Annotated in this window: 198 protein-coding genes, 1 tRNA gene and 1 riboswitch (1 of these 200 cut by a window edge); of the genes, 95 read left to right on the top strand and 104 right to left on the bottom strand. The window is 60.3% G+C overall.

The genetic code is table 11. The annotated features are described in order from the left end of the window. The 12 genes from BW33_RS00990 to madM form a co-directional block, all read left to right on the top strand. A protein-coding gene (locus BW33_RS00990) for an Hpt domain-containing protein (protein ID WP_047596571.1) crosses the window boundary here: on the top strand, positions 1 to 3,762 show its 3' portion. The gene continues 2,139 nt to the left of window position 1, outside the view; only the last 3,762 of its 5,901 coding nucleotides appear in the window; its start codon lies beyond the left edge, outside the window; it ends in the stop codon at positions 3,760 to 3,762. Next, positions 3,755 to 4,225, top strand: coding sequence for a chemotaxis protein CheW (locus BW33_RS00985; RefSeq protein WP_047596570.1), 471 nt, complete (start codon positions 3,755 to 3,757; stop codon positions 4,223 to 4,225). The genes BW33_RS00990 and BW33_RS00985 overlap by 8 nt, the downstream gene beginning before the upstream one ends. Positions 4,226 to 4,730: 505 nt before the next feature. Next, positions 4,731 to 5,096, top strand: a complete 366-nt coding sequence (locus tag BW33_RS00980; RefSeq protein ID WP_047596569.1) for a DUF6124 family protein — start codon at positions 4,731 to 4,733, stop codon at positions 5,094 to 5,096. Between the two features lie 282 nt (positions 5,097 to 5,378). Beyond that, the gene (gene mdcA, locus BW33_RS00975; RefSeq protein ID WP_047596568.1) at positions 5,379 to 7,049 is read left to right on the top strand and encodes a malonate decarboxylase subunit alpha; all 1,671 of its coding nucleotides are present in this window, start codon (positions 5,379 to 5,381) and stop codon (positions 7,047 to 7,049) included. Further along, positions 7,049 to 7,921: a triphosphoribosyl-dephospho-CoA synthase gene (locus tag BW33_RS00970; protein WP_047596567.1), complete on the top strand. Its 873-nt coding sequence runs from the start codon at positions 7,049 to 7,051 to the stop codon at positions 7,919 to 7,921. The genes mdcA and BW33_RS00970 overlap by 1 nt, the downstream gene beginning before the upstream one ends. After that, the gene (locus BW33_RS00965; RefSeq protein WP_003229075.1) at positions 7,921 to 8,220 is read left to right on the top strand and encodes a malonate decarboxylase subunit delta; all 300 of its coding nucleotides are present in this window, start codon (positions 7,921 to 7,923) and stop codon (positions 8,218 to 8,220) included. Before BW33_RS00970 ends, BW33_RS00965 begins: the two co-directional genes overlap by 1 nt. Then, positions 8,213 to 9,064: a biotin-independent malonate decarboxylase subunit beta gene (locus BW33_RS00960; protein ID WP_047596566.1), complete on the top strand. Its 852-nt coding sequence runs from the start codon at positions 8,213 to 8,215 to the stop codon at positions 9,062 to 9,064. Before BW33_RS00965 ends, BW33_RS00960 begins: the two co-directional genes overlap by 8 nt. Further along, a complete protein-coding gene (mdcE, locus tag BW33_RS00955; RefSeq protein ID WP_047596565.1) occupies positions 9,061 to 9,846 on the top strand; it encodes a biotin-independent malonate decarboxylase subunit gamma in 786 nt (261 codons plus the stop codon). The genes BW33_RS00960 and mdcE overlap by 4 nt, the downstream gene beginning before the upstream one ends. Further along, a complete protein-coding gene (locus BW33_RS00950) occupies positions 9,840 to 10,460 on the top strand; it encodes a malonate decarboxylase holo-ACP synthase (RefSeq protein WP_047596564.1) in 621 nt (206 codons plus the stop codon). The genes mdcE and BW33_RS00950 overlap by 7 nt, the downstream gene beginning before the upstream one ends. Further along, positions 10,457 to 11,377: a malonate decarboxylase subunit epsilon gene (mdcH, locus tag BW33_RS00945; RefSeq protein ID WP_047596563.1), complete on the top strand. Its 921-nt coding sequence runs from the start codon at positions 10,457 to 10,459 to the stop codon at positions 11,375 to 11,377. The genes BW33_RS00950 and mdcH overlap by 4 nt, the downstream gene beginning before the upstream one ends. Positions 11,378 to 11,443: 66 nt before the next feature. Continuing rightward, positions 11,444 to 11,860, top strand: a complete 417-nt coding sequence (madL, locus tag BW33_RS00940) for a malonate transporter subunit MadL (RefSeq protein WP_027610595.1) — start codon at positions 11,444 to 11,446, stop codon at positions 11,858 to 11,860. A 1-nt stretch (position 11,861) separates the two neighbouring features. Further along, positions 11,862 to 12,626 carry a malonate transporter subunit MadM gene (madM, locus tag BW33_RS00935; protein ID WP_047596562.1) on the top strand — a complete coding sequence of 255 codons (765 nt, stop codon included), beginning with the start codon at positions 11,862 to 11,864 and terminating at the stop codon, positions 12,624 to 12,626. 111 nt (positions 12,627 to 12,737) lie between these two features. Here the strand turns inward: madM and BW33_RS00930 are convergent, their stop codons facing one another. After that, positions 12,738 to 13,652 (bottom strand): LysR family transcriptional regulator, encoded by a 915-nt coding sequence (locus BW33_RS00930; protein WP_047596561.1) that lies wholly within the window; start codon positions 13,650 to 13,652, stop codon positions 12,738 to 12,740. Positions 13,653 to 13,864: 212 nt separating this feature from the next. Here BW33_RS00930 and trhA point away from each other — a divergent pair, with 212 nt between their 5' ends. Next, the gene (trhA, locus tag BW33_RS00925) at positions 13,865 to 14,482 is read left to right on the top strand and encodes a PAQR family membrane homeostasis protein TrhA (RefSeq protein ID WP_047596560.1); all 618 of its coding nucleotides are present in this window, start codon (positions 13,865 to 13,867) and stop codon (positions 14,480 to 14,482) included. A 93-nt stretch (positions 14,483 to 14,575) separates the two neighbouring features. Here trhA and BW33_RS00920 read toward each other — a convergent pair whose 3' ends face one another. Together BW33_RS00920 and BW33_RS00915 are read right to left on the bottom strand one after the other, a co-directional pair. Further along, on the bottom strand, positions 14,576 to 15,295 hold the full coding sequence (locus tag BW33_RS00920) for a 16S rRNA (uracil(1498)-N(3))-methyltransferase (protein WP_047596559.1): 720 nt from the start codon (positions 15,293 to 15,295) through the stop codon (positions 14,576 to 14,578). Positions 15,296 to 15,436: 141 nt separating this feature from the next. Then, on the bottom strand, positions 15,437 to 16,843 hold the full coding sequence (locus tag BW33_RS00915) for an adenosylmethionine--8-amino-7-oxononanoate transaminase (protein ID WP_047596557.1): 1,407 nt from the start codon (positions 16,841 to 16,843) through the stop codon (positions 15,437 to 15,439). A gap of 224 nt (positions 16,844 to 17,067) precedes the next feature. On the opposite strand from BW33_RS00915, the gene BW33_RS00910 reads away from it, so the two are divergent. Then, positions 17,068 to 18,837: a flavin monoamine oxidase family protein gene (locus BW33_RS00910; RefSeq protein WP_047596556.1), complete on the top strand. Its 1,770-nt coding sequence runs from the start codon at positions 17,068 to 17,070 to the stop codon at positions 18,835 to 18,837. 377 nt (positions 18,838 to 19,214) lie between these two features. Here the strand turns inward: BW33_RS00910 and BW33_RS28150 are convergent, their stop codons facing one another. Further along, positions 19,215 to 19,712: a hypothetical protein gene (locus BW33_RS28150; protein ID WP_081794153.1), complete on the bottom strand. Its 498-nt coding sequence runs from the start codon at positions 19,710 to 19,712 to the stop codon at positions 19,215 to 19,217. A gap of 335 nt (positions 19,713 to 20,047) precedes the next feature. Between BW33_RS28150 and BW33_RS00905 the strand changes: the two genes are divergently transcribed. Then, positions 20,048 to 20,599 carry a cytochrome b gene (locus tag BW33_RS00905; RefSeq protein WP_047596555.1) on the top strand — a complete coding sequence of 184 codons (552 nt, stop codon included), beginning with the start codon at positions 20,048 to 20,050 and terminating at the stop codon, positions 20,597 to 20,599. A 31-nt stretch (positions 20,600 to 20,630) separates the two neighbouring features. Then, positions 20,631 to 21,224: a YceI family protein gene (locus tag BW33_RS00900; RefSeq protein ID WP_047596554.1), complete on the top strand. Its 594-nt coding sequence runs from the start codon at positions 20,631 to 20,633 to the stop codon at positions 21,222 to 21,224. Between the two features lie 232 nt (positions 21,225 to 21,456). On the opposite strand, the gene BW33_RS00895 is transcribed toward BW33_RS00900, so the two are convergent. From BW33_RS00895 to ahcY, 4 genes are all read right to left on the bottom strand, one after another. Beyond that, positions 21,457 to 23,322: a DEAD/DEAH box helicase gene (locus tag BW33_RS00895; RefSeq protein WP_047596553.1), complete on the bottom strand. Its 1,866-nt coding sequence runs from the start codon at positions 23,320 to 23,322 to the stop codon at positions 21,457 to 21,459. 221 nt (positions 23,323 to 23,543) lie between these two features. Next, complete coding sequence (locus tag BW33_RS00890) at positions 23,544 to 24,356, bottom strand: substrate-binding periplasmic protein (protein ID WP_047596552.1); 813 nt, start codon at positions 24,354 to 24,356, stop codon at positions 23,544 to 23,546. Positions 24,357 to 24,525: 169 nt separating this feature from the next. Further along, positions 24,526 to 25,371: a methylenetetrahydrofolate reductase [NAD(P)H] gene (gene metF / locus BW33_RS00885; protein ID WP_003229047.1), complete on the bottom strand. Its 846-nt coding sequence runs from the start codon at positions 25,369 to 25,371 to the stop codon at positions 24,526 to 24,528. 174 nt (positions 25,372 to 25,545) lie between these two features. Continuing rightward, the gene (gene ahcY / locus BW33_RS00880) at positions 25,546 to 26,955 is read right to left on the bottom strand and encodes an adenosylhomocysteinase (RefSeq protein ID WP_007959684.1); all 1,410 of its coding nucleotides are present in this window, start codon (positions 26,953 to 26,955) and stop codon (positions 25,546 to 25,548) included. 23 nt (positions 26,956 to 26,978) lie between these two features. Beyond that, a riboswitch (S-adenosyl-L-homocysteine riboswitch) is annotated at positions 26,979 to 27,077 on the bottom strand. A gap of 196 nt (positions 27,078 to 27,273) precedes the next feature. Between ahcY and BW33_RS00875 the strand changes: the two genes are divergently transcribed. Continuing rightward, complete coding sequence (locus BW33_RS00875; protein WP_047297108.1) at positions 27,274 to 27,681, top strand: acyl-CoA thioesterase; 408 nt, start codon at positions 27,274 to 27,276, stop codon at positions 27,679 to 27,681. A gap of 205 nt (positions 27,682 to 27,886) precedes the next feature. Beyond that, positions 27,887 to 28,792 (top strand): formate/nitrite transporter family protein, encoded by a 906-nt coding sequence (locus BW33_RS00870; RefSeq protein ID WP_047596550.1) that lies wholly within the window; start codon positions 27,887 to 27,889, stop codon positions 28,790 to 28,792. Here BW33_RS00870 and BW33_RS00865 read toward each other — a convergent pair whose 3' ends face one another. After that, positions 28,793 to 30,058: a cation:proton antiporter gene (locus BW33_RS00865; protein WP_047596548.1), complete on the bottom strand. Its 1,266-nt coding sequence runs from the start codon at positions 30,056 to 30,058 to the stop codon at positions 28,793 to 28,795. It lies immediately after the preceding gene. Positions 30,059 to 30,213: 155 nt separating this feature from the next. Between BW33_RS00865 and BW33_RS00860 the strand changes: the two genes are divergently transcribed. Continuing rightward, positions 30,214 to 31,047 (top strand): EamA family transporter, encoded by an 834-nt coding sequence (locus BW33_RS00860; RefSeq protein WP_047596547.1) that lies wholly within the window; start codon positions 30,214 to 30,216, stop codon positions 31,045 to 31,047. Positions 31,048 to 31,086: 39 nt separating this feature from the next. Further along, positions 31,087 to 31,470, top strand: a complete 384-nt coding sequence (locus BW33_RS00855) for an MAPEG family protein (RefSeq protein ID WP_047596546.1) — start codon at positions 31,087 to 31,089, stop codon at positions 31,468 to 31,470. Between the two features lie 123 nt (positions 31,471 to 31,593). Here BW33_RS00855 and mltA read toward each other — a convergent pair whose 3' ends face one another. Then, complete coding sequence (gene mltA / locus BW33_RS00850) at positions 31,594 to 32,766, bottom strand: murein transglycosylase A (RefSeq protein ID WP_047596545.1); 1,173 nt, start codon at positions 32,764 to 32,766, stop codon at positions 31,594 to 31,596. A gap of 128 nt (positions 32,767 to 32,894) precedes the next feature. Here mltA and BW33_RS00845 point away from each other — a divergent pair, with 128 nt between their 5' ends. After that, entirely contained in the window at positions 32,895 to 33,344 is a 450-nt protein-coding gene (locus BW33_RS00845) for a c-type cytochrome (protein ID WP_047596544.1), read from the top strand. A gap of 178 nt (positions 33,345 to 33,522) precedes the next feature. On the opposite strand, the gene BW33_RS00840 is transcribed toward BW33_RS00845, so the two are convergent. The 4 genes from BW33_RS00840 to BW33_RS00825 form a co-directional block, all read right to left on the bottom strand. Beyond that, on the bottom strand, positions 33,523 to 33,918 hold the full coding sequence (locus BW33_RS00840) for a DUF1090 domain-containing protein (RefSeq protein WP_041063442.1): 396 nt from the start codon (positions 33,916 to 33,918) through the stop codon (positions 33,523 to 33,525). A gap of 94 nt (positions 33,919 to 34,012) precedes the next feature. Beyond that, positions 34,013 to 35,689, bottom strand: coding sequence for an NAD-dependent DNA ligase LigB (ligB, locus tag BW33_RS00835; protein ID WP_047596543.1), 1,677 nt, complete (start codon positions 35,687 to 35,689; stop codon positions 34,013 to 34,015). Between the two features lie 242 nt (positions 35,690 to 35,931). Then, positions 35,932 to 37,122 (bottom strand): methionine adenosyltransferase, encoded by a 1,191-nt coding sequence (gene metK / locus BW33_RS00830; RefSeq protein WP_003229025.1) that lies wholly within the window; start codon positions 37,120 to 37,122, stop codon positions 35,932 to 35,934. 18 nt (positions 37,123 to 37,140) lie between these two features. Next, on the bottom strand, positions 37,141 to 38,136 hold the full coding sequence (locus BW33_RS00825) for an ArsR/SmtB family transcription factor (protein WP_047596542.1): 996 nt from the start codon (positions 38,134 to 38,136) through the stop codon (positions 37,141 to 37,143). Between the two features lie 258 nt (positions 38,137 to 38,394). Here BW33_RS00825 and tkt point away from each other — a divergent pair, with 258 nt between their 5' ends. From tkt to BW33_RS00785, 8 genes are all read left to right on the top strand, one after another. Beyond that, positions 38,395 to 40,392, top strand: a complete 1,998-nt coding sequence (gene tkt / locus BW33_RS00820; RefSeq protein ID WP_047596541.1) for a transketolase — start codon at positions 38,395 to 38,397, stop codon at positions 40,390 to 40,392. Positions 40,393 to 40,572: 180 nt separating this feature from the next. Next, entirely contained in the window at positions 40,573 to 41,631 is a 1,059-nt protein-coding gene (gene epd, locus BW33_RS00815; protein ID WP_047596540.1) for an erythrose-4-phosphate dehydrogenase, read from the top strand. 26 nt (positions 41,632 to 41,657) lie between these two features. After that, positions 41,658 to 42,821, top strand: coding sequence for a phosphoglycerate kinase (locus BW33_RS00810; RefSeq protein WP_047596539.1), 1,164 nt, complete (start codon positions 41,658 to 41,660; stop codon positions 42,819 to 42,821). A gap of 34 nt (positions 42,822 to 42,855) precedes the next feature. Beyond that, the gene (locus BW33_RS00805; RefSeq protein ID WP_047596538.1) at positions 42,856 to 43,077 is read left to right on the top strand and encodes a hypothetical protein; all 222 of its coding nucleotides are present in this window, start codon (positions 42,856 to 42,858) and stop codon (positions 43,075 to 43,077) included. A 57-nt stretch (positions 43,078 to 43,134) separates the two neighbouring features. Further along, positions 43,135 to 43,467 (top strand): MliC family protein, encoded by a 333-nt coding sequence (locus tag BW33_RS00800; protein ID WP_047297097.1) that lies wholly within the window; start codon positions 43,135 to 43,137, stop codon positions 43,465 to 43,467. Positions 43,468 to 43,719: 252 nt separating this feature from the next. Further along, positions 43,720 to 44,784: a class II fructose-bisphosphate aldolase gene (gene fba, locus BW33_RS00795; RefSeq protein ID WP_003177554.1), complete on the top strand. Its 1,065-nt coding sequence runs from the start codon at positions 43,720 to 43,722 to the stop codon at positions 44,782 to 44,784. Between the two features lie 870 nt (positions 44,785 to 45,654). After that, positions 45,655 to 46,428 carry a DUF4238 domain-containing protein gene (locus BW33_RS00790; RefSeq protein WP_047596537.1) on the top strand — a complete coding sequence of 258 codons (774 nt, stop codon included), beginning with the start codon at positions 45,655 to 45,657 and terminating at the stop codon, positions 46,426 to 46,428. Between the two features lie 197 nt (positions 46,429 to 46,625). Then, positions 46,626 to 46,910, top strand: coding sequence for a hypothetical protein (locus BW33_RS00785; protein WP_052032671.1), 285 nt, complete (start codon positions 46,626 to 46,628; stop codon positions 46,908 to 46,910). Between the two features lie 328 nt (positions 46,911 to 47,238). On the opposite strand, the gene BW33_RS00780 is transcribed toward BW33_RS00785, so the two are convergent. The 8 genes from BW33_RS00780 to BW33_RS00745 all read right to left on the bottom strand — a co-directional run bounded on the left by BW33_RS00780 (position 47,239) and on the right by BW33_RS00745 (position 57,258). Next, positions 47,239 to 48,030, bottom strand: a complete 792-nt coding sequence (locus BW33_RS00780) for a hypothetical protein (RefSeq protein ID WP_047596536.1) — start codon at positions 48,028 to 48,030, stop codon at positions 47,239 to 47,241. Positions 48,031 to 48,368: 338 nt separating this feature from the next. Continuing rightward, entirely contained in the window at positions 48,369 to 49,418 is a 1,050-nt protein-coding gene (locus BW33_RS28015) for a ComEC/Rec2 family competence protein (RefSeq protein WP_052032670.1), read from the bottom strand. A gap of 15 nt (positions 49,419 to 49,433) precedes the next feature. Next, entirely contained in the window at positions 49,434 to 50,717 is a 1,284-nt protein-coding gene (locus BW33_RS00770) for a hypothetical protein (RefSeq protein ID WP_152546073.1), read from the bottom strand. After that, on the bottom strand, positions 50,714 to 51,844 hold the full coding sequence (locus BW33_RS00765) for a caspase family protein (protein ID WP_152546072.1): 1,131 nt from the start codon (positions 51,842 to 51,844) through the stop codon (positions 50,714 to 50,716). The genes BW33_RS00770 and BW33_RS00765 overlap by 4 nt, the downstream gene beginning before the upstream one ends. Further along, positions 51,841 to 54,258: a S8 family peptidase gene (locus tag BW33_RS00760; protein ID WP_047596532.1), complete on the bottom strand. Its 2,418-nt coding sequence runs from the start codon at positions 54,256 to 54,258 to the stop codon at positions 51,841 to 51,843. The genes BW33_RS00765 and BW33_RS00760 overlap by 4 nt, the downstream gene beginning before the upstream one ends. 16 nt (positions 54,259 to 54,274) lie before the next feature. Beyond that, the gene (locus tag BW33_RS00755; RefSeq protein ID WP_047596531.1) at positions 54,275 to 55,465 is read right to left on the bottom strand and encodes an AAA family ATPase; all 1,191 of its coding nucleotides are present in this window, start codon (positions 55,463 to 55,465) and stop codon (positions 54,275 to 54,277) included. A 271-nt stretch (positions 55,466 to 55,736) separates the two neighbouring features. Further along, on the bottom strand, positions 55,737 to 56,096 hold the full coding sequence (locus BW33_RS00750; protein ID WP_047596530.1) for a DUF6124 family protein: 360 nt from the start codon (positions 56,094 to 56,096) through the stop codon (positions 55,737 to 55,739). Between the two features lie 493 nt (positions 56,097 to 56,589). Continuing rightward, complete coding sequence (locus tag BW33_RS00745; protein ID WP_047596529.1) at positions 56,590 to 57,258, bottom strand: polysaccharide lyase family 7 protein; 669 nt, start codon at positions 57,256 to 57,258, stop codon at positions 56,590 to 56,592. 335 nt (positions 57,259 to 57,593) lie between these two features. On the opposite strand from BW33_RS00745, the gene BW33_RS00740 reads away from it, so the two are divergent. The 3 genes from BW33_RS00740 (at position 57,594) to BW33_RS00730 (ending at position 60,649) form a co-directional block, all read left to right on the top strand. Continuing rightward, entirely contained in the window at positions 57,594 to 59,717 is a 2,124-nt protein-coding gene (locus tag BW33_RS00740; RefSeq protein WP_047596528.1) for a putative bifunctional diguanylate cyclase/phosphodiesterase, read from the top strand. Between the two features lie 43 nt (positions 59,718 to 59,760). Beyond that, positions 59,761 to 60,252, top strand: coding sequence for a M48 metallopeptidase family protein (locus BW33_RS00735; RefSeq protein WP_047596527.1), 492 nt, complete (start codon positions 59,761 to 59,763; stop codon positions 60,250 to 60,252). 100 nt (positions 60,253 to 60,352) lie between these two features. Next, the gene (locus BW33_RS00730) at positions 60,353 to 60,649 is read left to right on the top strand and encodes a winged helix-turn-helix domain-containing protein (protein ID WP_003229005.1); all 297 of its coding nucleotides are present in this window, start codon (positions 60,353 to 60,355) and stop codon (positions 60,647 to 60,649) included. A 91-nt stretch (positions 60,650 to 60,740) separates the two neighbouring features. On the opposite strand, the gene BW33_RS00725 is transcribed toward BW33_RS00730, so the two are convergent. Next, positions 60,741 to 61,193, bottom strand: a complete 453-nt coding sequence (locus BW33_RS00725; protein WP_047596525.1) for a GNAT family N-acetyltransferase — start codon at positions 61,191 to 61,193, stop codon at positions 60,741 to 60,743. 256 nt (positions 61,194 to 61,449) lie between these two features. On the opposite strand from BW33_RS00725, the gene BW33_RS00720 reads away from it, so the two are divergent. Further along, the gene (locus BW33_RS00720; protein WP_047596524.1) at positions 61,450 to 62,187 is read left to right on the top strand and encodes a substrate-binding periplasmic protein; all 738 of its coding nucleotides are present in this window, start codon (positions 61,450 to 61,452) and stop codon (positions 62,185 to 62,187) included. 112 nt (positions 62,188 to 62,299) lie between these two features. Here BW33_RS00720 and yccS read toward each other — a convergent pair whose 3' ends face one another. The 9 genes from yccS to betI form a co-directional block, all read right to left on the bottom strand. Beyond that, on the bottom strand, positions 62,300 to 64,492 hold the full coding sequence (yccS, locus tag BW33_RS00715; RefSeq protein ID WP_047596522.1) for a YccS family putative transporter: 2,193 nt from the start codon (positions 64,490 to 64,492) through the stop codon (positions 62,300 to 62,302). A 229-nt stretch (positions 64,493 to 64,721) separates the two neighbouring features. Beyond that, a complete protein-coding gene (locus BW33_RS00710) occupies positions 64,722 to 65,900 on the bottom strand; it encodes an NAD(P)/FAD-dependent oxidoreductase (RefSeq protein ID WP_047596521.1) in 1,179 nt (392 codons plus the stop codon). 145 nt (positions 65,901 to 66,045) lie between these two features. Further along, on the bottom strand, positions 66,046 to 67,383 hold the full coding sequence (gene dbpA / locus BW33_RS00705; RefSeq protein WP_236645185.1) for an ATP-dependent RNA helicase DbpA: 1,338 nt from the start codon (positions 67,381 to 67,383) through the stop codon (positions 66,046 to 66,048). Between the two features lie 275 nt (positions 67,384 to 67,658). Next, positions 67,659 to 69,098: a multidrug transporter subunit MdtD gene (gene mdtD / locus BW33_RS00700; RefSeq protein ID WP_047596520.1), complete on the bottom strand. Its 1,440-nt coding sequence runs from the start codon at positions 69,096 to 69,098 to the stop codon at positions 67,659 to 67,661. 151 nt (positions 69,099 to 69,249) lie between these two features. Then, the gene (locus tag BW33_RS00695) at positions 69,250 to 70,587 is read right to left on the bottom strand and encodes a TldD/PmbA family protein (RefSeq protein ID WP_047596519.1); all 1,338 of its coding nucleotides are present in this window, start codon (positions 70,585 to 70,587) and stop codon (positions 69,250 to 69,252) included. Then, positions 70,587 to 72,029 carry a TldD/PmbA family protein gene (locus BW33_RS00690; RefSeq protein ID WP_047596518.1) on the bottom strand — a complete coding sequence of 481 codons (1,443 nt, stop codon included), beginning with the start codon at positions 72,027 to 72,029 and terminating at the stop codon, positions 70,587 to 70,589. Before BW33_RS00690 ends, BW33_RS00695 begins: the two co-directional genes overlap by 1 nt. 267 nt (positions 72,030 to 72,296) lie before the next feature. After that, positions 72,297 to 74,000, bottom strand: coding sequence for a choline dehydrogenase (gene betA / locus BW33_RS00685; RefSeq protein WP_047596517.1), 1,704 nt, complete (start codon positions 73,998 to 74,000; stop codon positions 72,297 to 72,299). 236 nt (positions 74,001 to 74,236) lie between these two features. After that, positions 74,237 to 75,709, bottom strand: a complete 1,473-nt coding sequence (betB, locus tag BW33_RS00680) for a betaine-aldehyde dehydrogenase (RefSeq protein WP_047596516.1) — start codon at positions 75,707 to 75,709, stop codon at positions 74,237 to 74,239. A gap of 89 nt (positions 75,710 to 75,798) precedes the next feature. Then, positions 75,799 to 76,392 (bottom strand): transcriptional regulator BetI, encoded by a 594-nt coding sequence (gene betI / locus BW33_RS00675; protein WP_047596515.1) that lies wholly within the window; start codon positions 76,390 to 76,392, stop codon positions 75,799 to 75,801. A gap of 428 nt (positions 76,393 to 76,820) precedes the next feature. Between betI and betT the strand changes: the two genes are divergently transcribed. Beyond that, on the top strand, positions 76,821 to 78,818 hold the full coding sequence (gene betT, locus BW33_RS00670) for a choline BCCT transporter BetT (protein WP_047596514.1): 1,998 nt from the start codon (positions 76,821 to 76,823) through the stop codon (positions 78,816 to 78,818). Positions 78,819 to 79,009: 191 nt separating this feature from the next. On the opposite strand, the gene choV is transcribed toward betT, so the two are convergent. From choV to BW33_RS00655, 3 genes are all read right to left on the bottom strand, one after another. Next, a complete protein-coding gene (gene choV, locus BW33_RS00665; protein WP_007962646.1) occupies positions 79,010 to 80,188 on the bottom strand; it encodes a choline ABC transporter ATP-binding protein in 1,179 nt (392 codons plus the stop codon). Further along, positions 80,185 to 81,030, bottom strand: a complete 846-nt coding sequence (gene choW / locus BW33_RS00660; RefSeq protein ID WP_047596513.1) for a choline ABC transporter permease subunit — start codon at positions 81,028 to 81,030, stop codon at positions 80,185 to 80,187. Before choW ends, choV begins: the two co-directional genes overlap by 4 nt. Before the next feature lie 66 nt (positions 81,031 to 81,096). After that, positions 81,097 to 82,044, bottom strand: a complete 948-nt coding sequence (locus BW33_RS00655) for a choline ABC transporter substrate-binding protein (protein WP_027610641.1) — start codon at positions 82,042 to 82,044, stop codon at positions 81,097 to 81,099. Between the two features lie 436 nt (positions 82,045 to 82,480). On the opposite strand from BW33_RS00655, the gene BW33_RS00650 reads away from it, so the two are divergent. After that, positions 82,481 to 83,857 (top strand): L-serine ammonia-lyase, encoded by a 1,377-nt coding sequence (locus BW33_RS00650; protein ID WP_047596511.1) that lies wholly within the window; start codon positions 82,481 to 82,483, stop codon positions 83,855 to 83,857. 604 nt (positions 83,858 to 84,461) lie between these two features. Then, positions 84,462 to 85,565, top strand: a complete 1,104-nt coding sequence (locus BW33_RS00645) for a GlxA family transcriptional regulator (RefSeq protein ID WP_007949927.1) — start codon at positions 84,462 to 84,464, stop codon at positions 85,563 to 85,565. Positions 85,566 to 85,654: 89 nt separating this feature from the next. Here BW33_RS00645 and BW33_RS00640 read toward each other — a convergent pair whose 3' ends face one another. The 6 genes from BW33_RS00640 to BW33_RS00615 all read right to left on the bottom strand — a co-directional run bounded on the left by BW33_RS00640 (position 85,655) and on the right by BW33_RS00615 (position 91,187). After that, on the bottom strand, positions 85,655 to 85,918 hold the full coding sequence (locus BW33_RS00640; RefSeq protein WP_047596510.1) for a hypothetical protein: 264 nt from the start codon (positions 85,916 to 85,918) through the stop codon (positions 85,655 to 85,657). Positions 85,919 to 86,271: 353 nt separating this feature from the next. Beyond that, positions 86,272 to 87,435, bottom strand: a complete 1,164-nt coding sequence (locus BW33_RS00635; RefSeq protein ID WP_047596509.1) for a gamma-butyrobetaine dioxygenase — start codon at positions 87,433 to 87,435, stop codon at positions 86,272 to 86,274. Between the two features lie 23 nt (positions 87,436 to 87,458). After that, positions 87,459 to 87,935: a thioesterase family protein gene (locus BW33_RS00630; RefSeq protein WP_047596508.1), complete on the bottom strand. Its 477-nt coding sequence runs from the start codon at positions 87,933 to 87,935 to the stop codon at positions 87,459 to 87,461. A gap of 180 nt (positions 87,936 to 88,115) precedes the next feature. Next, a complete protein-coding gene (locus BW33_RS00625) occupies positions 88,116 to 89,081 on the bottom strand; it encodes an L-carnitine dehydrogenase (protein WP_047596507.1) in 966 nt (321 codons plus the stop codon). A 155-nt stretch (positions 89,082 to 89,236) separates the two neighbouring features. Further along, on the bottom strand, positions 89,237 to 90,124 hold the full coding sequence (locus tag BW33_RS00620) for a 3-keto-5-aminohexanoate cleavage protein (protein WP_047596505.1): 888 nt from the start codon (positions 90,122 to 90,124) through the stop codon (positions 89,237 to 89,239). A 118-nt stretch (positions 90,125 to 90,242) separates the two neighbouring features. Then, a complete protein-coding gene (locus tag BW33_RS00615) occupies positions 90,243 to 91,187 on the bottom strand; it encodes a choline ABC transporter substrate-binding protein (protein WP_041063355.1) in 945 nt (314 codons plus the stop codon). Between the two features lie 207 nt (positions 91,188 to 91,394). Here BW33_RS00615 and BW33_RS00610 point away from each other — a divergent pair, with 207 nt between their 5' ends. Further along, a complete protein-coding gene (locus tag BW33_RS00610) occupies positions 91,395 to 92,339 on the top strand; it encodes a GlxA family transcriptional regulator (RefSeq protein WP_047596502.1) in 945 nt (314 codons plus the stop codon). 84 nt (positions 92,340 to 92,423) lie between these two features. Here the strand turns inward: BW33_RS00610 and BW33_RS00605 are convergent, their stop codons facing one another. The 3 genes from BW33_RS00605 to BW33_RS00595 form a co-directional block, all read right to left on the bottom strand. Further along, positions 92,424 to 92,840: a DUF3010 family protein gene (locus BW33_RS00605; RefSeq protein WP_003228983.1), complete on the bottom strand. Its 417-nt coding sequence runs from the start codon at positions 92,838 to 92,840 to the stop codon at positions 92,424 to 92,426. Positions 92,841 to 92,868: 28 nt separating this feature from the next. Further along, positions 92,869 to 93,192 (bottom strand): helix-turn-helix domain-containing protein, encoded by a 324-nt coding sequence (locus BW33_RS00600; RefSeq protein WP_047596501.1) that lies wholly within the window; start codon positions 93,190 to 93,192, stop codon positions 92,869 to 92,871. A 103-nt stretch (positions 93,193 to 93,295) separates the two neighbouring features. Continuing rightward, positions 93,296 to 93,697, bottom strand: coding sequence for a lysozyme inhibitor LprI family protein (locus tag BW33_RS00595; RefSeq protein ID WP_047596500.1), 402 nt, complete (start codon positions 93,695 to 93,697; stop codon positions 93,296 to 93,298). A 234-nt stretch (positions 93,698 to 93,931) separates the two neighbouring features. Between BW33_RS00595 and BW33_RS00590 the strand changes: the two genes are divergently transcribed. The 6 genes from BW33_RS00590 (at position 93,932) to etfB (ending at position 101,756) form a co-directional block, all read left to right on the top strand. Beyond that, entirely contained in the window at positions 93,932 to 94,909 is a 978-nt protein-coding gene (locus tag BW33_RS00590) for a dipeptidase (protein ID WP_027610650.1), read from the top strand. A gap of 78 nt (positions 94,910 to 94,987) precedes the next feature. Beyond that, a complete protein-coding gene (locus BW33_RS00585; protein ID WP_008083165.1) occupies positions 94,988 to 95,518 on the top strand; it encodes a DUF5943 domain-containing protein in 531 nt (176 codons plus the stop codon). 15 nt (positions 95,519 to 95,533) lie between these two features. After that, the gene (gene dgcA / locus BW33_RS00580) at positions 95,534 to 97,594 is read left to right on the top strand and encodes a dimethylglycine demethylation protein DgcA (protein WP_047596497.1); all 2,061 of its coding nucleotides are present in this window, start codon (positions 95,534 to 95,536) and stop codon (positions 97,592 to 97,594) included. Between the two features lie 211 nt (positions 97,595 to 97,805). Continuing rightward, a complete protein-coding gene (gene dgcB / locus BW33_RS00575; protein ID WP_047596496.1) occupies positions 97,806 to 99,755 on the top strand; it encodes a dimethylglycine demethylation protein DgcB in 1,950 nt (649 codons plus the stop codon). After that, positions 99,755 to 100,975 (top strand): electron transfer flavoprotein subunit alpha, encoded by a 1,221-nt coding sequence (gene etfA, locus BW33_RS00570; protein WP_047596495.1) that lies wholly within the window; start codon positions 99,755 to 99,757, stop codon positions 100,973 to 100,975. Before dgcB ends, etfA begins: the two co-directional genes overlap by 1 nt. Before the next feature lie 10 nt (positions 100,976 to 100,985). Further along, a complete protein-coding gene (gene etfB / locus BW33_RS00565) occupies positions 100,986 to 101,756 on the top strand; it encodes an electron transfer flavoprotein subunit beta (RefSeq protein ID WP_047596494.1) in 771 nt (256 codons plus the stop codon). A gap of 1,035 nt (positions 101,757 to 102,791) precedes the next feature. Here etfB and gbcA read toward each other — a convergent pair. Beyond that, positions 102,792 to 104,087, bottom strand: coding sequence for a glycine-betaine demethylase subunit GbcA (gene gbcA / locus BW33_RS00560; RefSeq protein ID WP_047596493.1), 1,296 nt, complete (start codon positions 104,085 to 104,087; stop codon positions 102,792 to 102,794). A gap of 281 nt (positions 104,088 to 104,368) precedes the next feature. Here gbcA and gbcB point away from each other — a divergent pair, with 281 nt between their 5' ends. Next, positions 104,369 to 105,469, top strand: a complete 1,101-nt coding sequence (gbcB, locus tag BW33_RS00555; protein WP_047596492.1) for a glycine-betaine demethylase subunit GbcB — start codon at positions 104,369 to 104,371, stop codon at positions 105,467 to 105,469. A gap of 105 nt (positions 105,470 to 105,574) precedes the next feature. On the opposite strand, the gene BW33_RS00550 is transcribed toward gbcB, so the two are convergent. Both BW33_RS00550 and BW33_RS00545 read right to left on the bottom strand, forming a co-directional pair. Continuing rightward, a complete protein-coding gene (locus tag BW33_RS00550) occupies positions 105,575 to 106,399 on the bottom strand; it encodes an SDR family oxidoreductase (protein WP_047596490.1) in 825 nt (274 codons plus the stop codon). Between the two features lie 172 nt (positions 106,400 to 106,571). Further along, positions 106,572 to 107,612: a threonine aldolase family protein gene (locus tag BW33_RS00545; protein WP_016772826.1), complete on the bottom strand. Its 1,041-nt coding sequence runs from the start codon at positions 107,610 to 107,612 to the stop codon at positions 106,572 to 106,574. Between the two features lie 126 nt (positions 107,613 to 107,738). On the opposite strand from BW33_RS00545, the gene BW33_RS00540 reads away from it, so the two are divergent. The 8 genes from BW33_RS00540 to fdhA all read left to right on the top strand — a co-directional run bounded on the left by BW33_RS00540 (position 107,739) and on the right by fdhA (position 117,791). Continuing rightward, on the top strand, positions 107,739 to 108,449 hold the full coding sequence (locus BW33_RS00540; protein WP_047596489.1) for a TraX family protein: 711 nt from the start codon (positions 107,739 to 107,741) through the stop codon (positions 108,447 to 108,449). A 257-nt stretch (positions 108,450 to 108,706) separates the two neighbouring features. Further along, positions 108,707 to 109,960: a serine hydroxymethyltransferase gene (locus BW33_RS00535; protein ID WP_047596488.1), complete on the top strand. Its 1,254-nt coding sequence runs from the start codon at positions 108,707 to 108,709 to the stop codon at positions 109,958 to 109,960. Positions 109,961 to 109,980: 20 nt separating this feature from the next. Beyond that, positions 109,981 to 111,231, top strand: coding sequence for a sarcosine oxidase subunit beta (locus tag BW33_RS00530; RefSeq protein ID WP_003206307.1), 1,251 nt, complete (start codon positions 109,981 to 109,983; stop codon positions 111,229 to 111,231). A gap of 14 nt (positions 111,232 to 111,245) precedes the next feature. Beyond that, positions 111,246 to 111,575 (top strand): sarcosine oxidase subunit delta, encoded by a 330-nt coding sequence (locus BW33_RS00525; RefSeq protein ID WP_047596487.1) that lies wholly within the window; start codon positions 111,246 to 111,248, stop codon positions 111,573 to 111,575. Then, positions 111,572 to 114,589, top strand: coding sequence for a sarcosine oxidase subunit alpha (locus BW33_RS00520; RefSeq protein ID WP_047596486.1), 3,018 nt, complete (start codon positions 111,572 to 111,574; stop codon positions 114,587 to 114,589). Before BW33_RS00525 ends, BW33_RS00520 begins: the two co-directional genes overlap by 4 nt. Positions 114,590 to 114,748: 159 nt before the next feature. Beyond that, positions 114,749 to 115,381, top strand: a complete 633-nt coding sequence (locus BW33_RS00515) for a sarcosine oxidase subunit gamma (protein ID WP_008086919.1) — start codon at positions 114,749 to 114,751, stop codon at positions 115,379 to 115,381. A gap of 200 nt (positions 115,382 to 115,581) precedes the next feature. Continuing rightward, complete coding sequence (gene purU / locus BW33_RS00510; RefSeq protein ID WP_027610664.1) at positions 115,582 to 116,439, top strand: formyltetrahydrofolate deformylase; 858 nt, start codon at positions 115,582 to 115,584, stop codon at positions 116,437 to 116,439. 152 nt (positions 116,440 to 116,591) lie between these two features. Then, a complete protein-coding gene (gene fdhA / locus BW33_RS00505; RefSeq protein WP_047596484.1) occupies positions 116,592 to 117,791 on the top strand; it encodes a formaldehyde dehydrogenase, glutathione-independent in 1,200 nt (399 codons plus the stop codon). Between the two features lie 118 nt (positions 117,792 to 117,909). On the opposite strand, the gene BW33_RS00500 is transcribed toward fdhA, so the two are convergent. Next, positions 117,910 to 118,584: an anti-sigma factor gene (locus BW33_RS00500; RefSeq protein ID WP_047596483.1), complete on the bottom strand. Its 675-nt coding sequence runs from the start codon at positions 118,582 to 118,584 to the stop codon at positions 117,910 to 117,912. Further along, complete coding sequence (locus BW33_RS00495) at positions 118,581 to 119,216, bottom strand: RNA polymerase sigma factor (protein WP_047596481.1); 636 nt, start codon at positions 119,214 to 119,216, stop codon at positions 118,581 to 118,583. Before BW33_RS00495 ends, BW33_RS00500 begins: the two co-directional genes overlap by 4 nt. Before the next feature lie 147 nt (positions 119,217 to 119,363). Here BW33_RS00495 and BW33_RS00490 point away from each other — a divergent pair, with 147 nt between their 5' ends. Continuing rightward, positions 119,364 to 119,921, top strand: a complete 558-nt coding sequence (locus tag BW33_RS00490; protein WP_047596480.1) for a DUF2780 domain-containing protein — start codon at positions 119,364 to 119,366, stop codon at positions 119,919 to 119,921. Position 119,922: 1 nt separating this feature from the next. Here the strand turns inward: BW33_RS00490 and BW33_RS00485 are convergent, their stop codons facing one another. Further along, positions 119,923 to 120,810 carry an acyltransferase gene (locus BW33_RS00485; protein WP_047596479.1) on the bottom strand — a complete coding sequence of 296 codons (888 nt, stop codon included), beginning with the start codon at positions 120,808 to 120,810 and terminating at the stop codon, positions 119,923 to 119,925. A gap of 338 nt (positions 120,811 to 121,148) precedes the next feature. Here BW33_RS00485 and rloA2 point away from each other — a divergent pair, with 338 nt between their 5' ends. From rloA2 to creD, 4 genes are all read left to right on the top strand, one after another. Then, a complete protein-coding gene (gene rloA2 / locus BW33_RS00480) occupies positions 121,149 to 121,652 on the top strand; it encodes a retropepsin-like aspartic peptidase RloA2 (RefSeq protein ID WP_047596478.1) in 504 nt (167 codons plus the stop codon). 68 nt (positions 121,653 to 121,720) lie between these two features. Next, on the top strand, positions 121,721 to 122,401 hold the full coding sequence (creB, locus tag BW33_RS00475; protein WP_047597097.1) for a two-component system response regulator CreB: 681 nt from the start codon (positions 121,721 to 121,723) through the stop codon (positions 122,399 to 122,401). Further along, on the top strand, positions 122,401 to 123,819 hold the full coding sequence (gene creC / locus BW33_RS00470; RefSeq protein ID WP_047596477.1) for a two-component system sensor histidine kinase CreC: 1,419 nt from the start codon (positions 122,401 to 122,403) through the stop codon (positions 123,817 to 123,819). The genes creB and creC overlap by 1 nt, the downstream gene beginning before the upstream one ends. A gap of 169 nt (positions 123,820 to 123,988) precedes the next feature. Next, entirely contained in the window at positions 123,989 to 125,359 is a 1,371-nt protein-coding gene (gene creD / locus BW33_RS00465; RefSeq protein WP_047596476.1) for a cell envelope integrity protein CreD, read from the top strand. 172 nt (positions 125,360 to 125,531) lie between these two features. Here the strand turns inward: creD and BW33_RS00455 are convergent, their stop codons facing one another. The 8 genes from BW33_RS00455 to BW33_RS00420 all read right to left on the bottom strand — a co-directional run bounded on the left by BW33_RS00455 (position 125,532) and on the right by BW33_RS00420 (position 134,680). Next, a complete protein-coding gene (locus tag BW33_RS00455) occupies positions 125,532 to 126,161 on the bottom strand; it encodes a glutathione S-transferase (RefSeq protein ID WP_047596474.1) in 630 nt (209 codons plus the stop codon). A 133-nt stretch (positions 126,162 to 126,294) separates the two neighbouring features. Next, a complete protein-coding gene (locus BW33_RS00450; RefSeq protein ID WP_047596473.1) occupies positions 126,295 to 126,474 on the bottom strand; it encodes a hypothetical protein in 180 nt (59 codons plus the stop codon). Beyond that, positions 126,471 to 127,595, bottom strand: coding sequence for a PepSY-associated TM helix domain-containing protein (locus BW33_RS00445; protein WP_047596472.1), 1,125 nt, complete (start codon positions 127,593 to 127,595; stop codon positions 126,471 to 126,473). Before BW33_RS00445 ends, BW33_RS00450 begins: the two co-directional genes overlap by 4 nt. A gap of 75 nt (positions 127,596 to 127,670) precedes the next feature. Next, entirely contained in the window at positions 127,671 to 130,109 is a 2,439-nt protein-coding gene (locus BW33_RS00440; RefSeq protein ID WP_047596471.1) for a TonB-dependent siderophore receptor, read from the bottom strand. A gap of 234 nt (positions 130,110 to 130,343) precedes the next feature. Further along, entirely contained in the window at positions 130,344 to 131,315 is a 972-nt protein-coding gene (locus BW33_RS00435) for a FecR domain-containing protein (protein ID WP_047596470.1), read from the bottom strand. Further along, positions 131,312 to 131,830, bottom strand: a complete 519-nt coding sequence (locus tag BW33_RS00430) for an RNA polymerase sigma factor (RefSeq protein WP_047597095.1) — start codon at positions 131,828 to 131,830, stop codon at positions 131,312 to 131,314. Before BW33_RS00430 ends, BW33_RS00435 begins: the two co-directional genes overlap by 4 nt. 211 nt (positions 131,831 to 132,041) lie before the next feature. Further along, entirely contained in the window at positions 132,042 to 132,749 is a 708-nt protein-coding gene (locus tag BW33_RS00425; protein WP_047596469.1) for a 3'-5' exonuclease, read from the bottom strand. Further along, the gene (locus BW33_RS00420; protein WP_330217154.1) at positions 132,746 to 134,680 is read right to left on the bottom strand and encodes a putative nucleotidyltransferase substrate binding domain-containing protein; all 1,935 of its coding nucleotides are present in this window, start codon (positions 134,678 to 134,680) and stop codon (positions 132,746 to 132,748) included. Before BW33_RS00420 ends, BW33_RS00425 begins: the two co-directional genes overlap by 4 nt. Positions 134,681 to 134,939: 259 nt before the next feature. On the opposite strand from BW33_RS00420, the gene BW33_RS00415 reads away from it, so the two are divergent. After that, positions 134,940 to 135,386 (top strand): response regulator, encoded by a 447-nt coding sequence (locus tag BW33_RS00415; protein ID WP_047596467.1) that lies wholly within the window; start codon positions 134,940 to 134,942, stop codon positions 135,384 to 135,386. Positions 135,387 to 135,570: 184 nt separating this feature from the next. On the opposite strand, the gene BW33_RS00410 is transcribed toward BW33_RS00415, so the two are convergent. Beyond that, the gene (locus BW33_RS00410; RefSeq protein ID WP_047596466.1) at positions 135,571 to 137,748 is read right to left on the bottom strand and encodes a malate synthase G; all 2,178 of its coding nucleotides are present in this window, start codon (positions 137,746 to 137,748) and stop codon (positions 135,571 to 135,573) included. A gap of 603 nt (positions 137,749 to 138,351) precedes the next feature. Between BW33_RS00410 and BW33_RS00405 the strand changes: the two genes are divergently transcribed. Continuing rightward, positions 138,352 to 138,870 (top strand): glycine cleavage system protein R, encoded by a 519-nt coding sequence (locus BW33_RS00405; protein WP_047596465.1) that lies wholly within the window; start codon positions 138,352 to 138,354, stop codon positions 138,868 to 138,870. Positions 138,871 to 139,093: 223 nt separating this feature from the next. Here the strand turns inward: BW33_RS00405 and rarD are convergent, their stop codons facing one another. From rarD to BW33_RS00380, 5 genes are all read right to left on the bottom strand, one after another. Beyond that, on the bottom strand, positions 139,094 to 139,981 hold the full coding sequence (gene rarD / locus BW33_RS00400; RefSeq protein ID WP_047596463.1) for an EamA family transporter RarD: 888 nt from the start codon (positions 139,979 to 139,981) through the stop codon (positions 139,094 to 139,096). A 205-nt stretch (positions 139,982 to 140,186) separates the two neighbouring features. Beyond that, on the bottom strand, positions 140,187 to 141,161 hold the full coding sequence (locus BW33_RS00395; RefSeq protein ID WP_027610685.1) for a serine/threonine protein kinase: 975 nt from the start codon (positions 141,159 to 141,161) through the stop codon (positions 140,187 to 140,189). Positions 141,162 to 141,327: 166 nt separating this feature from the next. Continuing rightward, positions 141,328 to 143,229, bottom strand: a complete 1,902-nt coding sequence (locus BW33_RS00390; RefSeq protein ID WP_047596461.1) for a PhoX family protein — start codon at positions 143,227 to 143,229, stop codon at positions 141,328 to 141,330. A gap of 70 nt (positions 143,230 to 143,299) precedes the next feature. Next, on the bottom strand, positions 143,300 to 144,064 hold the full coding sequence (locus BW33_RS00385; RefSeq protein WP_047596460.1) for a TOBE domain-containing protein: 765 nt from the start codon (positions 144,062 to 144,064) through the stop codon (positions 143,300 to 143,302). A 182-nt stretch (positions 144,065 to 144,246) separates the two neighbouring features. Beyond that, positions 144,247 to 144,981 carry a ComF family protein gene (locus BW33_RS00380; RefSeq protein WP_047596459.1) on the bottom strand — a complete coding sequence of 245 codons (735 nt, stop codon included), beginning with the start codon at positions 144,979 to 144,981 and terminating at the stop codon, positions 144,247 to 144,249. 91 nt (positions 144,982 to 145,072) lie between these two features. Between BW33_RS00380 and bioB the strand changes: the two genes are divergently transcribed. The 9 genes from bioB to BW33_RS00335 all read left to right on the top strand — a co-directional run bounded on the left by bioB (position 145,073) and on the right by BW33_RS00335 (position 155,580). Further along, complete coding sequence (gene bioB, locus BW33_RS00375; RefSeq protein ID WP_047596458.1) at positions 145,073 to 146,128, top strand: biotin synthase BioB; 1,056 nt, start codon at positions 145,073 to 145,075, stop codon at positions 146,126 to 146,128. 129 nt (positions 146,129 to 146,257) lie between these two features. Then, positions 146,258 to 147,436 (top strand): 8-amino-7-oxononanoate synthase, encoded by a 1,179-nt coding sequence (gene bioF / locus BW33_RS00370; RefSeq protein WP_047596457.1) that lies wholly within the window; start codon positions 146,258 to 146,260, stop codon positions 147,434 to 147,436. Next, positions 147,429 to 148,160, top strand: a complete 732-nt coding sequence (locus BW33_RS00365) for an alpha/beta fold hydrolase (RefSeq protein WP_047596456.1) — start codon at positions 147,429 to 147,431, stop codon at positions 148,158 to 148,160. Before bioF ends, BW33_RS00365 begins: the two co-directional genes overlap by 8 nt. Further along, positions 148,153 to 148,965 (top strand): malonyl-ACP O-methyltransferase BioC, encoded by an 813-nt coding sequence (bioC, locus tag BW33_RS00360; RefSeq protein ID WP_047596455.1) that lies wholly within the window; start codon positions 148,153 to 148,155, stop codon positions 148,963 to 148,965. The genes BW33_RS00365 and bioC overlap by 8 nt, the downstream gene beginning before the upstream one ends. Then, positions 148,962 to 149,642, top strand: a complete 681-nt coding sequence (bioD, locus tag BW33_RS00355; RefSeq protein WP_047596454.1) for a dethiobiotin synthase — start codon at positions 148,962 to 148,964, stop codon at positions 149,640 to 149,642. Before bioC ends, bioD begins: the two co-directional genes overlap by 4 nt. A 109-nt stretch (positions 149,643 to 149,751) precedes the next feature. After that, positions 149,752 to 150,048 carry a hypothetical protein gene (locus BW33_RS00350; RefSeq protein ID WP_003228898.1) on the top strand — a complete coding sequence of 99 codons (297 nt, stop codon included), beginning with the start codon at positions 149,752 to 149,754 and terminating at the stop codon, positions 150,046 to 150,048. A gap of 276 nt (positions 150,049 to 150,324) precedes the next feature. Then, positions 150,325 to 152,130 carry a phenylacyl-CoA dehydrogenase gene (locus tag BW33_RS00345; protein ID WP_047596453.1) on the top strand — a complete coding sequence of 602 codons (1,806 nt, stop codon included), beginning with the start codon at positions 150,325 to 150,327 and terminating at the stop codon, positions 152,128 to 152,130. A gap of 192 nt (positions 152,131 to 152,322) precedes the next feature. Next, a complete protein-coding gene (locus tag BW33_RS00340) occupies positions 152,323 to 153,612 on the top strand; it encodes a GGDEF domain-containing protein (protein WP_047596452.1) in 1,290 nt (429 codons plus the stop codon). 189 nt (positions 153,613 to 153,801) lie between these two features. Next, entirely contained in the window at positions 153,802 to 155,580 is a 1,779-nt protein-coding gene (locus BW33_RS00335) for an acyl-CoA dehydrogenase C-terminal domain-containing protein (RefSeq protein ID WP_027610696.1), read from the top strand. A gap of 227 nt (positions 155,581 to 155,807) precedes the next feature. On the opposite strand, the gene BW33_RS00330 is transcribed toward BW33_RS00335, so the two are convergent. After that, a complete protein-coding gene (locus tag BW33_RS00330; protein WP_047596451.1) occupies positions 155,808 to 156,737 on the bottom strand; it encodes a LysR family transcriptional regulator in 930 nt (309 codons plus the stop codon). Between the two features lie 169 nt (positions 156,738 to 156,906). On the opposite strand from BW33_RS00330, the gene BW33_RS00325 reads away from it, so the two are divergent. Both BW33_RS00325 and BW33_RS28130 read left to right on the top strand, forming a co-directional pair. Continuing rightward, positions 156,907 to 158,190 (top strand): aspartate aminotransferase family protein, encoded by a 1,284-nt coding sequence (locus BW33_RS00325; RefSeq protein WP_047596450.1) that lies wholly within the window; start codon positions 156,907 to 156,909, stop codon positions 158,188 to 158,190. Between the two features lie 196 nt (positions 158,191 to 158,386). Continuing rightward, complete coding sequence (locus BW33_RS28130) at positions 158,387 to 158,545, top strand: YqaE/Pmp3 family membrane protein (RefSeq protein ID WP_003228885.1); 159 nt, start codon at positions 158,387 to 158,389, stop codon at positions 158,543 to 158,545. A gap of 133 nt (positions 158,546 to 158,678) precedes the next feature. On the opposite strand, the gene BW33_RS00315 is transcribed toward BW33_RS28130, so the two are convergent. The 16 genes from BW33_RS00315 to rpsU all read right to left on the bottom strand — a co-directional run bounded on the left by BW33_RS00315 (position 158,679) and on the right by rpsU (position 178,699). Next, on the bottom strand, positions 158,679 to 160,490 hold the full coding sequence (locus tag BW33_RS00315; RefSeq protein WP_081794152.1) for a S9 family peptidase: 1,812 nt from the start codon (positions 160,488 to 160,490) through the stop codon (positions 158,679 to 158,681). Further along, positions 160,456 to 161,628: a pyrroloquinoline quinone biosynthesis protein PqqE gene (pqqE, locus tag BW33_RS00310; RefSeq protein ID WP_047596448.1), complete on the bottom strand. Its 1,173-nt coding sequence runs from the start codon at positions 161,626 to 161,628 to the stop codon at positions 160,456 to 160,458. Before pqqE ends, BW33_RS00315 begins: the two co-directional genes overlap by 35 nt. Beyond that, the gene (gene pqqD, locus BW33_RS00305; RefSeq protein WP_003228880.1) at positions 161,600 to 161,875 is read right to left on the bottom strand and encodes a pyrroloquinoline quinone biosynthesis peptide chaperone PqqD; all 276 of its coding nucleotides are present in this window, start codon (positions 161,873 to 161,875) and stop codon (positions 161,600 to 161,602) included. The genes pqqE and pqqD overlap by 29 nt, the downstream gene beginning before the upstream one ends. Further along, positions 161,872 to 162,624: a pyrroloquinoline-quinone synthase PqqC gene (gene pqqC / locus BW33_RS00300; protein WP_003228879.1), complete on the bottom strand. Its 753-nt coding sequence runs from the start codon at positions 162,622 to 162,624 to the stop codon at positions 161,872 to 161,874. Before pqqC ends, pqqD begins: the two co-directional genes overlap by 4 nt. A 142-nt stretch (positions 162,625 to 162,766) precedes the next feature. Continuing rightward, the gene (pqqB, locus tag BW33_RS00295) at positions 162,767 to 163,678 is read right to left on the bottom strand and encodes a pyrroloquinoline quinone biosynthesis protein PqqB (protein WP_047596447.1); all 912 of its coding nucleotides are present in this window, start codon (positions 163,676 to 163,678) and stop codon (positions 162,767 to 162,769) included. Between the two features lie 81 nt (positions 163,679 to 163,759). Beyond that, on the bottom strand, positions 163,760 to 163,834 hold the full coding sequence (gene pqqA, locus BW33_RS28125; protein ID WP_003422658.1) for a pyrroloquinoline quinone precursor peptide PqqA: 75 nt from the start codon (positions 163,832 to 163,834) through the stop codon (positions 163,760 to 163,762). 158 nt (positions 163,835 to 163,992) lie between these two features. Then, the gene (pqqF, locus tag BW33_RS00290; protein WP_047596446.1) at positions 163,993 to 166,407 is read right to left on the bottom strand and encodes a pyrroloquinoline quinone biosynthesis protein PqqF; all 2,415 of its coding nucleotides are present in this window, start codon (positions 166,405 to 166,407) and stop codon (positions 163,993 to 163,995) included. 48 nt (positions 166,408 to 166,455) lie between these two features. After that, positions 166,456 to 167,250 (bottom strand): carbon-nitrogen hydrolase family protein, encoded by a 795-nt coding sequence (locus tag BW33_RS00285; protein ID WP_047596445.1) that lies wholly within the window; start codon positions 167,248 to 167,250, stop codon positions 166,456 to 166,458. Between the two features lie 12 nt (positions 167,251 to 167,262). Next, positions 167,263 to 168,945, bottom strand: coding sequence for a flavin monoamine oxidase family protein (locus BW33_RS00280; protein ID WP_041070021.1), 1,683 nt, complete (start codon positions 168,943 to 168,945; stop codon positions 167,263 to 167,265). A gap of 207 nt (positions 168,946 to 169,152) precedes the next feature. Continuing rightward, on the bottom strand, positions 169,153 to 169,614 hold the full coding sequence (locus BW33_RS00275; RefSeq protein WP_007966501.1) for an Lrp/AsnC family transcriptional regulator: 462 nt from the start codon (positions 169,612 to 169,614) through the stop codon (positions 169,153 to 169,155). 90 nt (positions 169,615 to 169,704) lie between these two features. Then, entirely contained in the window at positions 169,705 to 170,004 is a 300-nt protein-coding gene (locus BW33_RS28120; protein WP_236645177.1) for a PBECR2 nuclease fold domain-containing protein, read from the bottom strand. A 153-nt stretch (positions 170,005 to 170,157) separates the two neighbouring features. After that, a tRNA-Ile gene (locus BW33_RS00265) sits at positions 170,158 to 170,234 on the bottom strand. Between the two features lie 15 nt (positions 170,235 to 170,249). Next, the gene (locus BW33_RS00260; RefSeq protein ID WP_047596443.1) at positions 170,250 to 173,996 is read right to left on the bottom strand and encodes a bifunctional diguanylate cyclase/phosphodiesterase; all 3,747 of its coding nucleotides are present in this window, start codon (positions 173,994 to 173,996) and stop codon (positions 170,250 to 170,252) included. 126 nt (positions 173,997 to 174,122) lie between these two features. After that, complete coding sequence (gene rpoD, locus BW33_RS00255) at positions 174,123 to 175,970, bottom strand: RNA polymerase sigma factor RpoD (protein ID WP_047596442.1); 1,848 nt, start codon at positions 175,968 to 175,970, stop codon at positions 174,123 to 174,125. Positions 175,971 to 176,037: 67 nt separating this feature from the next. Beyond that, the gene (gene dnaG / locus BW33_RS00250; protein ID WP_007966496.1) at positions 176,038 to 178,002 is read right to left on the bottom strand and encodes a DNA primase; all 1,965 of its coding nucleotides are present in this window, start codon (positions 178,000 to 178,002) and stop codon (positions 176,038 to 176,040) included. Positions 178,003 to 178,483: 481 nt separating this feature from the next. Next, positions 178,484 to 178,699 carry a 30S ribosomal protein S21 gene (gene rpsU / locus BW33_RS00245; protein WP_002551877.1) on the bottom strand — a complete coding sequence of 72 codons (216 nt, stop codon included), beginning with the start codon at positions 178,697 to 178,699 and terminating at the stop codon, positions 178,484 to 178,486. Between the two features lie 199 nt (positions 178,700 to 178,898). Here rpsU and tsaD point away from each other — a divergent pair, with 199 nt between their 5' ends. Next, positions 178,899 to 179,924, top strand: coding sequence for a tRNA (adenosine(37)-N6)-threonylcarbamoyltransferase complex transferase subunit TsaD (gene tsaD / locus BW33_RS00240; protein ID WP_047596441.1), 1,026 nt, complete (start codon positions 178,899 to 178,901; stop codon positions 179,922 to 179,924). 23 nt (positions 179,925 to 179,947) lie between these two features. Here the strand turns inward: tsaD and plsY are convergent, their stop codons facing one another. Then, a complete protein-coding gene (gene plsY, locus BW33_RS00235) occupies positions 179,948 to 180,517 on the bottom strand; it encodes a glycerol-3-phosphate 1-O-acyltransferase PlsY (RefSeq protein ID WP_047596440.1) in 570 nt (189 codons plus the stop codon). Positions 180,518 to 180,591: 74 nt separating this feature from the next. Here plsY and folB point away from each other — a divergent pair, with 74 nt between their 5' ends. Next, positions 180,592 to 180,948 carry a dihydroneopterin aldolase gene (folB, locus tag BW33_RS00230; protein ID WP_003228857.1) on the top strand — a complete coding sequence of 119 codons (357 nt, stop codon included), beginning with the start codon at positions 180,592 to 180,594 and terminating at the stop codon, positions 180,946 to 180,948. Next, entirely contained in the window at positions 180,939 to 181,454 is a 516-nt protein-coding gene (folK, locus tag BW33_RS00225) for a 2-amino-4-hydroxy-6-hydroxymethyldihydropteridine diphosphokinase (RefSeq protein WP_047596439.1), read from the top strand. The genes folB and folK overlap by 10 nt, the downstream gene beginning before the upstream one ends. Positions 181,455 to 181,572: 118 nt before the next feature. On the opposite strand, the gene BW33_RS00220 is transcribed toward folK, so the two are convergent. The 11 genes from BW33_RS00220 to BW33_RS00170 form a co-directional block, all read right to left on the bottom strand. Next, positions 181,573 to 182,796, bottom strand: a complete 1,224-nt coding sequence (locus tag BW33_RS00220) for a multifunctional CCA addition/repair protein (protein ID WP_047596438.1) — start codon at positions 182,794 to 182,796, stop codon at positions 181,573 to 181,575. Between the two features lie 64 nt (positions 182,797 to 182,860). Further along, positions 182,861 to 184,423 (bottom strand): SpoVR family protein, encoded by a 1,563-nt coding sequence (locus BW33_RS00215; protein WP_027610714.1) that lies wholly within the window; start codon positions 184,421 to 184,423, stop codon positions 182,861 to 182,863. Continuing rightward, positions 184,420 to 185,691 (bottom strand): YeaH/YhbH family protein, encoded by a 1,272-nt coding sequence (locus BW33_RS00210; protein WP_003228849.1) that lies wholly within the window; start codon positions 185,689 to 185,691, stop codon positions 184,420 to 184,422. The genes BW33_RS00215 and BW33_RS00210 overlap by 4 nt, the downstream gene beginning before the upstream one ends. Before the next feature lie 107 nt (positions 185,692 to 185,798). Beyond that, complete coding sequence (locus BW33_RS00205) at positions 185,799 to 187,721, bottom strand: PrkA family serine protein kinase (protein ID WP_003228848.1); 1,923 nt, start codon at positions 187,719 to 187,721, stop codon at positions 185,799 to 185,801. Positions 187,722 to 188,015: 294 nt separating this feature from the next. Further along, positions 188,016 to 188,345, bottom strand: a complete 330-nt coding sequence (glpE, locus tag BW33_RS00200) for a thiosulfate sulfurtransferase GlpE (RefSeq protein ID WP_047596437.1) — start codon at positions 188,343 to 188,345, stop codon at positions 188,016 to 188,018. Between the two features lie 33 nt (positions 188,346 to 188,378). Next, positions 188,379 to 189,260 carry a symmetrical bis(5'-nucleosyl)-tetraphosphatase gene (locus BW33_RS00195; protein ID WP_047596436.1) on the bottom strand — a complete coding sequence of 294 codons (882 nt, stop codon included), beginning with the start codon at positions 189,258 to 189,260 and terminating at the stop codon, positions 188,379 to 188,381. After that, positions 189,260 to 189,640: a Co2+/Mg2+ efflux protein ApaG gene (gene apaG / locus BW33_RS00190; RefSeq protein WP_047596435.1), complete on the bottom strand. Its 381-nt coding sequence runs from the start codon at positions 189,638 to 189,640 to the stop codon at positions 189,260 to 189,262. Before apaG ends, BW33_RS00195 begins: the two co-directional genes overlap by 1 nt. Before the next feature lie 113 nt (positions 189,641 to 189,753). Further along, positions 189,754 to 190,569 carry a 16S rRNA (adenine(1518)-N(6)/adenine(1519)-N(6))-dimethyltransferase RsmA gene (gene rsmA / locus BW33_RS00185; RefSeq protein ID WP_047596434.1) on the bottom strand — a complete coding sequence of 272 codons (816 nt, stop codon included), beginning with the start codon at positions 190,567 to 190,569 and terminating at the stop codon, positions 189,754 to 189,756. Continuing rightward, positions 190,566 to 191,555: a 4-hydroxythreonine-4-phosphate dehydrogenase PdxA gene (pdxA, locus tag BW33_RS00180; RefSeq protein ID WP_047596432.1), complete on the bottom strand. Its 990-nt coding sequence runs from the start codon at positions 191,553 to 191,555 to the stop codon at positions 190,566 to 190,568. Before pdxA ends, rsmA begins: the two co-directional genes overlap by 4 nt. After that, positions 191,552 to 192,868, bottom strand: coding sequence for a peptidylprolyl isomerase SurA (gene surA, locus BW33_RS00175; RefSeq protein WP_047596430.1), 1,317 nt, complete (start codon positions 192,866 to 192,868; stop codon positions 191,552 to 191,554). The genes pdxA and surA overlap by 4 nt, the downstream gene beginning before the upstream one ends. Next, positions 192,849 to 195,647: an LPS-assembly protein LptD gene (locus BW33_RS00170; RefSeq protein WP_047596429.1), complete on the bottom strand. Its 2,799-nt coding sequence runs from the start codon at positions 195,645 to 195,647 to the stop codon at positions 192,849 to 192,851. Before BW33_RS00170 ends, surA begins: the two co-directional genes overlap by 20 nt. A 130-nt stretch (positions 195,648 to 195,777) precedes the next feature. On the opposite strand from BW33_RS00170, the gene BW33_RS00165 reads away from it, so the two are divergent. The 3 genes from BW33_RS00165 to BW33_RS00155 are packed head-to-tail and all read left to right on the top strand — an operon-like array spanning position 195,778 to position 198,234. After that, positions 195,778 to 196,797, top strand: a complete 1,020-nt coding sequence (locus BW33_RS00165; protein WP_047596428.1) for an aminoglycoside phosphotransferase family protein — start codon at positions 195,778 to 195,780, stop codon at positions 196,795 to 196,797. Then, complete coding sequence (gene murU, locus BW33_RS00160; protein WP_047596427.1) at positions 196,794 to 197,465, top strand: N-acetylmuramate alpha-1-phosphate uridylyltransferase MurU; 672 nt, start codon at positions 196,794 to 196,796, stop codon at positions 197,463 to 197,465. Before BW33_RS00165 ends, murU begins: the two co-directional genes overlap by 4 nt. Before the next feature lies 1 nt (position 197,466). Beyond that, positions 197,467 to 198,234, top strand: a complete 768-nt coding sequence (locus tag BW33_RS00155) for a TerB family tellurite resistance protein (protein WP_047596426.1) — start codon at positions 197,467 to 197,469, stop codon at positions 198,232 to 198,234. A gap of 93 nt (positions 198,235 to 198,327) precedes the next feature. Here BW33_RS00155 and BW33_RS00150 read toward each other — a convergent pair whose 3' ends face one another. Beyond that, positions 198,328 to 199,317, bottom strand: a complete 990-nt coding sequence (locus BW33_RS00150) for an alpha/beta hydrolase family protein (protein WP_047596425.1) — start codon at positions 199,315 to 199,317, stop codon at positions 198,328 to 198,330. A gap of 74 nt (positions 199,318 to 199,391) precedes the next feature. On the opposite strand from BW33_RS00150, the gene BW33_RS00145 reads away from it, so the two are divergent. From BW33_RS00145 to trpE, 10 genes are all read left to right on the top strand, one after another. Continuing rightward, entirely contained in the window at positions 199,392 to 201,785 is a 2,394-nt protein-coding gene (locus tag BW33_RS00145) for a PAS domain-containing sensor histidine kinase (RefSeq protein ID WP_047596424.1), read from the top strand. Positions 201,786 to 201,876: 91 nt separating this feature from the next. Beyond that, complete coding sequence (locus BW33_RS00140) at positions 201,877 to 202,506, top strand: response regulator (RefSeq protein ID WP_047596423.1); 630 nt, start codon at positions 201,877 to 201,879, stop codon at positions 202,504 to 202,506. Between the two features lie 331 nt (positions 202,507 to 202,837). Next, entirely contained in the window at positions 202,838 to 203,962 is a 1,125-nt protein-coding gene (locus BW33_RS00135) for an ABC transporter ATP-binding protein (RefSeq protein WP_007966453.1), read from the top strand. Positions 203,963 to 204,010: 48 nt separating this feature from the next. Next, on the top strand, positions 204,011 to 205,054 hold the full coding sequence (locus BW33_RS00130; RefSeq protein ID WP_047596422.1) for an ABC transporter substrate-binding protein: 1,044 nt from the start codon (positions 204,011 to 204,013) through the stop codon (positions 205,052 to 205,054). Between the two features lie 180 nt (positions 205,055 to 205,234). After that, complete coding sequence (locus BW33_RS00125; protein WP_047596421.1) at positions 205,235 to 206,482, top strand: ABC transporter permease; 1,248 nt, start codon at positions 205,235 to 205,237, stop codon at positions 206,480 to 206,482. A 12-nt stretch (positions 206,483 to 206,494) separates the two neighbouring features. After that, the gene (locus tag BW33_RS00120) at positions 206,495 to 207,319 is read left to right on the top strand and encodes an ABC transporter permease (protein ID WP_047596419.1); all 825 of its coding nucleotides are present in this window, start codon (positions 206,495 to 206,497) and stop codon (positions 207,317 to 207,319) included. 194 nt (positions 207,320 to 207,513) lie between these two features. After that, positions 207,514 to 208,662, top strand: a complete 1,149-nt coding sequence (locus BW33_RS00115; protein ID WP_047596417.1) for an iron-containing alcohol dehydrogenase — start codon at positions 207,514 to 207,516, stop codon at positions 208,660 to 208,662. 80 nt (positions 208,663 to 208,742) lie between these two features. Further along, a complete protein-coding gene (rpe, locus tag BW33_RS00110; RefSeq protein WP_003228808.1) occupies positions 208,743 to 209,417 on the top strand; it encodes a ribulose-phosphate 3-epimerase in 675 nt (224 codons plus the stop codon). Next, positions 209,414 to 210,232: a phosphoglycolate phosphatase gene (locus BW33_RS00105; protein WP_047596416.1), complete on the top strand. Its 819-nt coding sequence runs from the start codon at positions 209,414 to 209,416 to the stop codon at positions 210,230 to 210,232. Before rpe ends, BW33_RS00105 begins: the two co-directional genes overlap by 4 nt. Before the next feature lie 70 nt (positions 210,233 to 210,302). After that, entirely contained in the window at positions 210,303 to 211,784 is a 1,482-nt protein-coding gene (gene trpE, locus BW33_RS00100) for an anthranilate synthase component I (RefSeq protein WP_047596415.1), read from the top strand. 219 nt (positions 211,785 to 212,003) lie between these two features. Here trpE and estP read toward each other — a convergent pair whose 3' ends face one another. Then, positions 212,004 to 213,914 (bottom strand): esterase EstP, encoded by a 1,911-nt coding sequence (gene estP, locus BW33_RS00095; RefSeq protein WP_047596413.1) that lies wholly within the window; start codon positions 213,912 to 213,914, stop codon positions 212,004 to 212,006. A 407-nt stretch (positions 213,915 to 214,321) separates the two neighbouring features. Between estP and BW33_RS00090 the strand changes: the two genes are divergently transcribed. The 4 genes from BW33_RS00090 to BW33_RS00075 all read left to right on the top strand — a co-directional run bounded on the left by BW33_RS00090 (position 214,322) and on the right by BW33_RS00075 (position 217,639). After that, the gene (locus BW33_RS00090) at positions 214,322 to 214,915 is read left to right on the top strand and encodes an aminodeoxychorismate/anthranilate synthase component II (RefSeq protein WP_047596412.1); all 594 of its coding nucleotides are present in this window, start codon (positions 214,322 to 214,324) and stop codon (positions 214,913 to 214,915) included. Positions 214,916 to 214,923: 8 nt separating this feature from the next. Next, the gene (gene trpD, locus BW33_RS00085) at positions 214,924 to 215,973 is read left to right on the top strand and encodes an anthranilate phosphoribosyltransferase (RefSeq protein WP_003228800.1); all 1,050 of its coding nucleotides are present in this window, start codon (positions 214,924 to 214,926) and stop codon (positions 215,971 to 215,973) included. Continuing rightward, a complete protein-coding gene (gene trpC / locus BW33_RS00080) occupies positions 215,970 to 216,806 on the top strand; it encodes an indole-3-glycerol phosphate synthase TrpC (RefSeq protein WP_047596411.1) in 837 nt (278 codons plus the stop codon). The genes trpD and trpC overlap by 4 nt, the downstream gene beginning before the upstream one ends. Before the next feature lie 134 nt (positions 216,807 to 216,940). Further along, on the top strand, positions 216,941 to 217,639 hold the full coding sequence (locus BW33_RS00075; RefSeq protein WP_047596409.1) for a lipoate--protein ligase family protein: 699 nt from the start codon (positions 216,941 to 216,943) through the stop codon (positions 217,637 to 217,639). A 10-nt stretch (positions 217,640 to 217,649) separates the two neighbouring features. On the opposite strand, the gene crp is transcribed toward BW33_RS00075, so the two are convergent. Continuing rightward, the gene (gene crp / locus BW33_RS00070; protein WP_047596407.1) at positions 217,650 to 218,294 is read right to left on the bottom strand and encodes a cAMP-activated global transcriptional regulator CRP; all 645 of its coding nucleotides are present in this window, start codon (positions 218,292 to 218,294) and stop codon (positions 217,650 to 217,652) included. A 239-nt stretch (positions 218,295 to 218,533) separates the two neighbouring features. On the opposite strand from crp, the gene BW33_RS00065 reads away from it, so the two are divergent. Together BW33_RS00065 and speD are read left to right on the top strand one after the other, a co-directional pair. After that, on the top strand, positions 218,534 to 218,956 hold the full coding sequence (locus BW33_RS00065; RefSeq protein WP_003228794.1) for an OsmC family protein: 423 nt from the start codon (positions 218,534 to 218,536) through the stop codon (positions 218,954 to 218,956). Between the two features lie 237 nt (positions 218,957 to 219,193). Continuing rightward, positions 219,194 to 219,988, top strand: coding sequence for an adenosylmethionine decarboxylase (speD, locus tag BW33_RS00060; RefSeq protein WP_027610737.1), 795 nt, complete (start codon positions 219,194 to 219,196; stop codon positions 219,986 to 219,988). Between the two features lie 109 nt (positions 219,989 to 220,097). On the opposite strand, the gene coq7 is transcribed toward speD, so the two are convergent. From coq7 to hemJ, 6 genes are all read right to left on the bottom strand, one after another. Further along, positions 220,098 to 220,745 carry a 2-polyprenyl-3-methyl-6-methoxy-1,4-benzoquinone monooxygenase gene (coq7, locus tag BW33_RS00055; protein WP_047596405.1) on the bottom strand — a complete coding sequence of 216 codons (648 nt, stop codon included), beginning with the start codon at positions 220,743 to 220,745 and terminating at the stop codon, positions 220,098 to 220,100. Positions 220,746 to 220,951: 206 nt separating this feature from the next. Then, positions 220,952 to 221,290 (bottom strand): histidine triad nucleotide-binding protein, encoded by a 339-nt coding sequence (locus BW33_RS00050; RefSeq protein WP_003228789.1) that lies wholly within the window; start codon positions 221,288 to 221,290, stop codon positions 220,952 to 220,954. An 80-nt stretch (positions 221,291 to 221,370) separates the two neighbouring features. Beyond that, a complete protein-coding gene (locus tag BW33_RS00045; protein WP_027610739.1) occupies positions 221,371 to 222,159 on the bottom strand; it encodes an SDR family NAD(P)-dependent oxidoreductase in 789 nt (262 codons plus the stop codon). A 61-nt stretch (positions 222,160 to 222,220) separates the two neighbouring features. Further along, positions 222,221 to 223,168: a DUF805 domain-containing protein gene (locus BW33_RS00040; RefSeq protein ID WP_047596403.1), complete on the bottom strand. Its 948-nt coding sequence runs from the start codon at positions 223,166 to 223,168 to the stop codon at positions 222,221 to 222,223. A gap of 79 nt (positions 223,169 to 223,247) precedes the next feature. Beyond that, the gene (locus BW33_RS00035) at positions 223,248 to 224,216 is read right to left on the bottom strand and encodes an NAD(P)H-dependent flavin oxidoreductase (protein ID WP_047596401.1); all 969 of its coding nucleotides are present in this window, start codon (positions 224,214 to 224,216) and stop codon (positions 223,248 to 223,250) included. Positions 224,217 to 224,251: 35 nt separating this feature from the next. Continuing rightward, entirely contained in the window at positions 224,252 to 224,680 is a 429-nt protein-coding gene (hemJ, locus tag BW33_RS00030) for a protoporphyrinogen oxidase HemJ (RefSeq protein ID WP_047596400.1), read from the bottom strand. Positions 224,681 to 224,815: 135 nt separating this feature from the next. On the opposite strand from hemJ, the gene argC reads away from it, so the two are divergent. Together argC and erpA are read left to right on the top strand one after the other, a co-directional pair. Next, positions 224,816 to 225,850 (top strand): N-acetyl-gamma-glutamyl-phosphate reductase, encoded by a 1,035-nt coding sequence (gene argC / locus BW33_RS00025; RefSeq protein WP_047596399.1) that lies wholly within the window; start codon positions 224,816 to 224,818, stop codon positions 225,848 to 225,850. Positions 225,851 to 226,018: 168 nt separating this feature from the next. Then, positions 226,019 to 226,369 (top strand): iron-sulfur cluster insertion protein ErpA, encoded by a 351-nt coding sequence (gene erpA, locus BW33_RS00020; RefSeq protein ID WP_003228776.1) that lies wholly within the window; start codon positions 226,019 to 226,021, stop codon positions 226,367 to 226,369. A gap of 75 nt (positions 226,370 to 226,444) precedes the next feature. Here erpA and BW33_RS00015 read toward each other — a convergent pair whose 3' ends face one another. Further along, positions 226,445 to 227,536 carry an anhydro-N-acetylmuramic acid kinase gene (locus BW33_RS00015; RefSeq protein WP_047596397.1) on the bottom strand — a complete coding sequence of 364 codons (1,092 nt, stop codon included), beginning with the start codon at positions 227,534 to 227,536 and terminating at the stop codon, positions 226,445 to 226,447. A 3-nt stretch (positions 227,537 to 227,539) separates the two neighbouring features. Further along, positions 227,540 to 228,964, bottom strand: coding sequence for a peptidoglycan DD-metalloendopeptidase family protein (locus BW33_RS00010; RefSeq protein WP_047596396.1), 1,425 nt, complete (start codon positions 228,962 to 228,964; stop codon positions 227,540 to 227,542). A gap of 212 nt (positions 228,965 to 229,176) precedes the next feature. Between BW33_RS00010 and tyrS the strand changes: the two genes are divergently transcribed. After that, complete coding sequence (gene tyrS / locus BW33_RS00005; RefSeq protein ID WP_047596395.1) at positions 229,177 to 230,376, top strand: tyrosine--tRNA ligase; 1,200 nt, start codon at positions 229,177 to 229,179, stop codon at positions 230,374 to 230,376. Positions 230,377 to 230,686: the final 310 nt, after the last annotated feature.

Below are 230,686 nucleotides of genomic sequence, written 5' to 3'. Positions count from 1 at the left end.
ACCGACACGGTATTGCTGCTGCCGGAGCTGATCAGCGAATTCGCCACGCAGCGCCAGCGGCAGCGCAGCGATGTCGATCAACTGGCGGCCCGCGCGCATGCGCTGGCCAAAGGCGTCGAGCCGCTGGCGGCCGAAGACGTGGACGATGTGGCGGCCCTCGATCCACTGTTGCTGGAGATCTTTCGCAACGAGGCCGAAACCCACCTCGCCAGCCTCAACCGCTTTCTCGATCAAGCCGCCGAGCATGTGCCGCTGCCGGCCAGCGACGAATTGCAGCGCGCCTTGCACACGCTCAAGGGCAGTGCGTCGATGGCCGGCGTGTTGCCGATTGCCGAACTGGCCGCGCCGCTGGATAAACTGGCGCGCGAGTTCAAGGCGCATCAGTTGCCGCTGGATCTCGATGAAGTGGAATTGCTCCTTGAAGCCGAAGGCTTGTTCCGCGTCGGCCTGCGCCAGCTCAAGCACGATCCGCTGGCGCCGATTGTCGGTGCGCAGTCGCTGATCAAACGCACCGAAACGCTGCTTGCCGAACGCCTGGAGGCGATCCTCAACGCGCCGAACACCGGCCTGCGGATCAAGCGCGATCCGCAACTGATCAACAACTTCCTCGCCCAGGGCATGGACATCCTGCTCGACGCCGAAAGCCTGTTGCAGCGCTGGCAGCAACACCCCGGCGAGCGTCAGGAACTCAGCGCGTTGCTGGACGAACTGACCACTCTCGGCGAAGGCGCACACCTCGCCGATCTGCTGCCGGTGGACGTGCTCTGCGAAGCCTTGCTCGACCTCTATGGCGCCGTCGAAGAAAGCAGCCTGGCGGTCAGCGACAGGTTTTTTCACGAAGCGCAGAGCGCTCACGAAGCGCTGATCAACATGCTCGACGAACTGGCCGCCGGCCAGGAAGTCACCCCGCAGCCGCAGCGCATCCGAGCCCTGCACGAACTGCTTGATGAAAGCCTCGACCCGACGGCGATGGGGCTGATCCGCAGCGACGGCAGCCGCACCTTGAGCATCAGCGAACTGGGCGCCGCGACCGCCGAACTCGCCCACGCCAATGCCGAGACCGCGCCCGACGACGAGATCGTCGAGATCTTCCTGGAAGAAGCGGTGGATATTCTCGACAGTGCCGGGCAAGCCTTGCAGCGCTGGTTGAACGACCCGGACAACGCTGCGCCGCTGTCGTCGTTGCAGCGCGATTTGCACACCCTCAAGGGCGGCGCGCGGATGGCCGAGGTCGACGCCATCGGCGATCTGGCCCATGAGCTGGAAAGTCTCTACGAAGGTCTGGTGGATCGTCGCTACAGTTACAGCGAGCTGCTCGGACGCTTGCTGCACAAGAGCCACGACCGCTTGGCGCAGTTGCTTGAGCAATTGCACAACCATCAACCGCTGACCCCGGCACAAGACCTGATCGAAGCGATCCGCCAGTTCCGTCAGGGCCAGCACGGCAGTGCCGAAACGGCGCAGCCGACGGCTGTACCCGACAGCGCAGCGCATGATCCGGAGCTGCTGGAAATCTTCCTCGAAGAAGGTTTCGACATCATCGAAAGCTCCGGCGCGGCGTTGCTGCGCTGGCAGGCCGAGCCGGGCAATCGGCAGGAAGTGGAAACCCTGCTGCGCGATCTGCACACCCTCAAGGGCGGTGCGCGGATGGTCGAGATCGGCCCGATCGGCGACCTCGCCCATGAGTTGGAATACCTTTACGAAAGCCTCGCCACCGGCGTGCTGCAACCGTCCGCCGAACTGTTCGCGCTGGTGCAGCGCGGGCATGACCGCCTGGCGCAAATGCTCGATGGCGTGCGCGCCGGGCAGCCATGCCCGCCGGCGGATCGGCTGATTAGCGCGATCCAGAATTTCAGCCATCCGGCGACCCCCGACACGCCGCCGCTGCTGCCGATTCCGGCCAAGACCGAGCCTGCGGTACCCGCCGCTGATGCCGGCGCGGACATGGTCAAGGTCTCCGCCGAACTGCTCGATGAGCTGGTCAATCTGGCCGGTGAAACTTCGATTTTCCGTGGGCGTATCGAGCAGCAAGTCAGCGATGCGCAAACCGCGCTGAACGAGATGGAAACCACCATCGAGCGCATGCGCGATCAGTTGCGCCGACTCGACACTGAAACCCAGGGACGGATTCTCAGCCGTCAGCAAGTCGATGCCGAACGCCTCGGTTACGAAGAATTCGATCCGCTGGAAATGGATCGCCATTCGCAGTTGCAGCAACTGTCGCGGGCGCTGTTCGAGTCCGCCTCCGACCTGCTCGACCTCAAGGAAACCCTTGAGCGCCGCAACCACGACGCCGAGAACCTGTTGCAGCAGCAGGGACGGATCAACACTGAATTGCAGGAAGGCCTGATGCGCACGCGCATGGTGCCGTTCGAGCGGATGCTGCCACGCCTGAAACGCATCGTGCGGCAGGTCGCCGAAGAGCTGAACAAAGACGTCGCGTTCATCATCGGCAACGCCGAAGGCGAGATGGATCGCAACGTGCTGGAGCGCATGGCCGCGCCGCTGGAGCACATGCTGCGCAACGCCGTCGACCATGGCCTGGAGTCGGCCGAAGTGCGGCTGGCGGCGGGCAAACCGGCGCAGGGCACGATCACCCTGGACCTGACCCGCGAGGGCGGCGACATCGTTTTCGATATTCGTGACGATGGCGCCGGGGTGCCGCTGGAAGCGGTACGGCGCAAGGCGATCAAGCGCGGCCTGCTCGCGCCGGACGCCGAACTCAGCGACCGCGACGTGCTGCAGTTCATCCTGCAGCCGGGGTTCTCCACGGCGGAAAAGATCACCCAGATTTCCGGGCGCGGCGTCGGCATGGACGTGGTTCACGAAGAGGTCCGCCAGCTCGGCGGCACCATGAGCATCGACTCGGTGCCTGGGCAGGGCGTGCATTTCCGCATTCGTCTGCCGTTCACCGTGTCGGTCAACCGCGCGCTCATGGTGCAGTGCGGCGAGGATCAATACGCGATTCCGCTGAACACCATCGAAGGCATCGTCCGGGTTTTGCCGAATGATCTGGAAGCGCACTACCGCAACGATCCGCCGAGCTACCACTACGCCGGCCAGCGTTACGAGTTGTGCTATCTGGGCGAGCTGCTGAAAACCGCGCCACGCCCAAAACTGCTCGGCCAGAGCCTGCCGTTGCCGGTGTTGCTGGTGCAGTGCAATGACCGGCACATCGCGGTGCAGGTCGATGCGATGGCCGGCACCCGCGAGATCGTGGTCAAGAGCCTCGGCCCGCAGTTCGCGGCGGTGCAGGGGGTGTCCGGGGCGACGATTCTTGGCGATGGCCGGGTGGTGCTGATTCTGGATTTGCTCGCACCGATTCGCGCGATGCAGGCGCGGGTTGCGCCGCGTCCGGCGCAGGCGGAAATCGACAGCGAACCGCAGAAGCCGTTGCTGGTGCTGGTGGTCGACGACTCGGTGACGGTGCGCAAGGTCACCAGCCGTTTGCTCGAACGCCACGGCATGAACGTGTTGACCGCCAAGGACGGTGTCGACGCGATGTTGCTGCTGGAAGAACACATGCCTGACCTGATGCTGCTCGACATCGAAATGCCGCGCATGGACGGCTTCGAAGTCGCCACCCAGGTGCGCCACGACGAACGCCTGCAACACCTGCCGATCATCATGATCACCTCGCGCACCGGGCAGAAACACCGCGACCGCGCGATGGCCATCGGCGTCAACGACTACCTCGGCAAGCCGTATCAGGAATCGGTGCTGCTCGAAAGCATTGCCCACTGGAGCAAGAAGCATGCATGAGCGCCGCCACAACGCGCGCACCAGCCAACTCACCGGTCTGTTGCTGCCGCTGGCCGACCGCAATCTGATCCTGCCCAACGTCGCCGTGGCCGAGCTGATCGACTACCAGGCCAGCGCCTTCGACCTCGACACACCGCCGTGGTACCTGGGGCGGGTGAGCTGGCGTGAACGGCAGATTCCGCTGCTGAGTTTCGAGTCGGCCTGCGGGCAGAAAGTCGTCATCGGCGAACGCGCACGGATCGTCATTCTCAACGCCCTCGGCGGCTTGCCGCAGCTGAAATTCATTGCGCTGCTGGTGCAGGGGATCCCGCGTTCGTACAAGCTCGACAGTCAGCTGAGTTATGTCGATGTGCCGTTGTGTGCGCTTGAGCAGGCAGCGGTGCAGGTCGGGGAGCAGGTGGCCAAGGTGCCGGACTTGTTGGGGTTGGAGCAGTTGTTGGTGGATGCCGGACTTATCCACTGATCCGGAATCCTCAGCGGCCTGACTGACGTCTTCGCGAGCAGGCTCACTCCTGCAATTGGAATGCGCTTCCCCTGTAGGAGTGAGCCTGCTCGCGATAGCGCCTGCGGAATCACCCAAAATCCGACAGACAAATCCCCAATCCCTACAGCGCAATAAACGCCCAGCAGCACAGCTGTTTAAAGACACCCAGTGTTACGCCTCACCAGCCTACAAATCCTTGCGCCGCTGCCTACGCATGCACCAGAATCCGCCGGCTTGTGCGCCCTCGGCAGGCTGCGTAACTTGATCCCGTCACTGATTCCCAGTGATCGGGTTTAGCAGCCCGTGGTTAATCTAAGGGTGCACATACATCATCGTCAGGCTCAGTGCCTGCATTCGATGGCGGCTGTGCGCAGGGCGCTTCGGCGCGCCGGCTTCCTTAGGTTCCCCGGTCTGCTAACCTGCGTTCAGCTGCCACCCTTCTTTTAGCAGAGAAGCGGTTCCAGCTTTATTTCGGAACCTGAGAATGATTAAACCAACACCAAGTCCGCCGCCAACAGATGCGGCATCCCCCTACGAATCCCCCGAATCAAAGAAATTTCACGAAGCCGCCGAACGCGCGCTCGACCATTACCTCGGCCCGCCAAAACCTGACCTCATGGCCACGCCCTACACCCCCAACACGCTGTACATGGTCAACCCCGACGCCGACAGCGAATCTCTGCTGGCCGATGCCAGTGAGTCCCTCGGCTCGGCCACGGTCATGCTCAACAACCATGCGGCGCTGGTGCAAGGCACGCACCGCAAGACCCTGCAGGGCATTGCTCAAGTGGTGATGGTGGCGGAGATGGCGGTCAATCGGGTGCTGGATAGGTTGGTGCCGACGGACTGAAAAACGCAATGCGTTCCCCTGTAGGAGCTGCGGCACGCTGCGATCTTTTGATCTGGATTCTGAGGATCAAGAGATCGCAGCCTCGTTTCACTCGACAGCTCCTACAGGTATTTGGGGCGGGCGCAGAAGGGTGAGCAACTCAAAATCCAGTGGGAGCGAGCCTGCTCGCGAAAGCGTCAGTAAACGTTACGCTCAGCGTAATGATTCACCGCCGCGCTTGATTGATGCCCCCACCCCACACGCCTAACGTAGCTCCACGACAGCGAACCCCGTGGAGTGAGCATGACAACAACAATTTCCCCCGACTCGCGCTGGACGCGGCGGCGTGACGAGAAGCAGCGGCGTCTCGACAAGGTGCGCGGGCTGGCCGACGGTGTGGTGTTGCCCAGCGACAAGATCGTCGCGGCGCTTGAAGCGTTGATCCATCCCGGCGACCGTGTGGTGCTGGAGGGCAACAACCAGAAGCAGGCGGATTTCCTTTCCCGTTCGCTGGCCAAAGCCGATCCGGGCAAGCTGCATGATCTGCACATGATCATGCCCAGCGTCGGTCGCTCCGAGCATCTGGATCTGTTCGAACGCGGCATCGCCCGCAAGCTCGATTTCTCCTTCGCCGGCACCCAGAGCCTGCGCATCAGCCAGTTGCTCGAAGACGGCTTGCTGGAAATCGGCGCGATTCACACCTACATCGAACTCTACGCGCGGCTGGTGGTGGATCTGATCCCCAACGTCGTGCTCTCGGCCGGGTTCATGGCCGACCGCGCCGGCAACATCTACACCGGCCCCAGCACCGAAGACACCCCGGCACTGATCGAACCGGCCGCGTTCAGCGACGGCATCGTCATCGTCCAGGTCAACCAATTGGTGGATGACGTCAGCGAACTGCCTCGCGTGGATATCCCGGCGTCATGGGTGGATTTCGTGGTGGTGGCCGACAAGCCGTTCTACATCGAACCGCTGTTCACCCGCGACCCACGGCACATCAAACCGGTGCACGTGTTGATGGCGATGATGGCGATTCGCGGCATCTACGAAAAACACAACGTGCAGTCGCTCAACCACGGCATCGGTTTCAACACCGCCGCCATCGAGCTGATCCTGCCGACCTACGGCGAATCCCTCGGCCTCAAAGGCAAGATCTGCCGCAACTGGACGCTCAACCCGCACCCGACGCTGATCCCGGCGATCGAGAGCGGCTGGGTCGAAAGCGTGCATTGCTTCGGTACCGAACTGGGCATGGAAAACTACATCGCCGCGCGCCCGGACGTGTTCTTCACCGGGCGCGACGGCTCGCTGCGTTCCAACCGGATGTTCTGCCAACTCGCCGGGCAGTACGCGGTGGATCTGTTTATCGGCGCGACGCTGCAGGTCGATGGCGATGGCCATTCCTCGACCGTGACCCGTGGCCGTCTCGCCGGTTTCGGCGGTGCGCCGAACATGGGCCACGACCCGCGCGGTCGGCGTCACGGCACCCCGGCGTGGCTCGACATGCGCCACGACGACACGCAGCAACCGATGCTCGAACGCGGCAAGAAACTCGTGGTGCAAATGGTCGAGACCTTCCAGGAGGGCGGCAAACCGACCTTCGTCGAAACCCTCGACGCGGTGGAGGTGGCGAAGAAAAGCGGCATGCCGCTGGCGCCGATCATGATCTACGGCGACGACGTCACCCACCTGCTCACCGAAGAAGGTATCGCCTACCTGTACAAGGCGCGCTCGCTGGAAGAACGTCAGGCGATGATCGCTGCCGTCGCGGGTGTGACCGCCATCGGCCTGCGCCATAACCCGAAAGACACCGAACGCATGCGCCGCGAAGGCCTGATCGCCTTGCCCGAAGACCTCGGCATCCGCCGCACCGACGCCACCCGCGAGCTGCTGGCGGCGAAAAGCGTGGCCGATCTGGTCGAGTGGTCCGGCGGCCTCTACAACCCGCCCGCGAAATTCAGGAGCTGGTAATGCACGCACTCAACCTGCAAGCGAAACCCCTGAGCCTGAGCGAACGCCTCGCCGATCTGGCGGTGGATGCGCTGATCGACGAAGCCGATCTGTCGCCGAAACCGGCGCTGGTCGACCGGCGTGGCAATGGCGCGCACACCGATCTGCACTTGGGCCTGATGCACGCCTCGGCGTTGTCGTTGTGGCCGGCGTTCAAGGAGATGGCTGAAGCAGCAGTTGAAACCGGCGAAGTCGATTCAACGTTGCGCGAAGCGATTGGCCGCATCGGTCGCGAAGGCGAGCAAGCGATGCTCGCGACCACCAACGGGGTGAATACCCATCGCGGTGCCATTTGGGCACTGGGGTTATTGGTGACCGCCGCTGCGCTGGAACCGAAATCCTCAAGCGCCAATGCAGTCTCTGTTCGCGCCGCACGTCTGGCCTTGCTGGATGACCGCTACGCACCAAAACCGTTGAGCCACGGCGCCCAGGTCGCCCTGCGTTACGGCGCACGGGGTGCCCGTGAGGAAGCGCAACTCGGCTTCCCGTCCGTGCTGCAACGTGGTCTGCCGCAACTCAAGCGCAGCCGCGCCAACGGCCACGGCGAACAGAACGCCCGGCTCGATGCGCTGCTGGCGATCATGACCGATCTGGCCGACACCTGCGTGCTCTACCGCGCCGGTGACCAAGGCCTGCAGGCCATGCAGCAGGGCGCGCAAGCGGTGCTCGACGCCGGCGGCAGCGCCAGCCTCGGCGGGCGTCGGCGCCTGCACGAACTGGATCAACAACTCATCGCATTGAATGCCTCGCCCGGTGGCGCCGCCGACTTGCTCGCCGCCACGCTGCTGCTCGATCGAATCGAGCGCGACGGCATCCTTCAGGGAGCGTTTTGATGGAAACCTTATCCTTTGAATTCCCCGCGGGGCAGCCGCCGCGCGGGCGGGCGCTGGTCGGTTGTGTCGGCTCGGGCGATCTGGAAGTGCTGATCGAACCGGGGCTGGCCGGCAAGCTGACCATCAATGTGCAGACCTCGGTCAACGGTGCGCAGCAGCGTTGGCAGCATCTGTTTGCGCGGATGTTCGACGGCACCACGCCACCGGCGATGGCCATCGATATCCACGATTTCGGCGCCACGCCGGGTGTGGTGCGTTTGCGCCTGGAACAAGGTTTCGAGGAGATCGGCCATGACTGACAGCGCAGCGCTGTTGCACAAGCACAGCTTCGTCGAACTCGGTGCGCGGCAACGGGCGAAAGCCTTGCTTGATGCCGGGACCTTCCGCGAATTGCTCGACCCGTTTCAACGGGTCATGTCGCCGTGGCTCGAACGCCAGGGCGTGGTGCCGCAAGCCGATGACGGTGTCGTGATCGCCAAGGGTAGCCTCGACGGTTTGCCGGTGGTGATCGCCGCCATCGAAGGCGCGTTTCAGGGCGGCAGCCTCGGCGAAGTCGGCGGGGCGAAGATTGCCGGCGCGCTGGAACTGGCCGCCGAAGACAATCGCAAAGGCATCCCTACCCGCGCTGTGTTGCTGCTGGAAACCGGTGGCGTGCGTTTGCAGGAAGCCAACCTCGGGCTGGCGGCGATTGCTGATATTCATGCGGCGATTGTCGATTTGCAGCAGTACCAACCGGTAGTCGGCGTGGTCGCGGGCAGCGTCGGCTGTTTCGGTGGCATGTCGATTGCCGCTGCGCTGTGCAGTTATTTGCTGGTGACACAGGAAGCACGCCTCGGCCTCAATGGTCCGCAGGTGATCGAGCAGGAAGCCGGAATCGAAGAATACGACTCCCGCGACCGGCCCTTCATCTGGAGCCTGACCGGTGGCGAGCAGCGTTTTGCCAGTGGCTTGGTGGATCGCTATGTCGCTGATGATGTGGCGCAGATCCGCCAGCAGGTCGGTGAACTGTTGCAGCAAGGGGTGCCAACCCAGCCGCGCAGCCAACGTGCCGAATGGTTCCTGCAACGTCTGGCGAGACTGGACACCAACCAGCAAATCGAGCCTGCGGTGGTTCGTGATCTGTATCAAGGAGAGCGCTCATGAGTGGTTATTCCGTGCGCGGTTTGAACTGGTTCAACGCTCTGAACGCTGGTGCGAAAGCCGTAGAAGGTTTGCCGCCATCGTTGAAGGTCGCCGATGGCGAACTCGGGCGGTTTATCGCTGTGGTCGCTAACCCGGACAACCGTTTCCCACGGGCTCGCAACGGCGAAGTCGGATTGCTCGAAGGCTGGGGCCTGGCCAAGGCAGTGGATGACGCGATCACGGCAGATCGCGATAAAGCGCAGAAGCGCCCGATCATCGCCATCGTCGACGTCCCGAGCCAGGCTTACGGTCGTCGCGAAGAAGCCCTCGGCATTCATCAGGCCCTGGCCGGTGCGGCGGACAGTTATGCCCGCGCCCGTCTGGCCGGGCATCCGGTGATTGCGCTGCTGGTGGGCAAGGCGATGTCCGGGGCGTTTCTTGCTCATGGTTATCAGGCCAACCGTTTGATTGCCCTGCGCGATCCCGGGGTGATGGTGCATGCGATGGGCAAGGCCTCGGCGGCGCGAGTGACGCTGCGCAGTGTCGAGGAACTGGAAGCACTGGCTGCCAGCGTGCCGCCGATGGCCTATGACATCGACAGTTACGCCAGCCTCGGTTTGCTTTGGGAAACCCTGTCGGTGCAGCAGATCGAGCAGCCGACGGCGGAAGATCTGGCGCGGGTGACCGAGTGCCTGAAACAGGCTATCGACGATATCTCCGGCACTGACTTGCGCAAGCGTCTCGGCGCGAAAAACCGTGAGGCCTCCAGCCGCGTGCGTGAACTGCTGAGGGCGCAGTGGTGAACATGCCACTGGCCCACGATCTGCTGTGGGGCATGACCCCGGCGCAGTTGCCGGCGGATGCGCCGCAGTGGGCGATCGAGTCGCTGGCTGCCGGGCAACCGGTGGTGGTGCGGCGGGCGGTGAGTGCTGAAGGTTGGGTCGCGGTGGGCGTGCGCGGCGTGTTGCGTGAGCAGCGGCTGGCGGCGTTCATGGCGCTTGAGGCGATTGTGCGTCGGGTCAGTCCGGAAGCGCTTTGTCATGTCGATCACGAGCGTGATTTGCCGGTGATGCAGGCGCTCAAACAACTGCGGCCGATGCTCGATGATTGCGGTTGGGTCTGGGGCATCAGCGGCAGTGTCGGGTTTGAGTTGGCCAGTGGTTTTACTGCGATGCATGAGGCCAGTGATCTCGATCTGATTCTGCGTACCCCGCAGCTGATTACTCGCAATCAGGCACGCAAACTGGTCGAGCTCTTTGATCAAGCCGTGTGCCGGGTCGACATGCAGTTGCAGACGCCGTTCGGTGCAGTCGCCTTGCGCGAATGGGCCAGCGGGTCTGCACGGGTGCTGCTGAAAAACGCCCATCAAGCGTGTCTGGTGGCTGACCCGTGGAACCCGCAGGAGCAGGCAGCGTGAGCAGCCTGTTGGTGTTCCCCGGCCAGGGTGCGCAGCAACCGGGCATGCTCCAGCGTTTGCCTCGGGAAACCTTGACCGAGGCCAGCGAGGTGCTCGGTGAAGATGTCGCGCGGCTCGATTCGGCCGATGCGTTGCGCAGCACCCGGGCGGTTCAGCTGTGCCTGTTGATCGCCGGGGTCGCTGCCTCACGGCAATTGTTGCAGGACGGACTCACGGCAGATTACGTCGCCGGCCTGTCCATCGGTGCGTACCCGGCAGCGGTGGTCGCCGGGGTCTTGAACTTCAGCGATGCACTGCATCTGGTCAGCCTGCGTGGCGGGTTGATGCAGCAGGCTTATCCACAGGGCTATGGCATGAGCGCGATCATCGGTCTGCAATTATCCACCGTCGAAACGCTGCTGGCGCAGGTGCACAGCGCGGAGTCGCCGGTGTACCTGGCCAACATCAATGCCGATAACCAGGTGGTGATTGCCGGCAGCGACAAGGCGATGCAAGCGGTGGCGGAACTGGCGCGCAGTCGTGGCGCCGGTCTGGCGAAACGTCTGGCGGTGAGCGTGCCGTCGCACTGCCCGTTGCTGGAGGCATCGGCGCAAACCCTCGCCGAGGCCTTCGCCAAGGTTGAACTGAAGACCCCGAAAATCGCTTACCTGAGTGGCAGCCGCGCGCGTCCGCTGATCAAGCCTGATGCCTTGCGCGACGACCTCGCTTTCAACATGTGCCGCGTGGTGGACTGGCGCGGCACCGTGCAAAGCGCTTACGAGCGCGGCGTGCGGCTACAGATCGAACTGCCGCCCGGTGCGGTGCTGACCGGGCTGGCGCGCCGGGTGTTCGAATCGGGCACGGTCACTGCCTTCGACAGTGCGCGTCTGGACACCTTGCAGGCGCTGTTGCGTGAGGAGGGTGGCCGCCGACCATAAACCGCCGCGACTCAGGCTTCGAACAACAAAAACAACATTCGACGATGCACTTTGAGGACTACAACAATGATTATTTACGGTGTGGCGCTGTTGGCGATCTGTACGCTGGCAGGGGTGATCATGGGTGACATGCTCGGCGTGTTGCTGGGCGTCAAATCCAACGTCGGCGGGGTCGGCATCGCCATGATCCTGTTGATCTGCGCGCGGTTGTGGATGCAGAAGCGCGGCGGCATGACCAAGGATTGCGAGATGGGCGTCGGCTTCTGGGGCGCGATGTACATTCCGGTGGTAGTGGCGATGGCCGCGCAACAGAACGTCGTCACCGCCCTGCACGGCGGCCCGGTGGCGGTGCTGGCGGCAATCGGTTCGGTGCTGGTCTGTGGTTGCACCATTGCCCTGATCAGCCGCACTCATAAAGGTGAGCCATTGCCTGACGAACCGGTGGAAGTCACCCCGGTCGGCACCCCGGTAGGAGGTCGCTGACATGTGGGCACTCGTTGAAAACGGTCTGGAACACAACGGCCTGATCACGGCTTTCGCTTTCGTCGGCGTGATCATGTGGGTCTCGGTGATTCTCTCGAAACGCCTGACGTTCGGGCGCATTCACGGCTCGGCGATTGCCATCGTCATCGGTCTGGTGCTGGCGTGGGTCGGCGGCACTATGACGGGCGGCCAGAAAGGCCTGGCGGATCTGACGCTGTTCTCCGGCATCGGCCTGATGGGCGGCGCGATGCTGCGTGATTTCGCGATCGTCGCCACGGCGTTCGAAGTGCAGGCGACCGAGGCGAAGAAGGCCGGGTTGATTGGCGTGATCGCGCTGCTGCTCGGAACCATCCTGCCGTTCATTGTCGGCGCGTGCATGGCCTGGGCCTTCGGCTATCGCGATGCGGTGAGCATGACCACCATCGGCGCGGGCGCGGTGACCTACATCGTCGGCCCAGTGACCGGTGCGGCGATTGGCGCGACCTCGGATGTGATGGCGCTGTCGATTGCCACCGGGTTGATCAAGGCGATTCTGGTGATGGTTGGCACGCCGGTAGCGGCGCGCTGGATGGGCCTGGATAACCCGCGTTCGGCGATGGTGTTTGGTGGTCTGGCCGGGACGGTGAGTGGGGTGACGGCGGGGCTGGCGGCGACGGATCGGCGCTTGGTGCCTTATGGGGCGTTGACGGCGACGTTCCACACAGGGCTTGGCTGTTTGCTTGGGCCTTCGCTGCTGTTCTTTATTGTTCGCGGGATTGTTGGTTAGGTCCGGAATTTGAGTTGTCTGGGCTGACGCTTTCGCGAGCAGGCTCGCCCCCACAGGGAAATGCATTCCAAATGTGGGAGTGAGCCTGCTCGCGAAGGAGTCGACGCGGTTTCAAGCCTGGCGATTGGCATACATCCGACACTCCGCCAGCAGCGCCAGCAGATTCGGATCACGCTCCTTGGCCTTCAGGAACACCACGCCAATGTGCTGCTGCAACCGATACTTCTCCTGCAACGGAATCAGCTTCACCCGGTTCTCGTACACCGCCGCAATCCGCCCCGGCAGCAACGCATAACCCACCCCCGAGCTGACCATGCTCAGCAGGGTGAAAATGTCGTTGACCTGCATCGCCACCTTCGGCTCGAACCCCGCCTGCTTGAACACCCGGATGCCGTCCTGATGGGTGGCGAAGCCTTGGGTCAGGGTAATGAACGTTTCGTCGCGCACTTCAGCCAGATCGACTTCCTGACGCTGGGCGAATCTTGAATCTGCCGGCGTGGCGAGAAAAATGTCATCGGAGAACAGCGGGATCTGCTCGCAGTCCGGGTCGCTGACCGTGTCGTCCAGCGACACCAGAATCGCGTCGACTTCCATGTTCTTCAGCTTGTAGAGCAGGTCGATGTTCGAGCCGAGGATCAGGTCGATGTTGAGTTCGCTGCGGCGGATCTTCAGGCCCATGATCAGTTGCGGTACGGTTTTCACCGTCAGCGAATACAGCGAGCCGAGCTTGAAGCGTTCAGCGGAGAAGCCGGCGGCTTCGCGGGTCAGGCGCACGCTTTCGACCACGTCCTGGATCAGCTTCTGCGCGCGTTCTTCGAGCACGTAGGCGCTTTCCAGCGGCGTCAGGTTGCGCCCTTCGTGCTTGAACAGCGGGCAGCGCAGGGCGCTTTCCAGCGAATGGATCGCCCGGTGCACGCTGACATTGCTGGTCTGCAACTCGGCAGCGGCGCGCGCCAGATTGCCGGTGCGCATGAAGGCGAGGAACACCTCGAGTTTTTTCAGGGTCAATTCTTCGTCGATCAGCATGGCGCGGACTCTTTTTGGTATCGGCCGATTGTGCCCGGTATGCGCCGCTCTTTGTAGGAGCTGCCGAAGGCTGCGATCTGTTGATCTTGAAAAGCAAAGATCGCAGCCTTCGGCAGCTCCTACAGGGATCGTGTTGAATGGAAACATTGCGCTTTTACGCTCAAGGCCCGAGCCTTGCGCGCTGCGGTAACGAATAACGAGGTGAGCGACACATGTATCACGGGGAAAAACTCAACGCCTGGACGCACTTGGTCGGGGCAGTGGCAGCGTTTATCGGCGGCGTGTGGATGCTGGTGATTGCCAGCCTCGACGGCAGTCCGTGGAAAATTGTCAGCGTGGCGATCTACGCCTTTACCTTGCTGGTGCTCTATAGCGCCTCGACCGTGTACCACAGCGTGCGCGGGCGCAAGAAAGCGATCATGAAGAAGGTCGATCACTTTTCGATCTACCTGCTGATCGCCGGCAGCTACACACCCTTCTGTCTGGTGACGCTGCGCGGGCCGTGGGGCTGGACACTGTTCGGGATTGTCTGGGGGCTGGCGCTGATTGGCATTTTGCAGGAAATCAAACCACGCTCGGAGGCGCGGATCCTGTCGATCGTGATCTATGCGGTGATGGGCTGGATCGTGCTGGTGGCGGTCAAACCGTTGATTGCCGCGCTGGGCACGACCGGGTTTGCCTGGCTGGCGTCGGGCGGGGTGTTGTACACCGTGGGGATCATCTTTTTTGCCCTGGATCACCGGTTGCGGCATGCGCATGGGATCTGGCATTTGTTTGTGATCGCCGGGAGTCTGCTGCACTTTGTGGCGATTCTGTTTTATGTCCTCTGAAGCAAGATCAAAAGATCGCAGCCTGCGGCAGCTCCTACAGTTGAAACGGGATCCACCTGCAGGAGCTGCCGAAGGCTGCGATCCTTCAGCGCTTTAGAAGTCGCCCCAAAGTTGCTGAGCCACCGCCAGTGCCACCACTGGCGCGGTCTCGGTGCGCAACACCCGCGGCCCCAGCCGAGCTGCATGGAAGCCGTTGCCTTTGGCCTGCTCGACCTCGGTATCCGACAAACCACCCTCTGGCCCGATCAGGAACGCCAAAGTCGCCGGTTTTGCATGGCTCACCAGCGGCTCGGCCACTGGATGCAGCACCAGTTTCAACTCAGCCTGGGTTTGCTTCAGCCAGTCGGCCAACAACACCGGCGGATGAATCACCGGCACCCGTGAGCGCCCGCACTGCTCGCAGGCGCTGATCGCCACCTGGCGCCAGTGCAGCAGGCGTTTGTCGGCGCGTTCGTCCTTCAGGCGCACTTCGCAGCGGTCGCTGAAGATCGGGGTGATTTCGCTCACGCCCAGCTCGGTGGCTTTCTGGATCGCCCAGTCCATCCGTTCGCCCCGGGACAGGCCCTGGCCGAGGTGGATCTGCAGCGGCGATTCGACCTGGCCGGCGAGCTGTTCGTCGATCTGCACGACGACGCGTTTTTTGCCGACTTCCACCAGCGATCCGCGAAACTCATGGCCGGAACCGTCGAACAACTGCACCGCATCGCCCTCGGCCATGCGCAGCACGCGGCTGATGTAATGCGCCTGGGCTTCCGGCAGTTCGTGTTCGCCGGTGCTCAGGGGGGCGTCGATAAAGAAGCGGGACAGTCTCATTTCGGGTCTCTGGAAAGATGTGAATCAGTTGGATCGGTGTCAGCTTCGTTCGCGAGCAGGCTCGCTCCCACGGGAAATACATTCCAGGGTGGGAGCGAGCCTGCTCGCGAAAGCGGCAGTTCAGGCGCCACAAATTTTCAATCAGCCCGGATCACGGAACCCCGGGTGGAAATCCTTCGGCACCGCCACGCTGACGCTGTCACGGGTGGCGATGTCGATGCCTTCACTGGCGACTTCGGCGAGGAAGTCGATCTGCTCCGGGGTAATCACATACGGCGGCAGGAAATACACCACGCTGCCCAGCGGCCGCAGCAACGCGCCACGCTCCAGCGCATGCTGGAACACCTTCAGGCCACGGCGTTCCTGCCAAGGGTAGGCCTCTTTGGTGGCTTTATCCTTGACCATCTCGATCGCCAGCACCATGCCGGTCTGGCGCACTTCGCTGACATTCGGGTGATCGACCAGATGCGCAGTGGCCGAGGCCATGCGCCGGGCCAGTGCCTGGTTGTTCTCGATGACGTTGTCCTGCTCGAAGATATCCAGTGTCGCCAGTGCTGCCGCGCAGGCCAGCGGGTTGCCGGTGTAGCTGTGCGAATGCAGGAAGGCGCGCAGAGTCGGGTAGTCGTCGTAGAACGCGCTGTAGACCTCGTCGGTGGTCAGGCACGCCGCCAGTGGCAGGTAGCCGCCGGTCAGGGCCTTGGACAGGCAGAGGAAGTCCGGGCGGATGCCGGCCTGCTCACAGGCGAACATGGTCCCGGTACGGCCGAAGCCGACGGCGATTTCGTCGTGGATCAGGTGTACGCCGTAGCGGTCGCAGGCTTCGCGCAGCAGTTTGAGGTACACCGGGTGATACATGCGCATGCCGCCGGCGCCCTGAATCAACGGCTCGACGATGACTGCCGCAACGCTGTCATGATGTTCTGCCAAGGTTTGTTCCATGGCGGCGAACAGGTTGCGCGAATGTTGTTCCCAGCTCATGCCTTCGGGGCGCAGGTAGCAATCCGGGCTCGGCACCTTGATGGTGTCCATCAGCAATGCCTTGTAGGTTTCGGTGAACAGCGGCACGTCGCCGACTGCCATCGCCGCCATGGTTTCACCGTGGTAGCTGTTGGTCAGGGTGACGAAGCGCTTTTTGTCTGGCTGGCCGCGGTTGAGCCAGTAGTGAAAGCTCATTTTCAGCGCGACTTCGATGCAGGACGAACCGTTATCGGCGTAGAACACCCGATTCAGGCCTTCCGGGGTCATCTTCACCAGACGCTCGGACAGCTCGATCACCGGTTGATGGCTGAAACCGGCGAGGATCACGTGTTCCAGTTGATCGACCTGATCCTTGATGCGCTGGTTGATGCGCGGGTTGGCGTGGCCGAACACGTTGACCCACCATGAGCTGACGGCGTCGAGGTAGTGCTTGCCTTCGAAGTCTTCGAGCCAGACGCCTTCACCGCGTTTGATCGGGATCAGCGGCAGCTGTTCGTGGTCTTTCATCTGGGTGCAGGGATGCCACAGCACCGCGAGGTCGCGTTGCATCCACTGGTTATTCAGGCCCATTTACAGTCTCCTCGAGGCGGCTCGCGTCAGGCGCGGGCAAACAATCGCGCAAGCCTATGCAATGCATCGCGTCGGGACAACCCATTGCGTCGATTGAGCTACTTTGTATGGGCCGATAGACGTCGCTGGCGGCGTTTTGATGGCTGACGTATTCTTCGCGGTTCTTTGGGTCGTCTGACCCGCAAAACTGCTTTTTTCCTACGTGTATTTCCGGAGTTCGCTGAATGTCTGTCGGTTGGCTGCGCGCCTGTGCGCTGGTGATGTTGGGGCTGTTCAGCGTTACGGCGCTGGCCAAGGATAAAACCGCAATCGTGATCGGCGGCGGCCTGTCGGGCCTGACCGCGGCTTACGAGCTGCAAAACAAGGGCTGGCAGGTCACGCTGCTGGAAGCCAAGCCGAGCCTCGGCGGTCGCTCGGGCATGGCCACCAGCGAGTGGATCGGCAACGACAAGACCCAGCCGGTGCTGAACAAGTACGTTTCGACCTTCAAGCTGGGCACCACGCCAGCCCCTGAATTCGTGCGCACACCGGGTTATCTGATCGACGGCGAGTACTTCTCCGCTGCCGATCTGGCGACCAAGCAGCCAGCTACCGCCGACGCCTTGAAGCGCTACCAGAAAACCCTCGACGATCTGGCGCGCTCGATCGACGATCCGCAGAACCCGGCCGCGACCAACACCCTGCATGCGCTGGACCAGATCAACGTCTCGAGCTGGCTCGACAAGCAGAACCTGCCGGCCACCGCGCGTCAGTTGATCAACCAGGACATCCGCACTCATTACGATGAACCTTCGCGTCTGTCGCTGCTGTATTTCGCCCAGCAGAACCGCGTCTACCGTGGCGTCTCCGACCGTGACCTGCGCGCCTCGCGCCTGGTCGGCGGCAGCCAGGTACTGGCCCAGGCGTTCGTCAAACAGATCAAGACCATCAAGACCAACTCGCCGGTTTCCGCGATCACTCAGGACAAGGACGGCGTGACCGTCAAGGTCGGCAGTGTTGGCTATCAGGCTGACTACGTGGTGCTGGCCGTGCCGCTGCGTGCGCTGAACAAGATCGCGCTGACCCCGGCGCTGGACGCCCAGCATCTGGCCGCGATCAAGGGCACCAACTACGGCTGGCGCGATCAGATCATGCTCAAGTTCAAGACGCCGGTGTGGGAAAGCAAGGCGCGCATGTCCGGCGAGATCTACAGCAACACGGGTTTAGGCATGCTCTGGATCGAGCCGGCGCTGAAGGGCGGCGCCAACGTGGTGATCAACCTGTCCGGCGACAACGCTCGCGTGATGCAGGCGTTCGGCGACAAGCAGATGGTCGATCAGGTGCTGATCCGTCTGCACACGTTTTATCCACAGGCCCGTGGCTCGTTCACCGGTTATGAAATCCGTCGCTACAGCACCGACCCGTCGATGGGTGGCGCCTACCTGGCTTACGGCCCGGGCCAGATCAGCAAGTTCTGGCGCCTGTGGGAGCGCCCACTGCAACGCGTAGCGTTTGCCGGCGAACACACCGACACCCTGTATCCTGGCACCCTGGAAGGCGCGCTGCGCACCGGTCAGCGTGCGGCCAGTCAGGTTGAAGACCTGGCAGCCGGCAAGTCGTTTGAACCGGTCAAAGTGGTTCCGGCCGCAGCAGCGGCAGGCGCGGCGGGTGCCGTGTCGGCGAAGAAGGGCAACTTCTTCAGCAATCTGTTTGGCGGTTCGGATGACGAGAAGAAGCCAGAGCCAGTGAAGGCGCCTGAGCCAGCGCCAGCGGCTCCAGCGCCTGCACCGGCTCCAGCCCCAGCCCCTGCGCCAGCTCCGGTGGAAGCGCCGAAACCAGCCGCTCCGGTGAAAACCGAGCCGGCGAAGAAAGCGCCAGCCAAGCCTGCGGCGAAGAAGCCGGCGGCCAAAACCGACGCGAAGAAAGCCGCAGCCAAGCCTGCTGCAAAAAAGGCTGAGCCGGCGAAGAAGCCAGCGGTGAAACCTGCTGAGACGACCGAGACCAAGGCGCAATAAGCCTTAGCTCCAATAAAAAACGCGGCCAAATGTGCCGCGTTTTTTTTTGCAATTAAACATGCAGTTTTATCTTTTTCCATGCAGTCTCAAGGCTTACCTTTGCGCAGGATTTTTCCCACAAAATAATCAGAATGAAATGATAGCGAGTCGGTTGTCTCGAATTTTATGCTTGGGTGAATTGGAGGTGACTCGTTATGAAACTATTTACGTTGCTGTTCGTGTTAATTGCAGTTTCCGGCTGTGCAAATGGCCATTTCTTTCCAGGCGGATATAGCTCGGAGCTTGCTCATAAATGCACGATGGATCCTTATGGCTCGGATTGTTTACAGCCTCCGGCTATTCTTAAGAATTAATCGAACATGTCAGCGCCGGGCATGTTAAAAATCCCATTTGAATACCTGTGTACCGTCCGGTAAATTTCTGAGCCATTTCTGTTTTGGCTTCGAGCTTCGTCCTGGGGCAAAGCCAAAGCGTGCCCAGCGTGGGCTGCCGGTGCGTTGATCATAGATGATAAGGTTCCCATCATCCTGGATAGTCATACACGTGTTGTACCACAGTGACTTGTCAGCGCTGTGGGTACTTTCAGCAATCCAAAGACGGCGTCTGGATGGATCATAGAGAAAGCCACTATTGCTGATCACGAACTGCAGAGGCTCGCGCATACGTTTCTGATGTAAGGTTTTACTGTAAGGCTGATTTCCATCTGCTACCCAAATTAAAGCTTCACCCTCCTTGATCAGCAAATTTCCATCGGCCTGTAAGATCAAACGAAATTGACCGTTATCGGATTGCAGGAATTGAGCCGGTGACATCGTTTGATTGGCGGGTAGTGTGGATGAGCCACTTGCTTGAAACGGCGTATATCGAAGAGCCATTTATGTATACCTGATCAATAAGTAATGGAGTCGCCATTGGATCAGGTTTGAATATTCAATCAGCTGTACATAGTTATTGATCAAAAATATAGCTGTTTGCGATCTTCCGTAGAGCCGCCTGCGGAGTTCCATTCCCTCGTATCCCGACTGGTCAGGCGGTAAAAATCGACCGGTCGGCGCCAAGCACGATCCGACAAAATTGCCTTTAATCTTTCCTTAACGCGTCGCTTCTAGGCTCTTGATCGTATTTCTCGATATTTCAAAGCAAAATTTTCCGCTTTAATTCGATAGATAACTCGCTAGTCTTGGTTCGCAGTTCTCACAGGATTTGGGCAATGCAGCTACGTAACTCTGCTTCACGCTATGGTTGGGTCAGCATCTTCATGCACTGGGGCGTGGCGCTGGCGGTCTTCGGACTGTTCGCGCTGGGTCTGTGGATGGTGGGGCTGGATTACTACAGCAGCTGGCGCAAAGACGCGCCGGATCTGCACAAGAGCATCGGTCTGGTGCTGCTGGGTGTGATGGTGTTGCGGGTGCTCTGGCGCTTTATCAGCCCACCGCCACCGACGCTGCAAAGCTACAGCCGCATGACCCGCATCGGCGCCAAATTCGGCCACGGGTTTCTGTACGTCGGACTGTTCGCTGTGATGCTTGCCGGTTACCTGATTTCCACCGCAGACGGTGTCGGGATCCCGGTGTTTGGCCTGTTTGAAGTTCCTGCACTGGTTTCCGGGCTACCGGATCAGGCAGATACCGCTGGGGTGATTCATCTCTGGCTGGCATGGGCGCTGGTAATTTTTTCCGGTCTCCATGCGTTGGCAGCATTGAAGCACCACTTTATCGATCGTGATGCGACCCTCACTCGAATGCTCGGTCGCAAAGCCTGAAGTTCAACCTCGACTCAAAGGAAAAGAAAGCATGTTGAAAAAGACTCTGGCCGCGCTGGCAATCGGTTCTGCCGTACTGTCCGCGAACGTGATGGCTGCTGATTACACTGTCGACAAGGAAGGCCAGCACGCTTTCGTCGACTTCAAGATCAGCCACCTGGGCTACAGCTACATCACCGGTACCTTCAAGGACATCGACGGCAAGTTCAGCTTCGACGCCGCCAAGCCTGAAGACAGCAAAATCGAATTCAACGTGAAGACCGCCAGCGTGTTCACCAACCATGCCGAGCGCGACAAGCACATCTCCAGCAAAGACTTCCTGGACGTGGGCAAATACGCTGACGCCAAGTTCGTCTCCACCAGCGTCAAATCCACTGGCAAGAATGCCGCTGGCAAAGACACGGCTGACGTGACCGGCGACCTGACTCTGCACGGCGTGACCAAGCCGATCGTGGTCAAGGCTGTGTTCCTGGGTGAAGGCAAGGATCCATGGGGCGGCTACCGTGCCGGCTTCGAAGGTACCACCAGCATCAAGCGCTCTGATTTCGGCAAGATGATGGATCTGGGTCCACAGTCCGACAACGTCGATCTGTACATCTCGTTTGAAGGTGTGAAAGCGAAATAACTTCGCCGCCATACAAAAACGCCTCCGGTCGCAAGGCCGGGGGCGTTTTTTATTGCCTGCCACAACCCGGATCCCCTGTAGGAGCTGCCGAAGGCTGCGATCTTTTGAGGTTGGTTTTTCCAGGATCAAAGATCACAGCCTTCGGCAGCCCCTACAGAAAGCGGGTTCTGGGACATCCATAAAAAATGCCCCGGCTCTTTCGAGTCGGGGCATTTTTCATTGCCGCGGTAACTCAGCGATTGCGGGTCAGCAGTGCTGGTTTTTCACCGCGCGGACGGGTCGGCAGTTGATCGAGCTGCTCAGGCGTCGGGAAGCGGTCAGCCTTGGACTCCTTGTGCATGATCTTCGGCCCGTTGCTGCGCGGGTTCTGCACGGCCGGTTCGGCGCGTTGCTGATCGTCGCGAGCCGGACGGCGGTTGCGCGAGGACTCGTCACGACGGCCCTGGCCATCACGCGGAGCACCGTTGCGCGGGCCGCTGCGTTTGGCCGGCGGAGTGCCGGTGCTTGAACCGTTGCTGTTGCGCGGGCCGTTCTGGCGACCTTGCGACTGACCGCCGCGTGGAGCGCCCGCGCCTGTACCTTGTGCCGGAGCACCCGGACGACGGCCGCGGCCACCGGCTGGAGCAGCTTTCGGCACGTAGTCAACACGGTTACCGAAGTTATCGATATCGTCGTCGAGGAACTCGTCCGGTGCACGATCAGCCGCAGCGCGTGGTGGCTGGCTCGGACGCTGTTCGCGGGCCGGGGTGCCTTCACGTGGTTTCTGCTGACGGGCAGGGCGCTCGCCGCGTTCGCCGGCGGGTTTTTCCTTGCCCTTGTCTTTGCCTTTGTCCTTGCGACCGCCGCCACCGCCGCCGCCATTCGGACCGTCGCCACGCGGGCCACGGGAGTTGCGCGGGTTGCGCATGTCCGGACGCTCGCGCACTTCAGGCTTCTCGGCCTCAATGGTGCTGGCATCGAAGCCCATCAGGTCGCCGTCGGCGATTTTCTGCTTGGTCATGCGTTCGATGCTTTTCAGCAGTTTTTCTTCGTCCGGGGCCACCAGCGAGATCGCCTCGCCCGAACGGCCGGCGCGGCCAGTACGGCCGATACGGTGCACGTAGTCTTCATCGACGTTCGGCAGTTCGAAGTTGACCACGTGTGGCAACTGGTCGATGTCCAGACCGCGAGCAGCGATGTCGGTCGCTACCAGAATGCGCACTTCACCGGCCTTGAAGTCGGCCAGGGCTTTGGTGCGGGCGTTCTGGCTCTTGTTGCCGTGGATCGCCACAGCCGGCAGGCCGTGTTTGTCCAGGTACTCGGCCAGACGGTTGGCGCCGTGCTTGGTGCGGGTGAACACCAGTACCTGTTCCCAGGCGCCGGCGGTGATCAGATGCGCCAGCAGGGCACGCTTGTGGCTGGCCGGCAGACGGAACACGCGTTGTTCGATGCGCTCGACCGTGGTGTTCGGCGGCGTGACTTCGATGCGTTCCGGGTTGTGCAGCAGCTTGCCGGCAAGATCGGTGATGTCTTTGGAGAAAGTCGCCGAGAACAGCAGGTTCTGACGCTTGGCCGGCAGACGTGCGAGGACTTTCTTCACGTCGTGGACGAAGCCCATGTCGAGCATGCGGTCGGCTTCGTCGAGGACGAGGATTTCGACGTGGGACAGATCGACGCTGCCCTGGCCCGCGAGGTCGAGCAGACGACCCGGGCACGCGACGAGGACGTCAACGCCACGGGACATGGCCTGGACCTGCGGATTCATGCCGACGCCGCCAAAGATGCAGGCGCTGACGAATTTCAGGTCACGGGCGTAGATCTTGAAGCTTTCGTGTACCTGGGCCGCGAGTTCGCGGGTCGGGGTCAGGACGAGTACGCGCGGTTGGCGCGGGCCATGACGCTGGGATTTGTCCGGGTGACCGTTGGGGAACAACCGCTCCAGGATCGGAAGGGCGAAACCGCCGGTTTTACCGGTACCTGTCTGTGCCGCAACCATCAGGTCGCGACCTTGCAACACGGCGGGAATGGCCCGCTGTTGCACCGGAGTAGGCTCGGTATAGCCCGCATCTTCGATGGCGCGGACTAAAGCCTCGGAGAGACCGAGGGAAGCAAAGGACATGAGTAATCCTGTTTTAGTTAGGGCTTGGCCCAATGGGAGTCTTGCCTGGCGCGAATCGCGTTTAAGAGGACGCGATCCCGTCCGGTCCTGCTGCGGTTCCGAAGGCACGTCAGGAGCGCTCGCGCGGGCTGAAAGCTGCGCTGTAGCGGGTCGAGAGGCCTGTTACGGTTCCGGGCGTCCGGGCGTGAGCCTGGCGGGAACGCCGGAGTATAACAGAGCAATCACTGCGCGCTGCTTTCCTGCTGCTCAACGGTTTTGCGGCTGGCCGAGGCGTTGCCCAGCGGCATGGCATCGACCGGGGCTGCGCCGTAGCGTGCGCTGAGCTCGGCGTAGGCCGGTTCGCGCTTGAAACGCTTGAGCTCGGCGCCGAAACGCGCCACCAGTAGATCCATCCCGGCATTGCGTCGAACGGCCAGATATTGGCTCTGACGGCTGATGACCGTGGGATTTTCGGTAATTTGATCGCGAATATTCAGCTGATCGAGCAAGTGCTGACCCACGCGGCGATCGGTGATCAGCAAGTCGATGCGCCCGCGCAGCAGCTTGCCGAAGTTGGCCTCGTGGGTCGGTGCCGGCTCGCGGGTGAACAGTGTCGACTGGCTGAAATCCGGGCTGTAGAGATAGCCCGGCGAAGTGCCGATGGTCAGACCTTTGAGGTCATCGAGCTGACGGAACGGATGGGGTCGGTCGTTGGCGTAGAACATCACGAACTCGACGTCCGACAGCGGTTCGATGGGGTAGAGCAGGGTGGCGTCACGCTCGTCGCTGTGAAAAATGTCCAGTGCGCCGTCAGCCTGGCCGGTTTCAAGCATCGACAGGCAGCGTTTCCACGGCAGGAACTGCCATTCGACTTCGATTCCCAGACGCTTGAACACGATGGCGGTGGTTTCGTAGTCCAGACCGAGGTTCTTGCCATCCTCTTCGTATACGTAAGGTGCCCACGGCTCGGTGACAATACGCAGCTTCTCGCCCCGAGCGGCAAAGCTCAGGCAAGCAAAAACCAGCACGGTGAGTAACTGCGCGAAAAAAGGCATGGCTTGAGATTACGACGAGAAACGCGAAAGAGCCAGAAAGTGCCTGCACAAGCTCTGTTTCGGGCATTTAAAAGCAAAAGATCGCAGCCTTCGGAAGCTCCTACATGGGCATTAATTACACCTGTAGGAGCTGCCGAAGGCTGCGATCTTTTGATCTTTCTTTTAGTGCTTAGCGCGGCAACTTCAGGTTATTCCAGATCGCCAGACTAGGTTCAGCCTGGTTCATGGAATAGAAGTGCAGCCCCGGTGCGCCACCTTGCAGCAGGCGTTCGCACATTTCGCTGACCACTTGCTCGCCGAAGCGCTGAATGCTCTGGCTGTCATCGCCGTAGGCTTCCAGTTGCTTGCGGATCCAGCGCGGAATTTCCGCACCGCAGGCATCGGAGAACCGCGCCAGTTTGCTGTAGTTGGTGATCGGCATGATCCCCGGTACGACTGGAATATCCACGCCCAGCGCCTGCAAACGGTCGACGAAGTAGAAGTAGCTGTCGGCGTTGAAGAAGTACTGGGTGATGGCGCTGTCGGCACCGGCGCGGGCCTTGCGCACGAAGTTGGCGAGATCGTCTTCGTAATTGCGCGCTTGTGGATGCATCTCCGGGTAAGCGGCAACTTCGATGTGAAAATGATCGCCGGTTTCTTCACGAATGAACTCAACCAGTTCATTGGCGTGACGCAGCTCACCGCTGGTCATACCCATGCCGGACGGCAGGTCACCGCGCAGGGCAACGATGCGCTTGATGCCGGCAGCCTTGTACTCGTTCAGCAGGCCGCGCAGGTCGTCCTTGCTGTCGCCGACGCACGACAGGTGCGGTGCGGCCGGTACTTTGACTTCGCTTTCCAGTTGCAGAACGGTGTTGAGGGTGCGATCACGGGTCGAACCACCAGCGCCATAGGTGCAGGAGAAGAAGTCGGGATTGTACGTTGCCAATTGGCGGGCAACGTTGAGCAGCTTTTCATGCCCAGCATCGGTCTTGGTCGGGAAGAACTCGAAGCTGTAGCGACGGTCTTGGGACATGGTCATACCCTTGGAAACACGTAAGCCGGACGCTGTATCCCTGCAGGAGCTGCCGCAGGCTGCGATCTTTGAAGATCAAAAGATCGCAGCCTGCGGCAGCTCCTGCACAGAGCGGTCAGCAGCGCCAGTCAGGCAACGCGGTGCGCAAGGCACACCGCGTCGACGCTCAGCCAATCAGTAGCGGTAAGCGTGCGGCTTGAACGGGCCTTCGACGGTCACGCCGATGTAGTCAGCCTGTTGCTTGGTCAGTTGAGTGACCACGCCGCCGAAGCCGCGAACCATTTCCAGGGCCACTTCTTCGTCGAGTTTCTTCGGCAGTACTTCAACGGTCAGACGCTCGGCTTTCTGGGCTGGCGACAGGTCGGCGTACTTCTGGCCGAACAGGAAGATCTGCGCCAGTACCTGGTTGGCGAACGAACCGTCCATGATGCGGCTCGGGTGACCGGTGGCGTTGCCCAGGTTCACCAGACGGCCTTCGGCCAACAGGATCAGGTAGTCGTCGTTCTGCGCGTCGAAAGCGCCCGGGCCGGTACGGTGGATCTTGTGTACCTGTGGCTTCACTTCTTCCCATGCCCAGTTCTTGCGCATGAAAGCGGTGTCGATTTCGTTGTCGAAGTGGCCAATGTTGCAGACAACAGCGCGCTTCTTCAGGGCTTTGAGCATGTTCGCGTCGCAAACATTGACGTTGCCGGTGGTGGTCACGATCAGGTCGATCTTGCCCAGCAGCGCTTTGTCGATGCTCGCTTCGGTGCCGTCGTTGATACCGTCGATGAACGGCGAAACCAGTTCGAAACCGTCCATGCAGGCCTGCATGGCGCAGATCGGGTCAACTTCGGAAACCTTGACGATCATGCCTTCCTGACGCAGGGACTGGGCCGAACCCTTGCCCACGTCACCGTAACCGATGACCAGCGCTTGCTTGCCGGACAGCAGGTGGTCGGTGCCGCGCTTGATCGCATCGTTCAGGCTGTGACGGCAGCCGTACTTGTTGTCGTTCTTGGACTTGGTCACCGAGTCGTTGACGTTGATCGCAGGGATCTTCAGTTCGCCCTTGGCCAGCATGTCCAGCAGGCGGTGAACGCCGGTGGTGGTTTCTTCGGTCACGCCGTGAACGCGATCCAGTACTTGTGGGTACTTGTCGTGCAGCAGCTGAGTCAGGTCGCCGCCGTCGTCGAGGATCATGTTGGCGTCCCATGGCTGACCATCTTTCAGGATGGTCTGCTCCAGGCACCACTCGTACTCTTCTTCAGTCTCGCCTTTCCAGGCGAAAACCGGGATGCCGGCAGCGGCGATGGACGCAGCGGCCTGGTCCTGAGTCGAGAAAATGTTGCAGGACGACCAGCGTACTTCGGCACCCAGGGCAACCAGGGTTTCGATCAGCACGGCGGTCTGAATGGTCATGTGGATGCAGCCGAGGATTTTCGCGCCCTTGAGCGGCTGCTCGGAAGCATACTTGCGGCGCAGACCCATCAGGGCCGGCATTTCCGACTCGGCGATGATGGTTTCGCGACGGCCCCAGGCAGCCAGGGACATGTCGGCAACTTTGTAATCGTTAAAATCTGCAGGCGTGATAACAGCGCTCATGAAGAGCCTCCATTCGTAATGTATGCGAATGGGCGCCGTTGTGCGTTTAGTGTCCGGCCGTGGCCAGTCAACGCCCCATCCGAGCCTGACAGGTTGAACCTGCTGCAGCGCCCCTCGGACAGGTGGCGGGAAAACGGTAGCAAGTGAACGTTACCGTTTTGAAACGGGGGCGATTATAGCCGTCTAGACTGATCTTCCAAAGGGTTTCTGTCGGCCAAATGAAGATCGCTAATAGCGACCATAGTAGAAGGCTCATGGAGCCTGACCGCTCGGTCTGCCAAGATGGCGCCATCTTTCGGCAAACGCTCAGGAGTGAACATGAATTTCCACACCCGCAAATGGGTAAAACCCGAAGACCTGAACCCCAACGGCACCTTGTTCGGCGGCAGCCTGCTGCGCTGGATCGACGAAGAAGCGGCGATTTATGCGATCGTCCAGTTGGGCAATCAGCGCGTGGTGACCAAGTACATTTCCGAGATCAACTTCGTCAGCGCCTCGCGCCAGGGCGACATCATCGAGCTGGGCATCACCGCCACCGAGTTCGGCCGCACCTCGATCACCCTGACCTGCGAAGTGCGCAACAAGATCACCCGCAAGAGCATCCTCACCGTCGAGAAGATGGTCTTCGTCAACCTCGGTGAAGACGGTTTGCCGGCGCCGCACGGGCGGACCGAGATCAAGTACGTCAAAGACCAGTTCAAGGAAGATGAGCTCGTCAGCGAGTAATGCGAGCCCTGCAGGAGCTGCCGCAGGCTCGGGCCGCGATCGGACGATCTTTTGACTTTGCTTTGTGTAAAGCAAGATTAAAAGATCGCAGCCTCCGGCAGCTCCTACATTGTCATGCGTAAAACCGGGGATTTGCGTGGCGCATACAGAACGTATTCCAGGCAAGTACGGTCGTAGCTAAAAGCCCCCACCTGGTTCCCACGCCATGACCACCCCGACAGACGGCAAGACCCCCAACCTCTCGACCGATGAAAAACATGAAGTCGAGAAAAACCAGCCGCCCCGCGCGGCGGTTCTGCATGAAATCATCCGCACTCAGGGCGATCAGGAACTGGAGCGCAGCATCGCCGCGTTGTGGTGGTCGGCGCTCGCCGCCGGGCTGACCATGGGCCTGTCGCTGATGGGCATGGGCCTGCTCAGTTCGCGTCTGCCCGACGGCGATGAATTCAAGGTCATCGCCAGTTTCGGCTACTGCGCCGGTTTCCTCGCGGTGATTCTCGCCCGCCAGCAACTGTTCACAGAAAACACCCTCACCGCCGTCCTCCCGGTGATGACCAAACCGACCCTGGCCAATTTCGGCCGGCTGATCCGCTTGTGGGGCGTGGTCCTGTTCGGCAACTTGTGCGGGACGATTCTGGTGGCGTACGTGATGCTCGAGCTGCCGATCTTCGACACCAAGACTGATCATGCCTTCCTTGAAATCGGTCGCAAGGTCATGGAAAACCACGCCAGTCAGATGTTCGCCAAGGGCATCGTTTCCGGCTGGATGATCGCCACCATGGTCTGGATGATCCCGTCCATGGAGAGCGCGAAGATGTGGATCATCATCCTCATCACCTACCTGATGGCGCTGGGTGACTTCACCCATATCGTGGTCGGTTCGGCGGAAGTGTCGTATCTGGTGTTTGCCGGCGAGCTGCCGTGGAGTGATTTCTGGATGGTGTTTGCAGGTCCCACGCTGGCAGGGAACATCATCGGTGGCAGTTTCATTTTCGCCCTGATCAGCCATGCACAAATCCGCAGCGAGAGCGGTTCTCCGAAAGATACAGGCAAGGCGAAACAGTCTGCGGATCAGGCCGAAAAGCCCGATCCGCAGCAGATCAGGAAATGATCAGTGGTGCGCGGGCTCGGTCGCTGTGGCCGGCTCGTCACGGGTGGCGTGCTTGACCAGTTTGCCGATGGTCAGACCCTGCAACAGGATCGACGACAGCACCACAATGTAGGTGATGCTCAGCAGCAGATCACGCTCCGGGCCCAGCGGCAGGGCCAGCGCCAGTGCCACCGAGACACCGCCGCGCAAGCCGCCCCAGGTCAGAATGCGGATGGTGCCGCGCGGCACCGTGCGCCAACGCCGCAGCAGAACGATGGCCGGGGCCACAGTCAGCAAGCGCGACAGCAGGATCGCCAGCGCCAGCAAACTGGCCGCCGCCACGTGCGCCCAGTTGAACGGCAGCAGTAACAGCTCCATGCCGATCAGCGCGAACAGCAGGGCGTTGAGCATGTCATCGAGCAGCTCCCAGAAGCCGTCTAGGTACTTGCGGGTCATGTCGTTCATCGCCAGGTTGCGCCCCAGGTTGCCGATGATCAGACCGGCCACCACCATCGCAATCGGCGCCGAGACGTGCAGCTCGGTGGCCATCGCCGAACCGCCGATCACCAGCGCCAGGGTCAGCATCACAGTGATCTGATGCTGCTGGACGCTTTTGATCATCCGGTACACCCCATAACCGATCAGCCCGCCGAACAGTACGCCGCCAATGGCTTCGTGCACGAACAGCATGGCCGTGGCGCTGAGGGTCGGCGTCTCGCCCAGTTGGGCGATGCCCAGCAGCACGGTGAACACCACCACCGCAGTGCCGTCGTTGAACAGCGACTCGCCGACAATGGTGGTTTTCAACGGCTTCGAGGCATTGGCAGTACGCAGTACGCCGAGCACCGCGATCGGGTCGGTCGGCGAAATCAGCGCGCCGAACAGCAGGCAGTAGAGGAAGCTCACGTGCCAGCCGAACAGGGCAAAAATGTAATAGGCGAGGCTGCCGATCACGACGGTGGCAATCAGCACGCCGAAAGTGGCCAGCAGGCCGATCGGCCAGCGGTAGCTGCGCAGGTCGTTCAGGTTGACGTGCAGGGCGCCGGCGAACAGCAGAAACGACAGCATCCAGTTCATCAGCAGATCGCCGAAGTCGATCTGGCCGATCAGTTGCTGCACGCGTTCTTCGAGGCCGGGATAGCCGAGCACGCTCAGGCCTTGCAGCAACAGGGAGAACATCAGCGCGGTGACCATCACGCCGATGGTCGGCGGCAGGCCGATGAAGCGGTAATTGACGAAGGTGAGGAGGGTGGTGAGGCAGATAAAAGCGGCTACGAGTTCTAGCATCCGGGCTCCATTGGATGGGGGTGGAAAGACAGCGCCCCGATTCTTCGGTGCAAAGGTTGGATGGGCTGATTCAGGGTGGGGACACAATCACGTTCCTTCGGTTGGTCAGCCGCAGACATTGGTGTAGGGTCAACAAAAAAACCAAGGAGTGGAACGTGCTGGCGACAGTTCTGGTGTTAATGGCGGCGCTGTTGCATGCGACGTGGAATACCCTGATCAAGTTCAGTGCCGAGCGGTTGCTGGTGGTGGCGTGCATGGACACGGTGGCGCTGCTGTTCGTGGCGCTGGTGTCACCCTTTATCAGCCTGCCGCCGCTGGACATCTGGCCGTGGATTCTGGCTTCGGCGGCGTTCGAGCTGCTGTATCGCTATCTGCTGATTCAAGCTTATCGGGTCGGCGACCTCGGGTTGGTTTATCCGCTGATGCGCGGCTTGTCGCCACTGGTGGTGCTGGCGCTGACCCTGATCTTCGCCGGCGAGGTCCTCACCACGCAGCAGATTCTCGGGATCATGCTGATTCCGCTGGGCATGGTCTGCCTGCTCTGGCAGGGCGGTGGCGGTAAACATTTGCCGTGGTCGATGCTGCCGGTGGTGGCGCTGATCGGCTTGTGTATCGGTTGCTACACCTACATCGATGGTCAGGCCTTGCGGCGCTGGTCGCATCCACTGGATTACCTGGTCTGGGTCACGCTGCTGAGCGCCTGGCCGTTTCCGTTGCTGGCATGGGTCGCCAAACGCCCGGCATTTCTGGTGTTCTGGCGCGAGCAGTGGAAGCTGGGTCTGGCGGTCGGGTTCTGCGTGTTGTTCAGCTACGCTCTGGTGCTGTGGGCGATGCAGTTGGGCTCGATTGCCGAAGCGGCGGCGTTACGTGAGATCAGCGTGATCCTGGTGGTGCTGTTCGGCATGCGGTACTTGAAAGAACCTTTCGGCAGGCCGCGGCTCTTAGCCTGTGGGCTGGTGCTGATCGGCATGCTGGTGATGAAGTTCTGACCGCCCACAATCTCCAACAACTCGAAGAAGGACGGCTTTATGACGGTGGCTCTGTGGTGCGTATTGATTGCGATTTTCCTGCCGTATGTGTGCACGATCGTGGCCAAGGCCACCGGCGGTTTCAGGCTTCAGGACAACCATGATCCTCGGGATTTTCTCGAAAGCGTGGGGGGTGTGGCACGGCGGGCTCATGCAGCGCAACTGAACAGCTTCGAAGTGACCCCGGCCTTTGCAGCGGCGGTGATCGTTGCGCATCTGGTGGGCACGGCGCAGCTGGTGACGGTGAATGTGCTGGCGGTGATGTTTATCACCAGTCGCCTGCTGTACATCATCTGCTACCTGGCAGACTGGGCGATTCTGCGGTCGCTGGTGTGGTTTGTCGGGATGGTGCTGATTGCTGCGTTCTTCTTTGTATCGGTATAGATAAAGCAAGATCAAAAGATCGTCCGAACGCGGCCCGAGCCTGCGGCAGCTCCTACAGAGGCATGCGTACTCCTGTAGGAGCTGCCGCAGGCTCGGGCCGCGTTCGGACGATCTTTTTGCTTTTTAAGGCTTGTCAGCCACCTGCGGCACTTTTGGTAACGCCGCACCTTTAGGCCAGAGCATCCAGATCTGCCCCTGCTGTTTCATGTCGCCAGCCAGTTGCCCGGCGGCATCGCCGGTGCCCCAGAACAGATCCGCACGAACCTCACCAGCAATTGCGCCACCGGTGTCCTGCGCAGCGACCGGGCGTACCAGTGCGGTTCCATCCGGGCGGGTGGTCGACAGCCACAGCAGGCTGCCCAACGGAATCACCTTGCGATCCACCGCTGCGCTATAACCGGCGGTCAACGGCACGTTCAGCGAGCCGCGTGGACCTTCGTTGCTGTCCGGGTTGCGGGTGAAGAACACATAGCTCGGGTTGCTGCCCAGCAGTTCCGGGATGCGTGACGGGTTGGCCTTGGCCCAGTTGCTGATCGCGTCCATGGTCACGTCCTCTTTCTTCAGCTCACCTTGCTCGACCAGCCAGCGGCCGATCGGCCGGTACGGGTGGCCATTCTGGTCGGCGTAGGCGATGCGCAGTTGTTTGCCATCCGGTGTCTGAATCCGTCCGGAACCCTGGATCTGCAAAAATTGCAGGTTCATCGGATCGGTGAGATAAGCCACCACCGGCGCTTTGACGCCTTTGGATTCGATGGTCGCCGCGTCGTCATACGGCTTGAGCACCCGGCCTTCGAGGCGGCCCCGCAGGCGTTTGCCCTTGAGCTCCGGATAAATGCTGTCCAGCGAGACGATGATCATGTCTTCCGGCACGCCATACACCGGCACGTTCGCCGCCTCGGTGGGCGTCAGGCTGCCGGGATAGACCGGTTCGTAGTATCCGGTGATCAGACCGTTGGGGTTGTCATGCTCGGCGCGGAGCCCGAACACGTCGAGGTTTTGCTTGAGGAACGCGCGGATTTCGTTGGCGCTCTGCGGCACGTTGGCCGCCGCAGCGCAGGTGCCGCCCCAGACCGGATCAGCCTTGAGTCGGGTGCAGGCGCTGCGCCATGAGCCGAAACCGGCGACCAGGTCGCTGTCGGACACCGCCGGCAGGGCTTCCCAGGTGGCGCTGGAATAAGTGGCCAAGGCGTGGGTTTTCGGTTTGGCCGTGTCGCCGCCCGTGCAGCCGGCGAGGATTGCCAGCAGCGGCAGGGTTGCGATCAGTGGGTGACGCCAGGCCTTGAAACGGCTGTTCATGGAGTGATTCCTGTGCCGGTTGTCCGAGTGCTCCATGCGCTCGGGCAACCCGTATTTTTAATAGGGCTATTGGTGTTTGTCGGCGACGCGAGGATACTGGCCGCCGAATTCCGTGACCTGAAGCAACCATGACTCTTAAAAGCATTTCTGTTGTATTGCTGGCCTGTCTGACCTTGTCCGCTTGTGGCGGCGTCGATCCGAATTCTCCGCTGGGACAACGCAAGGCGATCTTCAAGCAGATGCTCAAGACCGGTGAGGACTTGGGCGGCATGTTGCGCGGACGCATTCCATTCGACGGGCCGAAATTCGCCGAAGGCGCGGTGAAGCTTGATGCGTTGTCCCATGAGCCGTGGAAGCATTTCCCGCAGGTGCGTGAAGAAGATCACACCAGCGCCAAGGACGATGTCTGGCTGCGTCAGGCCCGCTTTCAGGAATTGGCCCGCAACCTTGAAGCGGCCACCGGTGAGCTGGTGATCGCCAGCAAGGTTCAGCCCTACAAGGCCAGTAATCTCGGGCCGGCGGTGCAGAAGGTTGAAGATGCCTGCAGCGCTTGCCATAAAGAGTTTCGGGATCATTGATTGTCGGAGACTGCCGGACGACTGTGGCGAGGGAGCTTGCTCCCGCTCGGCGGCGCAGGCGTCGTAAACCCATTCAACCGAGTTGAGTCTGCTGCAGCGCGGTTGAATGGAGTTGGGACCGCTTCGCGGCCCAGCGGGAGCAAGCTCCCTCGCCACAGGACATCTCTCTCAACACTGGTTACTTGTCGATCTGGTCCAGCGCATCCTGCAGTTCCTTGCGCGACTCGGCGAGCTTGTTCTTGCGCTTGTCGATCTTCTCCGGATCGCCTTTTTTCATCGCCTTGTCGAGATCAGCCTGACGCTTGCTCACTTCGTGCTTGGCTTCCAGCACCTTGTTTTCGCGTTCTTTCTTCAGGCCGGCATCGGTGCAGTTCTTCGTCACTTCATCCAGAGCGGTCTGCAGACCGGCCTGCTGATCGGTGTTGCCCCGGGATTTGGCCTGTTCGATCTGATTGATGATGCCCTGCTTCTTGGCGGCGCAACCGGTCAGGCCCGGTGCATCTTCGTCGGCCATCGCAGGCGCGGCCAGGACGCCACAGAGAGTCAGCAAGGCGAGCGGTGCAAGAAATTTCATAAAAGCTCCATGTGCAAAGGCAATCGGGTCGGGGGCACTGCGCTGTTTGAGCGTCTGATGGCCCTGGGGTTCCCGGCTGCCTGGGATTGCTTGATCAGAAACCGTCGATTCCGGCGGCGTGTAATGTGTCACTCAAGGCCAGCACCTGCGGGTCGCGGAAGAATGCGCTCAATTGCGCCGCGCGGCCCGGGCCGATTCCGGCTTCTGCCTGCCATTGTTCGGTGTCGCGTTGTGCCAGCGCCTGCCACGAGTCGGCCAGTTGTGCCTGACCAGTCGGCGGTAAACCCAATGCTTTGAGCCACTGCGTGAACGGCCGTTGGCGGGCGCTGTGAAAACTGTTGATCAGACGTGCGCTGCTGCGTTCGCCGAAGCCGGCAATGTTAGCAAGCTCTGGCTCGTCGAGGGTCAACCAATCCAGCAGGTTGTTCAGGCGGCCTGTTTCCAGAAGTTTCTCCCAGGTGCCGCGCCCGACATTCTGCAGCGCCAGACCTTGTTTGCCACTGAGCCAGGCCAGGCGTGCGAGAAACTGGCTTTCGCAACCGGGTGTCGGTTGCCAGCAGCTCAAGGCGTGGAAATCGCGCGTGTCGGGAATGTCAAGGGCGGCCCGTTCGGTGGTGCGCAACACCACACTGTCGAGTCGTGGAATCGTCAGCCCGGCCAGGCTGATGGCCACTTGATCACCCGGGCGGATATCCAGCGTCTGCCAGCGCTTGAGTGAACCGGCACTGACCCGTTTGATCTCGCGGTCATCGAGCATCACGGGCGACAACTCCAAGACCGGTGTGATGCGTCCGCTGCGGCCGACTTTGAAATTCACTTTGCGCACCTCGGCCAGCGCCCGGGCAAACGGATATTTCCAGGCGACGGCCCAGTAGGGCGCGCTCGCCTGCCAGCGCTCAGCCGGTGGGCGCTGGCTCTGGCGCAGGACAATGCCGTCAGTGGCGAAGGGCAGGGGCGATCGATACCAGTGCTCGCGCCATTTTTGCGCGTCGGTAAAGTTGGCGATGACCTGACTGAATGGCGCTGTCGTGGCGAAGCCCAATGTCGCCAGGGTCGCTGTCCTTTCGGGCAGACTCGCCGGGCCCTGCGGCCAATCCCAGACGAACAGGCCGATCCCGGACGCCTGTTCTGCACTCAGAGTTTTACGCCTCATCAGCCCGGCAACGGTGGCGCGGGCGTTGACGCTGCCGGCGCTGGCTTGCACATGTTGATTCAGGCGCCAATAGAGTTCGCCCTGCGCCAGCAGGTCCAGCGGTTGGGTGAGTTGTTGCGGAATGGCAGCGATTTTTTGCGCCGATGCCGTCCAGTCCTGACCGCGGATGCCGTCGCCGCGGCTGATCGCTTGCTGTAACAGGCCACGACGGTAGATCAGCGTGACCGCCACGCCATCGACCTTGGGTTGTGCCCAGACATCCTGGCGATCCTTTAACCATGCTTGAACGGCGGCGGCTTCGTGAAGCTTGTCCAGGCCGGTGTGGGCGACCGGATGCGCGACGGAGCCAGACACGTTGCGCACAGGTTCGGGCGCTGCGGGCTGCTGGAAGCACTGGCGCCACTCGTTGAGCCGCAGGCGCGATTGATCGTAAAGCTCGTCGGCAATCGGCGAGCGGCCTTCGCGGTGATAGGCGTCGTCCCATTGGTCGATCTGCTGTTGCAGGGCCGAGATTTCAATGTTTGCCCTGCTGGCAGACCAGTCGGGGCAGGCTGCATAAGCGATCAGAGGGGCGAAGCTCAGTAGTACAACGGAAAACAGGCGCAGCGTGGCAAGCATTTTGAGCGTCCTTGCTCAGGGAGAATGCTTGAAGGCTAGGCGAGGATTGCGGGTCGGGTAGCCTGGGTGTTTTGCGGGGTGTTGCACAGCATTAAAGTCAAAAGATTGCAGCCTTCGGCAGCTCCTACATGGGAATGCGCTCTGTAGGAGCTACCGAAGGCTGCGATCTTTTGATCTTGGCAAGCATGAAAAAGCCCCGCACGGCGCGAACCGTGCGGGGCTTTTTTGCAGCCGGGGAGGGCTTACAGACCCGCAGCGGAACGCAGAGCGTCGGCGCGGTCGGTTTTTTCCCAGGTGAACGTGGTGAAGGTATCTTCGCCAACAGTCTTGGTCTGCGGAGCACGACCGAAGTGGCCGTAGGCTGCAGTTTCCTGGTACATCGGGTGCAGCAGATCGAGCATGGTGGTGATCGCGTATGGACGCAGGTCGAACACTTCACGCACCAGTTTGATGATCTTGTCATCGCTGATCTTGCCGGTACCGAAGGTGTTCAGCGAGATCGAAGTCGGCTGAGCGACACCGATGGCGTAGGACACCTGAATCTCGCAACGCTCGGCCAGGCCGGCAGCGACGATGTTCTTGGCAACATAACGGCCAGCGTAGGCAGCCGAACGGTCAACCTTCGATGGATCTTTACCGGAGAATGCGCCGCCGCCGTGACGGGCCATGCCGCCGTAGCTGTCGACAATGATCTTGCGACCGGTCAGGCCGCAGTCACCTACCGGGCCGCCAATGATGAACTGGCCGGTCGGGTTGATGTGGAACTGGGTGTCCTTGCTCAGCAGTTCGGCAGGCAGCACGTGCTTGACGATCAGCTCCATCACGCCTTCGCGCAGGTCTTTGTACGACACTTCAGGGTTGTGCTGGGTCGACAGTACAACGGCGTCGATACCGACCACCTTGCCGCCTTCGTAACGGCAAGTCACTTGCGACTTGGCGTCCGGACGCAGCCAAGGCAGCAGACCCGATTTGCGGGCTTCGGCCTGGCGCTGTACCAGCTGGTGCGAGAAGGTGATCGGAGCCGGCATCAGCACGTCGGTTTCGTTGCTGGCGTAGCCGAACATCAGGCCCTGGTCGCCGGCGCCCTGATCTTCAGGCTTGGCACGGTCAACACCCTGGTTGATGTCAGGGGACTGCTTGCCGATGATGTTCATCACGCCGCAGGTAGCGCCGTCGAAGCCGACTTCGGAGCTGGTGTAGCCGATGTCGCAGATCACGTCACGAACGATCTGCTCCAGGTCGACCCAGGCGCTGGTGGTCACTTCACCGGCCACGATGGCAACGCCGGTCTTGACCAGGGTTTCCACGGCAACGCGTGCGTGTTTGTCCTGGGCGATAATGGCGTCCAGCACCGCATCGGAAATCTGGTCGGCGATTTTGTCCGGATGTCCTTCAGACACGGACTCGGAGGTGAAGAGGGAGTATTCGCTCATCTCGATGTTTTCCTGAATTTACCGATGGTGAGTGTCGCCAGCCGGTCGCTGAAAGTGGCGAACCTGGATCTGGAAACCATTACGTAAGCCTACATAGAGGCTGTCCCCGGGAACGAGTCCCGCAGCGGTGGCCCAACGGGCCAAATCGTCCTGTTCAAACCCCAACCACAGATCACCGCAGGCCTCCCTGGCCCAACTCTGGTTGTGGCTACATAACTCTGTCACGAGCAGGCTACCGCCCGGTTGCAGCAGGCCGGCCATGTGCTTGAGCGCTTCGGCCGGCGCGGCGAAATGGTGCAACACCATGTTCAGTACCACGCAATCGGCCTGAAGGCTGGTGCCATTCAATGCATCGGCCAATTGCAGGCTGACGTTAGCCAGCCGTTCACGTTCACATACCTGACGCGCCAGTTCGAGCATCGCCGGGCTGTTGTCCAGCGCGGTTACGGTGCCGAAGCGACGGGCCAGTTCCGGCAGGAAAGCGCCATCGCCGGGGCCGACTTCAATGGCCGTGGCAGCACCATTGAAGTTCAGTTTGTCGAGCAGGGCCAGCACGCTGTCGCGGTACTGCGGCAGGCCTGCGATCAAGTCTTGCTGGGCGCGGAATTTCTCCGCAACCCGGGCGAAAAAGTCCTGACTGGCCGCTTCACGTTGTCCGTGGACCTGAGCGATGCGTGCCTGCACGTCGTCCGGCAGCGCCAGATTGTCGACTTCTTCTAACAATGCGGCGTGCAACTTGCCGCCCAGCAATTCGGTGTGAGGCAGGGCGCGGCGATAGAAAATCGCGTTGCCTTCGCGACGTGTCGCCACCAGATCGGCCTGGGCCAGTACCTTGAGGTGGTGGCTCATGCCGGACTGACCGATGCCGAAAATCTGCGCCAGCTCCAGTACGCCGAACGAGTCGTTGGCCAGCGCGCGCAGTACATTCAGGCGCAGCGGATCGCCACCGGCCTTGCACAGGGCCGCCAGCTCGTCGCAATCGTCATGGCGAATGGAAGGCACGCGTAAGTTCATGGGGCAGCAGTCTAGTGACGGTGGGAAATCGCTGCAAGGGCAATATCAAAAAGTTTTGATATTGCTCGATAGATGGCACTTCTCACTGGCTGGTTAACTCTACAAACGAACAGCGGAAAGGTTTCACCAGACGAAACCGCCGTCCAGCATGGGAAAAACGCCTTCGGATGACTATCTGTCATTGCCCCAAGGCGCTCCGGTGAGGGAAAATGCCCTCCTTTTTTCCGTTTCAATCTATTCACACCCAGGAGATCAGCGATGCCTAGCCGTCGTGAGCGTGCCAACGCCATTCGTGCCCTCAGCATGGATGCCGTGCAAAAAGCCAACAGCGGCCATCCCGGTGCCCCTATGGGTATGGCAGATATCGCCGAAGTACTTTGGCGCGACTACCTCAAGCACAACCCGAGCAACCCATCGTTCGCCGACCGTGACCGCTTCGTGCTGTCCAACGGCCACGGCTCGATGTTGATCTACTCGCTGCTGCACCTGACCGGTTACGACCTGTCGATCGACGACCTCAAGCAGTTCCGTCAGCTGCACAGCCGCACCCCGGGTCACCCGGAATTCGGTTATACCCCGGGCGTCGAAACCACCACCGGCCCGCTGGGTCAGGGTCTGGCCAACGCCGTCGGCTTCGCGCTGGCTGAAAAAGTCCTGGGCGCGCAGTTCAACCGTCCTGGCCACAACATTGTTGACCACCACACCTACGTGTTCCTCGGTGATGGCTGCATGATGGAAGGCATTTCCCACGAAGTCGCTTCCCTGGCCGGTACTCTGGGCCTGGGCAAGCTGATCGCCTTCTACGATGACAACGGCATCTCCATCGACGGCGAAGTCGAAGGCTGGTTCACCGATGACACCCCGAAGCGTTTCGAATCCTACAACTGGCAGGTGATCCGCAACGTCGACGGTCACGATCCGGAAGAGATCAAGACCGCCATCGAAACCGCGCGCAAGAGCCCGCTGCCGACCCTGATCTGCTGCAAGACCACCATCGGTTTCGGTTCGCCGAACAAGCAGGGCAAGGAAGACTGCCACGGCGCCCCACTGGGTGACGCGGAAATCGCTCTGACTCGTCAGGCGCTGAACTGGAACTACGGCCCGTTCGAAATCCCGGCCGACATTTATGCCGAGTGGGATGCCAAGGAAAAAGGTCGCGCTGCCGAAGCCGAATGGGATCAGCGTTTTGCTGCCTACTCCGCCGCATTCCCGACCGAAGCCAACGAGCTGATCCGTCGTCTGAGCGGCGAACTGCCGGCTGACTTCGCGGAAAAAGCCTCGGCCTACATCGCTGAAGTGGCGGCCAAAGGCGAAACCATCGCCAGCCGTAAAGCCAGCCAGAACACCTTGAACGCGTTCGGCCCGCTGCTGCCGGAACTGCTCGGCGGTTCGGCTGACCTGGCCGGTTCCAACCTGACCCTGTGGAAAGGTTGCAAAGGCGTCAGCGCTGAAGATGCCGGCGGCAACTACATGTACTACGGCGTGCGCGAATTCGGCATGACCGCGATCATGAACGGCGTGTCCCTGCACGGCGGCCTGGTGCCTTACGGCGCGACCTTCCTGATGTTCATGGAATATGCGCGCAACGCGGTGCGCATGTCGGCGCTGATGAAAAAGCGTGTGATCCACGTCTACACCCACGACTCCATCGGTCTGGGCGAAGACGGCCCGACGCACCAGCCGATCGAGCAACTGACCAGCCTGCGCACCACGCCGAACCTCGACACCTGGCGTCCAGCCGATGCCGTTGAATCGGCGGTGGCCTGGAAAAATGCGCTGGAGCGTAAAGACGGCCCTTCGGCGCTGATCTTCTCGCGTCAGAACCTGCAGCACCAGGAGCGCGATGCCGGCCAGATCGCTGACATCAGCCGCGGTGGCTACGTGTTGAAGGACTGCGCAGGCGAGCCTGAGCTGATCCTGATCTCCACCGGTTCGGAAGTCGGTCTGGCCGTTCAGGCCTACGACAAACTGACCGAGCAGGGCCGTAAGGTGCGCGTGGTTTCCATGCCTTGCACCAGCGTGTTCGACGCTCAAGACGCCGGCTACAAGCAATCGGTTCTGCCGTTGCAGGTCAGCGCACGTATCGCGATCGAAGCGGCTCACGCCGACTTCTGGTTCAAGTACGTGGGCCTGGAAGGTCGCGTGATCGGCATGACCACCTACGGCGAATCGGCTCCGGCTTCGGCACTGTTCGAAGAGTTCGGCTTCACCCTGGAAAACATCCTGGGTCAGGCTGAAGAGCTGCTGGAAGACTAAAACACAACGCGGTGGTTTTATGACCACCGCGGTCCCTGTAGGAGCTGCCGAAGGCTGCGATCTTTTGATCTTGATCTTAAAAACAAGATCAAAAGATCGCAGCCTCGTTTCACTCGACAGCTCCTACAGGGGGCGTGTTGTTAACGAGATTTCGTTCTGTCTGCGTTTATCGAGAACCCCATGCCTCAACCGCGTCCCTACAAAGTTGCACTCAACGGCTACGGCCGGATTGGTCGTTGCGTCTTGCGTGCGTTGTTCGAGCGTGGCGAGAAGGCCGGGTTTGAAATTGTCGCGATCAACGATCTGGCGGACATGGCCAGCATTGAATACCTGACACGCTTCGACTCCACCCACGGCCGCTTTCCCGGCGAAGTGCGAGTAGAAGGCGATTGTCTGCATATTAATGGCGACTGCGTGAAGGTCCTGCGCAGTGCCACCCCCGAAGGCATCGACTGGGCGGCGCTGGGCGTCGACCTGGTGCTTGAATGCTCCGGCGCTTACAACACCCGTGAAGACGGCCAGCGTTTCCTCGACGCCGGCGCGCCACGGGTATTGTTTTCGCAACCGATGGCCAGCGAGGCGGATGTCGACGCCACCATCGTCTACGGCGTCAATCAGGATTGCCTGACCGGCGCCGAACTGCTGGTGTCCAACGCCTCCTGCACCACCAACTGCGGTGTGCCGCTATTGCGTCTGCTGGACAAGGCGATCGGCCTGGATTATGTGTCGATCACCACGATTCACTCGGCGATGAACGATCAGCCGGTGATCGACGCCTATCACCACGAAGACCTGCGCCGCACCCGCTCGGCGTTCCAGTCGGTGATCCCGGTGTCCACTGGTCTGGCGCGCGGTATCGAGCGCCTGCTGCCGGAACTTGCCGGGAGAATTCAGGCCAAAGCCGTACGCGTGCCGACGGTCAACGTGTCCTGCCTCGACATCACGATGCAGACCGCCACCGCGACCGATGCCAACGAGGTCAACCGGATCCTGCGCGAAGCCGCCACCAACGGCCCGCTCAAGGGGCTGCTGGCCTACACCGAGTTGCCGCACGCCAGTTGTGATTTCAACCATGACCCACATTCGGCCATCGTCGATGCCAGTCAGACCCGTGTTTCCGGCCCCAAGCTGGTGAACATCCTGGCCTGGTTCGATAACGAATGGGGTTTTGCCAACCGAATGCTGGACGTTGCAGACCACTATCTGCAAACAGCGATTTCAAAAAAACCTGCTCTCTAAGAACAGTTACTCAGGAAGTGCGACCCATGACCGTGTTGAAGATGTCCGACCTCGATCTGCAAGGTAAGCGCGTATTGATTCGCGAAGACCTCAACGTCCCAGTCAAGGACGGTGTTGTCACCAGCGATGCGCGTATCCTGGCTTCGCTGCCGACCATCAAGCTGGCCCTGGAAAAAGGTGCGGCGGTGATGGTGTGCTCACACCTGGGCCGTCCGACCGAAGGCGAGTTCTCCGCCGAGAACAGCCTCAAGCCAGTCGCTGACTACCTGAGCAAGGCTCTGGGCCGCGACGTGCCGCTGGTTGCCGATTACCTGGACGGTGTTGACGTCAAGGCCGGCGACATCGTGCTGTTCGAAAACGTGCGCTTCAACAAGGGCGAGAAAAAGAACGCTGACGAACTGGCCCAGCAATACGCCGCCCTGTGCGACGTGTTCGTGATGGACGCTTTCGGCACCGCGCACCGCGCCGAAGGTTCGACCCACGGCGTGGCCAAGTTTGCCAAAGTCGCCGCTGCTGGCCCGTTGCTGGCCGCTGAACTGGACGCACTGGGCAAGGCGCTGGGCGCACCGGCCAAGCCAATGGCTGCGATCGTTGCCGGCTCCAAGGTGTCGACCAAACTCGACGTCCTCAACAGCCTGAGCCAGATCTGCGATCAACTGATCGTCGGCGGCGGCATCGCCAACACCTTCCTGGCCGCCGCCGGTCACCCGGTCGGCAAGTCGCTGTACGAGCCGGACCTGCTGGACACCGCACGTGCCATCGCCGCCAAAGTCAGCGTGCCGCTGCCGGTGGACGTGGTGGTTGCCAAGGAGTTCGCTGAAAGCGCCGAAGCCACCGTCAAGCTGATCGCTGACGTTGCCGCTGACGACATGATTCTGGACATCGGCCCGCAAACCGCGGCCAACTTCGCCGAACTGCTGAAATCGTCGAAAACCATTCTGTGGAATGGCCCGGTCGGCGTGTTCGAGTTCGACCAGTTCGGCAACGGCACCAAAGTGCTGGCCCAGGCCATCGCTGACAGCGCGGCGTTCTCCATTGCCGGCGGTGGCGACACCCTGGCGGCCATCGATAAATATGGCGTGGCTGAGCAAATCTCCTACATTTCCACCGGTGGTGGCGCGTTCCTCGAATTCGTCGAAGGCAAGGTGCTGCCGGCCGTTGAAGTCCTGGAAAGCCGGGCCAAGGCCTGAGGCCGCCCGTTTGGCCAGGCAAAGGAGTGTTCACATGGTCAAGTCGTTAGCGCTGTTGTTGCTGACCGGTACGCTGGCGGCCTGCGGGAGTAACCCGAAGGCCGAGGCGACACCTGCGCCGGATGCGGCGAGCAAAGGCTGCTACCAGGCCGACTGGCAGGCCGAAACCAACCCGGTGCTGAACAAGCGCTCGGGGCCGGACGGTCTGGACAAATACGAGACGCAAACCCCGGCCAAGGAACATGGTTGTCCTTGACCGGTCTGACTCTTTAACTCAGGGCTGGTGGCGTTGGCTGTCAGTCGAGGAACACGGATGAAAGGCTTGATCGCCATTGCGGCGTTGGCACTGTTGGGTGGTTGCGCGCAGATGAACCTGTTTCAGTCGTCCGCTCCGGCGGACAGCTGGACCACCTGGACTTGCGACAGCCAGGCCAAAGTGCTGTGGCGCTACGCCGATGCTGGCCAGAAGGAAGTCGATGTTCGACTGGGCGGCGGTGATCAGGTCTATCGCCTGAAAGAAGAGCCGGGCGCCTCGGGCGTGCTGTACAGCGACGGCATGCTGGCGTTTCACGTCAAGGGTGACGAAGGCCTGGTGTACTGGGTCGCCACCAATGACCTGATCGGCCGCGGCTGCAAAGCCGAGTAATTGAAGCACTGCGATTCTAATGTGGGAGCGAGCCTGCTCGCGAAAGCGGTTTGACAGGCACTGCATCAGCGACTGCGAGATTGCTTTCGCGAGCAGGCTCGCTCCCACAGGGGATCTGCGTAGTTATTGAGAATTTGCTTTATCGAATCACCAGACCGGGCTTTGACCCCCGATCTGCAATCACTTGAATAGCCGCCGCCGCTCCGGCAGGCTGGCACGATTAACGACCCTCAACCGGGAGAGACACACACAATGGCACTTATCAGCATGCGCCAGATGCTGGACCACGCAGCCGAGTTCGGCTACGGCGTTCCAGCCTTCAACGTCAACAACCTTGAGCAGATGCGCGCCATCATGGAAGCCGCTGACAAGACTGACTCCCCGGTGATCGTCCAGGCTTCGGCCGGCGCTCGCAAATACGCTGGCGCGCCATTCCTGCGTCACCTGATCCTGGCCGCGATCGAAGAATTCCCGCACATCCCGGTGTGCATGCACCAGGACCACGGCACCAGCCCTGATGTCTGCCAGCGCTCCATTCAACTGGGCTTCAGCTCGGTGATGATGGACGGCTCCCTGGGCGAAGACGGCAAGACGCCGACCGACTACGAATACAACGTCCGCGTGACCCAACAAACCGTCGCCATGGCTCACGCCTGCGGCGTTTCGGTTGAAGGCGAGCTGGGCTGCCTGGGTTCGCTGGAAACCGGCATGGCCGGTGAAGAAGACGGCATCGGCGCTGAAGGCGTTCTGGATCACAGCCAGATGCTGACCGACCCGGAAGAAGCCGCTGACTTCGTCAAGAAAACTCAGGTCGATGCCCTGGCCATCGCCATCGGCACCAGCCACGGCGCCTACAAGTTCACCAAGCCACCTACCGGCGACGTGCTGGCGATCGACCGCATCAAGGAAATCCACAAGCGCATCCCGAACACCCACCTGGTGATGCACGGTTCCTCGTCCGTGCCTCAAGAGTGGCTCGCGATCATCAACCAGTACGGCGGCGACATCAAAGAAACCTACGGCGTACCGGTTGAAGAAATCGTTGAAGGCATCAAGTACGGCGTGCGCAAGGTCAACATCGACACCGACCTGCGTCTGGCATCCACCGGCGCAATGCGTCGCCTGATGGCCACCAACCCGAGCGAATTCGACCCACGCAAATTCTTCGGCGCGACCGTGACGGCGATGCGTGACGTGTGTATCGCTCGTTATGAAGCGTTCGGTACTGCCGGTAATGCTTCGAAGATTAAACCGATCTCGTTGGAAGCGATGTATCAGCGGTATTTGAAGGGTGAGTTGAACGCCAAGGTCAATTGAGACTGGGTGTTGAGCTGATTTGAAAGAAACCCGCCGTGAGGCGGGTTTTTTATTTTTATTTAATACAAGTGCAGCGCCTAAAGAACGTTGGTTGACAATGCGTCACTCCAGCCTGAGGTGGCGCCATTATTGTTTGTTCTAGCAACAACTGTAATCAGACCTTGCTCCGGGCGGCTCTTAATGAGCGCATAGGCGTTTGCTTCGACATCGAGCCGAATCGAGACTTTGAGTACCAGAATACTATGAGACGTTTTAACATGCTGGCAGCTGGTTTGTGGCTGACTTCTGAGTAGCCATCGCGTTTTCTAGAGGTTTTCAAAGATGCGCGTTTCACTCGATCACGCTTTGACGAAAGCCTTCGAATATATCCGTATTGGCTACAACGTCAGGTTTCACTTCACCTCGATACCAGGCCATACCTTCCATCGTACGAGGAGGTTGAAGCGGCCGCGAATCACCTCCTCATCACCAACGTCGGTGTCAGCACTGACTCTTTAGGAACATTGATGGGTATTAAAAGGGACGGTGCGCGTCGGGCGGTCGGACTCTGGAAGGACAACCGTAGACTGACCCTCTGACTCCCGACGAGTTCGTGACAGCCGTCACATCCAGCAATAGTGAATACAGTTCATTCTGAAGTTCTGGTTATTTGTTTTTGGGGGGTTACCTCAAGCGCACGTCATCTCGGGGGGCAAGCTCTACCTCAACACCTTCTACGGCGACTACTTTGCCTTCGATTTGCCTCGAGGGATCCGTTTGGCGGAAGATCCTGCTGTGTAAGCTGTCGGCTCATGCAGGATGGGCTCAGTTGCATTAGCAAGACCACCCCGTTTTCTGGCGTTACATCCCCTTCACATGCGAGCCCATTCCATGACCTTTGAGCCACCGCAGAAAGGCAACCCGCATCAGCTGACGATGAACCAACATACCTTCCCGAGCGCCAGCATTTCCCGCTTCGCGAACGAGAAAGGGGCGGTTCAGGTGCTGCGCAAAGCGTCTGAAAAGGTCTTTCATGCCAGGCCGGCGGACCGAATATTCTGTGCCCAAAGGGTTTGGGATCAGCAGGCCGAAGGCGGATTCATGAAAGGTATCGAGGACGCCTACCAGGCTCTGGCCAGAGTCATTCTCGATGATCCTGCTTTTCGCTTGGGCCGCCAGCATTTCAACGTGATCAACGAATTCTACTGCTTATGGAACATCCGAGCGCAGTGGAAGATGAATGAACGGCTGGCCGACCCGTCAATCGGCAGCGCTTCTGAGGTAATCGGTCTCCTAAGTCACTACACCCAGGATGAACAGGAGCAACTGGAGGCCGGAGGTATCGGCTATATCCGCCCCGACCTCACGATTCCAAGCCGCTCGCTGGTTGCGCCGTCGATACGCCTCAACCTTACCGACGCGGTCAGGGCGATGAGCGGCGAAACGTGGCAGCTCTTGCATGCTGGCGAGGGAGAGTTCGTCGTGCCGGACAACTTTTTCAAATGGCTGTTTGTACCGCTTTCGCCCACCGTCTGCTTTTGCGCGCATCCTGAAGTGAACCCATCCAGTCTGCACTGTGATGGTGTGGCGGCCATTAATCGCCTCGCCATTGATGCCAGCATTGACTACTACTTCGCCCGCGACCTAGATCATTGCCCCCAATGAGTGGCTCCTTTGACTATAAAGGGTGTCATTGACTGGGAATGATGTCGGATTGTGAAATTAATGCGACTGAAATGGCCATCCCAGTGCCTCGCTGAGCAGAAGTCGGCCGCAGGATCCAATTGAAAATACTCAGCCTATCCCCCATATCTGCAGGTTAGGTCTCGATCCCGAGTCCTAATCACCGAAAGGGATGTACCATGAGAAATCCGATTCAAACGCAGCAAACCCGTGCGAGAAAAGAGTTCAAAGCTCTCGGTCGTGCGGAGAAAAATGGCGTGACCGACGCTGAAATTGTCCAAGAAATGGTCAAGGACATGGCAAACCCAGGTTCTGCTCAATCCGTAATGCAGGCCGCCGCTGCGGTTATGTACATGAGCGCAGTGAAAGAGGGCGATACGCCCATCACGACTGCGGTTAATCGCTGCCTGGAGAGACAGCGCAAGGAAAAGGCAAACACTCGCGCTGTTCCTAGCCCAGCCTAACCGGTCGCTGCACTCGCGACCCCTTACTTCTGCCTTCAAGCAGAAGTAAGGGGTTGCACCTCCCAATCGTCAAATCTGACCGGTTGTAGTCTCCACACTGGCACGGAAGACACTAGACGCCCTTGATCGCATCATCGCCGAGCACGATCAAATCAGGCCAACCTGCCCGTTAGTCGTAGGTTTGGCGGCGAAGGCCTCCAGGATCTTCGCGATTATCTCGTTATCCACCTGTTGGTACAGGAACAGAAAGGGGTAAGCACTCTCCAACAAGCTCATAGCCTTCAGCCCGTTAAATAGAATTTCTGCTTGGGTAGGATGACGACCTTTCTTAGCTGGGCAGCAAGCCAATACCCATTGGTTTGAATTCCAGGCCCGCACTTGTAACCTGCCAGTTACCGTAAGCAATAGTGTCCCTATATTCTGGATGCCAGGTGTGAATGGCCTCCATCATCCAACTGAGCAGGCCCCTTTTGTTGTTTTGGTTTTTTGCATCCCTTGCCACATCATGAAAATCTTGGGACTCACGCGCCCACATTTCACTTTGTGCGAAGATGTATGGACCAAATTTTTTTGCAAGTTCGAGCTGGTTTGGCAGGGAGGTTCTAAGCTGCATCCAGGCCAAAACCGTTTCCGTTTTGTCCGGCTCATCGCAAGCAATGATTCTAGTGATGAGATCCCCGTACGCCTCTACCCAACGTTGCTCAGCCTCTGGAAAGAGCTTGATCTCCTCGGGGATGATGAAGATGTGCTCCATTTCATTTTCTAGCTGAAGAGAGAACAGAGCAATGGAGGGGTGGCAATATTTGGTAGGCATGAGTTTGATTTGACCCTCGCAGAGATCGCGACGGAGATGAAGCAGTTCGTGCCCGATTACCGAAGTAGTGGCGGTGGACGGATCGCACCAGATCACCACCCTCTGCTGGTAACCGTCGATTTCGAACGACGCAATTGCCTTTTTGATATCAAACACAGGATCAACACATTCCGCCTTATGCAAAATCTCAAGCTCAATCCCTGTTGACTCAAAAATTTGTTCCGGAATAACGCGAAGGCTCAATGGTAAGAGCTCCCAAGTCTCTCTCAGACTGAGGGCATCTAACTGCTGTTCAAGACGTAACATCAAGTAAATCCTGTATGGTATGCGAATGTTTGCGAACGATCACCCGGTGACAACGATCGTACCTATCCCGGCAATACGTTCTTCTAAAAGCCCAGGAATCTACACGGGTGGATTCACGGATACATGCATTAGCCCAGCGTAATAAATCGGTTTGCGCCCAGCTGTTCCGCTATTCGGCTCGCACTTTCTAATCAGTCCTTGAAAACCTGAATGCGCTCATTCAGTAGTGGGTGATTGCCGGCCGAGACAGCTATGAGATATGCGATTGCCTAGCACAATTCAACGCAGCCAAATAGCGCATGACTGATGTGTCAGCTAATGGTGTGCGAACTCGCTATTTAAATAATGATTGAAATTCCCTCGTCGTTTCCATATGTAGTCGAGTACTTGTGAATGGCCTTCAAAAACTGATCGTCCCAAATTTCTGAATAAGCGCTTCTGTAGTTAAATAAAAGTTCCGGCTGAGTGCCATAGTGAATGACGCGAGCAACGGCTTGTTGAGCGGGGTGGTGATAACTCGCGCCATTAGAGCTAAATAAATATTGTTTGCAGTCTAGCGCCTCTACAAACTCCTTGGAAACATTGTTCTCGCTACCATGATGAGGAACTTTTATTAGATTAAATTGAAATGGTGGTTTTCCCCATGTCTGTATCAATGACTTTATTAGCCGTGACGGGTACGCGTCGGCGCCAAGCAGAACCCTCTTGCCCTCGTATTCGATTACAAACGCAATACTGCTACCGTTGGCCACGGTTGTATCTTCACTGAAAGCTTCAGATGCCAACATTTGGACGTTCAATGGTGCGGCTGCGCCGAAGGCCTCTAGACCGTTCTTACCAAAATACTCAGTTTCAGCGGGAACATCAGCGTATAGATCTGCTTCGCCGCATACCTTGACCCAACTTGCTCTAAGATTTTCTAGCTGCTCCGCGTCGGGAGAAAGCAAAGTGATCTTTGCGCCGCCGGGAATCTCGAAAGTAGGGCAGGCTTCTTGCGTCACCATAAAACCAGAATTTTTAATTGCTGCGTTCCAAGGCACGCCTTTCTCGAGTAGAAGTCCGGTTAAACGCTCGCCTTGTTTTTCTCCAAAGGCCTCCTTCGCGGAGAGATGGCGGAAGCCGTTGAACCAGAAATCACGAACTGGCACGTCATAGAAGTTTTTCTCAAGAAGGCTCAACATACCGCCAATGTGGTCGCGGTCGACGTGAGTAACGACAACCAACTCAAGGTGGCCGCCCCGAGCCGATAGTTGCTCAAGTCTTTTTTTTAAGGACTTGGGAGCAGAAGGGCCGGCATCCACGAGAATCACGCTCGGGCTATGTTCTTCACCGTACTCAATCCACAAGCAGTCACCGAAACTTGCCGGTAAAGCAGTCAATCTGAACATTATCGGATCCCTCTGCTATTTTTGCTTCATTGGTAAGCCGAGATATCTTGCAATCTGCAGCGTCGTAAAGGGCTCAGTTCTTACGCAGGCAACATCAGCAGCCTTCGCTGCAGCCAGCATCTCGCGAACATGATGGTCAGCGGGAAACACTCTGATCAGCAGCGTGAGTGCATCTACCAGGAGATGGAGGCCGATGGTGTAATAGGGCAAGCCACGAGACCAAGCTAATGTAAAAAGATCTTTTGCTGTTTCCCACGAATTGGCGTCGTTTCTACCGTCGCGCAGAGTCTTCCAGCCTAATGCGATGGCACCATCGGGTAGGAAGTTATACCTAGAGCTGAGTGTCTTCATCCAAGTTATATGTTCCGACTCAACGGTTGTCCCGAGTGCGAATAAATACGCCGCCGCTGCAGCGGAAAATGGATTCCCGATTTTTCTGTACAGCGCGGTAGTCGCTTTTCCTCGCTCACTTTCGGAAATTGAAAGACTGGAAAATAGATCACGCCTCGTTAAGTATTCAACAAGTGACCCGTATACCGGGTCCGTCAATTTTAGCGAAACCGACCACTTGAATGTTTCGCTGCCCTCTTTGCCCTTTTCCAGCATGAGTTTGAAAGGCTCAAGGTTCTCACTAAACCAACCATAAGGATAAGAGACTAGGGTTTGAGGTTTTCCTTTGCAACTAACAATAAGCCATTTGCGTTTGGTTGTCCTCCCGAAGTCGCGTACTTCGTCCCATGTCGCAGCGGGCAACGGTAACTCATGATGGCGCTCGGTGTTTATTGCGTATTCAAATATGGTTTTACTTTGGTCGCTCGAGCGTCTTAGGTCGCTGGCAAACTCATAAAGCTCTGAAAGAGAAATTATGTTCGGCTGAGTTGCAATGCTTACTTCAAGCTCGATCTTTCTTGTGGATAAGCGTCTTGGAGCGGCACTGACAACTCTTGGGATCCAGTTGTATTGGCTTTTTGTATTTCTATAAAAGTTTGATATTTGTTTGGGTGCCTGCACGATAAGCCGATAGTTCTGATTTTCATCAACGGAAATGGTAGTACGCTGCGACTGGCCATTCGGATAACCCACGTCTACGAGATAGTTACCCGCTTCAGGCAGGGTTAACGTGTTGGCCGACTTCTCGCTGAGCTTATCTCCGATCAGCACCATATGATTAGAGAAGATCGGATTTCCAATGGTTAGCTCATCGTTTTTTTGAGACAGGGGCCATATCGAGCAAAGCACTTCACGTGGCGGTCCGGAAACTTCACCCTTGCCTGTTTCAATAGTGATAGTCGGATTCATATCACCTCCAACGTAATGTTCTGGAACGGTGGAACCATGTAGATCTGGATTGGCAAGACCTTGTACTTCACCGCAGGGGCGAAAGTTGCCTCGACGCTGCAAGGGCCATGTGGAATGAAGGTTCGCCAAGGATTGGCGAGATCGGGTCGCATTACTCGACTTTTGCCTGCCGACATGTAGCTGATTTGGGCGGAATCGTTTGCCGCTTCGTTATCCAGACACACATGCACAACCACCTGCGGTGGCTGGGTGAGAACGTGTATCTGGAAACCCACCCCCGATATTCCATCGGCTGGGCACTGAGGAGCACCGCTGAAGTCATCCATTAAGGCCGCAATGGCTTTTTGAAGCTGGTGGGGAGAAACCGCCCAGTGCCGGCCGCTGGGCTGGAACACTGCACAGCGGTTCAAGCCATCCAGCAGCGCCTGAGTGAATGTGCTGATCTGTCCCGGCATGCCAAATGCCTGTTCACCCAACCTGGCAGAGAAGAGAACGGGATTCTCTCCGTTGAAAGTTTGCATCACGTTGGCTTCAGGCAACCCGGACTGCCCTAAGTCGTTCGGATCCATGACAGTCGCCAAATCGACCGTCCGACACGCATCAATGAGGTAAAGCTGTTTCTGGGCGACACAGCTCCACATTGCAAGCCGTAAATCCCCTACATGGGCGGCGTGTCGAAGTAGCTTTGCCGATTTTCCGGCGTCTGCCAGCAGCAGATGTGTGTTTACCCCATCTCCCATGCCATGCCCGCAGAAATAGAAAATGGCCACGTTTTTAGGGTTGGAATTTGCCCTTTTCTTCCATGCCGATATTGAGGCTTCGTAGTTATCCCAGGTCGCCGTGTCGATTTGCTGATGAAGACCTGCTTTGTCGGTAAATTGAGCCGTGCCGACTTGGGAGATCAGCACTTCAATGGATTTGAGTGGTGCTTCCGGGTTGTGAAGGGTGGTGTCAACCCACTTCAGCATTTCCATGGCAGAAACTGGAGGCGATGTGATCTGACCCATGTTTCGGGGATTGGCGCTGACCGGGCCTGTGCCACCTTTTAAATGCGGATAGTTTCCCACGCCTATGATGAATACGTGGGTGCCAGGTCCGTCTGTGTTGTCCAGTCTGAATGTAGTCATCGTGCGCGTGCTCTCGCCTGCGTTCTGACATCTCGTAAGCTCACGCCTTTAGTGACGAGCGCTCTGCGAGCGCTGGCAAAGACGTCGGCCCTTTTTTCGGGGTCGGAGATCGTCAGAATGACTGCGAAGGTGACGCCTGACTCAGGATAGTCCGCGCCTGCGCGTGTCAGTGAGTCGACAACTAATCGCCAGTTACTCGTCCCCTCAAGGCGGCTAAAGGTTCGACTGTAGCGCTTGACTGGCCACCACTTCGCACCGTGAGCAATCAGGTTTTTTTCCAGCACACCGGGATGATCTGGCTTGAGGCGCCCGCTGTAAGAGAACTTGCCCGTTCTTTTGTTCACGGTCTCTTGGCGCAGGTACGCGTCCAGGTTAACGCGGGTAAATTCAGCTTGATGCCGACGATCAAACGGCGGTGAGTAAACGATGGTCAGTTCAACTTCGCCGCGAGTTGAGCCATTTTCGACCAAGACTGAAGGCCACTCAAAATCAAAGGAGAGCTCCATCCGAGGTTTCAGCGTGTCCTGAAACACCAAGGTAATGGACGTGTCATCGGTTGCGAGCATATCGTCGACTGAGCCCGGGATACCGAAACCGGCAAAGTCTTTGCTGACTGCGTTCAGCAGTTTGTCATCTAGCAACGCTGGCATTTTGGCAAAGTGGTACATCAGCGCCATGAGCACGTCACGGGGTTGGCGACCTTCAATCCTGTGATCGAGGATCGCGAGCGTTTTGGCAACTAGAGGTGCGGCGAAGCTTGTACCCTCGTCCGGGATGAGATCACCGGCATGATCGAGAGATTTAAGGGGATTGTTGGTCGCTAAACATCCACCCACATGCGCGAAGTCAGGCTTGATTCCTGCGGAGGTAGCCGGCCCACGTCGTGAGTATCGCGCCGGCCTCGTCAGGCCCAAATGGTCGATGGGTTCAAGTGCGCCTACTGTAAGGTTGCGGGCTGTTTCCCCGGGGACGTAAATTCTGTCCGCACCAAGCTGCCTATAGGTGGCAAGTTGCTGAAGCGCAGGAGTTGCGCTATCTGGCCAGCGGCTACGCGATTTAGCGCTTTCCAGATTGCCGGCGGAAATGACAAAAATGACATCGTGTTTGTCCGCGATCTCATCAAGAATCGCCGCGTAGGGGCTGTATCCATTCTGGTCAGTCATGGACTCAGGGTTAAGGCTAAGGTTGATTACCCTCATATTTTCAGGCTTGGACCCGCTCAGCTCCTGATCGAGCTGACGCATCATGTCGATGAAGCCTTGCTGGAAGTTGCCTTCGAATTTGTCTTCATCTTCGGTGAAGAGGTCATAATCGAAAAATTTGCAGGGATCTTGCTCAATCCGCTGGTTAGGATTGAAGGATGCGCCATTGATCAATAAGCCCGCGATAAATGTTCCATGATCTCGATCGCTATCAGGCTCGCGCATGTAGTCCACGGTGCCTGCAGACCATGCTGAAATGGATTTTTTTCGGCTGATCCCGGCATCGACAACCCCGACAATGGGATAGTCAATTCCGGGCTGAGGTTTGGGTAGCGCGGCACTTAAGGCGGGTGCGGTCCTGGTTGATGTGCGTACCGATTGTTGCCCGCGTGTGACAACTGCACCCAAGGCGTAGCGGCGAACCAAGGGCGAGTGATCCAGGTACTGGATGACAGCTTCCAGTATCCCGTTGAATTGTCTGCTTTTCACCGTCGACGCCGGAATTTGAACCGTCGTGATATGCAGATCTCGCCACTCTTCTCCTGACGCCCAAGTTTTTAGGTGTCGAGAAACGCCTTCCAGGCCAGTACGGAATCTCTGAAGTTCCGCCAATGCGGCGGCACGGTTCCTGCTGCTCCCGTCTAAAGACTCTTCATCGACGAAGAGTTCGACAGTGAAGTAACGAGCCCCCGGCCATCTCTCAAAGTGGTCAATAGCGGTTTCAAAGCTGAATGCGCGTTTGTCTTGTAGAGACGGCAATGCAATCTCTTCGATGGCTCCCGTCTCTGACCGGGCAGCGCTGGCTTGAAGCTTGTTCTTCGCATCCCTTTTGGTGACCTTTTCCTCGGCGCCGCTGATTGCATCCGCAACCGACTCTAAGGTGTCTGGGGTGACCTCAAAGTAAAGCTCTCCCAGGGCTCCGGAACCGACCAGAGGGAGGCTTTTGGGTTTGAAAAGCGCATCTACTGGCCGATGGCTTTTGGCCAACGCGTTGGACTGAAGTCGCACCTTGACGTAACCCACCTGACGAGGCCCTGTGCGCGACAGTGCCGTCCGGATGGATTCCACTTGTTTAAGGAGTTGCTGCTTGTGACGCTTGAATTCTTCATCGCGATCTTCGTAAAAATCCTTTGCTCCACCGCCGCCGCCGCCCTCAGGCAGCTTCATGTACTGATCTGTTTGGAGGACGACCTGAACGGGGTTGTTGGCCATGCTAAATCCTTTTTATTTAGGCTCGCTCGGTAGACTTAAGGCGCCGGCTTACCTTCGATTGCGTCGAGTGAATCGCATCCGCGATATCCGCTTGGACGATTTTTATATCCTTGTAGGTCAGCACTTGATGCATCCAAGAGCTCTCTCCGCGCAATATCGCTTCTCGAGCCGCCGAAGGAGCGTTTGTTGCTGACAAATCCAAGAATAGCTGCACAGAATCTATCACTGATGGCTTCTGGCCTGCACGCAATGTCATATGCCTTTTGATGAAGTCGCACATGGTTTCGATGTCCGAGCCACTGTAACCCTCGGTCAACCATGCCAAGACCTTCACTGCGCCAGGCTTGATAGCAAAACCTTCGGTGTACCGTTCGATGATCTGTAGACGGGTCGTTGCATCAGGTAGGCCTATTTCAATCCGCGCATCAAAACGTCTCCATACCGCGGGATCCAGCAGGGCTTCGTGGTTGGTGATCGCAATCGTCAGTCCAAGCGGCGCACGTGCGTCGATTGCCTGCAGCACAGCATTTACCACGCGCTTCACTTCCCCAAGCTCTTGCGGGTCATCGCGAAGCTTCGCGATCCCGTCAAACTCGTCCAGCAAAAGGAGGCATTGATAGCGATTAGCAAAGTCGAACAGAGCTCTTATGTTTCGCGCCGTTGTTCCAAGAAATGAGCTCGTTAAACCATCCAGTCGAGCGAGGACAACGGGTAAACCTAGTTTTGACGCAGCCCACAAGGCCAATCTCGTTTTGCCGGTGCCGGGCGGCCCGAAAAAAAGAGCGGTGCGTGGAATTTTGATGCCGGCCGCCTGCAGCTGATCTGCGCCTGCCCATTGTTCCTGTAGATGGGAAATGGCGCGTTCGAGGCGATCGCTGAGAATTGGTGGGGCCAGCTCTTCAAGATGGCCAGGCATAAAAATCTCTGCCAGAGGGGCGCTTGTTTCCTTGTCTACCGGTGGGGATGTATTGGGGGACATCATTTCTCCAGAGGAAACAAACCGAGATCTCACGACGCGGGAGGGGATGAGCTTGCCCGCTCCCGACTTTTTTGACCCTTCAAGAACATCTGCGATCGCCTGCGCCTCATCCAAGGCTCCTGCCTTCTTCAGAGCCCCTTGCAGGCGCTCGGCGTGCTGCAAAACAGCGCTGGATTTGTCCCGGACCGAGGCGCGCAGCATTGCCAGGACGATAGGGAAATTCTCCATTCAAAACTCTCAAATTAATATGCTGATTTGGAAGTACTATATACGGTGATGGTGATTTATGATGCATTAAAGCAATAAAATATTGCGTTTTTGATGTTTTGTATGCGATTTGACGGTTTGTTGTGGGTGGCGGATTGCTACTTTTTACGACCGTCGGCAGTTCGCCGAGTCACTCTGCGTGCGATGCATTGTGCAGGGGCGGCCGCCTGCGAGCCTTGAGCTGACGCTCCCGAGAAACCCGCCCTGAAGCGGGTTCCTTATATAGAGCTGGTTATTTCGGCTCCACGTTATCCAGCGCCTGATTCACCGCCAGTTCACCGAGCATGACGATTTGCGCGATGCCCAGTGCGGTCTTGCGGTGGGAGGAGTCGAGGATGGCGGCGAAGTTGTTGAGCATGGCGCTTGCCGAGCCCAGGGTTTCGCTGGCGTTGGCGAGCAGGGATTCGGTGTCGTACTTCGGGTTGGCGAGGTACATGGGCTCGGGTTTGTTGCTGCTCGCCATGATGAGGGCGGCGGGATTGAGGTAATGGTCGAGGGCGCGTTCGGCGGCGTCGTGGAGTTTTTTGGAGTCGAGGGATTCGTAGGGGGAGGCTGGATCTTTGTCTGGCGGGTGTGGTGTTGATTTGGTCATAAGCTGAAAACTCCTGTTGGAGCCGCTTCGCCCTCTCTACTAAAAGAAGGGTGGCAGCTGTGCGCAGGTTAGTAGACCGGGGAGTATTCAGCATTTACCGGCGCGCCGAAGCGCCCTGCACACAGCCACCATCAAGTCGAACCACAAAAGCTGACGGATGCGCTTTGCACATAACTGAAAACACCACGGGCTACTAAACCCGATCACTGGAAATCAGTGACGCGAATCAAGTTACCGATGGCCCTCCAGGCGCACAAGCCGGCGGATTCTGGCGTAGCCGTAGGTATCCACGCAAGTTGTTGTAGGCATCGGGAAGTAACCGCCGAGCGATTTAAACAACACCGTTTAAAGGATGTCCGACTGGCAATAAATAACACTGTGGCGAGGGAACTTGCTCCCGCTGGACTGCGCAGCAGGCCTCGCTTTTTTAGGGCCGCTGCGCGCCCCAGCGGGAGCAAGCTCCCTCGCCACAGGGACTTGTGCCAATGAAGCCTTATTTGTCGTGGTCGATGTCGAGTTTGCTGAAGGTGACCTGGCCGCCTTCGCTGGTATAGCCGGTGTTGTCCTGCACATACACCCCGGCCTTGAAGTACAGCGGTTTGTTGCGCCAGGTCGCGCTGATTTGTGAATCCCACTGGTAACCCGCCGCGCTCACGCCGAGCGCGCCGCCGGGGCTCAAGTGGATGAGGTAGTTGAATTCGTTGTCCAGCCTGATGCCGGTGGCGAGGGTGATGACGCGGCTTTCCTTGTCATCGGGGTGCATGCGCACCTTGATCACCAGATTGCCGTTCTGGGTCTTTTCCTTGTACTGGTATTCAAGCTTGACCATCGGGCGCTGGCTTTCATAGGCGTGGATCTGGCCGATGACGATCTTGCCCGAGCTCGGCACCTTGTTCACCGCGAGGGTCGCGCGCAGCGTGTTGTCAGCGTCCGGGTAATACCAGTTGCGCAGGGTGCCGTTGCTGAAGGTTTCGCGCAGTTCGGTGCGCGGGTAGATGGCGTTTTCGGTTTTTGACCCGGTGACCGGTGACCAGAAAAACAGGGTGCCGGTATCGGAATGGAAGTACTGATCCTTGAAGCCATTCACCAGTTTGGAGGTTTCGACGGTGTACGGCGGACTGCCGACGGGAACGCTGAGGTTCCAGGTTGCGAGATCGATCATGTCGGTTCTTCCACTCAATTCATCCTGAACGCGAGTGCCAGAAGCTCTAGCCCGCGCCTTTTCGGGCGGCAGTTATAAGCGTAGAGGAGTTTTTTGTTAACGCCCGTTTGGCAGATGATTGGCGTCAACATCCTGTCGAAATGCCATCTGTGCCGGTTTCCGGGGGCTGCAGGGGTGACCGTTAGTCGGTAAGTCGCAGCTTTGGCTAAATGATGGCGGCGTGACAGCTTCTGCTTTCACAGATCCGCGACTAGAGTGATGGCTCAGTAACTGTACGGTTTTCACAAGAAACCGGCCGATAGTCCGACAAGAGATGTCCCGACAAGAGAAGCAGCATGGAATGCGCGCAACCCCAGCCAGGTGAAGGCAGCTCTGTCCTTTTGATCGTTGATGATTACCCTGAAAACCTGATCAGCATGCGCGCGTTGCTGCAGCGTCAGGATTGGCACGTCATGACCGCCGCCTCCGGCTTCGAGGCACTCAATCTGCTGCTCGAGCACGACGTCGATCTGGTGCTGCTGGACGTGCAGATGCCGGGCATGGACGGCTTTGAAGTCGCGCGACTGATGCGCGGCAGTCAGCGCACACGCCTCACGCCGATCATTTTCCTCACCGCCAACGAACAGTCCCAGGACGCCGTGATCAAGGGCTACGCCAGCGGCGCGGTGGATTACCTGTTCAAGCCGTTCGATCCGCAGATCCTCAAGCCGAAAGTCCAGGCGTTGCTCGAACACCAGCGCAACCGCCGCGCCTTGCAGCGCCTGAGTCATGATCTGGAGGTCGCGCGGGCCTTCAATGCCTCGGTGCTGGATAACGCGGCGGAAGGCATTCTGGTGCTCGGCGAGGACGGTTTGATCCGCTTCGCCAACCCGGCGATTTCGCGGCTGCTGAATGCGCCGGTGAAGGAACTGGAGGGCAAGGAATTTCTTGATTACCTGCAGAAACCGCACATCCCGCTATGGGTCGATTCCGAGTTGTTGGCCGGCTATAAACGCGGTGAGACCTTTCGTCTGCACGACGCGCTGTTGCGCACGGCGCCGGGGCAGCAGGTGCCGGTGGCGTTGTCCTGTGCGCCGTTGCCGGCCGAGCAGCGGGCGATGGTGGTGACGGTGCTGGACATGTCGGTGGTGCGTCACCTGCATCAGCAGCTGGAATTTCAAGCGGTCACCGATCCGTTGACCGGTCTGCTCAATCGCCGGGGTTTTTATCAGACGGTGGAAAACCTGCTGCTGCGCGGTGAACGCAGCGACAGCAGTTGGGTGCTGCTTTATCTGGATCTCGATGGCTTCAAACGGGTCAACGATTCCCTTGGCCACGATGCCGGCGACCGGGTGCTGCGCTGGGTCTCCGAGCAATTGAAGGCCTGTCTGCGGCCGTTCGATATTCTCGCGCGCATGGGCGGTGACGAGTTCACTGCGCTGCTCGATCTGGAGTTCCCCGAGCAGGCGGCGAAGATTGCCGAGAAGCTCATCGAACGGGTATCGGTCTGTCAGCAGATCGAGGGATTGGATATTGCCCTCGGCGCGAGTATCGGCATCGCCACCTACCCGGACTGCGGCTCGAACCTCGATGGCTTGCTGCGTGCCTCCGACATCGCCATGTACGAAGCCAAGCGTGCCGGGCGTCAGCAGTACCGTTTTTATGATCACGAAATGAACGGCCGCGCCCGCTCGCGGCTGATGCTCGAAGAGAGCGTGCGCAACGCCATCGAGAACCGTGATTTCAATCTGGTGTATCAGCCGCAAGTGGCGATAGGCAGCGGGCAGATCCGCGGTTTCGAGGCGTTGCTGCGCTGGCAGCATCCGAGCGTCGGCGATGTGCCGCCGGGGTTGTTCCTGCCGCTGCTGGAAGAGGCACGGCTGATCAGTCGGCTCGGCAGCTGGATCTATCATCGCGGCGCCGGCCAGCGTAAAGCCTGGGAAACCCTGTTTGCCGAGGATCTGGTGCTCGGTGTGAGTTTGAGCAACACCCAGTTCGGTCTGCCGAACCTGGTCACCGAATTGCGCCAGGTACTGGAGCGGCACTCGCTGCAGCCACGGCAACTGGAGGTCGAAGTCACCGAAGACGCGCTGATGCACAACCCCGACGAGACCCGCAAACAGCTGCGCCTGCTGCGTAATCTCGGGGTGCGGGTGGCTTTGGATGATTTTGGTTCGGGGCCGTGTTCGCTGGCGCATCTGCGTGATCTGGAGCTGGACACGCTCAAGCTTGATCGACACCTGATTGCGCGGCTGCCGGATTCGGCGCGGGACGCGGCGCTGGTCAGCAACGTGATCAATCTGTGTAAGCAGTACGGTTTGCTGGTGATCGCCGAAGGCGTGGAAACCATCGAGCAGTATCAATGGCTGCAGGCGCATGGCTGCGAATATGTGCAGGGTTTCCTGGTGGCGCACCCGCTGACCTCCGAAGACGCCGCCAGCTTCGCCGAGCCCTTCGACTGGAGCGCGCTGCCGGTTTGAATTCGCTACACTGGCGCTCTTTTCGAACCGTGTTGCCGTGTCCATGACTGCGTTGAAATACCTCCAGGCCTATCCCGCGCAATTGCAGGATCAGGTGCGCCAACTGATCGCCGAACAGCGTCTGGGTGACTACCTGAGCCAACGCTATCCGGGGCGTCACGATGTGCAGAGCGACAAGGCGTTGTACAGCTACGCGCTGGATCTGAAGCAGGAATACCTGCGTAACGCGCCGGCCATCGACAAGGTGCTGTTCGACAACCGCCTCGACCTGACGCACCGCGCGCTGGGCCTGCACACCAAGGTTTCAAGGGTGCAGGGCGGCAAGCTCAAGGCCAAGAAAGAGATTCGTATCGCCTCGCTGTTCAAGGAGGCGGCGCCCGAGTTTCTGAAGATGATCGTCGTGCATGAACTGGCGCACTTCAAGGAATCGGATCACAACAAGGCCTTCTATAAATTGTGTGAACACATGCTGCCGGGGTATCACCAGGTCGAGTTCGATCTGCGGGTGTACCTGACATGGCGCGATATGCAATGAAGATCAAAAGATTGCAGCCTGCGGCAGCTCCTACAGTTGGAATGCGATCTTATGTAGGAGCTGCCGCAGGCTGCGATCTTTTAACGTTGGGAGTGTTTAGATGGACGTCAGCAAGACCAAAAGCAGTTTTTACCGGCGCCTGTATGTGGCCTACCTGATCGACAGCGGCCTGGCCCCAAGCGTCCCGGCGCTGACCGAAGTGACCGGCATGCCCCGGCGCACGGCGCAGGACACGATCGCCGCGCTGGCGGATCTGGATATCGTCTGTGAATTCGAGCAGGAAGAAGGCGCACGCAACCATGCTGGGCGCTATCGGATTCGCGAGTGGGGGGCAATTGATCGCGGGTGGATCGAGCGTAATCTGCGGCAGATCAAGGCTGTGCTGGAGTATCCCTGAGTTTTGCGTTGTTTGAGCTGACGCTTTCGCGAGCAGGTTCGCTCCCACACAGGCATGCATTCCAAATGTCGAGCCTGCTCGCGATAGGGCCTCAGGGGCGACGCATGCCGATATGCGGAATGTCATCCTCCAGATACTCCTCACCCGCCACCACAAACCCGTACCTGCCGTAATACCCCTGCAAATGCGCCTGCGCCGACAGATAGATCGGCACCTGCGGCCAATGTTTCTCGGCCTGTTTCAGCGCGTGTTCCATCATCACATGCCCTAACCCTTTGCCACGGCCCTGCGGCGCAATGATCACGCGCCCGATCACCACGTCACCGCCCTGGGATTCGGGATTGAGCAGGCGCAGATAGGCCATCAACTGATCATCCTCCCAACCCATGAGGTGATGGGTGTCGCCGTCCAGATCCTGGCCGTCGAGGTCCGGGTAGGCGCATTTCTGTTCGACCACGAACACCTCCGAGCGCAGCTTCAACAGCGCGTACAGCTGCTCTTTGCCCAGATCGCTGTGATGCTTGCAGATCCACTCGATTGTCATCTTCCGACTCCTTGAACTCCGTCGCCCGATACTAAGCGCACAGGCCCTGAATGTCTGTATGGCGGAAGAGTCTGTGACAAAGGTCAAAATGCCATCATTCCTTTCCCGCGGTGGCGGCTGCTTTGTGTAATCTGCTGGAAAGCGCTGTGCACTGGCTTCAATGAGCTAATGTTAGGGCCTGGGTTTCGCCGGTAAGGGGCCTTGGGGTTTTGACTGAAAACACGCTGGGCAGCCCGCCCGCTAAGGATTTTCAAGCATGCCGCGACTGCATCGAGCCTTTGCTTTGACCGGATTGCTCTTGCTGGCCCAAACCGCCGCAGCGGACAAGTTGCGGCTGGTGTTCGATATCTGGCCACCCTTTACCGACGACACGCTGGTCAACGGTGGCCTGGCCACCGACATCGTCAGCACCGCGCTGGCGCGGGCCGGTTATGCCAGCGACTACGAGCAGGTGCCGTGGGCGCGAGCACTGCTGGGGGTTGGCGAAGGGCGATACGACGTGCTGGTCAACGCCTGGTACAACGACGAACGCACCAAACTTGGCCAGTTCTCTGGCGAGTACCTGCTCAATCGCATCCGCTTTCTCAAGCGCAAAGACACCCCGCTGGACTACAGCAGCCTGGAACAACTGCACACCTACCCGGTGGCAGTGGTGCGCGGTTATGCCTACTCGCAGGCGTTCGATGCCGATACAGCGCTTGAGAAAGTCCCTGTGCATAACTTCGCCATGGCCGTGCGGATGCTGGCGGCGGATCGGGTCAAGCTGACCCTGGAAGATGAATACGTCGCGCGCTATTACCTGTCCCGCGAATCAGCCAAAGTGCGCAACGCCGTGGAGTTTCTGCCCAAACCGTTGAGCGAGAACAGCCTGCATATTCTGGTGAGCCTGAAGAATCCGCAGCATGAGCAGATTGTGGCCGGATTTGATAAGGCGATTGCGGCGATGAAGGCGGATGGGAGTTATGACAAGTTGCTGCGGCAGCATGGGATGTAGCCGCTGATCCGGAATTTGTTAAGTGGCTGATGGCCCTATCGCGAGCAGGCTCACTCCTACAGTTTGAAATGCGTTCCCCTGTAAGAGCGAGCCTGCCCGCGAAGACGTCCTTTCAGCCAGCGCCAATCTCATTGGTGTCCTTGATCAGATGTGCCGCCAGCGTGCGCAACGGCCCCAACTGCCGGCAGATCAATGCCAGTTGTGTCTGCACCAGTCGCTGCCCTTCATCGATCTCGTCCGGCATCTGCTCCAGCTCATTGGCCAGCGCTTCCTCTTCGTCACTCTGAATCGCCACCGGCTGCTTGTTCGCCAGGCCCTGGGCGATTTCGTCGATGCTCGTCGCCAGCTTCACCCCGGCACCATCAATCAAATGCTCACGCACATCGGCTGGCAATTGGGTTTCCCTGTGTGCGCCAAGTCCTGACAGATAACTCAATAAGGTGTGCGACAGCACCAGGAAGCGGAAACCGACATCTGCTTCCTTCCGGAAATGCCCCGGCTCCATCAGCATGTTGGCCAAGGTGGTCGACAACGCCGCATCAGCGTTGTGCGCGTTGCGTCGGGCCAGGCGATAGGCGAGGTCGTCGCTCTTGCCGGCGGCGTATTGCTGCATGATCTGGCGCAGGTAGATGCTGTTGCAGGTCAGGGTGTTGGCCAGCACCTTGTTCAGGCGTCGACCCTGCCAGTCCGGGAGGAACAGGAACACTGTCAGGCCGGCGATCAGGCTGCCGAGCAGGGTATCGAACAGGCGCGGCAGGAACAGTCCGTAGCCATCGCCGATCTGGTTGAAGCAGAACAGCACCATGATCGTGATCGCCGCCGTCGCCAAGGTGTAGCGCGTGGTGCGGTTGGTAAAGAACACCACCCCGGCGGCGATGGCGAAGCACGACTGCACCAGCGGGCTGGGGAACAGATCGAACAGCGCCCAGGCCACGGTCAGGCCGATGGCGGTGCCGAGAATCCGTTGACCGAGTTTGCGCCGGGTCGCGCCGTAGTTCGGCTGGCAGACGAACAGGGTGGTGAGGATGATCCAGTAACCCTGCGACGGGTGAATCAGGTGCACCATGCCGTAGCCGATACTCAGCGCCAGCGGCAGGCGCAGCGCGTGACGGAACAGCAAGGACGTCGGTGTCAGCTGGGTGCGCAAGCGAATCCACACGTCCTTGAGGTTGCGCGGCGAGCGATCGAGCAGGCTGCTGTCAGTGGCGTCCGCCAAGGCGTCGGGGTTGCTTGCATCGCTGAGCAAGCGGTCGAGGGTGCCGAGGTTGGCGGCCAGTGCGCGCAGCGAGCGGAGCAAGCCGCGCCACGCCGGATTGCTCTGGATGCGCAGGTGTTCAAGGGAGGCATCGAGGTCAGTCAGCGCTTCGGCAAAACTGGCGTCGTAGACGAACGGCTGGCGCATCTGGATCGATTCGGCCAGCGCGCGGCAGGCTTTGCCCTGCTGGCGCAACAAACGCTGGCAGCGGAACAGCACGTCGCTGTGGAAGAACGCATCGGTCAGCGCGTTATACGGATAGTGCGAGGAGCTGGCGCGTTCGTGGATGTCCTGGGCAAGGAAATACAGCTTCAGATAGCGGCTGACTTTCGAACCCGGGCGCCCGTTGCCGACCCGGTGCAGAATGATTTCCTTGGCACTGTTCAGGGCTGCGACCACGCGGCCATTCTGCTGCGCCAGTTCCAGCCGTCGGGCTTCGACGTCCAGTTGGCGGATCGGCTCGAACAGCGAGGCTTTCAGCTTCAGATAGAAACCCAGTTCACGGAACAGCCGCGCCAGACTCTGCTGCACCGGCTGGTTGGAAAACATCGCTTGCCACAGCACCGACAGCAGGCCGTACCACGCGGCACCCGCCACCAGCAGCATCGGCTCGTGCCAGAAATCGGTGACCGCGCCGCCGCGCTGATCCACGCCGATCATGGTGTAGACCGACAGAATCAAGGTCGCCGAGGCAATCGCGCCATAACGCTCGCCGAGCGCGCCGAGCATGGTCAGGCCGAAGCTGGCCAAGGCCAGGGCGATGGCAAACACGATGGGGTAGGGGAAGAGCAGTTCCACCGACAGCGCGGCGATACTGAAACACACCAGTGTCACTGCCAGTGCGTTGAGGCGGCCCTGCCAACTGTCATCGGTCTCGGCCAGAGCGCTGGCGATAATCCCCAGGAACAACGGGATCAGCAGGCCCATTTCATCCTGATACCAACACAGCGCCATGCTGCCGGTCAGGGCGATGAACACCCGCACGCTGTAGCTGAATTTATCCAGCGCCCACAGGCGCCGCAAAGACTGACGAAACGAGGTCGAGGACATGAAGTGCGAAGGCCTTCCGAGGCGATGCCGCTAAATTGAGCCAGTAATGACGCCGACGCAATGGCGCCGATCACATCTGACAGCAAAAAGTGTTCCTTTTACTTACACCACAAACCACTGTGGGAGCGAGCCTGCTCGCGAAAGCGGAGTGTCATTCAACATTGATGTCGACTGATACATCGCATTCGCGAGCAGGCTCGCTCCCACAGGTTTTGCGTTTGATTTTGGGTCAGACGTACTGCGCAGCCGCGTAACCCGAGGCCCAGGCCCACTGGAAGTTGAAACCGCCCAGATGCCCAGTGACGTCGAGCACTTCGCCGACAAAGTACAGGCCAGGACTTTTCAGCGATTCCATGGTCTTGGACGACACTTCGCGGGTATCGACGCCACCCAGCGTGACCTCGGCGGTGCGGTAGCCTTCGGTGCCGGCCGGGACGACTTTCCAGCTGCCGAGTTTGTCGGCGATCAGCGCCAGTTCGGCGTGGGTGTACTGCTTCATCGGTTTGGAAACGAACCAGTTGTCCGCCAGCAGGTTGGCCATCTTCTTGGTGAAAATTTCGCCGAGCAGGGTTTTCAGTTCGCTGTTCGGGCGCTCGGCCACTTGCTGTTGCAGCCATGCTGCGGTGTCGTGATCCGGCAGCAGGTTGATCTCGACGGTGTCGCCCGGCTCCCAGAACGACGAGATCTGCAGAATCGCCGGGCCGCTGAGGCCGCGGTGAGTGAACAGAATGTTCTCGCGAAAGCTCTGTTCGTTGCAGCTGACCAGACAATCCACCGAGGTACCGGACAGCTCGGTGCACAGTTCCTTGAGCTGATCGGTAATGGTGAACGGCACCAGTCCGGCGCGGGTCGGCAGCAGTTCATGGCCGAACTGTTTGGCGACCTGATAACCGAAGCCGGTGGCGCCCAGCGTCGGGATCGACAACCCGCCGGTGGCGATCACCAGCGACTGGCACTGAACCTGGCCGAGGGTGGTGTCGAGCAGGTAGCCGCTTTCGACCTTTTCGATGGTCTGGATCGAGGTGTCGAGGTGCAGCTCGACGCCGACCTGATCGCACTCGTCGAGCAGCATGCCGAGGATGTCGCTGGATTTGTTATCGCAGAACAGCTGACCGAGTTTCTTCTCGTGGTACGGCACGCCGTGCTTGGCGACCATGCCGATGAAATCCCACTGGGTGTAGCGCGCCAGTGCCGATTTGCAGAAATGCGGGTTCTGCGAAAGGAAATTGCTCGGCTCGGTGTACATGTTGGTGAAATTGCAGCGGCCACCACCGGACATCAGGATTTTCTTGCCGGCCTTGTTCGCATGATCGAGCAGCAGCACCTGACGCCCACGCCCGGCGGCGGTCAATGCACACATCAACCCTGCGGCGCCAGCGCCAATGATCACGACTTCGGTAGAGCGCAAAACGGTGTCCTCTGAAATATCACCACAAAACGAACGGTAGGAGCTGTCGAGTGAAACGAGGCTGCGATCTTTTGATCTTGTTTTTTAGGTCAAGATCAAAAGATCGCAGCCTGCGGCAGCTCCTACAGGGGGATGTGCGTCGTTCTTACAAAACCCGTACGCGCAGAGAACGGCCTTTGATCTTGCCGTTGTTCAAGCGCTGCAGTGCCTGCATGACCACGGTGCGTTCAACGGCGACATACGACTGGAAGTCGAAAATCGCGATCTTGCCGACCTGCGCGCCCGGGATGCCGGCGTCGCCGGTCAGTGCGCCGAGGATGTCGCCCGGACGTACCTTGTCCTTGCGCCCGCCGGCGATGCACAGGGTGCTCATCGGTGGCTGCAGCGGGGCACCGCCCTGGGACTTGAGGTTGTCCACCTGATCCCAGTTCAGCGGAGCTTTCTGCAGCTGTTCGATGGCTTGCGCGCGATGTGCTTCGGACGGTGCGACGAGGCTGACCGCGATGCCTTTCTCACCAGCGCGACCGGTACGGCCGACACGGTGAATGTGGATTTCCGAGTCGCGGGCCAGTTCGACGTTGATCACCATGTCCAGCGCGTCGATGTCCAGACCACGGGCGGCGACGTCGGTGGCGACCAGTACCGACGTACTGCGGTTGGCGAACATTGCCAGCACCTGATCGCGATCACGCTGTTCCAGATCGCCATGCAGGCCGACGGCGGAAATGCCTTTGGCGGTCAGATGGTCGACGGTTTCCTGCACCTGCTGCTTGGTGAAGCAGAATGCCACGCAGGAGGCCGGGCGGAAGTGGTGCAGGACTTTGGTCACTGCGCTCATGCGCTCTTCCGGGGAAATCTCGTAGAAGCGCTGCTCGATCTGCGTGTCGTCGTGGAACGCTTCGGCTTTCACCGTCTGCGGATCGCGCATGAATTTCGACGCCAGTTGCTTGATGCCTACCGGATAAGTGGCGGAGAACAGCAAGGTCTGACGGCGTGCCGGCGTCTTTTCGATGATGTCTTCGATGGCGTCGTAGAAGCCCATGTCGAGCATGCGGTCGGCTTCGTCGAGGATCAGCGTGTTCAGGCCGTCGAGCACCAGCGAACCCTTGCGCAGGTGTTGCTGGATACGCCCCGGGGTGCCGACGATGATGTGCGCGCCGTGCTCCAGCGAAGCGATTTGCGGGCCGAACGACACGCCGCCGCACAGGGTCAGGACCTTGATGTTGTCTTCGGCACGGGCCAGACGGCGGACTTCCTTGGCGACCTGATCGGCCAGCTCACGGGTCGGGCAGATCACCAGCGCCTGGCAACCGAAGTAGCGCGGGTTGATCGGATTGAGCAGGCCGATGCCGAAGGCGGCGGTCTTGCCGCTGCCGGTCTTGGCCTGGGCGATGAGGTCCATCCCCTTGAGGATCACCGGCAAGCTCTGCGCCTGGATCGGCGTCATCTGGGCATAACCGAGGGATTCGAGGTTAGCCAGCATGGCGGCGGACAGCGGCAGAGTATTAAAAGCGGTGGCGATGGTGGTCACGGGACTGGCCTGCAAAACAAAATGTCGCGCAGTGTAGCAGCCCCGTGCCACTTTCCTCGAAAGTTCTGGACGAACAGTGCCTAAAACCCATGGGAAGGGATTCAACTGTGGCGAGGGAGCTTGCTCCCGCCGGGGCGCGAAGCGGCCCCGCTCTTCTAGTCAAAAGAGGGGCTGCTGCGCAGTCCAGCGGGAGCAAGCTCCCTCGCCACAAAAGCATTCACTGTTTTTCAGTGTTCGATGTGCTCATCCGGATGTTCATCCGGGCGTTTGACCCGGCGACCGTCCTCTTTCGACAGTTGCGAGAAGATCGTCGCCGCCAGCATCGCCATGATCCCCACCGTGACAAACGTCAACTGGAACGCGCCCAGCACGGTCTCGACGCCGTCGTTGCCGATCTCCGCCGTAAACCCTCCGAGCAATGCACCGGCGCAGGCCACGCCCAGACTCAACGACAATTGCGCCACCACCGACAGCAAGCTGTTGCCGCTGCTGGCGCTGGCGTCGTCGAGGTCGATCAGGGTTACGGTGTTCATCGCGGTGAATTGCAGCGAGTTGATCGCGCCGAGAACCGCCAGCAGGCACAGCAGCAGCCAGTACGGCGTCTGCTCGCTGACCAGGCCCATGCTCGCCAGCATGATCCCCAGTGCCAGGGTGTTGCCGGTGAGCACAATGCGATAGCCGAGGCGTTCGATCAGTGGTCGCGCCATCCACTTGGCAAACATCGCTGCGGCGGCCAGCGGCAGCATGCTCATCCCGGCCTGCGACGGCGAGTAACCCAGCGCCACCTGCAGCAGCAACGGCACCAGAAACGGCAGGGCGCCACTGCCCAGGCGGGCGAACAGGTTGCCGATGATTCCGACCGCGAAGGTTCGCGTCTTGAACAACGACGGGGCGAACAGCGGATTCTCGACACGCCCGGCGCGCAGCCAGTACGCCGCCAGACAGGCCAGACCGCCGAACAGCAGCAACATCACCCGCAAGTGCGGCAAGTGCAATTCGCCCAGACCTTCCATGGCGATGGTGATCAGGATCATCGCCGCGCCAAACAGCAGGAAACCGAGGCTGTCGAAGCGCGTGCGTTCAGTACCGCGCAGGTCGGGGATGAATTTCCACACCGCATAGCAGCCCAGAACACCGACCGGCAGGTTGATCAGAAAGATCCAGTGCCACGTCAGGTATTGCACCATCCAGCCGCCCATGGTCGGGCCGATCAGCGGGCCGAGCAGGCCGGGAATGGTGATGAAGCCCATGATCCGCACCAGCTCCGAACGTGGGTAGGCGCGCAGCACCACCAGCCGTCCGACCGGCAACATCAATGCGCCGCCCAGACCCTGGATCACCCGCGCGCCGACCAGCATGCTCAGACTGCTGGACAAGGCGCAGAGCAGCGAGCCGAAACTGAACAGCAGGATCGCGCCGAAGAAAATCTTCTTGGTGCCGAAGCGATCGGCGATCCAGCCCGAGGCCGGAATCAGCAACGCTACGGTGAGCATGTAGGCGATGACCACGCCTTGCATGCGCAACGGGTCTTCGGCCAGATCCCGGGCCATGGCCGGCAGGGCGGTGTTGAGGATGGTCCCGTCGAGGGACTGCATGAAGAACGCAATGGCGACGACCCACGGCAACCAGCGTGCGGTGATGGCATCGAGAGGCGGGCGAGTGGGCATGGAACCTCTTGTGGTTGGAGTTAATGCATATCCATTGTCGAGCGCGGTCAGTGTGGGAGCGAGCCTGCTCGCGAAGAGGCCATTTCGTTCAACATTGATGTTGATTGATCTACCGCTTTCGCGAGCAGGCTCGCTCCCACAGGTTTTGCGTTTACAGCGTTAATGTAAGTCGGCTCACCAGCGCCCCCGGCAGCAGCGCCGACGACGTATTGCGCTGGCTATACGTGCTCGCCGACAGCAGCAACTCACGCTCGGCGGTCAATGCTTCCAGCTGCGAACCCAGCAGGCTGTAGGCGCTGTCGTCGAAACGCATGGTACTGACCGGCGCCTGAATCTCGCCATTCTCGACCCAGAAAGTTGCGAAGCGAGTCATGCCGGTCAGGCGTGCTGCCGGTTGATCCGAGTAGTTCAGGTACCACAGATTGCTGATGTACAGCCCGGTGCCCAACTGCTTGAGGATCTCTGCCTGTGACAGATCACCGGGCGCCATGTTCAGCGCACTCGGCATTTCACCGCCGCCGGCGCCGTTGGCGGTAAGACCGTATTCGGCGGCACTGCGCGAACCGACCAGTTGATCGCCAGCCTTGCCTTCGACGATCAGTCGCAGATCGCTGCGCGGATAACCTTCGCCGGAGAACGCCGGGCTCAATGAACCGCTGACTTGCTCATCCAGCGATACCAGCGGACTGAACGTCTGATCGCCGACATACAGCTTCTGCAGCGGGCTGCTTTTGCTGGCAATCGACTGCGCGGAGAAACCGCCCCAGCTGAGCATGCCCATGATTTCTTCCAGCGCGGCCGGCGCCAGGTATGCGCGGTATTGCCCCGGTGCCAGCGTGCGCAACGGTCGACCGAGGAACGCCAGTTGCTCGCGCGCCTGCTGGAAGCGTCGGGCGAAGCCTTCGCTGCTCCATTCGTGCCCGGCGTAGCTGGCCTTTACCGCTTCGCCATTGTCGTGGAACAGACTGAAGTCGAAGTTGAAGCTGTTGGCCTGATGCCAGCCAAACGCCCCCGAGGAGCTGGCGAAACCGCGGCTGATCGGGCCGGCAGCATAGAAACCGACCAGATCGAGACCTTCAGCAGCGGTGCAGATTTGCTCGACCACCTGCTCGGTGTCCGGCAGCGGATGGGCCTGCACGTTGTTGCTCTGCCAGCCGTTGTGGTTGAGCAGCAGGTACGGATCCTGCGGCAGCAGCGGCAGGGTTTCGCGCAGTTGTTGCAGGCCTTCGGCGAGGCGTTGCAGATCGGCTTCCTGATCACCGGACAGGGTGATGTGCAGGTCGGCGTGGCGGCCGTCGTTGATCAGCTTCAGCCCGACGTTGGCTTGCTGCACCTGGCCGGCCTGACGCACCTTGGCGTGGTTGAAACGCACGAACGCCGAGGATTCGGCGGCATAACTGAGGGTGAATTGTTCCGGCTCGCGCACGCTGTCGCGCAGCCAATTGACCATGACCTTGAAGGCGTCGGACTGACTCTTCGAAATGCTCATCAGGCGTCTCCCCCAAACACATCAACGTTGCTGAATACGCAGGCCGGTGAAGCGTGGCCGACGCGGATCACCTGGTTCGGCTCGCCCTTGCCGCAGTTTGGCGTGCCCAGCACCCTACGGGTGTCGGCATTGCCGACCGCACGCAGGCTCTTCCAGAACTGCGCGGAAATGCCCCGGTAATTCGGGTTTTTCACCACACCCTTGAGTTCACCGTTCTCGATCAACTGACCCCACTCGCAGCCAAACTGGAATTTGTTGCGTGCATCGTCAATCGACCACGAACGGTTGGTGCTCATCAGAATGCCGTGCTCGATGCCGCTGATCATTTGCGTCAGCGACTGATCGCCTGGCTCGATGTTGAGGTTGGCCATGCGGTCGATCGGCGGCCGGTTCCAGCCGCAGGCACGGCTATTGGCAACCCCGTCGAGACCGGCACGGAACTGCGACAGCGCCCCGCCCAATGGCCGCAGCAGCAAGCCTTCGCGAATCAGGAATTGTTTGCTGGCCTTGCTGCCATCGTCATCGTGGCCGTAGCTGGCCAGCTCTTCGGGAATGTCCGGATCGAAGGTCACATTGAGCAGCTTCGAGCCGTATTGCAGGCTGCCGAAGTCGCTGGTTTTGACGAAGCTGGTACCGGCGTAGTTGCGCTCATCACCGAGGATACGGTCCAGCTCCAGCGGGTGACCGATGGACTCGTGAATCTGCAGCATCATCTGGTCGGGCATCAGCAACAGATCGCGCGGGCCTTGCGGAGTGTTCGGCGCGAGCAACAGTTGCAGGGCCTGATCGGCCACTTTCGGGCCTGCGCCGACCAGGCCGCAACGGCTGATCACGTCCGCGCCGCCCTGCTGGCCGAAGTTTTCGCGGCCTAGGGAGCGGGTCTGGCTGTCATTGCCGTCATAAGCCGTGACATCGAGACTTGGATAAACGAAGCGCTGGGCCTGGCGCAATTCGGCCCCGGCGCTGCTCAGGTAGATCTGCTCGACGTGGGTGATGCCGATGCTCGCTTGCCAATTCACCAGGCGCTCATCCTTTGGCACCGAGGCGGATTCCGCGCCGAGCAGCTCGAAGCACTCGCTTAGGGACGGGAAGGGTTGCGCAAGATTGGGTGAAAAGTAATCAGCGCGATCGCTCGACACTGGCTGATCGCGCAGATCAAGCAGGGCGTGAGGCTTGAGCCGCCGGGCCTGCTGCTCGGCGCGCTCAAGGGCGGCTTGCAGGCCTTGCTGCGACAGGTCGTTGGTAGCGGCGTATGCCTCGACACCGTTGACCCGCACAGTGAGCATCGCCCCTTCGTCACGGCTCAGGCTCGGCGGTTCGGCGACGTTCTTGCGCACCGACAGGTATTGGCCGGACTCGCGTACATACCGCAGGGAAAAAAACTCGGCGCCCGTGCGCAAGGCAGCAAAGCGCTGCTTGAGCTGGGGGTGGAAATCGAACATTCGGGAACCTCCTTGTTATGGAGTTGCGGGGTCAAGCGATTCGGCGGGGAAGGGGTGAAACGATTGCGCGAGGTCTAGAGTAGGCCTGCGTGGGGGTAGGATCAAGTGAAGAGGGGGTGTAGGAGGATTTACTGTGCAGCAGGGGAATTTGTGCTGAATGTGAGGGCCCCTTCGCGAGCAGGCTCGCTCCTACATTTGATTTGTGAACGACACAGATCCAATGTGGGAGCGAGCCTGCTCGCGAAGGCCGCGCCTCGGTATTACGTCTTACTGAGCAACAGGCGTGATATCACGCATCGGCTTGCCTTTCACCGGCGCACCGCCAGCAACGTAGTAGGCAGCGTTGCTACGCGGCAGTGGCTTGCGGCCACGGATCTTGTCGGCGATTTTCTCGGCGATCATGATCGTCGGCGCGTTGAGGTTGCCGGTGGTGATGATCGGCATGATCGAAGCATCGACCACACGCAGGCTCTGCATGCCGTGCACGCGACCTTCGCCATCCACAACTGCCATCTCGTCGGTGCCCATCTTGCACGAGCAGGATGGGTGGAACGCGGTTTCGGCGTGCTCGCGGATGAACTTGTCCAGCTGCTCATCGGTTTGCACGTCGATGCCCGGGCTGATTTCGCGGCCACGGAAGGCGTCCAGGGCCGGCTGTTGCATGATTTCGCGGGTCAGGCGGATGCCGTCACGGAATTCCTGCCAGTCCTGCTCGGTGGCCATGTAGTTGAACAGGATGCTCGGGTGCTGACGCGGATCCTTGGATTTGAGCTGGATGCGACCGCGGCTCGGCGAGCGCATGGAACCCATGTGCGCCTGGAAGCCGTGCTCTTTCACACCGTTGCTGCCGTTGTAGTTAATCGCTACCGGCAGGAAGTGGTACTGGATGTTCGGCCACTCGAATTCTGGACGGGAACGAATGAAGCCGCCGGCTTCGAACTGGTTGCTGGCGCCGATGCCGGTGCCGTTGAACAGCCACTCGGCACCGATGGCCGGCTGGTTGTACCAGAGCAGCGACGGGTACAGCGAGACCGGTTGGGTGCAGGCGTATTGCAGGTACAGCTCAAGGTGATCCTGCAGGTTTTCACCGACGCCCGGCAGGTCGTGGACCACCGGGATGTCGAGGCTTTCCAGCAGTTTTGCCGGACCGACACCGGAGCGCTGCAGAATCTGCGGCGAAGCGATGGCGCCGGAGCACAGCAGGACTTCTTTACGTGCCTTGGCTTCAACGCGCTCTTCCGCCGAACCGACCAGGTAACGCACGCCGACCGCACGCTTGCCTTCGAACAGAATCTTGTCGGTCAGGGCGTGGGTGACGATGGTCAGGGTCGAGCGCTTCTTGGCGACGTCGAGGTAGCCGCGGGCGGTGGAAGCACGACGGCCGTTTGGCGTCACGGTGCGATCCATCGGGCCGAAGCCTTCCTGCTGGTAGCCGTTCAAGTCTTCGGTGCGCGGGTAACCGGCCTGCACGCCGGCTTCAACCATGGCGTGGAACAGCGGGTTGTTGCCCGCCTTCGGCGTGGTCACGCTGACCGGGCCGTCGCCACCGTGGTAATCGTTCGGGCCGATGTCGCGGGTTTCCGCTTTGCGGAAGTACGGCAGGCAGTCGAGGTACGACCAGTCTTCCAGACCTGGCAGTTTCGCCCAGCCGTCGTAGTCCATCGCGTTGCCACGGATGTAGCACATGCCGTTGATCAGCGAGGAACCGCCGAGACCCTTGCCGCGACCGCATTCCATCCGGCGACCGTCCATGTGTGGCTCCGGATCGGTTTCGTAGGCCCAGTTGTAGCGACGACCCTGCAGCGGGAACGCCAGCGCAGCGGGCATTTGTGTGCGGAAGTCGAAACGGTAGTCCGGGCCGCCTGCTTCGAGCAGCAGCACGGTGACGCCTTCGTCTTCAGTCAGACGGGTCGCCAGGGTGTTACCGGCCGAGCCGGCACCGATGATGATGTAATCGAATTCTTGGGACATTGAATGCACCCTCTTTAGATGTGGTCAGGTCAAGATCGCCGGAACACTGCAAAACCTGTGGTGAGGAGAAAATCCCCTGTGGTGAGGGGATTTATCCCCGACCGGCTGCGCAGCAGTCGTAAAGCCAGCGAATGAGTTCTGTCTGGAGAGTTGCAGGGTCTGGATGGGGGCTGCTTCGCAGCCCGTCGGGGATAAATCCCCTCACCACAAAGGCCCCATCTAGACTCTGCGTCAGATCAGAACACCGAGACGTAATCGCCCAGCTCGACCTGTACCGATTTGATGCGTGTGTAGTTGGCCAGCGAGCTGATGCCGTTTTCACGACCCACGCCCGACTGCTTGTAACCGCCCACCGGCATTTTTGCGTCGGACTCGCCCCAGGCGTTGATCCAGCAGATACCGGCTTCCAGTTGATGAATCACGCGGTGCGCGCGGTTCAGGTCTTTGGTGACGATACCGGCGGCCAGGCCGAAGTCGGTGTCGTTGGCGCGGCGGATCACTTCTTCTTCGGTCTCGTAGGAGAGGATCGCCATCACCGGGCCAAAGATTTCTTCACGGACGATGGTCATCTCGTCGGTGCAGTCAGTGAACACGGTTGGTGCAACGAAGGCACCTTTGGCGAATTCGCCATCGGTCAGACGCTCGCCGCCGCACAGCACGCGGGCACCTTCTTCTTTACCCTTGGCGATGTAACCCAGCACGCTTTCCATGTGGGCGAAGCTGACCAGCGGGCCGAAGTTGGTGTTTTCGTCTTCCGGGTTGCCGATGCGGATGCGCGCTACGCGCTCGACGATCTTGGCTTCGAAAGCGGCTTTCAGGTGGCTCGGTACGAATACGCGAGTACCGTTGGTGCAAACCTGACCGGAGCTGTAGAAGTTGGCCATCATCGCGGTGTCGGCGGCGCGATCGAGGTCGGCGTCGTCGCAGATGATCAGCGGCGACTTGCCGCCCAGTTCCATGGTCACGTCTTTGAGCGACGAAGCCGAAGCGCTGGCCATGACTTTCTTGCCGGTGTCGGTGCCGCCGGTGAAAGAGACTTTCTCGATGCGCGGGTGCTCGGTCAGCCAGGTGCCGACTTCACGGCCGCTGCCGGTCAGTACGTTGAACACGCCGTTTGGCAGGCCGGCTTCGGTGTAGATCTCGGCCAGTTTCAGGGTGGTCAGTGAGGTGACTTCGCTTGGCTTGAAGATCATCGCGTTACCGGCCGCCAGGGCTGGTGCGGATTTCCACAGCGCGATCTGGATCGGGTAGTTCCACGCGCCGATACCGGCGACCACGCCCAGCGGCTCGCGACGGGTGTAGACGAAGGAAGTGTCACGCAATGGGATCTGCTCGCCTTCGATCGCCGGCACCAGGCCTGCGTAGTATTCCAGCACGTCGGCGCCGGTGACGATGTCGACGTATTTGGTTTCGGAGAAGGCTTTACCGGTGTCCAGGGTTTCCAGAGCAGCCAGTTCATCGTTGCGCTCGCGCAGGATGTCGACGGCGCGACGCAGGATGCGCGAACGCTCCATGGCGGTCATCGCGGCCCAGATTTTCTGGCCCTTTTCAGCGCTGACCACGGCACGCTCGACGTCTTCCTTGGTCGCACGTTGCACTTGGGCGAGGACTTCACCGTTCGCCGGGTTGATGGCTTCGAAAGTGGCATCGCTGCCAGCGTCGGAGTACGCGCCATCGATGTAGAGTTTTTGCAGTTCGAAACGGGCCATAGTGTCCTCGCAAGTGCATTGGTGGTTGGCGTTGACCATCGCGGTGCTGCTGCGATGGCGGTTCAGGGGTCGAGCGTTTTCTGTGTGCTCTAACTCACCTGCTTGGCCAATTGGAAATCCATGTATTCGTAAGCGATCTGTTGCGCCTGCACCGTGTCGAAAGCGTCTCCCGACAACGCGCCGCGCAACCACAAACCGTCAATCAACGCTGCCAGCCCACGCGCTGCGCTGCGCGCATCTTCGAGCGGCAGCACACGGCGGAACTCGCAGCACAGGTTGGAATACAGACGGTGATCGTTGATCCGCTGCAACCTGTGCAAAGACGGCTGGTGCATGCTGGTGGCCCAGAAGGCCAGCCAGGTTTTCATTGCCGGGCCATTGACCTGGCTGGCGTCGAAGTTGCCTTCGACGATCACCTGCAGATGCGCCCGTGGGCTGCTGTCTGCCAGCGCCTGTCGGCGCGCGGTGACGCTCTCGCTGAGGACGTTCATCAGATACCGCATCGTGGCGGCAATCAGGCCGTTCTTGTCCTGAAAATAGTGACTGATGATGCCATTCGAGACACCTGCCAAACGGGCGATCAGCGCAATGCTGGCGTCCCCCATACCGACCTGGTCGACCGCTTGCAACGTGGCTTCGATCAGTTGTTGGCGGCGGATGGGTTGCATACCGACCTTGGGCATCTTGCACATCTCCTTAGGCCTTCCAACGGGCGATAAACGCCTATCGGATTGAGGGCCAGTCTATTTTGTTTTGATTGAACGTTCAATCAACAAAGAATAAGATCTGCGACAAATCGTCGCTGCCTACAGATTTTTTCTGCTTGTAAATGGCGATAAAACGACATCCGAAAATGCTTGAAACCTGCGTGGGGCATGGCGCGATTCGCTGTTCGATGGACGTGTTGAATGGGCAAGACGCTCGGGGCCAGGTTTCGGATGAACGTCCGCACAGCTTTGGCCACGAAAGCGATTCGCAACGCCATTTCGGCAGGTTCGGGCTTTTTTCGGGGTGTCTTTATATCACCCGCCGGTCGGCTGCCAACTAACCGATTGGTCGGGTTCCGTGTTGCCTTGTGTTCTTCTCTCGCACTGCCTGGAGCATTTGTGCCATGAGTTCTGCCTCGCTAATAAAGACCCCGCCCGAGAAGGTGACGGTCAACGGTTGGGTGTTTTACACCTCTACCGCGTTGATTCTGTTGTTGACCGCCATTCTGATCATTGCCCCGCAAGAGGCCGGCAGAATGTTGGGTATGGCTCAGGCCTGGTTGTCGCGCAGCTTCGGCTGGTACTACATGGTAGTAATCGCCGCTTACCTGGTGTTTGTGGTGGGCCTGGCGTTTTCCTCCTACGGCAAACTCAAACTGGGCAGCAAGGACGACACCCCGGACTTCAGTTACGGCGCCTGGGCGGGGATGCTGTTCTCGTCGGGTATCGGCATTTCGCTGCTGTACTTCGGCGCTTCCGAACCGCTGGACCATTACTTCAATCCGCCGGAAGGCGCAGCGGCCACCAACCTGGCTGCGCGTCAGGCGGTGCAACTGACTTTCCTGCACTGGGGCCTGCACGGCTGGGCGATCTACGCACTGGTCGGTCTGGCCGTGGCGTACTTCGCTTACCGTCATAACCAACCATTGGCCCTGCGCTCGGCGCTGTATCCGCTGGTCGGCGAGCGTTGGGTCAAGGGCGCCGCCGGTCACGCAGTGGACGGCTTCGGCATGTTTGTGACCCTGCTGGGTCTGGTGACCAACCTGGGGATCGGCTCGCTGCAAGTGTCCTCGGGCCTGGAAAACCTGTTCGGCATGGAACACAGCAACACTAACCTTTTGATCGTGATCATCGTGATGAGCACCGTGGCGACCATCGCTGCCGTGTCCGGTGTGGAAAACGGCATTCGTCGTCTGTCCAACCTGAACATCGTGCTGTTCAGCGGTCTGCTGATTTTCGTCCTGCTGTTCGGCCCGACCTTGCACCTGCTCAACGGCTTCGTGCAGAACATCGGCGACTACCTCAACGGCGTGGTGCTGAAGACCTTCGACCTGTACGTCTATGAAGGCGACAGCGCCAAGTCCGACCGCTGGCTGGGCCTGTGGACTCTGTTCTACTGGGCCTGGTGGATTTCCTGGGCGCCATTCGTCGGCATGTTCATCGCGCGTATTTCCCGTGGTCGTACCGTGCGTGAACTGGTCGCGGGCGTGCTGCTGATTCCGCTGGGTTTCACTCTGGCGTGGCTGTCGATCTTCGGTAACTCGGCACTGGACCTGGTGATGAATCAGGGGGCGGTGGAACTCGGCAAGACGGCGCTGGAACAACCGTCGATGGCGATCTACCAGCTGCTGGAACACTACCCGGCGTCGAAAGTCGTCATCGGTGTGTCGATCTTTGTTGGTTTCGTGTTGTTCCTGACTCCGGCCGACTCCGGCGCGGTGATGATGGCGAATCTGTCCTGCAAGGGCGGCAACGTTGATGAAGATGCACCGCACTGGCTGCGGATCTTCTGGTCTGTAGTGATCACGCTGGTGACCATCGGTCTGCTGTTTGCCGGTAACTTTGAAGCCATGCAGACCATGGTGGTGCTGGCCGGTCTGCCGTTCTCGGTGGTGCTGGTGTTCTTCATGTTCGGGCTGCACAAAGCGATGCGCCAAGACGTGCAGATCGAACAGGAGCAGGCGCAGCTGGCTGAGCGCGGTCGTCGTGGTTTCAGCGAGCGTCTGACGCAGCTGGATCTGCAACCGAGCCAGTCGGTGGTGCAACGCTTCATGGACAAACACGTGACCCCGGCACTGGACGACGCGGCTGCACAACTGCGTGCACAAGGTCTGGAAGTGCAGACGCTGCTGGGCAAGTCCAAGCGCTGCATGGGCGTGCGCGTCGAGATGGAAGAGGGCAATCCTTTCGTCTATGAAGTGAGCCTGGACGGCTACCTGGCGACCCCGACCGAATCGGCCCAGTCCGATGAAGCGCGCCAGCGTTACTACCGTGCCGAGGTGTATCTGCACAACGGCAGCCAGGACTACGACCTGATGGGCTTCACGCAGGATCAGATCACACGCGATGTGCTCGATCAGTTTGAAAGCCATCGGCAGCTCCTTGGCCGGGTGTACAGCTAAACAACAAGAGAGCGGTGTTTCGATCTGAAGCACCGCGTTGTTTCTTTAAAAGATCGCAGCCTTCGGCAGCTCCTGCATGGATCGCATTGCCCTGTAGGAGCTGCCGAAGGTTCGGGCCGCGTTCGGACGATCTTTTGATCTTCAAACAAAAACGCCGCGATCCTCTCGCGGCGTTTTTGTGTCCGGGTTTCTTACCCCAGATTCTTGCCCAGCAACGCGTGATACAACTCGCTGTCGCCAAGAATCCCCACCACATGGTTGTTGTCGTGCAGCACCAGTTTGTTGCCGGTCTGGTAGCGAATCTGCAGCGCGTCACGCATGCCGATGTTCGAGTCCACCAGGGTCGGCTTGCGCTCCAGGGCTTCCACCGCTTGACCCGGTGCCCAGTTCTGCAGGTTCAACACCGAACCGTTCTGCCGCGCACCTTTGATGGTGTTGCCTTCGGCCAGGTCCAGCCAGGAGTCGCCGCCCGGGTCGAGGCACACCGAACCGTTGATGCGTTTACAGTTGTCCAGCGTGCGCATCAGGCTGCGGCCACACAGGACGTTGAGCGGATTGGTGTGGGCCACGAAGGTGCGCACATAGTCGTCTGCAGGATTGAGTACGATCTCTTCCGGCACGCTGTACTGGATGATCCGGCCGTCTTTCATGATCGCGATGCGGCTACCCAGTTTGAGCGCCTCGTCGAGGTCGTGACTCACAAACACGATGGTCTTGCTCAGCTTGCGTTGCAGTTCCAGCAGTTCATCCTGCAGGCCCTGACGGATCAGCGGGTCGAGGGCCGAGAATGGTTCGTCCATCAGCAGAATGTCGGCATCCATCGCCAGCGCCCGGGCCAGGCCCACACGCTGCTGCATGCCGCCGGAGAGTTCATCGGGCTTCTTGTTGCGCCATTGCGTCAGACCCACCAGTTCGAGCTTGTCATCCACCAGCTTGCGCCGTTCCTTCTCCGGTCGGCCCTGCATTTCCAGACCGAAACTGATGTTCTCGCGCACCGTCAGCCACGGCATCAGGGCGAACTTCTGGAACACCATGGCGATGCGTTTGGTGCGCATCATTTTCAGTTCGGCCGGCGTGCAGGAAGCGATATCGATCTGCTTGCCTTCGTGCTCGACGAACAGCTTGCCGCGACTCACGGTGTTGAGGCCGTTGATGCAGCGCAGCAGGCTCGACTTGCCGGAGCCGGACAGGCCCATCAGTACGCATATCTCGCCCTTGTTGATGTCCAGGCTGGCCTTTTCCACGCCGACGATCTGCCCGGTCTTTTTCAGGATCTCGCTGCGGGTCAAGCCTTGATCGAGAAGTTTCAGTGCTTCGCGCGGATCCTTGGTGAAGATCACGTCAACGTTATCGAAGCGAATTATGCTCATGCGTCACCCCCTACTTTGGCGTCGGGTTGTTTGCAGATACGGTCGAGCATGATCGCCAGCAGTACGATCGCCAGGCCCGCTTCGAAGCCCAGGGCGATATCAGCAGTGTTCAGTGCGTTGACCACCGGTTTGCCGAGTCCGTCGGCGCCCACCAGTGCCGCGATCACCACCATCGACAGCGACAGCATGATGCACTGGGTGATGCCGGCAGCGATGCTCGGCATGGCGTGAGGCAGTTCGATCCGTGAGAGCAATTGGCGACGCGAGCAGCCGAAGGCCTTGCCGGCGTCCATCAGTTCTTGCGGGACATCGCGGATGCCCAAGTAGGTCAGGCGGATCGGCGCAGCGATGGCGAACACCACCGTGGAGATCAGGCCCGGCACCACACCCAGCCCGAAGAGGGTCAGGGTAGGAATGAGGTAAACGAAGGTCGGTACGGTCTGCATCAGATCGAGTACCGGACGCATAAAAGTGTAGAACATCGGCTTGTGCGCGGCGACGATGCCCAGCGGCACGCCGATGACCACGCAGACCAGGGTCGCGAACATGACCTGGGCGAGGGTTTCCATGGTTTCCTGCCAGTACCCCAGGTTGAGGATCAGCAGAAACGAGGCAATCACAAAAACAGTCAGCCCCCATTTGCGCTGGATGAAATGCGCGAGCAGGGCGATGAGGCCGATCAAGACAAAAGGATTGAACCAGGTCAGCGCAAACGTCACGCCGTGGATCATCGTTTCCAGCGTCACGGCGATTGCGTCGAAGGTGCTGGCGCCGTTTTGCGTCAACCATTCAACGAAGCCCGCGATGTACTGGCCTAAAGGGATTTTCTGATCAATCAGCATGGTAGTGAACGTCCGCATGCAAGGAATAAACAGCCCGGACGAGCGAACTCGCCCGGCGTAAGGCAATTACTGTGCGAGCTTGGCTTTCACGGCCTCCAGGCCTGGTTTACCGTCAATGGTGGTCACGCCAGCGAGCCAGGTATCGAGCACCTGAGGGTTCTTTTTCAGCCAGGCCTTGGCGGCTGCTTCAGGCTTCATCTTGTCGTCGAGGATGTTGCCCATCAGGGTACTTTCCATGTCGACGGTGAACTCCAGGTTCTTCAGCAACTGACCGACGTTGCTGCATTCGGTGGTGTAACCCTTGCGGGTGTTGGTCGCCACGGTGGCAGCACCGAAATCGGGGCCGAAGAAGTCATCGCCGCCGGTCAGGTATTGAATCTTGAAGCGCTTGTTCATCGGGTGTGGCGCCCAGCCGAGGAAGACCACGGCGGTGTCGCGTTTCTGCGCGCGGTCGACCTGCGAGAGCATGCCCGCTTCGGACGATTCGACGACCTTGAAGCCGGCGGTTTTCAAACCGAAAGCGTCTTTGTCGATCATGCTCTGGATCAGGCGGTTGCCGTCGTTGCCAGGCTCGATGCCGTAGATCTTGCCATCGAGCTCTTTCTTGAATTTGGCGATGTCGGCGAAATCATGCAGACCCTTGTCGTACAGGGCTTGCGGTACGGCGAGGGTGTATTTGGCACCCTTGAGGTTGGTGCGCACCACTTCGACGGTGCCGGCATCGCGGTAGGCCTTGATGTCGTTTTCCATGGTCGGCATCCAGTTACCGAGGAACACGTCCATGTTCTTGCCGTCGGCCAGCGACTTGTAGGTCACCGGTACGGAGATCATGGTGGTCTTGGTCTTGTAGCCGAGGGCGTCGAGCACCACCGAGGTGGTGGCGGTGGTGGCGGTGATGTCGGTCCAGCCGACATCGGAGAAGTTCACGGTACTGCACTGCGCCGGTTCTGCGGCTTGAGCCAGTAACGGCAGACTCAGCATGGCGGCCAACAACAACGATGGGGAACCTTTCATGGATGGACTCCTTGGTGTTTTTTTTGGCAGTGTTCCGACTGTGGACCACCGCACTTATAGGTTGCGGTTGGATGGCGTTCTGGAGACAGCTCTACCACGGCGCCTTGCAATCGAGTCATAACGATCATGTACCAGTGAAAATCTGACGCCTACAGGGTGGGTCGTATCCAGTACAGGGATGGTCGCATCCAGTGTCAGTGACGTCGTTTACAGCTTTTTTCCGGCCCGTTTGGCCATCTGAACCGCATAAAAACGGCGAAAACACGGGAGGAAACCGGCACGGCGTTGGTGGGCATGAGTGCGTCGGTGTCAGACGCCGAGCGACCTGACAAAAGCCTGATGATGCGGGCATTCCGGCGGATCGCAGCTTGAGCGTAGCAGCTCCGCCAGCGGGCGCTTTACGCCCGGGAACGGCATCCTCAGGAGCTCTGCAGCAATGGCTATCAGCGTTTTCGACCTGTTCAAAATCGGCATCGGCCCGTCCAGTTCCCACACCGTCGGCCCGATGCGCGCCGCCGCCCTGTTTGTCGAATCGCTGCGCGACCGGCACCTGCTGGAGCAGGTACGGCGTATAGAAGTGCAACTGTTCGGCTCGCTGTCGGCTACCGGCATCGGTCACGGCAGTGACAACGCGGTGATCATGGGCCTGATGGGCGAGTGGCCGGACGCAATCGACCCGTCGCAGATCGGCCGGCGAATCCAGGCGCTGCGCGAAACTCACACGCTGTTATTGGATGGTCGTCTGTCGGTGCCATTTATATGGGCTCGTGACATGCGCCTGATCGACGAAAACCTGCCGTTCCATCCCAACGCCATGACACTGGTTGCCGAAGGCGATCACGGCGAGATTCATCGCGACACCTACTATTCGGTCGGTGGCGGTTTTGTGGTGGATCAGGCGCAGGCATCCAGCGGTGTGGTCGATCTGGATCGCACCGAATTGCCTTATGACTTTTCCAGCGCGGTGGAGCTGCTGCAGCTGTGTCAAAAGAACAACCTGCGTGTCGCCGAACTGATGATGGCCAACGAAAAGGTCTGGCGCAGCGAAGAGGAAATCCGCGCCGGGCTGATGAAGTTGTGGCGGGCGATGCAGGATTGCGTCGAGCAGGGCCTCAAGCACGAAGGCATCCTCCCCGGTGGCCTCAATGTGCGGCGGCGTGCAGCCAAGTTGCATCGCAGCCTGCAGGAATTGAACAAGCCCAACGTGATCGGCTCGACCCTCAGTGCCATGGAGTGGGTCAACCTGTTCGCCCTCGCGGTCAATGAAGAAAACGCTGCCGGCGGGCGCATGGTCACGGCGCCGACCAACGGTGCGGCGGGGATCATCCCGGCGGTACTGCACTACTTCATGAAGTTCAGCGAAGCGGTCACCGACGCCAACGTTGTCGACTACTTCTTGGGTGCGGCGGCGGTGGGCATTCTGTGCAAGAAGAACGCCTCGATCTCCGGTGCCGAAGTCGGTTGCCAGGGCGAGGTCGGCTCGGCTTGCGCGATGGCGGCGGCGGGGTTGGCGGAGATTCTCGGCGCGACTCCGGAGCAATTGTGCAACGCGGCGGAAATTGGCCTGGAACACAACCTTGGCCTGACCTGCGATCCGGTCGGCGGGTTAGTGCAGGTGCCGTGCATCGAGCGCAATGCGATCGCGGCGGTGAAGGCGATCAACGCGGCGCAGATGGCCTTGCGTGGCGATGGTCAGCACTTCATCTCGCTGGACCGGGTGATCCGCACCATGCGCGATACCGGCGCAGATATGCATGACAAATATAAAGAGACCTCGCGGGGTGGTCTGGCCGTTAGCGCGGTTGAGTGCTGAAACATTTTTCTGTGGTGAGGGAGCTTGCTCCCGCTCGGCTGCGCTGCAGTCGCAATCAATTTGGTGGGTTTCAACTGAGGGACCGCGAAGTCTGGTTTTGGGCCTGCTTCGCAGTCCAGCGGAAGCAAGCTCCCTCGCCACAAGAGCCTGCAACCCTCCCTATTGGAATATGAGCAGACCAGTCAAAACTGCTCACCAAGTGAACATGGTAATCAAATCACGCCACCTTTTAGCGCGTCGCAATCAGATAAGAGTGTTTCCCAGCCACGGTGCGCCATTCGCCCCCTCTACCGTCCGTCACCTGTGCCTGCGGTGACACTCTGAAACAACCCCGCGCAAGCCCGTTCCCACAAGTGCTACCGATCTGCTCACAGGCAGCGGGGCAGGGCTCTCACCGCCGCTGATGGCACTTCGAAATACCCTGTGTCCGACGTCTTGAATAGACACGTCGCGACGTCGTTTTCAGGAGTTATTGAACAGCCATTCAATTTTAGGCATGGCAATTGCTCTGTCATAACAAAGCCCGTCTCTCACGCGAGAACGCCGGCAATAACAAGAGCCTCCGCCTGAGGCCATCACCCGCTTTGTGTGAGGAGATACCGCGATGACGTCGTTCAACTCCGGGGCCCAACCCCAGAACCGTGCGCCTCAATCCATCGGCTTTCTGCTGCTGGACAATTTCACGCTGATTTCTCTGGCCTCCGCAGTCGAACCCCTGCGCATGGCCAACCAATTGTCCGGTCGTGAGCTGTATCGCTGGAGCACGCTGACCGTCGATGGCGGCCAGGTGTGGGCCAGTGACGGTCTGCAAATCACCCCCGATGCCTCCATGCACAAAGCGCCACCGCTGGACACCGTGATCGTTTGCGGCGGGATCGGTATTCAGCGCACCGTGACCCGTGAACACGTGTCCTGGTTGCAGAGTCAGGCGCGTCAGTCCAAGCGTCTCGGCGCGGTGTGCACCGGCAGTTGGGCTTTGGCTTGTGCCGGTCTGCTCGACGGTTTCGATTGCAGCGTGCACTGGGAATGTCTGGCGGCGATGCAGGAAGCTTTCCCGCGCGTGGCGATGAGCACTCGCCTGTTCACCCTCGACCGTAACCGCTTCACCAGTTCCGGCGGTACTGCGCCACTGGACATGATGCTGCACCTGATCAGCCGCGATCACGGTCGTGAGCTGTCCGCCGCGATCTCGGAAATGTTTGTCTACGAACGCATCCGCAACGAGCAGGATCACCAGCGCGTGCCGCTCAAGCACATGCTCGGCACCAATCAGCCGAAGCTGCAGGAAATCGTCGCGCTGATGGAAGCCAACCTCGAAGAGCCGATCGACCTCGACGAACTGGCGGTGTACGTCGCCGTGTCGCGTCGACAGCTGGAGCGGCTGTTCCAGAAATACCTGCACTGCTCGCCGTCGCGCTACTACTTGAAGCTGCGCCTGATCCGCGCACGGCAACTGCTCAAGCAGACGCCGATGTCGATCATCGAAGTCGCCTCGGTGTGTGGGTTCGTGTCGACGCCGCACTTCTCCAAGTGCTACCGCGAATACTTCGGCATTCCGCCGCGTGACGAGCGCGTAGGCTCCAACACCACGCAGCAAGTGGCGATGCTGCCGCTGCCGCAGGCGATCGTGATGTCGCCGCTGTCTGGGCCGATGTCGGCGTTGAGTCAGGCTCGCAATGAATCGACGTTTGCCAGCGTAAGGCTGTAAAGCAAAAGATCGCAGCCTGCGGCAGCTCCTACAGGGAATCGCATTTCAACTGTAGGAGCTGCCGCAGGCTGCGATCATTTGATCTTCTGTCAGGCGCTGTGGCTTTGCTGGTAATCCGCCAACGCCGGCAACAACTGCTTGTCGATCGCCTGGCGCACCGCAGGCTGGATACTGGCGCCACTGGTGTACATGTCCTTGACCATCTTGCGCAGTTCAAACGCGCGAACATTGTCCAGACCGCGCACCGCACACTCACAGGCCTGCTCGGCGGTTGAACCGCTCGGCATTTGAATACCCAATGCCTTGAGCTGGCCCAACAAGTCTTCCTGATCGATCAAATCGGCATACATCATGGCGCGCTTCCTTCTTCGGCAAACGGAGGTCGTGATTCGATTCTGGTGGGCGGGGGGAGTGACGGCAAGGGCGATTTGTCGCAGTGGCCGCGACGGCTATGAACAGGTCGTTTTCGGCTAACTCAGTGCCAAGGGGAGTGGGCACACTGGCCTCAGCTCGCTACACGACGGTTTGGTCACCCTCGACTGGCAGCTCCTCGACAGTACCCTCTGCCCCGATCCTGTCACGGCTTGTATCGGGGCTTTTTTTAATTTTATGAAAGTCAAAAGATCGCAGCCTGCGGCAGCTCCTGCAGGGAAAACGCATTCCAATGTAGGAGCTGCCGCAGGCTGCGATCTTTTGCTTTTAGCGGTTAGCGTTGCAACACCAGAATCCGCGACAACAACTCATCCCGATCGATGTAGCAGCCCTGGAAATGCCGCGCCCCGGTCGCCGGGTCAAACGCATTGCGCGCATGCAGCGTCCGCCGATTGTCAAAGCACCACAGCTCGCCCGGATTGAGTCGCTGCATCAGCCGAAACCGTGGCTCGCGGGTCATCGCAATCAAGCGCCGATAGGCCCGATACAGCAGCGGCATCTGCTCCACCGACGTATCGAATGCGCCGCGCAAAAAGTTCGCCATGCGAATTTCCGCAACCCGGCCCAACGCGTCCAGCGCAATGATCGGCGCCAGGCAGCGATAGTCGCTGTAGCGATCCTTGTTGCGGAATTCCACGGGGATCTCGCATAGCGCCTGAAACAGCTCCGGTGCTTCCTGACGCAACGCGTCGGCAATCGCAAAACCATCGACAAAAATACTCTCGCCACCCTCGGCATCATTCACCAGGCAATGCAGAAATTGCAGCCCCGGTTGCAGTTCGCGAGTCGGCAAGTCCGTGTGCAACGGCAGGTTGAAGGCGGTGTAGGCGTTGCTGTCGGCATCGGCCTTGGACTGCACGTTGAACAGCACGCCGAAATTGCTCTCGCGGATGAACGAAATGCGCTGCGCGATCAGCTTCAGCGAACCCGGTTCGGTGGGCACGCCGCGTACTTGAGTCAGGCCGATGTCACGCACCGCGAGCAGCCATTGCAGCAGCGCGCTGTTGTCATTCATCAGCGCGGCGTAGTCGAACACCGGCAACTGCAAATCGCTGCGCCACAGGTAAGCCTTGGGTGTGGCCGCCAGATGTTCGGCGCGGGATTCGTCGTCATAGGCGTGAGCGCGCAACCAGCCCGGATCGAAGCGACTGCGATGGCCATCCTGCCAGTCGATCTGCAGACATCCGTCGCTGTCGATGTGCGCGTTGGCGGGGGCGAGCTCCGGTGCAGCATCGACGATCTCGAATACCTGCTCGCGGGTGACGTTGTAGACGCATTGCAGGCACGGACAGTTGTCCCGCAGCCAGACGTGGTGAAACGGGCTGATGCGGCCATCGGCCCAGGCAATCGACACGCGATCCGCCAGGTTCTGCACGCCGCTCAGCGCGCTGATCAACGGATAAGTACGGAAATCGGCAACGGCGGCAGCGGTGTGCATGGCGGCTCCTTGCGTGGGAAGAGTCAGCGGGTGGGTGGCAGGGCGATGACGCGGCCGATGTAAGCCGGGGCGGGCAAGTCGACTTGCTCGGCGACGATGGCTTGCAGGCGACCCAGGGTGTCCGGGGGGAACGGTGCCGAGCGCGGCCCGGCGAGGTCGACGTGCAGCAGCATCTGTTCGTTGCCGGCCAGTTCCTTGTCATCGCCGGCCAGGTGCAGGCTGTGATAGAGGTGCAGGCGCTTGCTGTCGTGAGCGATGATCTGCGTGCGCACTTCGACCTCGGCGTCGAGCTTCACTTCGTGCAGATAATTCAGATGCAGTTCGAGGGTGAACAACGAGTGGCCGCTGGCTTCGCGGTTGCTGCTGTCCATGCCGAGACGGTCCATCAGGGCGTCGGTGGCGTAACTGAAGATCAGCAGGTAGAAGGCGTCGCGCAGATGGCCGTTGTAGTCGACCCAGTCGGGGATGATGCGGGTTTGGTAGGTAGTGAGGGCTGACATGGTTGAACTCCATAGATCGCTGGCGCAATACACACTTGTGGCGAGGGAGCTTGCTCCCGTTGGGCTGCGCAGCAGCCCCAAAACCTCTGAACGCGGTGCCTCGGTCAGACAGCATTCGCTGGTTTTACGACCGCTTCGCGGCCGAGCGGGAGCAAGCACCCTCGCCACAGGGGAAGGCGATTACTCGCTGAAACTCATCCCGTGCTTTTCCTTGGTGGTCTTCACCGCCTCAAGCACCGCCAGCAGGCAGTCATCACGATAGCGCTCCAGCGCCGAAATGCTGTGGCGGCCGAGCTGATTGCTGGTGCCATCGACCACATCGTCGATCAGCTTGTCGGTCAGCTCCGGTGCCGGCAGATACGTCCATGGCAACTGCAACGCCGGGCCGAACTGCGACATGAAGTGGCGCATCCCTGCGTCACCACCGGCCAGCGTATAGGTCAGAAACGTGCCCATGAACGACCAGCGCAGCCCGGCGCCAAAACGGATCGCGTCGTCGATCTCGCCAGTGGTCGCCACCCCGTCATTGACCAGGTGCAGCGCCTCGCGCCACAGCGCTTCGAGCAGACGATCAGCGATGAATCCCGGCACTTCCTTGCGCACGTGCAGCGGGCGCATGCCGAGGGATTCGTAGACGCTCATCGCCGCTTGCACGGCCTCGGGCGCGGTGTTCTTGCCGCCGACCACTTCCACCAGCGGCAGCAGGTAGACCGGGTTGAACGGGTGACCGACCACGCAGCGTTCAGGGTGGGTCGAGCTCTCGTAGAACTCGCTCGGCAACAGGCCCGAGGTGCTGGAGCCGATCAGCGCATCGGGCTTGGCCGCTGCGCTGATTTTGCTGTGCAGCTCCAGTTTCAGCTCAAGGCGTTCCGGGGCGCTTTCCTGAATGAAGTCGGCATCGCGTACGCACTCCTCGATGGTCGCGACAAAGCGCAGACGCTCCTGCGAGGCGCCGGGCGCCAGACCGTTTTTCTCCAGCGCGCCCCAGGCATTCGCCACGCGTTTGCGCAGCGCGGCTTCAGCGCCAGGCGCCGGGTCCCAGGCCACCACGTCGAGGCCATGGGCGAGGGCACGCGCGACCCAGCCGCTGCCGATGACACCGCTGCCGAGGGCGGCGAAGGTTTTGATGTTGGTGATAAAGCTCATAGGAACTCCCTGAAAAGGTGTTTCCTGTAGGAGCTGCCGCAGGCGGCGATCTTTTGATTTTGATTTTTGAAGCAAGATCAAAAGATCGCAGCCTGCGGCAGCTCCTGCAGGTGAAATCGGGGGGGGCAGTCAGAGCCCCGTTTTTTTGCTGAGAATTAACCGCGCTGGGTCAGGCCCATTTTCTTGCGTCCCTCAGCCGGGGTCAGCACGCGGGCGCCGAGGCGGCTGAGGATCTCGCTGGCGCGTTCGACCAGTTGGCCGTTGGTTGCCAGCACACCCTTGTCCAGCCACAGGTTGTCTTCCAGGCCGACCCGCACGTTGCCGCCGAGCAGTACCGCTTGCGCAGCCATCGGCATCTGCATGCGGCCGATGCCAAACCCGGCCCACACCGCATCGGCCGGCAGGTTGTCGACCATGGCTTTCATGGTGGTAGTGTCGGCCGGCGCACCCCATGGGATGCCCAGGCACAGCTGGAACAGCGGGTTGTCGAGCAATCCTTCCTTGATCATCTGCTTGGCGAACCAGAGGTGACCGGTGTCGAAAATTTCCAGCTCGGCCTTCACCCCCAGCTCGGTGATGCGCTTGGCGCCGGCGCGCAGTTGCGCCGGGGTCGAGACGTAAATGGTGTCGCCGTCGCCGAAGTTCAGCGTGCCGCAATCGAGGGTGCAGATTTCCGGCAGCAGCTCTTCGACATGGGCCAGACGGGTCAGTGGGCCGACCAGATCGGTGTTCGGGCCGAACTCCATCGGGGTCTCGCCGGCACCGATTTCCAGGTCGCCGCCCATGCCGGCGGTGAGGTTGACGATGATGTCGACGTCGGCCTCACGGATGCGCTCCATCACTTCGCGGTACAGCGCCACGTCACGGCTGAACTTGCCGGTCTGCGGGTCGCGTACATGGCAGTGCACAACGGTGGCGCCGGCCTTGGCCGCTTCTACGGCAGCAGCGGCGATCTGTTTCGGGGTGACCGGCACATGGGGGCTCTTGGCGGTCGTGTCGCCAGCACCGGTGAGTGCGCAGGTGATGATGACGTCGTGGTTCATGGTGCGGTTTCCTTCAGGCGTGATGGGTCTGTTCGCAGCCCTTTTGGGGGCTGCGAAGCGTCGGTCAGTTCCCTCTCCCTGGGGAGAGGGTTAGGGTGAGGGGCTGTTCAGTCGAGGGTTACTTGCTGGTCAGTTGCAGGTTTTCAGCGGCCGGTTTGCCGTCGAAGGTGGTCACACCTTCCAGCCAGCGCTGTTTGTCTTCTGGGTGATCCTTGAGCCACTGTCTGGCGGATTCGAAGGCGTCCTTGTGATCGAGCAGCGGTTGCATCATCCGGCTCTCGTCTTCGGCGGTGAACGTCAGGTTGCTTAGCAGGCGACCGACGTTCGGGCACTGCTCGGCGTATTTTGGCGCGGTGACAGTCCACACCGTGGCCATGCCTTCGTTCGGGCCGAGGGCGTCTTCGCTGCCGGTGAGGTAAGTCATCTTGACGTTGACGTTCATCGGGTGCGGCGCCCAGCCAAAGAACACCACGGCTTCCTTGCGGCGCACGGCGCGGTCAACGGCGGCGAGCATCCCGGCTTCGCTGGACTCGACCAACTGGAATTTTCCGAGGCCGAACTGGTTCTTGGCGATCATCGCCTTGATCTGCGTGTTGGCGCCCGAACCCGGTTCGATGCCGTAGATCTTGCCGCCCAGCTCCTTCTCGAATTTGGCAATGTCGGCGAAGGTTTTCAGGCCCTTGTCCGCCAGATAAGTCGGCACGGCGAGGGTCGCGCGGGCATCCTTCAGGCTCGGTGCTTCCAGGACCTTGACCTGGTTGGCGTCGACGAACGGGGTGATGGTCTGGGTCATCAGCGGGTTCCAGTAGCCGAGGAACAGATCCAGCCGCTGATCGCGAATCCCGGCGAAGATGATTTGCTGGGACGCACTGGTTTGTTTGGTGCTGTAGCCGAGGCCATCGAGCAGCACTTGGGTCATGGCACTGGTGGCGATCACGTCCGTCCAGTTCACGACGCCCATGCGCACGTTCTGGCATGACGCAGGTTCGGCCGCCATGACGCTGGCGCTCAAGAAAGCGGTACCGCTGAGTGCAAGAACACAGCTGCTGATCAGTCGTTTCATGTCGGGTTCCTCGGCAGGTCGTTTATTGTGAGTTCCGGCATCTGGCGTGCCGGTGATGCAAAGTTACGCAGCAATGCCCCGGTGAAAGCGCACTGCGGCGACTGGCTCTTGCACTGTAGCGACCTGTGCGCTTGAACGCCGACGCCAAACGGCGTATCAACGATCCACGCTCCCCTCCCTCTCGTTACCCGCGAATCGAGTGCGCACATGTCCCAGGATTTTTACTTTCTGCTGATGCCGGGGTTCTCGGCCATCGGCTTTATCTCTGCGATCGAGCCGCTGCGGGTGGCCAACCGCTTTCGCGGCGAGCTGTACCGCTGGCACGTGCTCAGCGCCGATGGTGGGGCGGTGCTGGCGAGCAATGGCATGTCGGTCAACGCCGACGCGGCGCTGGAACCGCTGAAGAAAGGTGCGACGTTGTTGGTGGTGGCCGGATTCGAACCGCTGAAGTTCGCCACGCCGCCCCTTGAACACTGGCTGCGACGGCTGGACAACGAAGGCGTGACCCTCGGCGCCATCGACACCGGCAGTTTCGTCCTCGCCGAAGCCGGCCTGCTCGACGGCCATCGCCTGACCCTGCACTGGGAAGCCATCGATGCGTTCAAGGAATCTTATCCACAGCTCAGCGTGACCCAGGAGCTGTTCGAGATTGACCGGCGGCGCATCACCTCGGCGGGCGGCACGGCGTCCATCGATCTGATGCTTGATCTGATCGCCCAGGCCCATGGTCCGCAACTGGCGATTCAGGTCAGTGAGCAATTCGTATTGGGGCGGATCCGACCGCGCAAGGACCACCAGCGCATGGAAGTCGCCACGCGCTACGGCATCAGCAACAAGAAGCTGGTGCAGGTGATTGGCGAGATGGAGCAACACAGCGAACCACCGCTGACCACGCTGCAACTGGCGGAATCGATCAAGGTCACGCGGCGGCAGCTGGAGCGCTTGTTTCGGCTGCATCTGAACGACACGCCAAGCAATTTCTATTTGCGCCTGCGATTGGAAAAGGCCCGGCAGCTGTTGCGCCAGACCGATATGAGCGTGCTCGAAGTCAGTATCGCCTGCGGGTTTGAATCGCCGTCGTATTTCACCCGCAGTTATCGAGCGAGGTTCGCTCGCTGTCCCCGCGAGGACCGGCGTACCGCCCAGGCCTGAAATCAAAAGATCGCAGCCTTCGGCAGCTCCTACAGGGAAGTGCATTCCAATGCAGGAGCTGCCGAAGGCTGCGATCTTTTGAACTTACTTCTTCACCAACGCCGAACACGCCGCTTTATAAGCCTCGTGCTGATACTTGTTCAACGTCCCCGGCAACTCGAAATTGTGCTTCTTGGCCTGCGCATTGATCGTCTGCGGCGACAACAGCGTCACCTCGCACCCGTCCAGCAACTGAAACACACCCTCGATCTTGAACGTGGTCGGCCCACCGGCAAACTCACCCTTCTTGCTGCGCTTCTTGATCGCAATCCGGTCAATCGAATGTTCGCGCACAAACGACGCAACCTGCGCCGCGAAGCGTTTGACGTTGGCCGCCTCGTCATCATCGTCGAGGGCGATTTTCTTGGTGTTCAGTGCAACGTGGCTCAAGGCCGAACCGTCGAGGGAGGCCACGGCGATGATCGCTTCGCTGCCTTTGATTTCGATGCCGCAGATGTTCATGGGAATTCCTTTGAATGAAGAGGGCAGCCTACAACTCAAGCTGATTGGCGGTGATGCCGAACGCTGCGGCAATTTTCTCCCGAGTTGCCTTGCGTGGCTTCGCTACCGTTTCCTGTTGAGCGAACGCCGGCTGGGAAATTCCCAGACGTTTCGCCACTTCTTCCTGAGTCAGATTCAGGTGTTCGCGCCAGGCACGGATAGGTGTCGCTCCGTCGACCATTCGACTGACCACCTCATGCGGGATCAGATCGGGCTGCAATTTCTGCGCAACGTATTGAGCGTAGGGAATGACTACGAAGGCGGGGTTGCCCTCGGCATCGTTGATGATTTGGATGTCGACAGATTGAGTCATGGCACTGGAAATATAAGTCTTTTATAAGATTTTCGAATCTTTACTTATATTTTCCAGTCGGCCAATCAACAACGTTTGTTGGCATGTTTCCGAACTTCCCGGATCACTCCTGCCCGATCGACTCCAAAAACTCCGATCGTTCGTCACTCATCCGTGCCACACAGTCATTCTGCGCAATCTTGAACGCCTTGCTGCCTTCGGTGGCGGGGAACGCTTCCACGGCGCAATCGGCGTCGCGGGTTTTCAGCCATTGTTGCTGGGCGGTTTTGAGTTTGGCGGTGATGTCGGCCAGTTGCGCGGCGTTTTTGCCGTAGGTGGCCTGCATGCGCTCGTTGAGGCTGGCGTAGTTGTCCTTGAGCAGGTCTTCGGCGGTGGTGCGGCTGTAGGTCGAGCATTCCAGGGTCTGGACGTCGTTTTCCACCGCGTCGCACGGGTTGTTGTCGGTCTCTTCGGCGGCGTGTACGCCGGTTGCAATCAGTGCCAGGGCCAGGAAGATCGATTTCATGGTGGTCGCCGCTCTAATCCAGTGGTGTATGCAAGATGCGCGAGATTCTGGCTCAAGCTGGCGGGCTTGAACAGGTAGCTGATCGGGGCGCCTGGCGACCCTTTGTCGCGGATTGACGCTTTCGGCAATTCCCCTGTCGTTTTTGCACCCGGTCGCCCCGGCACCGAGGCATATGCTGGCCCCAAAGCGCCGGCAGACGATTCGGCGCATGAATCGCCAATAAGGGGACGCCTGATGAGCCCAGCCGAATTACACGCCGACAGCATCGTTATCGACGGTCTGATCATTGCCAAATGGAACCGCGAGCTGTTCGAAGACATGCGCAAGGGCGGTCTGACGGCGGCCAACTGCACTGTGTCGGTGTGGGAAGGCTTTCAGGCGACCGTGAACAATATTGCCGCCAGCCAGAAGCTGATCCGCGAAAACAGCGACCTGGTGATGCCGGTGCGCACCACCGCCGACATTCGTCGCGCAAAGGAGCAGGGCAAGACCGGCATCCTCTTCGGCTTCCAGAACGCCCACGCGTTTGAAGACCAGATCGGCTATGTCGAGGTGTTCAAGCAGCTCGGCGTCGGCATCGTGCAGATGTGCTACAACACCCAGAATCTGGTCGGCACCGGTTGCTACGAGCGTGACGGCGGCCTGTCGGGCTTCGGTCGCGAAATCGTCGCCGAGATGAACCGCGTCGGCGTCATGTGCGACCTGTCCCACGTCGGCTCCAAGACGTCCGAAGAAGTCATCCTCGAATCGAAAAAACCGGTCTGCTATTCCCACTGCCTGCCGTCGGGTCTGAAAGAGCACCCACGCAACAAGTCCGATGAAGAACTGAAGTTCATTGCCGACCATGGCGGTTTTGTCGGCGTGACCATGTTCGCGCCGTTCCTCGCCAAAGGCATCGATTCGACCATCGACGATTACGCCGAAGCCATCGAATACACCATGAACATCGTCGGCGAAGACGCCATCGGCATCGGCACCGACTTCACCCAGGGGCACGGCCAGGACTTCTTCGAATACCTGACCCACGACAAGGGCTACGCCCGTCGTCTGACCAGCTTCGGCAAGATCATCAACCCGCTGGGCATCCGCACTGTCGGCGAGTTCCCGAACCTGACCGAAACCCTGCTCAAGCGCGGCCACTCCGAGCGTGTGGTGCGCAAGATCATGGGCGAAAACTGGGTCAACGTCCTCAAGGATGTCTGGGGCGAATAAGCCACCGCAATTCTGAATCCTTTCCCCCGGCCGTCCGCGCCGGGGGCAACAAACCGAATTTTCTGGAGTTAAGTTTCCATGGCCAAGATCGCCCCGCAATTACCAATCGAAGTCGACAGCGAAACCGGTGTCTGGACCTCCGACGCCCTGCCGATGCTCTACGTGCCACGCCACTTTTTCGTCAACAACCACATGGGCATCGAGGAGGTGCTGGGCGCTGAAGCCTATGCCGAAATCCTCTACAAGGCCGGCTACAAATCCGCCTGGCACTGGTGTGAAAAAGAAGCCGAATGCCATGGCCTGGAAGGCGTCGCGGTGTTCGAGCACTACATGAAGCGTCTGTCGCAACGCGGCTGGGGCCTGTTCAAGATTCAGGACATCGACCTCGACAAAGGCACCGCCAGCGTCAAGCTCGAACACTCGGCATTCGTCTACGTGTACGGCAAGGTCGGGCGCAAGGTCGACTACATGTTCACCGGCTGGTTTGCCGGCGCCATGGACCAAATTCTTGAGGCACGCGGCAGCAAGATTCGTACGGTTGCCGAGCAAGTCTACGGTGGCTCAGAAGAAGGCCACGACGACGGCCTGTTCACCGTCAAGCCGTTGTAAGTCGAGGAACCCGCCATGGCTTTCGAAGCAATGTTTCAGCCAATTCAAATTGGCAAACTGACCATCCGCAACCGCGTGCTCAGCACCGCGCACGCCGAGGTCTACGCGACAGACGGTGGCATGACCACCGAGCGCTACGTCAAATACTACGAAGAGAAAGCCAAGGGCGGGATTGGCCTGGCGATCTGCGGTGGCTCGTCGGTGGTCGCCATCGACAGTCCGCAGCAATGGTGGAGTTCGGTGAACCTGTCCACCGACCGGATCATTCCGCACTTCCAGAATCTGGCCGACGCCATGCACAAGCATGGCGCCAAGATCATGATCCAGATTACCCACATGGGCCGTCGCTCACGTTGGGATGGTTTCCACTGGCCGACCCTGATGTCGCCGTCGGGTATCCGTGAACCGGTGCACCGTGCCACCTGCAAGACGATCGAGCCGGAAGAGATCTGGCGGGTGATCGGCAACTACGCCCAGGCCGCGCGCCGCGCCAAGGCCGGTGGCCTGGACGGCGTCGAGCTGTCGGCCGTGCACCAGCACATGATCGACCAGTTCTGGAGTCCGCGCGTCAACAAGCGTACCGACGAATGGGGTGGCAGCTTCGAGGGCCGGATGAAATTCGGTCTGGAAGTGTTGAAAGCCGTGCGTGCCGAGGTCGGCGATGACTTCTGCGTGGGCATGCGTATCTGCGGTGACGAGTTCCACCCGGACGGTTTGTCCCATGAGGACATGAAGCAGATCGCCAAGTATTACGACGACACCGGCATGCTCGATTTCATCGGCGTGGTCGGTTCGGGTTGCGACACCCACAACACGCTGGCCAACGTGATTCCGAACATGAGCTATCCGCCGGAGCCCTTCCTGCACCTGGCGGCCGGGATCAAGGAAGTGGTCAAGGTGCCGGTGCTGCACGCGCAGAACATCAAGGACCCGAACCAGGCCACGCGCATCCTTGAAGGCGGTTACGTCGACATGGTCGGCATGACCCGCGCGCACATCGCCGACCCGCACCTGATCGCCAAGATCAAGATGGGCCAGATCGACCAGATCAAACAGTGCGTCGGCGCCAACTACTGCATCGACCGCCAGTATCAAGGTCTGGACGTGCTGTGCATCCAGAACGCCGCGACCTCCCGTGAATACATGGGCGTGCCGCACATCATCGAGAAGTCCACAGGCGTCAAACGCAAAGTGGTGATCGTTGGTGCCGGCCCGGCCGGGATGGAAGCAGCACGTGTCTCTGCCGAGCGTGGCCACGACGTGACCCTGTTCGAGAAGAAAGAATTCATCGGCGGGCAGATCACCACCGCGTCGAAAGCGCCGCAGCGTGACCAGATCGCCGGCATCACCCGCTGGTTCCAGCTGGAGCTGGCGCGGCTTAAAGTCGACCTGCGTCTGGGCACTGCGGCCGATGCGGCAACCATTATGGATCTGCGTCCGGACGTGGTGGTGCTGGCAGTCGGTGGGCATCCGTTCCTTGAGCAGAACGAACACTGGGGCGCCGCCGAAGGGTTGGTGGTCAGCAGCTGGGACGTGCTTGACGGCAAGGTCGCGCCGGGCAAGAACGTGCTGGTCTACGACACCATTTGCGAGTTCACCGGCATGTCGGTCGCCGACTTCCTCGCCGACAAGGGCAGCCAGGTCGAGATCGTCACCGACGACATCAAGCCGGGCGTGGCCATTGGTGGGACGTCGTTCCCGACCTACTACCGCAGCATGTACCCGAAAGAAGTGATCATGACCGGCGACATGATGCTGGAAAAGGTCTACCGCGAAGGCGACAAACTGGTGGCGGTGCTGGAGAACGAATACACCGGCGCCAAAGAGGAGCGGGTGGTCGATCAGGTGGTGGTGGAAAACGGCGTGCGTCCGGATGAGGAAATCTACTACGCGCTCAAAGAGGGTTCGCGCAACAAGGGTCAGATCGACGTCGAAGCGTTGTTCGCGATCCAGCCGCAACCTTCGCTGAGCAGCACCGGCGACGGCTACTTGCTGTTCCGCATCGGCGACTGCGTGGCGCAGCGTAATACCCATGCCGCCATCTACGACGCCCTGCGGCTCTGCAAGGATTTCTAACGGCATCACCACCATCACCTGTGGCGAGGGAGCTTGCTCCCGCTGGGCTGCGAAGCGGCCCCAAAAAACTGTAGTCGCGGTGTATCAGGAATATACCGGCGACTGTATTGGGAGCGCTGCGCACTCCAGCGGGAGCAAGCTCCCTCGCCACAGGTAGGTGCGTTGCTCTTGCCAGCGCACAAATGACCCCGAGGTCTTTGGGAGCTTCACCATGTTGAACACCCTTCTTCCAATCCTGTTGTTCGCAGCCCTGGCCCTTGCGGTGCTGGGTGCGTTGCGGCGGGTGGCCATGTGGCGTCGGGGCCGGGCCTCGAAGGTCGATCTGATCGGCGGCCTGTTCGCCATGCCCAAGCGCTACATGGTTGACTTGCACCACGTGGTGGCGCGGGACAAATACATCGCCAACACCCACGTCGCCACGGCCGGCGGTGCGGTGGCGTCGATCGTGCTGGCGATTCTGGTGCACGGTTTCGGCCTGCATAACCGCATCCTCGGCTATGCGCTGCTGTTGATGACGGCGGTGATGTTCGTCGGTGCGCTCTTTGTTTATCGGCGCCGGCTCAATCCGCCGGCACGGTTGTCGAAAGGCCCGTGGATGCGTCTGCCGAAAAGCCTGCTGGCGTTCTCCGCCTCGTTCTTTCTGGTGACCCTGCCGGTGGCCGGAATCCTCCCGGAGAACTTCGGCGGCTGGCTGCTGGCGGCGATTCTCGGGCTCGGCGTGCTGTGGGGCGTGTCGGAATTGTTCTTCGGCATGACCTGGGGCGGGCCGATGAAGCACGCCTTCGCCGGCGCCCTGCACCTGGCCTGGCACCGCCGCGCCGAGCGCTTTGGCGGCGGTCGGTCCACCGGTTTGAAACCGCTGGACCTGAATGATCCAAGCGCGCCGCTCGGCGTGGAAAAACCCAAGGATTTCACCTGGAACCAGTTGCTCGGTTTCGACGCCTGCGTGCAGTGCGGCAAGTGCGAAGCGGCGTGCCCGGCGTTCGCTGCCGGTCAGCCGCTGAACCCGAAGAAACTGATTCAGGACATGGTCGTCGGCCTCGCCGGCGGCACGGACGCGAAGTTTGCCGGTAGCCCGTACCCCGGCAAGCCAATTGGTGAGCACAGCGGCAACCCGCATCAACCGATCGTCAACGGTCTGGTCGATGCCGAGACCCTGTGGTCGTGCACCACCTGCCGCGCCTGCGTCGAGGAATGCCCGATGATGATCGAGCACGTCGACGCCATCGTCGACATGCGCCGCCATCTGACCCTGGAAAAAGGTGCGACCCCGAACAAGGGCGCCGAAGTCCTCGAGAACCTGATCGCCACCGACAACCCCGGCGGTTTCGCCCCGGGCGGGCGGATGAACTGGGCGGCGGATCTGAACCTCACGCTGCTCAGCGAGAAGAAATCCACCGACGTACTGTTCTGGGTCGGCGACGGTGCCTTCGACATGCGCAACCAGCGCACCCTGCGCGCGTTCGTCAAAGTGCTGAAAGCCGCAAAGGTCGACTTCGCGGTGCTCGGTCTCGAAGAGCGTGACAGCGGCGACGTAGCCCGGCGTCTCGGTGACGAAGCGACGTTCCAGTTGCTCGCCAAACGCAATATCCAGACCTTGGCCAAATACAGCTTCAACCGCATCGTCACCTGCGATCCGCACAGTTTCCATGTGTTGAAAAACGAGTACGGTGCTTTCGACGGCAACTACCTGGTGCAGCACCACAGCACCTACATGGCGGAAATCATTCAGGCCGGCGCGCTCAATCTCGGTCAGCACAAAGGCAACAGCGTGACCTACCACGACCCGTGCTACCTCGGCCGCTACAACGGCGAGTACGAGGCGCCGCGCGAAGTGCTGCGCGCCCTCGGCATCGAGGTCAAAGAGATGCAACGTTCCGGCTTCCGCTCACGCTGCTGCGGTGGCGGTGGCGGCGCGCCGATCACCGACATTCCGGGCAAGCAGCGGATTCCCGACATGCGCATGGACGACATCCGCGAGACCGGCGCCGAGCTGGTAGCCGTGGGTTGTCCACAGTGCACGGCGATGCTCGAAGGCGTGGTCGAACCGCGTCCGCTGATCAAGGACATCGCCGAACTGGTGGCCGATGCGCTGCTTGAAGATGCCGCGCCGAACAAGCCTGCCACCCCGGCCAAACGTGAACCTGCGGAGGCCCACTGATGAGCGACATTATCCGCCGCGACCCGCGCGCCGAATGGATTGCGCGTAACCGCCTGCACCCGTTGCACGCGGCGATGCAACCGGCCCAACACAGCTGGATGGGCCCCAATGGCGTCATCCGCAAGAACCTGCACGGCATCGGTTTCATCGGCCCCAACGGCATCAAGCGAATCGACCGCAGCGGCGCGCAACAGGGCGGGGCGGTCAAGCGCTCGGCCACGGTTGAAGTGCAATTGCCGCTGCATCAGGTGCCAGCCCCGGCGTTCTACATCAGCGTGGTGCCGGACATGGTCGGCGGCCGCCTGAGCAGCCACGACCGTGACCTGCTGGGCCTGGCTCATCAACTGGCCGGCAACGATGGTGCGGTGCTGGCGGTGGTGTTTGGCGAACACAAAGAGAGCGCCTTCGCCACGGCCGGCGTCGATCGTTTGCTGGTACTGGAGGGCGACCAATTCAGCGGTTATGCACCGGAGCAACGAGTGCAGGGCCTGCGGGCTGTGGATAACCAGTTCAATCCGCGCCACTGGCTGCTGCCGGACAGCCGCAGCGGTGGCGGTGAACTCGGTCGGCGTTTTGCCGCGGCACTGGGCGAACGTCCGGCAACGCGGGTATGGCAGGTCAAGGATCAGGAATGCATCGGTCGCGCCGGTGCGGGCCTGCAAGACCTGGCGCGACCGGTGGCACGTTTGATTCTGGCCGCAGCCGAATGCGCAGAACCGGTCAGCGAAACCCGTCATGAGGCACTGCCGGTGGAGTTATCCACAACGGTGGCGCGCAGCCTGTCGCGAATCGAGGATCTTGGCGCGGTAGCGGTGGACCCGGCGGCGATTCCGATGGCCGAAGCCGAGTTCATTTTCTCCGGCGGTAACGGGGTCAGGGACTGGGCGCTGTTCCACCAGACTGCTGCGGCGCTCGGCGCCACCGAAGGCGCCTCGCGGGTGGCGGTGGACGACGGCTTCATGGCGCGTGATCGGCAGGTCGGCGCGTCCGGCACCTGGGTCACCGCGCGGGTATACGTGGCTGTGGGTATCTCCGGGGCGATCCAGCACCTGCAGGGCATTGGCGCCTGCGACAAGGTGGTGGCGATCAACCTCGACCCCGGTTGCGACATGATCAAACGCGCCGATCTTTCGGTGATTGGCGAGAGCGCGGAAATTCTTCAGGCGTTGATCGCGGCGGTAGCGGCTTACCGCAACGAAGCCAAGCGCGATGCGGCTTAAGGAACGGGTTATGAGCACAAAGATCATCAGTCTGGTTTCCATCGGTGCCCACCCGACCTCGGGCCGGCCACGCCGCGCCGAACAGGATGCCCGCGCCGTGGAACTGGGCCTGCAACTGGCTGGGGATAACCTGCAAGTGCTGCATGCCGGGGACGTTGCGGAACCGGCGTTGCGCGCCTATCTGGGCATGGGACTGGAACAGCTGCATGTGCTGGAGCAACCTGCTGGCGCCGACGCCTTGCCGGCACTGACCGCGTATCTGCGCGATGCCGGCGCCCAGGTGGTGCTGACCGGCAGTCAGGCGGAAACCGGCGAAGGCTCGGGCATGTTGCCGTTTTTGCTGGCCGAAGGGCTGGGCTGGCCGCTGGTGGTGGGGCTGGCGCAGGTCGAGTCGATCACCGACGGTTCGGCGCTGGTGCTGCAAGCCTTGCCCCGTGGGCAGCGGCGGCGTCTGAAGGTGCGGTTGCCGTTTCTGGCGACTGTGGATAACGCCGCGCCCAAGCCACGGCAAAGTGCCTACGGCCCGGCCCGACGCGGTGTACTGAATGCCGAAGACGTCGAGGTGCTGGACGATGAACTGCTGGCCGTCTCCACGCTGCAACCGGCCAAGCCACGGCCGAAACGTTTGAAGGTGATCAAGGCCAAGAGCGGTGCGGACCGGATGAAGGCTGCCACGGCCAAGGCCAGCGGCGGCGGAGGGCAAGTGCTCAAGGGCGTCACCGCGCAGGCCGGTGCGGAAGCGATCCTCAAACTGCTGATCGAAGAAGGCGTCGTCCGCTGACTCCTGTAAGAGCTGTCGAGTGAAACGAGGCTGCGATCTTTTGATCTTTAAGATCAAGATCCAAAGATCGCAGCGTGCCGCAGCTCCTGCAGCAATGTGCAGATCGCCGATATTGTGGTGTTTACCCACAATCCCTGTTGGCGGATCTGTGGATAACGTGTTTGCCCATCCCTGCACCCCACGCCAATCAAGCCCTCCAGGCCTCAGCTCAAAAAACAACCAGCCTAAGTCACGGTTTTTTCGGCGTTTTTCTCCTGCATAACGCCAAGAGTTGCCCCCAATCTCTGTTGGCGCTTCTGTGGACAAGATGTTCGCTGTCCGCTACAAGCCTTATAAAACGTGGCTTGTAGAGATTTGATCAATAAATGATCGATTAAGCTTTTCAGGCCGATAATCCCTGTGCAAACCCCGATTTCACACAGCCCTCGACGCTTTTCCACAGCCACCGCAAAGTTACCCCCGAAGTCTGTTGGCGCTTCTGTGGATAACGTGTTCGCGATCCTCTACAGCCCATATGAAACGTGGCTTGCAGAGCCTTGATCAAAAAACATCCAATCACTCCCGAAAATCATCCTTCTGGATAAGTCACGGTTTTTCTTTATGAATCAGCCGGTTATTTTTCCATTCATCCACAGTTACCCCCGTTTGCTGTGGGTGGCTATGTGGATAACTTGTTCGTTGAACCGCATCGGCCCCGGCTGGCTTGGTCCAAGTGGCAATTGATCAGTTTTCATACAGTTCGATGTGTTCTGCACTGACTGCGAGCCCGGATGCTTGTCAGCGGATCAGCTTGGGCCCAGCGATGCTGTGTCTTGCCTGTCACGGGCACGCTTCGGGTATTGCACGGGTATGCGAAGGTACAGTTGCTGGGGGAGGATATTTTTGAGGAGTTTGTTGGGGAGGATGACAGTGTGAGGTGGTCATCGAAGTGAGGCGGTGAATGTTCTGACGCCATCGCGAGCAGGCTCGCCCCCATAGTTGGAACGCATTCCAAATGTGGGAGCGAGCCTGCTCGCGAAGCCTTTGCCTTTGATTTTAGCCTTGGACAGGTACGCCCTTGAGGTACGGCGCCGGTTCGGCGCCGAGGTTGCTCAGCATCCGCTCGCTGTACCAATCCACGAAGTTGACCACGCCAAACTCATAAGTCTTGGAGTACGGCCCTGGCTGATAGGCGGTGGAGTTGATCCCGCGCTGGTTCTCTTCGGCCAGACGCCGGTCCTGATCGTTGGTCGCGTCCCACACCTGGCGCATGCGTTCGACGTCGTAATCCACGCCTTCAACGGCGTCCTTGTGCACCAGCCATTTGGTGGTGACCATGGTTTCCTGGGCGCTGATCGGCCACACGGTGAAGACGATGATGTGGTCGCCCATGCAGTGGTTCCACGAGTGCGGCAGGTGCAGGATGCGCATCGAACCGAGGTCGGGGTTCTTGATCCGGCCCATCAGTTTGGCGCAGCCCTGTTTGCCGTCCAGGGTCATCGACACGGTGCCCTTGAGCAGCGGCATGCGCACGATGCGGTTGCGCAGGCCGAAACTGGCGTGGGCGTAAGGGATCTTCTCGGCTTCCCAGGCAGCGGCGGAGGCGGCGACGTGATCCTTGAACGCCTGATCGGCGCGCGGATCGGTGACGTCGTCCCATTCCAGCAGGGTCTTCAGCAGTTCCGGGTGCGACGCGTTGCAGTGGTAGCACTCGCGGTTGTTTTCCAGCACCAGTTTCCAGTTGGCCTTTTCCATCAAGGTGGTGGTGATCGCCACCTTGGTGTTCTCCATGTCGTACGGTTCCATGTAGTGGTTCAGTGTCGACAGGAAGTCATCGATGGCCGGCGGGTTTTCCGCCAGGCTGATGAAGATGTAGCCGCCGGCAGTCTTCACGTTCACCGGTTTGAGGCCGTACTGCTTCATGTCGAAGTCGGCGCCCATCTCGGTGCCGGCGAACAGCAGGCGACCGTCCAGCTCGTAGGTCCACTGGTGGTAGTGGCAGACCAGTTTGGCGACCTTGCCCTTTTCACTGGTGCACAGGCGCGAGCCACGGTGGCGGCAAACGTTATGGAAGGCATGCACCACACCGTCGGCGCCACGAATGACGATGATCGGGTTCTTGCCGACCTGCAGGGTCAGGTAGTTGCCCTTGGTCGGGATCTCGCAGGTCATGCCGGCGATCAACCATTCTTTCTGGAAGATCTCCTGCATATCGATATCGAACAGGCGCTCGTCGCTGTAGAACGGCTGTGGCAGCGAGAAAGTGCGCTCGCGCTCCTGCAGCATCTGTGCGGTGGCCTTGCGTGCGGGTTCCAGCGGATCGCCCAGGCTGATTTTTGCGGTGACGTCCATCGATGTATTCCTCAAGGCCATCTGCGTGGCCGCGAAAGTGGCTGATCAGGGTTGCTACGCAAGGTGTAAAGAATTCGTCTTGGTGTGAGGCGAGTGTGGGGCCGGCGCTGCCCGCAACCTTATCCATGGGCGACATGGTGCAATCTGTTCCCGACGCGCAACCCCCGGTGGTTGGGGGCTGGTCGCGATAAGTATGCCGATGTCGCGGATAGGTAAACGGACGGTTCACGCTATACGCAGAATCGCCACATGAAGGCCGACAGTCGGCCGTGGAGAACAGCATGTCCAACAGCTTCCTGAATCCGGTCACCACCCAGACCTGGGCCAATGGCCGACACATCGTCCGTTGCGTCAAAGTCATCCAGGAAACCTGGGACGTGCGCACCTTCTGTTTCATGGCCGACCAGCCGATCCTGTTCTTCTTCAAGCCCGGGCAGTTCGTGACCCTGGAGCTGGAGATCGACGGCCAGCCGATCATGCGCTCGTACACCATTTCCAGTTCGCCGTCGGTGCCTTACAGCTTCTCGGTGACCATCAAGCGGGTGCCGGGGGGCAAGGTCTCCAACTGGCTGCACGACACCCTGCATGAAGGGCAGGAGTTGGCGGTGCACGGGCCGGTCGGGCTGTTCAACGCCATTGATTTCCCGAGCCCGAAAGTGCTGTATCTCAGCGGCGGCGTGGGGATCACCCCGTGCATGTCGATGGCGCGCTGGTTCTACGACACCAACGCCAATGTCGACATGACCTTCATCCACAGCGCGCGCTCGCCAAAAGACATCATTTACCACCGCGAGCTGGAGCACATGGCGTCGCGGATCGACAACTTCAGCCTGCACCTGATCTGCGAGAAACACGGGCTGGGCGAGCCGTGGGCCGGCTATCGCGGCTACCTCAATCACAAGATGCTGGAACTGATGGTTCCCGACTTCCTCGAGCGTGAAGTGTTCTGCTGCGGCCCGACGCCGTACATGAACGCGGTCAAGCGTCTGCTCGAAGCCGCCGGCTACGACATGTCGCGTTATCACGAGGAATCCTTCGGCGCCACGCCGCCAGAGGCCCGCGCCGATGCGGTGGAACAGGCCGAGCAGGCTGCCGAGGCACCGGAAATCGATGCAGCGGACCTGCATCAGGTCGAATTCACCGCCTCCGGCAAGAGCATTCGCGTGGCCCCGGGCGAAACCGTGCACGCGGCGGCGGCCAAGCTTGGCCTGATGATTCCGAAAGCCTGCGGTATGGGGATCTGCGGGACGTGCAAGGTGATGAAGCTTGGGGGCGAGGTGGAGATGGAGCACAACGGCGGGATTACCGAGGACGACGAGGCGGAAGGGTTTATCTTGTCGTGCTGCAGCGTGCCTAAAGGTGACGTCAGAATCGAGTTCTGAGCCGGATCCCTGTAGGAGCTGCCGCAGGCTGCGATCTTTTGATCCTGATCTTAAAAACAAGATCAAAAGATCGCAGCCTTCGGCAGCTCCTACAGGGACGGTGTTTCAATCCACGAACAGGTCAGGCATCAGGGTTGCGTTGCTGTCCGGCTCGAAACGGTAATGGTCGAACTCGGTCACGCCGCTCTCGCGCAAAATCTCCTCATCAATCAACAGCCTGCCAGTGATCTGCCGTTGGCGGCTGCTCAGGATCACATGCGCCGCATCCGCCATGATCGCCGGCGTGCGCGCATGCTTGAATGACTCCCGGTTGCCCAGCTGAAATTCGATCGCCGCCGTGGCAATCATCGTCTGCGGCCACAGCGAATTGACGCTGATCCCGTAACTGGCGAATTCCTCGCTCATGCCCACGGTCAGCATGCTCATACCGTACTTGGTCACGGTGTAGGGGCTGTATTGGGCGAACCATTTGCTTGCCAGGTTCAGCGGCGGTGAGAGGTTGAGGATGTGTCCGGCGGATTTCTTCAGATAGGGCAGGGCGGCCTGGCTGCACAGCAGCACCGCGCGGGTGTTGATCTGGTGCATCAGGTCGAAACGCTTGAGTTCGATGTGCTGCACACCAGTGAGTTTGATCGCCCCGGCGTTATTGACCAGCGCATCGATGCCACCGAAATGCTCATTGGCCTGGGCCAGCGCACTGCGCACCGCCTCTTCATCACGCACGTCCAGTTGCAGCGCCAATGCCTTGCCGCCAGCGGCTTCGACTTCTGCGGCGACGCTGTAGATGGTGCCGGGCAGTTTGGGATGGGCTTCGGCGCTTTTGGCCGCAATCACGATATTGGCCCCGTCCTTCGCGGCCCGTAGCGCAATCTCACGCCCGATGCCACGGCTGGCGCCGGTGATGAACAGGGTTTTGCCTTGTAGCGACATGCCGATGCTCCTGCTTATTGTTATGTGAGCGGAGGCTCGACAGACAATGTAGACCAAGAGTCATCGCCATCCCTGTAGGAGCTGCCGCAGGCTGCGATCTTTTGATCTTGATCCTGAAAAACAGAATCAAAAGATCGCAGCCTGCGGCAGCTCCTACAGGGGAGGGGCGGAATCAGGCGGACATGACTTCGCGGATGTCGCGGGCCAGTTCGCGTACGCGTTCCTCTTCGGTGTCCCACGAGCACATGAAGCGTGCGCCGCCCTTGCCGATGAAGGTGTAGAAACGCCAGTTTTTCGCGGTCAGGGCGGCGATGGCCGGTTCCGAGAGTTGCAGGAATACGCCGTTGGCCTGCACCGGGAACATCAGTTCCACGCCCGGAATGTCGCTGACCAGCTCGGCCAGCAGTTGCGCGCAGTGGTTGGCGTGGCGAGCGTATTTGAGCCAGGCGTCGTTTTCGAGGATGCCGACCCACGGTGCCGAGAGGAAGCGCATTTTCGACGCCAGTTGACCGGCCTGTTTGCAGCGGTAATCGAAGTCTTCGGCCAGTTTGTGGTTGAAGAACAGGATCGCTTCACCCACCGCCATGCCGTTCTTGGTGCCGCCGAAGCACAGCACATCGACGCCGGCCTTCCAGGTCAGGTCGGCTGGCGAGCAGCCGAGGAACGCGCAGGCGTTGGAGAACCGCGCGCCGTCCATGTGCAGGTGCAGGCCCAGCTCTTTGCAGGTGGCGCTGATGGCGCGGACTTCTTCCGGGGTGTAGACGCTGCCGACTTCGGTGGCCTGAGTCAGGGTCACGACGCGCGGTTTCGGGTAATGGATGTCCTGGCGCTTGAGCGCGACTTCGCGGATCGACTGCGGGGTGATCTTGCCGTTTTCGGTGCCGGCGATCAGCAGTTTCGAGCCGTTGGAGAAAAATTCCGGCGCGCCGCATTCGTCGGTTTCGACGTGAGCGGTTTCCGAGCAGATCACGCTGTGGTAACTCTGGCACAGCGACGACAGCGCCAGCGAGTTGGCGGCGGTGCCGTTGAAGGCGAAAAACACTTCGCAATCGGTTTCGAACAACTTGCGGAAATGGTCGGCCGCGCGTGCGGTCCATTCATCGTCGCCATAAGCGCGCTGGTGGCCATGGTTGGCCTGTTCCATGGCGGCCCAGGCTTCAGGGCAGATACCGGAATAGTTGTCGCTGGCGAATTGTTGGCTCTTGTCGGTCATGGCCGGCTTCCGTGGTCGAGACTCTTGTGAAGGCTCGTGGTCAATGAGGGTGCGCACTTTACCGAAGATCTTCCGGGGAGCACACGGGATGTCGCTGTCAGAAAATTACCAGTTTGTTACCCGATTATGCACGTGACTAAACGCGACGGCGCGCTGGATCTGCTCAAGTGGCTGGCGCTGCTGAGCATGCTGCTCGATCACCTGCGATATGTCGGGATCAGCGCCGATTGGCTGTATGTGCCGGGGCGTCTGGCATTCCCGTGGTTCTGTCTGGCGATGGCGGCGAACCTGTGCCGGGCCGGTGCGCAGAAGACCGAGTGGCGCTATCTGGGCTGGCTGCTGCTGTTCAGTGCGGTCAGTGAGATTCCGTACCGTTTGTACATTCCTGATCCCGACACCTTGAACGTGATGCCTACGCTGGCACTGGGGTTGCTGGTGGCGCGGGGGTGGCAGGATCCCTCGATCATGTCGCGATTACCGGGTGTCGCTGCGTTGGTGCTGGCCGCTGTTTTTCCGGAGCGACTGATGTTCGGGTTCTTCGGCGTTCTGTTGCCGCTGGCGATGTTGCTGGTGTTTCGCCGTCCCTGGTATTTCAGCTTGGTGCCGGGATTGATTTGTCTCGCAGCGAATCAATGGCAAGTGCTTTACGACTCGGCAAGGTTCGGCAGTAGCGTTGCGGTCCTTGGCATTGCCACCTGTCTGTGTGCGCCAGTGCTGGGAATGTTCCTGTTGCGACATGTGCGACATCTCCAGCCACCGCCAATGCGGCGCTGGGCTTACGCCCTCTACCCCGCCCATTTCCTGCTGCTGCTCGCCATCCGGCAGTTGCTCGCATAACCCCTGTAGGAGCTGCCGAAGGCTGCGATCTTTTGGCTTTGATTTTCAAGATCAAAAGATCGCAGCCTTCGGCAGCTCCTACAGGGGAAGGCATTCTCCGAGTCATTTCCCGCCATGTCGTAAACGCACCTTTGCGTGGCGTCCGCAGGCATTTGAGCTGTCTGCGCCGGTCATACCATCGGCATCAAAGGGCACTGCCTTCATTGCCAGTGCCTTACCGAGACGAATGGCGCACAGATGCCGCTGGGAGAGACGCGATGTTCAGCAAGCAAGACCAGATCCAGGGTTACGACGATGCACTGCTGGTGGCGATGAATGCCGAGGAGCAACGTCAGGAAGATCACATCGAGCTGATCGCGTCGGAGAACTACACCAGCAAACGCGTGATGCAAGCGCAGGGCAGCGGCCTGACCAACAAATACGCCGAAGGTTATCCGGGCAAGCGCTACTACGGCGGCTGCGAGCATGTGGATAAAGTCGAAGCGCTGGCCATCGAGCGCGCCAAGCAGCTGTTCGGCGCCGATTACGCCAACGTCCAGCCACACTCCGGTTCCTCGGCCAACAGCGCCGTGTACCTGGCGCTGATCCAGCCGGGCGACACCATTCTCGGCATGAGCCTGGCCCACGGCGGTCACCTGACCCACGGTGCGAAAGTGTCGTCCTCGGGCAAGCTCTACAACGCGGTGCAGTACGGCATCAATACCGATACCGGGTTGATCGATTACGACGAAGTCGAGCGTCTGGCCGTCGAGTGCAAGCCGAAGATGATCGTTGCCGGTTTCTCCGCCTACTCCAAGACCCTGGATTTCCCGCGTTTCCGTCAGATCGCCGACAAGGTCGGTGCGCTGCTGTTCGTCGACATGGCCCACGTCGCCGGTCTGGTCGCTGCTGGCCTGTACCCGAATCCGCTGCCGTACGCCGACGTGGTCACCACCACCACGCACAAGACCCTGCGCGGTCCGCGTGGCGGGCTGATCCTGGCCAAGTCCAACGAAGAGATCGAGAAGAAGCTCAACGCCGCGGTATTCCCCGGTGCCCAGGGCGGCCCGCTGATGCACGTCATCGCCGGTAAAGCGGTGTGCTTCAAGGAAGCGCTGGAGCCCGGCTTCAAGGCCTATCAGCAGCAAGTGATCGACAACGCTCAGGCGATGGCCAGCGTGTTTATCAAACGTGGCTACGATGTAGTGTCTGGCGGTACCGACAACCACCTGTTCCTGGTCAGCCTGATCCGTCAGGGGCTGACCGGCAAAGATGCTGACGCTGCCCTTGGCCGCGCACACATTACCGTCAACAAGAACGCCGTGCCGAACGACCCGCAGTCGCCGTTCGTGACCTCGGGCCTGCGCATCGGCACCCCGGCCGTCACCACGCGTGGCTTCAAGGTCGCCCAGTGCGAAGTGCTGGCCGGCTGGATCTGCGACATCCTCGACAACCTCGGTGACGCCGACGTTGAAGCGAATGTGGCCAAGAACGTCGCGGCACTGTGCGCCGACTACCCGGTTTATCGCTGAGCGGTTTGGAGTAAATGACTATGCAACGCTATTCGGGCTTCGGCCTCTTCAAACACTCCCTCAGCCACCACGAGAACTGGCAGCGCATGTGGCGCACGCCGACGCCGAAGAAGGTCTACGACGTGGTCATCGTTGGCGGCGGCGGGCACGGTCTGGCGACCGCCTACTATCTGGCGAAAGAGCACGGCATCACCAACGTGGCCGTGGTCGAAAAGGGCTGGCTGGGCGGCGGCAACACCGCGCGCAACACCACCATCGTGCGTTCCAACTACCTGTGGGACGAGTCGGCGCACCTGTACGAACACGCGATGAAATTGTGGGAAGGCCTGTCGCAGGACCTGAACTACAACGTGATGTTCTCCCAGCGCGGCGTTTACAACCTGTGCCACACCCTGCAGGACATCCGTGATTCCGAGCGTCGGGTCAGCGCCAACCGCCTCAATGGCGTCGACGGCGAACTGCTCAATGCCAAGCAAGTGGCGGACGAGATTCCTTACCTCGACTGCTCGAAAAACACCCGCTACCCGGTGATGGGCGCGACCGTTCAGCGTCGTGGTGGCGTCGCCCGTCACGATGCCGTGGCCTGGGGCTTTGCCCGTGCCGCCGATGCCTTGGGCGTGGACCTGATCCAGCAGACCGAAGTCATCGGTTTCCGCAAGGAAAACGGCGTGTGCATCGGCGTTGAGACCAACAAGGGTTTCATCGGCGCCAAGCGTGTCGGTGTGGTCACCGCCGGTAACTCCGGGCACATGGCCAAGCTCGCCGGTTTCCGTCTGCCGATCGAATCTCACCCGCTGCAAGCGCTGGTGTCCGAGCCGATCAAACCGATTATCGACAGCGTGATCATGTCCAACGCCGTGCACGGTTACATCAGCCAGTCGGACAAGGGCGACCTGGTGATCGGCGCCGGTATCGACGGCTACAACGGCTACGGCCAGCGCGGTTCGTACCCGGTGATCGAGCACACCATCCAGGCCATCGTCGAGATGTTCCCGGTGCTGTCGCGGGTGCGCATGAACCGCCAGTGGGGCGGCATCGTCGACACCACGCCGGACGCTTGCCCGATCATTTCGAAAACCCCGGTACCGAACATGTTCTTCAACTGCGGTTGGGGCACCGGTGGCTTCAAGGCAACTCCTGGCTCGGGCAACGTGTTTGCCGCGAGTCTGGCCAAGGGTGAAATGCACCCATTGGCTGCACCTTTCTCCATCGACCGTTTCCACAACGGTGCGTTGATCGATGAACACGGCGCTGCTGCGGTTGCCCACTAACAGGAGAAATCCCCATGTTGCATATCTTCTGTCCTCACTGCGGCGAACTGCGCTCCGAAGAGGAATTCCATGCATCCGGCCAGGCGCACATCCCGCGCCCACTGGATCCGAACGCCTGCACCGATGAAGAGTGGGGCGACTACATGTTCTTCCGCGACAACCCGCGTGGTCTGCACCACGAACTGTGGGATCACGTCGCCGGTTGCCGCCAGTACTTCAACGTCACCCGCGACACCGTGACCTACGAGATTCTCGAAACCTACAAGATCGGCACCAAGCCGCAATTCACCGACAAGGCTGATTCGGCGAAAACAGCCACGACGGCGCTGGGAGAGAAGGTATGAGCCAGACCAATCGCCTGTCCAACGGTGGACGGATCGACCGCAACAAAGTGCTGAGCTTTACCTTCAACGGTCAGAGCTACAAAGGCTTCGAGGGCGACTCGCTGGCCTCGGCGCTTATCGCCAACGGCGTCGACATCATCGGCCGCAGCTTCAAGTATTCGCGTCCTCGCGGGATCTTCGCCGCCGGTGCCGAAGAGCCGAACGCCGTGCTGCAGATCGGTGCCACCGAAGCCACGCAAATCCCCAACGTGCGCGCCACGCAACAGGCGCTGTACCAAGGCCTGGTCGCCACCAGCACCAACGGCTGGCCGAGCGTCAACAACGACATGATGGGGATTCTCGGCAAGGTCGGCGGCAAGCTGATGCCGCCGGGTTTCTACTACAAAACCTTCATGTACCCGCAATCGTTCTGGATGACGTACGAGAAGTACATTCGCAAGGCTGCCGGCCTGGGCCGTTCGCCGACCGAAGTCGATCCGGACACCTACGACTACATGAACCAGCACTGCGACGTGCTGATCGTCGGCGCCGGCCCTGCTGGTCTGGCGGCTGCCCTGGCGGCTGCGCGCAGCGGTGCGCGGGTGATCCTCGCTGATGAGCAGGAAGAGTTCGGCGGCAGCTTGCTCGACTCCCGCGAAAGCCTCGACGGCAAACCGGCGATCGAATGGGTGGCCAGCGTCATTGCTGAACTGAAGAACACCCCGGACGTGCTGCTGTTGCCGCGCGCCACGGTCAACGGTTACCACGACCACAACTTCCTGACCATTCACGAACGCCTCACCGATCACCTCGGCGACCGCGCGCCAATCGGTCAGGTGCGTCAGCGCATCCACCGCGTCCGCGCCAAGCGTGTGGTGCTGGCGACCGGCGCCCACGAGCGTCCGCTGGTCTACGGCAACAACGACGTGCCGGGCAACATGCTCGCCGGTGCGGTCTCGACTTACGTGCGCCGTTACGGTGTGGCACCGGGCAAGAAGCTGGTGCTGACCACCAACAACGATCACGCCTATCGCGTGGCGCTGGACTGGCTCGACGCCAGCCTGCAAGTGGTGGCCATCGCCGATGCGCGCAGCAATCCGCGTGGTGCGCTGGTGGAAGAAGCCCGCGCCAAAGGCATTCGCATCCTCACCGGCAGCGCCGTGATCGAGGCCCGTGGCAGCAAGCGCGTCACCGCTGCCCGCGTTGCCGCGATTGACGTCAAAGCGCACACCGTGACCAGCCCGGGCGAATGGCTCGACTGCGACGTGATCGCCAGTTCCGGCGGTTACAGCCCGGTGGTGCACCTGGCTTCGCACCTCGGTGGCAAGCCGATCTGGCGCGAAGACATCCTCGGTTTCGTACCGGGCGAAGCACCGCAGAAACGTGTGTGCGTCGGTGGCATAAACGGCGTTTATGGCCTCGGAGATTCGCTGGCCGATGGTTTCGAAGGTGGCGCACGCGCTGCCAGTGAAGCCGGGTTCGCGGTGGTCGAAGGCACGTTGCCCAAGGCCCTGAGCCGTCTCGAAGAAGCGACCCTGGCGCTGTTCCAGGTGCCACACGAGAAGGGCACCTCGCGTGCGCCGAAGCAATTCGTCGACCTGCAGAACGATGTCACCGCCGCCGCCATCGAACTGGCGACCCGCGAAGGTTTCGAGTCGGTCGAGCACGTCAAACGCTACACCGCGCTGGGTTTCGGCACCGATCAGGGCAAGCTCGGCAACGTCAACGGTCTGGCCATCGCCGCGCGTTCGCTGAACGTGACCATCCCGCAGATGGGCACCACGATGTTCCGTCCCAATTACACGCCGGTAACGTTCGGCGCGGTAGCCGGTCGTCACTGCGGGCACATCTTCGAGCCGGTGCGCTACACCGCGCTGCATCAATGGCACCTGAAAAACGGCGCCGAGTTTGAAGACGTCGGCCAGTGGAAACGTCCATGGTACTTCCCGAAAAACGGTGAAGACATGCACGCTGCGGTGAAGCGTGAATGCAAAGCCGTGCGCGACAGCGTCGGCCTGCTCGACGCCTCGACCCTGGGCAAGATCGACATTCAAGGCCCGGATGCCCGCGAGTTCCTCAACCGCGTGTACACCAACGCCTGGACCAAGCTCGACGTGGGCAAGGCGCGCTACGGTTTGATGTGCAAAGAAGACGGCATGGTCTTCGACGACGGCGTGACGGCTTGCCTGGCGGACAACCATTTCGTCATGACCACCACCACTGGCGGCGCGGCTCGTGTACTGCAGTGGCTGGAGCTGTACCACCAGACCGAATGGCCGGAGATGAAGGTCTACTTCACCTCGGTCACCGACCACTGGGCGACCATGACCCTGTCCGGGCCGAACAGCCGCAAGCTGCTCAGCGCCGTGACCGATATCGACCTGAGCAACGAAGCCTTCCCGTTCATGACCTGGAAAGAAGGTCTGGTCGGCGACGTGCCGGCGCGGGTGTTCCGTATCTCGTTCACTGGTGAGCTGTCGTACGAAGTCAACGTCCAGGCCGACTACGCGATGGGTGTGCTGGAGAAAATTGTCGAGGCCGGCAAGCAGTACAACCTGACGCCGTACGGCACTGAAACCATGCACGTCCTGCGTGCCGAGAAAGGTTTCATCATCGTCGGCCAGGACACCGACGGCTCGATGACCCCGGACGATCTGAACATGGGCTGGTGCGTCGGTCGCACCAAACCGTTCTCGTGGATCGGTCAGCGCGGCATGAACCGTGAAGACTGCGTGAAGGATCAGCGCAAGCAACTGGTCGGCCTGAAGCCGATCGATCCGAACGTCTGGCTGCCGGAAGGTGCGCAACTGGTGTTCAACACCAAGCAGGCGATCCCGATGACCATGGTCGGCCACGTGACTTCCAGCTACGCGCACAACTCCCTCGGTTACTCGTTTGCCATGGGCGTGGTCAAGGGCGGTCTGAAGCGTCTCGGTGAGCGAGTGTTTGCGCCGCTGGCCGATGGCAGCGTGATCGAGGCGGAGATTGTTTCCTCGGTGTTCTTCGATCCGAAGGGGGATCGGCAGAACATTTGATGGTTCGGCTCCTGTGGAGTGCAGTCGCACCGCGGTGACTTCATCGCGAGCAGGCTCACTCCTACAGGTGATCGCGTACCCCTTGTAGGAGTGAGCCTGCTCGCGATAGCGGTAGATCTGCTTGCAAAGGGTTCAAGTCAGAATTCAGGAAGGTGCTTTATGACCACAGCCAATGTTTACCAGCAACGCCCGACCACCGGGGCCAAGGCCGAGTCGTCGTTGCACCATGCCGACCTCGCCAGCCTGGTCGGCAAGGGTCGCAAGAACGCCGGCGTCATCGTGCGTGAAAAGAAACTCCTCGGTCACCTGACCATTCGTGGCGATGGCCACGATGCAGCGTTCGCCGCCGGCGTGCACAAGGCCCTCGGCATTGAGTTGCCCGGCGCCCTGAGCGTGATTGTCAAAGGCGAAACCAGCCTGCAATGGATGGGCCCGGACGAGTGGCTGCTGATCGTGCCAAGCGGTGAAGAATTCGCCGCCGAGCAGAAGCTGCGCGAAGCGCTGGGCGATCTGCACATCGCGATCGTCAACGTCAGCGGCGGCCAGCAAGTGCTCGAACTGAGCGGGCCAAACGTGCGTCAGGTGCTGATGAAGTCCACCAGCTACGACGTGCACCCGAACAACTTCCCGGTCGGCAAGGCTGTCGGCACGGTGTTCGCCAAGTCGCAGCTGATGATTCGCCACACCGCCGAAGACACCTGGGAACTGCTGATCCGCCGCAGCTTCTCGGATTACTGGTGGTTGTGGTTGCAGGATGCTTCGGCCGAGTACGGCCTCAGCGTTCAGGCGTAACACTAAGTGGTTGCCGCGATTGCTTCTTGTGGCGAGGGAGTTGCTCCCGCTCGGCTGCGAAGCAGTCGCAAAAAAACGCGAGCGCATTCTGGAAGAACGCGGTCGCTGATTTTAGGGTCGCTTTGCAACCCAGCGGGAGCAAGCTCCCTCGCCACAGAGTTCACTCTGCTCACAGATGTTGAAACAGGAGTCACCGCACCATGAGCCGCGCCCCAGACACATGGATTCTGACCGCCGACTGCCCCAGCGTGCTCGGCACAGTGGACGCGGTGACGCGTTTTCTGTTCGAACAGGGTTGCTACGTCACCGAGCACCATTCGTTCGATGACCGGCTCTCGGGCCGTTTCTTCATTCGTGTGGAGTTCCGTCAGCCCGACGGCTTCGACGAACAGTCCTTCCGTGCCGGCCTCGCCGAGCGCGGAGAGGCGTTCGGCATGGTCTTCGAGCTGACTGCGCCGAACTACCGGCCGAAAGTGGTGATCATGGTCTCCAAGGCCGATCACTGCCTCAACGATTTGCTTTACCGCCAGCGCATCGGCCAGTTGTCGATGGACGTGGCGGCGGTGGTGTCCAACCATCCGGACCTCAAGCCGCTGGCCGACTGGCACCAGATTCCCTACTACCATTTCCCCCTCGACCCCAACGACAAGCCGGCGCAGGAGCGTCAGGTGTGGCAGGTGATCGAAGAGTCTGGCGCCGAACTGGTGATCCTCGCCCGCTACATGCAGGTGCTGTCGCCGGAGTTGTGCCGCAAGCTCGATGGCAAGGCGATCAACATCCATCACTCGCTGCTGCCGGGGTTCAAGGGCGCCAAGCCGTATCACCAGGCCTACAACAAAGGCGTGAAGCTGGTCGGCGCCACGGCGCATTACATCAACAACGATCTCGACGAGGGGCCGATCATCGCCCAGGGTGTCGAGGCGGTGGATCACAGTCATTACCCGGAAGATTTGATTGCCAAAGGCCGGGATATCGAGGGCCTGACTTTGGCCCGAGCCGTTGGGTATCACATCGAAAGAAGGGTGTTTTTGAACGCCAATAGAACCGTCGTTCTTTAGATAGCTAAAAGATCGCAGCCTTCGGCAGCTCCTACAGGGGATGCGATTTATGCAGGAGCTGCCGAAGGCTGCGATCTTTTGATTTACCGAGCACTTAACGCGCTGCCTGCCTGGGCAACGCAGTTCCATAAAAACAACAGCGAGGTGAAAGCATGTCTGGCAATCGTGGTGTGGTGTATCTCGGCGCTGGCAAGGTCGAAGTACAGAAAATCGACTATCCGAAAATGCAGGACCCGCGCGGCAGGAAGATCGAGCACGGGGTGATCCTGCGTGTGGTGTCCACCAACATTTGTGGCTCCGACCAGCACATGGTGCGCGGCCGTACTACGGCGCAGACCGGACTGGTGCTGGGCCATGAAATCACCGGCGAAGTGATCGAAAAGGGTTCCGACGTCGAGAACCTGAAGATCGGCGACCTGGTTTCCGTACCGTTCAACGTGGCTTGCGGGCGCTGCCGTTCCTGCAAGGAGCAGCACACCGGTGTCTGCCTGACCGTCAACCCGGCCCGTGCCGGCGGTGCCTACGGTTATGTCGACATGGGTGACTGGACTGGCGGCCAGGCCGAATACGTGCTGGTGCCGTACGCCGACTTCAACCTGCTGAAACTGCCGGATCGCGACAAGGCCATGGAAAAAATCCGTGACCTGACCTGCCTCTCCGACATTCTGCCGACCGGCTATCACGGCGCGGTGACGGCAGGCGTCGGCCCGGGCAGCACCGTTTACATCGCGGGCGCCGGCCCGGTCGGGCTGGCCGCGGCGGCCTCGGCGCGTCTGCTGGGGGCGGCGGTGGTGATCATCGGCGACGTCAACACCATCCGTTTGGCGCACGCCAAGGCTCAGGGTTTTGAAGTGGTCGACCTGTCCAAGGACACGCCGCTGCACGAGCAGATCGCCGAGCTGCTGGGCGAGCCGGAAGTCGATTGCGCGGTGGACTGCGTGGGCTTCGAAGCGCGTGGCCACGGTCACGACGGGGTGAAAGCCGAAGCCCCGGCTACCGTGCTCAACTCGCTGATGGGCGTGGTGCGTGTCGCCGGCAAGATCGGTATTCCGGGCCTGTACGTGACCGAGGATCCGGGCGCTGTCGATGCTGCGGCGAAAATGGGCAGCCTGAGCATCCGCTTCGGTCTGGGCTGGGCCAAATCCCACAGCTTCCACACCGGTCAGACCCCGGTGATGAAGTACAACCGCCAGCTGATGCAGGCGATCATGTGGGACCGCATCAACATCGCCGAAGTGGTCGGCGTGCAAGTCATCAGCCTCGACCAGGCGCCGGAAGGCTATGGCGAGTTCGATGCGGGCGTGCCGAAGAAGTTTGTGATCGATCCGCATCGGTTGTTCAGTGCGGCGTAAGTAAAAAGGGCGACCCACGGGTCGCCTTTTTTTAGATCAAAAGATCGCAGCCTTCGGCAGCTCCTACAGGGATCGGTGTAGGAGCTGCCGAAGGCTGCGATCTTTTGATTTTATGCAATCAGAGAGCCGCTAACGCGCCCTGGTAAAGCACCGGACCCGTCGGCTGCCCGGTCGGCGAGCCACCCTTCGGTTCCAGACTCACCGCCAGTGCAATCGGCTGGCCGATCAAGGCTTTCTGCGCCGCGCTCAGTTCAACCTTGCCTTTGCCCCCCAGCGGAATCACCCCCAGTGAAATCGGCTTGCCGTCCGCCGGTATCGCCCACAACTCCAGACTGCGATCTGGCCCTATTGCTGCCAATGTCAGCGGTTCGACCTGCAGATAATCCGCATGCGCCTCGACCTTCAGCGCCGGTTGCGCGTCGGCGCTCAGCAGGGTGGCGCGGTAGCGAGCGTCGTCGCGGTTGTACAGCGAGCCGAGGAACACCAGCACCACGATCGAACAGGCAGCGATGCTGACTCGCCGCCAGTTCCAGAACGGGCGTTTTTCCGGGACGTGCAGCACTTGCGGCTCGATGCGTGCGGTGATGCCTTGCCACACCCGATCCGGCACCGGGTGCTCCGGCAGCGTTTCGGTAAGGCTGGCGAGGCTCTCCTGCCACTGCGCCAACTCGGTTCGCAGGGCGGCGTCATCGAGCAGCAATTGTTCAAAGCGCCGACGCGCCGCCGCAGACATCAGGCCGATGGCGTAATCGGCAGCGAGGGCGCGGCGCAGGGCGGGAGTCTGGTAGTTCATGATTCAAGGCACCTGCGCAGACGCTCCATGCCGCGACGAATCCACGACTTCACCGAACCCAGAGGGGCGGCCAGGTGTTCGGCCAGTTCCGCGCAGGACAGGCCCTGAAAGTAGGCGACGCTGATCGACTGGCGCTGTCTGCCGTCGAGAGTATCCAGGCAACGGTGCAGCGCGCTGGCTTCGCGGCTGCTGTTCAACAGGTCGTGGGCCGAAGGGCCTTCGTCCGGCAAGGTATCCTGTTCGTAATCGGTCAGCGGCCGTTCGCGCTGTTTGCGTAACTGGTCGATGGCTTGATGGCGGGTGATGTTGATCATCCAGGTCAGCGGCGCCGACATATGGGCTTCATAGCGCGAGGCGTTGTTCCAGATGCGCACAAAGCTTTCCTGCAGCACTTCCTCGGCCAGATCCGCCCGGCCCATGAAGCGCAGCGCCACGCCGTGCAGGCGCGGGCCAACGCTGCGATAGAGCGTTTCGAATGCACCGCGGTCGCCCAGTGAGCACTGGGCCAACAGCTGGCGCAACTGATCGTGGTCGGCGATGGAAATGACGGCTCTCCAGGCAATGGGTGGGCGACGAGGGCGCTGCTCGGGCTGTTCACAGGCTAGTTCAGCGACAGCGCTTGTGCCATTCATCTCGGGTTATCCGCGGTTTCGCGTTTATATACGTGGCTATGCTGAAAATGGATGCGCCGGCGAGGAACATGCTGGCGGAAACCCGGTCAAACCGGCAGTTTTGCCGCTCATAGACGGGCGGTTACCACAGCGCAAGAGGATGTCTGAATGAAGATTTCACGCGGTATTGCCTTGGCTTCACTGATGACCCTTGCAGCGAGCCCGGTGTTTGCCGGCTTCAGTCTGGACGATGTAACCAAAGCGGCTGCGAGCATGCAGGGCGGTAACGCCGCGACCGCCGCCGCGCCGACCTCGGAAACCGCCGGTTTGCTGCAAGCCGTCACCGGTCTCGGTGTTACGCCTCAGCAAGCCGTCGGTGGCACCAGCGCCATGCTTGGCCTGGCCAAGAACCAATTGAGCAGTACCGATTATTCGCAGTTGGCCAAAGAAGTGCCGGGCATCGACAAGCTGTCGGGCGGCGCTGGCAATCTGGCGGCGCTGAGTGGTTTGCTGGGCTCGTCGGGCAAATCAGCCGGGTTGGAAAACGCCCTGGGCAACGTCAAGGACACCAACGACCTGAACAATGCGTTCGGTGCGTTGGGCATGGACAGCGGCATGGTCGGCCAGTTTGCCCCGGTACTGCTCAAGTATCTGGGTGATCAGGGCGTTGGCGGCCCGCTGCTGCAGAGCCTGGGCAGCATTTGGGGCGCCGGCACCGGTAGCTGATTCAGCTGCGCTCGCCGCGCAGTTCGCTGATGCGCTGATCCTTCTCGGTCCAGAGCTGGTTGACCCAGTTCTGGACCTGCTGGCGAAACAGCGGATCGTTCTCGTAATCGCCTTGCGACAGTGCCGGGTCGAGTTCGCGGGTCTGGATGTCGACAATCACCCGCGGCACGCTGCCGCTGATCAGATCCCAGAATCCCGGAATCTTCTGCTGTGGATACACCACGGTCACGTCGAGCAACGCATCCAGCTGTTCCCCCATCGCCGCCAGAACAAACGCCACGCCGCCAGCCTTGGGCTTGAGCAGGTGCTTGAACGGTGACTGCTGCTGCGCGCTTTTCGCCGCCGTGTAGCGGGTGCCTTCCAGGTAATTCACCACCGTCACCGGCTGGCGCTTGAACAGCTCGCAGGCCTGTTTGGTGATTTCCAGATCCTTGCCCGCCAATTCCGGATGTTTGGCGAGGAACGCCTTGCTGTAGCGCTTCATGAACGGGTAATCCAGCGCCCACCACGCCAGCCCCAGAAACGGTACCCAGATCAGTTCTTTCTTGAGGAAGAATTTGAAGAACGGCGTGCGCCGGTTGAGGGTCTGGATCAACGCTGGAATGTCGACCCACGACTGGTGATTGCTGACCACCAGATACGAGGTGTCACCACGCAGGTCTGCGCCGCCGCGAATGTCCCATTGGGTGGGGATGCACAGGCGAAAGATCAGCTTGTCGATCTCGGCCCAGGTCTCGGCAATCCACATCACCGCCCACGAGGCGTAATCGCGCCAGCGCCCAGGCGCGATCAGCTTGAGCAGGGCGAAAACCAGCAACGGCCCGATCAGGATCAGGGTGTTGAGCAACAGCAGCAGGGTGACGAAACAGCCGGTGAGCAGGCGGCGCATAAGCAACTCTATGAAGGCGGATGGGCGCGCCATGATAAGTGGCTTCGGGTGAGAGGCCAAATCGATGGTGACGAATGTTTCACTTTTGCTCCGGTATTCTTTGACTGATTACGCAGCATCCTGTGGCGAGGGAGCTTGCTCCCGCTGGGCTGCGAAGCGGCCCCAAATCCATTCACCTCGATGTGTCAGGCGAAACATGCAGGCTGGTTTTACGCCGACTGCGTCGCCGAGCGGGAGCAAGCTCCCTCGCCACAAAGGTTGGCGGTGTACCAACTATCGTGTTTTTTCGCGGTCTAGAATTCGGCGTTGAGCCCTCATTTTCCAAGGAAGCCCCTTACGTGAAATCCCTCCTTGCACTGTTTGCCCTCGTCGCCCTGCCGGTCATGGCCGCCGAGCCGACCCTGTACGGGCGTTACGAATACATCGCGCTGCCGGAAATCGGTGGTGAGGTGCTCAAGGCCAAGATGGACACCGGCGCGCTGACCGCCTCGCTGTCGGCCAAGGACATCGAGACCTTCACCCGCGACGGCGAGAACTGGGTGCGCTTCCGCCTCGGCACCAAGGACGCCAGCAACAAGGTCTATGAACACAAGATCGCGCGGATCAGCAAGATCAAGAGCCGCTCGGATGAGGAAGACGAGGGCGACAGCACCGAAGTCGCCAAGCGTCCGGTGGTCGATCTGGAACTGTGCCTGGGCAACGTCAAGCGCACCGTTGAGGTCAACCTGACCGACCGCAGCAACTTCAACTACCCACTGCTGATCGGTGCCAAGGCCCTGCGCGAGTTTGGCGCGGCAGTGAACCCGGCGCGACGTTTCACCACCGACAAGCCGGACTGCTAAGTGGTCTCATTGACGTAACGTCAGGCTTGGGGCACCGTTCGCGCACTTAACCCATGGGCTCGGACGCCATGCCTCATATCCTGATTGTCGAAGACGAACCGGCGATTGCCGACACGCTGATTTTTGCCCTGCAGGGCGAGGGGTTCGCCACCACGTGGCTGAGCCTCGGCGCGGCGGCGCTGGAGCATCAACGGCAGACCCCGGCTGACTTGATCATTCTCGATATCGGTCTGCCGGACATCAGCGGTTTCGAAACCTGCAAACAGCTGCGGCGCTTCAGTGAAGTGCCGGTGCTGTTTCTCAGCGCCCGGGACGCCGAGATCGATCGGGTGGTGGGGCTGGAGATCGGCGCCGACGATTACGTGGTCAAGCCGTTCAGCCCTCGTGAGGTCGCGGCGCGGGTGCGGGCGATTCTCAAACGCATGGCGCCGCGTCCTGCGGTGGATGTCGTTTCGGCCGTGTTTCGCATCGACCCCGAGCGTGTGCTGATCACCTACCGCGGCCAGCCATTGAGCCTGACCCGCCACGAATTCCGTCTGCTGCAATGCCTGCTCGAACAACCGCAGCGAGTGTTCAGCCGCGAGCAATTGCTAGATGCGCTGGGCGTGGCGGCGGACGCAGGCTACGAGCGCAGCATCGACAGCCACATCAAAAGCGTGCGCGCCAAACTGCGCCTGGTGCGGGCTGACGCCGAGCCGATCCAGACCCATCGCGGCCTCGGTTACAGCTACAGCCCGGGGCACAGCTGATGTCGCTGGGGCTGCGGATTTTTCTGGTGTATGTGCTGTTTGTCGGCCTGACCGGTTACTTCGTGCTCAACACGGTGATGGAAGAAATCCGCCCGGGCGTGCGCCAGTCCACCGAAGAAACCCTGGTCGACACCGCCAACCTGATGGCGGAAATCCTGCGTGATGATTTCAAGGCCGGCACGCTCAGCGAGAACCGCTGGCCCGAATTGTTGCGTGCCTACGGCGAGCGTCAACCGCAGGCGACGATCTGGGGCTTGCCGAAAAACCAGGTCAACCACCGCATCTACGTCACCGACGCCAAAGGCAGGGTAGTGCTGGATTCCAGCGGCGTGGCGGTCGGGCAGGATTACTCGCGCTGGAACGACGTCTACCTGACCCTGCGTGGCGAATACGGCGCGCGTTCAACCCGCAGCGACCCGAACGATCCGGCGTCCTCGGTGATGCACGTCGGCGCGCCGATTCGCGACAACGGCCGGATCATCGGCGTGGTTACCGTGGCCAAACCCAACAGCTCCTTGCAGCCTTATGTCGATCGCACCGAGCGGCGCTTGCTGTTTTACGGTGCCGGGCTGATCGGCCTCGGCCTGCTGTTCGGCGCTTTGCTGTCGTGGTGGCTGAGCCGCGCGCTGCACCGATTGACCGGTTACGCCCAAGCGGTGAGTGAAGGGCGCCGGGTTGAAGTGCCGCATTACCGTGGCGGCGAGCTGGAGCAACTGGCGACGGCGGTGGAGCAGATGCGCACCCAGCTCGAAGGCAAGGCTTACGTCGAGCGCTACGTGCACACCCTGACCCATGAACTGAAGAGCCCGCTGGCGGCGATTCGCGGTGCGGCGGAATTACTGCAGGGTGACATGCCGGCGATTCAGCGCTTGCGCTTTGTCGGCAACATCGACAGCGAAAGCGCGCGGATGCAGCAGTTGATCGAGCGGCTGCTGAATCTGGCGCAAGTCGAGCAACGCCAGGGTCTTGAGGAGCGCGTGGCGGTGCCGCTGGCAGGGCTGGTCGACGAATTGCTGCAGGCGCAGGCGGCGCGGATCGAGGGGCGGCGGCTCAAGGTCGAGCAGACAATTGCGCCGGATCTGTTATTGATCGGCGAGCCGTTTCTGCTGCGGCAGGCGTTGGGCAATCTGCTGGAGAATGCGCTGGATTTCACCCCGGTCGCCGGGTTGCTGCGTTTCAGTGCCGATCGAGTAGGGGAGCAGATTGAGTTGCGCTTGTTCAACGAAGCAGCGGCGATTCCCGAGTACGCCTTGCCGCGTTTGAGTGAGCGGTTCTACTCGTTGCCGCGTCCGGACAGTGGGCGCAAGAGCACCGGGTTGGGGCTGAACTTTGTTGCAGAAGTGGTGAAGTTGCACGGTGGGTCGATGCATATCCGTAACGTCGAGAGCGGCGTGGAAGTGATTTTGCGCCTGCCTTGAAAGCGTAAAAAGATCGCAGCCTTCGGCAGCTCCTACAGGGGAACGCAATCCCCTGTAGGAGCTGCCGAAGGCTGCGATCTTTTGATCTTTCCACACAATCTCCATATATCCCCCATATTTCTCCCACACAGCCCAACCAGACTCTGCCCATCCAAACAGGGAGAGTCCCATGAACAAGAATCTGACCATTAAGCTCGGGGCGATTGCCCTGCTGATCCTGCTGTTGCTGATACCGCTGCTGATGATCGACGGCATCATCGATGACCGTCAGCAACTGCGCGACGGCGTGCTCGAAGACATCGCCCGCAGCTCCAGCTACAGCCAGCAACTGAGCGGGCCGGTGATGGTAGTGCCGTATCGCAAAGTGGTGCGCACCTGGAAGACCAACGAGAAAACCAGTCAGCGCTATGAAGAGCTGGGCGAAGAGCGCGGTCGTTTGTACTTTCTGCCAGAGCGTTTCGAGCTCGATGGCCAGGTGCAGACCGAGCTGCGCAATCGCGGTATTTACGAAGCGCGACTGTTTCATGCCGACAATCGCATCAATGGGCATTTCTCGTTGCCGGCGCAGTTGGGGATCAAGGAAGACTTTGCCGACTACCAGTTCGACGCGCCGTTTCTGGCGGTGGGCATCAGCGATATTCGCGGCATTGAAAATGCGCTGAAACTGGAACTCGATGGCCAACGTCTGGACTTCGTGCCCGGCACCCAGGTGGGCTGGATCGGCGAAGGCGTGCGGGTCACGCTGCCGGCGCTGGATACCCGCAACGCCACGGAGCTGACCTTCGGTTTCGACCTGCGCCTGCAAGGCACCGGTTCGTTGCAGGTGTTGCCGGTGGGCAAAAGCAGTCACGTCAGCCTTGCTGCCAACTGGCCGCACCCCAGTTTCATCGGCAACTTCCTGCCGGGCAAACGCGAGATCAGCGACCAGGGTTTCAGCGCCGATTGGCAGACCACGTTCTTCTCCACCAACCTGCAAGAAGCGATGAGCCGTTGTGTCATGGGCAATGACTGCGAGGCGTTCAACGGGCGCAGCTTCGGCGTGAGTTTCATCGATCCGGTGGATCAGTATCTGAAGAGTGATCGGGCGATCAAGTATGCGCTGTTGTTCATCGTCCTGACGTTCGCCGGTTTCTTCCTGTTTGAAGTGCTCAAGAGTCTGGCGGTGCACCCGGTGCAATACGCGTTGGTCGGGGTGGCACTGGCGTTCTTCTACCTGTTGCTGTTGTCGTTGTCGGAGCACATCGGCTTTGCTCTGGCGTATCTGTTGTCGGCCAGTGGCTGTGTGCTGTTGATCGGGTTCTATGTCTGCCATGTGCTGCACAGCGTGCGTCACGGCCTGAGTTTTTCCGCGGGATTGGCGGCGTTGTATGGCCTGCTGTATGGCCTGCTGAGCGCCGAGGATTACGCGCTGTTGATGGGGTCGCTGTTGCTGTTTGGCCTGCTCGGGGTGTTCATGGTGCTGACGCGCAAACTCGACTGGTACGGGATCGGGCAGAAACCGGCCAAGTCGCTGGCGTTTGATGTGGAGGCGATGCAATGAGCGGATTGCGCGAGGATCAGCGCTGGAAGGAAGAATTGGTGACGCGGATTGTCGGGTTTCTGCCAATGAGAACGAGCTGGTGCATTCGCGAGCAGGCTCGCTCCCACAGGAGTACGCATTCCAATGTGGGCGCGAGCCTGCTCGCGAAGGGGCCGGATCAGGCGCCGCAGCCTTAAGGCTTGGGCATGGTGGCGACCATGGACGGTCGCTGGCTCACGTCGAAATACCAGTTGGCCAGTTGCGGATTGGCGCTGCGCCAGTCCAGATCCGGATGACGCAGGTCGATGTAACCCAGCGCACAAGCAACGCTGATCGCCGCGACGTCGAAATGGCTGGTCAGCTCGGCAATGGCGTCACTTTCCAGATAAGCCAGGGCGCGCCGGATCTTCTCGCGCTGGGCATCAAGCCACTCGTCCCAGTGCTTTTCCGGGGCGCGCAGCACCAGTTCGTAACGCACCATCACCGAGGCGTCCATGATCCCGTCGGCCATCGAGGCCAGGGTCAGACGCCGCCAGCGGGCCGCGCCTTCGCGGGGGATCAACGGATTGCCGACGTGCTGCTGGTCGAGGTATTCGAGGATCACGCGGCTGTCATGGATCACGCTGCCGTCGGCCAGACGCAGGGCCGGGATCTTGCCCAGCGGGTTGTCGGCGTTGAGCGCGGTGTCCGGGCTGACCGGGGTGAGGACGCAGTCTTGCAGGGCGACGCGATCCTGCTGGCCGGTCTCGTGCAACAGCACCATCACTTTGCGCACGAACGGGGAGAGCGTGTTGTGAAACAGGGTCATGCTGGGGGCGGACATTGGCAAACCTCGGTGGTCATCGAAGAACAGCAGGTTAGCCGTAGGAGCTGCGGAACGCTGCGATCTTTTGATCCTGATATTAAAAAAGGATCAAGATCAAAAGATCGCAGCGTTCCAAAGCTCCTGCAGGTGTTCAGTTTCGCGGCAACAAACCTCTTATGGCCAGATACGCCGGCACGCCCAGGCCGACCCAGCTCAACGCATCCCAGATCCCGTCCCCCAACAACGCCGAAAACAACCCCGCCGCACTCAACAGTGCGATCACCAGCGGTGTGCTGAAGACCTTCCAGAAATTGGTCTGACGCGGCTTCATGCAGCAGCCTCCGTCGGCAGTGGTTTAGCAGCCCTGCGCCGCACCACCCAGAGATACACGCCGCTGCCGAGGACGATGATGGTCAGCACGTCGAGGGTCGCCCAGAGGATCTTCATCGGCATGCCGCCGTAGTCGCCGAAGTGCAGCGGCTGGGACATGCCCATGGCGTCCATGTACCACGGGCGCTCTCCGACGGCAGTGACCTGCAGGGTGCTGGCGTCGATCAGTACCGGCGTCAGCAGGTGCGAGGTCAGGTGCGTGCCGCCCTTCATGAACACCGCATAGTGATGCTCGCTGGAAAACCGCGTGCCGGGGAAGGCAATGAAGTCCGGATTCATTTCCGGCGCCACATCGCGGGCGATGTCGAGCAGGCGGGTGGCGGGGGCCAGTCGGGTCAACGGTGGGGCATCGCGATAGGGCGCGACCATGGCGGTCAGCGTGTCATTGCGCCAAGCGGCGATGAGCAGGTCGGCGCAGGCGCTGATCACTCCGGTGACGCCGACGACCAAGGCCCAGGTCAGGGTAACGACGCCGATCAGGTTGTGCAGGTCGAGCCAGCGCAGGCGGCTGGACTTGTCCTGACGCACGGTGCCGAACTGCAAGCGGCGCATGAACGGCAGGTACAACACCGTCCCCGAAATGATCGCGACCACGAACAGCAATCCCATGAACGCCAGCAGCAGTTTGCCCGGCAGCCCGGCAAACATGTCGACGTGCAGACGCAGGATGAACAGCATCAGCCCGCCATTGGCCGACGGGGTTTCCAGCGCTTCACCGGTACGCGCATCGAGCATGAAGGTGTGCGACGAGTTAGGTTCGGTGCCGGCGGTCTTCGCCATGATCGTCAACACGGCGTTGGGCTCGTCGTCTTCGAAACCGAAGTACTGCACCACGTCGCCGGGACGATGTTTTTCCGCAGCTTCGACCAGTTGCGCCAGATTCAGGCGCGGCGTGTCGGCCGGCATCTCGCGCACTTGCGGCGCATCGCCGAGCAGGTGCTCGATCTCGTGATGGAAAATCAGCGGCAGGCCGGTCAATGCCAACAACAGCAGAAACACGGTGCAGATCAGGCTGCTCCAGGTGTGGATGAACGACCAGCGGCGGATGGTTTTACTTTTCATTTCGTGACCTTGAAAAACACCAAAGCCGTCCCCGCAGGGACGGCCTGATGACAGGACCGGTTGGCACTCAGTCGCTTACCACTTGTAGGTGGCGCTGGCGACGACGCTGCGCTGGTCGCCGTAGTAGCAGTAGAAACCGTCGCAGGTGGAGATGTAGTCCTTGTCGAACAGGTTGGTGGCGTTGACCGCGACCGATGCACCTTTGAGGCTGTTGTCCAGGCGGCCGAGGTCGTAATGCACCGAGGCGTCGAACACAGTGTAGGCGTCTGCCTTGCCCAGCCAGGTGTTGGCCTTGTCGCCATAGGTGTTGCCGGTGTAACGCACGCCACCGCCGATGCCGAAGCCGTCGAGTACGCCGCTGTGCCAGGTGTAATCGGTCCACAGCGAAGCTTGCTGGTTAGGCATCAGTTGCAGGCGATTGCCCTTGTCCACGCCTTTCTGCACTTCGGACTTGGCCAGGGTGTAGGCGGCGATGACTTTCAGGTTGTCGGTGACGTCCGAAACCGCTTCCAGCTCCAGGCCTTTGACCTTCACTTCACCGGCCTGGCTTGGAATCGTCACGTTGTTGACGATGGTGTTGACCGAGACGTTCTTCTGGGTGAGGTCATACACCGCAGCGCTCAACAAGGTCTTGCTGCCCGGCGGCTGGTACTTGATGCCCAGTTCCCATTGCTTGCCTTCGGTCGGCTTGAGCGAGCCGGTGGAAGTGGCGTCGGCGCCGGCCGTGGGCTGGAACGATTCGGCGTACGACAGGTACGGCACGAAGCCCGAGTCGAACACGTAGCTGAGCGCTGCGTTGCCACTGAACGCCTTGTCACGCTGGGTGTTGGTGGCGTCGCCCTTGTTGATGAACTGCGTGCTGGTGTGCACCCAGTCTTCACGCCCGCCCAGGGTCAGGCGCCACTGGTCGAGGGCCATTTGGTCCTGCACGTAGAGGCCGGTCTGGTAGGTCTTCTGGTCATAGTCATAGAACGCCGAAGAGCGTGCTGGGCGGGTGATCGGCTGACCGTAGATCGGGTTGTTGACGTTGATGTCCGGCGCGGTGCCGAAGATCGACGTGTAGTTGGTGTTGCTGCGCTGGTGATCCAGACCGAGCAACAGCGTATGGCGGATGTCGCCGGTGGCGAAGTCGGCCTGGAAGTTGTTGTCCACGGCGAACTGGCTGATGTCTTCATCGACGTTGGTGGTGCCGCGACCGACATTGCCCTGATCGTCCACGGTGAAACCGGCGAACGATGGGTTGTAGCTGTTGACGGTCACGGTCTGGAACGACAGGTCTGACTTGGTGTAACGCAGGTTCTGCTTGAACTGCCACACATCGTTCAGACGATGCTCGAAGGCATAACCGAGCGCGTAGTAGGTGCGGTCGTAGAAGTCGTAGTCCGGGTCACCGAGGTTCTTGTGATGGGAAATCTTGCCGAACGGCATGTCGATCCTGGTGCCCTGGATCGGGTAGAACTGGCTGGTGACTCCGGTATCGTCGCGGGTGAACTGGCTCAGCAGGGTGAACTTGGTATCGTCGTCGATGTTCCAGGTCAGGCTCGGCGCGATGTTGTAGCGCTTGTTTTCGATGTGATCGATCTGCGTGTCGCTGTCGCGCACCACACCGCTGATGCCGTAGAGAAACTGCCCGGCGTCGTCGATCTTGCCGGTGCTGGCGAAGTTGATCTGACGGTGGTTGTCGCTGCCGTACTGCAACTGGATTTCGCTGCTGGCGTCGCTGCTCGGGCGCCGGCTGACCATGTCCAGCAGACCGCCCGGCGGCGTCTGGCCGTAAACGGAAGAGGCCGGGCCGCGCAGCAGGGCGAGGCGATCGAGGTTCCAGGTTTCCTGTTTCGGGTTGGCGTATACGCCTTTGGGCAGCGGCAGGCCATCGAGGAACTGGGTCGGCTCGAAACCGCGCACGCGCAGCCAGTCGGCGCGGGTGTCGCTGCCGTAGCTGCTGGCGGTGATGCCCGGCATATAGCGCACGGCGTCATCGAGACTGTGCACGCTGCGATCGTCCATTTGCTGACGGGTGGCGACCGAGATCGAGCGTGGTGCTTCGACCAGCGCAGTGTCGGTCTTGCTGCCGGCGGCGGTGCGAGTGGCGGTGTAACCTTCGACCGGACCCCAGGCCGTTTCCAGGTTTTCCACGCCGATCACTGCGGTTTCCGGCAGCGCCAGTGTTCCTTCTGGGACGGCAACCAGGGTGTAGGTGCCGGCGCTGCTTTGTTCCAGTTGCAGACCGGTGCCACGCAGGGCAGCACGCAGTGCCCCGGCGGCATCGTATTGGCCGCTGACCGGTGCCGAGGTCTTGCCGGCGGCCAGCGACGGGTTCAGCGACAGCGCGAGGCCGCCCTGGCTGGCGATCTGATTCAGCGTCGTCGACAACGAAGCGGCCGGCAGGTTGTAGGCGCGTACGCTGGACGCCTGTTCAGCGGCGAGCAACGGGTTGCTGATCAGCGGCGCGCTGAGGGCAATGGCGACCGCCAACAGACTGGGGCGCAACAAGGTGTCTAGCGAACGGGACATGCGAAGGCTCCTGAATGGAAATATTTCTCAATTGCCTGTGTGCCGGACGAGAATTGAAAAGTGATAGGGCTGGATGAAAATAATTTCGATTAACTGAGAGTGGGGCGGCCGATTCGGAATTTTCGAGTGCGGCGGGTGGCCCTATCGCGAGCAGGCTCACTCCTACAGGGGGAACGCATTCCAACTGTAGGAGCGAGCCTGCTCGCGAAAGCGATTTGTCAGGCACCAGATAAATCAGGGCTTGGTATCAGCCTTCGCCACCGTGACCCAATACGGCGTGTGCTGCTCGATCTGCACCGGCAGGGTCGGCAGCAGGGCGCTCAGGGCCTTGTCGGTGTCGTGCAGCGGGAAGCTGCCGGTGATGCGCAGGTCAGCGACTTCCGGCGTCACGCCCAGATGCCCTCGGCGATAACGAGCCAATTCATGCACCAGATCTTCCAGTCGCGCGTTGTCCACCACCAGCATGCCCCGGGTCCAGGCATCGGCGCCGGGCGTGAGCGCGGCGACCGCGTCGAGGCCGTCATTGCGGATCAGCACTTGCTGGCCTTCGCGCAGGATCTGCTCTTCAGGATGGTTTTGCGGATGCGCCGCTACCGCCGATTGCAGGACGCTCAGACGCGTGCCTTGGTCTTCACGCTTGACCAGAAACCGCGTGCCCAACGCGCGCATGCTGCCTTCGCGGGTCTCGACGATGAACGGCCGCGCATCGCCGTGACCGGTCTCGACCATGATCTCGCCTTCCTGCAATACGATCAGTCTCTGCCTGGCATCGAAGCGCACATCCACCGCGCTGTGGGTGTTGAGATTGAGCACGGTGCCATCGGCCAGGCGCACCGTGCGCTGCTCACCGGTGGCGGTGCGTTGATCGGCGAGCCAGTAATCCAGCGGCAAGTAGCGATCACCGGCAAACAGCGCGAGACCGATCACCGCCACCACACTGGCCAATCCACTGCCGAGCTTGCGCACACGGCGTCGAATGCCTTCGCGCGATTGCAGCAAGGCCGCGCGGGCCGGGCCGTTGGCGACGCTGAAACGCTGATCGAGCATGCCTAGCTGGCGCCAGGCGCGGGCGTGTTCTTCATGGGCCGCATGCCACTTGGCAAACTCCTCGCGTTCCAGTGGACTGCCGGAATCCAGCGACAATTGCCAGGCAATCGCCGCGTCCAGCACCTGCGCCGAGACCGGTCTGGAGCTGGCCGGGTTCATGTCGGCTCACCGTACAGGGCGATGTAGCACTGGCGAATGCCTTGCGCGAGGTACTGCCGCACGCGGGGCACCGAGACCCCGAGCTTCTCGGCGATTTCGGCATGGCCGAGGCCGTCGAGGCGGTTATACAGGAAAGCGGTGCGGGCTTTGGTCGACAGTTTGCCAAGCAGACGGTCGATGGCTTTGAGGTCTTCGAGGATCAGTTGCTGCTCTTCCACCGAAGGTTGTTCGCCTTCGGGGATCAGCATCAACTCGGTGAGGTAGGCCTGCTCCAGCGCGGCGCGGCGGAAGTAGTCGAACAGCAGGCCCTTGGCGATCGCCACCAGAAATGCCCGTGGTTCGCGCGGCGTCAGCAGTTCATCGCGACCGAGCAGACGCACGAAGGTGTCCTGGCTCAAGTCTTCGGCCCGTTGTGGGCACGCCACATTGCGCCGCAACCAGCTCAGCAGCCAACCGCGATGGTCGCGATACAACGCACCGACGAGTTCACTGTGAGGGCTTGGGACTGACGACACCAGACGCACCGATTGGGAAATGTTAACCAACGAGAATTGTTCGCGATTCTCGCAGAGGTGGGAATGGTTAGCAATTGGCCACTGGTCAGGTGACGCGGTTGGATAGCCCTGTAGGAGCTGCCGCAGGCTGCGATCTTTTGATCTTGCTTTTAAAAACAAGATCAAAAGATCGCAGCCTGCGGCAGCTCCTACAGGGGGATTTGATTGGTGTTTAGAAGGTCGGCGCCTGCTGACGACGCTTCCACTGGCTCATGCGTTGCTGAAGGTTCAACGGACTATGAATCTGCTGCTGCCGCGCCCGGCTGAACAGGATCAACGCCAGTTCCGCCGTGGCCAGCGCGTCGGCACTCGCGTTGTGCCGCTCAAATACCTCAAGCTTGAACCAGTCGATCCATTCATCCAGCCCGGCCTCGCGGATATTCGCCTGCGGGCACAGCAGCGGTGCCATGTCCGCGACATCCAGAAACACATTCTGCAGCTTGTAGCCCAGGTGTTCCTTCAGTGCTCGTCCGAGCATGTGCTGATCGAAGCGCGCATGAAACGCCAGCACCGGACTGTCGCCGATAAACTCCATAAACTCCAGCAACGCCTCGGCCGGGTCGCTGCCGGCGGCAAGCGCATTCGGTCCCAGGCCATGAATCAACACGCTGGGGCTGAGCTTCAGCTCCCGGCATTGCAGGGTGCGCTCGAACTGCTGACTGAAGTCGATCGCGCCGTCTTCGATCACCACGGCGCCGATCGACAGCACCCGATCCTTGTTCAGGTTCAGCCCGGTGGTTTCCAGATCGAGCACCACCCAGCGCTGTTCACGCAGGCTGCATTCTTTCAGTTCGCTGATCGCCGGCAACGTCGCCAGACGTTGTTGCAGGTCTGCCGACAGCAAAGGGCCGGCCGGCCGTAGCCACGAAAACAGGCTCATAGCTGATACCGCAGGGCCAGGCTGCTCTGCAGGCGCTGGGCCTGGCGCAGGGATTCACGCAGGATGCGCCGGTCCAGATGATTGAGGCTGTCGGGATCGACGCGGTTCGACCAGGGCAGATTCTCACGCGTCTGGATCTGGTGTTGCTGCATGCGCGTCTGCTGGATGAAGTGATACGCCTCTTCATACGCGGCGCCGTCGAGACGTTCGATGACTTCTTTTTCGACCAGCTGACGCAGGCGCTCCAGAGTGTTGTTGGTTTCGATGCCATGCGCCAGCGCCAACAGTCGTGCGCCGTCGACGAAGGGCGTCAGGCCCTGGACCTTGAGATCGAGGGTCGCTTTCTCGCCGTTCTTGCGCGCCAGCACAAACTCGCGAAAGCGTCCCACGGGCGGGCGATTGCGCAGGGCGTTCTCGGCCATCATGCGCTGGAACAAACGGTTGTCGCCGACCTGATCGAGAATTCCCCGGCGCAGTTGCGCGCAACCTTTTTCTTCGCCCCAGACCACCCGCAGGTCGAAATAGATACTCGAACCGAGCAGGTTCTCCGGCGTCGCCTCGCGGATGAACGCCGCAAAGCGTCGCGCCCATTCTGCCCGGGACAGGCACAGCTCGGGATTGCCGGCCATGATGTTGCCCTTGCACAGGCTGAAGCCGCACTGCGCCAGGCTCTGGTTGATCTGCTGGGCGATCGGCAGCAGCTTGCCGCGAATCTCCGCCGCGTGTGCCGCGTCCCGCGCTTCGAACAGAATGCCGTTGTCCTGGTCGGTGTGCAGCGTCTGCTCGCGTCGGCCCTCGCTGCCGAAACACAACCAACTGAACGGTACGCCGGGGTCGCCTTTTTCGGCGAGGGTCAGTTCGATCACCCGGCACACGGTGTGGTCGTTGAGCAGGGTGATGATGTGGGTGATCTGCGTCGAAGACGCACCGTGGGCGAGCATGCGTTCGACCAGTTGGCCGATCTCGCCGCGCAGGCTCACCAGTTGCTCGATGCGCTGGGCACTGCGGATGGTCCGGGCCAGATGCACCAGATCGACCCGTTGCAGCGAGAACAGATCACGCTCGGAAACCACGCCACACAGACGCTGATCCTTGACCAGACAGACGTGGGCGATGTGCCGTTCGGTCATGGCAATCGCCGCGTCGAAAGCGCTGTGATCCGGCGACAGGAAGAACGGCGAACAGGTCATGTGGTGCTCGATGGTTTCGCTGAAATCACCGCTGCCATTGGCGACCACTTCGCGCAGGTCACGCAGGGTGAAGATCCCCAGCGGCGCTTTGTGTTCATCCACCGCGACGATGCTGCCGACCTGTTGCTCGTGCATCAGCTTCACCGCTTCGCGCAGTGGCGTGCCCGGGCTGCAGGTCACCGGATGGCGCATCGCCAATTCGCCGAGGCGGGTGTTCAGCGAATACTGGGTGCCGAGGGTTTCCACGGCTTTCTGCTGGACTTGCTGGTTGACCTGATCGAGCAGGCTGCTGACTCCGCGCAAAGCGAAATCGCGGAAGCTGTTGGACAGGGCGAACAGCTTGATGAACGCCGGTTTGTTCAGTTGCAGGCAGAAGGTGTCTTCGCTGGCCAGATGCTCGGTGCGGGTCGCCCGTTCGCCAATCAGCGCGGCCAGCGGGAAGCATTCGCCGGTGGTGATCTCGAAGGTGGTTTCGGTGCCGGGCCGGGTGATGTGCTGGCGTTCGCCGACCACCCGGCCCTGTTTGACGATGTAGAAATATTCGACCGGCCCGTCGGCGGGCTTGATGATGCTCTCGCCCTGGCCATAGAAACGCAGCTGACATTGCTCCACCAGATAAGCCAGGTGGGCATGTTCCATCTGATTGAAGGGCGGGAAGCGCTGGAGGAATTGCAGAGTGCCCTGAATATTCTGCAACACCGCGGTTTTCCCTGCCTGGGTGAAGGCGTCCGCTCTACTCATAACCATTACCGCAGTCTTTTTTGAATTGTTGTTGTCGGATCGTTGCAGCCATGGTCGGCCCCTGCGCGCGGGGTGCCCATTGGACGTAAGTCTAGGTTTGCCGTGCCGTTCGGCGCATTTGGGAAGTGCCCTACAAAAACAGTCGGAAATTCCCCCGCCAGCCTCTTGGAAAAAAATCCGACGAAGTGCACATTGAAGCTCTGCTTAGCGATGTCTGACGACTGTGCCAGGTGACTGAATTGAAAACGTAGAGAATGCCATGTCCGACCACGATATTTTGAGCGACGCCGAGCGTGAAGCGCTCAGTGCTGTAATGCTCGAACCCGATCTGCCGCCGCAGCGTGTACTGATCGTCGATGACGACAAGGACGCCCGGGAGCTTTTGTCGGAGATACTCGCGTTGGATGGCATTCGTTGCATGACCGCCGCCAGCGGTGAAACCGCGCTGAAGATGCTCGACGAAAAACCCTCGATCGGGCTGGTGATCACTGATTTGCGCATGGGCAATGTCGGTGGGCTGGATTTGATTCGGCAGGTACGTGAGTCGGAGCGGGCGGCATTGCCGATCATCATTGTCTCGGGCGACGCGGATGTGAAGGACGCCATTGCGGCGATGCACCTGAGCGTGGTGGATTTTCTGCTCAAGCCGATTGATACGGCGAAGCTGCTGGGCCTGGTCAAACACGAATTGGGCATTGAGCCCTGACTTTTTGAAGATCAAGAGATCGCAGCCTTCGGCAGCTCCTACTTGAGATCAAGAGATCGCAGCCTTCGGCAGCTCCTACATGAGATCATCTGTAGGAGCTGCCGAAGGCTGCGATCTTTTGATTTTGCTTTCCAAAGAAAAAGCCCTGATCTCTCGACCAGGGCTTTTTCACATCAGCGCAAATTTACAGGCCGTTGGCCTTCTTGAACTCGCGACGACGACGGTGCAACACCGGCTCGGTGTAGCCGTTCGGCTGTTTGGTGCCTTCGATCACCAGTTCGACCGCTGCCTGGAAGGCGATGTTGCTGTCGAAGTTCGGTGCCAGCGGACGGTACAGCGGGTCGTTGGCGTTCTGCCGGTCGACCACCGGCGCCATGCGCTTGAGGCTTTCCATCACTTGCGCCTCGGTGACGATACCGTGGCGCAGCCAGTTGGCGATGTGCTGGCTGGAGATCCGCAGCGTCGCACGGTCTTCCATCAGGCCGATGTCATTGATGTCCGGCACTTTCGAACAACCCACGCCCTGGTCGATCCAGCGCACCACGTAACCGAGAATGCCCTGGGCGTTGTTGTCCAGCTCGTTCTTGATCTGCTCCGGCGTCCAGCTTGGGTTGACCGCCAGCGGAATGGTCAGGATGTCGTCCACCGAAGCACGGGCACGCTTGGCCAGTTCAGCCTGACGAGGGAACACGTCGACCTTGTGGTAGTGCAGCGCGTGCAGCGCAGCGGCGGTCGGCGACGGTACCCAGGCGGTGTTCGCACCTGCGAGCGGGTGAGCGATTTTCTGTTCGAGCATCGCCGCCATCAGGTCGGGCATCGCCCACATGCCTTTACCGATCTGCGCACGACCTTGCAGGCCGGTGCTCAGGCCGATATCGACGTTCCAGTTCTCGTAGGCGCCGATCCACTTCTCGGCCTTCATGTCGGCCTTGCGCACCATCGGGCCGGCTTCCATGGAGGTGTGGATTTCGTCGCCGGTACGGTCGAGGAAACCGGTGTTGATGAACACCACGCGCTCGCTGGCGGCCTTGATGCAGGCCTTGAGGTTGACCGTGGTGCGGCGCTCCTCGTCCATGATCCCGACTTTCAGCGTGTTGCGTTTCAGACCCAGCACGTCTTCGATGCGGCCGAACAGCTCGTTGGTGAACGCCGCTTCTTCCGGGCCGTGCATCTTCGGTTTGACGATGTAGACCGAGCCGGTGCGAGTGTTCTTGCGCGAAGTGTTGCCGTTGAGGTTGTGCATCGCCGCCAGGCACGTCAACAGACCGTCGAGGATCCCTTCCGGCACTTCGTTGCCGTGTTTGTCGAGGATCGCGTCGATGGTCATCAGGTGACCGACGTTACGCACGAACAACAGCGAGCGACCGTGCAGGGTCAGTTCACTGCCATCGACCCTGGTGTAGGTGCGATCCGGGTTCATGGTGCGGGTGAAGGTCTGGCCGCCCTTGGCGACTTCTTCGGACAGGTCGCCCTTCATCAGGCCGAGCCAGTTGCGGTAGATCACCACTTTGTCGTCGGCATCGACGGCAGCCACGGAGTCTTCACAGTCCATGATGGTGGTCAGTGCCGCTTCCATCAGGATGTCTTTGACGCCGGCGGCATCGGTCTGGCCGACCGGGGTGCTGGCGTCGATCTGGATTTCGAAATGCAGGCCGTGGTTCTTCAGCAGAATCGCGATCGGCGCGTCTGCCGGGCCCTGGAAGCCGATCAGCTGAGCGTCGTTGCGCAAGCCGGTGTTGCTGCCGCCCTTGAGGGTGACCAGCAGTTTGCCGTCAACGATCTTGTAACCGGTGGAATCGACATGGGAGCCGGCCGCCAGTGGCGCCGCCTCGTCGAGGAACGCACGGGCGAAGGCGATGACTTTGTCGCCACGCACCTTGTTGTAGCCTTTGCCTTTTTCCGCGCCACCGTCTTCGCTGATCGCGTCGGTGCCGTACAGGGCGTCGTACAGCGAACCCCAGCGGGCGTTCGAGGCATTGAGGGCGAAGCGGGCGTTCATCACCGGCACCACGAGTTGCGGGCCGGCGGTACGGGCGATTTCATCATCGACGTTTTGCGTCGTTGCCTGGAAATCAGCCGCTTCTGGCAGCAGATAACCGATTTCTTGCAGGAAGGCTTTGTAGGCTACGGCGTCGTGCGCCTGACCAGCACGCTCCTGGTGCCAGGCATCAAGACGAGCCTGGAATTCATCGCGTTTGGCGAGTAGGGCTTTGTTCTTCGGCGCCAGGTCATGAATGACCTTGTCGGCGCCTTCCCAGAATTTTTCGGCGGTGAGGCCGGTACCGGGAATGGCTTCGTTGTTCACGAAGTCGAACAGGACTTTGGCGACCTGCAGGCCACCGACTTGAACGTGTTCAGTCATTGCTTGCCTCACTCTGCTCAGCTATTTCGCTTTTCAGCTCTTCAATTTGACAATGAAGCCTCTGGCCATTTAAACCACAAACCTTCCGACCAGTACATGCCATTGCTGGCGGCTGGGCTGGGACCAATCAACGGCTTGGGGGCCTTGCTGACGGGGCTTTCAGGGTTGCGACGTGCCTTGGGCAGACATCGATCCAGCGTTATGTAGTGCGCGCCGAGGCATACTACATGATGCGTTGCGCTTGTGAAAATCAGACTAATAACGTCGTTCTGCGACCTCATGACGCATTGCGGTCACGTCGCGGAACGGGATGTTCTCAAAAAACCATCGGATTGTTCCAGTTAAATATAAAAAGTTGTACACATAAGTGCTGTGCAGCTTCCATTCAGTGTCGATGAGCCTGCTTTTGTGGCAGGGAGCTTGCTCCCGCTCGGGTGTGAAGCATCCGCGAAAGATATTACTGACTGAAGAGGGCATCCTGCGGCCGCCAGCGGGAGCAGGCTCCCTCGCCACAGGTGTTGTTCACTTGAGCATGGCGGCTGAATGTCGGTGCTTGCCTATACTTGCCTTTCTATAACAAAAATCATGACAAGAGGGCGCGCCATGGACCATCTCGTACTCACTGTGTTTGCTCCGGACAAGCCCGGGCAGGTCGAGCGCATCGCCCAATGCATCGCCGAGCACGGCGGCAACTGGCTGGAAAGCCGCATGTCACGGATGGCCGGGCAGTTCGCCGGAATTCTGCGGGTGGGCGTACCGGCGGAGGCTTACGACGAATTAGTCGATTCCCTACAAGCGCTGTCGGAACAGGGCATTCGCGTGCTGATCGCCGAGAGTGGCATTGAGCAGTCCTGCACCTGGAAACCGATCGCCATGGAGCTGGTGGGCAATGACCGCCCGGGCATCGTGCGCGACATCACCCGCTTGCTCAGCGAGCAGGGGGTGAACCTCGAACGGCTGGTGACCGAAGTGCGGCCGGCGCCGATGAGCAGCGAGCCGTTGTTTCACGCCGAAGCGATTCTGGCGGTGCCGCTGACCCTGTCGCTGGATGTGCTGCAGTCGCGCCTGGAAACCCTGGCGGATGATCTGATGGTCGAACTGGTGTTAAGCACAGACCTTTAAGCGCCGTCGGGGTTATCCAGTTTTAACGTGCACCTGCCTGTGGATAACCTGTAGAGACCGGGCGCAACGCCACGTCGGCCATGGCTTGCAGCCAACTGATCAAAAAACCGCCAACATTCAGTGACTTGCACACAAACGGCGGGGATCACGCTGTGGATAACCTTGGGAAGGAACGTTGCAGGCCACGAGAACCGTGGCCTGCGAAGCTTTGTGCGTTTTTTGATCAGTTGCGCCGACGCAAACTGATCACCGCATCGACGCTGTAAACGGCCAGACCGGCCCAGATGAAGATGAACGCGATCAGCGTGCTCGACGACAAGTGCTCACCGAACAGCAGCACCGCCTGTAGCAGCACCAGCGTAGGCGCCGTGTACTGGAGGAAACCGATAGTGGTGTAGGGCAGATGACGGGTAGCGGCGTTGAAGCACACCAGCGGCACCAGCGTCACCGGGCCGGCCGCCACCAGCCACCAGGCTTGCGAGGTGGTCCAGAACTCCGGTTGTGCGCTGGTGGCGGTCTGATTGAACAGCAGCCAGGCCACGGCGATCGGCACCAGCATCCAGGTCTCCACCACCAGCCCCGGCAAGGCCTTGACCGGCGCTTGTTTGCGGATCAAGCCGTAAAAGCCGAAGGTCAGCGCCAGCACCAGCGACACCCACGGCAGACTGCCGACCTGCCACACCTGCTGCGCCACGCCAACGGCCGCCAGCCCCACGGCGATCCACTGCATGCGCCGCAGGCGTTCGCCGAGAATCAGCATCCCCAACAGCACGTTGACCAGCGGGTTGATGTAGTAACCGAGGCTCGCTTCGAGCATGCGCCCGTTGTTCACCGACCACACGTAGGTCAGCCAGTTGGCCGCGATCAGGGTGCCGCTCAGGGCCAGGATCGCCAGACGCTTGGGGTTGTCGAGCAACTCGCGCAACCAGCCCGGGTGCTTCCACACCATCAGCAACAGCGCGCCGAACAGCGCCGACCACAACACGCGGTGAATGATGATCTCGACAGCGGGGACTTCGGCGATGGCTTTGAAGTAGATCGGGAACAGGCCCCAGATAATGTAGGCACTCAGGCCCAGAATGTACCCGCGACGCGGGTTGGCGGCTTGCATGCAGAATCCTTGCTTAGGCAGCTGACAAAGCAGGGATTGTAAGGAGATTTGTCTCGGAATGCCTGAGCTGATTGGTCAGAAAAGTGTGAACACCAGAACCCTGTAGGAGTGAGCCTGCTCGCGATAGCGGTCTGACATTCAACATTTACGTCGACTGATAAAACGCTATCGCGAGCGGGCTCACTCCTACAGAGGCGGTGGTGAATCAGAAGAGTTTCAGGGGTTCTTCATTCAGCGCTGACAGTTGCTCACGCAAGGCCAGCACCTGATCGCCCCAATACCGTTCCGTACCGAACCACGGAAAACTGTGCGGGAACGCCGGGTCGTCCCAGCGCCGCGCCAGCCAGGCACTGTAGTGCATCAGGCGCAGGGCGCGCAGCGGTTCGATCAGCGCCAGTTCACGGGGATCGAAGTCGTGGAATTCGTTGTAGCCGTCCATCAGCTCCGACAGTTGGCCGAGGCATTCCTGACGGTCGCCGGCGAGCATCATCCAGATGTCCTGCACGGCCGGACCCATGCGGCAGTCGTCGAGGTCGACGATGTGAAACATTTCATCGCGGCACATCATGTTGCCGGGGTGGCAGTCGCCATGCATGCGGATGTTCTGGTGCGGCGTGGCGGCGTAGACGTCTTCGACCCGCTTGAGCAGGTCGCGGGCCACTGACTCGTAGGCCGGCAGCAAGCTCTTGGGGATGAAGTTGCCTTCAAGCAACGTCGCCAGCGAGGCATGGCCGAAGTTCTGCACGCCCAGTGCTTCACGGTGTTCGAACGGTTTGGTCGCACCGACCGCATGAATGCGCCCGAGCAACTGACCGAGGCGATACAACTGATCGAGATTGCCCGGCTCCGGCGCACGGCCGCCGCGACGCGGAAACAGGGTGAAACGGAAACCGGCGTGTTCGTGCAGGGTCTGGCCGTTGTGAATCAGCGGCGCCACCACGGGAATCTCGACGTCGGCCAGTTCGAAGGTGAACTGGTGTTCTTCGAGGATGGCTTCGTTGGTCCAGCGTTGCGGACGGTAGAACTTGGCGATCAGCGGTTCGGAGTCTTCGATGCCGACCTGATAGACGCGGTTCTCATAGCTGTTGAGCGCGAGAATGCGCGCATCACTGAGAAACCCGATGCTTTCGACGGCATCGAGCACGAGATCGGGGGTGAGGGTTTCAAACGGGTGGGCCATGCTGACTCCTGCGCGCAGCAGGCTGCCGCGTCCGGCCCAGCATGGTAGCGCAGATGGCAGCGGGGTAGTTGGTTGGTGTCGGGTTGGACTTCTTCGCGAGCAGGCTCGCTCCCACATTTGGAATGCAATCTTCTGTGGGAGCGAGCCTGCTCGCGAAAGCGATTTATCAGGCGCCGACGACGCCGCCATCCTCGCGGGTAATCGCCATCACCGAAGACCGTGGCTTGCCATTCGGCAGATGCTCGGGGAAGGTCGAACCACCGTTCTCGCCCGGATGCTGGATCCCGACAAACAGGGTTTTCTGATCCGGCGAGAAGCTGATCCCGGTGACTTCGCAACCAATCGGCCCGACCATGAACCGGCGAATCTCACCGGTCTTGGGATCGGCACAGAGCATCTGGTTGTTACCCATTCCGGCAAAGTCGCCGGCGTTGCTTGAGTCGCCGTCAGTCAGAATCCACAAGCGCCCGGCCTTGTCGAAGCCCAAACCGTCCGGGCTGTTGAACATATTCTGCGGGGTGATGTTCGACGAACCACCCTTCGGCGTGCCGGCATGTACACCCGGATTGCCGGCGACCACAAACAGATCCCAGGCGAAGGTTTTCGCCGCATGATCGTCGCGGTCAGTGCGCCAGCGCAGGATCTGCCCGTAGACGTTCTTCGCGCGCGGGTTCGGCCCGCCCACCGGCTGCCCGTCTTCGCCGCGCTTGGCGTTGTTGGTCAGGGTGCAATAAACCTGGCCGTCCTTCGGGCTGACCACGATCCATTCGGGGCGGTCCATGCGCGTGGCGCCGACCACACTGGCGGCGAGGCGTGCGTGGATCAGTACTTCGGCCTGATCGGCGAAACCGCTGCTGGCGTCGATGCCGTTCTTGCCGTGAGTCAGTTCGATCCACTGGCCCTGGCCTTTCGGGTGATCAGGGTTGCCGTCACCGGCGTCGAACTTGGCCACATACAGCGTGCCGTGGTCGAGGATGTCGCGGTTGGCTTTCGCATTGCGATGGTTGATGCGGTCGCGGCTGACGAACTTGTAGATGAACTCGCCGCGTTCGTCGTCGCCCATGTACACCACGGCGCGACCGTCATCGGTCTCGGCCAGCGCGGCGTTTTCATGCTTGAAGCGACCGAGTGCGGTGCGCTTGACCGGGGTCGATTGCGGATCGAACGGATCGATCTCGACCACCCAGCCGTGACGGTTGAGTTCGTTGGGGTTCTTGGCCATGTCGAAACGCGGGTCGAACGGGTGCCAGTTGATCTCGCGACTGGCGGCCGACACGCCGTAGCGCTTTTGCGCCGGGTCGAACTGCTGCTGAGCGTTGCTGCTGCCGAAGCAGTCGGTAAAGTTTTCTTCGCAGGTCAGGTAAGTGCCCCACGGCGTCTTGCCGTTGGCGCAGTTCTGGAAGGTGCCAAGGACTTTTTTGCCGTGCTTGTCGGCGGCAGTCTTCATCAGTTCGTGACCGGCCGCCGGGCCGCTGATGCGCAGCGGCGAGTTGCCGTGAATGCGGCGGTTGTAACGCGAGCCCTGAACGAACTGCCACTGACCGTTCCTGCGCTGCACTTCGATCACCGACACGCCTTCGCAGGCCAGTGCCTTGCGCACGTCTTCGGCCGATTGCGGCATGCCGCCGTGCGGGTAGAGGTAGCGGTAGTTGGTGTATTCGTTGTTGATCGCCATCAAGGCACGGTTTCTGTCGTCGGGGAATTCGAACAGGCTCATGCCGTCGTTGTTGTCGCCGAACTGCACTTCCTGAGCGGCGGCGGTGCCATTGCCGCTCGGGTCGAACGCCGGGCCGTTCTTGTGCAAGGGCTGACCCCAACTGATCAGCACCGAAGACTTGTAGCCCTTGGGCAGGCTGATGACGTCGGTGGTCGCGGCGGGAATGCTCTCGAAACCGAGCAGGCGGCTGTTGCCGGCGCTGATGCCGGTGGCCAGCGCGCTGCGGCTGAGCAGGTTCCCGCCGAGGAACATGGCAGCGCCGCACAGCGCACCGGCGCTGATGAAACCGCGACGGCTGAGGCCGACCATCTTTTCCAGGTCAGTCGATTGGTTTTCTTCTAATAGGCTCACATCAGGCTCCCTGCTTGGTTTTGGCAGCCACCTTAATGAGCGTCGATTACGCTTTCGTTGCAGCGCCTGATTACAGCTGCGTGCCGATCAGCACATTGGACGGCGAGAACTGCACCTGCACCGATTGCTCGACACTCAGCCCGCGTGTGCGAAGCAGCAGCGGCTCAGCCAAAGCGCAGAGCGTCTGGCCGTTGGGCAGGGCGATGCGCACTTCGCTGGGGCCGTCCTCGGCATCGAGAATGGTTTCGATGGTGCCTTGCAGAAGATTGTGTCCAGATGTTGCGGCTTGATTCGGAGCCATCAGTTCAAGCCAGCCTGCTTTGATCAGTGCCACCACTTCGGTGCCCGGCTGCAGTTCCAGGTGCACGGTGCTGTCGTGGGTGATCTGCGCGTTGATCCACAGGCCTTCGGCCAGTTCGAGGCGGATCAGGTCATTGCGGCCCTGACTTTCGATGGTCACGACTTTGCCGTGCAGTTGATTGCGCGCGCTGGTTCTGAGCATCAATCGCCCGAGCAGATCCAGATCGCTGGCGTCTTCAGCGGCCTCCAGCACCTGCGCCTGCAGGGCTTGCAGCTTCTGATACAGACGCAACACCCGTTCGCCTTCGCTGGACAATCTGGCACCGCCGCCGCCCTTGCCGCCGACCGCACGTTCCACCAGCGGTTTCTGCGCCAGGTTGTTCAGCTCATCAATCGCATCCCATGCCGCTTTGTAACTCAGCCCGGCGCTTTTCGCGGCACGGGTGATCGAACCCTGTTCGGCAATGTGTTGCAGCAGGGCGATGCGCTGCGGACGGCGAACGATGTGCTGGGAGAGCAGGGTGGGCAGGGACATGGATGGGGGCTTTTTCACGGTGGCGGTGGGAAGTGAAGTTGGCGGCTTGGGACGCATCAGTCAAGCCAAACACTGTTTCCTGTAGGAGTGAGCCTGCTCGCGATCGCGGTGGAACCGTCAGCATCAATGTTGGTAGTGAAGGCGCCATCGCGAGCAGGCTCACTCCTACAAGGGTGGCGATTTCAGCTTCCGGGCTTCGGTGTGCGTGCGAGGCAGTACACGTCGACCCTGGCGGCCCCTGCATCCCGCAGCAATCGCGCCAGTGCATGGGCCGTGGCGCCGGTGGTCAGCACGTCATCGATCAACGCGAAGTGTCGACCTTTCACTTCAGCGTCAGGGACCAAAGCGAAGGCGTTACGCAGATTGCGCTTGCGCGCCTTGGCGTCGAGATCCTGTTGGGCGCTGGTGTCGTGGATCCGCCGAAGAGCCTGTTCCTCAAAAGGCAGATCCAGCTTTTGGCTCAACCATCGCGCCAGCATCGCCGCCTGATTGAACCCGCGCTGGCGCAGACGTTTGCTCGCCAGTGGCACCGGCAGTAACACGTCGGGTCTCGGCAAACCTTCATCGAAGCGATGTTGCAGGTATTGTCCGGCAACGTCGGCGAGCAAGTGGCCAAACGGCCATTTCGCGTTGTGTTTAAAACGCGTAATCAAACTGTCCAGCGGGAAGTCATAGCGCCACGGCGCTACCACCTGTTCGAACGCTGGCGGCTCCAGCAGGCACCCGCCGCAGGTCAGGCCAGCGCTGGACAGCGGCAAGGCGCAGGTCTGGCAGTGGTCGCCGAGCCAGGGCAGATCGGTTTCGCAGGCGACGCAAATTGGCAATTCTGCTTCTGCGGGTTCATCGCACAGCAAGCAGGTTTGTACGTTTTTTAAACAGATGTAAACCTGTTGTTCGTATCGTGGTTGACAGTGCATGACTCTTCCTTAAATATGCCGAACATCCGTGTCGCGCCTGTGGGAATTCCGTTCCCGCAGTCGCCAGCCAAGCATAACCAAGGAACTGCCCATGAGCGCCAGCACCTCTGCCACCCTGCGTCACGACTGGTCTTTAGCCGAAGTCAAAGCGCTCTTCGTACAGCCATTCAACGACTTGCTGTTCCAGGCGCAGACGGTGCACCGCGCACATTTCAACGCCAACCGCGTGCAGGTTTCCACGCTGCTGTCGATCAAGACCGGTGCCTGCCCGGAAGACTGCAAATACTGTCCGCAGTCCGGTCACTACAACACCGGCCTGGAAAAAGAAAAGCTGATGGAAGTGCAGAAAGTGCTCGAAGAGGCTGCCCGCGCCAAAGCCATCGGCTCGACCCGTTTCTGCATGGGGGCTGCGTGGAAGCACCCGTCGGCCAAAGACATGCCGTATGTGCTGAAGATGGTCGAAGGCGTGAAAGCCATGGGCCTGGAAACCTGCATGACCCTCGGTCGTCTCGATCAGGAGCAGACCGAGGCGCTGGCCAAGGCTGGTCTCGATTACTACAACCACAACCTCGACACCTCGCCCGAGTTCTACGGCAGCATCATCACCACCCGCACTTACAGCGAGCGCCTGCAGACGCTGGCCTACGTGCGTGAGTCGGGGATGAAGATCTGCTCCGGCGGCATCCTCGGCATGGGCGAGTCGCTGGACGACCGCGCCAACCTGCTGATCCAGCTGGCCAACCTGCCGGAGCATCCGGAGTCGGTGCCGATCAACATGCTGGTGAAAGTCGCCGGCACGCCGCTGGAAAACGCCGAAGACATCGACCCGTTCGACTTCATCCGCATGCTCGCTGTCGCGCGGATCCTCATGCCGCAATCCCACGTGCGCCTGTCCGCCGGTCGCGAGGCTATGAACGAGCAGATGCAGGCGTTGGCGTTCTTCGCCGGTGCCAACTCGATTTTCTACGGCGACAAACTGCTGACCACCGCCAACCCGCAGGCCGACAAGGACATGCAACTGTTCGCGCGCCTGGGCATTCAACCGGAAGCGCGCGAAGAGCATTCCGATGAAGTGCATCAGGCTGCGATCGAGCAGGCGCTGGTGGAGCAGAAGAGCAGCGAGCAGTTCTATAACGCTGCGGTCTGATCACTTTACGGATTCCATGTAGGAGCTGCCGCAGGCTGCGATCTTTTGATCTTGTCTTTAAAAAACAACATCAAAAGATCGCAGCCTTCGGCAGCTCCTACACAGTCATTTTTCAGATGTGAGGCCTGCATGTCTTTCGATCTCGCCGCACGCCTTGCTGCCCGCCGTGCCGAAAATCTCTACCGCCAGCGTCCGTTGCTCGAGTCCCCGCAGGGGCCTGAAGTGGTGGTTGACGGCCAGCCGTTGCTGGCGTTCTGCAACAATGACTACCTGGGGCTGGCCAATCACCCGCAGGTGATCGAAGCCTGGCGCGCCGGTGCCGAGCGCTGGGGCGTCGGTGGCGGAGCGTCGCATCTGGTGATCGGTCACAGCGGCCCGCATCACGCACTGGAAGAAGCCCTCGCCGATCTCACCGGCCGGCCACGTGCGTTGCTGTTCACCACCGGTTACATGGCCAATCTTGGCGCGGTCACGGCGCTGGTCGGGCAGGGCGATACGGTGCTGGAAGATCGCCTTAACCACGCGTCGTTGCTCGATGCTGGTCTGTTGTCCGGCGCGCGTTTCAATCGTTATCTGCACAACGACGCCGACAGCCTGGCCAAGCGCCTGCAGAAGGCTACCGGCAACACGCTGGTGGTCACCGATGGCGTGTTCAGCATGGATGGCGATCTCGCCGATCTGCCGGCGCTGGCCCGCGAGGCCAAGGCCAAGGGCGCGTGGCTGATGGTCGACGATGCGCATGGCTTCGGCCCGCTCGGCGTCAATGGCGGCGGGATCGTCGAGCACTTCGGCTTGAGTCAGGACGATGTACCGGTGCTGGTCGGCACCCTCGGCAAGGCATTCGGCACCGCCGGTGCTTTCGTCGCCGGCAGTGAAGAGCTGATCGAAAGCCTGATCCAGTTCGCCCGGCCTTACATCTACACCACCAGCCAGCCGCCGGCGCTGGCCTGTGCGACGTTGAAAAGTCTGGAGTTGCTGCGCACGGAACATTGGCGTCGTGAACATTTGCAGACGCTGATCCGCCAGTTCCGCCACGGCGCCGAGCAGATCGGTCTGCAACTGATGGACAGCTTCACCCCGATCCAGCCGATCCTGATCGGTGATGCCGGTCGCGCCGTGCGCCTGTCGCAGATGCTGCGCGAACGCGGCTTGATGGTCACGGCAATCCGTCCGCCTACCGTCCCGGCAGGAAGCGCACGCCTGCGCGTGACCCTGACTGCCGCCCACAGCGAGGCGCAGGTGCAGCTATTGTTAGAAGGACTGGCCGATTGCTTTGCCCAACTGCCGCCGGAGCCAAGCCATGCGTGATCGCCTGATTCTGCTGCCCGGCTGGGGCCTCGGTGTTTCGCCGCTGGAGCCTCTGGCCGCGGCATTGCAGGGGCTCGACGAACATCTGCATGTCGAGATCGAGCCGCTGCCGGAGTTGGACTCCAGCGACCTGCAGGACTGGCTCGATGAAATCGATGAACGTATTCCTCGGGACGTTTGGCTGGGCGGTTGGTCGCTTGGCGGCATGCTTGCCTCCGAGTTGGCGGCGCGGCGTGGAGAACACTGCTGCGGGCTGCTGACGCTGGCGAGCAACCCTTCGTTTGTCGCCCATGAGCAATGGCCGAGTGCGATGCCGGGCGAGACGTTCGATGCATTTCTCGCCGGCTGCCAGGCCGACCCGCGACTAACCCTCAAACGTTTCTCGCTGTTGTGTGCCCAGGGCGCGCAAGACCCACGCGGCATGTCGCGACTGCTGCTCGGCGGTGCGCCGAATGTGGCACCCGAGACCTTGATGGCCGGGCTGGAATTGCTCGCACAACTCGATACCCGCGAAGCGTTGCAGGCGTTTCGCGGTCCGCAGTTGCACCTGTTCGCCGGGCAGGACGGTTTAGTGCCTGCGGAAGCGGCGGGGGCGTTGTTCGCCCTGTTGCCGGATATCGAAATTGGTCTGATCGAACAGGCCAGTCATGCGTTTCTTCTGGAAGACCCCCATGGCGTGGCGGGTGCGATCCAGGCTTTTCTACACGAGTGCGGTGATGACTGATTTGTCTCTTGTTGCGCTGCCTGGCGGCTTGCCTGACAAGCGCCAGGTCGCAGCCTCTTTCTCCCGTGCGGCGGCCAGCTACGACAGCGTTGCCGAGTTGCAGCGCGACGTCGGCTCACAGTTGCTGCAGCGTTTGCCGGCGAGTTTTCTGCCGTCACGTTGGCTGGACCTGGGCTGCGGCACTGGCTATTTCACTCGCGCATTGGCCGAGCGATTTGCCGAGGGTCAGGGGCTGGCGCTGGATATCGCCGAGGGCATGCTCAATCACGCACGACCATTGGGTGGCGCGCAGCATTTCATCGCTGGCGATGCGGAGCGTCTGCCGTTGCAGGACTCGACGTGCGAGCTGATCTTCTCCAGCCTCGCCGTGCAGTGGTGCGCGGACTTCGAATCGGTGCTCGGCGAAGCCTTTCGCGTGCTCAAGCCGGGCGGGATTTTCGCGTTTGCTAGTCTTTGTGTCGGGACGTTGTACGAATTGCGCGACAGTTGGCGCCATGTCGATGGTCTGGTGCACGTCAATCGATTCCGTGAGTTCTCCCGGTATGAGCAGTTGTGTGCCAAAAGTGGCTTTCGTACGGTGAGTCTGCAGAATCAGGCGCATGTGCTGCACTACCCGGATGTGCGCAGCCTGACCCACGAACTCAAGGCGCTCGGCGCGCACAATCTGAACCCCGGACGGCCGGGTGGCTTGACCGGACGCGCGCGGATTATTGGCCTGGTCGAGGCTTACGAGCAGTTCCGTCAGGCACAGGGATTGCCGGCGACTTACCAGGTTGTCTACGCCGTTTTGGAGAAACCCTTATGAGCGCAGCCTATTTCATCACCGGGACTGACACCGATGTCGGCAAGACCACCGTGGCTGCCGGGTTACTGCATGCTGCGCGCTCGGCCGGGCTGAGTACGGCGGCGGGCAAACCCGTGGCGTCGGGTTGCGAGGTAACGCCCAAGGGTTTGCGTAATGCCGATGCGCTGGCGCTGCTGGCCGAATGTTCGGTGCCGTTGACTTATCAGCAGGTCAATCCGGTGGCATTCGAGCCGGCCATCGCGCCGCATCTGGCAGCACGTGAGGCCGGTGTCGCGCTGACTGTGCAATCGTTGCTGGCGCCGATGCGCGAAATTCTGGCGCGCAATGCCGATTTCACTTTGATCGAGGGGGCCGGTGGCTGGCGGGTGCCGTTGGCGGATCAGGACAATCTGTCGGATCTGGCTATCGCGTTGAAGCTGCCGGTGATTCTGGTGGTGGGCGTACGGCTGGGCTGCATCAGTCATGCCTTGCTGACGGCCGAGGCGATTGCCCGCGATGGCCTGCAACTGGCCGGTTGGGTGGCGAATATCATTGATCCGAAAACCTCGCGTCTGGAAGAGAATCTGGCGACGCTGGCCGAGCGGCTTCCAGCGCCGTGTCTGGGACGCGTGCCGAAATTGAAGTCGCTGAGTGCCGAGGCAGTGGCTGATCATCTGCAGCTGGATTTGCTCGACTAATGTTTTTGGCTATGACAGGGCACTGTGCCATCAGTATTTTTGACGGGTGTTTTTCTGGCGCCTCTGCTTCAATGGCAACCATTGATCCTTCCCAAGGATGAGAACTCCCATGGAAATCTCCGGTAACACAGCTTTTTATGCGGGTTTGAGCACGATTCAGACCGGTCAGAACCGTGTCGATCAGGCGGCCAGCCAGATCGCCAACAATACCATCGAGCGTTCGGTTACCAGTCAGTCTTCCGAGGCGCAGGTCGATCGTCTGCGCGGTATCGACCGCAGTCAGCAAATGGATCCGGGCAGCGCCATGGCCGAAATGGCCCAGGGCAAGTTTCAGGTAGAGCTGGGCACCAAGGTCGCCAAGGCTTCCGATGAAATGCTCGGTACGATCATCGATACGTTTGCCTGATTTTTTGCGTCTCCTGCCTGTTGAACGCCGCGCTTAGTCGCGGCGTTTTTCGTTGTAAGTCCTTCACCCTCAACTAATCTTTTTTCATTCCCCGTGGCGCTTTGCAGTCCATGGTGGTTTGCCGTGTCCGGCATTGGAAAAAAGTCATGACGAACGGCAAAAGATCGATGCTTGACAAGATTTCGGCGTAAACGTATGTTTCAAACAACTGTTTGACCGTCACAACAAATCAACACGGTCGTTCATTCCCGGTTACATCAGCAGAGGTTTATCGCTATGCCTGACTACAAGGCCCCCTTGCGTGATATTCGCTTCGTTCGTGACGAACTGCTCGGCTACGAAGCGCACTATCAGAGCCTTCCAGCTTGCTCCGAAGCAACGCCGGACATGGTTGACGCCATTCTCGAAGAAGGCGCCAAGTTTTGTGAGCAGGTACTGGCACCGCTGAACCGCGTGGGCGACCTCGAAGGCTGCACCTGGAGCGAGTCCGGGGTGAAGACCCCGACGGGCTTCAAAGAAGCCTACAAGCAATTCGTCGAAGGCGGCTGGCCAAGCCTGGCGCACGACGTCGAGCACGGCGGTCAAGGCCTGCCAGAGTCGCTGGGGCTGGCCGTCAGCGAAATGGTCGGTGAAGCCAACTGGTCGTGGGGCATGTACCCGGGCCTGTCGCACGGCGCAATGAACACCATCTCCGAGCACGGCACACCAGAGCAGCAAGAAGCCTATTTGACCAAACTGGTTTCCGGCGAGTGGACCGGCACCATGTGCCTGACCGAACCGCACTGCGGCACCGACCTGGGCATGCTGCGCACCAAAGCCGAACCTCAGGCTGATGGTTCCTACAAAGTCTCCGGTACCAAGATCTTCATCTCGGCCGGCGAACACGACATGGCCGACAACATCGTCCACATCGTACTGGCCCGCCTGCCGGATGCACCGGCTGGCACCAAAGGCATTTCCCTGTTCATCGTTCCAAAATTCCTGCCGAACGCCGATGGCACCATCGGTGCGCGTAACGCAGTGAGCTGCGGTTCGCTGGAACACAAGATGGGCATCCACGGCAACGCCACTTGCGTGATGAACTTCGACGGCGCCACCGGTTTCCTGATCGGCCCGGCGAACAAAGGCCTGAACTGCATGTTCACCTTCATGAACACCGCACGTCTGGGTACCGCGCTGCAAGGTCTGGCCCACGCCGAAATCGGCTTCCAGGGTGGCCTGAAATACGCTCGTGATCGTCTGCAAATGCGTTCCCTGACTGGCCCGAAAGCGCCGGACAAGGCGGCTGACCCGATCATCGTGCACCCTGACGTACGTCGCATGCTGCTGACCATGAAGGCATTCGCCGAAGGCAACCGCGCGATGGTGTACTTCACCGCCAAACAGGTCGACATCGTCAAATACGGCGTCGACGAAGAAGAGAAGAAGAAGGCCGACGCACTGCTGGCGTTCATGACGCCAATCGCCAAGGCGTTCATGACCGAAGTCGGTTTCGAAGCCGCCAACCACGGCGTGCAGATCTACGGCGGCCACGGCTTCATCGCCGAGTGGGGCATGGAGCAGAACGTTCGCGACAGCCGCATTTCGATGCTGTACGAAGGCACCACCGGTATTCAGGCACTCGACCTGCTGGGCCGTAAAGTGCTGATGACTCAAGGCGAGGCTCTGAAAGGCTTCACCAAGATCGTCCACAAGTTCTGCCAGAACAACGAAGGCAACGAAGCCGTCAAAGAGTTCGTTGCACCGCTGGCTGCACTGAACAAAGAGTGGGGCGAGTTGACCATGAAGGTCGGTATGGCGGCCATGAAAGATCGCGAAGAAGTTGGCGCGGCCTCCGTGGATTACCTGATGTACTCCGGTTACGCCTGCCTGGCCTACTTCTGGGCCGACATGGCACGTCTGGCCGCCGAGAAGCTGGCAGAAGGCACCGGCGACGCGGCGTTCTATAACGCCAAGCTGCAAACCGCGCGCTTCTACTTCCAGCGCATCCTGCCACGTACCCGTACCCACGTGGCCACCATGCTGTCGGGCGCCAACAACCTGATGGACATGAAAGAAGAAGACTTCGCACTGGGCTACTAAGCCCCGACGCGGTCTGACGAAAACCGTTGCTCCCTCGGGGGCAGCGGTTTTTTTGTTTCTGAATCGCTCAGCAACCCGGGTTTTCTGCCGTTAAAGAGACTGCATGTGATCTGGATCACATTGTGTGTGCTTAACTGGCCACATTGCAGGCACAATGCCATCTCTTTGATATGACGGGTCGGAGCTTTACCCTTGCCGCGTTCTTCCGCTGTACGTTTCAGTCATTTCCTACCTTCACTGCTGTTGTTGCTCGCGGGGTTGGCGGCTGCGTACGTCAAAGACCTCAGCGTTTTCTTCACTTCGCTGTTCAACGTTCTGCCGACCCTGGTGCTGCTCTTGGGCGGTGCTTACTGTGCGGTTTATCGACGTCAACGCGAGCTGTTTCTGATGCTCACGGTGTACATCGCCTACTTTTTGCTCGACACCCAGACCGACTATTACCGCGACAATGGCAAAGTGCGCGAGGACGCTGCGGTGGTGTTCCATCTGGTCTGTCTGCTGTTGCCGTTGTTGTTCGGGCTGTTCGCCGCGTGGCAGGAGCGTACCCATCTGTTCCAGGACATGGTCGCGCGTTTCGCCGTGTTGCTGGCCTTCGGCAGTGTCGCCCTCGGCCTTGAACAGAGTTATCCGCAGGCGCTGCTGATGTGGCTCTCGGAAATCCGCTGGCCGGCGCTGCACGGCGCCTGGATGAGCCTGATCCAGATGTCCTATCCGGTGTTCCTCTCGGCATTTCTGCTGCTGGCCTGGCAGTACTGGCGCAACCCGCGCCCGCTGCATGCAGCACAACTGGTCGGCCTGCTCGGGGTGTTCTGGATGCTGCCGAAAACCTTCATCCTGCCGTTCACCCTGAACATCATGTGCAGTCAGGTGATGCTGATGATTGCCGCCGCCGTGGCGCATGAAGCCTACCAAATGGCCTTCCGTGATGAACTCACCGGTCTGCCAGGGCGTCGCGCGCTCAATGAGCGGATGCAGCGCCTGGGCCGCAACTATGTGTTGGCGATGAGCGACGTCGATCACTTCAAGAAATTCAACGACACCCACGGTCACGACGTCGGTGACCAAGTGCTGCGGCTGGTCGCCAGCAAACTCTCGAAAATCAGCGGTGGTGGTAGGGCGTATCGCTTTGGGGGTGAAGAATTCGCCTTGGTGTTTGCGGGCAAAACCCTCGAGGAGTGCATGCCGCACCTGGAGGTGATTCGCGAGTCGATTGCCTCCTACAACATCCAGTTGCGCAATCAGGAGAGCCGTCCGCAGGACGATCAGCAAGGTCGTCAGCGTCGTAGCGGCAGCGGTGCTTCCAGTGTTTCGGTCACGGTCAGTATCGGCGTCGCCGAGCGCGTCGAACAGCGCACCCCGGAAGAAGTCCTCAAGTCCGCCGACCAGGCGTTGTACAGCGCCAAGGGCGCCGGGCGTAACTGCGTCATGGCGTTCGGACAGAACCGTCGCGGCGCGGTGCGCATGGACAGCGCTGCTGGCTGACTCAAGCCACACGTCATCACTCAAAAGCCCGCTGATTGCGGGTTTTGTTTTATCACTGAAGGTCGGTGACCAAAAATAACAAATCAGTCACCGGTTGACCCTATGTGTCGCAAAAGTTGTTGAGGTACACTCGGCCTCAACGAAAACACTCTTCCACGAATCACCTGTTTAGATCTTGCGAGGTTTGCCATGGCTGACTACAAAGCGCCGCTGCGCGATATGCGCTTCGTCCTCAATGAAGTATTCGAAGTCGCCAAACTCTGGGCCGAGCTGCCGGCCTTGGCCGAGACTGTCGATGCGGAAACCGTAGAAGCCATTCTCGAAGAAGCCGGCAAGGTCACCAGCAAAAGCATTGCCCCCCTGAGCCGCGCCGCCGACGAAGAAGGCTGCCACTGGAAGGACGGCGCCGTCAGCACCCCGGCCGGTTTCCCACAGGCCTATCAGACTTACGCTGAAGGCGGCTGGGTCGGTGTCGGTGGCGATCCGGCCTACGGCGGCATGGGCATGCCCAAGGCTGTTTCGGCTCAAGTAGAAGAGATGGTCAACTCCGCCAGCCTGTCGTTCGGTCTGTATCCGATGCTGACCGCCGGCGCCTGCCTGTCGATCAACGCGCATGCCAGCGAAGAGCTGAAGGCCGCCTACCTGCCGAACATGTACGCCGGCATCTGGGCCGGTTCCATGTGCCTGACCGAGCCGCACGCCGGCACCGACCTGGGCATCATCCGCACCAAGGCCGAACCGCAGGCCGACGGCTCCTACAAGGTCAGCGGCACCAAGATTTTCATCACCGGCGGTGAGCACGACCTGACCGAGAACATCATTCATCTGGTGCTGGCGAAACTGCCGGATGCCCCGGCCGGCCCGAAAGGCATCTCGCTGTTCCTGGTGCCGAAGTTCATGGTCAATGCCGATGGAAGCCTGGGCGCACGCAACCCGGCCAACTGCGGTTCGATCGAACACAAGATGGGCATCCAGGCGTCCGCGACCTGCGTGATGAACTTCGACGAAGCCGTGGGTTACCTGGTCGGCGAGCCGAACAAGGGCTTGGCGGCAATGTTCACCATGATGAACTACGAGCGTCTGGGCGTCGGCATTCAAGGCCTGGCCAGCGGTGAGCGTTCCTATCAGAACGCCGTCGAATATGCGCGCGATCGTCTGCAGAGCCGTTCGCCGACCGGCGCGCAGAACAAGGACAAGGTTGCCGACCCGATCATCGTTCACCCGGACGTGCGTCGCATGCTGCTGACCATGAAAGCCTCGAACGAGGGCGGTCGCGCCTTCTCCACTTACGTGGCGATGCAACTCGACACCGCCAAGTTCAGCGAAGACGCGACCACTCGCAAGCGCGCAGAAGATCTGGTCGCGTTGCTGACCCCGGTGGCCAAGGCATTCCTCACCGATCTGGGTCTGGAAACCACCGTCCACGGCCAGCAGATTTTCGGCGGACACGGCTACATCCGCGAGTGGGGCCAGGAGCAGCTGGTGCGTGACGTGCGCATCACCCAGATTTATGAAGGCACCAACGGCATTCAGGCGCTGGACCTGGTCGGGCGCAAGATCGTCGGCAGCGGCGGCGCGTTCTACAAGCTGTTCGCTGACGAGATCCGCCACTTCACCGCGACTGCCAGCGCCGATCTCGGCGAATTCACCAAGCCGCTGAACGATGCCGTCAGCACCCTTGACGAGCTGACTGCGTGGCTGCTGGATCGAGCCAAAACCAATCCGAACGAAATCGGCGCCGCCTCGGTTGAATATTTGCAGGCTTTCGGCTACACCGCTTATGCCTACATGTGGGCATTGATGGCGAAAGCCGCACTGGGCAAAGAAGCGCAGGACGATTTCTACGCCAGCAAGCTGGGCACCGCGCGCTTCTATTTCGCCCGTCTGCTGCCGCGTATCCACTCGCTGAGCGCGTCGGTGAAGGCGGGTAGCGAGTCGCTGTTCCTGCTGAATGCTGAACAGTTCTGATGATGTAACGTCATGTAAGCATTCTCTTACATGACGTGCTGCTGTTCTCCCATAGGCGAAGATTGGATCCACAGCTAATCTACAACTCATGGACGTCGCGCAGGAAGCGCAAAGCAACAACACGGACACGTAGGATTCTGCCAGGGTGGCGGATTGAAATGGATGTCAGGGAAACAGTCTGCAAAGCCCCGCTTCGGCGGGGTTTTCTTTTGCCTGAAGAAAAGTTTTCAGGCCAGCGGATCCAGTGGTGGCGCGGCTTTGAGTGGTTTGTCCTCGCGCTGAATCACTTCTTCCAGCAACGTGCGCAGCAACGCCAAAGACGCCTGCTGACGCTGCACGTCGCGGCACACCAGCCCAACCTTCAGCGGCACCCGTGGTTCGCTCAACGGCTTCCACAGCAGATCCTGCTCGTCGTATTCCCTCTGTGAGCGTCCGGGCAGCACCGTCGCCAGTCTGGTGTGCGGCAGACTGTCGAGAATCCCCAGCATATTGTTCAGCTCGGCCTGCACTTGCGGGCGCCGACCCAGGCTGGTCAGTTGCGCCTGCCAGATCTGCCGGATCTGAAACTCTTCGCCCAGCAGCAACATCGGCAATTCCGCTGCCTGCCGCATCGAGACCTTCTTGAATTCACGCAGTGGGTGATCCGCCGGGATGACCAGCGTAAGTTCGTCCTCGTACAGCATCACGCCATGCAGCCCCGGTTGGCGCGGCGGCAAGTAGCTGATGCCGATGTCCAGCGAGCCGTTAAGTAAACGGCGCTCGATCTCCAGCCCCGTCAGTTCATAGATTTGCACCACAAGGTGCGGCTGCGCCTTGCGCACCCGTTCGAGCATTTGCGGCACGAGGCTGGTGTGCACGGTTTGCAGTACGCCGATCGCCAGCGTGCGCAAGGCCTGCCCCTTGAAGTTGCCCAGCGCTTCCCGCGCCCGCTGCAAACCGTCGAGCAGCGGCACGGCGTGGTTGTACAGCGTGTGCGCGGCAAGGGTTGGCAACAGGCGTTTGCTGCTGCGTTCGAACAGCGTGACGTCGAGGTTCTGTTCGAGCTGACGAATCTGCTGCGACAGCGCCGGTTGCGAGATCGACAGGCGTTCGGCTGCCCGGCCGACATGGCCCTCTTCGTAGACCGCGACGAAATAACGCAGTTGTTTGAAATCCATAAGGAATACTTATCGAAAATGCTGGTAAATCGAAATGGCCCGAAGCCGTCAGTGAGCCTAGTCTAACCGCAATCACAAGGCTTACAGGGCCAGAAAGCGCGATGAATAGCGTTTGCTTCGACAGTGTTTGCATAGGCGGTTCAAAAAACCTCAAGCGAGGTTTTTTGCAATGAATCTGTTCAGTTTGCGGCGCCAGGCGCCGAGTCTTGATGATCTCGCTTTCGAGCCCGGTCCACCTGCTGCTGGCGACAGTCTAGACACCGAGCGACTGATGCCCAGCGTCGAGCGACCGCCGCAGGTGTTCGTGCGTGGCCAGGGCTCCTGGTTGTGGGACTGCAACGACCGCGCTTATCTCGACTTCTCCCAGGCCGGCGGCGCCAACAGCCTCGGTCACAGCCCTTCGGCACTGGTCAAAGCCATCGCCAGCCAGGCTCAGGCGCTGATCAATCCTGGTTTCAATCTGCACAACCGCGGCATGCTCAGCCTTGCCGAACGTCTGTGCGCCAGCACCACCAGCGATCAGGCTTACTTGCTCAACAGCGGCAGCGAGGCCTGTGAGGCAGCGATCAAACTGGCACGCAAATGGGGCCAGCTGCATCGTGGCGGCGCCTCGCGGATCATTGTTGCCAGACAAGGCTGTCACGGCCGTAGTCTGGCGACGATTTCCGCGTCGGACAGTTGCAACCTGCACAACCGTTTCGCGCCGTTGCTGCCGGGTTTTGATCGAGTGCCGTTCAACGATTTGCCGGCGCTGCATGCCGCCGTCGATGCGCAAACCGTGGCGATCATGCTTGAGCCGATCCAGAGTGATGCCGGGGTGATTCCGGCTACCGAGCATTACCTCAAGGGCGTCGAGCGTCTGTGCCGCGAGCTGGGCATTCTGCTGATCCTCGACGAGGTTCAGACCGGTATCGGTCGCTGCGGCACTTTGCTCGCGGAACAGTCCTACGGCGTGCGCGCCGATATCGTCGTGCTCGGCAAGGGCCTCGGTGGTGGCGTTCCTCTGGCGGCGTTATTGGCCCGAGGCAAAGCCTGCTGCTTTGATGCCGGTGAGCTGGGCGGCACTCATCACGGTAACGCGCTGATGACTGCAGCCGGTCTGGTGGTGCTCGATAGCGTGCAGGATCGGGCATTTCTGCAGCAGGTCAAAGAACACGGCCAGCACCTGCGTGAGGGACTCGCTCGACTGGCGCACCGTTACGGCCATGGCGAGTTGCGTGGTCAAGGGCTGTTTTGGGGACTGAGTTTGTCAGAGGACTCCGCCAATGCCGTAGTCAATGCCGCCTTGCACGAAGGCCTGCTGCTCAACGCGCCGCAAGCCAACTGCCTGCGTTTCACCCCGGCACTCACCGTCAGCAAGGCCAACATTGACGAAATGCTCCTGCGCCTGGCCCGCGCCTTCTCGCGGGTGCGCACCGCGCAACTGCAATGCCGCAAAGGGATTGCCGTTTGAGTTGAAGTTTCCTACCCGATTTCAAGAACCGTCTCGCGGTATAACGCACGCCTCACGCCTGATTCTTTTGGCGTGGGGCGTTTTTTTGTATTCGATGATGGCTATCAAATGGCGTTTTTACTGAACCCTGACGAACGGCGCAGGTCGATTAGCTTGTATGGCTCATGTGAGCCAACCCCCATTCAGGAGCTGACCCATGGATTTCATTCGTATCATCATCGCCATTCTGTTGCCGCCACTGGGTGTGTTTCTGCAGGTCGGGTTCGGCGGGGCGTTCTGGCTGAACATTCTGTTGACCCTGTGCGGTTATATCCCGGGGATCGTGCATGCGGTGTACATCATCGCCAAGCGCTGAGTTCAGCGGCACCTGATAGATAGCTTTCGCGAGCAGGCTCGCTCCCACAGGGGATTTTGTGAACAACACAGATCCAGTGTGGGAGCGAGCCTGCTCGCGAATGGGACGACGCTATTTTGAATGGGGGCGGCGATCAGTCCGCCAACCCCATCACCCGCTGATAAAACTTCCACTCCTGCTCCAGCGCATGCGCCTGATTCACCGCCCTTCGAAAGCCATGGCGTTCCTCGGCGTAGTAATGCGCCTGGACCGGGATGCCATTGCGCTCCAGCGCCGCGACCATGTCGCGCGTCTGTTGCGGCACCACCACCGCATCCAGCTCACCCTGAAAGAAAATCACCGGCACCCGGATGTTGCTTGCATGCTGTAGCGGCGTGCGGGCGGCGTAGCACTCGGCGTCCTGTTCGGGATCGCCGATCAGCCAGTCGAGATAATCGCCTTCGAACTTGTGGGTCGCCCGGGCCAGTGCCACCGGGTCGCTGACGCCATAGAGGCTGGCGCCCGCGCGGAACACCTGCTGAAACGCCAACGCGCACAGGGTGGTGTAACCCCCGGCGCTGCCGCCGCGGATGAAGGCGCGCTCGCCGTCGATCAGGCCCTGTTCGGCCAGGTATCCCACCACCGCGCAGGCGTCCTCGACATCGACCTCGCCCCAGCTCAGATGCAACGCCTGACGGTATTCGCGGCCATAGCCGCTGCTGCCGCGATAGTTGAGATCGGCGACGGCGAAGCCGCGTTGCGTCCAGTACTGAATGCGCGGGTCGAGCATCGGGTAGCAGGCCGAGGTCGGGCCGCCGTGGATGAATACCACCAGTGGCGGCTGGGCTTCGTCGTTCATCGCCGGATAGAAGAATCCGTGAGCCTCACCGCTGCCGCTCGGGTAGCGCAAGGTCTGCGGACGACTGATGCGCTCCGCCGGTAGAGGTGCAACCCCCCCGGCCAGCACTTGTACCGAGCGGGTCGAGCGATCGATGGCGATGACCGCCGAGGGGCTGATCGGCGAGGCGGCAATGCAGTAGATGAATTGCTGATCCAGCGCCAGATGCCGGAAGCGGCTGTAGTCGCCGGTGAAGTCTTCGCCGTCGAGCGCCAGGCGACCAAAACCGCCTTCGCTCCAACTCGCCAGAAACGAATCGCCTACCGGCAACCAGGTACTGCCACCCATCTGCCACGGGGCGGGCGCATGATCGGCTTCGGCACAGGGCAGTCGATGCAAACCGTCGGACGTTTCGCGCCACGGCTGCCAGAATCCGCCGCGATCAGTCAGGCACAACAGGCGTCCTTTCGTGTCAAATCGCGGTTGCTGGATCGACTCTTCAAGGTCAGCCCCCGCTACGCAATGCGCTGCGCCAAAGCCACCCTCAGCCAGACGCTCGGCGACCATCAATCGCGTGGATGTCCACGGCTGGTGCGGCCGACTCCACTCGATCCAGGCCAATCGCGAACCGTCCGGGCTGATCACCGGTGCGGCATAAAAATCCGCACCTTCAGCCAGCAAATGCCGCGTGCCGTCAGCCAGATCAATTGCTACCAGCCGATGCTGATCCTGCCGTTCCTCAACCGCCAGCACCTGGCCGCCAGCAAAATGCAGATCGCCATAACGACACTCGCCAGAAGTCAGCGCCTCAGGTTTGCCAATTAGCGTCTGCCGATACAACTGCTGATCCGCCTCATTGACGAAAACCACCCCGTCCGGCGTCAGACAAAACGCGCCACCGCCATATTCGTACACCCGGCTGCGCACACTGAAGCCATTCGGCGTCAGACATTTCGCCACGCCGTCGCGCCAGTGCCAGATCCGGCAAGCGGCATCTTCCGGGCGATATTCATTCCAGAACAAACCGTGGGCACCGAGTTGCAGTTCGGCGAAGTCCATGCCGGCGGCGACGGCCTGGGCGGCGCTGAAAGGCTCAGCCCTTGGCGATGAGGCGTGAGTTTCGTTCATTACGGAAGGCCAGTTGTTCGATGGTCTGGGTGGCGTGCTCGGCTTCTTCGCGGGCCGCAAGGATCACGCCGTGATGTTCGGATTTGCTGCACACCGGGTCGGCATTGCTCGCGTCACCTGTGAGCATGAACGCCTGACAGCGGCAGCCGCCGAAGTCCTGTTCCTTTTCGTCGCAGGAGCGGCATGGCTCGGGCATCCAGTCGTAACCGCGAAAACGGTTGAAGCCGAACGAGTCGTACCAGATGTGCTGCATGCTGTGATCGCGCACATTGGGAAACTGCACTGGCAGCTGCCGGGCGCCATGGCAGGGCAGGGCGGTGCCGTCCGGCGTGACCGTCAGAAAGATACTGCCCCAGCCGTTCATGCAGGCTTTCGGGCGTTCTTCGTAGTAGTCCGGGGTGACGAAAATCAGCTTGCACGGATGCCCTTCGGCTTCCAGTTTGGCGCGGTATTCGTTGGTGATGCGTTCGGCACGCACCAGTTGTTCCTTGGTCGGCAACAGGCCGACACGATTGAGCTGCGCCCAACCGTAGAACTGGCAGGTGGCGAGCTCGACGAAGTCGGCTTCCAGCGCGATGCACAGCTCGATGATGCGGTCGATCTTGTCGATGTTGTGCCGGTGGGTGACGAAGTTCAGCACCATCGGATAGCCGTGGGCCTTCACCGCACGAGCCATTTCCAGCTTCTGCGCGAAAGCCTTTTTCGAGCCGGCGAGCAGGTTGTTCACTTGCTCGTCGCTGGCCTGGAAACTGATCTGGATGTGATCGAGACCAGCCTTTTTGAAGTCACTGATTTTCTGCTCGGTCAGACCGATGCCGGAAGTGATCAGGTTGGTGTAGAAACCCAACTGCCGCGCTTCACGAATCAGTTCGGCGAGGTCCTGACGCACCAGCGGTTCGCCACCGGAAAAGCCCAGTTGCGCCGCGCCCATCTCCCGCGCCTCGCGGAAGACCTTGATCCACTGCTCGGTACTCAGCTCTTTGCCCTGCTCGGCGAAATCCAGCGGATTGGAGCAGTACGGGCATTGCAGCGGGCAGCGGTAGGTCAGCTCGGCGAGCAGCCACAGCGGCAGGCCGACTTCAGGTTTTGGCGGTACTTGCACCGATGTCTCAGGCAAGTTCGATCCAGTGCTGCGCACGGGCAACCTCCATGAATTGCTCGATGTCTTCACCGAGCTCAGGCACGCCGGGGAACTGCTCGTCGAGTTTGGCGATGATCGCCGCGACATCGCGCTCACCGTCGATCAATCCGCCGATCAGCGCGGCGCTGTCGTTGAGCTTGATCATGCCCTCGGGGTAGAGCAGCACGTGACCTTTTTGCGCCGGTTCGTACTGGAAACGGTAGCCGGGACGCCAGGTCGGGATCTTGCTGCGATCAAAACTCATAGGGTGATTCCTTTATGCCAGACCCGCTGCTCGGTGACGCTGTGATACGGCGGGCGGTTCAGTTCGTAAGCCATGCTCATGGCATCGAGCATGCTCCAAAGAATGTCCAGTTTGAACTGGAGAATTTCCAGCATGCGCTCCTGACCCTCGCGGGTCTTGTAGTGCTCGAGCGTGATCGCCAGACCGTGCTCGACATCGCGCCGCGCCTGACCGAGGCGAGTGCGGAAATATTCGTAACCGGCCGGGTCGATCCACGGGTAATGCTGCGGCCAGCTGTCGAGGCGCGACTGGTGGATCTGCGGTGCGAACAGCTCGGTCAACGAGCTGCTGGCGGCTTCCTGCCAACTGGCGCGGCGGGCGAAGTTGACGTAGGCATCGACGGCGAAACGCACGCCGGGCAGCACCAGTTCCTGAGAGCGCAATTGGTCCGGGTCGAGGCCGACCGCCTGACCGAGACGCAGCCAGGCTTCAATGCCGCCGTCTTCACCGGGGGCGCCGTCGTGGTCGAGCAGGCGTTGAATCCACTCCCGGCGAATCTCGCGATCCGGGCAATTGGCGAGGATCGCCGCGTCTTTCAGGGGAATGTTCACCTGGTAGTAGAAGCGGTTGGCAACCCAGCCCTGAATCTGCTCGCGGGTGGCACGGCCTTCGTACATCGCCACGTGGTACGGGTGGTAGATGTGGTAATAGGCGCCTTTGGCGCGCAGGGCGGCTTCGAATTCGGTGGGGGACAGCGGGGTGTCGGTCATTGCGGTTCTCCGGGGAACAACCCTAGAAATCTTTTCTGTTTGCACTGGCCTCTTCGCGAGCAGGCTCGCTCCCACAGGTTGATCGCATTCCAAATGTGGGAGCGAGCCTGCTCGCGAAGGGCCGCGCATAGGTATCTACGGCTTACAGCACAATACTCATGCCATCGAACGCCACTTCAACATTACGCCGCGCCAGCTCCGCGCGCTCAGCCGAATCCTCATCGAGAATCGGGTTGGTGTTGTTGATGTGGATAAGCACTTTGCGCTGCTCGGGCAACTGCTCCAGCACTTCGAGCATGCCGCCGGGGCCGTTCTGTGCCAGGTGGCCCATCTCGCGACCGGTGCGGGTGCCGACGCCACGGCGCTGCATTTCATCGTCATCCCACAGCGTGCCGTCCACCAGCAGGCAATCGCTACCAGCCATGATTTCCAGCAGCGGCGCGTCGACCTTGCCCAGACCCGGGGCGTAAAATAGTTTGCCGCCAGTATTGAGGTCTTCGACGATCAGGCCGATGTTGTCGCCCGGGTGGGGGTCGAAACGGTGCGGCGAGTACGGCGGCGCGGCGCTGCGCAACGGCAGCGGGGTGAAACGCAGGTTCGGGCAGGCAGCGACAGTGAAGCTCTGGTCGAGCTCGATGCGGTTCCAGTTCAGCCCGCCGTTCCAGTGGGTCAGCATCTTGAACAGCGGGAAACCGGTGCTCAAATCTTCGTGAACCATGTCCGTGCACCAGACCTGATGCGGGCAGCCTTCGCGCAGGCTGAGCAGGCCGGTGGTGTGGTCGATCTGGCTGTCCATCAGGATGATCGCGCTGATGCCGGTGTCACGCAGGGCTCGGCCCGGTTGCATCGGCGCGAAGCTCTGCAGTTGCGCGCGGATGTCCGGCGACGCGTTGCACAGCACCCAGTTCACGCCGTCATCGGAAATCGCGATGGACGATTGGGTGCGGGCCTTGGCATTCAGGCTGCCGTCGCGAAAGCCTGCGCAATTGACGCAGTTGCAGTTCCACTGCGGAAATCCGCCACCGGCGGCCGAACCCAGAATCTGGACGAACATGAACGCTCCCATCTTTCAACGCTGAAAATAAAACGCCCCGGCGAGCCGAGGCGTTGCACTGCAAATCTGCGTAGGCAGAAATCAGCGGCTGGCGAAGTACATGGTGACTTCGAAGCCGATACGCAGGTCGGTGTAAGCCGGTTTTGTCCAGGACATAAGGTGACTCCTCATTGGGTGGGTGGGATAGCGCTGTCCATAGTTATAGTCCACGGCAGCGCAGGGATGTTCCAAATAGTTAGGCTGCTATGTTACTCAAAATTTCAACGGTATTGCCCGTGAATCTTTGAGAAAGCTCCTTGCAGCCTTGGTAATGATCATTTTGTTGTTTGCCATGGTGCGCCGGGTGACGATTCGCTAGCGAGGCAGCGCCAGCCACCGTCGGCGTTGAGCAACCGCTGCGCTGCCGCCAGCAGTGCCGAGCGTTCCAGTTGGCCGATGGCCGTGTGCAGTTGCGCCAGGTAATCCGACGAGTGGCCAGCGAGCTTGGCCTGCCACAGCAACTCGGCGGCGTCTTTGCCGGACAGATGACTCTCCGCGAACTGATCCGCGAGTGACTGGCGTTGCTCGGTGAAGCGCTTTTCATCGAGTTCGATCAGCGCAGGAATGCCGTTGAGGAACTGCTGGATATGGCCGAGCAGCTCACCCGGCGCAGTATCTGGCGATTGCACACCGAACAGCAATCCGGTCTGGCCGTGCACCTGCCGCAAGGCGCTGAACACGGCGTAGCCCAATTGCAATTCGACCCGCAGGCGCTGATAGAACGGTGTCTGGCACAGCTGCGCGAGCAAGCGCCAGGCGGCTTCGTCGGCGATCTCGCGACTGGCGCTCGGGCAGAACAGCAGCAACGCATGCTCGCTGGACGCGGTGTCGATGTGGCTCCACAGATGTTGCGTGTTGATCGTCGGCGCTGGCGGCAATTGATTGTCCGGCGTGCCAGGGATGCGGCTCAGGGCCAGGCCCATGGCCGATTGCGTCTGTGCGTTGAGACCAAGCGCCAGCCCGTCCCAGCGCGAAGTTGTCCACAGCTGATTGGCGTCGTCCGACTCGATGGCCGATGGCAGGCAGCGTTCAGGCAATGCCTTGAGCAACTGACGGATCGGTATCAACGGCGCTTCTGGCTCTGCGCCCGCTGAATCAGCGTCAATTTGCGTCAGACATTTCAGCGCGTGTTCCAGGACACTGGGCATCGGCTCCTGCAAGCCCGTCAGTTTCAGCAGCCACTGTGTGCCGGTGGCGTTGAACGCCAACTCGACGCCGGCCTGCTGCGCATCCTCCTGAGTTTCCCGCAGGCCGCGTTGCAGCTTGCCTTGCAGATCTATGCTGGCCGCCGCTTCCGTATGCCAACGCAAATAAATCGCGCCGTGATCGCTATGGTCCGGCAACGCCTGGCTGAATTGCATCGGAGAACGTTCACGCCGACCGCGCGAGCGATCCTGAGCGAAAGTCCGCAAACCACGATGGGCGCTGGTCTGGCCGCGAATCAGGCCGGCGCTGGCCAGCGGCTCGCTGGAACTCAGGAAAGGGTTGGCGGCAGGCAGGTGCCAATGGTCGCTGAAGTTATCCACAACGCTGATGTCGCGCAGGATCTGTTTGAGGGCGACTACAGCGTTTTCCGACAGACCGTGTTCGCGTTGTTCACTGTCGAGCCGCGCCAGTTGCAGGGCGCCGCTGATTTGCTGCTGACGCTCACGCAGCTTGGTGTATTCCTCGCGCAACGCGGCCCAGTCCTGTTGCGCGGCAAAGAAGCTCAACCAGTCCAGCAGTTGTTCACGAATGACGCTCAGGGATTCGGCGGGGGCGGTGAATTGCAGATGCAGCAGTGCTTGCCCGGCGAACTGATACAGCGGCACGGCTTTCAAACCGTCCGCGAGGCGTTGTTGCTGCAAATGGGCGAGCAGACCGCCGGGCTTGGCGCTGTTCAGCCAATGGCAGAGAAACGCCAGCGCTTCGGCGGACGAGTCGGGCAGCGCGTCGAAAGCGCACAACAGATTGCTGCTTCGCTCGCCGACCTGTTGATAACTTTTTACCGCCAATGGCAGTGGCGCTGCTTGCTCGACCTTATCCCCAACCGGCAGCGCGGCGGCGAACTGCTGCGCGAGTACGCGCAATTCCTCGATGCTCTGCGGCCCGACCAGACTCAGCGTCATTTGCCCGGTGCGATAAAACTGCTGATGAAAATCCTTGAGCGCTTGCTGAAACGCTGGCAACTCAACTTTCAGGCTGTCGCGATTCCCCGCATGAAATCCGCGCAGCGGATGTGTGGCCGGCAAACCCTCGCACAACGCCAGTTCCTGCTGTGCTGTGGGATCTTGCGACCATGCGACAAATTCTGCGTCCAGCACTTCGCGTTCGCGCAACTGATCGTCCGCATTCATACGCGGGTGCGCGAGCATGTCTGACAGACGCTCAAGCCCGGCACTGAAGGCCGAGGTCGGCAGTTCGAAGAAGAAGTCGGTGGTGCGTTCACGGGTGCTGGCATTCACTTGTCCACCGTGACTTTGCACGTAGGCCATCAACGCCTGACTCGCAGGAAAATGCTCAGTGCCGAGAAACAGCAAATGCTCAAGAAAATGCGCCAGCCCCGGCCACGCAAGCGGCACATCATGACTACCGGCCGCCACTCGCAAGGCAGCAGCACTGCGCTTCAATCCGGGCACCTGACGCAGGGTCAAGCGCAAGCCGTTGGCCAGGGTTTCAGTGTGGGGGCGGGGGTGAGTCGGCGCGGGCATGGGCACTTCCAGGACAGTGAAGTGCCAATGCTAGCGGATTGCGTGGGGTCAGCGCTTGTTCAACGCGTGGTAAAGCTCGGGGCGACGGTCGTTGAGGTAGTGATTGGCGGCGCGGGAATCGACCATCAACTGGCGATCCAACTCGCCGACGATCAATGCTTCATCGAGGCCAGCCTGGGCGATACGGCTGCCGTCCGGCGCGGCGATGCTGCTTTGCCCGCAATAGTGGATCTCGCCTTCATGCCCGCAGTAGTTGGCATACGCCACGTAGCACTGGTTTTCGAAGGCGCGGGAACGCACGGTGACGTCAGCGACGAAATCGAACGGAATCATGTTTGCCGTCGGCACCAGGATCAGCTCGGCGCCGGCCAGCGCCAAACGCCGCGCGTTCTCGGGAAACTCCAGGTCGTAGCAGATCAGGAAACCGAGCTTCCAGCCGTTGAGTTCAACAACCGGAAAATCATCTTCGCCGGGGCTGAACATCGACCGATCGAGATCGCCGAACAGATGGGTCTTGCGGTAATTGCACAGACGCTCGCCGTGCGCGTCGATCAACTGCACAGCGTTGTAGATCTGCCCGTCGGCCGTGCGCTCGGGGTAACCATAAGCAATCGCCAGCCCGGCGGCTTTGGCGATTCGACCGATCTGTTGCGCCCATTCGCCGTTGTAGACCTCGGCCAAGGTGCTGACCGCTTCCTTGCCGATGTTGTAGCCGGTCAGAAACATTTCCGGCAGCACCAGCAGGTCGGCACCCTTGGCCTCCATCGCCAGTTGCTGCAGGCGATGCAGGTTGGCGGCGGGTTCCAGGGGCAGCGGTGGACATTGGTAAAGGGCTACACGCATCAGGGATTCCTCTTACTCGGGCAGGGCGATAGGGCCGATGTCTTTGAACACATCACCCGGGCCCGGGTTCTCTTTATGTGTCGAACCGCCGAAGTGTTTCATGATGCCCCACACTGCGTTGAGCGAAGTCTGTACCGCGCCTTCGACCCACGCCGGGGTCCACGATACGTCGTCACCAGCGATGAAAATTCCGCGCTGCTCGGCTGGCATGTCGTCCTGCATGAAGTGCGCGTACATGCGCTGGTTGTAACGGTAGTGGCCGGGCAGGGCGCCTTTGAACGCGCCGAGGAAGTACGGGTCGGCTTCCCATGACACGGTGATCGGGTCGCCGATGATCCGCGCGGCGATGTCGACTTTCGGATAGATCTTTTTCAACGCGTTCAACGCCAGTTCCACGCGTTTTTCCACCGGGTGCGGGAGCATCTTCAGCGCGTCGCTCATCCACGAGTACGACAGACAGATCACCCCCGGCTTGTCGTCACCGTTATCGAACAGATAAGTGCCGCGAGTCAGGCGATCGGTGAGGGTCATGCTCATCAGGTCGCGGCCGGTTTCCGGATCCTTGTCCTTCCAGAACGGCCGGTCGACCATCACGAAGGTCTTCGACGATTGCATGTAGCGCGTGCGGTCCAGCGCCATCCACATCTTCTGCGAGAACAGGGTTTCGTCGCATTCGATCTGCGTGGTCAGCAGCCAGCTCTGGCAGGTGGTCAGCACGGCGGCGTACTCGCGGGTGTCGCCGTTGTTGTCGGTGACGGCAAAGCGGCCGTCCGGGGCGTGAGCGATTTTCTTCACACCGGAGCGCGGCGCGCCACGGTGCAGGGATTTCAGGCTGGTGCCTTCCGGCCAGTGCACGCAGCGCTCCGGCACATGCCGCCAGATGCCTTGCGGCACTTGTTCCACACCGCCAACCACCAGGTGCTGGTGATCGTCGCAGTTGGTCATCACCACGCGGAAGATTTCCAGCATCGAGTTGGGAAAGTCCGAGTCCCAGCCGCCGGTACCGAAACCGACCTGACCGAACACTTCGCGGTGATGGAATGACAGTTTGGCGAAGGCCTTGGAGGTGGCCACGAAGTCGTAGAAAGTGCGGTCGTCCCACAGCGGAACGAGTTTGTTCCACAGTTCTTTGAGGCGTGGTACGTCGCGGTCACGGATCGCTTGCTGGATATCGGCGAACTGCGAGCCAGCCTCCAGCGCATCCGCCCAGGCGTCGGCCACTTCCTGGAACAGTGCAGGAAGATCCTTCAGGCTTTGTGCGTAATGAGTTTTGCCCTCGAGGTCGATCACAGTGCTGCCGGAGGCCGGCGTCAGCGGGTTCGGGAAGGGCTTGGTCTCAAGGCCGAGCTTGTCGACGTAGTGGTAAAACGCTGTAGAGGACACCGGGAAACGCATGCCGCCCAGTTCCGCGACGATGCCGTCGGTGCCGTTGAACGCTTGCGAACGCAGGCGGCCGCCCAGTTTCGAGGCTTCGTATACCACCGGCTTCAAGCCGAGCTTCATCAGTTCGTAGGCGGCTACCAGACCAGCAATACCGGCGCCGACAATCGCCACTTCAGCGCCATGGTGGTGTTCAGGAATGCTGCCGAGACCGGCCGGGTGCTCGATCCAGTCGTCGAAAGCGAACGGAAAGTCCGGGCCGAAAATGGTGACTGGCTTCTTACCGTCTGCAGGATGGCGATTGTTTTTGTTCATGGCTGACCTTGCTGGCGACCCGACGCAGGATGCGCGTCTGAGTATAGGAAAAGATGCCAGTCATTCTAGGGAGCCTGGAACACGTTAATAAGACGCAAAGTGTCGTCGTTTTGCCAATTAATTGATCAGAGTGACGATGTGGTGCTGCACACCGACCAAAATGTAGGAGCGAGCCTGCTCGCGAAGAGGCCCTCTCGGCCAACAAATTTAAACCGGCTGCCCCCGATCAATCTTGCTACTCAAAATGATTGACGTCGTGGTCTTCTCCACCCCATCCACACTGCCAATCTGATCCAGCAACTGATCGAGCTGCTCCGGCGAGTCGGTGCGCAACCACGCCACATAATCAAACTCGCCACTCACCGCACATAACTGCTGCACCTGCGCCATGGCGCTTAACCGGCGCAACACCTCTTTGCCGGAACGCGGCTGCACCTTGATCCCGACATACGCCTGCAACCCGCCATCGACCACGCGTTGCCCCAGACGCACGCCATAACCGGTAATCACTTTGGCTTTTTCCAGTCGTGCCAACCGCGAAGTCACCGTGGTACGCGCAATGCCCAACTGCCGGGCAAGCATGGCCACGCTTTCGCGGGCGTTGATTTGCAGGGCGGCGATCAGTTGGCGGTCAATTTCGTCGAGTGCGGGGGGGCGGGTGTCGGGCAAGGGGCGGCTCCATGGCTGTCGAGGGCGGATGAGTTTGCATGTTACAGGCACTATCTGCGACACGCTGCTGGCGATGACTGAGCACTTCACTTATGCGTGGAGGCAATCGTTGCGCCAAAAAACATGCATGAAATTCCAGAGGACGTGCCCGTTCCGCACATCGACCATGACGAGCATGTCGTTTTTTGCCTCATAGGCGTTGATGAATGCCAATCGAATACCGCCATTATCGTAGAGAACCTTCCATACTTCGAAAGGTCCCGTCAGCGTATCGATGGCATGTTGAACATAGCGTTCTCGGGAGTCTGGCCGTTTCTCGACGGTATGGGCCAGTTTGTCTCTCATGACTGCAACGTTTCCAATAGGCGTGAGGATAGTAATGGCCAGCACGGAATCGTCGACGAACCCGAAGTGATTCAGAAGGATTTTGAGAGCGCCTTCGGCGTCGTCCGGGGAGGTCTTCCGAACATTGCGCTCGCGGGGACTTGTCCCCTCAACCGATCACCCAAGAAAAAGCCGCGCATGTAGCGCGGCTTTCAAATGTGGTGGGCCCACACGGACTTGAACCGTGGACCAAAGGATTATGAGTCCTCTGCTCTAACCAACTGAGCTATAGGCCCTCAGTAGGCCGCGGATTATAGCGACGGTTTGGCGGCTGTGCTATCCGAATAATCCGATACGGTTACACTAAGAAACGTTGCGGCGAATTCCTCCGGGGGCAGTGGCAGGCTGACGATGTAGCCCTGGATCTGTTCGCAACCTTCGGCGGCGAGGAATTGTTGCTGGGCCTGGGTCTCGACGCCTTCGGCGATCACGGTGAATTGCATGCTCCGGCCCAGAGCGATGATCGCGCGGACAATTGCCGCGTCGTGCGGGTCATCGGGCAGTCCGCGAACAAATGACTGGTCGATCTTGAGGATGTCCAGCGGCAGACGTTTGAGGTAACTGAGCGAAGAATATCCGGTGCCGAAGTCGTCGATCGCCAGTTGTACACCCAGGTGTTTGAGCTGGTGCAACACCGCCAAGGCTTCTTCGGCCTGGCTCATGATGAAGTTTTCGGTAATTTCCAGTTGCAGTAAATCCGGCTGCAGACGGTTGTCCCTGAGCAGTTGTTCGATGCGCCCGAGCAGGTTCGGCTGGCGCAATTGCGCACCGGCGAGGTTGACTGACAGCGGGCCGAGGCTGTCATAGATCTGGTGCCACTCGAACATCTGCCGGCAGGCGGTTTCGAGCACCCAATCGCCGATCTGCAGGATCATGCCGTTCTCTTCAGCAAGCGGGATGAAGTGCTCCGGCGGCACTTCGCCGAAGGTCGGGTGGCGCCAGCGGATCAGTGCTTCGGCGCCGACCAGACGATGGTCGTCGAGGCTGATTTTCGGTTGGTAGTAGAGGAACAACTCTTCGCGCTCGATGGCCCGGCGCAGTTCGTGCTCCAGCGCCACACGTTCGCTGGCCTGGGCGGTGAGGTCGCGGGTATAGCTTTCGACGCGGTTGCGGCCCTTTGCCTTGGAGCGGTACATCGCCGCGTCGGCGTTCTTCACCAGCGTGGCGACGTCGCAGCCGTCGCGGGGATACAGACTGGTGCCGATGCTGGCGCTGATGAAGAACTCGTGCTCACCGGCCTGAAACGGTGCGCCAAAGCAGTTGAGCAGTTTGATTGCGATGTGATCGGCATCGCTGGATTGTTGCAGACCCGGCAGCAGGATAATGAATTCATCACCGCCCAGTCGTGCGACGGTGTCGATATCGCGCAATTGCTCCTTCAGGCGTACGGCAATGCCCTTGAGCAGCAGGTCGCCGACCGGGTGGCCGAGACTGTCGTTGATGTGTTTGAAACGGTCGAGATCGAGGAACAGCACAGCGCCCTGACCACCGTTTTCCTGCTGGCTGTTCAGCGCGGTGAGCAGGCGGCTTTCAAACAGGGTGCGATTTGGCAGGCCGGTGAGCGGGTCGTGGTGCGCTTGATAATCGAGCTTGGCCTGCGCGTGTTTGAGGCTGGAGATATCGGCAAACACCGCAACAAAGTGGGTGATGAACTTGTCGCGATTGCGCACAGCGCTGATGGTCAGCCAACTCGGGTATAGCTCGCCGTTCTTGCGCCGGTTGGAAATCTCGCCCTGCCAGTGCCCCTCGTCGGTCAACTGGTGCCACATCGCCGCATAAAACGCGCTGTCGTGCAGGCCGGAGGCGAGCAGGCGCGGTGTGTGGCCGAGGGCTTCGCTTTCGCTGTAGCCGGTGATTTCGGTGAACGCACGGTTGACCGCGCTGATGTGTTGTTGGGTGTCGGTGATCAACACGCCCTCGGCGGTGCTCTCGAATACGGTGGCCGCCTGCTGCAGTTTTTCCTGCATCAAGTGGCGCTCGGTGATGTCCCGCGCGATGGTCAACATGCAGTCTTCTTCGCCGATCGGTAGCGGACGGCTGGACACTTCGCACAGACGGATCTGCCCGTCGCTGCGGCGGATATGGCAGGTGAAATCGCGCACGAAGCCATCGCGGTGCAACAGATCGAGCATCTGCTTGCGTTCGTTGAGGTTGACCCAGATCCCCAGGTCCAGCGCCGAGCGATCCACCGACATTGCGCTGTTGAACCCGGTGATGCGGCTGAAGCCCTCGTTGACCTCCAGCAGCAAGCCATCGCTCTGACGCGACAGCAGCAAGCCGTCCGGCGAGGCATGGAAGGCCTTGGCGAACTTCTCTTCGGAGGTTTGCAGTTGTTGCTGGGTTTCCTTGAGTTGAGTGATGTCGCGTACCACGACCACCAACGCGGGAGTAGTGTCGAGGTCGAACGGTTCGGCGGAGATCAGCCCGGTAAACACCTGGCCATTATTGCGGCGAAAGGGCATCTCCAGGTTACGGATGCTGCCGGCCTGCAAACGTTGCAACAGCCCCGGCCCGACCCCGGGGATACCCCAGATATTCAGTTCAGTGGCAGTCTGGCCGACCACATCTTCCGCCTTCAGGCCAATCTGCTCCTCAAAGGCTTCGTTGACCTCCAGCAGACAGCCATCGGACAGTCGCGCGATCACCAGGATATCCGGGCATTGCTGGAACACCGAAGCGAACTTCTGTTCTGACAGGCGCAGTGCTTCCTCGGTGCGCTTGGTTTCGCTGATATCGATCATCAATCCGCGCATCACCGGCTCATGCCCGTGTTCAATCAGGCTGACGATGTCACGCACCCACAGGCAGCGCCCGTCTGCGGTAATCACCCGATAATCGAGGGTGTGATCGCGTCCTTCGCGCACCGCGTCGTCGCAAATGGCCTGGGCGCGGGTCAGGTCGGCGGGGTGGATGATGTTGCGCCAGAAGCCCGGAATCAGCCAGTGCGCCTGTGGATAACCGAGCAGATCCTCAGCATGCGGCGACACATAGCTGTAGGTGAAGTCGCTCATGCGCGCTTCCCACGCGATGGCCGACAGGCTCTCCACCAGTCCGCGGTAGTGGTATTCGCTGCTGCGCAATTCCTGTTCGAGGTCGACGCGGCGAGCAATTTCCGAACTCAAACGGCGATTGATACGAATAACCACCGCCAGGATGATCACCAGCAGTAACAGGCCCGGCAGACCGTAGATCAGCAGGTCTGACCAGAATGTCCGATGGTCCAGAACATTGCCGACCCAATGTTCCTGAATGCTGCTGATTTCCTCGGGGCTCATGTCTGCCAGGACTTTGTCCAGAATGCCCACCAGCATTTTGTTGTCGCGGGGTACGCCCATTGCCAACTGATAGCGATACGGGGTTTCGCCGCTCACGTATAAACCGTCGAGCTTGAGCTGACGCAGGCTCCAGACGCTGGAGGCGAGATCGCCGACCACCGCGTCCACCTCATCGGTGGCCAGTGCCTGCAAGGCCGAACTGACATTGGGCATGGCCACCAGATTCAGGTCGGGATGGTGGGTGCGCAGGAGTTCGTGGGGTGCGTAGTTTTCCACCACGGCGATCTTCAGGCCATACAGGTCCTCGATTTTGCGCGGCTGCGCGCCGCCGATGTGGGCGAGGATCACGATCGGGAAGTCGAGGTAAGGGCGGGTAAACGACAGATAGTTCTGGCGTTCGGGTGTGGACATGATCCCCGGCAGTAGATCGATCTTGCCGGACTTTACCTGCGCCAGGACTTCGGTCCAGCTCGATGGCTCGATCGGATTGAGTTTGATCGACAGGCGCTGGCGGATCACGTCGATATAGTCGGCGGCCAGACCCTGATAGCGATTATGTTCATCGCGGAACTCGAACGGCGGCCACGACGCGTCGACACCCAGGCGCAAGTCCGGGTGAGCCGCCAGCCAGCTACGTTCTTCATCGGTCAGAGTCAGCGCGTCAGCCGTTGCGGTCCAGATCATCAGTGACAGCAAGAAAAGCACGGGCGCCAGTCTGGGCATAACCGTCTCGTTATGGCACGGGATTCATTGTTTCGAGTGTAGACGGGGTATGCCGGGGAGGGGCGGTGCGAGGGATTTAATCTGCCGCATAAACAAAACCCCCGGCCTGGGCCGGGGGTTCTGGTGTCACTCGTCGAGGAAGGAGCGCAGATGCTCGCTTCGCGTCGGGTGGCGCAGCTTGCGCAGCGCCTTGGCTTCGATCTGACGGATCCGCTCACGCGTTACGTCAAACTGTTTGCCCACTTCTTCGAGTGTGTGGTCGGTGTTCATGTCGATACCGAAGCGCATGCGCAGTACCTTGGCTTCACGGGCAGTGAGGCCGGACAGCACTTCGCGAGTCGCTTCTTTCAGGCTTTCAACGGTTGCTACATCGATTGGCGACTGCATGGTCGAGTCTTCGATGAAGTCACCCAGATGAGAGTCTTCGTCATCACCGATCGGGGTTTCCATGGAGATCGGCTCTTTAGCGATCTTCAATACCTTGCGGATCTTGTCCTCAGGCATCTCCATGCGTTCGCCCAGCTCTTCCGGGGTCGGTTCGCGACCCATTTCCTGCAGCATCTGGCGGGAAATGCGGTTGAGCTTGTTGATCGTCTCGATCATGTGCACCGGAATACGGATGGTGCGCGCCTGGTCGGCGATCGAGCGAGTGATCGCCTGACGGATCCACCAGGTGGCATAAGTCGAGAACTTGTAACCACGACGGTATTCGAACTTGTCCACCGCTTTCATCAGGCCGATGTTGCCTTCCTGGATCAGATCGAGGAATTGCAGGCCGCGGTTGGTGTACTTCTTGGCGATCGAGATCACCAGACGCAAGTTGGCTTCAACCATCTCTTTCTTCGCACGGCGGGCCTTGGCCTCACCGATCGACATGCGACGGTTGATGTCCTTGATTTCAGCGATGGTCAGACCAGTCTCGGTTTCCAGCGCGATCAGTTTCTGCTGGCAACGGATGATGTCCGGCTGTACGCGACCAATGGCTTCGGCGTATTTGCTCTTGCCTTTGGCCAGGGCGTCGGACCAGCTTTCGTCGACTTCGTTGCCCGGGAACTGACGCAGGAAATCGGCGCGTGGCATACGTGCATCACGAACGCACAATTGCATGATCGCGCGCTCTTGCTGACGCAGACGATCCAGGGCACTGCGAACACGCTCGACCAGGGCTTCGAATTGCTTCGGCACCAGTTTGATCGGCATGAACAGCTCGGCCAGGGCCAGCAACTCGGCAATCGCTGCCTTGTTGTGACGACCGTGCTTTTTCAGGGCCTTGCGGGTGATTTCCATCTGGTCGGACACAGCGCCGAAACGCTGGGCAGCGATGACCGGATCCGGACCGCTTTCGGCTTCTTCTTCGTCATCCGAAGATTCGGCTTCATCGTCGTCGGTGTCGTCGTCGGCCTTGGCGGCTTTCGCGTCGATCGGCGGTGGCACTTCGGCAGCCGGCGGCGCAATGCCGTCGTCCGGGTCGATGTAACCGCTCAGAACGTCGGACAGGCGACCACCTTCGGTGGTGACGCGAGTGTACTCGGAGAGAATGTGGTCAACCGTGCCAGGGAAGTGCGCGATAGCGCTCATCACTTCACGGATGCCCTCTTCGATACGTTTGGCGATTTCGATTTCGCCTTCACGAGTCAGAAGCTCGACCGTACCCATTTCACGCATGTACATGCGCACTGGGTCAGTGGTGCGACCGATATCGGTCTCCACCGCTGCCAACGCGGCGGCTGCTTCTTCCGCAGCGGCCTCGTCGGTATCGGCGTCGGCCAACATAAGGGCGTCCGCATCCGGAGCACTCTCGTGTACGGGGATCCCCATGTCGTTAATCATGCGGATGATGTCTTCCACCTGCTCCGGATCTGAAATATCCTCGGGCAGGTGGTCGTTGACCTCGGCGTAAGTCAGATACTTCTGCTCACGACCCAGTTTGATCAACTCAATAATACGAGACTGCTGTTGCGCTTTTCCGGACATAACACCCTATCCACTGAAGGTCTTGGCGGGCAAAAAACAAGCCGAGGATTATACCTGAGCTATGACCTCACGCGCCAGTTGAGGTCGGGTTTGATGCGGAAACATTGCGACTTAAAAGGTCGCGCAGTTGATTTTTCTCTTCGGCGCTCAGTTCGCTTTGACGCGCTTTCCTGAGCAACTGTTCCAGATTTCGCTCGCGTTGGCGGGCTGACAAGCTAGTAATGGTGTCGAAAAACTGTTGTTCAAGGTTTTCTCCGTCAATCAGCCACTCCTTTTCCGCCAGTGCCTTGAGCAGGCGACCCTGTTCAGTGCCGTGCCATCGCGCGATCAACTGAAATGAGTTTAGCTTGGGATTCTTCTGTACGGCTTCGAGCAGTGCCACAAGCAACTGTGCATTGGTCTGATTTTCATCCGCAATGTGCCCGGCGTCTTCGACGCGCTCGGCCAGTTGCGGGTGATGCAGCAATGTTCGCAGGGCGGTCAGGGTCGGTGATTCGACGCCAATCGGCGTACGCGGGCGCTGTTGGTCGCGATCACCGCCACGCTTGCCGTTCTTGTCCCAGGGTTTCTTGTCCCATTTCTTGCCGCCGGCGCCGGGTTTCTTCGGCGTCCACTCCTGCTGCGGCACATACATGTCTTGTGCCTGCGGCTGATGGTAGTCGCTGTAATCCGGCATTGCGTCGTAATCGATGCCCGGATCGTACGCGGGCGGCGCTTCCTGCGGCGCGCTTTGTGCCAGCTGACTGACGGTTTCGCTGCTCAGACCGGTAATTTCGGTCAAGCGCTGGCGCATCAGGATGCGCAGGTTGGCGCCCGGCACTTTGTCGATCAGCGGCGCGGCGAGGGTGGCCATATGGGCCTTGCCCTCGAGCGAGCGCGGATCGGCTTCCTCGGTCAGTTGCTGGAAGAAATAATCTGCCAGCGGCTGCGCATGTTGGTTGATTCGGGCTTTGAAGGCATCAGTGCCTTCGGCGCGAACCAGGGTGTCCGGGTCTTCGCCTTCGGGCAGAAACAGAAAGCGCGCGCGGCGCCCGTCCTGCAGGCACGGCAGTGTCGCTTCCAGTGCGCGCCATGCAGCATTGCGGCCGGCCTGGTCACCGTCGAAACAGAACAAGACGTTCGGCACGACACGAAACAGGCGCTTGAGGTGTTCTTCGCTGGTCGCTGTGCCCAAGGTCGCGACGGCATTGCGCAAGCCCTGCTGGGCGAGGGCGATGACGTCCATGTAACCCTCGACGACGATGATTTCGTCGAGGTTGCGGTTGTTCTTGCGTGCCTCATAGAGGCCGTAGAGTTCCTGGCCTTTATGAAATACCGGGGTTTCCGGCGAGTTCAGGTATTTCGGCTTGTCATCACCCAGTACCCGGCCACCGAAAGCGATGATCCGGCCACGGGTATCGCGGATCGGGAACATCACGCGATCGCGGAAGCGATCATAGCGTTTGCCGGTCTCGGCGTTCTCGATCAGCAGGCCGGCGTCGATCATGGCCTTCTGCTGCAAAGTGTCGCTGCTCAAATGCTTGAACAGATTGTCCCAGCCCGGCGGCGCAAAACCGAGACCGAAGTCCCGGGCGATCTCGCCGGTCAGGCCGCGGCCCTTGAGGTAGTCCACCGCAGCCTTGCGCGCCGGATGGCTCTTGAGCGCCTGGCGGTAGAAGTCGGCGGCGGCGGTGAGCAGCGGGTACAGCGGCGAATCGGTTGGCTGTCGCGGTTTGTGCGGGCGGCCGCTTTCTTCGCGGGGGATTTCCATGCCGGCGGCTTTGGCCAGGTCCTCGACAGCCTGGGGAAAGTCCAGGTTGTCGTGGTCCATGAGAAAGCCGAGGGCGTTGCCACCGGCGCCGCAACCGAAGCAGTAATAGAACTGCTTGTCCGGGCTGACGCTGAACGACGGGGTTTTCTCTTTATGGAACGGGCAGCAGGCGGTGTAGTTCTTGCCGGCCTTTTTCAGTTGCACGCGCGAGCTGACCACGTCGACGATGTCGGTGCGGTTCAGGAGGTCGTCAATAAAGCTCTGGGGAATCAGCCCGGCCATGGCGTTCTCGTCTGTGCTGTAATGAGTCCGATGCGAAGGGCGGCCGGACGCAGGTCTTGAGTGAAGCGCACAAAATGGGCGGCTCGACCGGTGTCGTTTGCGTGATCGCTGTCGGGAAGTGTATCTGCCGAAAATCCACTGACGTTAGTACCAATCAGTCTTCGACTATTTGAAAGTGTTGCGCTGAATCCGCTGACGGCCGATAAAGGGCCTCGGATAGCTCAATAAAGCGGGCACGCATGCAGGTGCCTTGGGCTGATCGTCGTGAGAGGAATCAGTGGGTGTGCTCGTCAGTAGCCTTGAAAGGCTCGTCAGAAAAGACGTGCACCGCTGGCAAAAGAGCCAGGTCTGACGCGTGAAGCGGATTTGTCTCGGTCGCGTGTGCGGCTTCGACGGTGAAGCATCAAGCGTTTTACGCAAATGCCATTAGCCCGGCTGAGGGCCGGGCTTAGGCAAGAAGCTTGCTACGATCGTCTGTGTATTAGTACAGACGAACGGCGCGGCGCTGTTCGCGCTGAACTTTCTTGGCGTGACGCTTAACAGCGGCTGCTGCTTTGCGCTTACGCTCAGAAGTTGGCTTCTCGTAAAATTCGCGGCTACGAACTTCAGCCAGTACACCGGCTTTTTCGCAGGAGCGCTTGAAACGACGCAGAGCTACGTCGAAGGGTTCGTTCTCTTTAACTTTGACGGCTGGCATCCAGAGCTACCTTCATTCATTACCGGGGTCAACATCCTCGCGGCAAAAGAGCACTTGAAGACGTCGGTTTTTAAGGGTTGCGGATGTTAACCCCTCATCGCTCGGAATGCAAAGCCTCTGATCGAAAACCGCTAGTCGGGGCATCGCGTGGCGACTATTATGCGCGCCTTCGAATTCAGCCTAAACAAGGCGCAAACCCATGCTAGTACTGGGATTAGAAACCTCCTGCGACGAAACCGGCGTCGCATTATACGACAGTGAACGCGGCCTGCTGGCTGACGCGCTGTTCAGCCAGATCGACCTGCACCGCGTCTATGGCGGCGTGGTGCCGGAGCTGGCCTCACGTGACCACGTGAAACGCATGCTGCCCTTGATTCGTCAGGTGTTGGCCGAGGCTGACTGCGTGCCGACCGAGATCGATGCGATCGCCTACACTGCGGGCCCGGGCCTGGTCGGGGCGCTGCTGGTCGGTGCCTCGTGTGCTCAGGCGCTGGCGTTTGCCTGGGGCATTCCGGCACTTGGTGTGCACCACATGGAGGGCCACTTGCTGGCGCCGATGCTGGAGCCAAAACCGCCGGAATTCCCGTTCGTCGCTTTGTTGGTGTCCGGTGGGCATACGCAGCTGGTTCAGGTCGATGGTATTGGCCAATACAGCCTGCTCGGCGAGACCCTCGACGATGCTGCCGGCGAAGCTTTCGACAAAACCGCGAAAATGATGGGACTCAATTATCCGGGCGGGCCGGAAATTGCCAAGCTGGCCGAGAAGGGCGTCGCAGGACGTTTCACCTTCCCGCGTCCGATGTGTGATCGCCCGGGCCTGGATTTCAGCTTCAGCGGCTTGAAGACCTTTGCCCTCAACACCTGGCAACAATGCGTCAGCGCCGGGGACGACAGCGAGCAAGCCCGTTGCGACATCGCGCTGGCGTTCCAGCAGGCGGTGGTGGAGACTTTGACCATCAAGTGCAAGCGTGCCCTGAAACACGCGGGCATGAAGCGTCTGGTGATCGCTGGCGGCGTCAGCGCCAACAAGGCCTTGCGCGCTTCGCTGGAAAAGATGCTCGGTGACATGCAGGGCGACGTGTTCTACGCCCGTCCCGAGTTCTGCACCGACAATGGCGCGATGATCGCGTTTGCCGGTTGTCAGCGTTTGCAGGCCGGTCAGCAGGAAAGTCTGGCGATCAGCGTGCAGGCGCGCTGGCCGATGGAGCAGTTGTCGGCGCTGTGATTGGCGGTGTGGCTGAACGGTATTTAAAAATGCCGTTCGCGCCCGGCAAACAGGTCGCGTAGATTGCCGCGGTGGCGCCAGACGATCAGCAGTGTCAGCGCGCTCATCGGCAGCAGCGCTTCCGGTTCTTGCCACGCGAGTAAGGGCAAGGTCAGGGGCGTGGCGATCAGCGCCGCCAGCGAGCTTGTACGGGTCAGGTAGAACGTCAGCAGCCAGGCGCACACCGCCAGCAGCGCGGCGGGTGGATACAGGCCCAGCAGCATGCCGGCGGCCGTGGCGACGCCTTTGCCGCCGCGAAAACGGAAATACAGCGGGAACAGGTGACCGATCACGGCGCACACGCCGATCCAGGCCTGATCCTGCAGCGAAAGGCCCATGACTGCTGCGATCAGCACCGGTACCAGGCCTTTGCACAGATCACCCAGCAGGGTCAGGATCGCCAGTTTGCGACCGGCCAGGCGCAGCATGTTGGTGGCGCCGGCATTACCCGAGCCACTCATTCGCGGGTCCGGATTTCCGGTCAGGCGGCTGAGCAAAATGGCGAAGGACAGAGAGCCGAGCAGGTAGGCGAAGATCGCCAGTAACCAAAACATGCTAACCATTCCGGGCGAGGACGCCCTGATTCTAACGGCGCATTGCGCCCTTGTCGTGCAGCGGAGAAAAGTGCTTGGACAGAGTGTTTATCGAGGGCCTGGAAGTCGACACCGTGATTGGTGCCTACGACTGGGAGCGCGGCATCCGACAGTGCCTGCGTCTTGATCTGAGCTTCGCCTGGGACAATCGCCCGGCAGCAGCCGGTGACGACCTGACCCTGGCGCTCGATTACGCCAGCGTTTCCACGCGCATCCAGGCGTTTGCCGAGCAATCCCAATATCAACTGGTCGAAACCTTTGCCGAGCGCCTGGTCGAAGTGCTGATGGCCGAATTCAAGATCACCTGGGTTCGCCTGAAACTGACCAAGCCGGGCGCCGTGCCGGCCGCCAAGGGTGGCGTGGGTGTGGAGATCGAGCGCGGATGTCGCTGACTCAGGTGTACCTCGGGCTCGGTAGCAATATCGAGCGCGAAACCCATTTGCGCGCCGGGCTCGACGCTTTGGCGACGTTTCTGGTGGATATCCGCTGTTCGGCGGTGTTCGAGAGCCAGCCGGTGGGGATCAAGAGCGGGCCGTTCTTCAACTTCGTGGTCTCGGCGCTTACCGATCTGCCATTGATGGAGCTGGATCGGCGCCTGAAATTCATCGAAGCCGATAACGGTCGCTATGCACCGGATCGCAAGGGGCTGCCGCTGGATATCGACGTGCTGTTGTACGGCGATCTGACCGGTAACTTCGACGGCTTGATTCTGCCGCGTGCCGAGATTCTGAAAAACGCCTTTGTGCTGTGGCCGCTGTCGCTGATTGCGCCGGATCGGGTGCATCCGTGCGTGGGAAAAAGCTTCGCGACGTTGTGGGCCGAGGCGCAGATTGATCAGGTGTTGGCGCCGGTGGCTTTTGAATGGCGTGGTGAACAATTGACCTCGCCGAATATCTAGAAGCAAAGATCGTCCGATCACGGCCCGAGCCTGCGGCAGCTCCTACATGGAAAACCAAGTCCCTCTGTAGGAGCTGCCGCAGGCTCGGGCCGCGATCGGACGATCTTTTGATCTTGCTTTAGCGGTTTTCTTTGTATGCCTTCAATGCCTTGAGCCGCTCACGCTTGAGCGCTTCGCCCAGCTCCGGGCCTTTGAATCCTTTCTCCAGCAACGGCTGGACTGCCACGCCACGCGCCACACTGGCCGCACCGCGCAGATAATCCGCCTGTGGATAACTGCGCTGCTCCAGGCCCTTGCGCCCACGGGCATCCATCTCGCAGGCGACGATGAATTCCTCAAAACGCTGCGGTCGGCGATACACGTCGAAGCTCTGCAGCAGCTCCAGTAAGGTTGACGCTTTCAGCTCCAGAGCGCGGTGGCCATGGGTGTGATACTGGCCCATCAGCAACGCCAGTTCCTGACAGTCCTTCGGCGCCTTGAAGCGCTCGTTGACCGCTTTGATCAGCTTCAGCCCGGTGTGCTCGTGAGCGATGTGCCTTGGCCATTCTTCTTTCGGGGTCAGGCCTTTGCCGAGGTCATGCAGCAGGCAGGCCCAGCGCACGGTCAGCGGCTGTTGGTGCAGAGCTGATTGTCCGAGCACGCTCAGGGTGTGGATTCCGCTGTCGATTTCCGGGTGATGAGCCTCCGGTTGCGGTACACCGAACAGCGCGTCGACTTCCGGCATCAGTTCTTTCAGGGCACCGCAGTCGCGCAGCACCTGGATGAACACTTGCGGCTGATCTTCCATCAGTGCGCGGGAGATTTCCTTCCAGCTGCGTTCGGCAGTCAGCGCCTGCAGTTCACCGGACTCGCTGAGCTGGCGCATCAGCTCCAGAGTCTCCGGTGCGACAGTGAAGCCAAGTCCGGCATAACGGGCGGCGAAGCGCGCAACGCGCAGAACTCTTAGCGGATCTTCGGCGAATGCGGGGGAAACGTGGCGCAGGATGCGCGCTTCGAGGTCGCGCTGGCCATGATACGGATCGGTGAGGTTCTGCTGGTCGTCCTCGGCCATAGCATTGATGGTCAGGTCACGGCGGATCAGGTCTTCTTCAAGGGTGACTTCTGGGCTTGCGTGAAAAGTGAACCCGCCATAACCACGACCGCTTTTGCGTTCGGTGCGGGCGAGGGCATATTCCTCGCCGGTTTTCGGGTGCAGGAATACCGGAAAATCCGCGCCAACCGGGCGATAACCCTTGGCGAGCATTTCGTCCGCCGTAGCGCCGACCACTACCCAATCAATATCGGTCACCGGTAACCCGAGCAAGCGATCGCGTACCGCACCGCCAACCTTGAAAATCTGCATAAAAAACCTCCGTTAGCCCGACAGGATAACCCTTGCGTCGGACTTTCGGAGGTCAAAACCGCATCTAGAGATGAATCACGGCCAGGTCGAGCCGACCGTAATCGCCTTCGCTGTGTTCACTTCGCGGCGGTACGTGGTGAGTTTTCATGATCTGGTCGCCCTGCAGGGTTTCCAGGTGAATGTCGAAGCCCCACAGCCGATGCAAATGTTTCAGTACCTCGTCGGTGGAATCGCCCAAGGGTTTGCGGTCATGTTGCTGGTGACGCAGGGTCAGCGAGCGGTCGCCGCGCCGGTCAATGCTGTAGATCTGCACGTTCGGCTCGCGGTTGCCAAGGTTGTACTGCGCGGCGAGGGTTTCACGAATAATCCGGTAACCGGTTTCGTCATGGATCGCCGGTACCAGCAAATCGTCCTTCTGATCGTCATCGAGGATGCTGAACAGCTTCAGGTCGCGGATAACCTTGGGTGACAGGTACTGGAGGATGAAGCTCTCATCCTTGAAACTGCTCATGGCGAACTTGATGCTCGACAGCCAGTCGGAACCGGCGATGTCCGGGAACCAGCGCCGGTCTTCCTCGGTGGGGTTTTCGCACATGCGGCGGATGTCGCGATACATCGCAAAGCCCAGCGCGTAAGGGTTGATCCCGTTGTAGTAGGGGCTGTCGAAGCCTGGCTGGAACACCACGCTGGTGTGCGAGGTGAGGAATTCCATCATGAACCCGTCGGTCACCAGGCCCTCGTCGTACAGGTCGTTCATCAGCGTGTAGTGCCAGAACGTGGCCCAGCCTTCGTTCATTACCTGAGTCTGACGCTGTGGATAAAAATACTGGGCGATCTTGCGCACGATCCGCACGATCTCCCGTTGCCACGGCTCCAGCAACGGCGCGTGCTTCTCGATGAAATACAGAATGTTTTCCTGCGGCTCGGCCGGGAACCGGGCGTTGTCCTTGTCGCTGTACTTGTCCGCGCCTTTGGGAATAGTGCGCCACAGATCGTTGATCTGCTTCTGCAGGTGCTCTTCGCGATCTTTCTGCCGCCGGCGTTCTTCCTCGGCGGAAATCGGATACGGACGTTTGTAGCGGTCGACCCCGTAATTCATCAGCGCATGGCAGGAGTCGAGCAGGTCCTCCACCGCATCGATACCGTGGCGTTCCTCGCATTGCATGATGTACTGCTTGGCGAACACCAGGTAATCGATGATCGAACTGGCATCGGTCCAGGTGCGGAACAGGTAATTGCCCTTGAAGAAGCTGTTGTGGCCGTAGCACGCGTGCGCCACCACCAGCGCCTGCATGCAGATAGTGTTTTCTTCCATCAGGTAGGCGATGCACGGATCCGAGTTGATCACGATCTCGTAGGCCAGCCCCATCTGACCGCGGCTGTAGGATTTCTCGGTACTGAGGAAGTGCTTGCCGTAGGACCAGTGGTGATAGCCCAGCGGCATGCCGACCGAGGCATAGGCATCCATCATCTGCTCGGCGGTGATCACTTCAATCTGGTTGGGATAAGTGTCCAGGGCGTAGCCGGCCGCAATCCGGGCGATCTCGCGGTCGTAGGCCTGGATCAGCTCGAACGTCCATTCGGAGCCGGTGGAAATGGGTTGGCGTTTCTGCTCTTTGGCGGTCATGTCACTAACCTGCGCTGGAAGAGTTCACGGAAGACCGGATAGATATCTCCGGCCGAGACCAGTTGCTGCTGGGCAAACGTGTCGGAAAAGGCTTCGGCGATGCGTTCGTATTCGTACCAGAGGGCCTGGTGTTCGCGCGGGGTGATCTCCACATAAGTGTAGTACTGCACAAACGGCATGATCTGATTGATCAGGATGTCGCGGCAGATCGGCGAGTCATCGTTCCAGTTGTCGCCGTCGGAAGCCTGAGCGGCGTAGATGTTCCACTCGTTGCTCGGGTAGCGCTCGGCCATGATCTCCTGCATCAGCTTCAGGGCGCTGGAGACGATGGTGCCGCCGGTTTCCCGTGAATAGAAAAACTCTTCCTCGTCCACTTCCCGGGCGCTGGTGTGGTGACGGATGAACACTACGTCGATCTTGTCGTAGTTTCGCTTGAGGAACAGGTACAGCAGGATGAAAAAGCGTTTGGCGATGTCTTTGGTCGCCTGGGTCATCGAGCCGGACACGTCCATCAGGCAGAACATCACCGCTTTCGAGCTGGGGTTGGGTTGCTTGATCAGCAGGTTGTATTTGAGGTCGAACGTATCGAGGAAGGGCACGCGGTGGATGCGCGCGCTGAGCTTTTCGATTTCTGCTTCGAGTTCCTGGATATCGCCGAAGTTATCCGGCTCTTCGCGCTTTAACCGCGCCAGTTCCTCTTTGGCTTCGCGCAGTTTGGCGCGGCTGCTGCCGGACAGCGCAATGCGCCGGGCGTGGGCCGAGCGCAGGGTGCGGATGATATTGATCCGCGATGGGTTGCCCTCGTTGCTGATCCCGGCGCGTACGGTCTTGAACGTGTCGGTACCACTGAGGTTGCGTTTGACCAGGTTCGGCAGTTCGAGGTCTTCGAACATGAATTCAAGGAATTCTTCCTGAGTGATCTGGAAGACGAATTCGTCCATGCCCTCGCCGGAATTGCCGGCCTTGCCGGGACCGCGTCCGCCGCCACCTCCCGGTGGCCTGGCGATGTGTTCACCGGCAGTGAATTCCTTGTTGCCGGGGTGAACCACGGTCTGCTTGCCGCCGCGACCGTGGTGAAGCACCGGTTCGTCGATATCGCGACCGGGAATGCTGATCTGTTCGCCGTGTTCCATATCGGTGATGGAACGGCGGCTGACCGCCTCTTCGACAGCCTTCTTGATGTGATCACGGTAACGCCGCAGGAAGCGCTGGCGGTTCACCGTGCTCTTGTTCTTGCCATTGAGACGTCGGTCGATCACATAGCTCATACGTGGCCCTCCGGGCAGCTTCAAGTTGTGAGCTGCGAGCCGCAAGTAGAAGCACAGCGTTCACATGCTTTTTTCTTGCAGCTCGTAGCTTGAAGCTTGTAGCTGTTTTACTGCGATTTCCGGACCCGTAGGTACCATTCGGACAGAAGTCTTACCTGTTTGTCGGTGTAGCCGCGTTCGACCATTCGAGTGACGAAGTCGTTGTGTTTCTGTTGATCCTCTTTGCTGGCCTTGGCATTGAAGCTGATGACTGGCAGCAGGTCCTCGGTGTTCGAGAACATTTTCTTCTCGATGACCACCCGCAGTTTTTCGTAGCTGAGCCAGGTCGGATTCTTGCCATTGTTGTTGGCCCGGGCGCGCAACACGAAGTTGACGATCTCGTTGCGGAAATCCTTCGGATTGCTGATGCCTGCCGGTTTCTCGATTTTCTCCAGTTCTTCGTTCAGAGCGACACGGTTGAGAATCTCGCCGGTTTCCGGATCGCGGTACTCCTGATCCTGAATCCAGAAGTCCGCATACAGCACGTAGCGGTCGAAGATGTTCTGCCCGTACTCGCTGTAAGACTCCAGATAAGCGGTCTGGATCTCCTTGCCGATGAACTCGATATAACGCGGCGCCAGGTACTCCTTGAGGTAGCGCAGATAACGCTCGCGGGTCTCGGCCTGGAACTGTTCCTGCTCGATCTGCTGCTCCAGCACATACAACAGGTGCACCGGGTTGGCGGCGATTTCATGCGGATCGAAGTTGAACACCTTGGACAGGATCTTGAAGGCGAAGCGGGTCGACAGACCGTTCATGCCTTCGTCGACGCCGGCCGAGTCCCGGTATTCCTGGATCGACTTGGCCTTTGGATCGGTGTCCTTGAGGTTTTCCCCGTCGTAGACGCGCATCTTCGAATAGATGTTGGAGTTTTCCGGCTCCTTGAGGCGCGACAGCACAGTGAACTGCGCGAGCATTTTCAAGGTGTCCGGCGCGCAATGGGCCTTGGCCAGCGAACTGTTGAACAACAATTTGTCGTAGATCTTCACCTCGTCACTGACGCGCAGGCAGTACGGCACTTTGACGATGTAGATCCGGTCGATGAAGGCTTCGTTGTTCTTGTTGTTGCGGAAGGTGTGCCATTCCGATTCGTTGGAGTGCGCGAGCAGGATGCCGGTGAACGGAATCGCCCCCAGCCCTTCGGTACTGTTGTAGTTGCCTTCCTGCGTGGCAGTCAGCAATGGGTGCAGCACCTTGATCGGTGCCTTGAACATTTCGACGAATTCCATCAGGCCCTGGTTGGCCCGGCACAGCGCCCCGGAGTAGCTGTAGGCGTCGGCGTCGTTCTGTGGGTATTCCTCGAGTTTGCGGATGTCGACCTTGCCCACCAGCGCCGAGATGTCCTGGTTGTTCTCGTCGCCCGGTTCGGTCTTGGCCACGGCGATCTGGTTGAGGATCGACGGATACAGTTTGACCACACGGAACTGACTGATGTCGCCGCCGAACTCGGCCAGGCGTTTGGTCGCCCACGGCGACATGATGGTGTTCAGGTAGCGCCGTGGGATGCCGAAGTCTTCCTCGAGGATCGCGCCATCTTCAGTGGCGTTGAACAGACCCAGAGGCGATTCGAATACCGGCGAGCCCTTGATCGCATAGAAGGGCACTTTTTCCATCAGCTGTTTCAGCTTCTCGGCCAGGGACGATTTACCGCCACCGACGGGGCCGAGCAGATAGAGGATCTGTTTCTTCTCTTCCAGGCCTTGGGCGGCATGGCGGAAATACGAGACGATCTGGTCGATGCATTCTTCCATCCCGTGGAAGTCTTCAAAGGCCGGATAACGACGTATCACCTTGTTGGAGAAGATCCGCGACAGCCGCGAGTTGGTCGACGTATCGAGCAGCTCGGGTTCGCCGATGGCCATCAATAGACGCTCGGCGGCGGAAACGTAAGCGCTGCGATCCTTTTTGCACAGCTCCAGGTACTCCTGCAGCGAGAGTTCCTCCTGGCGTGTGGACTCGAAGCGTTGTTGGAAGTGGCTAAAGATACTCATGACGTCACCTCGCTCGATACGTGGAGCCGACGCCGGGTCACTCAGTCGATGCTGGCAAGCAGCCGCGGTGGCCGCTTGTTTACCCCCCAGAACACTTTCGCGGTCGACAACCTTGAAAGTCACTCCCGATGACCCGTGCGCCGGTGTACCGGCTCTCCCCTGTTTTGGATGGCCTGGGCTTAAGGATAGTTGGGAATTCGAGAGGTAAAGGCGAGATACGTAATTAGTTGTGGCAGACCGTTCGTCTGCCACGCGCAGGCCCGCGTGAGCCGGGGCCTGCGTGCTGCAAAAAAATTATTCGGCGGTGCCTTGCGCGGTTTCCAAAGGATAAGTCGTACGCCACAACTCGAAGCCGCCGTCCATGCTGTAGACGTCGGAGAAGCCTTGGCTGACCAGATAGGCAGCAGCGCCCTGACTGGAATTGCCGTGATAGCAGACGACAACGGTCGGTGCATCGAGGTCGGCGCCTTGAATGAAGGCGTGCAGGGAGTGATTGTCCAGATGCTTCGAACCGCTGATATGCAGAGCGGCGAAAGTGGCAGGATCACGTACATCGACCACCACGGCACCTTGCTCGCGCAGGGCCTGGGCCTGTTCCGGGGGGATTCGTTTGAATTCGCTCATGGCGGGTTCCTGTTGCTCGGCAGAATGCGCAGTCTAACGCGGCGCGCTGACTGGCGAAGTTTCGGGGATAAGTGGTGCGACTGATGGTGCAAGCCCGCCGTGCTCATCGCATTTGCACGACACACGCTCGCCGCTGTCGACGTTCATCAGGGTCAGGCTGCCGCCCCAGACACAGCCGGTGTCCAGCGCCGAGATGCCCGGTTCTTGAACATTGCCTTCCAGCGCGGCCCAGTGGCCGAAGATGATCCGCAGACCGTGGGTCTTGCGTTCTTTGTGCTGGAACCATGGCTTGTAGCCCGGAGGGGCAGTATCCAGGCCTTCCTTGCTTTTGAGATCGAGCTTGCCGTCGGCGGTGCAGAAGCGCATGCGGGTGAAATAGTTGGTGATGACGCGCAGGCGGGTCACGCCAGTGAGATCACTGTCCCACTTCGCCGGCTCATTGCCGTACATGCCATCGAGATACAGCGCAAACAGGTTGTCGTCACGCAGCGCGGCTTCGGCCTCGGCGGCGTACTTCAAGGCCTTGCGCAGTGACCACTGCGGCGGTATGCCCGCGTGCACCATGGCCACATCGCGTTGCTCGTCGTAGTGCATGAGTTTCTGTTGGCGCAGCCATTCGAGCAACTCGGCAGCATCAGGGGCTTCGAGAATCTCGCGCAGGGTGTCGGATTTCTTCAGGCGTTCGATATTGTTGGCGGCGGCCAGCAGATGCAGGTCGTGGTTGCCGAGTACGCAGACCAGCGACTCGCGCATGCCGTAGAGAAAACGCAGGGTCTCCAGCGACTGAGGGCCACGGTTGACCAGATCGCCGACCAGCCACAGCCGATCAAGCTTCGGATCGAAAGCCACTTGCCTGAGCAGACATTTGAGTGGTTCGAGGCAGCCTTGCAGGTCGCCGACGGCGTACGTCGTCATCAGTGCAAGGCTCCGGGGACGGCGAGGCGGAAAGGTTTGATGATCGCGTCGAAATGTTTGCCGTCGGTAGCGACCATTTCGTAGGTGCCCTGCATGGTGCCGACCTTGGTGGTCATGACCGTGCCGCTGCTGTAGGTGTGGCTTTTGCCTGCGTCGATCAGCGGTTGCTCGCCGACAACGCCTGCGCCGCGAACCTCTTCGACATGCCCGTCGCCGTCGGTGATCACCCAGTGCCGCGATATCAGACGGGCGGGCTGCTCGCCATTGTTCTGCACGGTGATGGTGTAGGCGAAGGCGAAGCGGTGGTGCTCGGGTTGCGATTGGTCTGCCAGGTAGCGGGTAACGACACTGACGTCGACCTTATAACGAGGATCGGACATGCAAAAGGGCCTTAAGCAAAGCGGAACGCGGGGCGTAGCTGATGGGAGTCAGTCTAGGCAAGTATCGGGCAGTAAACCAGAGTGGCGGCCTGCCCGATAGCGTTCATCGCCAGTCAGTCGGCGGTGGGGGCGGGGGCTTGCTCGCTAAGCTTGTCGGCCAGGCGCACGAATGCGGCCAGATCCAGTTGCTCGGGACGCAGGCTGCCATCGACACCGGCGGCTTCGATCTCGGCGGCGGTCATCAATTGTTTGAGGGTGTTGCGCAGGGTCTTGCGACGCTGGTTGAACGCTTCGCGAACGACGCGCTCGAGCAGGCGATGATCCTTGGCCGGGTGCGGCAGCACCGCGTGCGGCACCAGACGAACGATGGCCGAGTCGACCTTCGGCGGCGGGTTGAATGCGCCCGGGCCGACGTTGAACAGGTGTTCCACGCGGCAATGGTACTGAACCATGATCGACAGGCGGCCCCAGTCGCCACCGCCCGGGCCAGCCGCCAGGCGCTCGACCACTTCCTTCTGCAACATGAAGTGCATGTCGCGAATGATGCCGGCGTTGTTCAACAGGTGGAAAATCAGCGGCGTGGAGATGTTGTACGGCAGGTTACCAACCACGCGCAGGCTGTTCGGCGCGGCGTTGAGGGTGTTGAAGTCGAACTTCAACGCATCGCCCTGATGCAGGTTGAAGTTGCTCTTGCCGGCGAACTGCTGGTTGAGAATCGGGATCAGGTCCTTGTCCAGTTCCACCACGTCGAGTTGCGCACCGGAGTTGAGCAGGCCAGCGGTCAGTGCGCCTTGGCCCGGGCCGATTTCCAGCATGCGGTCGCCGGATTTGGCGCTGATGGAGCGCAGGATGCGGTCGATGACGCCGGCATCGTGCAGGAAGTTCTGGCCAAAGCGTTTGCGCGCCTTGTGTTGGTATTGCTCGGTCATAAACGGGTCTCGGCCATCTGGTAAGCGGTTTCCAGGGCGACCTGCAGGCTGCCGGTGTCGATCTTGCCGCTGCCGGCCAGATCCAGGGCGGTGCCGTGATCGACCGAAGTGCGGATGATCGGCAGGCCAAGGGTAATGTTGACCGCGGCGCCGAAGCCTTTGTACTTCAGCACGGGCAGGCCCTGGTCGTGGTACATCGCCAGCACTGCGTCGCAGTGCTCCAGATATTTTGGGGTAAACAGAGTGTCGGCAGGCAGCGGGCCACGAAGGTCCATGCCCTCGCCGCGCAGGCGCTCTAATGTCGGTTCGATGATGTCGATTTCTTCATGGCCCAGGTGTCCGCCTTCGCCGGCGTGCGGGTTGAGTCCGCAGACCAGGATGCGTGGCTGGGCAATGCCGAATTTGTCTTGCAGGTCGGCGTGCAGAATCCGCGTGACCCGTTCCAGCCGTTCCGGCGTAATTGCATCGGCAATCTCGCGCAGGGGCAGGTGAGTGGTGACCAGTGCCACGCGCAAGCCACGGGTGGCGAGCATCATGACCACTTGTGCGGTATGAGTCAGGTCGGCGAGGAATTCTGTGTGCCCGGAGAACGGGATACCCGATTCATTAATCACGCCCTTGTGTACGGGAGCGGTGATCATCCCGGCAAAGTCGCCGTTCAGGCAGCCGTCGCCGGCGCGGGTCAGGGTTTCCAGAACGAAGGCGGCGTTAGCCTTGTCCAGTTGCCCGGCAACCACGGGAGTGCTCAGCGGGGTGTCCCAGACGTACAGGCTGCCGGCGGGTGCGGGCATATCCGGCCATCGGCCGGGTGCCACCTCCAGCAAAGAGACGGCCAGCCCCAGCTGCGCGGCCCGCTCGGTGAGCAGGTCGCGGCTGGTGATGGCAATCAGGGGGTGTGGCTGGGCTTGCGAGGCGAGCAGCAGGCAAAGGTCGGGACCGATGCCGGCTGGTTCGCCGGGTGTCAGCGCGAAACGCTTGGGTTTCACTGCGCTGCCTGGTCTGCACCAGGGAGTTTGATTTCTACGTAGGCTTCTTCACGAATCTGACGCAGCCAGTTTTGCAGCTCTTCATCGTATTTTTTGTTACGCAGAACGGTCATCGCTTGTTGCTCGCGAGCCTGCTCGGTGCTGTCGGTGGCGCGGCGGCCAAGGACTTCCAGCACGTGCCAGCCGTACTGAGTCTGGAACGGCTTGGACAGCTGACCTTGTGGGGTCTTGGCCATCACTTCGCGGAATTCCGGTACCAGTGCGTTCGGATCGATCCAGTTCAGGTCGCCACCGTTGAGCGCCGAACCGGGGTCTTCGGAGTAGTTCTTCGCCAGTTCAGCGAAGTCTTCGCCAGCCAGGATGCGCTCGTACAGCGACTGCACCAGGGCCTTGGTCTTGGCTTCGTCACGGATCGGGCTTGGCTTGACCAGGATGTGGCGCACATGCACCTCATCACGCATCTGCGCTTCGCCACCCCGTTTTGCCAGCAACTTGAGGATGATGAAACCACCCGGGGTGCGTGCAGGCTGGGTGATGTCGCCAACGGCCATGCTGCTCAGCTCACGGTCGAACGGTGGTGGCAGTTGCGCGGCTTTACGCCAGCCCATGTCGCCGCCTTCCAGAGCATTGTCGCTGCCGGATCTGGCAACGGCCATCTGACCGAAGTCAGCGCCTTGCTTGAGCTTCTGGTAAACGTCCATCGCCTGCCGGTAAGCGCTCTGAATCGCATCAGAGTTGGCGCTTTCCGGTGTAGGAATCAGGATGTTGGCCAGGTGCAGCTCTTCGGACAGTTGCATCTTGCCCAAGTCGGAGGCGAGGAAGTTCTTCACTTCCTGCTCGGAGACCTGGATGCGCTCTGCCACGCGACGCTGACGCACACGGCTGATGATCATCTCGCGCTTGATCTGGTCACGGGCGTCGTCATAGTTCAAACCGTCGCGAGCCAGGGCGGCGCGGAATTGATCCACGGTCATGTTGTTGCGCTGGGCGATAGTGCCAACCGCCTGGTTCAGCTCTTCATCGGTAATGCGGATGCCGGAGCGCTCGCCGATCTGCAGTTGCAGGTTTTCGACGATCAGGCGCTCGAGCACCTGCTGATCCAGCACGCCCGGAGGCGGCATGCCGCCGCCACGCTTGGCGATGGTCTGCTGAACTTCGTGGACGCGCTGGTCCAGTTGGCTCTGCATGACCACGTCGTTATCAACGATCGCGACCACTTTATCGATGGACTGTACTGCGGCGTTGGCCGCAGTACCCAGGAACAGCGCGCCCAGCAGCAGCGGGCGCAGAGAATCAGAAAGCTTGGTCTTCACGTTGACGATAACCTTGGATGCCTTTGTCGAGGAAGCTCTCTACCTTGGCGCCAGTCAGGCCGCCGAGTCCCTTCAGAACAATTTGGAGGAAGACGCCGTGGTCGCCTTTTTCGTTTTCCGGGGCGTTCTGACTGAATTCGTCATAGCTGACCCAGTAACGGTTGATCAGGCGCAGTTTCCAGCAGCAGTTGTCGTATTCGAAACCACCGAAGGCTTCCAGCGTACGGTTGCGGTTGTAGTCGTACTGCCAGCGGCTGATCGCGCTCCACTGTGGAACGATCGGCCAGATGACCGAGAAGTCATGCTGCTGGATCTTGTAGTAGTCCTTCACGTAGCCAGGCTGGCCCGGAGTGCCATAGTCGCCACCACCCACCGACCATTTACCGGTGTTCTGGTCGTAACGAACCTGGTCGTTGCGATAGCGATAACCGACGTTGACCACCTTGTTCGGGTTGTCTTCAGGCTGGTAATGGAACATCGCGCTGCCGGAACGCGGGCTGCGGCTGTCCGGGTCCCAGTTGTAGTCGGCCGTGGTGCGCCAGTCGCGGTTCCAGCGGTACTCGTATTCCAGCGCGTATGGCGATACGTCGGACTGGGCATCTTTGCGATCCTTGAACGCAATGCCTGGCAGTTGTACTTCACGGTCCTTGAAGTAGTAAGCCTGGCCGACGCTGACACGTTGACGCTCGAAGCCGTCGTCTTCGATCCAGCGGCTGGTCACGCCCAGCGACAGCTTGTTCTCGTCGCCGACACGGTCGGAGCCGGAGAAGCGGTTGTCACGGAACAGCGACGCGTAGTTGAAGGTGTATTCGCTGGTGTCGAATACCGGAATGTCTTCCTGATCAACCTTGGGTACATACAGGTAGAACAGACGCGGTTCCAGGGTCTGGCGATAGTTCTTGCCGAAGTACGAGGTGTTGCGGTCGAAGTACAGACCGCTGTCGACGCTGGCGATCGGTACGCCACGGTTCTGGTTGCTGTCGAAGGTGCCGTTGAGTTTGTTCTGCTCGGCGGTTTGCGCAGCAATCTGGGACTTGCCGGTACCGTCCAGATCCAGTTGATACTGGGTGTACTGGTACTTGAGCGATGGCTTCAGGAAACCATATGTCCAGTTCATTGGCAGGCTGACGCCCGGCTTCAGGTTCAGACGGTCGCCGTTTGCACGCGCAAGGCCAAATACGTTGGTATCCAGGCGAGGCGAGATGGTGCCGTCTTCATTGGTAAAGTTGCCGTTTTGCAGGTCACGATCGAACCGAACAATCTCGGTCTCGTAATCGAAGTTCAAACCTTCCGGGTGATACGGCAGTTGACCGTTGAAAGTGATCTGCGGCAGACGGCCGTACGGCGTGATGTTCGAAACAGTAGCCAGTTGGTACTGCTGAGCATTCAAGCGAGCGGTGTAGCTGTCGCCGCGATAGGTCACCGAACCCTGCTGGTTCACGTAGTCAGCGCTCTTCACACCGATCTGATCGGTGGTCAGGTCCTGGAAGTAATACGGATCGCTGATCTTGGTGTAATCAACCTGAGTCATCACACGGGAGTCGAGACCGCCCTTGTGCTGCCAGTTGTACATGTAGCGATTTTTTTCGTAGTCGGTCTGCTTGCTGCGGTCGGTATCTTCGTCGTTCAGATACGCCGCACCGAACTGGCCTTCGCTGGACTTGGTCAGGTAACGGAACTCACCTTCGACCAGCATGCCGCGCTTGCTCATGTAGCGCGGGTACAACGTGGCATCGTAGTTCGGCGCCAGGTTGAAGTAGTACGGGGTGACCAGCATGAAGCCGGTGTCGCTGCCGGTGCCAATGGTTGGCGGCAGGAAGCCCGATTGGCGACGATCGTCGATCGGGAAGTAGATGTACGGCGTGTACAGGATCGGAATGTCTTTGACCCGCAGTGTCACGTTGGTCGCGGTACCGAAGCCGGTGGCAGGGTTCAGGGTGATGTTGTTGCCCTTGAGCTGCCAGGCGTTGCTGTTCGGTTCGCACGTGGTGTACGTGCCGTCCTTCAAGCGGATGATCGCGTTCTCGGCACGCTTGGCGTACAGCGCGTTACCGCGGATGCGCGATTTGTGCATCACGTATTCGGCGTTGTCGACCTTGGCTTCACCGGTGTCGAGCTGCACATCGGCGTGGTCGCCGACGATCAGTGCACCGTTGTCACGAATGCGCACGTCGCCATTGAGTTCGGCGCGGCTCTCGGCCTGGTACAGGCTGGCCTCGTCGGACTCGACCTGCATGCTGCCCTGACGCAGGACCACGTCGCCGGCCAGCGTACCCACCTGATCTTCGGTGTTGTAGCGCGAGGCTTTGGCGCCGATAAAGGTCGGTGCGTCACTTTTATTCGTCTTGTCATTCATGCCAGGACGAATCGGTTCGATATAGGAACCAGAGCAGTAAGGACCGGTCTCGGCCAATTGGGCGGCGGTGAGCTTCTCGCGCGGAACCCAGTCGAGGTGACTGTAGTCTTCGCTACGGGATTTCAGGCCGCGGCCTTTGGCTTCGGTGACCAGCACAGGCTTGGCGCCGGTGTCGGATGTGGAACCGTTCTGGGCCGGGGCTTCGCCGGCGGCGCTGACAGCGCTGCCGTCATGCACCGGACGCGGCGGCAATGCAGCTGCCGGCGTCTTGGGCGCACACGCCCAGCCACCCGTTGCCGAGACGGCGCAGTCATACTGCTCGGCGGCAACAACGAATTGACTGGCCAGAGGTTGCATAGCCAGCAGACTGCCGGTTACCAACAACGGAAATTTTTTACGAAACGCGGGGGATTTCAATGCCATCTTATTAGTCCGGGCTTCCTGCGTGCCATCTGCCCGCGGTGTGGGCCGCACGCCTCTCGATGGTCTGAAAAAGATGCTGGATAATAAAGCATGACCCGCTTGACGGCTAGCGCCGTCGGAGACCCTTGCAATGCCTGACCAAGATGTACGCTTGCAACACCTGAAAGTTTGGCTCGATGAGCAGTTGGCAATCCTGTTTGCAGATCAGGGCTGGGGCGCCGTGCCCCCGGCCACGTTGACCGCGGCCAGCAGTGACGCGAGTTTCCGCCGGTATTTCCGCTGGGAAGGCGCGGGTCGCAGTTTTGTCGTGATGGACGCGCCACCGCCCCAGGAAAACTGCAAACCGTTCGTGGATATCGCCTTTTTGCTGGCGAAATCCGGAATTAACGTGCCGAAAATTTATGCAGAAGACCTCGAACGCGGATTTCTTTTGCTCAATGACCTGGGCAACAAGACCTATCTCGACGTAATCGACAGCGAAAATGCCGACGCTTTGTTCAGCGATGCCTTGCAGGCACTGTTGGCTTTTCAGCAATTGCCGATGGTCGCACCGCTGCCGAGTTACGACGTGGCACTGCTGCGCCGTGAGCTGGAACTGTTCCCCGAGTGGTATGTGAAGCGCGAACTCGGCATCGAGTTCGACGCGGCACAGCAGCAACAATGGCAAGCCGTCAGCGATCTGCTGATCGACAGCGCCCTGGCCCAGCCGAAAGTGCTGGTGCACCGCGACTACATGCCGCGCAACCTGATGCTCAGCGAGCCGAATCCCGGCGTGCTCGACTTTCAGGATGCGGTCTATGGCCCGGTCACCTACGACGTCACCTGCCTGTTCAAGGACGCTTTCCTCAGCTGGCCTGAAGAACGCGTGCGTGGCTGGCTGGAACGTTACTGGCAGCAGGCCGCGGCGCTGGACATCCCGGTGCAGGCCGATTTCGAAGACTTCCTGCGTGCCAGCGACCTGATGGGCGTACAACGCCATCTGAAAGTCATCGGCATCTTCGCCCGGATCTGCCATCGCGATGGCAAGCCGCGCTACCTGGCCGATGTGCCACGTTTCTTCGCCTATATAGAAGCGGTGATTGCGCGTCGTCCTGAACTGGCGGATCTGCAGGCGTTGCTCGCCAGTCTGCGTGGCGGAGCGACTGCATGAAGGCGATGATTCTGGCGGCAGGCAAGGGCGAGCGCATGCGCCCGCTGACCCTGACCACCCCCAAGCCGCTGGTGCGTGCCGGTGGCGTACCGTTGATCGAATATCACCTGCGCGCGCTGGCCGCGGCCGGTTTCAGTGAAATCGTGATCAACCATGCCTGGCTCGGTCAGCAGATCGAGGATTACCTGGGCGACGGTTCGCCGTTCGGCGTGAGCATCCAGTATTCGCCGGAAGGCGAGCCGCTGGAAACCGGCGGCGGGATTTTCCGCGCCTTGCCGTTGCTCGGTGACGATGCGTTTCTGGTGGTCAACGGCGATATCTGGACCGATTACGACTTCAGCGTGCTGCATCAGCCGATCAACGGTCTGGCGCATCTCGTACTGGCGGACAACCCGGCCCATCATCCGGCGGGCGATTTCACCCTGACTGACGGCCGGGTGCACGATGGCCAGCCGGACGCGCCGACCCTGACCTACAGCGGCATTGCCGTGCTCCATCCGCAGTTGTTCGATGGCTGCGCGGACGGCGCGTTCAAACTCGCACCGTTGCTGCGCAAAGCCATGGCAGGCGGACAGGTCAGCGGTGAGCGTCTGAAAGGTCACTGGGTGGATGTCGGTACGCATGAGCGTCTGGCCGAAGCTGAAGCATTGATAGAAGCGAGTCGTTGATATGTTGTGGCCAGGGACTCTGATTGGAGCCGGAGCGGGTTTTGCGCTCGCCAGCATTCCGGGGGCCATGCTTGGGGCATTGTTGGGACAAGCGCTGGACCGGCGTCTGCACTTGCAAAGCTGGGGGCACTTGCGGGAAAAACTCGGCGGGCGGCCGATGTTGCGCAACGACGAACTGCTGTTCGTGTTGCTCGGGCGTCTGGCCAAGAGTGACGGGCGGGTGACGGACGGCCATATCCAGCAGGCGCGCAATGAAATGAACGCCCTGGAAATGAGCGAGCCGGCGCGGCGTCGGGCGATTGCTGCGTTCAATCGCGGCAAGGCCGGTGGTGATCACTTGCGTGGTTATCTGCGGCGCCTGAGTGCTCAGCCGCATGCCGCTGAAGGTGTGTTGCGCGCCTGCTGGCGGATGGTCTGGGCTGACGGTCGTGCGGGCGTCAGTGAACGTGAATTATTGGCGCAGTGGGGTAAGTGGCTGGGTTGGACAACCCATCAGATCCAGGCGCTGGCCAATGACTACGAGCCGAATAAACGGCCGATTGTCAGTGCGGCGGTGAGTTATCAGGAAGCGATGCGCCTGCTCGGCGTGTCGGCGACCAGCGAGCCGGCGCAGATCAAGCGTGCCTATCGACGGCTGCTCAGCCGTCATCACCCGGACAAGATCGCCGGCAGCGGCGCAACGCCGGAGCAGGTGCGTGACGCAACCGAGAAAACCCGTGAGCTGCACAACGCGTTTACCCTGATTCGGGCGCGGCGGGATTTTCGCTAGCGATCAAAAGATCGCAGCCTGCGGCAGCTTCTACAGGAAACGCATTTCCAGGTAGGAGCTGCCGCAGGCTGCGATCTTTTGCTTTTGTTTCTATCAGTCAGTTTTCTGCGGATTCAACCAGCCACGCACCCGCCGGAACAACTGTTCCTGCTCAGCCTTTTTATCCGGTAACGCCTTGAGCGCCACCTGGCTGAAGGTCGAAGTCTTCAAGCGCTTGCTGGCCTGCATGCGCTCCAGTGCCGCGTTGCGATCCAGCGCCTTGTCCATGTAGAAAATGTCGGCGGTCGGCAACTTCAGGGTCGGTGTCAGCTCGGCCAATTGTGGCTTGGCCTTGCTCGGCGTTTGCGCATCGACCATCACCAGTTTCTCGACCTGCGAACTCTGCCGCTCGCTGAGGAAACGCGCCGCCCAGTAGGCGCCGGTACCGTGACCGAGGACCACGACCCGGCGTGCGCTTTGTTGCTCGGCGTAGGCGATTGCCGCATCGATCCGCGCAAAGATCCGCTCGGCGTCAGCCTTGGATTGTTCTTCAGTCGTTTCGGCCACCACCTGATCCGCCACTTCCGCTTCACCGCCCGCCGCCTGTTCGATCGGTTGCGCGGTGGTGGAATCCTTGCTGCCACTTTCCGCGGCTTTCGGTGCGGCAGCGGGCGCAATCACCCGCGGTGCGATGACATCGCTTTGCAGATCCGGCAGGGTGATACTCAGGCTGCTCCATTCGACGTCGGGCAATTTGCTGCGCAGCGGGCCGATCACTTGCGGCCAGTCAGCGGTTTCGCCGGCGCCAGGGACAATAATCACTGCACCTTTGGGCTCCGCAGTGTTGGCCGGTTTCCAGAGGGCGAGGAAAGTGTCGGCGCCGGCCTGCAATTGCTGCTGCTCTTGCGCCGGGACTTTACGTTCGAGTGCCGCGGCTTCTTCCTGACTACGCTCAAGCAGTGGCTGGCGTTCGGCGGGTTTCTCGGCGGCCGGTTGTTCGGCGGTGGAGGCGGGCGCCGGATCGGCGGCTTCGACGGAAAACGCACAAGGCAGGATCAGCGACAGGCACAATGCTGGCATTGCTAGGCGGTAGACAGAGGGCATCGGTTATTCCAGGCCAGAAAAGTATCCCGGCAGCCTAATGGGTTGGTCAGAATTTGTCAGTGTACGAGACTTCAATGATGCGTTTTTGCTGCCTGTGGGTTATCGGCTGGTTGTGTTTTCCCTTGATGGGCTGGGCGGCGTCTGCGCCGGCGGCGCATGCAGCGCTGTTGACGCCCGGCGAGCAGCAATGGCTGGCGCAGCACCGTGAGCTGCGCGTCGGCCTGGTATTGCAGGCGCCGTACGCGCAATACGACCGGCGCTTGCAGCGACTGTCCGGGGCCAATGTCGAATTGATGAAGGCGCTGGCCAAAACCCTGAATGTCGAGCTGAGCTGGCGCAATTTTCAGGATCTGGCGCAACTGGAGGAAGCCGCCCGCGAAGGCGAAATCGACATCGCCCCGGGCCTGACCCAGACCCCGGGTGCGCTGCGCCTTTGGTTGTTTTCCGATCCCTACATGCGTGTGCCGCAACTGGTGGTCAGCGACCAGAAAAGCGGCGGCGTGGTCGAGCTGGAAAAACTCGACAGCCTGTCTCGCGTCGCCGTGCGCATGCCCAGCGTGACGGCGGACTATTTACGCAGCACCTATCCCCATCTGAATCTGCAAGGCGTGCCGCTGGAGCGTCAGGCACTGCAACTGTTGTTGACCCAACAAGCGTCCTACGCCGTGATAGATGAAGCACAACTCGGGCGGTTGTCCGCCGAACCTGAGTTCGCCGGGTTGGTGGTGGTCGGCGATATCGGCTTGCCGCAGCTGTTGCGGGTTGCCACGCGGCGCGACTGGCCGCAGTTGGCCGGGATCATCGAAAGCGCCTTGCGGGCAATCCCGGCCAAGGATCTGGAGCGCCTGCACAACCAATGGCTGCAACCCAAGTACCCGCGGCTCACCGAGTCGCCGGGGTTCTGGCAGAACCTCAGTCTGCTGTTCGCGGTGTTGCTGCTCAGTTGTGTGGCCATCGTGGTCTGGCAACGACGCCAGCAACACAGCCTCGAACAGCGTCTGCTGGCCGCCCGGGAAGACATCGCCCTGCGCGCGGCCAGCGAAGAAGCCTTGCGCCTGACCCAGTTTTCCATCGACCAAAGCACCGTCGGCATTCTCTGGGTCAACTGGGACAGCCATGTGCGCTACGCCAACCGGGCGGCGGAACACATGCTCGGTTATTCACAGGGCGCGCTGATTGAACGGCCGTTGATCGACTTCGAACCCGGTCTGCACATGGACCGCTGGCTCAACCTGTGGAAACGCGCGCGGGCCAGTGAAGAGGGGCCGCTGAGCTTTGAAACCAGTTGCTTGCGCGCCGATGGCAGCGTCCTGCCGGCGGACGTCTCGCTGAGTTTTCTGCGTTTTCGCGACAGCGAGTATCTGGTGGTTTATCTCACCGACGTCACTGAGCGTCGCCGCGCCCTGGCCGCGTTGCAGGAAAGTGAAGCGCGCCTGCAAGGCATCGCCGCCAACGTACCGGGACTGGTGTTTCGCCTGGAGCGGGCGCCGGTGACCGGGCAGATCGATTTCGCCTACATCAGCGAGGGCAGCGAGAGTCTGGTCGGCTACGCGCCGGCCGCCATCGCCCACCGCGACATGGGTTTGCGCAGTCTGGTGCATCCGGATGACAAGGCCAGTTACCACCAGACTCAGGATCAGGCGCTGGACACCGACAGTGACTGGTCGTGGCAGGGCCGCATCCTCACCCGTCAGGGCGAACAACGCTGGGCCGAGATCAAGGCAATCACCCGACAGCTGGAGGATGGCGCCTATGTCTGGGACGGCATCGTCTGGGACATCAGCGAAAGCAAGCGCATTGAGCTGGAGCTCGCCGCCTCCCGCGAACAACTGCGCGAATTGTCGGCGCACCTGGAAAGCGTGCGCGAAGAAGAGAAGGCGCGCATCGCCCGCGAAGTGCACGATGAGCTGGGGCAGATGCTCACGGTGCTGAAGCTGGAAACCTCGATGTGCGAACTGGCCTACGCGCAACTCGACCCGGGGCTGCACGAGCGGTTGAACAGCATGAAGCGTCTGATCGCCCAGTTGTTCCAGCTGGTGCGCGATGTGGCGACGGCGTTGCGCCCGCCAATTCTCGATGCCGGAATCGCTTCAGCGATCGAGTGGCAGGCGCGGCGCTTCGAGGCGCGCACGCAGATTCCGTGTCTGGTGCAGGTGCCGGACAATCTGCCGGCGCTCACCGATGCCAAGGCGATTGGCCTGTTCCGTATCCTGCAGGAGGCGCTGACCAACGTCATGCGCCATGCTCAGGCGCATACTGTGGAGCTGACGCTGGCGCTGGAAGGCGACGAGTTGTGTCTGACGGTCAGCGATGATGGCGTAGGCTTTGTCTCTGCGGCGGGCCGGCCGACGTCCTTTGGTTTGGTCGGTATGCGCGAGCGGGTGCTGATCATGGGCGGGCGGTTGTTGCTTGAGAGTGAGCCGGGGGAGGGCACCAGTCTGAATGTGTGGGTGCCTTTGGATCGCTAAAGATCGCAGCCTGCATTGATCGCATATTCCTGTAGGAACTGCCAAAGGCTGCGATCTTTTGCCCTTAAAAACACAACCGAGGAGAGTGCAAGTGATCCGCGTACTGGTAGCCGAAGACCACACCATCGTCCGTGAAGGCATCAAGCAATTGATCGGCCTGGCCAAGGATCTGCAAGTGGTGGGGGAGGCGAGCAATGGCGAGCAGCTCCTCGAAACCTTGCGCCATGTGCCGTGCGAAGTGGTGCTGCTCGATATTTCCATGCCCGGCGTCAATGGCCTGGAAGCCATCCCGCGGATCCGCGCGCTGAACAATCCACCGGCGATTCTGGTGCTGTCGATGCACGACGAAGCGCAAATGGCTGCCCGTGCGCTGAAGGTCGGGGCCGCTGGTTATGCGACCAAGGACAGCGATCCGGCGCTATTGCTGACGGCGATTCGCAAAGTGGCGGCCGGCGGGCGCTACATCGACCCGGAACTGGCCGACCGCATGGTCTTCGAAGTCGGCCTGACTGACACGCGTCCGCTGCATTCGCTGCTGTCCGAACGTGAGTTCTCGGTGTTCGAACGCCTGGCCCAAGGCGCCAACGTCAACGATATCGCCCAACAATTGGCGCTGAGCAGCAAGACCATCAGCACGCACAAGGCGCGGCTGATGCAGAAACTCAACATCACCTCGCTGGCCGAACTGGTCAAATACGCGATGGAACACAAACTCCTCTAAGCACATTGATCCCGTGTGTAGGAGCTGCCCAAGGCTGTGATCTTTTGATCTTGTTTTCATAAGATCAAGATCAAAAGATCGCAGCCCTCGGCAGCTCCTACAGTTAGAACCGTGTGGGCATATCCATTAGCGACAACCGCTTTTGCTTGTTCTTGCGGCTCGCAGCTTGGCGCTCGTCGCTCGTTTGCCAAAACGCGCCATCCCTGTAGGGCAATCCCTACCCCCAACCTTCCATCCGGCTGAGGCGATTCTCTCCTGCGCCCCGATTTGCGTGGCTGGCGCCAGCCACTAGGCTTAATCCACAGCAGTTACCAATAACAAAGGTGTGGGTATGAGCCAGGTCGATTCAAACGCAGGGGCCAGTGACGTGCTGGTCAGCTTTCGTGGAGTGCAGAAGAGCTACGACGGCGAGAACCTGATCGTCAAAGACCTCAACCTGGACATTCGCAAAGGCGAGTTCCTGACCCTGCTCGGGCCGTCCGGTTCGGGCAAGACCACCAGCCTGATGATGCTCGCCGGGTTCGAAACCCCGACCGCCGGTGAAATCCTCCTGGCCGGCCGTGCAATCAACAACGTGCCGCCGCACAAGCGTGACATCGGCATGGTGTTCCAGAACTACGCGCTGTTCCCGCACATGACCGTGGCGGAGAACCTCGCCTTCCCGTTGACCGTACGTGGCCTGAACAAGAGCGACGTCAGCGACAAGGTCAAGAAAGTCCTGAGCATGGTCCAGCTCGACGCGTTCGCTTCGCGCTATCCGGCACAACTCTCCGGCGGTCAGCAGCAGCGTGTGGCGCTGGCGCGGGCGCTGGTGTTCGAACCGCAACTGGTGCTGATGGACGAACCGCTGGGTGCACTCGACAAGCAACTGCGCGAACACATGCAGATGGAGATCAAGCACCTGCACCAGCGCCTCGGCGTGACCGTGGTCTACGTGACTCACGACCAGGGTGAAGCCCTGACCATGTCCGACCGCGTCGCCGTGTTCCATCAGGGCGAGATCCAGCAGATCGCGCCGCCGCGCACGCTCTACGAAGAACCGAAAAACACCTTCGTCGCCAACTTCATCGGCGAGAACAACCGCCTCAACGGCCGTCTGCTCAGCCAGAGCGGCGAGCGTTGCGTGGTCGAACTGGGCCGTGGCGAGAAGGTCGAGGCGCTGGCGGTCAACGTCGGCCAGACCGGCGAACCGGTGACTCTGTCGATCCGCCCGGAGCGCGTCAGCCTCAACGGCTCGAGCGACCAATGCGTCAACCGCTTCTCAGGGAGGGTGGCGGAATTCATCTATCTGGGCGACCACGTCCGGGTGCGCCTGGAAGTCTGCGGCAAGACCGACTTCTTCGTGAAACAGCCGATTGCCGAGCTCGATCCAGCGCTCGCGGTCGGGGACGTGGTTCCGCTTGGCTGGCAGGTCGAGCACGTTCGCGCGCTCGATCCTCTTCTAGAGGCGCACTAAGCGCCCCGGCAATACCAACACCAACCCTGCACGTGGAGAGAACAATAAATGTTGAGATCCCTGAAGTTCACCGCCCTGACCCTGGGCCTGATGGGTGCGGCCAGCGCAATGGCCGCCGGTCCCGATCTGACTGTGGTGTCGTTTGGCGGGGCGAACAAGGCGGCGCAAGTCAAAGCCTTCTATGCACCGTGGGAAGCGGCGGGCAACGGCAAGATCGTTGCCGGTGAGTACAACGGCGAAATGGCCAAGGTCAAAGCCATGGTCGACACCAAGAGCGTGTCGTGGGATCTGGTGGAAGTCGAATCGCCAGAGCTGTCCCGTGGTTGCGATGAAGACATGTTCGAACAACTCGACCCGGCACTGTTCGGCAAAACCGAGGATTACGTCAAAGGCGCAATTCAACCGTGCGGCGTGGGCTTCTTCGTCTGGTCGACCGTGCTCGCGTACAACGCCGACAAGCTGAAAACCGCGCCAACCAGTTGGGCCGATTTCTGGGACACCAAGAAATTCCCGGGCAAGCGTGGCCTGCGCAAAGGCGCCAAGTACACCCTGGAATTCGCGCTGATGGCCGACGGGGTTGCACCGAAAGACGTCTACAAAGAGCTGGCGAGCAAAGGTGGTCAGGATCGCGCGTTCAAGAAACTCGATGAACTCAAGCCAAGCATTCAGTGGTGGGAGGCCGGTGCACAACCGCCGCAATACCTTGCTTCCGGTGACGTGGTCATGAGCTCGGCCTACAACGGTCGCATCGCCGCCGTGCAGAAAGAATCCAACCTGAAAGTGGTGTGGAACGGCGGCATCTACGACTTCGATGCCTGGGCCATCCCGAAAGGCCTGGACGCCAAGCGCGCCGAAGCGGCGAAGAAATTCATCGCCTACTCGGTCCAGCCGCAGCAACAGAAGACCTACTCGGAGAACATCGCCTACGGCCCGGCCAATACTCAAGCCGTACCGCTGCTGAACAAGGATGTGCTGAAAGACATGCCGACCACCCCGGAAAACATCGCCAACCAGGTGCAGATCGACGTCAGCTTCTGGGCTGACAACGGCGAGCAACTGGAACAGCGCTTCAATTCCTGGGCTGCGAAGTAATCCTTCGCCCTGTAGGAGCTGCCGCAGGCTGCGATCTTTTGGCTTTGCCTTTGAAGATCAAGAGATCGCAGCCTCGTTGCACTCGACAGCTCCTACAGGAGTGAGGTGTCGCTTGTGTGTTGAGGTAATGCGGTGTCGCTGTAGGTGATGCCGCCCATCCAAAGATTTGCGGAGTACGTCATGGCCATCGCCGTTCCCCTGAACGAGGGCGCCAGCCCCACCTTGAAGCAGAAGCTCAAGCGCGCCGAGCGGGTCAACCGCTGGAAGGCCCAGGCATTGATTGCGCCGCTGGTGCTGTTTCTGTTGCTGGTGTTCCTGGTGCCGATCGTGGCGCTGCTCTATAAAAGCGTCGGCAACCCGGAAGTGGTCGGCGGCATGCCGCGCACCGTGGCGGCCATCGCCAGTTGGGACGGCCGCGGCCTGCCGGCTGAACCGGTGTACAAAGCGGCGGGCGAAGATCTCGCCGAAGCTCGCAAAAACCAGACCTTGGGCGATCTGTCCAAGCGCTTGAACATGGAGTTGGCCGGCTATCGCAGCCTGCTGACCAAAACGGCCCGCGCGCTGCCATTTGCCAGCGAACCGGCCTCCTATAAAGAAGCCCTCGAAGCGCTCGACGAGCGTTGGGGCGATCCGGCCTATTGGCAAGCGGTCAAACGCAACACCAGCAGTATCACCCCTTACTACTTGCTCGCGGCGGTGGATCACCGTATCGATGATCTCGGCGAACTGGCCCCGGCCACTCCGGATCAGGCGATCTACCTCGACATCTTCGCCCGCACGTTCTGGATGGGCTTGATCATCACCGTGATCTGCCTGGTCCTCGCCTATCCACTGGCCTACCTGCTGGCGAACCTGCCATCGCGGCAGAGCAACCTGCTGATGATTCTGGTGCTGCTGCCGTTCTGGACCTCGATTCTGGTGCGGGTCGCGGCGTGGATCGTATTGCTGCAATCGGGTGGGCTGATCAACAGTGCGCTGGTGGCCATGGGCATCATCGATAAGCCGCTGGAACTGGTGTTCAACCGCACCGGGGTCTACATCTCGATGGTGCACATCCTGCTGCCGTTCATGATCCTGCCGATCTACAGCGTGATGAAAGGCATCTCGCCAACCTACATGCGCGCTGCGATTTCGCTGGGCTGCCATCCGTTCGCCAGTTTCTGGCGGGTGTATTTCCCGCAGACCTATGCCGGCGTCGGTGCCGGTTGCCTGTTGGTGTTCATCCTCGCCATCGGCTACTACATCACCCCGGCGCTGCTCGGCAGCCCGAACGATCAGATGGTCAGCTACTTCGTCGCGTTCTACACCAACACCAGCATCAACTGGGGCATGGCCACTGCGCTGGGCGGCTTGTTGCTGCTGGCGACCGTGGTGCTTTATCTGATCTACAGCTGGCTGGTGGGCGCCAGTCGCCTGCGCCTGAGCTAAGGGGAATTTGAAATGCTGAGTCCTTACATGTCGCCCATCGAACGGGTGTGGTTCTACAGCTTGCGGATTCTCTGCGGCCTGATCCTGCTGTTCCTGATTCTGCCGGTGCTGGTCATCGTGCCGCTGTCGTTCAACTCGGGCAGTTTCCTGGTGTATCCGCTGCAGGGCTTTTCTCTGCACTGGTATCACGACTTCTTCGCTTCGGCGGAGTGGATGCGCGCGCTGAAGAACAGCATCATCGTCGCCCCGGCGGCCACGGTGCTGGCGATGGTCTTCGGTACGCTGGCCGCGATCGGCCTGACCCGTGGCGATTTCCCCGGCAAGGCGCTGGTGATGGCGCTGGTGATTTCGCCGATGGTGGTGCCGGTGGTGATCATTGGTGTGGCGAGTTATCTGTTCTTCGCACCGCTGGGGCTGGGCAACAGTTTCTTCTCGCTGATCGTGGTGCACGCGGTGCTGGGTGTGCCGTTCGTTATCATCACTGTGTCGGCGACGTTGCAGGGGTTCAACCACAATCTGGTGCGGGCGGCGGCCAGTCTGGGGGCTTCGCCGCTGACCACGTTCCGCCGGGTGACTCTGCCGTTGATTGCGCCTGGGGTGATTTCCGGGGCGTTGTTTGCCTTTGCGACGTCGTTCGATGAGGTGGTGGTGACGCTGTTCCTCGCCGGCCCCGAGCAAGCGACCTTGCCACGGCAGATGTTCAGCGGGATCCGCGAGAACCTCAGCCCGACGATTGCGGCTGCGGCCACCTTGCTGATCGCCTTCTCCGTCATCCTGCTGTTAACCCTCGAATGGCTGCGCGGTCGCAGCGAAAAACTGCGTACCGCTCAGGTCTGATGCGGTCCCCTGTAGGAGCTGCCGAAGGCTGCGATCTTTTGATCCTGATCCTGAAAACAAAGATCAAAGGATCGCAGCCTTCGGCAGCTCCTACAGGGGGTAGTCGTTGGTCATTCACCACCTGAATAGCAGACAACCCCAAATCCCCAGCTACGCTAGTGCTCAGCTCCCACATCTATAAGAGGCTGCGCACGATGAGTCTGTCCCAGTTCAAAATCGCTCACAAACTGATCACCGGCGCCGGGGCTATCGAGCAACTGGCCGCCGAACTCACTCGCCTCGACATCGACAACCCGCTGATCGTCACCGACGCCGCGCTGGTCAAGTCCGGCACCGTGGAGCTGGCGCTGTGCCAATTGGGCGGGCGCGAGTACGAGATTTTTGATCGGGTGCTGCCGGACCCGGAAATCGCCATCGTCGAAGATTGCATGCGCGTGTACCGCGAGGGCGGGCATGACGGCTTGATCGGTCTCGGCGGCGGCAGTGCCATTGACATCGCCAAGAGTGTCGCGGCGTATGCCGGATACCACGGCGCGCTGGAAGATCTGTTCGGCGTCGATCAGGTGCCGCGTAAAGGCCCACCGTTGATCGCCATCCCGACCACCGCCGGCACCGGTTCGGAAGTGACCAACGTGGCGATCCTCTCTGACAAGGTCGCGCAACTGAAGAAAGGCATCGTCAGCGATTACCTGTTGCCGGACGTGGCGCTGGTCAGTCCGCAGATGACCCTGACCTGCCCGCGCAGCGTCACCGCCGCCAGTGGCGTCGATGCGCTGGTGCATGCCATCGAATCCTATCTGTCGGTCAACGCTTCACCGATCACCGACTCGCTGGCCATCGGCGCAATCAAGTTGATCGCTCGGTCGCTGCCCAAGGCCTACGCCAATGGCGCCAATCTGCAAGCCCGGGAAGACATGGCCACCGCCAGCCTGATGGCCGGCATGGCGTTCGGCAATGCCGGGGTCGGCGCGGTGCATGCGTTGGCCTATCCGTTGGGCGGGCGCTTCAACATCGCCCACGGTGTCAGTAATGCCTTGCTGCTGCCGTATGTCATGACCTGGAACAAGATGGCCTGCGTCGAGCGCATGCAGGATATCGCCGAAGCCATGGGGGTGAAGACCGCTCATCTGAGCGCCACCGAGGCGGCGGACAAAGCCGTGCAGGCGATGGCCGAACTGTGCGCGGCGGTGGAAATTCCTGCCGGGCTGCGCAGTTTTGGCGTCCCGGAAGAGGCGATCCCGGCCATGGCCGTGGAGGCCGCGGGAATCGAGCGTTTGATGCGCAACAACCCGCGCAAGCTCAGCGCTGCGGATATCGAGAAGATCTACCGAGCGGCGTACTGATCATCGCGGTCACGGTGCGCGCACGGAAACTTGAGGTATACAATGCGCGCCATCGTGATTTAGCTCAGAAAAGGTGCGTCATGCAGCCCTTCGTAATTGCTCCGTCGATTCTCTCCGCCGACTTCGCCCGCCTCGGCGAGGAAGTGGACAACGTTCTGGCCGCCGGTGCCGACTTCGTTCACTTCGATGTCATGGACAACCACTACGTGCCGAACCTGACTATCGGCCCGATGGTTTGCGCGGCATTGCGCAAGTACGGCATCACCGCGCCGATCGACGCGCACCTGATGGTCAGCCCGGTGGATCGCATCGTCGGCGACTTCATCGAGGCCGGCGCGACTTACATCACCTTCCACCCGGAAGCCACGCTGCACGTCGATCGTTCGCTGCAACTGATCCGTGAAGGTGGCTGCAAATCCGGCCTGGTGTTCAACCCGGCGACCCCGCTGGACGTGCTCAAGTACGTGATCGACAAGGTCGACATGGTCTTGCTGATGAGCGTCAACCCGGGCTTCGGCGGGCAGAAGTTCATCCCCGGTACCCTCGACAAGTTGCGCGAAGCGCGGGCGATCATCGATGCCTCGGGGCGGGACATCCGTCTGGAAATCGACGGCGGCGTCAACGTCAACAATATCCGTGAAATCGCCGCGGCCGGTGCTGACACCTTCGTCGCCGGCTCGGCGATCTTCAATGCGCCGAACTATCAGGAAGTCATCGACAAGATGCGTTCCGAACTGGCGCTGGCGCGCCCATGAGCGGTTTTGAGCAGCTGTTCCCGGGGCAACTGCCACGGTTGGTGATGTTCGATCTGGATGGCACGTTGATCGACTCGGTTCCCGACCTGGCGGCGGCGGTGGACACCATGCTGCTCTCCCTCGGCCGCAAGCCTGCCGGCATCGAAGCGGTGCGCGAGTGGGTCGGCAACGGCGCACCGGTGCTGGTGCGCCGGGCGCTGGCCGGAGGCATCGATCATTCGGCGGTGGATGACGTTGAAGCCGAGCACGCGCTGGAAGTGTTCATGGACGCCTACGGCGCCAGCCATGAGCTGACCGTGGTCTATCCCGGCGTGCGCGACACCCTCAAATGGCTGCACAAGCAGGGCGTGGCGATGGCGCTGATCACCAACAAGCCGGAGCGTTTTGTCGCGCCGCTGCTGGATCAGATGAAGATCGGCCGCTACTTCAAGTGGATCATCGGTGGCGACACCCTGCCGCAGAAAAAGCCTGATCCGGCCGCACTGTTCTTCGTGATGAAAATGGCCAATATCCCGGCCTCGCAATCGCTGTTCGTCGGCGATTCGCGCAGCGACGTGCTGGCGGCGAAAGCGGCGGGGGTCAAGTGCGTGGCGCTGAGCTACGGCTACAACCACGGTCGACCGATTGCCGAGGAATCCCCGGCACTGGTGATCGACGATCTGCGCAAGCTAATTCCCGGTTGCCTCGGTACAGCCGCTGAGATAACGTTGCCCGACGCTGCTCAATCCCATTCTGGAAACGCCATCGTGGTGGTCACCCGCAAACTCTGGATGAAAGTCATCAAGGCCCTGGCCCGCTGGCGTTGGCGCGCCTGACTGGTTCCTGGCCGGCTTGCCGGCGCGTTTGCATACCTGACTGTTAGCACCTCACACCACGAGGCACCTCATGATCCGCGAAGAATTCCTGCGTTTGGCCGCTGACGGCTACAACCGCATTCCGTTGGCCTGCGAAACCCTGGCCGACTTCGACACGCCGCTGTCGATCTACCTGAAACTGGCCGACCAGCCCAACTCCTACCTGCTCGAATCGGTGCAGGGCGGCGAGAAATGGGGCCGTTACTCGATCATCGGCCTGCCGTGCCGCACCGTGCTGCGGGTGCACGACCATCACGTGAGCATCACCGTCGATGGCGTCGAGACCGAAAGCCATGACGTCGAAGATCCGCTGGCCTTCGTCGAAACCTTCAAGGCCCGCTACAACGTACCGACCATCGCCGGTCTGCCGCGTTTCAACGGTGGCCTGGTCGGTTACTTCGGTTATGACTGTGTGCGTTATGTCGAGAAGCGTCTGGGCAAGTGCCCGAACCCGGACCCACTGGGCGTGCCGGACATTCTGCTGATGGTGTCTGATGCGGTGGTGGTGTTCGACAACCTCGCCGGCAAGATGCACGCGATTGTCCTCGCTGACCCGGCGCAAGCCGATGCTTACGAGCAGGGCCAGGCGCAATTGCAGGCGTTGCTGGAGAAACTGCGCCAGCCGATCACCCCGCGCCGTGGCCTGGATTTCAGCAAGCAACAAGCGGCTGATCCGCTGTTCCGCTCCAGTTTCACCCAGAGCGACTACGAAAAAGCCGTCGACACCATCAAGGAATACATCCTCGCCGGTGACTGCATGCAGGTCGTGCCGTCGCAGCGCATGTCGATTGACTTCAAGGCTGCGCCAATCGACCTCTATCGTGCCCTGCGTTGCTTCAACCCGACGCCGTACATGTACTTCTTCAACTTCGGCGACTTCCACGTCGTCGGCAGTTCGCCGGAAGTGCTGGTGCGGGTCGAAGACAACCTGATCACCGTGCGCCCGATTGCCGGTACTCGGCCGCGTGGCGCTACCGAAGAAGCGGATCTGGCGCTGGAAGAAGACCTGCTGTCGGACGACAAAGAGATCGCCGAGCACCTGATGCTGATCGACCTCGGTCGTAACGACACTGGACGCGTTTCGGAAATCGGCTCGGTGAAACTCACCGAGAAAATGGTTATCGAGCGTTATTCCAACGTGATGCACATCGTCTCCAACGTCACCGGCCAGTTGAAGGCCGGGCTGACCGCGATGGACGCGCTGCGGGCGATTCTGCCGGCGGGCACCTTGTCTGGCGCGCCGAAGATCCGTGCGATGGAAATCATCGACGAGCTGGAGCCGGTCAAGCGTGGCGTGTATGGCGGCGCGGTCGGTTACTTCGCCTGGAACGGCAACATGGACACCGCGATTGCGATTCGTACCGCGGTGATCAAGAACGGCGAACTGCACGTGCAGGCCGGTGGCGGCATCGTTGCCGACTCGGTGCCGGCGCTGGAATGGGAAGAAACCCTGAACAAACGCCGCGCGATGTTCCGCGCCGTGGCCCTGGCTGAGCAGACCCCGGACGCCTGATCCACGCAAAACCCCTGTAGGAGTGAGCCTGCTCGCGATTTCGGTCTGACATTCACCTTGATGTTGACTGTTCCACCGCCATCGCGAGCAGGCTAACGCCTACATTTGCTTGTGTTCAGCCATAAAAAAAACGCGGCGCCTGTGAGGGCACCGCGTTTTTTATGCCTGCGCTAAACCCTGTAGGAACTGGCGCAGCCTGCGATCTTTTGCCTTTCAGCCTCAGAAATCGAGACTGACCCCGACATTAACCCCCTGCTGGGTAAAGTCATCATCCTTGCGCACGTTGTAGCTGGCGCGCAACGCCAGGTCCTGCGTGAGCTTGTGGCTCACGCCCAGGTTCAGGCGATTGAGGTTGGTCTGCGGCTCGTAGCCTTCGAGGGTGAAACGGTTGCCCGGCAGGCTGTTGAGGTTGATGGTCAGATCCTGGCGGTCGTCGTTGTACTCACGTTCATGAGCGAACTCGCCGAACACTTCGGTCTGCGCGGTGATCTGGTACTTGCCCTGGATGCCCAGGCCCAGGCGCCGCGAGTTGCGCGACTGGTCATCGAAGGTCAGCGCTGTGGAATCCGCGCCTTTTTCCGAGTAACCGTCGACCTCGACCTTGCCAAAATCGGCGCTGACGAATGGCGACAGGTGCCACGGGCTGCTGGCCTGCTGTGCGATGTCGTAGCCGATTCGGCCGCTGATCGCCAGCACGTAGCCGTCAGTATCGCCCTTCTCCCCGCGCTCGTTGACCCCGAGCTGGAATTTGCGCTTGAGGCTGTCGTAGTCGAGTTTGCCGGCGGTCATCGCCAGATCGCCCCACCAGCGGTTTTGCTGATACTGGGCGAATGCGGTGCCCATGTAGGAGTTGAGTTTGTATTCCGAGTCGGCGTCGCCGGCTTCGAGTTTCTGTTGATAGAAACCTGCGGCCAGACCGACGCGCCAGGCTTCGTTGACGCGATAGCTGCCGCCGATGTTCAGGTTGTAGCCGTTGCCATCGGCACTGGCGGCGCTGTGCTGGCCGTCGAAGTCCTGATGTTGACCGCCGCCGGCAACGATGGCGCGCCATTGGCCCACGGCTTGCCATTTTTCCCAATCGGCCAGCCATTGATTGCGCAGTTCATCCTGATGCGCGCGCAACGAACCTTGGGCCATTTCCGGCAGCAAGGTCAGCTCCCAAGGGGCGGCCAGCAGCGAATAGGCGTAGTCGGCAATCAGGCGCTGGCCGGCTTCGGTCGGGTGCACCGAGTCGTTGTAGATCAGCTTGGTCGGATCCGGTGTGGCGCTGTTGATGCCGTATCGGGCGTTCTCGGTGCAACTGTTGCCGCTGAAGCAGGTGGCCGTCAGGTTCTGGTCGGTCGCGAGGCCGAACTGCGCCGGGTTGGCGAACGCTTCTTTGAGCAGCACCGGAATGTTCAGCGGAATGATTTCGGCGTTGATGCCTTGCAGCTGGCTGACCAGTTCGGTGTTGAACCGGGCACTGAGCTGCGAGGTAAAGCTCTGCAGTGGTGAGCCGTTGATGGCCGGGGTCAGGCCGATGTCCGGCAGCAGCCAGACCATGATGTATTTGGCGCCGGCGCCTTGCAGCGTACGGGCGCTGTCGGCCAGGCGATCGGCCGCCGAGCTGGCCTGATCGAGACTGAGTACGCGGCCCTGAAGGAAGTCATTGCCGCCCCCGGACAGGTAATACAGCGCATTCGGGTCGGCGCGGAAGCCGTTCGAAGGCAGGTAACCGCTTCGGGTGCGTTCGCCGGTGGCGGACTGCGTGGTAATCGAGTCGAGAATCTGGTCGGTCCGGTAACCACCCACCGCCCAGTTGTTGCCATCTGCAAGACCTTCACCGGCACGTACAGCCGAGGACGAGGAGGCGGTCTGATCGGGACTGAAACCGAGTTTGCCGCCGATGATCTGGGTGGCGTTGAGGTTGCGGTTTTCCCCGGTGCCGTCCTTGTACAGCGGGCCGGTGCGGTTGGTGTAGCGTTGCGTGGCACCGGCCGGACCGCCGGTATCCTTGAAAGTCCCGGCATCGTTCAGGCTGTCGCCGAAGACGATGAAGTTGGAATAAGGTGCGGGTGCTGCGTACGCCTGGGCGCAAGCCATGGCGAGCAGGCAACCGGCGAGCGGTACAAACAACGTCTGTTTGATCATGAGCAAGTCCGTTTATTTATTGTTGTAGGTGAACGAAACGACAGTACCAAAAACTTCCGGCCTTTTGCCATCGGTCGCGAAGCCCCCCTTAGTTTTGTCCCCCGTCAGCCCCGCCATATTGCACGCTCTGCCCAGCTAAGTTACTGTGCCGGAACGTATGAACGAGACCTTCCCCGTGTTGATCGTCAGCAAACTTCTGGATCAAGTCATCAAGGCACACGCCCGTTGGCGTTGGCGCGCCTGAATCTTTTCTGCCGGCCCGGCCGGATCTGTATCGCTTTGCCTTCCTTGCCCGTTTGAAATGCCGCTGTGCCGACGCCACCTGCGCGTCCGACATCGTGCAACGCCCTGCGGGCAAGTCATTCGAAGGCTGTCCTCAAATCAGAATTCAAGAGGTTCGAAACGCCATGTTGCTGATGATCGACAACTACGACTCCTTTACTTACAACGTTGTGCAGTACCTCGGCGAGCTGGGTGCCGAGGTCAAAGTCGTGCGCAACGACGAACTGACCGTCGCCGAAATCGAAGCGCTCAACCCTGAGCGCATCGTGGTTTCGCCAGGCCCGTGCACGCCGACTGAAGCCGGCATTTCCATCGAGGCCATCAAGCATTTCGCCGGCAAACTGCCGATCCTCGGCGTGTGTCTGGGCCATCAGTCCATCGGTCAGGCCTTCGGCGGCGATGTCGTGCGTGCCCGCCAGGTGATGCACGGTAAGACTAGTCCGGTATTCCATGAGGACAAGGGCGTTTTCGCCGGTCTGAATCATCCGCTGACGGTTACCCGCTACCACTCTTTGATCGTCAAGCACGATACTTTGCCCGAGTGCCTGGAGCTGACCGCGTGGACGCAGCACGATGACGGCTCGGTCGACGAAATCATGGGCCTGCGGCACAAAACCCTGAACATTGAGGGCGTACAGTTCCACCCTGAGTCGATCCTGACCGAGCAGGGCCATGAACTGTTTGCCAACTTCCTCAAACAAACCGGCGGCACGCGCTAAGGACTCCCATGAATATCAAGACAGCCCTGAGCCGTATCGTCGAACACCTCGACCTCAGCACCGAAGAAATGCGCGACGTGATGCGCGAAATCATGACCGGTCAATGCACCGAAGCGCAGATCGGCGCATTCATGATGGCCATGCGCATGAAGAGCGAGAGCATCGACGAAATCGTCGGCGCCGTTTCGGTAATGCGTGAACTGGCCGACCAGGTCGAACTCAAGACCCTCGACGGCGTGGTCGATGTGGTCGGTACCGGCGGTGACGGTGCGAACATTTTCAACGTGTCGACGGCGTCCGCGTTTGTCGTCGCGGCAGCCGGTTGCACCGTGGCCAAGCACGGCAACCGTGCGGTATCGGGCAAGAGCGGCAGCGCCGACTTGTTGGAAGCCGCCGGTATCTATCTCAACCTGACGCCGGTGCAGGTTGCCCGTTGTATCGACAACGTCGGCATCGGTTTCATGTTTGCCCAGACTCACCACAAAGCCATGAAGTACGCCGCCGGCCCGCGCCGCGATCTCGGCCTGCGCACGTTGTTCAACATGCTCGGCCCGCTTACGAATCCGGCCGGTGTCAAACATCAGGTGGTGGGCGTGTTTACGCCCGCGCTGTGCCGGCCGTTGGCAGAAGTCTTGCAGCGCTTGGGTAGCAAGCACGTGCTGGTGGTGCACTCGAAGGACGGTCTGGACGAGTTCAGTCTCGCCGCGCCGACCTTTGTCGCTGAGCTGAAGAACAACGAGATCACTGAGTATTGGGTCGAGCCGGAAGATCTGGGCATGAAGAGCCAGAGCCTGCACGGCCTCTCGGTCGAAGGCCCGGAAGCCTCGCTGGCGTTGATCCGCGATGCGCTGGGCAAGCGCAAGACCGAAAACGGCCAGAAGGCTGCCGAAATGATTGTGCTCAATGCCGGTGCGGCGCTGTATGCCGCTGACCTGGCGACCAGTCTCAAAGAAGGCGTGGCGCTTGCGCACGACGCTCTGCACACCGGTCTTGCTCGGGAAAAACTCGAGGAGTTGGGTGCCTTTACCGCGGTATTCAAAGTGGAGAATGAGGGATGAGTGTACCGACGGTTCTGGAAAACATTCTGGCGCGCAAAGTCCAGGAAGTCGCCGAGCGCAGCGCTCGCGTCAGCCTGAGCGAGCTGGAAAGTCTGGCCAAGGCGGCCGATGCACCCCGTGGTTTTGCCCAGGCACTGCTGGCGCAGGCCAAGAAGAAACAGCCGGCGGTAATCGCCGAAATCAAGAAGGCTTCGCCGAGCAAAGGTGTGATCCGCGAGAACTTCGTGCCTGCCGACATCGCCAAGAGCTACGAGAAGGGCGGGGCGACCTGTCTGTCCGTACTGACCGATATCGACTACTTCCAGGGCGCCGATGCCTACCTGCAACAGGCCCGCGCCGCTTGCAAATTGCCAGTGATCCGCAAGGACTTCATGATCGATCCATACCAGATCGTCGAAGCCCGCGCGCTGGGCGCCGACTGCGTGCTGTTGATCGTCTCCGCACTGGACGACGTGAAAATGGCTGAGCTGGCCTCGGTCGCCAAAGGCGTCGGTCTCGACGTGCTGGTGGAAGTGCACGACGGCGATGAGCTGGAACGCGCGCTGAAAACCCTCGACACGCCACTGGTCGGGGTCAACAACCGCAACCTGCACACCTTCGACGTGAGCCTGGAAACCACCCTCGACCTGCTGCCGCGCATCCCGCGCGATCGTCTGGTGATCACCGAGAGTGGCATTCTCAACCGTGCCGATGTCGAGTTGATGGAAATCAGCGACGTTTATGCGTTCCTGGTCGGCGAAGCGTTCATGCGCGCGGAAAGCCCAGGCACCGAACTGCAGCGCCTGTTCTTCCCGGAGCGTGGCGTTCCGGTCAGTGGTTCGACCCTCGACTGACCCAGTCAGACCGAGTAGACGCCATCGCGAGCGGGCTCACTCCTACATTTGGAATGCGTTCCCCCTGTAGGAGTGAGCCTGCTCGCGATGACGACATAAGATTCACCTCAGACTGAACGTCCTACGGAAACCTTATGATCCCTGTCTCCCTCCCCATCGAAACCGGCCTGCAAGCCGAACAGGACTTGCTCGCTTCGGTCTGCGCCGGCGATGCCGAATTTGGCCTCCTGTTCTGGCAACCCAGCGATCGTGCCCTGGTCATGCCGCGCCGGCTCAATCGTCTGCCCGGCTTCGAACATGCCTGCGAAGTCTCCGCCGCTGCCGGTTGGCCAGTCTTGTTGCGGGAAACCGGCGGTGAACCGGTCCCGCAATCCGCTTCAACCATCAACATCGCGTTGGTCTACGCCCCACCCCGCAGCGAGGGTGATCTGAACCGCATCGAAACCGGCTACCGGCGTCTGTGCGATCCGATTTGTGAGTTGCTGGATGAGTTGGGCGGTGTGTCGTCGTTGGGCGAAATCGACGGCGCGTTCTGCGACGGTCGTTTCAACGTCAATCTCGACGGCCGCAAGATGGTCGGCACCGCTCAGCGCTGGCGCCAGAGTCAGGGCGGTCAACGTCCGGTGGGGCTGGTGCACGGGGCGATGCTGATGGATAACGAGCGCGAGTCGATGGTTGCAGCGGTCAATCGCTTCAACGAGGCTTGCGGTCTGGAGCAGCGGGTGCGGGCCGAAAGCCACATCGCCCTGCATGAGAAATTCGTCGCGCCAACGGCATTGGCGCGTCTGGATGAGCTGTTTCGTCTGATGCTGGCGCAGGTCTACAGCGCCTGATTTTGCGCGCTTAGCGCGTGCCGAAGACCACCATGGTCTTGCCTTTCACATCGACCAGGTTGCGTTCTTCAAGATCCTTGAGCACGCGACCGACCATCTCCCGCGAACAACCGACAATTCGGCCGATTTCCTGACGGGTCACCTTGATCTGCATGCCGTCCGGGTGGGTCATCGCGTCAGGCTGTTTGCACAACTCCAGCAGGCAACGGGCAACACGACCGGTGACATCGAAAAACGCCAGATCGCCGACCTTGCGCGTGGTATTGCGCAGACGTTGTGCGATTTGTCCGCTGAGGACGTAAAGAATGTCTGGATCCTGCTGCGACAGTTCGCGGAACTTCACGTAGCTGATTTCGGCGATTTCACATTCAACCTTGGCCCGCACCCAGGCGCTGCGCTGCTGTTCCTGGCCCGCTTGTTCGAACAAACCCAGCTCGCCGAAGAAATCCCCGGCGTTGAGGTAGGCGATGATCATTTCCCGACCGTCGTCATCCTCGATCAGGATGGTGACCGAACCTTTGATGATGAAGTACAGCGTGTCCGAGCGATCGCCGGCGCAGATGATGTTGCTCTTGGCCGCATGGCGACGGCGCTGGCAATGCATCAACAGCTTGTCGAGGTTCTTGATTCTGGGTGTGGGGGTAATAGCAACCATGGTTGTATCCCGAAAAGACTGCACGGTGATGTTTGATTTTTTTATGAGGCGCTGAAGGCGGTCGCTACACAGGCTGACAATTGGCGCCAGCGAATTGGCGCCAGCTTACCAGACACTTCGTCGAAAATTCGAGAAATTACCTACGCAGCTGAGGCATCCGTCCTAGGAACGCCGGGCGCTGTCAGAGCAAAGGCCTGTGCTAAGCTGGCGACCCTTTTTTCTACAGTGGAGTCTTGGCGATGAAGGCACGCATCCAATGGGCTGGCGAAGCCATGTTCCTCGGCGAATCCGGTAGCGGTCATGTCGTGGTCATGGACGGTCCGCCGGACGCCGGTGGTCGTAATCTGGGTGTTCGCCCGATGGAAATGCTCCTGCTGGGCGTTGGCGGTTGCAGCAACTTCGACGTGGTCAGCATCCTGAAGAAGTCGCGTCAGGCGGTTGAAAGCTGCGAAGCGTTCCTCGAAGCCGAGCGCGCGACCGAAGATCCGAAGGTGTTCACCAAGATCCACATGCATTTCGTGGTCAAGGGCCGGGGCCTGAAAGAAGCCCAGGTCAAGCGCGCCATCGAACTGTCTGCCGAGAAGTATTGCTCGGCCTCGATCATGCTCGGCGCGGCCGGCGTGGCGATCACTCACGATTATGAAATCGTCGAACTCGGTTGAACCGACATTCAACTATCATAAAAGCAGTGCAGACTCTGGCGATCCCTCGCTGACGTCTGCATAATGCGCCACTTTTTTCAGGGCAGTGATCGGTCAGCCGACAGATCGTCCGCCTGAACAGATAACCAAAATCGCCATCGCGAAGAGGTGTTAACCGTCCTACGCAGGTGCGTTGTTCGCACTTGACGGGCATGCTTGATCACGCGGCTGCGCCGCATACATAGAGAGTTTTTAACGGTGAAAAGCAAACTCAAGCTCCACGGGTTCAACAACCTGACAAAGACCTTGAGCTTCAACATCTATGACATCTGCTACGCGGAAACCCCGCAAGACCAGCAGGCTTACGTCGAGTACATCAACCAAGAGTACAACGCCGAACGCCTGACGCAGATCCTCACGGAAGTTGTCGAAATCATTGGTGCCAACATTCTGAACATCGCGAGTCAGAACTATGAGCCTCAGGGTGCCAGCGTCACGATTCTGATCTCGGAAGAGCCGGTGACCCCGACTGACAGCCAGATCGAAGAGTCCCCGGGTCCATTGCCCGAAATCATCCTTGCCCACCTCGACAAGAGTCACATCACGGTACATACCTATCCGGAAATCCATCCGGACGCCGGTATTGCGACGTTCCGTGTGGACATCGACGTGTCGACCTGTGGTGTCATTTCACCGCTTAAAGCGCTCAACTTCCTCATTCACCAGTTCGACTCGGACATCGTGACTGTGGATTACCGTGTGCGCGGCTTCACCCGTGACGTTGAAGGCAACAAGCACTTCATCGACCACGAGATCAATTCGATCCAGAACTACCTTTCCGAAGACACTCGCGACGCGTACCAGATGACCGACGTGAACGTGTACCAGGAAAACCTGTTCCACACCAAAATGCTGCTGAAGAACTTCGAACTGGATAATTACCTGTTCGGCGACGCCACCAGCAATCTGTCCTCCGAGCAGCGTGCTCAGGTGACCGAGCGTGTGAAACACGAAATGCTGGAAATCTTCTACGCGCGCAACATGCCAGCGTAAGATTCCCGGGCACAAAAAAGGCGACTTCGGTCGCCTTTTTTAATGTCTGCCGCATGCCCCCTTAGGAGCGAACCTGCTCGCGAAGGGAGCTTCTGCAGCAATACAGATCTCAGATCCGATAAGTACTCTTGGTCATCACCTTCGCCAACAGACTCATCCCGAACTTCACCGGCGCCGGAAAACGGAAACCACCCGCATCGAGTGCGCTCTCGGCATGATGTTCTTCATCAACGCGCATCTGCTCCAGAATCGCCCGGGACTTCTCGTCCTCGGCCGGCAGTTGCTCAAGGTGCTCGTTCAGGTGCTTGCACACCTGATGCTCGGTGGCCGCAACGAAGCCGAGGCTGACCTTGTCACTGATCAGTCCGGCCACAGCGCCGATGCCGAACGACATTCCATAGAACAGCGGATTGAGCACGCTGGTATGGCTGCCCAGTTGATGAATGCGCTGCTCGCACCACACCAGGTGATCGATTTCCTCTTCGGCGGCGTGCTCCATGGCTGCACGCACCTGCGGCAACTTGGCGGTCAGCGCCTGGCCCTGATACAGCGCCTGGGCGCAGACTTCACCGGTGTGGTTGATGCGCATCAGGCCGGCGACGTGGCGGGTGTCTTCATCGCTCATCTGCACTTCCGGCTGCACGATGGCGGGTGACGGACGGTACGGCTGGCCGCTGAAGGGCAGCAGGGTACGCATCGCGGCGTCGGCTTGCAGCAGAAGACGGTCAATCGGCGAGTAGTGACGTTGGGTAGTCATGCTGACCTCCGGGAAAAATCTCGGCGTCCAGTTTAACCGAATCGGCCGGGGAAGGTTTGCGCTGGGTCATTTGCCGCTGTGTTGCGCTTGATTTGCTGTATGTAGGAGCTGCCGCAGGCTGCGATCTTTTGATCTTGTTTCAAAAGATCAAAGTCAAAAGATCGTTCGGTCGCGGCCCGAGCCTTCGACAGCTCCTACACAGTGATTCAGCCCGGCGGCCAGTTCATCTGGCGCTGACCGAGTACGTGCATATGAATGTGATAGACGGTCTGCCCACCTTTTTCATTGCAGTTCATCACCACCCGAAAGCCTTCCTCGCAGCCCAGCTCCAGTGCCAGACGCTGGGCAGTGAACAGGATGTGCCCGGCCAGTGCCTTGTCGTCTTCGGTCAGGTCGTTGAGGGTACGCACCGGTTTCTTCGGGATCACCAGGAAATGCACCGGTGCCTGAGGGGCGATGTCGTGGAACGCCAGAACCTGGTCGTCCTCGTAAATGATCTTGGCCGGGATCTCCCGGTTGATGATCTTGGTGAACAGAGTATCCACTGCTGTTTTCTCCGTTGTGGGGGCTGGCCTGAGTGTACTCATGGGAAATGACCCCGCCCAGTGTTTTGCCGTAGGACAGTTCAGCGCGGGCAGTAAGCCTTGTTGACCATGCCGACGATGGTGCGATTGAGCCAGCGCGAGCCGAGGCGTGGCAGGAAGGCCAGCCAGCGGTTGCGCCGTCCCGGAATGATGATGGCGCGGTTTTTCTCCAGCGCACGCACGGTGTACAGCGCGACTTCCTCGGGACTCATCAGCAGTTTGCTGTCCTTGAGTTTGTCGCTGTTGAGCTGCGCGGTGCGGAAAAATGCGGTGCGGGTCGGGCCGGGGCAAAGTACCGAGACTTTGACCGCGCTCTGTTTCAGTTCAACCCTCAGCGCTTCGGAGAAGTGCAGAACGTAAGCCTTGCTGGCGTAGTAAGTGCTCATCCACGGGCCGGGATTGAACGCCGCCACCGAGGCGACGTTGAGGATCTGCCCGCCGCCCTGCAGCGCCATGCTGTTGCCAATGGCGTGGCACAGGCGAGTGAGGGCGAGGATGTTGACTTCGATCAGATCCTGCTCAGTCATCCAGTCCTGGGCGAGGAACGGGCCGCAGGTGCCGATGCCGGCACAATTGACCAGCAGATCGATCTGCCGGTCGCCTTCTTCCAGTTCCAGCAGGAAGCCGGACAAGCGCAATGGCTCACCCAGGTCACAGGCACGGAACAAAACTTCCACGCCAAAGCGCTGGGTCAGTTCGATCGCGATACTTTCCAGCTGATCACGCTGGCGGGCCACCAGAATCAGGCTGCGGCCGCGCCGGGCCAAAGCTTCAGCCATGGCCAGGCCGATGCCACTGGAGGCGCCAGTGATCAGAGCGTAACGGGTCATGCAATTCTCCATCGCAACAGCTCCGCGCCAGCGACGCAGGTGTCATGGCGGGGAGCGTTGTTCATTCTTTCGCAGAGTCTACAGGGGCCGGGGCCGCTTCGGCTGCATCGTCCACGGAATTCGCCGGTTCAGTCTCGACCTCGACTTCATCGGTGGTGACCGAGCCGCTTTCGTAGCTGCTCTCAAGGTTGCTTTCGTATTCCTGCTGAATCGCCGAGATGCCGCCGAGCATGCCGCCGGCGAATACCAGGGCAAAGAACACGATCCACAACGAGCACAGCACTTTGACCGCGGTGCTGTTGGGCGGTGGCGGCGGGCCGTAGCGATTGGCCCCGGTGTTGCCCGGCACGACCATGATCACCAGCGGGAAGAAGCTGCCCACGAACGGCACCAGGTTCAGCAGCCAGAGCCAGCCGGACCAGCCGATATCGTGCAGGCGCTGCACGCTGAAAAGAATGCTGACAATGATGAAACCGAGGAACAGGAAGAACGCGAATATCCCGCCAATGATCAGGCCGGTGGTGGAGTCGCCACTGACAAGTCCGAGAGCGAGCAGGGCGAATATGCCCACGATCGGCAGAGTCACCAGGCTCAGCACCATCGTCCAGGCCAGAAACCGCAGGCGACCGATCCGGCCTTCGACGCTGAAGGGCTTGAGCTCAGCAAAGGCCGGCAGGTTCTCGCCAACGTTGGCGCGCGGTGGTGCGTAGGGCGAGACGGGTTCGGCAATCGCGGGTTGATGTTCGTGCACGTCCGCCAGATTCAGCTCGATTGGCGTTTCCGCCTCGATCCGCGCGTCGATCCCGGTCTTGCTCAGTGCTTGCAAGTAAGTCTGCGCATCGCTGTGGGTCAGGTCGCGCTTGAGTGCGACGGTGTTGCCGTTGAACAGACGTTCAATAGCAGCAACATCGCTTTTGAACAGGGCCGCCAGGTTGAGCCTGGCGGTGGTGAGATCGACACCGGGCTGTAGAGCACCGTCGAAAACGATCTTGTAACGAGGTTCGCTCATGGCCGAGGCATCCTTGTCGCGAATGAATTGAAGGTCAGCAAGTGTAAGGCCAGTCGGTCGATGACTGGCCTGATTTTTCTCAGCGCGGCCAGCGTTTCGGCAACTGCGCCGCGCGTTCCAGCGCCTGACGATATTCCGCGTCGAGCCGGGCGATCAGCTGATCCACGCTCGGCAGGTCGTCAATCTGGCCTACGCCCTGGCCGGCCGACCACACGGTCTTCCAGGCCTTGGCCTCGTCGTTGATCGGTTTGAGCTTGTCACCGAAATTGACTTCGCCCCTGCCCTGCAGTGCAGCCATATCGAAACCCGCCGCCTCCAGGCTTTGACGCATGAAGCTGGCCGGTACGCCGGAGACTGCAGGAGTATGAATGATGTCCGCCGCCTTGGCCGTCAGCAGCATGTCCTTATAGGCGTCAGGCGCATGACTTTCGGTGGTGCCGATAAATCGCGTACCGAAGTAGGCCAGATCCGCGCCGAGCAGTTGTGCGGCCAGGATCTCATGGCCGTGGTTAAGACATCCGGCAAGCAGCAGGGTTTTATCGAAGAACTCGCGGATCTCGGCGATCAGCGCAAAGGGGCTCCAGGTGCCGGCATGCCCTCCGGCGCCTGCCGCAACGGCGATCAAACCGTCGACTCCGGCTTCGGCGGCTTTCTCGGCATGCCGGCGAGTGGTCACGTCGTGGAACACCAGGCCGCCATAGCTGTGCACGGCATCGACCAGTTCCTTCACCGCACCGAGGCTGGTGATGACAATCGGCACCTTGTGCTCGACGCAGATATTCAGATCCGCCTGCAAGCGCGGATTGCTGTTATGCACGATCAGGTTCACTGCATACGGTGCCGGGTTGTCCAGTGTCGCCAGTCCCGCTTCAATCTCCTCCAGCCAAGCCTTGAAGCCGCTGCTTTCGCGCTGGTTCAGCGCCGGGAAACTGCCAACCACGCCGTTACGGCAGCAGGCGAGCACCAGCTCTGGATTGGAGATCAGGAACATCGGCGCCGCCACTATCGGCAAGCGCAGACGTTGTTCGAGCAAAGCGGGTAGCGACATTGGAAATCCCCCGAGGTGTGATGCCTGTCATGAAATTAGAACGGCTTGACCACGACCAGAATTACGATAGCCAGCAATATCAGAACCGGCACTTCATTGAACCAGCGATAAAAGACATGGCTGCGGGTGTTCTCGCCACGGGCGAAGCGTTTTACCTGCGCACCGCACATGTGGTGGTAGCCGATCAGCAAGACCACCAGGGTCAGCTTGGCGTGAATCCAGCCACCCATGCTGAAGATGCCCGGATTGAGGTAGATCAGCCAGCCGCCGAAAATCAGCGTTGCGATCATCGCGGGGCCCATGATGCCGCGATACAGTTTGCGCTCCATGATGCTGAAGCGTTCTTTGCTGATCGTATCCTCACTTTGCGCGTGATAAACGAACAGCCGCGGCAAGTAGAACAGCCCGGCAAACCAGCAGACGATGCTGACGATATGAAACGCTTTGATCCATAGATAGAGCATTTTTAGATATTCCCAGGTTCACGGTAGCCGGGATAGTAGAGGCTTCAGCGTCCGCACGTCACCTTGATGGTTGTCGCAGGGGCGCGCGGCCCCTATTATCGACGGCTTTCCAGTGGGTTCGTTGAGGGCAGGTTTATGGTCAAGGTCGGTATCGTCGGCGGCACGGGTTACACCGGTGTCGAACTGCTGCGTCTGTTGGCACAGCATCCGCAGGCAGAAGTGGTGGTGATCACTTCCCGATCCGAGGCCGGTCTGGCCGTGGCTGACATGTACCCGAACCTGCGCGGTCACTACGACGGTCTGGCGTTCAGCGTGCCGGACGTCAAAACCCTGGGTGCTTGCGACGTTGTGTTTTTCGCCACGCCGCATGGCGTTGCCCATGCGTTGGCCGGTGAACTGCTGGCTGCGGGCACCAAGGTCATCGACCTGTCCGCGGACTTCCGTCTGCAGGACGCTGAAGAGTGGGCCAAATGGTACGGCCAGCCACACGGTGCACCGGACTTGCTGGACGAAGCGGTCTACGGTCTGCCGGAAGTCAATCGCGAGCAGATCAAGAAGGCACGTCTCATCGCCGTGCCGGGCTGCTATCCAACCGCCACACAACTGGGTTTCCTGCCGCTGCTTGAAGCGGGGCTGGCTGACACTTCGCGTCTGATCGCCGATTGCAAATCCGGCGTCAGCGGTGCCGGTCGTGGCGCAGCGGTAGGCTCGCTGTACTCTGAGACTTCAGAAAGCATGAAGGCTTACGCGGTGAAAGGTCACCGTCATCTGCCGGAAATTCGCCAGGGTCTGCGTCGCGCAGCGGGCAAGGATGTCGGTCTGACCTTCGTTCCACACTTGACGCCGATGATTCGTGGCATTCATTCCACGCTCTACGCGACCGTGGTTGATCGTTCGGTGGATCTGCAGGCACTGTTCGAAAAACGTTATGCCAATGAGCCGTTCGTCGATGTGATGCCGGCCGGCAGCCACCCGGAAACTCGCAGCGTGCGTGGCGCCAACGTCTGCCGCATCGCTGTGCATCGTCCGCAGGATGGTGATCTGGTGGTGGTTCTGTCGGTGATCGACAACCTGGTCAAAGGCGCGTCGGGTCAGGCGGTGCAGAACATGAACATCCTGTTCGGACTGGATGAGCGCTTCGGTCTGTCCCACGCCGGTATGCTGCCGTAACACTTTCGGCAACACAGCAAAAAGGCCCGTCAAACGGGCCTTTTTGCATTCTGGGCAGTTGGTCGGGTTTATTGATATACCGTAACAATAGTTGACCGATTTTCTAGGACAAGCGGATAATGCGCGTCATCACGCATTATGGCGGCGTAACGCCGGGAGATAGTCAGCATGAGCGTCGAATCCTTCACCCCCACGGCTTTGCAATTCACTCAAGGTGCTGCGCACAAAGTGAAGAGCCTGGTCGATGAAGAGGGGAATGATCGCTTGAAGCTGCGCGTATTCGTTACGGGCGGCGGTTGTTCGGGCTTTCAGTACGGCTTCACCTTCGATGAAGATGTGGCCGAGGACGACACCATCGTCGAGCGCGAAGGCGTGAGTCTGGTGGTCGATCCGATGAGTTTCCAGTACCTGGCGGGTGCCGAAGTGGACTATCAGGAAGGACTGGAAGGTTCGCGCTTCGTGATCAAGAACCCGAACGCCACCACGACCTGTGGTTGCGGTTCTTCGTTCTCGATCTGATCGCACCTCGCTGTACACAACAAAACGCCGCAGAGCCTTACGGTTCTGCGGCGTTTTTTGTTGCCGGCGTTTTATTCAGTTGGGATAGATGGCGCCGAGTACCCGCAGGCCTTTGGCGCCGGTGACGCTCGGGCGATTGGCGGCAATGCCTTCGAGGCAGCAATGGGCCAGCCAGGCGAAGGCCATTGCCTCGACCCAGTCCGGATCGACGCCGTGAGTGGCGGTGCTGGCGACGGTAGCGTTAGGCAGCAGGTCGGCAAGACGTTTCATCAGCGTAGCGTTGTGAGCGCCGCCGCCGCAGACCAGCATTTCCTGGGTATCGGATTGAGCGCTTTGCAGCGACTCGACGATGGTCAGCGCCGTCAGTTCAAGCAGCGTTGCCTGAACGTTTTCAGCAGCGAAGCTCGGCAAACTTGAGAGGTGGTGCTCCAGCCACGGCAGGTTGAACACTTCCCGGCCAGTGCTCTTAGGGCCTTTGGTCAGGAAGAATGGGTCGCCGAGCAGAGCTTTCAGCAAGACTGGCTCGACCGTGCCGGTGGCCGCCCACTGGCCGTTGCGATCGTAGTTCTCTCCACGTTGCTGATGAATCCAGGCATCCATCAGCACATTCCCAGGGCCGCAGTCGAAACCGGCTACAGGCTGGGTCGGCTCTATCAGACTCAGATTGCTGAAACCGCCGACATTCAAGACTGCACGGTTACCGCTACGCTCTTCGAACAAAGCCTCGTGGAAGGCAGGCACCAGTGGGGCGCCTTGGCCGCCAGCAGCCACATCGCGGCTGCGGAAGTCGCTGACCACGGTGATGCCGGTCAACTCTGTCAGGAGCGCAGGATTGCCGATCTGCACGGTGAAGCCGCGAGCGGGCTCATGGCGAATGGTCTGGCCATGACTGCCGATTGCACGAATGGCCTCAGGCTTCAGCTGCTGTTGATCGAGGAGGGTATGGATGCCCTTTGCGGCGAGTTTCACCCAGTGCTGCTGAGCGACCGCCGAGCGGGCGATTTCGTCGGGGCCGCTGGCGCACAAGCCAAGCAGCTCGGCGCGCAGGGATTCAGGCATGGGGATGTAATGCGTGGCGATCAGTTTGATCGCCGAGGTCTGCTCGATCAGGGCGATGTCCAGCCCATCGAGACTGGTGCCGGACATCACGCCGATATAAAGAGCCATGGCTTAGCGCTTGCTCGAAGCCAGCATGGTGGCCTTCTCTTGATCCATGCGCGCCATCAGCGGCTGGCTCTGCGCAAGGAAGCGTGCGCGCTCGGACTTGGCGATCGGATCCGCCATTGGCAGCTTCTGGCCCAGTGGGTCGACGTGAACGCCGTTGACCTGGAACTCATAGTGCAAGTGCGGTCCAGTGGACAGGCCGGTGGTACCAATGTAACCGATCACTTGGCCTTGCTTGACGCTGCCGCCGGTTTTCACGCCTTTGGCGAAGCCTTGCATGTGGCCGTACAGCGTGCGGTAGGTGTTGCCGTGCTGGATGATCACCGTGTTGCCGTAGCCACCGCGGCGACCGGCCAGCAGCACTTTGCCGTCGCCGGCAGCCTTGATCGGCGTACCGCGTGGCGCTGCGTAATCGACACCTTTGTGGGCGCGGATCTTGTTGAGGATCGGATGTTTGCGGCCCATGGAGAACTTGGAGCTGATGCGGGCGAAGTCCACCGGCGTACGGATGAACGCTTTGCGCATGCTGTTGCCATCAGCAGTGTAGTAGCTGCTGTTGCCTTGTTTGTTGGTGTAACGCACGGCAGTGTAGGTTTTGCCGCGGTTGGTGAAGCGCGCAGACAGAATCGGTCCGGTGCCAACGGCCTTGCCGTTGACCACTTTCTGCTCGTAGATCACGTCGAACTCGTCACCTTGCCGGATGTCCTGAGCGAAGTCGACGTCGTAGCCGAAGACGCTGGCCATATCCATCGTCAGGCTGTGGGACAGGCCTGCGCGGGCAGCGGATTGTGACAGGGAGCTATTGATCACGCCGTGCACGTAAGCCGTGCGAACGGTCGGCTTGGCTGTTACGCGGTTGAATGCGTAGCCCTTGTCATTCTTGGTCAGGGTAATGGTTTCGACGTCGCTGACCTTGCTGTGCAGGCTGGTCAGTTGGCCTTCCGGGTTCAGTTCGAACTCGAGCTTCTGGCCGTGCTTGAGCTGGCTGAACTGTCTGGCTTGTTTGTCGCTGGCCAGCACTTCGTGCACAGCAGCGGCTGGCAGACCGACTTTCTCGAACAGTGTAGAGAGCGTATCGCCTTTGGAAACGACGACTTCGCGGTGCCCCGGGGCTTTTGGTTTCTCGGCAACAGGAGCGGGCGTCGGTGCGGCTTCAGCGGTTTTCTGGGTGTCTTCGGTGCTGTTTTCGATCTGGGCGAAAGGTGAGGCTACTGGCTCATTTGTGGCTTGAGCCGCATCAGCAGCGTCTTGATCTTGTGTCAGTTGTTCAGCAGGACTTTCCAGTTCAAGGCTCAGGGTTGTCTTTTTGGCTTCAACATCACTGGAAGGAAATACCAGGAGCGCCAGGCTGAGAAGGGCGGCGATTCCACTTGCGGCGAGCAGGTGGGTCTTCGGGTAAAGCGGTGGCGCTTTAGACGGTTCAGTGGTCATAAGTAATTTTGACTTTGAAAAAAGATGAATTGGAAAAGATGAATGACATGATGAAGATGAAATAACTGTATAAAATATAACCAAATCATCCCCGAAGCAAGTCTACAGACACCCTGTCTGCAGATTGGTGTCCGTGCGCCGGGCAAAACTTGTAATTGGTGCACGATCTTGTATGGTTGGTTCCCTTTGAATCTGAGCCTTGCGGGTCTGTTATGAAGTCGGTTGAAGAGCAGCTAGCGCTGATTAAACGTGGTGCGGAAGAACTATTGGTCGAGTCCGAGCTGATCGAGAAGCTCAAGCGCGGCCAGCCGCTGCGTATCAAGGCTGGTTTCGACCCAACCGCCCCGGATCTGCACTTGGGTCACACCGTGCTTATTAATAAGCTGCGCCAGTTCCAGGAATTGGGGCATCAGGTGATCTTCCTTATTGGTGACTTCACCGGAATGATCGGTGATCCAAGCGGCAAGAGTGCGACTCGTCCTCCTTTGACTCGCGAGCAGGTTCTGGAAAACGCCGAGACGTACAAGACTCAAGTGTTCAAGATTCTTGATCCGGCGAAGACCGAAGTTGCGTTCAACTCCACCTGGATGGATCAGATGGGGCCTGCGGACTTCATTCGTCTGACTTCGCAGTACACCGTTGCACGCATGCTTGAGCGCGATGACTTCGACAAGCGTTACACCACCAATCAGCCGATCGCTATTCATGAGTTCCTCTATCCGCTGGTTCAGGGCTATGACTCGGTTGCTCTGCGCGCGGATGTCGAGTTGGGTGGTACCGATCAGAAGTTCAACTTGCTGATGGGGCGTGAGCTGCAGCGTGGTTATGGTCAGGAGGCTCAATGCATTCTGACCATGCCGTTGCTCGAAGGTCTGGATGGCGTGAAGAAGATGTCCAAGTCGTTGGGCAACTACGTCGGTATTCAGGAGGCGCCAGGTGTGATGTACGGCAAGCTGGTCTCTATCCCGGATGCGTTGATGTGGCGTTACTTTGAGCTGCTCAGCTTCCGTTCGATGGATGAGATCAATGCCTTTCGTGCAGATGTGGAGGCGGGGGCTAACCCGCGCGACATCAAGATAAAGTTGGCGGAAGAGATCGTCGCGCGCTTCCATGGTGACGAGGCTGCGGCCAATGCTCATCGCGCTGCGGGTAATCGTATGAAAGATGGCGAGTTGCCGGATGATCTGCCAGAGATTGAGCTGGCCTCTACTGAGGATATGCCGATTGCGGCTGTCCTTAATAAGGCAGGCCTGGTGAAGAACTCGGCAGCGGCGCGTGATCTGTTGGCTTCTGGCGGTGTGCGTGTTGATGGTGAGGTGGTTGATCGCTCCTTTATATATGTACTGGGCGCGACCCATGTTTGCCAGGCGGGCAAGAAGGCGTTTGCGCGTATCACGCTGAAAGCTGAATAAATTTTGAAATAAGGGTTGACGGCGAATTTTAGAAGTCTATAATTCGCCCCACTTCCGGCGCAGTCGAAACGGAAAACTCCTTGAGATTCAATGAGTTATACGGTTTTCGATAGCGGCCTGCTTCAGTTCATCGAAGTCTGGAAGGAGTTGAAAGAGCGGTGATGTTTGGCTCTTTTGACGGTTCGATCGTCTCGGTCGAAAGCGGAGAAAAAGAGGTGTTGACAGCAGCGTGTAACGCTGTAGAATTCGCCTCCCGCTAACGAGAGATCGGAAGCGCAAGTGGTTGAAGTTGTTGAAGAAATCTTCGAAA

This window comes from Pseudomonas sp. RIT288 (assembly GCF_000631985.1).
In the GTDB taxonomy this organism is placed as follows: Bacteria; Pseudomonadota; Gammaproteobacteria; order Pseudomonadales; family Pseudomonadaceae; genus Aquipseudomonas.
This window is presented reverse-complemented; position numbering and strand designations above follow the sequence as displayed.

Bases quoted from the DNA above. Each gene is read 5' to 3' on its own strand.
- BW33_RS00985 (WP_047596570.1), top strand. From the start codon at position 3,755: ATGCATGAGCGCCGCCACAACGCGCGCACCAGCCAACTCACCGGTCTG.
- BW33_RS00980 (WP_047596569.1), top strand. From the start codon at position 4,731: ATGATTAAACCAACACCAAGTCCGCCGCCAACAGATGCGGCATCCCCC.
- mdcA (WP_047596568.1), top strand. From the start codon at position 5,379: ATGACAACAACAATTTCCCCCGACTCGCGCTGGACGCGGCGGCGTGAC.
- BW33_RS00970 (WP_047596567.1), top strand. From the start codon at position 7,049: ATGCACGCACTCAACCTGCAAGCGAAACCCCTGAGCCTGAGCGAACGC.
- BW33_RS00965 (WP_003229075.1), top strand. From the start codon at position 7,921: ATGGAAACCTTATCCTTTGAATTCCCCGCGGGGCAGCCGCCGCGCGGG.
- BW33_RS00960 (WP_047596566.1), top strand. From the start codon at position 8,213: ATGACTGACAGCGCAGCGCTGTTGCACAAGCACAGCTTCGTCGAACTC.
- mdcE (WP_047596565.1), top strand. From the start codon at position 9,061: ATGAGTGGTTATTCCGTGCGCGGTTTGAACTGGTTCAACGCTCTGAAC.
- madL (WP_027610595.1), top strand. From the start codon at position 11,444: ATGATTATTTACGGTGTGGCGCTGTTGGCGATCTGTACGCTGGCAGGG.
- madM (WP_047596562.1), top strand. From the start codon at position 11,862: ATGTGGGCACTCGTTGAAAACGGTCTGGAACACAACGGCCTGATCACG.
- BW33_RS00930 (WP_047596561.1), bottom strand. From the start codon at position 13,652: ATGCTGATCGACGAAGAATTGACCCTGAAAAAACTCGAGGTGTTCCTC.
- trhA (WP_047596560.1), top strand. From the start codon at position 13,865: ATGTATCACGGGGAAAAACTCAACGCCTGGACGCACTTGGTCGGGGCA.
- BW33_RS00920 (WP_047596559.1), bottom strand. From the start codon at position 15,295: ATGAGACTGTCCCGCTTCTTTATCGACGCCCCCCTGAGCACCGGCGAA.
- BW33_RS00915 (WP_047596557.1), bottom strand. From the start codon at position 16,843: ATGGGCCTGAATAACCAGTGGATGCAACGCGACCTCGCGGTGCTGTGG.
- BW33_RS00910 (WP_047596556.1), top strand. From the start codon at position 17,068: ATGTCTGTCGGTTGGCTGCGCGCCTGTGCGCTGGTGATGTTGGGGCTG.
- BW33_RS28150 (WP_081794153.1), bottom strand. From the start codon at position 19,712: ATGGCTCTTCGATATACGCCGTTTCAAGCAAGTGGCTCATCCACACTA.
- BW33_RS00905 (WP_047596555.1), top strand. From the start codon at position 20,048: ATGCAGCTACGTAACTCTGCTTCACGCTATGGTTGGGTCAGCATCTTC.
- BW33_RS00900 (WP_047596554.1), top strand. From the start codon at position 20,631: ATGTTGAAAAAGACTCTGGCCGCGCTGGCAATCGGTTCTGCCGTACTG.
- BW33_RS00895 (WP_047596553.1), bottom strand. From the start codon at position 23,322: ATGTCCTTTGCTTCCCTCGGTCTCTCCGAGGCTTTAGTCCGCGCCATC.
- BW33_RS00890 (WP_047596552.1), bottom strand. From the start codon at position 24,356: ATGCCTTTTTTCGCGCAGTTACTCACCGTGCTGGTTTTTGCTTGCCTG.
- metF (WP_003229047.1), bottom strand. From the start codon at position 25,371: ATGTCCCAAGACCGTCGCTACAGCTTCGAGTTCTTCCCGACCAAGACC.
- ahcY (WP_007959684.1), bottom strand. From the start codon at position 26,955: ATGAGCGCTGTTATCACGCCTGCAGATTTTAACGATTACAAAGTTGCC.
- BW33_RS00875 (WP_047297108.1), top strand. From the start codon at position 27,274: ATGAATTTCCACACCCGCAAATGGGTAAAACCCGAAGACCTGAACCCC.
- BW33_RS00870 (WP_047596550.1), top strand. From the start codon at position 27,887: ATGACCACCCCGACAGACGGCAAGACCCCCAACCTCTCGACCGATGAA.
- BW33_RS00865 (WP_047596548.1), bottom strand. From the start codon at position 30,058: ATGCTAGAACTCGTAGCCGCTTTTATCTGCCTCACCACCCTCCTCACC.
- BW33_RS00855 (WP_047596546.1), top strand. From the start codon at position 31,087: ATGACGGTGGCTCTGTGGTGCGTATTGATTGCGATTTTCCTGCCGTAT.
- mltA (WP_047596545.1), bottom strand. From the start codon at position 32,766: ATGAACAGCCGTTTCAAGGCCTGGCGTCACCCACTGATCGCAACCCTG.
- BW33_RS00845 (WP_047596544.1), top strand. From the start codon at position 32,895: ATGACTCTTAAAAGCATTTCTGTTGTATTGCTGGCCTGTCTGACCTTG.
- BW33_RS00840 (WP_041063442.1), bottom strand. From the start codon at position 33,918: ATGAAATTTCTTGCACCGCTCGCCTTGCTGACTCTCTGTGGCGTCCTG.
- ligB (WP_047596543.1), bottom strand. From the start codon at position 35,689: ATGCTTGCCACGCTGCGCCTGTTTTCCGTTGTACTACTGAGCTTCGCC.
- metK (WP_003229025.1), bottom strand. From the start codon at position 37,122: ATGAGCGAATACTCCCTCTTCACCTCCGAGTCCGTGTCTGAAGGACAT.
- BW33_RS00825 (WP_047596542.1), bottom strand. From the start codon at position 38,136: ATGAACTTACGCGTGCCTTCCATTCGCCATGACGATTGCGACGAGCTG.
- tkt (WP_047596541.1), top strand. From the start codon at position 38,395: ATGCCTAGCCGTCGTGAGCGTGCCAACGCCATTCGTGCCCTCAGCATG.
- epd (WP_047596540.1), top strand. From the start codon at position 40,573: ATGCCTCAACCGCGTCCCTACAAAGTTGCACTCAACGGCTACGGCCGG.
- BW33_RS00810 (WP_047596539.1), top strand. From the start codon at position 41,658: ATGACCGTGTTGAAGATGTCCGACCTCGATCTGCAAGGTAAGCGCGTA.
- BW33_RS00805 (WP_047596538.1), top strand. From the start codon at position 42,856: ATGGTCAAGTCGTTAGCGCTGTTGTTGCTGACCGGTACGCTGGCGGCC.
- BW33_RS00800 (WP_047297097.1), top strand. From the start codon at position 43,135: ATGAAAGGCTTGATCGCCATTGCGGCGTTGGCACTGTTGGGTGGTTGC.
- fba (WP_003177554.1), top strand. From the start codon at position 43,720: ATGGCACTTATCAGCATGCGCCAGATGCTGGACCACGCAGCCGAGTTC.
- BW33_RS00790 (WP_047596537.1), top strand. From the start codon at position 45,655: ATGACCTTTGAGCCACCGCAGAAAGGCAACCCGCATCAGCTGACGATG.
- BW33_RS00785 (WP_052032671.1), top strand. From the start codon at position 46,626: ATGAGAAATCCGATTCAAACGCAGCAAACCCGTGCGAGAAAAGAGTTC.
- BW33_RS00780 (WP_047596536.1), bottom strand. From the start codon at position 48,030: ATGTTACGTCTTGAACAGCAGTTAGATGCCCTCAGTCTGAGAGAGACT.
- BW33_RS28015 (WP_052032670.1), bottom strand. From the start codon at position 49,418: ATGTTCAGATTGACTGCTTTACCGGCAAGTTTCGGTGACTGCTTGTGG.
- BW33_RS00770 (WP_152546073.1), bottom strand. From the start codon at position 50,717: ATGAATCCGACTATCACTATTGAAACAGGCAAGGGTGAAGTTTCCGGA.
- BW33_RS00765 (WP_152546072.1), bottom strand. From the start codon at position 51,844: ATGACTACATTCAGACTGGACAACACAGACGGACCTGGCACCCACGTA.
- BW33_RS00760 (WP_047596532.1), bottom strand. From the start codon at position 54,258: ATGGCCAACAACCCCGTTCAGGTCGTCCTCCAAACAGATCAGTACATG.
- BW33_RS00755 (WP_047596531.1), bottom strand. From the start codon at position 55,465: ATGGAGAATTTCCCTATCGTCCTGGCAATGCTGCGCGCCTCGGTCCGG.
- BW33_RS00750 (WP_047596530.1), bottom strand. From the start codon at position 56,096: ATGACCAAATCAACACCACACCCGCCAGACAAAGATCCAGCCTCCCCC.
- BW33_RS00745 (WP_047596529.1), bottom strand. From the start codon at position 57,258: ATGATCGATCTCGCAACCTGGAACCTCAGCGTTCCCGTCGGCAGTCCG.
- BW33_RS00740 (WP_047596528.1), top strand. From the start codon at position 57,594: ATGGAATGCGCGCAACCCCAGCCAGGTGAAGGCAGCTCTGTCCTTTTG.
- BW33_RS00735 (WP_047596527.1), top strand. From the start codon at position 59,761: ATGACTGCGTTGAAATACCTCCAGGCCTATCCCGCGCAATTGCAGGAT.
- BW33_RS00730 (WP_003229005.1), top strand. From the start codon at position 60,353: ATGGACGTCAGCAAGACCAAAAGCAGTTTTTACCGGCGCCTGTATGTG.
- BW33_RS00725 (WP_047596525.1), bottom strand. From the start codon at position 61,193: ATGACAATCGAGTGGATCTGCAAGCATCACAGCGATCTGGGCAAAGAG.
- BW33_RS00720 (WP_047596524.1), top strand. From the start codon at position 61,450: ATGCCGCGACTGCATCGAGCCTTTGCTTTGACCGGATTGCTCTTGCTG.
- yccS (WP_047596522.1), bottom strand. From the start codon at position 64,492: ATGTCCTCGACCTCGTTTCGTCAGTCTTTGCGGCGCCTGTGGGCGCTG.
- dbpA (WP_236645185.1), bottom strand. From the start codon at position 67,383: ATGCTGGCTAACCTCGAATCCCTCGGTTATGCCCAGATGACGCCGATC.
- mdtD (WP_047596520.1), bottom strand. From the start codon at position 69,098: ATGCCCACTCGCCCGCCTCTCGATGCCATCACCGCACGCTGGTTGCCG.
- BW33_RS00695 (WP_047596519.1), bottom strand. From the start codon at position 70,587: ATGAGCATTTCGAAGAGTCAGTCCGACGCCTTCAAGGTCATGGTCAAT.
- BW33_RS00690 (WP_047596518.1), bottom strand. From the start codon at position 72,029: ATGTTCGATTTCCACCCCCAGCTCAAGCAGCGCTTTGCTGCCTTGCGC.
- betA (WP_047596517.1), bottom strand. From the start codon at position 74,000: ATGTCCCAAGAATTCGATTACATCATCATCGGTGCCGGCTCGGCCGGT.
- betB (WP_047596516.1), bottom strand. From the start codon at position 75,709: ATGGCCCGTTTCGAACTGCAAAAACTCTACATCGATGGCGCGTACTCC.
- betI (WP_047596515.1), bottom strand. From the start codon at position 76,392: ATGCCCAAGGTCGGTATGCAACCCATCCGCCGCCAACAACTGATCGAA.
- betT (WP_047596514.1), top strand. From the start codon at position 76,821: ATGAGTTCTGCCTCGCTAATAAAGACCCCGCCCGAGAAGGTGACGGTC.
- choV (WP_007962646.1), bottom strand. From the start codon at position 80,188: ATGAGCATAATTCGCTTCGATAACGTTGACGTGATCTTCACCAAGGAT.
- choW (WP_047596513.1), bottom strand. From the start codon at position 81,030: ATGCTGATTGATCAGAAAATCCCTTTAGGCCAGTACATCGCGGGCTTC.
- BW33_RS00655 (WP_027610641.1), bottom strand. From the start codon at position 82,044: ATGAAAGGTTCCCCATCGTTGTTGTTGGCCGCCATGCTGAGTCTGCCG.
- BW33_RS00650 (WP_047596511.1), top strand. From the start codon at position 82,481: ATGGCTATCAGCGTTTTCGACCTGTTCAAAATCGGCATCGGCCCGTCC.
- BW33_RS00645 (WP_007949927.1), top strand. From the start codon at position 84,462: ATGACGTCGTTCAACTCCGGGGCCCAACCCCAGAACCGTGCGCCTCAA.
- BW33_RS00640 (WP_047596510.1), bottom strand. From the start codon at position 85,918: ATGATGTATGCCGATTTGATCGATCAGGAAGACTTGTTGGGCCAGCTC.
- BW33_RS00635 (WP_047596509.1), bottom strand. From the start codon at position 87,435: ATGCACACCGCTGCCGCCGTTGCCGATTTCCGTACTTATCCGTTGATC.
- BW33_RS00630 (WP_047596508.1), bottom strand. From the start codon at position 87,935: ATGTCAGCCCTCACTACCTACCAAACCCGCATCATCCCCGACTGGGTC.
- BW33_RS00625 (WP_047596507.1), bottom strand. From the start codon at position 89,081: ATGAGCTTTATCACCAACATCAAAACCTTCGCCGCCCTCGGCAGCGGT.
- BW33_RS00620 (WP_047596505.1), bottom strand. From the start codon at position 90,124: ATGAACCACGACGTCATCATCACCTGCGCACTCACCGGTGCTGGCGAC.
- BW33_RS00615 (WP_041063355.1), bottom strand. From the start codon at position 91,187: ATGAAACGACTGATCAGCAGCTGTGTTCTTGCACTCAGCGGTACCGCT.
- BW33_RS00610 (WP_047596502.1), top strand. From the start codon at position 91,395: ATGTCCCAGGATTTTTACTTTCTGCTGATGCCGGGGTTCTCGGCCATC.
- BW33_RS00605 (WP_003228983.1), bottom strand. From the start codon at position 92,840: ATGAACATCTGCGGCATCGAAATCAAAGGCAGCGAAGCGATCATCGCC.
- BW33_RS00600 (WP_047596501.1), bottom strand. From the start codon at position 93,192: ATGACTCAATCTGTCGACATCCAAATCATCAACGATGCCGAGGGCAAC.
- BW33_RS00595 (WP_047596500.1), bottom strand. From the start codon at position 93,697: ATGAAATCGATCTTCCTGGCCCTGGCACTGATTGCAACCGGCGTACAC.
- BW33_RS00590 (WP_027610650.1), top strand. From the start codon at position 93,932: ATGAGCCCAGCCGAATTACACGCCGACAGCATCGTTATCGACGGTCTG.
- BW33_RS00585 (WP_008083165.1), top strand. From the start codon at position 94,988: ATGGCCAAGATCGCCCCGCAATTACCAATCGAAGTCGACAGCGAAACC.
- dgcA (WP_047596497.1), top strand. From the start codon at position 95,534: ATGGCTTTCGAAGCAATGTTTCAGCCAATTCAAATTGGCAAACTGACC.
- dgcB (WP_047596496.1), top strand. From the start codon at position 97,806: ATGTTGAACACCCTTCTTCCAATCCTGTTGTTCGCAGCCCTGGCCCTT.
- etfA (WP_047596495.1), top strand. From the start codon at position 99,755: ATGAGCGACATTATCCGCCGCGACCCGCGCGCCGAATGGATTGCGCGT.
- etfB (WP_047596494.1), top strand. From the start codon at position 100,986: ATGAGCACAAAGATCATCAGTCTGGTTTCCATCGGTGCCCACCCGACC.
- gbcA (WP_047596493.1), bottom strand. From the start codon at position 104,087: ATGGACGTCACCGCAAAAATCAGCCTGGGCGATCCGCTGGAACCCGCA.
- gbcB (WP_047596492.1), top strand. From the start codon at position 104,369: ATGTCCAACAGCTTCCTGAATCCGGTCACCACCCAGACCTGGGCCAAT.
- BW33_RS00550 (WP_047596490.1), bottom strand. From the start codon at position 106,399: ATGTCGCTACAAGGCAAAACCCTGTTCATCACCGGCGCCAGCCGTGGC.
- BW33_RS00545 (WP_016772826.1), bottom strand. From the start codon at position 107,612: ATGACCGACAAGAGCCAACAATTCGCCAGCGACAACTATTCCGGTATC.
- BW33_RS00540 (WP_047596489.1), top strand. From the start codon at position 107,739: ATGCACGTGACTAAACGCGACGGCGCGCTGGATCTGCTCAAGTGGCTG.
- BW33_RS00535 (WP_047596488.1), top strand. From the start codon at position 108,707: ATGTTCAGCAAGCAAGACCAGATCCAGGGTTACGACGATGCACTGCTG.
- BW33_RS00530 (WP_003206307.1), top strand. From the start codon at position 109,981: ATGCAACGCTATTCGGGCTTCGGCCTCTTCAAACACTCCCTCAGCCAC.
- BW33_RS00525 (WP_047596487.1), top strand. From the start codon at position 111,246: ATGTTGCATATCTTCTGTCCTCACTGCGGCGAACTGCGCTCCGAAGAG.
- BW33_RS00520 (WP_047596486.1), top strand. From the start codon at position 111,572: ATGAGCCAGACCAATCGCCTGTCCAACGGTGGACGGATCGACCGCAAC.
- BW33_RS00515 (WP_008086919.1), top strand. From the start codon at position 114,749: ATGACCACAGCCAATGTTTACCAGCAACGCCCGACCACCGGGGCCAAG.
- purU (WP_027610664.1), top strand. From the start codon at position 115,582: ATGAGCCGCGCCCCAGACACATGGATTCTGACCGCCGACTGCCCCAGC.
- fdhA (WP_047596484.1), top strand. From the start codon at position 116,592: ATGTCTGGCAATCGTGGTGTGGTGTATCTCGGCGCTGGCAAGGTCGAA.
- BW33_RS00500 (WP_047596483.1), bottom strand. From the start codon at position 118,584: ATGAACTACCAGACTCCCGCCCTGCGCCGCGCCCTCGCTGCCGATTAC.
- BW33_RS00495 (WP_047596481.1), bottom strand. From the start codon at position 119,216: ATGAATGGCACAAGCGCTGTCGCTGAACTAGCCTGTGAACAGCCCGAG.
- BW33_RS00490 (WP_047596480.1), top strand. From the start codon at position 119,364: ATGAAGATTTCACGCGGTATTGCCTTGGCTTCACTGATGACCCTTGCA.
- BW33_RS00485 (WP_047596479.1), bottom strand. From the start codon at position 120,810: ATGCGCCGCCTGCTCACCGGCTGTTTCGTCACCCTGCTGCTGTTGCTC.
- creB (WP_047597097.1), top strand. From the start codon at position 121,721: ATGCCTCATATCCTGATTGTCGAAGACGAACCGGCGATTGCCGACACG.
- creC (WP_047596477.1), top strand. From the start codon at position 122,401: ATGTCGCTGGGGCTGCGGATTTTTCTGGTGTATGTGCTGTTTGTCGGC.
- creD (WP_047596476.1), top strand. From the start codon at position 123,989: ATGAACAAGAATCTGACCATTAAGCTCGGGGCGATTGCCCTGCTGATC.
- BW33_RS00455 (WP_047596474.1), bottom strand. From the start codon at position 126,161: ATGTCCGCCCCCAGCATGACCCTGTTTCACAACACGCTCTCCCCGTTC.
- BW33_RS00450 (WP_047596473.1), bottom strand. From the start codon at position 126,474: ATGAAGCCGCGTCAGACCAATTTCTGGAAGGTCTTCAGCACACCGCTG.
- BW33_RS00445 (WP_047596472.1), bottom strand. From the start codon at position 127,595: ATGAAAAGTAAAACCATCCGCCGCTGGTCGTTCATCCACACCTGGAGC.
- BW33_RS00440 (WP_047596471.1), bottom strand. From the start codon at position 130,109: ATGTCCCGTTCGCTAGACACCTTGTTGCGCCCCAGTCTGTTGGCGGTC.
- BW33_RS00435 (WP_047596470.1), bottom strand. From the start codon at position 131,315: ATGAACCCGGCCAGCTCCAGACCGGTCTCGGCGCAGGTGCTGGACGCG.
- BW33_RS00425 (WP_047596469.1), bottom strand. From the start codon at position 132,749: ATGAGCCTGTTTTCGTGGCTACGGCCGGCCGGCCCTTTGCTGTCGGCA.
- BW33_RS00420 (WP_330217154.1), bottom strand. From the start codon at position 134,680: ATGAGTAGAGCGGACGCCTTCACCCAGGCAGGGAAAACCGCGGTGTTG.
- BW33_RS00415 (WP_047596467.1), top strand. From the start codon at position 134,940: ATGTCCGACCACGATATTTTGAGCGACGCCGAGCGTGAAGCGCTCAGT.
- BW33_RS00410 (WP_047596466.1), bottom strand. From the start codon at position 137,748: ATGACTGAACACGTTCAAGTCGGTGGCCTGCAGGTCGCCAAAGTCCTG.
- BW33_RS00405 (WP_047596465.1), top strand. From the start codon at position 138,352: ATGGACCATCTCGTACTCACTGTGTTTGCTCCGGACAAGCCCGGGCAG.
- rarD (WP_047596463.1), bottom strand. From the start codon at position 139,981: ATGCAAGCCGCCAACCCGCGTCGCGGGTACATTCTGGGCCTGAGTGCC.
- BW33_RS00395 (WP_027610685.1), bottom strand. From the start codon at position 141,161: ATGGCCCACCCGTTTGAAACCCTCACCCCCGATCTCGTGCTCGATGCC.
- BW33_RS00385 (WP_047596460.1), bottom strand. From the start codon at position 144,064: ATGTCCCTGCCCACCCTGCTCTCCCAGCACATCGTTCGCCGTCCGCAG.
- BW33_RS00380 (WP_047596459.1), bottom strand. From the start codon at position 144,981: ATGCACTGTCAACCACGATACGAACAACAGGTTTACATCTGTTTAAAA.
- bioB (WP_047596458.1), top strand. From the start codon at position 145,073: ATGAGCGCCAGCACCTCTGCCACCCTGCGTCACGACTGGTCTTTAGCC.
- bioF (WP_047596457.1), top strand. From the start codon at position 146,258: ATGTCTTTCGATCTCGCCGCACGCCTTGCTGCCCGCCGTGCCGAAAAT.
- BW33_RS00365 (WP_047596456.1), top strand. From the start codon at position 147,429: ATGCGTGATCGCCTGATTCTGCTGCCCGGCTGGGGCCTCGGTGTTTCG.
- bioC (WP_047596455.1), top strand. From the start codon at position 148,153: ATGACTGATTTGTCTCTTGTTGCGCTGCCTGGCGGCTTGCCTGACAAG.
- bioD (WP_047596454.1), top strand. From the start codon at position 148,962: ATGAGCGCAGCCTATTTCATCACCGGGACTGACACCGATGTCGGCAAG.
- BW33_RS00350 (WP_003228898.1), top strand. From the start codon at position 149,752: ATGGAAATCTCCGGTAACACAGCTTTTTATGCGGGTTTGAGCACGATT.
- BW33_RS00345 (WP_047596453.1), top strand. From the start codon at position 150,325: ATGCCTGACTACAAGGCCCCCTTGCGTGATATTCGCTTCGTTCGTGAC.
- BW33_RS00335 (WP_027610696.1), top strand. From the start codon at position 153,802: ATGGCTGACTACAAAGCGCCGCTGCGCGATATGCGCTTCGTCCTCAAT.
- BW33_RS00330 (WP_047596451.1), bottom strand. From the start codon at position 156,737: ATGGATTTCAAACAACTGCGTTATTTCGTCGCGGTCTACGAAGAGGGC.
- BW33_RS00325 (WP_047596450.1), top strand. From the start codon at position 156,907: ATGAATCTGTTCAGTTTGCGGCGCCAGGCGCCGAGTCTTGATGATCTC.
- BW33_RS28130 (WP_003228885.1), top strand. From the start codon at position 158,387: ATGGATTTCATTCGTATCATCATCGCCATTCTGTTGCCGCCACTGGGT.
- BW33_RS00315 (WP_081794152.1), bottom strand. From the start codon at position 160,490: ATGAACGAAACTCACGCCTCATCGCCAAGGGCTGAGCCTTTCAGCGCC.
- pqqD (WP_003228880.1), bottom strand. From the start codon at position 161,875: ATGAGTTTTGATCGCAGCAAGATCCCGACCTGGCGTCCCGGCTACCGT.
- pqqC (WP_003228879.1), bottom strand. From the start codon at position 162,624: ATGACCGACACCCCGCTGTCCCCCACCGAATTCGAAGCCGCCCTGCGC.
- pqqB (WP_047596447.1), bottom strand. From the start codon at position 163,678: ATGTTCGTCCAGATTCTGGGTTCGGCCGCCGGTGGCGGATTTCCGCAG.
- pqqF (WP_047596446.1), bottom strand. From the start codon at position 166,407: ATGCCCGCGCCGACTCACCCCCGCCCCCACACTGAAACCCTGGCCAAC.
- BW33_RS00285 (WP_047596445.1), bottom strand. From the start codon at position 167,250: ATGCGTGTAGCCCTTTACCAATGTCCACCGCTGCCCCTGGAACCCGCC.
- BW33_RS00280 (WP_041070021.1), bottom strand. From the start codon at position 168,945: ATGAACAAAAACAATCGCCATCCTGCAGACGGTAAGAAGCCAGTCACC.
- BW33_RS00260 (WP_047596443.1), bottom strand. From the start codon at position 173,996: ATGCCCAGACTGGCGCCCGTGCTTTTCTTGCTGTCACTGATGATCTGG.
- rpoD (WP_047596442.1), bottom strand. From the start codon at position 175,970: ATGTCCGGAAAAGCGCAACAGCAGTCTCGTATTATTGAGTTGATCAAA.
- dnaG (WP_007966496.1), bottom strand. From the start codon at position 178,002: ATGGCCGGGCTGATTCCCCAGAGCTTTATTGACGACCTCCTGAACCGC.
- rpsU (WP_002551877.1), bottom strand. From the start codon at position 178,699: ATGCCAGCCGTCAAAGTTAAAGAGAACGAACCCTTCGACGTAGCTCTG.
- tsaD (WP_047596441.1), top strand. From the start codon at position 178,899: ATGCTAGTACTGGGATTAGAAACCTCCTGCGACGAAACCGGCGTCGCA.
- plsY (WP_047596440.1), bottom strand. From the start codon at position 180,517: ATGTTTTGGTTACTGGCGATCTTCGCCTACCTGCTCGGCTCTCTGTCC.
- folK (WP_047596439.1), top strand. From the start codon at position 180,939: ATGTCGCTGACTCAGGTGTACCTCGGGCTCGGTAGCAATATCGAGCGC.
- BW33_RS00220 (WP_047596438.1), bottom strand. From the start codon at position 182,796: ATGCAGATTTTCAAGGTTGGCGGTGCGGTACGCGATCGCTTGCTCGGG.
- BW33_RS00215 (WP_027610714.1), bottom strand. From the start codon at position 184,423: ATGACCGCCAAAGAGCAGAAACGCCAACCCATTTCCACCGGCTCCGAA.
- BW33_RS00210 (WP_003228849.1), bottom strand. From the start codon at position 185,691: ATGAGCTATGTGATCGACCGACGTCTCAATGGCAAGAACAAGAGCACG.
- BW33_RS00205 (WP_003228848.1), bottom strand. From the start codon at position 187,721: ATGAGTATCTTTAGCCACTTCCAACAACGCTTCGAGTCCACACGCCAG.
- glpE (WP_047596437.1), bottom strand. From the start codon at position 188,345: ATGAGCGAATTCAAACGAATCCCCCCGGAACAGGCCCAGGCCCTGCGC.
- BW33_RS00195 (WP_047596436.1), bottom strand. From the start codon at position 189,260: ATGACGACGTACGCCGTCGGCGACCTGCAAGGCTGCCTCGAACCACTC.
- apaG (WP_047596435.1), bottom strand. From the start codon at position 189,640: ATGTCCGATCCTCGTTATAAGGTCGACGTCAGTGTCGTTACCCGCTAC.
- rsmA (WP_047596434.1), bottom strand. From the start codon at position 190,569: ATGACCGAGCAATACCAACACAAGGCGCGCAAACGCTTTGGCCAGAAC.
- BW33_RS00170 (WP_047596429.1), bottom strand. From the start codon at position 195,647: ATGGCATTGAAATCCCCCGCGTTTCGTAAAAAATTTCCGTTGTTGGTA.
- BW33_RS00165 (WP_047596428.1), top strand. From the start codon at position 195,778: ATGCCTGACCAAGATGTACGCTTGCAACACCTGAAAGTTTGGCTCGAT.
- murU (WP_047596427.1), top strand. From the start codon at position 196,794: ATGAAGGCGATGATTCTGGCGGCAGGCAAGGGCGAGCGCATGCGCCCG.
- BW33_RS00155 (WP_047596426.1), top strand. From the start codon at position 197,467: ATGTTGTGGCCAGGGACTCTGATTGGAGCCGGAGCGGGTTTTGCGCTC.
- BW33_RS00150 (WP_047596425.1), bottom strand. From the start codon at position 199,317: ATGCCCTCTGTCTACCGCCTAGCAATGCCAGCATTGTGCCTGTCGCTG.
- BW33_RS00145 (WP_047596424.1), top strand. From the start codon at position 199,392: ATGATGCGTTTTTGCTGCCTGTGGGTTATCGGCTGGTTGTGTTTTCCC.
- BW33_RS00135 (WP_007966453.1), top strand. From the start codon at position 202,838: ATGAGCCAGGTCGATTCAAACGCAGGGGCCAGTGACGTGCTGGTCAGC.
- BW33_RS00130 (WP_047596422.1), top strand. From the start codon at position 204,011: ATGTTGAGATCCCTGAAGTTCACCGCCCTGACCCTGGGCCTGATGGGT.
- BW33_RS00125 (WP_047596421.1), top strand. From the start codon at position 205,235: ATGGCCATCGCCGTTCCCCTGAACGAGGGCGCCAGCCCCACCTTGAAG.
- BW33_RS00120 (WP_047596419.1), top strand. From the start codon at position 206,495: ATGCTGAGTCCTTACATGTCGCCCATCGAACGGGTGTGGTTCTACAGC.
- BW33_RS00115 (WP_047596417.1), top strand. From the start codon at position 207,514: ATGAGTCTGTCCCAGTTCAAAATCGCTCACAAACTGATCACCGGCGCC.
- rpe (WP_003228808.1), top strand. From the start codon at position 208,743: ATGCAGCCCTTCGTAATTGCTCCGTCGATTCTCTCCGCCGACTTCGCC.
- BW33_RS00105 (WP_047596416.1), top strand. From the start codon at position 209,414: ATGAGCGGTTTTGAGCAGCTGTTCCCGGGGCAACTGCCACGGTTGGTG.
- trpE (WP_047596415.1), top strand. From the start codon at position 210,303: ATGATCCGCGAAGAATTCCTGCGTTTGGCCGCTGACGGCTACAACCGC.
- estP (WP_047596413.1), bottom strand. From the start codon at position 213,914: ATGATCAAACAGACGTTGTTTGTACCGCTCGCCGGTTGCCTGCTCGCC.
- BW33_RS00090 (WP_047596412.1), top strand. From the start codon at position 214,322: ATGTTGCTGATGATCGACAACTACGACTCCTTTACTTACAACGTTGTG.
- trpD (WP_003228800.1), top strand. From the start codon at position 214,924: ATGAATATCAAGACAGCCCTGAGCCGTATCGTCGAACACCTCGACCTC.
- trpC (WP_047596411.1), top strand. From the start codon at position 215,970: ATGAGTGTACCGACGGTTCTGGAAAACATTCTGGCGCGCAAAGTCCAG.
- BW33_RS00075 (WP_047596409.1), top strand. From the start codon at position 216,941: ATGATCCCTGTCTCCCTCCCCATCGAAACCGGCCTGCAAGCCGAACAG.
- crp (WP_047596407.1), bottom strand. From the start codon at position 218,294: ATGGTTGCTATTACCCCCACACCCAGAATCAAGAACCTCGACAAGCTG.
- BW33_RS00065 (WP_003228794.1), top strand. From the start codon at position 218,534: ATGAAGGCACGCATCCAATGGGCTGGCGAAGCCATGTTCCTCGGCGAA.
- coq7 (WP_047596405.1), bottom strand. From the start codon at position 220,745: ATGACTACCCAACGTCACTACTCGCCGATTGACCGTCTTCTGCTGCAA.
- BW33_RS00045 (WP_027610739.1), bottom strand. From the start codon at position 222,159: ATGACCCGTTACGCTCTGATCACTGGCGCCTCCAGTGGCATCGGCCTG.
- BW33_RS00040 (WP_047596403.1), bottom strand. From the start codon at position 223,168: ATGAGCGAACCTCGTTACAAGATCGTTTTCGACGGTGCTCTACAGCCC.
- BW33_RS00035 (WP_047596401.1), bottom strand. From the start codon at position 224,216: ATGTCGCTACCCGCTTTGCTCGAACAACGTCTGCGCTTGCCGATAGTG.
- hemJ (WP_047596400.1), bottom strand. From the start codon at position 224,680: ATGCTCTATCTATGGATCAAAGCGTTTCATATCGTCAGCATCGTCTGC.
- argC (WP_047596399.1), top strand. From the start codon at position 224,816: ATGGTCAAGGTCGGTATCGTCGGCGGCACGGGTTACACCGGTGTCGAA.
- erpA (WP_003228776.1), top strand. From the start codon at position 226,019: ATGAGCGTCGAATCCTTCACCCCCACGGCTTTGCAATTCACTCAAGGT.
- BW33_RS00015 (WP_047596397.1), bottom strand. From the start codon at position 227,536: ATGGCTCTTTATATCGGCGTGATGTCCGGCACCAGTCTCGATGGGCTG.
- BW33_RS00010 (WP_047596396.1), bottom strand. From the start codon at position 228,964: ATGACCACTGAACCGTCTAAAGCGCCACCGCTTTACCCGAAGACCCAC.
- tyrS (WP_047596395.1), top strand. From the start codon at position 229,177: ATGAAGTCGGTTGAAGAGCAGCTAGCGCTGATTAAACGTGGTGCGGAA.